Source organism: Streptomyces sp. NPDC043876 (assembly GCF_056435825.1).
Window position 1 is genome coordinate 110241 of record NZ_JBWKDV010000007.1, and the last position, 230686, is coordinate 340926.

The following is a 230686-nucleotide window of genomic DNA, read 5'->3' on the forward strand; positions in this document are numbered from 1 at the left end:
CCGCACTCGGCATCGAAGCCGCCGCCCCCGGCGGTCTGGGCGGTGCACCCGCCTACCCGGTGCGCCCCGGCGCCACCGCCTACGCGGCCGTGAACCTCGACCCCTCGGGCGGCGCCGGCCCCTCCGCCGACGAGATCAGCGTCCTGGCCGACGCCCCGCACATGGCGAACGCGGACGGCGTCAGCCTCCCGCTGGCCAAGCCGGGCACCGTCGCCAAGCCGAAGGTCGGCCTGTACCGCGCCGACGCGCGCGAATCGCTCGGCACCCTCTGAGCGCGCGGTAGCGCTCAGCCCCTGAACCCTCCGGGCCCCCGACACCCCCGACGGTCCCCGGAGCCCGCACACCCCCCGGCCGTCGGCCGGGGGGTGTGCGCTGTCGTCAGCGCCCGTGCCCGGGCCCGCCGTCGGGCCCTGCGCTGCGCGTGAGCGTCTTGAGGGCGCGCTCGCGCAGGGGGGCGAGCCGGGTGCGGGCGGCGGCGCCGTTGTGGACCGCGTTGGTGGTGATGACCACGTACCGCCCGCCGGCCGGGGCGAGGAAGAGGCTGGTGCCGGTGAAACCGTGGTGGCAGGCCACGGCGCCCCCGGCGGCCACGATCCATCCCAGGCCGCGCTCCAGACCGGGATCGATCTGCGCCACGGGCACCAGGCTCTCCCGCAGCCAGCCGCCGAGCGTGCTGTCCGGACCGGCGGACAGCAGGCGCTCGGCGTAGGCCGCGAGGTCCGCCGCCGGGGCGAACACGCCCGCGTGACCGGCGACATCGCCCATCACGGCCGCGTTCTCGTCGTGCACCGCGCCCCAGAGCCGGTCGTGCCCGTCGCGGTGCTCGGTCGGCGCGACCTGCGGGGTCTGCGGGAGCGGGCCGTAGGAGGTCCGGTCCATCCCCAGCCCGGCCCAGAGCGCGGCGGCGAGCCGGTCCAGTGGCTCGCCGTGGACGTGCGCGAGGGCCAGGCCGAGCAGGACGTACCCCCGGTTGATGTAGCGGTGGGTGCCCGGGACGTTCTCCAGGGGCTCGCGGAAGATCAGCTCGTGCAGCGGGCGCGCGGTGAGGTCGTACAGGTCGAACCGGGTGGCCGCGCGCAGGCCGGAGGTGTGCGCGAGCAGTTGGCGCACGGTCGCCCCCGCGCCGGGCAGGTGGCCGAGGTCCGGGTCCATCGGCGGCAGGAACTCCCGTACGGGCGCGTCCGGATCGATCAGTCCGGCCGCCACGGCGAGGCCGACGAGCGGCCAGGTCGCGGTGACCTTCGTGAGGGACGCGAGGTCGTAGACCGTGTGCTCGTCGGGGGTCCGCGGGTGGGTGAAGGGGGAAACCACCCCGGCCGACAGGACCGTACGCTCCCCCGCGGCCGTACCGCAGACCACGACGCCGCCCGGACTCGCGCCGTCGGCGACGGCCTCCTCCAGCGCCTCCCGCAGCCCGTGGACATCGGCGGTCGTGAAGGGTTCGGCCTCGGTCATCTGCGCCTCCGGTGGGGGTGGGTGGTCTCCTGCGCCCGGGCCGGCCCGGCGCCTGTCGGCCGGGCCCCTGCCGACCCGGCAGCACCACCCTGGCCATCACCGCGACCGGAGCGCGGCAGCCGCGCCGAGCGAACGCTCCGCGTCGTCGATCAGCTCGTCGCACCACGGACCGGAGGCTCGGCCGGCCCGGCGCTGTTCGACTCCGCGTCACCCGGAGAAACCGGCCCGTTCATGTGCCGCTCCTAGCGTCGCAGTGCCCGCACCGTTCATTTCCGAGGGGAAACCTCCCGCATCATGCGACGCAGACCTGCCAAGACGTTGACCGTACTGGCCCTGACCGGCGCCCTGGCCGCCACGACCGCGGCCACCGCCAACTCGGCTCCCCAGCACGGCGACCAGGGGAGGGAGATCCGCAACGTGATCTACCTGCTCGGCGACGGAATGGGCCGCACCCACGTCACGGCCGCCCGCGACCGGTTCTACGGGGCGTCCGGCAAGCTGAACATGGAGACGCTGCCCTTCACCGGCGCGGTCGCCACCTACGCCGTCGAGAAGGGCACCTCCAAGCCCGCGCTCGTCACCGACTCCGCCAGCTCGGCCACCGCGTGGTCGACGGGCGTCAAGACGTACAACGCCGCGCTGAGCGTGGACTCGTACGAGAAGCGCGTCACCACGCTGATGGAGCAGGCCAAGAAGGCCGGCTTCGCCACGGGCAACGTCTCCACCGCCGAGGTCACCGACGCCACCCCGGCCGCACAGTTCAGCCACGCGCTGCTGCGCGGCTGCCAGGGCCCGGTCTACTCCGACGCCGCCTGCCTCCCCAAGAAGGAGGACGGTACCTACGAGAGCGCGCCCGCGGACAAGACGCTGGTCACCCCGATCGCCGAGCAGATCGCGCGCAACGGCACCGCCGACGTCATCCTCGGCGGCGGCCTCGCCCGCTTCGAGCCGGACGACCAGAAGGCCCTCCAGGCCCAGGGCTACCAGGTGCTCGGCAGCTTCGGCGACCCCGCGCTGCCCGCCCAGACGGCCGCCAGCCAGAAGGTCGCCACCAAGACGGACCTGAGCCACGCCAACGGCAAGAAGGTCGTCGGCCTCTTCAACCGCGGCAACCTCACCGTCGAGCAGGCCAAGGCCGGGCTGCCCGCGGACGCCGCGCAGAAGCAGGAGCCGACGCTGGCCGAGATGACCCGCAAGTCGATCTCGCTGCTCGGTGAGCGCGGCGGGTACGACAAGAACAGGAAGGGCTTCCTCCTCCAGGTCGAGGGCGCCCAGATCGACAAGCGGTCGCACGCCAACGACGCCGCCCAGACCCTGGGCGAGATCAAGGCCTTCGACGACGCGGTCAAGGTTGCCACCGACTTCGCGAAGAAGGACGGGCACACCCTGGTCGTCGTCACGGCGGACCACGAGTGCGCCGGCTTCAACATCATCGAGAAGGGCACCTACACCAACGCCGAGGCCCTCGCTCCCCCGGCCAACACGGACGCGGGCAACCCCGCCAACAACAGCGTCACCTCGCGCCCCTCCTCGGGCGCCAAGGACCCGGCGCGCTCGACCGGCGCCGTCAACGGTGCGGGCTCGGGTGACGCGAAGAACTTCGCCCCCGCCACCTTCCGCACCCCGAACGACCCGGCCGACGTCAAGGACGGCAGCCCGGACGCCAGCCTCTGGCTGACGTACCTGTCCGGCAACCACACCGGCGCCGACGTGCCGATCTTCGCGTACGGCCCGAACGGCAGCGCCTTCGCGGCGAGCCAGAACAACACCGAGCTGTACGGCAAGCTGTACCGCTCGCTGTTCGGCAAGTCTCCCCAGCAGCACTGACCCATCGATCGGGCAGCCGGGGCCGGGCGGACCGAGTCCGCCCGGCCCCGGCCCCTTTCAGGAGCGTTCCGATGACCCGTCCCACCCGCCGCACCGCCGGGGCGCTGGCCGCCGCGGCCGCCGTCCTCGTCCTCGCCTCCGGCTGCGCGGGCGGCTCCGCCGCCGACGGCGCCGACCGGGCCGGCGGCTCCGGGGAGGCGGCCGGATCCGCCGCTCCCGTCGCCATGCCCGCACCGCGCGGGGCGCCCGCGCCCGCCGCCGTACTGGCGCGGCCGGCCGCGGCGGGCGAGGTCCGCGTCGAGGAGGGCCCCTTCACGGACCGGGTGAAGCTGACCTCGCTGAAACTCACCGGGCAGGGGTCCGTCACCGGGCACCTCGCGATCACCTCCGACGTCAGCGACGTCCTGGCCCTGGAGGTCGGCGCGGCGTACTACGACGCGAGCGGCCACCTGCTCGGCACCGCGGCCTTCCCCTACCAGGAGGAGGGCGAGGACGCGCGGGGCGGTGAGCACCACGACGGACCGCGCGCGGCCGGCGGGGGCATCGACTTCACGGTGCCAGCCGGTCGGTTCGCGCAGGCACCGGCGAGCGCGGTGCTCTCCGTGCCGGTCCTCGTCAACGAATAGCGGGGGAGGTGGCCGGGGCATCCCCCGGCCACCTCCCCCGCGGCTACTTCCCCGCGGCCGCGGGCCCGCAGTGCGTGTCGGCCGGCGGGCGGTGGCCGGTGGTGAGGAAGTCGGTGACGGCGCGGTCCGCGCAGGCGTTGCCGTTGCCCAGGTACACCCCGTGGCCGCCGTGGTCGACGGTGACCAGCCGGGCCCGGGAGCCGAAGGCCTCGCGCATCTTCAGCGCCCCGGCGTAGGGGGTCGCCGGATCGCGCAGGTTCTGGACCATCAGCACGTTCGAGGGACCCCGGCCGGTGATCCGGGTGGGCTCCTCCACCGGCGCGTCCTTCCAGAACGCGCAGGGAGTGATGTTCGCGGGCATGCCCGCGGTGAGCGGGTGCGCGGCCCGGTCGGCGGCCGACGCGCGGGCGTACGCGGCCGTGTCGGCCGGCCACTTCACGTCGTTGCAGATGACCGCGACGGCGACCGCCGCGTCCTCCTCGCGCAGCGGCTGTGCCAGTTCGGGCGGCAGCACCGGGGTCGCGGCCGGGTCCTGGGCCTGCTGGACGAGCCGCGCCAGGCCCGGGAAGGCCGCATCGGCGTACAGGGCGTTCTGCGCGGCCTGGCGCAGCACGTTCCCGGTCAGCGGCGCACCGCCGGTGGTGGAGGGCCTGGGCGCGCGGTCGAGCGTCGCGGCGAGCGCGAGGAACAGCGGCCGGACCTCCTCGGGCCGCTCCGCGAGCCGCAGGCCCTCGGCCGCGCGGGCCGGATCGGCCGCCCAGGCCGCGAAGTCGGGGAACCGGTCGTCGGCGCCCGGCGCCATGTTCGCGAGCCAGCCGCGCGCCACCCGCGCCGGGTCGGGGTCGCCGCTGCTGTCCAGCACCCAGCGGTCGGTGCGCCCGGGGTGGGTCTGCGCGTAGACGGCGCCCACGTACGCCCCGTACGAGGTCCCCCAGGCCGACAGCTTCCGCTCGCCCAGGGCCTCGCGCAGGCGGTCCATGTCCCGGACCTCGTTGGCGGTGGTGAAACTGCGCAGCACCGCGCCCCCGTTGGCCGCGCAGGCCTCGGCGGTCCGGCGGGAGCGGGCCGTGTTCGCCGCGGTGCCGCCGTCGGCGTCCGGCCAGGACCGCAGCGTGACCAGCCGGCGGTCCTCGGGCGCGAGTCCGCAGCTCGCGGTGGTGCTGGCGCCCACACCCCGCGGATCGAAGCCGACCAGGTCGTAGGTGCCCGCCAGTTCCTTGCGCAGCGCCTCGCCCTTCTGGGTCAGCCGCTGTACGCCGGAACCGCCCGGGCCGCCGGGCAGGACCATCAGCGTGCCGCGCCGGGCGCCCGGCCGATCGCTGCGGATCCGGGAGACCGCGAGCGAGAGCCGGCGGCCGCCGGGGTCGTGGTAGTCGAGCGGCACCGGCAGGTCGGCGCACTCCTGGCCGACGGGCCCGCCGGGCTGTTCGCAGGACCGCCAGGCCAGCGCCGGCACCCCCGCGCCGCCCGTCCCGGTCCCCGCTGCGAGGGCCGGCCGGCCGGTGTCCGCCCGGCCGTCGGCCGCGTCGGCCGAGGGGGCGAAGGCCACGGTCAAGGCGGCGGCTACGGTCACGGCCGAGAGGGCGAGGGTGGCGCTCGTGCGGGTGTAGGTCGTCATGCCCTCAGGGTGGTTCCCGCGGGGCCGCCGTCCCATCCGGCAGGCGGGACGGCCGGGGTGGGGCTAACCCCCCGGGGGTCCCCCAGGGGGCGGCCGGGCCCCGCCCCCCGGGGACGGCTCACACCGGGAGCGCCATCACCATGAGCGGCGCGGTGGTCGGACGGGGGGAGCCGCCCGCCGGTTCGACGGTGAGCCCGATCGCGGTGGCGTCGCCCACCGCCCCGTCCAGCAGCAGCGCGTGCCCGCCGCCCAGCAGCCCGGCGGGACGCATCGACCCGTGCTCCGAGAACCACAGCTGGTACGTCGTCCCGCTCGGCGTCGGCGGCAACTGCCCCGCCAGCACCACCGCCCGGTCCCGAGCCGCCGAGGTCACCACGGTGACCCGGTTCCCGCTCGCGGTGCGGCCGGTGGCGGTCCGGGCGTCCGGCGCGGCGAGCACCGCGGCCAGCGCCTCGCTCCGCGCTCCGGCCCGGTCGGCGTCCCGCTGCGCGGACTGGCGCACCCGCTCCGCCAGTTGGGCCCGCCCGTGCTGGTCCAGGGCGACCGCCCCGAAGGCGGCGGCCGCGGCGAGGCTCGCGGCGACCACGAAGACCCCGCCGCGCCGCCGGATCCGGGTCGCGAGCACGGCATACCGGCCCGGCGCCGGCAGCCGCGGCGGGAGTTGGCGGACGGTGTCGATGCGCTCCAGCACCAACGCCTTGAGTTCCGGCGGCGGGCTCGCGGCGGCCGCCGACGCCAGCCGGGCGGCCGTCGCGGCGAACTCCCGCACCTCCTGGGCGCAGGACGGGCAGTGGTCCAGGTGCCGGGCGAAGGCCTCGTGTTCGTCGGGGGCCAGGGCGTCGAGCGCGTACGCACCGGTGAGGGCGTGCGGGTCTTCGGTCTTCACGTGGTCACCCCCATGCAGTCGCGCAGCCGGATCAGTCCGTCGCGCATTCGGGTCTTGATGGTCGGAAGGGGCGTCCGCAGGGTCTGCGCCACCTCGCGGTAGGTCAGGCCCTGGTAGTAGGCGAGGGTGACGGTCTCCCGCTGGAGTTCGGTCAGCCCGCGCAGGCAGCGGCGTACCTGCTCGCTCTCCAGCCGGGTCTCGACCTGCTCGCTGACCTCGTCGAAGGGCGGGGTGTGCGAGCCGAGCGCGTCCTTGTGGTCGCGGTCCGCGGCCGCCTGCGCGGAGCGCACCCGGTCCACGGCGCGGCGGTGCGCGAGGGTGGCCGTCCAGGCCGCGACGGAGCCCTGCGCGCGCTGGTAGCGCGCGGCTCCGCGCCAGATCTCGATCATCACCTCCTGGGTCACCTCCTCCGACTGGGCCCGGTCCCGCAGGACCTTGAGGACGATGCCGAAGACGGGTCCGGCGATCACGTCGTAGAGGGCGGCGAAGGCGTCCTGGTCGCCGAGCGCGACCCGGGCCATCAGCTCGGCCGGGTCGGGCCCGGCGGCCGGGGCGGCGCTCTCGCTCCCGCCGAGGCGGGCCGGGCGGTTCACCGGGCGGCCCTCCGTCGTCGCGGGGCGGCGGGTGGGCGTCCGGTGTGCCCGGCGGACGGTGCGACCTCCGTGGTCGCGGGTCGCTCCGGTCGCGGTGGTCGGGCCGGGCGCACGGTTGGCGCCGGTCGCGCCGGTCGCGCCGGAAACCTTCGGTGGATCGCTTGCATGGGCCGTCCTTCGCGCCGCGCGGCATGGGTGGTGGGGATGGGGTGACGGGTGGCAGGTGGCCGGTGGGGGCGGGGCATCCCAGGTCCTCCCGGTCCTCTCGGGTCACCTGTACTTCGGCGCCGACGCCCCGGCGGATTGCCCCGCGCGCCCGCGAACCGGGCGCGTCAACGGGCGGCCCGCCGGTCGCTCCGCCGGGTGATCCCGGGATCCGCACCCATCCGGGGGGCCCGCGGCGCCGAATGGCAGATGTGACCATCAACCGATCGGCCCTGGAGCGCGGCGCACTCGCCGCGCTGAGCGGCCTGCTGTCCGGCTACACGGCACCGGCGGTCGCGGAACTGCTCGCCTCGGGCCCGGTCACCGCCGTCGGCGGCGCGGCCATCGACCGCACCCCGGCCCCGGTCAATGACTTCGCGATCCGGCACTTCGGGACGGACGACAAGCTCGTCCTCCAGCTCGGCATCGTCACCGCCCTCGGCCTCCTGGCCCTGCTCCTCGGGCTGTTCGCCCTGCACCACCGGCGCGGTGGCGCCGCCGGGGTCCTCGCCTTCGGCGTGCTCGGCACGGTGGCCGCGCTCAGCCGCCCCGACGCCGCCCGTGTGGCCGACGCGCTGCCCTCGCTGGTGGGGGCGGCCGCCGGGGCCGTGGTCCTGTACGTGCTCGCCGGGCGGCTGACGGCGGCCCGGCCCCGCGCCGGGGCCCGGCCGGCGCAGGCCCCGGGCCGCTTCGACCGGCGCGGTTTCCTGCTCGTCGCGGGGGCCACGGCCGTCGTCGCCACCGGTACGGGCGCGCTGGGGCGCGTCCTGAGCGACGGCGCGGCCAGGGCGCGGTGGCCTCCCGGGACGCCGTACGGCTGCCCGCGCCCGCTTCCCCGGCCGCTCCGCTACCGGCCCGGGCCGCCCTGCGGATCCCCGGGATCAGCCCCTTCACCACGCCGAACGCCGACTTCTGGCTCGGCGTCCCGCTGGCCGACCTCCTCCGCGAGGCGGGCGTACGGGCCCCCTCGCGCGGCGGGCGCGCCGACCAGCTGGTGGCCCGCTCGGTCGACGGGATGACCCCGGGCGGCCACACCCTCACCGTCCGCGCCACCGACGGAGCCGGCCCCCTCCAGACCGAGCGGCGCACCCAGACCATTCCCGACGGAGCGGGCGGCTGGCACAGCGTCTTCGTCACCTCCGGCTAACCACCCCAACCACCTCTTTGGAGAACGTCATGACCACTCTTCGTTTCCGCCGTACCACCCTCGCCGTGGCCACCGCGGCCGTGTTGCCCTTCGCCCTCGCCGCCTGCTCCGACTCGGGCAAGGACAGCGCGTCGGGCCCGGCCGCCGCCGACTCGCAGAGCGCCGCTCCCGCCACGTCCGCCGCCGCGGACGGTGCGATGACCGCGGACAAGCCGTTCGGTCCGGCGTGTGCCGGCGTCCCGGCCACCGGCGCGGGCAGCTTCGACGGGATGGCCAAGGACCCGGTCGCCACGGCCGCCTCCCACAACCCGGCCCTGTCCACCCTGGTCACGGCCGTCAAGCAGGCGGGCCTGGTCGACACCCTCAACAACGCCAAGGACCTCACCGTCTTCGCCCCGACGAACGAGGCCTTCGCCAAGATCCCGAAGGCGGACCTGGACAAGGTCCTCGCCGACAAGGAGATGCTGACCAAGATCCTCACGTACCACGTGGTGGGTCAGAAGCTCACGCCGAAGCAGCTGGAGAACGGCTCCTTCGACACCCTGGAGAAGGACAAGGTCACCACCACCGGGTCCGGCACCTCCTACCAGGTCAACGGCACCAGCAACGTGGTCTGCGGCAACGTCCCGACCGCCAACGCGACCGTCTACATCGTCGACACCGTCCTGATGCCCAAGTAGCGGCCGGGGGGAAGGACCCCGCAGGGAACCGAGCGCGCCCGGAGGGCCGGTCACCGACAATGGCGACCGGCTCTTCGGCATGGCGTGCAGCCGCTAGGGTTTGCGGGGGTATCGCACGGGGTCGGGGAGGGCCGGGGCGGATGAGTCGTCGTTCCAGTGGACTGGTCGGGATCTGGGCCGAGGCCCAGCGCCAGCAGCAACGCTCGCAAGCCCTTCAGCAGCGGGAGCGCGAACGCCTCCAGCGGTCCCGGGAACGGGACACGGCCCGGGGCCTGCGCGAGCAGAAGGTCGCCTACCGCCAGTACCGGGACGCCGAGGCGCGCCGGCTCACGGAGCAGCTGGAGCGGCAGGTCGCCGCCCTCCAGGGGCTGCTCGTCCAGGGCTGCGCCGCGCCCGCCTTCCGGATCGCCACGCTGCGGCGCGCCGAGCAGGTCGAGGCTTTCGCCCCCGGACAGCTGGCCCATCCCGTGCCGATGCCGGAGCCGCACCAGTTCCCGCCGCAGACCGGCTGGGGCCTCGGGTCGGGCCGCCGCGCGCAGGCCGAGGCCGAGGCGCACGCCCGGTACACCCAGGCCTGGCACGCGGCCCAGGCCGCCGAAACGCAGCGGCAGCAGCAACTCGCCGCGTACCGCGCCCAGTACGACCGGTGGGCGGGCGGGCAGCTCGGCGAGATCCGCGCGCACAACGCGGGCATCGCGGAGCTGGCGGCCTCGCTGCGCGCGGGGGACCCCGAGGCGGTGGTCGAGTACTTCTCGGCCGCGCTGTACGCGTCCGCGGGCTGGCCGGACGAGCTGCCGCGCGCACTGAGCGCCGCCTACGACCCGGGAGCCCGTCAGCTGGTGCTGGACTGGGAACTGCCGGGCTTCGACGTGGTGCCGACCGCGAAATCGGTGCGGTACATGCCGAGCACGGACCAGGACAAGGAGTCCCCGCTCCCGACCGCGCAGCGCCGGGCGGTGTACCGCGACCTGCTGGCGCAGTGTGCCCTGCTGGTGCTGCGGGACCTGTTCGAGGCGGACGAGTTCGGCGCCCTGGAGTCGGTGGCCCTCAACGGATACGTCGACGACCACGATCCGGCGACGGGCCGGCCCGCGCAGATCGTCCTGGCGACCGTGATGGCGACCCGCCCGTCCTTCGCCGCCCTCCACCTCGCCCAGGTCAGCCCGGTGGACTGTCTGACCGGCGCCCTGCGCGGTCAGCTCTCGGCCCGCCCCGACCAGCTGGCGGCCGTCCGTCCTGCCCGGACGCCGCAGGACGTCGGCTCGGGCGTGGTCACGCACGGGAGCGGGCCCGGCGGCGGTGCGGGGGACGAGGAGCCGGACCTGTTCGCGATGGACCCCATCGAGTTCGAGGGCCTGGTCGCCGAGCTGTTCCGGGCCATGGGCATGCAGGCCGTGATGACCCAGCGCTCCAACGACGGGGGCGTGGACGTCGACGCGACCGATCCCACCCCCATCCGCGGCGGCTCGATCGTGGTGCAGGTCAAGCGCTACCGCAACACCGTGCCCCCGACCGCCGTGCGCGACCTGTACGGCACGGTCCAGGACGCGGGGGCCAACAAGGGCGTACTGGTGACGACATCGGGCTTCGGGCCGGGATCGCACGCCTTCGCCCAGGGCAAACCGCTGGAGCTGGTCTCCGGCCCGGAGCTGGTGGACCTGCTCCACCGGCACGGGCTGCGCGGCCGCCTCGGTGACGGCGGCGGCCGCCCGGTGGCGGCCGTACCGGCCCAGCGCGCCGCCGGGCCGGTGGCGACGGCGGAGCCCGAGTACAACGTCCTCGGCATGTACTGGTCCGGCCCGGTCGCGCTCGACGTGTGCGCCCTGGTCTGCGCGGGGACGCGTGTGCTCAGCGACGAGCACTTCGTCTTCTTCAACAACCACCGCACACCCGACGGTTCGGTGCGCAGCCGGGTGCACACCCCGCCGGACCGGGCCGCGATCGAGGTGGCGTTCGACGACCTCCCCGACCGCGCCGACCGGCTGGTGCTGGTCGCGGCGGTGGACACCGACACCCATCCGCACGCCGACCTGGCCGGCTTCGCGGCGGCCCGGATCCGGCTGCTGACCGCCGACGGAACGGAGCTCGACCAGCTGGAGGTGTCGGACGGCCGCCCCGGGGAGACCGCGCTCGTCCTGGGCTCGTTCCGACGGCGGCCCGGCGGCGACTGGTCCTTCGTGGCGGGCGGCAAGGGCTACCCGGGCGGGCTGGCCGCTCTCGTGCACGACTTCGGCATCGCCACGGAGTGAGGAGGACCGGATCGCCTCAACCGGCGGACGTGGAGCGATGTTTCACGTGAAACAACGTGTTTCACGTGAAACAGGCAATTGTTTCACGTGAAACACCCGGTCGCCGAGCCAAGATCGACGCGCACGTACCCTCCCTGCCATGGACAACAACGCACCCGTGAACAAGCTTGCGGTCATTGTCGGTTCCACCCGTGAGGGCCGTTTCGGCCCGACGGTCGCCGACTGGTTCACCGCCCTCGCCACCGAGCACGCGGGCTTCGACGTGGACGTCATCGACGTGGCCGCGCTGGAACTTCCCGCCCAGCACCCGAACTGGGGCACCCCGCGCACCCCCGCGCTGGAGCAGCTGTCCGAGCGCGTCTCCGCGGCGGACGCCTTCGTGGTCATCACGCCGGAGTACAACCACAGTTACCCGGCGCACCTCAAGCACTTCATCGACCTGCACACCACGCAGTGGCACGCCAAGCCGGTCGCCTTCGTGTCGTACGGCGGCGTCTCGGGCGGTCTGCGCGCCGTCGAGCACCTGCGTCAGGTCTTCGCCGAGCTGCACTGCGTCACGATCCGGGACACGGTCAGCTTCCACGGCGCCTGGGACCACTTCGCCGAGGGCGGCCGGGCCCACGACCCGCAGGGCGCGGCCGGTGCGGCCAAGACCCTGCTGGACCGCCTGACCTGGTGGACCACCACCCTCAACGAGGGCCGCACTACCCGCCCGTACAGCGCCTGACCCGTGCTCCACCCTGCCGACGGGTCCGGGCCGCATCGCGGTCCGGGCCCGTCCGGCGGGAGCGGCTCAGCCGGCCAGGGACTTCAGCGCGATGTTCAGCTCCAGGACGTTCACGCGCGGTTCGCCCATGAAGCCCAGGGTGCGGCCCTCGGTGTGGGCGGCGACGAGCTGTTCCACCCGGCTCAGAGCGAGATGGTTGCGCGCGGCGACGCGGGGGGCCTGGAGGGCCGCGTACGCGGGCGAGATGGCCGGGTCCAGGCCGGAGCCCGACGAGGTGACGGCGTCGGCCGGGACCTGCGAGGGCCGCGGCGCGAAGCCGGGGACCGTATTGTCCGCGACGACCTTGTCCTGCGCCTCGCGGACCGCCTTGACCAGGTCCGGGCTGTCGGCGGCCTTGTTGGAGGCGCCGGAGACCAGCAGCGCGTACTGGGTGTTGATCGTGTTCTGGCCCAGTCCGGCCGCGGGCCGCGGCTGGAACCAGCGGAGGTCGTCGCCGTAGCCCTGCCCGATGAGGGAGGAGCCGACGACCGTGCCGGTCCCGTCCCTGACCTCGGATCCGTTGGCCTGGTGGCTGAAGGCCGCCTGGGCGACCCCGGTCACGGCGAGCGGATAGAGGACGCCGCAGACCACGGTCAGGGCGAGCAGCGCCCGCAGCCCGGCGCCGAGCAGGCGGGCGGCATTGCCTACAGAGTTGTTCATCGAAGTCAGCGTTCCTAGTTCAGGCGAGCCCGGGGATGAGGGAGAGGAGCATGTCGATCAGCTTGATGCCGACGAACGGCGCGACGAGGCCGCCCAGTCCGTAGATACCGAGGTTGCGGCGGAGCATCTTGTCGGCACTGGTGGGCCGGTAGCGGACCCCCTTCAGGGCCAGGGGCACCAGCGCGATGATGACCAGCGCGTTGAAGACGACGGCGGACAGGATGGCCGACTCGGGCGAGGCCAAGCCCATGACGTTGAGCTTGTCCAGGCCGGGGTGGACCACGGCGAACATGGCCGGGATGATCGCGAAGTACTTCGCCACGTCGTTGGCGATGGAGAAGGTCGTCAGGGCGCCCCGGGTGATCAGGAGCTGCTTGCCGATCTCCACGATCTCGATGAGCTTCGTCGGATCGGAGTCCAGGTCCACCATGTTCCCGGCCTCCTTGGCGGCCGACGTACCGGTGTGCATGGCCACGCCGACATCGGCCTGGGCCAGGGCAGGGGCGTCGTTGGTCCCGTCGCCGGTCATCGCGACGAGCTTGCCGCCCGCCTGCTCCCGCTTGATGAGGGCCATCTTGTCCTCGGGGGTGGCCTCGGCGAGGAAGTCGTCGACGCCCGCCTCCTCGGCGATGGCCCGCGCGGTCAGCGGGTTGTCCCCCGTGATCATGACCGTCCTGATGCCCATCCGGCGCAGCTCGTCGAACCGCTCCCGCATCCCCTCCTTGACCACGTCCTTGAGATGTACGACCCCCAGGACGCGGGCGCCGTCGGCGTCCTCCACGGCCACCAGCAGCGGAGTGCCGCCGGCCGCCGAGATCGCGTCCACCGTCGCCCGGGCATCGGGTGCGGCCGCACCGCCCCGCTCCTCCACCCACGTCAGCACCGAGGTGGCGGCGCCCTTGCGGACCTTGCGGCGGGCCCCGCCCTCGTCGAGGTCGACGCCGGACATCCGGGTCTGGGCGGTGAAGGGGATCCACTCGGCATGCGCCAGATCGCCCCGGTGGCGTGCGCGCAGCCCGTACGTTCCCTCCGCGAGGACGACGATCGAGCGGCCCTCGGGGGTCTCGTCGGCCAGCGAGGACAGCTGGGCCGCGTCGGCCAGTTCGGCGGCGTCGGCCCCCTCGACCGCCACGAACGCGCAGGCCTGGCGGTTGCCGAGGGTGATCGTGCCCGTCTTGTCCAGCAGGAGGGTGGAGACGTCCCCCGCGGCCTCGACGGCGCGCCCGCTCATCGCGAGGACGTTGCGCTGCACGAGCCGGTCCATTCCGGCGATGCCGATCGCGGAGAGCAGCGCCCCGATGGTGGTCGGGATCAGGCACACCAGCAGCGCCGTGAGCACGATCATCGACTGCTCGGCGCCCGCGTAGACTGCGAACGGCTGCAGGGTGACGACGGCCAGCAGGAAGACGATCGTCAGCGAGGCCAGCAGGATGTTGAGGGCGATCTCGTTCGGGGTCTTCTGCCGGGAGGCGCCCTCGACGAGGTTGATCATCCGGTCGATGAACGTCTCGCCCGGCTTCGTCGTGATCTTGATGACGACCCGGTCGGAGAGCACCTTCGTGCCGCCGGTGACGGCGCTGCGGTCACCGCCCGACTCCCTGATGACCGGGGCGGATTCGCCGGTGATCGCCGATTCGTCGACCGAGGCGACGCCCTCGACGACGTCGCCGTCACCCGGTATGACGTCTCCGGCCTCGCAGACGACCAGGTCGCCGACGCGCAGTTCGGTGCCGGGTACCGGCTCCTCCACGCCCCCGTTCAGGCGGCGGGCCACCGTGTCGGTCTTGGCCCTGCGCAGTGTTTCCGCCTGGGCCTTGCCGCGGCCTTCGGCGACGGCCTCGGCGAGGTTGGCGAAGACGGTGGTGAGCCAGAGCCAGACCGTGATGGCCCAGCCGAACCAGTCCGTCGGGTTCATCAGCGCGAGCACGGTCGTGACGAGCGAACCGGTCAGGACGACGAACATGACGGGCGAGGCGATCATGACCCGCGGGTCGAGCTTGCGGACGGCGTCCGGGAAGGACGTCAGCAGCTGCTTCGGGTCGAAGAGGCCGGCGCCGGCCCGCCCGGGGTCCGGCGCACGGTCGGCGGGGGCGTCCTGGTGGGGCGCGCGGGTGGGGGTGGCGGTGCTCATGAGGCGAGCCCTTCGGCGAGCGGGCCCAGCGCCAGGGCCGGGAAGTACGTCAGTCCGGTGATGATGAGGATGGCGGCGACCAGCAGGCCGGTGAACAGCGGCTTTTCGGTGCGCAGGGTGCCCGCGGTCGCCGGCACGGGCCGCTGCCCGGCGAGCGAACCGGCCAGCGCCAGGACGAACACCATGGGAAGGAAGCGGCCGAGCAGCATCGCGAGGCCGATGGTGGTGTTGAACCACGGGGTGTCGGCGCTCAGGCCCGCGAAGGCGGAGCCGTTGTTGTTGGCGCCCGAGGTATAGGCGTAGAGGATCTCGGAGAAACCGTGCGCACCGGCGTTGGCCATCGAGGCGCGCGGCCCGCTCAGCGCCATCGCCACCGCGGTGAAGCCGAGCACCAGTACCGGGGTGATCAGGATGTAGCAGGCGGCGAGCTTGATCTCGCGGGTGCCGATCTTCTTGCCGAGGTACTCCGGGGTCCGGCCGACCATCAGGCCCGCGATGAACACCGCGATGACGGCCATGACCAGCATGCCGTACAGGCCGGAACCGACGCCGCCGGGCGCGATCTCGCCCAGCTGCATGCCCAGCATCTGGATGCCGCCGCCGAGGCCCGTGTAGGAGGAGTGGAAGGAGTTGACCGCGCCGGTCGAGGTGAGCGTGGTGGCGACGGAGAAGATCGCCGAGGCGCCCACGCCGAAGCGGGTCTCCTTGCCCTCCATCGCCCCGCCCGCGAGCTGCAGCGCCGGCCCGTGGTGGGCGAATTCGGTCCACATCATCAGCGCGGTGAAGGCGAGCCAGATCGTGGCCATCGTCGCCAGGATCGCGTAGCCCTGGCGGACGGAGCCGACCATGCGCCCGAAGGTGCGGGTCATCGCGGACGGGATCAGCAGGATCAGGAAGATCTCGAAGAGGTTGGAGAAGGGCGTCGGATTCTCGAACGGGTGGGCCGAGTTGGCGTTGAAGTACCCGCCGCCGTTGGTGCCCAGCTCCTTGATGACCTCCTGGGAGGCGACCGCGCCGCCGTTCCACTGCTGCGAGCCGCCCGTGAACTGGCCCACCTCGTGGATCCCGGAGAAGTTCTGGACCACGCCGCAGCCGACGAGGACGAGCGCTCCGAGGACGGCGATCGGCAGCAGGATCCGGACGGTGCCGCGCACCAGGTCGGACCAGAAGTTGCCCAGTTCACCGGTGCGGGACCGCGCGAAGCCGCGGACGAGCGCCACCGCGACGGCCATGCCGACCGCGGCCGAGACGAAGTTCTGCACCGCGAGGCCACCGGTCTGCACGACGTGGCCCATGGCCTGCTCGCCGGAGTACGACTGCCAGTTGGTGTTCGCCACGAAGGAGACGGCGGTGTTGAAGGCCTGGTCCGGCTTGATCGACGAGAAGCCGAGCGAGCCGGGCAGCACCCCTTGGAGGCGCTGCAGGCCGTAGAGGAACAGGACGCTCACGGCGGAGAAGGCGAGCACCGCGCGCAGGTAGGCGGGCCAGCGCATCTGCGCGGACGGATCCGCGCCGATGGCCTTGTACGTCCACCTCTCCGGCGCGTAGTGCCGCTCGGAGGAGTAGACGCGGGCCATGTACTCGCCCAGCGGGCGGTACGCGAGGGCCAGGGCCGCGACGAGCGCGAGCAGCTGGAGCACCCCCGAAAGAACGGGACTCATCGGAGCTAGAACCTCTCCGGGAACACGAGGGCGACGACCAGATAGCCCAGCAGTGCGAGGGCGACCAGCAGGCCCACCACGTTTTCGGCGGTCACAGCCTGGTCACCCCCTTGGCGACGAAGGCCACCAGCGCGAAGACCGCGACCGTGGTGACGACGAAGGCCAGATCGGCCATCGTGAGCTCCTGAGGTTCCGGGGACGACATGCGGACACCCCGAGTGGAACCCCCCGGCGGGCCCCCGAACGCGTCCTTGACGGGGCCCATACGCCCCGGAAGGCGGCCTTTACGCCTCTCTAACGCCCAGCGCCCGGCGCGGGCCCCGCGGCCGCACCGGGCGCCGCGCCCGTGCGCGGTACCCGCACCACCACAAGGCTCGTGTCGTCGTCCGTGTCCCCCGTGACCGCCGTCAGCAGCGCGTCGGCCATGACCTCCACCGGCCCGGCGCCCACCCGCTGGGCGGCCCGGCGCAGGGCGGCCAGGCTCCGGTCCATGCTCACGTGCCGCCGCTCCACGAACCCGTCCGTGTACAGCAGCAGGGTGTCCCCCGGGAGCAGGCCCAGTTCCGCCTCCTCGTAGACCGGCCCCGGCACCGCCCCGAGCAGCAGGTTCTGCGGCGCCTCCAGGATCCGCGCCCGTCCCTCGCGCAGCAGCAGGACGGGCGGATGGCCGGCCACGGCCCAGCGCAGCGAGCCCGCCACCGGGTCGTACACCGCGCACACCGCCGTGGCCGTCGGACCGCCCCGGGTCCCCAGGGTGACCTCGTTGAGCCAGCCCATCAGCCGTCCCGGAGCCGCCCGGGTCACCGCGAGCCCGCGCAGCGCGTTGCGGAGCACGACCATGCTGGTCGCCGCGTCGATGCCGTGGCCCGCGACGTCCCCCACCGCGACCAGCACCCGGCCGTCCGGCAGGACCAGCACGTCGTACCAGTCGCCGCCGACCAGGTAGTCCTGGGAGGCCGGCCGGTAGCGCACCGCGAGGTCCAGGGCGCCCGCCGGTTCGGCCGCCGAGGGCGCCTCGGGCACGATCGCCCGCTGGAGCTGGAGCACGAACCGGGCCCGCGCCGTCGCGTCCTCCTGCGCCGCCGACAGCGCGATCTCGGTGTGGTGCTGGGCGGAGACGTCCTGGTAGACCCCGGCCAGCCCGGTCAGCGCGGCCCCCGACAGCAGCGGCTCGGCCGCGATCCGCACGTGCCGGACCCCGGCGTCCGCCCGCACCACGCGCACCAGCGCCCGGTCGCCGCGGCGGCCCTCCACCAGGGCCGCCAGCAACCCCTCCAGCAGCGGTACGTCCTCGGGGTGCAGGCGCCCGCCCAGCCGGGTCAGTGGCACCGGCGGCGCGTCCGGGTCCAGCCCGAAGAGCGTGTAGGTCTCGCGGCTCCAGCGCACGGCGCCCGTGAGCAGGTCCTCCTCGAAGGAGCCGACCCGCTCCAGCCGTCCCAGCACCCGGGTCAGGGCCTCGCTGCGCAGGGCCGCCGCCTCCCACAGCACGGCCGCCCGCCCCCGGCCCAGCGGCAGTACCCGTACGTCGTCCAGCCCGCCCACCCGGCCCAGCCGCTGCGGCTCGATGCGGTCCAGAGCGGGCGCGATGGCGCTCCAGGCGTACGGGAACACCTCGGCGGCGGAGCGGCCCACCGGGCTGCGCACCGCCCCCAGCGCCGTGCGCGCGGCCGGGTTCGCGTACTCCACCCTGGCGCCCGCCCCCAGCAGCACCGCGGGGCCGCTGGCCGGCTCCAGCAGCGCCGCTTCCGCGGCCGGGCCCGCGGGCGTCTCGGCGTCGCCCAGCAGCGCCCCACAGGGCTCGCACAGCAGCTCGGCGGTGCGCCGGATCCGCTCGTCGGGCTCCTGCGCGGTGTCCCACACGCACAGCGCGACCCCGACGACGTGCCCGTGGCGGCGCAGCGGCAGGACCGCCCGGGTGCCGCTGCCGCCCGGCAGCCAGTCGTCCACGCCCCACCAGGCGGCGCCCTCCCACAGCACCCGGTGCAGCGGGGTGTCCGGCGGCACCCACTGCCAGTGCCGCGCCTCCTGCGGGCCCGCTCCGGCCTGCCCGGCCAGGGCGAGGCAGTCGGTGCCGGTGCGCCGCCAGAGGTAGAGCGTGCGCACCCCGATCCGGCGCAGCCCGCCGTCCAGCAGGGTGACGGCGGCCTCCCCCGCGGTGTCGGTGGCGAGGACGGCCGCCGTGGCCCTGCGGATCCGCCGGGCCTCGGCGGGGACCTCGGCGACGAGGGACTTCGCGGCGGCGTTCAGGATGTCGGCGGCCAGGTCACCGGCGCTGAGACCGGTGCTGACGGCCAGCTCCAGCAGGTGGTCGGCGGCCTCGGCGGGGGTGACCCGGAGCTGGTCGACGAGCACGCCGGTGGCCAGGTCGAGCAGCCGTCTGCGGGCCCGGTCCTCGTGCAGCCCGGCGACCTCGGCGGTCAGTGCCGAGACGGCGGCGGCCAGGGCGTGGTGGACGGCGCCGCGCCCGTCGTGGTCGCCGTCACCGTCGCCGCCGGCGCCGCGCGTCTCCCGGCTGCTGTCCCGGCTCATGTCCCGGCTCCCGGTCCTCAAGGGTCTCCAGTGTGCTCCCTCCGGGCCCCGGGGGCGTGCCGCCCGTCACCCGTACGGGTAAGGCCGTACGGGTAAGCCCATCGCCCACCGGGTATATCGAACAGGTCAGCTCGCACGACGGCCGTGCCGCGATCAGGCAGTGCGACCATCCGTCGGAGGAGCACCACATGCTGCGAACAGATGACCGCGACCAGCTCATGGAGGGCATCCCGGAGGAGCCGCTCAAGGTGAGCACGGCCGACGCGAGGACCCTTTCGGTGACCTTGTTCGACCGGCTGCGGGCCTTGGAAGAGGGCACCGCCGAGTACTCCTACGTCCGCAACACCCTCGTGGAACTGAACCTCAGCCTGGTCAAATACGCCGCCCGCCGGTTCCGCGGACGCAGTGAACCCCTGGAGGACATCATCCAGGTGGGCACCGTCGGACTGATCAAGGCGATCAACCGGTACGACCCCGGGCGCGGGGCTGAATTCACCACCTTCGCGATGCCCACGATCACCGGTGAGATCAAGCGGTTCTTCCGCGACACCAGCTGGGCCGTCAAGGTCCCGCGCCGTCTCCAGGAACTTCGGCTGGACACCGCCAAGGCCCAGGACGCCATGGAACAGGACCTCGGGCGCTGTCCCACCGAGGAGGAGCTGGCCGAGCGCCTGGACGTCACCCCAGAGGAACTGGCGGAGGGCCGCAAGGCCGCCGTCGCCTACTCGGCGCGGTCCCTGGACGCGCCGGTGCAGGGCGAACCCGAAGGGGAGTCCTTCGACAGCCAGCCCGTGCTGCGCGAGGACGAGGACGCGTACGACCGCATCGAATGCCTGGAGTCCCTCAAGCCCCTGCTGTCGGTCCTGCCCGAGCGCGAGCGCGCCCTGCTCGCGCTGCGGTTCGGCGAGGAGCTGACCCAGTCCGAGATCGGCGACCGGCTGGGCCTGTCCCAGATGCACGTGTCCCGGCTGCTCACGCGCACCCTGGCGCGCCTGCGCACGGGCCTGCTGGAGGACGCGCCGGACGCCGCCGCGGGCAGCGGCAAGGGCTAGCAGGGAGCAGAACTCTTCACGCGGAGGGCGGTAGGAGCGGCGAGGCCACCTCGGCCCACACGGTCTTGCCGCCCACCACCTCGTTGCGTTCCCAGCCCCACTCGCGGGAGAGCCGCTGGAGGACGACCAGCCCGTGCCCGCCGGGGACGGACGGGTTGCCCGGGGAACGGCGGCGGGGGTGCTCGGGGCTCCCGTCGCTGACCTCCATCCGCAGACCGTCCGCGCTGTGCCGCAGGACCAGGCCCGCCGGGCCGCCCGCGTGCAGGCAGGCGTTGGTGACCAGCTCGGAGACCATCAGCAGGACGTCCTCGGCCGCTTCCTCGACCTCGGCGCCCGGCTTGGTCCCCGCGCCACCACCCGGCTCCGCGTCCGCGTCCGGGGCGAGCCAGCGCCACTCCGTCAGCGCGTGCCGGGTGAAGTCGCGGCACCGGGTGACCACACCGGCCACCGGTCCGCCCAGCACGAGCCGCCGTGTCTGCTCGGGGATGGGCTCGGGCCCCCCGGCCCGTTCCTCCACCGCGTCCGGCCGCAGCCGCTCGGGATCAGCCACCGGTCCCGCCGCCTCCGTCGTGCGCCAGGGCCGCGGCGAGGTCGTCGTGGACGAGGAACACCCCGTCGGCCCCGGTCGTGCGGAACATCCTGGCCACCGGCTGCCGCAGGCCGGCCAGCTCCAGGCGCGCACCGGTCTCCCGCGCGGCGAGCCGGGCCCGCAGCAGGGCGTTGAGCCCGGTGGAGTCGCAGAAACGCAGCTCTGCGCAGTCAACGAGCAGCCGGGTCCCGTCATCCCGGGTCAATGCCGCCTCCAGGGCCGCCCGCAGGGGGCCCGCCGTGTCGTGGTCGAGTTCACCCGCCAGCGCGAGGACGGTCGCGCCCTCCACGTGGGTCGCCTCGACCGAGAACCGCTCCGCCATCACCCGGCCCACCTCCCGTCGCCCACCGCCTACCCCGCCACCCGGGGCTCAATCACCGCCGCGACCCCGCGCGGCGGGGCGCCGCACGGCGTCCCCTCCGCCCCTCCATCCACATCGTGGACAACTACGCTCGACTCATGAACGCAGCAGCCGCCCACGCCCGTGACGCCGTGAAAGAAGCCGACCGCAAGCACGTCTTCCACTCGTGGTCGGCCCAGGAGCTGATCGACCCGCTCGCCGTGGCGGGGGCCGAGGGCTCGTACTTCTGGGACTACGAGGGCAACCGCTTCCTCGACTTCTCCAGTTCGCTCGTCTACACCAACATCGGCTACCAGCACCCGAAGGTGGTCGCCGCGATCCAGGAGCAGGCCGCCCGGCTGTGCACCCTGGCCCCCGGCTTCGCGGTCGACGTCCGCTCCGAGGCGGCCCGCCTGATCGCCGAGCGCACGCCCGGCGACCTGGACAAGATCTTCTTCACCAACGGCGGCGCCGAAGCCGTCGAGAACGCCGTCCGGATGGCCCGGCTGCACACCGGCCGCGCCAAGGTCCTGAGCACCTACCGCTCGTACCACGGCGCCACCTCCGCCGCGATCAACCTGACCGGTGACGCCCGCCGCTTCGGCAACGACACGGCGACCGCCGGGGTCGTGCACTTCTGGGGTCCCTACCTCTACCGCTCGCCCTTCCACGCGGAGACGGAGGAGCAGGAGTGCGAGCGCGCCCTGCGCCACCTGGAGGACACCATCGTCTTCGAGGGCCCGCAGTCGATCGCCGCGGTCATCCTGGAGAGCGTCGGCGGCGCCCCGGGCGTGCTCGTGCCGCCGCCCGGCTACCTCGCGGGCGTGCGCGCGCTGTGCGACCGCTTCGGGATCGTCTTCATCCTGGACGAGGTCATGGTCGGCTTCGGACGCACCGGCACGTGGTTCGCCGCCGACCACTGGGACGTCACGCCCGACCTGCTGTGCTTCGCCAAGGGCGTCAACAGCGGCTACGTACCGCTCGGCGGCGTCGCCATCTCCGGCGCCATCGCCGAGACCTTCGCCCGCCGCCCCTACCCGGGCGGGCTGACCTACTCCGGGCACGTCCTGGCCTGCGCCGCGGCAGTCGCGACGATCACCGCCATGGCCGAGGAGGGCATCGTCGAGCAGTCGGCCCGCACCGGCGCCGAGCTGCTGGGTCCGGGCCTGCGGAAGCTGGCGGAGCGCCACCCCTCGGTCGGGGAGGTCCGCGGGCTGGGCACCTTCTGGGCGCTGGAGCTCGTACGGGACGCCGGGACGCGCGAACCGCTCGTCCCCTACGCCGCCTCGGGCGCGGCGGCGGCCCCCATGGGCGCCTTCGCCGAGGCCTGCAAGAAGGGCGGCCTGTGGCCGCTCGTCGCGGGCAACCGCCTGCACGTCGCGCCGCCCTGCACCATCGGCGCGCAGGACGTGGCCAAGGGCCTGGCCGTCCTCGACGAGGCCCTCGCGGTGGCGGACGCGCACATGGCGTGAGCCGCCGGGCGGGGCGCGGGGACGTGCTGTGCGGTCGCCCAAGGCAGGGGTGCCGGTTCTCGGACGATCCGTACGGGGGAGAACCGGCCGCGTGCGTGCTGCAATCCCCACAGCGGCACAAGCACCTACGGACCGGGATGCACGTCAGTCCCGGGGCGGCCCCGGAGTCGATCCGGCGGCCGAACGGCGGGGAGCGGCGCGTCCGGGCACCGGGCGGGCGCTGGACGCCGGGCGTACGGGATCCAGAACACCGGACTCCGTGTTCCCGAGTACCCGAAGGAAGTCAGCATGAGCAAGTACGTCCTGGGCCACAACCAGTACGGCAAGGCCGAGAACCGCATCGTCAAGGTCACCCGCAAGGGGAACGACGGTTCGTGGCACGAGATCCGCGACCTGAACGTCTCGGTCGCGCTCCGCGGGGACTTCCGCGACGTCCACCTGAGCGGCGACAACGCCCACTGCCTGCCGACCGACACCACCAAGAACACGGTGTACGCCTTCGGCAAGGAGCACGGGATCGACTCCCCGGAGGCCTTCGGCATCCGGCTCGCCAAGCACTTCGTCTCCTCCCAGGACCCGATCCGCGAGGCGCAGATCCGCATCGAGGAGTACGCCTGGGAGCGGATCCCGGTGCCCACCCGCAGGGAGCAGCACTCCTTCGTCCTCTCGGGCCGGGAAGTGCGCACCGCGCAGGTCACCTACAGCGAGACGACCGGCCTCCAGGTCATCTCGGGCCTGAAGGACCTGACCGTCATGAACTCGACCAACTCCGAGTTCCACGGCTACGTGAAGGACGAGTACACGACCCTGCGGGAGGCGTACGACCGCATCCTGGCCACCAAGGTCACCGCCCGCTGGGCGCACTCGGCGCTCGCCGCGGACGACCCGGAGCACGACTGGGACCGGTCGTACACCAAGGTCCGCACGCACCTGCTGGACGCCTTCGCGCAGACGTACTCCTACTCGCTCCAGCAGACCCTGCACCAGATGTGCGAGCGCGTGCTCGACCACTGCCCGAGGGTCAACGAGGTCCGGCTGAACCTCCCCAACAAGCACCACTTCCTCATGGACCTGGAGCCCTTCGGCCTCAAGAACGACAACGAGGTCTACTTCGCCGCGGACCGGCCCTACGGCCTCATCGAGGGCACCGTGCACCGCGAGGGCGTGCAGCCGGTGATCGCCACGAGCGACTGGGTCGTCGCCTGAGGCTCCACACGCGCGGGCTCACGGCGTTTCCTCGGCTCCGCTCCGGCCGAGCAGCAGGTTCCAGCGGCCGGAACGGCCCGTCAGTTCCGTGACGGTGCGCGGCCGGACGTCGAGCCGCCAGAAGGCCGCGTGCGGCAGCTCCAGCGCGTGCACGACGGCGGCGCGCACGACGGCCTGCTCTACCTCCAGCCGGTGGCGGCCCCCGTCCAGCGCGGCCAGGGCCGCCCCCACCCGCTCCGTCAGCGCGGCCACGGATTCCCCGCCCGGGGGCGCGTAGCGCGGGTCCGTGAGCCAGTCACGGACGCCGGCCGGGTCCTCGGCGGCCACCTCGTCCAGGGTCCGCCCGGCCCACGCCCCCGTGTCCAGGCCGCGCAGCCCCGGGTGCCCGGGGCAGGGCGCGGCGGACCCGAACCGGCCCTGCCGGGCGGCGAGGTCCAGCTCGGGGGTGACGAGGAGCAGGCGCACGGGCGCGGCGGAGGACATGGAGCGAGGGTAGAGCGCACGGCCGGGGGCACGGGACGGCGCCCACGCGCCGTGGTGTTCCGACCACGCGCGCGGTACGGTCGCGGACGACATGACGACGGTATGACGGAAGTACCGGTGAGAGTCCGGCACGGTCGCGCCACTGTGCATCCTCCCGCGAGCGGAGGTGAGTCAGACCCGCCACCGTCGTCAAGAGCACCACTGACCGGGACGCGCGTTCCCCCTGGAGGTTCTGCCATGACCCACTCCGCCGTGCCCACGACGGCTCCCGCCGCCGCCCTGCCCGTCTCGCTCAAGGAACTGGCCCCCTGGGCCGTGTTCGTCGGCGTCCTGATGCTGGTCCTGCTGTACTTCGTCGGCGCCGAGCAGGGTGCCACCGCGGTGTTCCAGGGCGACTCCATCCACGAGTGGATGCACGACGGCCGCCACCTCCTCGGCTTCCCCTGCCACTGACCGGCGCGGCACGGCACGGCGCAGCGAAACTAACGTGAACTCCCTTTCGCCTTCCGCTGTTCCGGCTGGCCTCGCTCGCCCTCCAGGCGACGCTGTGGGCGGTTTTCGGCCTCGGCTTCGGTGTTCTTGCCGAACGCCTGCTTGTTCCGTCCGCCGGACGGAAGGAAGCTGGTCGGCCTACGAGTTGATCGGCCGATCGCCTCGGTCGTCACGGCGGAGGGCCCCGGCATGGATACGGCGACACGGCAGCGGCAGGCCGGGCGACGGCAGGCCCCGCGTCCGCAGGGTTGGCGCCGGCCCGGCTGGACCGGGGCGGCGCCCCTCTGGGTCAACGTGCCACTGCTGGTCGCGGTCCAGTTCTCGGATGTGACCCTGCTGGCGCAGATCGGCGTCATCACGGCACTGGCCGCGATCGGCGGGCTGGCCCGGCACCTCTGGTACGGCGACTACGGCCACCCGGCCGTCCATCTGACCGCCGCGCTCCTCGGCGCGGCGGCCGTGGCGTCGGTGCTCACCTGACCCCCTCACCCGGCCGGGCCCCCGCTCGCCCTTCACCCGTTCGGGGGCATGCCCACCCACGGCTCCCACCTGCCTCCGCACCGCCCGCGAGCTGCGAAGACTTCCTCCTGACGGTCCGACACGCAGGTGACACCTCATCAGGGACCGGTCGCGCACACGGTAGTGACAGGCGGACGGGGGTCCACTGCTCACGGGATCCCGGCCGCCCCCGCCCCGGCCGGACTCAGGAGGAGGGACTGCCATGCACCGTCCGAAGTGGATCGCCGGCGGACTGACGGTGGCGCTGCTGTGCACCGGCCTCGTGCTGCTGCGGAACACCGATGGCGCCGGGGGAGGCACCGGTGGCGCCGGAGCCGCCGGCGCCACCGCCAAGGCCCCGGCGGAGGGATTCCCCTCCCGGGCCCTCGGCCTCTCCGGTCACCGCCGCCTCGTCGAGCAGCTGGAGGACGGACGCGAGGAGCACGCCGGACACGGCGGGGGCCGCGGCCCCCGCAGGGGCGCGGGCCGGTCCGCGCCGTTGTCGGCGGCCCGCCCGCTGCGGCTGCGCATCCCGGACCTCCGCGTCGACCTCCCGCTGAGCGCGGGGGCGGCGGGTGACGCGGTCGGCTGGGACGTGGACAGCCCGACCCCGGGCTCGGCGGGCACGGCCGTGGTCTCCGGCGAGAGCGCGATCCTGCCCCTGGGCACGCTGCGCAAGGGGCGGACGATCGAGATCACGCGCGCGGACGGACGCACGGCCGTGTTCACGGTCGATCACATCGGCACCCCCCGGGCGACCGGGACGGGCAGGCGCGCCGAACTGCGCGTGGTCAACGGCGAGACCAGCGTCCACGCCCACCTGACGGGAGCCCGGCGCAGCCGGTGACCGGAGGCGGCGGCCCGGGGCGCCGGCCCGGGGCCGTCGTGCGGTAGCCCGTGGGGGGTGTGTTCGTCAGCCGATCGGGGGCTTCTCGGGCGCCGCGGGGGCACGGCCCGGCGCGCCGGGGCACATCCCGGGCATGAGCGGGACGCGGTACGCGCGAACGGTGCGGACGGCACTGGCGAGGGCCCTGACGGTGGTCTGCGTCGTGCTGCTCTGCGCGTTCGGCTCCGGCGCCGTGGCCCCCGTGGCGGGCGCGGACCCCGCGCCCCGGCCGGCGGCGGCCGCCGAGCCCGCGGAGACCGACCCGGGGGCGGACCCGGAGGTCCGGGCGGCGCCGCGGCCCTGCGTGCGCGGGATCGCACCGCGCCGGACCCCCGCGCCGGGCGCGCCGGTGGCCGACGTACCCGCGGCGCGCGCGTCCCGGTACGGGGGCGGGGAGTCGGCGCACGGGCCCCGCACGGTGCGGAGTGTGGTCCTGCGCTGCTGAGCGGGCCGAGCAGCAGCGCACTCCCCCACTCCTGTCACCCCCTGTGAGGTTCCGCCATGTCCATCGACCCCTTTGCGGCCCTGAACGCCATGCTGCGCGCGGAAGCGGCCCGTTTCACCGTGCCGCCGCCGTCCCCGAAGCCCGCGCCGGAGCGGGCCGACCCCAGGTCCGGCGCCGAAGCGCTGACGGAGCCGACGCCGGGCGACTGAGCGGCGGCGGTGTTTCACGTGAAACGAAGCCGGTCGTTCGCGAACGCGGTGTTTCACGTGAAACACCGCGATGCGCAAGCCGTCTGACGGCCTGAGCGCGAGCCCTGACCCGCCCCGCGGGACCGGTCAGGGCTCGCGCGTGTGGTACCGGTAGAACGCGGCCACCGCGACGCCCGCACCCGCCGCCAGGGCGATGCCGCTGGACAGCAGCACGCTCTGGCCGCCGAGGCTGTACAGGTAGCCGAGCGCGAGGCCGGTGAAGACGCCGTACGCCGCCGCCCGGACCTCCCGCGGCAGCCGCGGGCCGACGCGCGCCAGCGCGAACAGGCAGGCCGCGAAGAGCACGCCGCACAGGATCCCGTAGAAGACGTTGCCCGCGTCGACCGGGCCCGTCTGCCGCTTCATGAAGGCCGCGTAGACGCCGTAGACCAGCCCGAGCGCCAAGGGCACGGCCAGGGCGGCCCTGCCCGTCTGCTTGAGGTCCGCCGTGTACCGCGCGCGGGCCGTGGGTGCCGCATGTGCCATGACCGGGCTCCCTCTCTGGGATCGGAGCGGACCCCGGTGACGGATGCTTCCGTCGGAGCGCGGCCCGCTTCCTCACCCTCAAGGGCACACCCGCCACCCGGACCGGGCAACTGGATCACGCGACGGGAACCGGTTCGGCCGCCACCGCACGGGTGACGCCGCCGCCACCGGGCCACCCGTGCGCAGCAATCCCGCTCGCGCCCCCGGCCCCACCTGGCATTCCCTGGTGACGTGCGCACCTTCCTCTCGGCCGTGCTCGTCGTGCTCGTGGCACTCCTCGTGCCTCTGGGCGCCGTCGCGTACTGGGCCGACCGCGACCTGGGCGACGCCGACCGCTACACCGCCGCCATGTCCCCGCTCGCGGGGAACCCGGACGTGCAGCACGTCGTCGTCACCCAGGCCGGCCGCGCGCTGGCCGGACAGATCGACGCGGGCCCCTTCCAGGGCGGCGTCGAGAACCTCCTCGGGGAGGCCCTGCGCTCCTTCACCGGCACCCCCGCCTACCGGACCGCCTGGGACGCGGCCAACCGCGCCGCCCACGCCGCGTTCCTCCAGGCGCTGACCACCGGCAAGGGCGACGCCCTGACCATCGACCTCGCGCCCATCGTCGAGCAGGTGAAGGGGGAACTGGTCGGCGACGGCGTCCCCCTCGCCGACCGGATCCCGGTCTCCCACCTCACGGTCAAGGTGATGGAGTACGACAACCTCGGCGCCCTCCGGAGGGGTTTTCGCATGCTCCAGATCGCGGGCGTCTGGCTCCCGCTCCTCACCCTGGTCCTCGCCGTCGCGGCGGTCGCCGTCGCCGCGCGCCGCCGCCGCGCCCTGATCGCCGTCGGCGCGGGTCTCGCCGTCGGGGCCGGACTGCTGTGGCTGGCCGTGCGGATCTGCCGCGGCCTCACCCTGGACGACCTGCCGCCCGATGTGGACCGGCCCGCGGCGGCGGCGGTCTTCGACGCCCTCACCGCCTTCCTGCGCACCGCCACCTGGGCGCTCCTCGCCCTGGGACTCGCGGTGGCCCTCGCCGCCTGGCTGACCGGGCGGCTGCGCCGGACCCCATAAGCTCGGACTCGTACACAACGTCCCAGGAAAGCCCCAGAAGAGCCGATTCGCGAGGGGCGGTACGGAAGCGGCATGAGCAGCGAACAGATACCGTCCGGGCGGACCCGGCCCCATCCGCTCGCCCCGCCCGAATGGCTGCTCAAGGGGCTGCGGCCGAGCACCGCGCCGGTCCCCTGGGCCGCCGCGGCGCGCGCCGGGATCGCGATGGCGGCTCCGCTCGCCGCCGGGTTCGCCCTGGGCGAGCCGGAGTACGGCGCCCTCGTCTCGATGGGCGCCCTGTCCGGGGTGATCGGCGACACCGCCGACGCCTACCGGATGCGGATCCTGAACATCGCCGTGCCGCAGGCCTTCGGCGCGGTCGGCGTGGCCCTGGGCACCCTGGTCTTCGGCCACGGCTGGCTCGCCGTCGGCGCGCTCACCCTGGTCGCGCTGGTCTCCGGGATGATCTCCTCGATCGGTACGATCGCCTCCGTCTCGGGTCTGCTGCTCCTGCTCAACGCCGTGGTCGGGGCCGGGCTGCCGATGCCCGAGCCCTGGTGGACGGCGCCGCTGCTGCTCGGCGCGGGCGGCCTGTTCGTCCTCGTCCTCACGCTGCTCGGGTGGCCGCTGCGCGGGCGGCGCCCGGAGCGGGCCGCCGTCGCGGCCACCTACCGTTCGCTCGCGGAACTGCTGGAGAGCGCGGGCGGGCCGGAGTACGAGGAGCGGCGCCAGAAGGTCACCCAGGCGCTCAACCAGGCCTACGACCTGGTGCTGGCCCGGCGGGCCCGGGTGCACGGACGCAGCGGCTCCCTGGTGCGCATGCTGGCGCAGCTCAACGTGGTCATCCCGCTCGTCGAGGCGGCCCCCGCGGCCCACCTGCGCGGCCGCCCCCTGCCCCCGGAGGTGCCCGCCGCGGTGCGCTCGCTGGCGGCCGCCGTCGAGGAGGGCCGTACCGGAGCCGTCGTGCTCGACCTGCCCGAGCCGCACGGCCAGTCCGAGCGGGCGGTCGACTCCGCGCTGCGGCACGCGGCGAAGATCGTGCACCTGGCCGAGCCGGAGCCGCACAACGTGGACGACCGGCTCGGCCGGCCGGCCGCGCTGGGCGTCCGGGCCCGGCGGGCGGTGCGCGACATGGCGCTCTCCGGCGCCTCCTGGCGGTACGGGCTGCGCCTCGCCCTGTGCATCGGACTGGCCCAGGCCCTGGTGTCGGTGGTGGAGATCGAGCGCTCGTACTGGGTGGCCCTGACCGTCACCTTCGTCCTGAAGCCCGACTTCGGCTCGGTGTTCTCCCGCGCCGTGCTGCGCGCGCTGGGCACCGCGGGCGGGCTGGTCGTCGCCGCCGCCGTCCTCTCCGAGGTGCCGCGCGGCTGGTGGGACGTCCCGGTGATGGTGCTGCTCGCCGCGCTGATCCCGGTCTTCTCCGCCAAGGGGTACGCCTTCCAGACCGCCGCCATCACGCCGGTGATCCTGCTGCTGTCGGACCTGCTCAACCACCAGGGCTTCGACCTGATCCGGCCCCGGCTGCTGGACAGCCTGATCGGCTGCGCCATCGCCCTGGTCGCGGGCTACCTGCTGTGGCCGGAGAGCTGGCACACCCGGATCGGGGACCGGCTCGCCGACACCGTGGACGACGCCGCGCGCTACGTCGAGCGGGCCTTCGGGCCGCACGACGGCACCGAGGCCGGGCTGCGGGCGGCCCGGACCGCCCGGCTCCAGGCCCGGCGCCGGATCTACCGCGACCTGTCCGGCGTGCGCAGCGAGTTCCAGCGGGCGCTGACCGAGCCGCCGCCCGTGGGGGCCCGGGCCGCGGCCTGGTGGCCGCTGGTCGTCGCCGTGGAGCGGATCGTGGACGCCACCACCGCCGCCCGGGTGCGGGTCAACCACGGCGCCGAGCCCCCGGGTCCCGCGGAGGTCGCCGCGGTCACCACCGGCCTGCGCGCCCTGGCCGCTGCCGTCCGCGCCTCCAGCACCCCGCCGCGGGTACGGGCTCCATGGCCGGACGCCGTGCCGGCGGGCTCCGTCCTCTCCCCGGTCCAGCAGGAACTGGCGGCGGCCCGCGCCATCGCCGCCCCGGCGCCGTAGGAAGATCACCGCGGCCTTCGCCAACGCGGCGGACGCGAGCGCGGTGACGGCGTCGCGGCCGCCCATCGGTGAGCCGGCGCCCGGCAGTTGACCGGACGGCGGCCGCGGGCACCGGCCGGTCCGCCGGTCCGCGGATGAACGGAATGTGAACGGCGCTCTCCGGAACGGGAGTTCATCCTGGTGGGCGGCGTGCGGAGGCGTCGGACGACGCGAAGGGTGCCCCTGCCGAGGTTCCAGCCAAGGGGCCGATAACCTTACGTGTCCACTCTGGGCAGGGATCTTCCCCACAGCACGGACAAATGACGCACGCACTCATGTGAAAGGCCTCGCCCATGGGTATTCGGAGCTTGTTCCGCAAGGTGTTCGGCCGTTCCCCGGAGCCGGCCCCGGAGGCCTCGGCGGACACCGCCGCCGCCCCCCAGGCCGCCGTCCCCTCCCAGGGGGCCGAACGGACCCCCCTGGACGCGGCGGCGGAACTGGTGGCGGCGTCCTTCGACAGTCCTACGGTCCCCCCGCAGTCCACCCCGCGCGACGGCGGCGGCGGCACGGTCATGACCGCCCCGACCCCGGCCCCCGCCCCCGCTGCGGACCCCACGGTCCCGGAGGCGCGCCGCCCTACCGCTGCCGCGGGGGCCCAGCCGGTGTCCGACCCCGGGTCGGGAACGGCACCGGCGGCCACCGCCGAGCCCGTGGCCGCCGCGACCGCGGCCGACCCCGCGCCGGAAGCGGAGCCCGTAGCCGCTGCGGCGGACCCGGCCCCCGAGGCGGAGCCCGAGGCGATCTCCGCCCCGGAGCCCGTCGCCCCGGCGGCCGAGCCGGCCCCCGAGGCCGAGCCGGAGCCGGTGGCCGCGCACGCCGTCGAGCCCGAGCCGGAGGCCGTCGTCCCGGCGGCCGAGCCGCAGCCGGAGCCCGTGGTCCGGCCGGAGGAAACCCCCGCGCCCGAGCCGGTCGCCGCTGCGGCGCCCGAGGCCGAGCCGGAGCCGCAGCCGGAACCGGAGCCGGAGGCGCAGCCCGAACCCCTGGCCGCCGAGGCCACCGAGCCGGAGCCCGAGCCGGAGGTCGCCACCGCGGCGGACGAGCCCCAAGCGGAGCCCGTGGCCGAAGTGACCCCGGAGCCCGTGGCCGAGGTGACCCCGGACCCCGAACCGGAGCCCGTGGCCGAGGTAATCCCGGAGCCCGAGCCCGCAGCGGCAGCAACGGCGCCCGAAGCCGAGGCCCCGCAGCCCGAGCCCCTCCCCACCGCACCCGACACCGCACCCGCCGTAGGCACCGCCACCGCCTCCGCCGTAGGCACCGCCACCGCCTCCGCCGTGCTCGGGGCCGCCGAGGTGCGGCGGCGGGCGCCCGCGCTCGGGGGTCCGTACAAGGCCGCCGCCCAGGTGCTCCGCGCCAAGGGGCAGACCGACGCCCGCGCCACCGTCTACCTCGTCCTCGACCGTTCCGGTTCGATGCGCCCGTTCTACAAGGACGGCAGCGCCCAGTACCTGGCCGACCACGTCCTGGCCCTGGCCGCGCACCTCGACGCGGACGCCACCGTGCACACCGTGTTCTTCTCCACCGACATCGACGGCACCGCCGACCTCACCCTCGACGAGCACACCGGCTGGATCGACGCCCGGAACGCCGAACTCGGGCGCATGGGGCGGACCAGCTACCACCGGGCCGTCGAGCAGGTCGTCGAGCACTACCAGAAGAACGGCGGCGAGGGCCGCGCCCTGGTCGTCTTCCAGACGGACGGCGCCCCCGACAACCGCGTCCCGGCCCGCCAAGCGCTCGTCGAGGCCGCCGCGCACGACATCCACTGGCAGTTCGTGGCCTTCGGCGAGCACGACTCCAAGGCCTTCGACTTCCTGCGCAAGCTGGACGCGGGCAACGCCGGTTTCTTCCACGCCGGACCCGCTCCGCAGGAGCTGACCTCGGCCGCGCTCCTCAAGGGCATCCTGAACCACCTCTGAGCGCGCACGGCCACGCCGGACCACGCACCACCGCACACGGGGACGCCCCCGCCGGATCGGATCCGGCGGGGGCGTCCCCGTACGTGCGGCAGAAGCGGCGACTACTCCGCGGCGGACGGCGCGACCACCGTCTCGGCCGACGGCGCGGCCTTCGTCTCCACCGGCTTGCGCAGCGCGATGTTCAGCTCGCGCAGGCGGGCCTCCTCCAGCACCGTCGGCGCGCCCATCATCAGGTCCTGGGCGTTGCCGTTGAGCGGGAAGGCGATGGTCTCGCGGATGTTCGGCTCGTCAGCCAGCAGCATCACGATGCGGTCGACGCCCGGGGCGATGCCACCGTGCGGCGGGGCGCCCAGGCGGAACGCCCGCAGCATGCCGGCGAACTCGCGCTCGACGGTCTCGGCCTCGTAGCCCGCGATCTCGAAGGCCTTGAGCATCAGCTCGGGCTCGTGGTTGCGGATGGCGCCGGAGGACAGCTCGATGCCGTTGCAGACGATGTCGTACTGCCAGGCCAGGATGTCGAGCGGGTCCTTCTCCTCCAGGTCCTTCATGCCGCCCTGCGGCATGGAGAACGGGTTGTGGGAGAAGTCGATCTTCCCGGTCTCCTCGTCCTTCTCGTACATCGGGAAGTCGACGATCCAGCAGAAGCGGAAGACGTCCTCTTCGAACTGGCCCGCGCGCTTGGCGGCCTCGACGCGGACGCCCGACATGATCTTGGAGACCTCGTCGAACTCGCCGGCGCCGAAGAACACCGCGTGGCCGGCCGCGAGGCCGAGCCGCTCGGTGAGGACCTTGACGTTCTCCTCGGTGAGGAACTTGGCGATCGGGCCGGTCAGGGCGCCGTCCTCGCCGACGCGGACCCAGGCCAGGCCCTTGGCGCCGAGCGAAATCGCGTACTCGCCCAGGCCGTCGAAGAACTTGCGCGGCTGCGCGGCGGTGTCCGGGACGGCCAGCGCGCGCACGTGCTTGCCCGCGAACGCCTTGAACTCGGAGGCCTCGAAGACGTCGGTGATGTCGACGAGTTCGAGCTTCGCGCGCAGGTCGGGCTTGTCGTTGCCGTACTTGACCATCGACTCGCGGAACGGGATCCGCGGGAACGGCGAGGTGACCGGGCGGCCCTTGCCGAACTCGGTGAAGATCTCCGTCATGAGCTTCTCGATGGGCTGGAAGACGTCTTCCTGCTCCACGAACGACATCTCGACGTCGAGCTGGTAGAACTCGCCCGGCGAACGGTCGGCGCGGGCGTCCTCGTCGCGGAAGCAGGGCGCGATCTGGAAGTACCGGTCGAAGCCGGAGATCATCAGCAGCTGCTTGAACTGCTGCGGCGCCTGCGGCAGGGCGTAGAACTTGCCCGGGTTCAGGCGGGAGGGCACCACGAAGTCGCGGGCGCCCTCGGGGGAGGTCGCCGTGAGGATCGGGGTCGCCATCTCGTTGAAGCCGAGGTTCACCATCTTGGAGCGGATGGAGGCGATGACGGCCGAGCGCAGCATGATGTTGCGGTGCATGCGCTCGCGGCGCAGGTCGAGGAAGCGGTACTCCAGGCGCCGCTCCTCGTTCACGCCGTCGTCGGTGTTGATCGTGAAGGGCAGCGGGCCCGCGGCGCCGAGCAGTTCGACGTCGGTGACCTCGATCTCGATGTCACCGGTGCCCAGCTCGGGGTTGCGGTTGTCCTCGCCGCGCGAGACGACCTTGCCGTCGACGCGGACGACCGACTCCTTGGAGATGCTGGAGAGCACTTCGTTCGCGGGGGTGCCGGGCCGCACGACGAGCTGGACCAGACCGTAGTGGTCGCGCAGGTCGATGAAGAGGATGCCGCCCAGGTCACGACGATTGTGCACCCAGCCGCTCAGCCGGACGTCGGCACCGACGTCGGAAATGCGCAGCTCGCCGCAGCTGTGGGACCTGTACCGATGCATCGTTCATCCAGTTCTTCGCGATGGCAGGGTGGTAATCAACCCTGCCCAGGTTACCGCCAGGCCGGGCACCCCCGCGGGCCCGCGTCGACGGCCCCCCGCGGGGCCGCCTGGACGGGCATCCCGGCGGCACGACCTGTAAAGATGACTAGATGCGCACCGAGGACGTCCTGGCGGCGATCGCGACCGGCCTGTGGCGCTGGGACAACGCCTCCGGAACGGTCACCCTCGACGGTGAGGCCGCCCGGCTGCTCGGCCTGCCCGCCGAGTCCGTCACCCTGCCCGAAGTGGCCGTCCGGTCCCGGTTCCACCCGGTCGACTGGAACGAGATCAACGGCATCGTGAACCTCGCCGTCGCCGAGGGCACCCTCGCCGAGGCCCGGCTGCGCATCATGGACGTCGACGGGCGGGTCCTGCGGACCGTGCGCAGCCGCTCCAAACCGGTGGCGAACATCACCGCGGAGGGGCGGACCGACTACGAGCTGATCGGCACCATCCAGGAGATCGCCGAGCCGCAGCCGGGCACCACGGCCGTCCACACGCCCATCACGGGCGACTGGCGGCGCTCCCGCGAGGCGTTCCTGCTGGACGCGGGCCGGGCGCTGGCCGAGGCGCGGTCGACGGCCGAGGTGCTGCGGGTGGCGGCCTCGCTGTCGATGCCCGGCTTCAGCCCGGACGGGCTGGCGGTCTTCGGGATGGCCGGGGACCGGCTCTCCATCATCGGGCACCACGGGCACGACGCCGGGGACGAGAGCCCCTTCGCGGACATGCCGATGGACACCGACTATCCGGCCGCGGAGGTCGTCCGTACCGGCCGGGCGATCTACCTCCCCACCCCGGAGGACTACAAACGGCGCTTTCCGGCCACCTGGCCGCTCGCCCAGCGCTTCGCCCGCACCTCCTGGGCCTTTCTCCCGCTGATCGTCGCCGGGCGCACCATGGGCGCCTGGATGGCGGCCTTCAAGCACCAGGTGTCCTTCTCCCCCGACGAGCGCTCGGTGCTCACCACGGTGGCGCGGATGCTCGCGCAGGCGCTCCAGCGCGCGGGCGTGGCCGAATCCGAGCGGGAACTCACGACGGGTCTCCAGCGGTCGATGATGCCGCAGCTCGGCCCCGAGATCCCGGGCATGACCATCGCCGCGCGCTACGTCCCGACCGGCGGCGGCCTCCAGGTCGGCGGCGACTGGTACGACATGATCCCGTTGCCGTCGGGCCGCTTCGCCCTGGTCATCGGCGACGTACAGGGCCACGACGTGCGGGCCGCGGGCCTGATGGGGCAGCTGCGGATCGCCGTACGGGCCTACGCGTCCGAGGGTCACCGTCCGGACGCCGTGCTCTCCCGGGCCTCCCGATTCCTCGCGGGGCTGTGCTCGTCCGAGGGGCGGGCGGGCACCTACGGGGACGGCCGGGCGGACGCGGATGCGGAGGCGGACCACCTGAGCGCGCGCTTCGCGACCTGCCTGTACGTCGAGTGCGACCCGCGGTCGGGCCTGCTGGAGGTGGCCCGGGCGGGCCACCCCGACCCGGCGGTCCGGATGACGGACGGCACGGTGCTGATGCGGCCGACGGCGGGCGGGCTGCCGCTGGGGATCGTCGCGGACACCGACTATCCGACGACCCGGTTCACGCTGGAACCCGGCGAGACGATGATGCTGTGCACGGACGGCCTGATCGAGACCGGCGGGCACGACCTGGACACCGGATGGGCCCGGCTGCGCGCGATCCTCGAATCGGACGCGCACTCCGCGGCGCAGGGGGGCGAGAACCTGGAGAAGCTCGCCGACCTGCTGGTCTCCGCCGTCCACGGGCCGTCCTCGCACCACACCACGGGCCCGCTCGCCGACCGGCGCGAGGACGACATAGCGGTGGTGCTGCTGTGCCGCGAGGGGCCGGGCCACGACTGCGGCGCCACGCTCACCCGCCCCGCCCGCCCGGTCCGGCGCACGCTGCTGACCGTGGCGCAGGCCGAGCCGGAACGCATCGCGGGCGCCCGGCAGCAGATCCGCGAGCTGCTGCACGACTGGGCGGACCGGGACCAGCTGGACTCGGCGGTCCTGATGGTCTCGGAGATGGTCACCAACGTCCTGATGCACACGGACGGCGACGCCCTCCTCGTGGCGGAGGCCGTCGGCGAGCGGGGCGAACGGCGCCTGCGCGTCGAGGTGGCCGACTCCAGCGACGAGCTCCCGCACAAGCGCCACCCCGGCGAAATGGCCTCCAGCGGCCGGGGCGTCCTCCTGATGGAGATGCTGGCGGACAGCTGGGGCGTGGACCCGCGGGGCGAGGGCAAGTCGATCTGGTTCGAACTGAACGAGCAGTCGAAGCCGGACGGCCTCGACCGCGCCGAAGAACGGACCGGCCCCGCCGTGGGCTCCGGAGGCGAGTGAGCCGCGGGGCCCGGGGCGGTGCCCCGGACCCCGGACCCCGCCGACGAGGTCAGGCGCGCGCGGTGGTGGGGATCCGCCCCAGCCGCCCGGCCTGGAAGTCGTCGAACGCCTGCTGGAGCTCGTGCTTGCTGTTCATGACGAACGGCCCGTAGTGCGCCATCGGCTCCCGGATCGGCAGCCCGCCGAGGAGCACGATCTCCAGGTCGGGGGCGTTGGAGTCCTGGGCCTCGTCCGCCCGCACCGTGAGCGAGCCGCCCTCGCCGAAGACCACCGTCTGCCCCGTGTGCACGGGCCGCCGGTCGACGCCGGCGCTGCCGCGCCCCGCCATGACGTACGCGAGGGCGTTGAAGTCCGAACGCCACGGGAGGGTGATCTGCGCGCCGGGGGTGATCGTCGCGTGGATCATCGTGATGGGCGTGTGGGTGATGCCGGGGCCCTGGTGACCGTCCAGCTCACCGGCGATGACACGCAGCAGCGCGCCGCCGTCGGGGGTGGAGAGCAGCTGGACCTGGCCGCCGCCGATGTCCTGGTAGCGCGGGGGCATCATCTTGTCGGAGGCCGGGAGGTTGACCCACAGCTGGAGGCCGTGGAACAGCCCGCCGGAGACGACGAGGGACTCCGGCGGAGCCTCGATGTGCAGGAGGCCCGAGCCGGCGGTCATCCACTGGGTGTCGCCGCCGTTGATGACTCCGCCGCCGCCGTTGCTGTCCTGGTGGACGAAGGTTCCGTCGATCAGGTAGGTGACGGTCTCGAAGCCGCGGTGCGGGTGCCAGGGAGTGCCCTTGGGCTCGCCCGGCGCGTACTCCACCTCGCCCATCTGGTCCATCATGATGAACGGGTCGAGGTGCTGGTAGTTGATCCCCGCGAACGCGCGCCGCACCGGGAATCCCTCGCCCTCGAAACCACCGGGAGCGGTCGTGACGGCCAGCACCTTGCGGGCGGTCGTCTCCTGGTCGGGCTCGGCGACGCGGGGGAGCGTCAACGGGTTCTCCACAGTCACTGCAGGCATGGTCGGGACCTCCTTCTGGCGTCGAGTTTAGTTGAAACTCGAACTTTCCGCCATGCCTGACAGAACAGAAGGGGCCCCGGGGTCATTCCCCCGGGGCCGGGGCCGAGGTCAGGGGGACGCCGCCGGGACCCCCGTACCCGGCGCCGCCGCGAGCCGCGTGCGGTCTACGTACGCGTCATTCCTGCCACCTCGGTCGGGGCGGGGGGTCCCCCGTGGATCCCCCCGCTGCACCGATGCTGCACCGCGCCGCGTCCGGCGGCGATGGTTTCGGTCCCCGCCGAAACGTCGGGCCGGCCGGCCGTCAGCCGCCACTGTGCAGCAGGTCCACGCCCAGACCGGTCGCCGCGTGCAGGACCGCCTTGCCGTCGCGGCGGGTGGTGATCAGGCCCGCCGCGCGCAGGGTGCGGGTGTGCTCCGAGACGGAGGGCAGGCTGATGTCCAGGTCCCGCGCCAGTTCGCTGGTGGTCCGCTGCTGGACCAGCAGCGTCAGTACGGCCGCCCGCGTACGCCCGAGCAGGGCGTCCAGCGACCCTTCCGCCCGCCCCTCGGGCACCAGCGGCAGCGGCGTCATCGCCGGGTAGATCAGCAGGTGGGAGCCGTCGGGGTGGCCCGCGAGCAAGGGCCGGCCCGTCCAGAACGGCGAAGGCATCAGGGTCAGCCCGCGGCCCGCCAGCCGGATCTCGAAGTCCGGGGGCCGCGCGACCTCGAAGACCGTGCCCGACCAGCTCGCGGCCGGGTGCGTACTGGCCATCGCGGCCTTGATCCCGTGCGCGGCCAGCAGCCGGGTGCGCCAGGCGACGTCCGCCCGGAAGCACTGCCCGATCGCGGCCCACTGCGGGACGACCACCGCCCGGTGGGCCGCCCGCAGCGCGCCCTCCAGCAGCTCCCAGGACTCGCGGTCCCCGTCCCGCAGCCCGCGCAGCCAGGGCGCGGTGGCCGGACCGCTGCGGCTGCGCGCCAGGATCCGGGTCAGCTCCTCGTCACCGACGAGCGGCGCGGCCAGCCGTACGGCGTCCAGCGCCTCCTCGAAGTCCCGCAGCGGGGGTTCCACGAAGGCCGGGTTGTCGCCGTCCGGGCGGAGCAGTTCGAGCAGCGGCAGCGCGGCCCGGGGCAGCTCACGGGCCAGCCGGTGGCGCCAGCGCCCGAAGACCTCCGGCGCGTCCGTCCGCTGCGCGGCCACCAGGGACAGCGCCAGCTCGACGAGCGGCAGCGGCTCGGCGGCGAACCGGACGCCCAGCAGATCCTCGGCGGTCAAATGGACCCTGAGCACGCGCCCCCCAAGCAGCCGGACCCACCACTACCCGTACATGCGCCGCATCGCGTAGTCCACCATCTGCTCCACGGCCTTCGCGTCGAAGACCATCCGGTGGTCGCCCTCCATGTCGAGGACGAAGCCGTAACCCGTGGGCAGCAGGTCGATCACCTCGGCGCCGGTGATGATGAAGTACTTGGACTCCTTGCCCGCGTACCGGCGCAGTTCCTTGAGCGTGGTGAACATCGGGATCACCGGCTGCTGCGTGTTGTGCAGCGCCAGGAAGCCCGGGGTGTCCCCGCGCGGGCAGTAGACCTTCGAGGTCGCGAAGATCTGCTGGAAGTCCTCGGCAGCGAGCTGACCGGTCGTGAAGGCGCGCACCGCGTCCGCGAGCGTCGGCGGCGAGGGCTCGGGGTACAGCGGCGGCTGCTGCCCGTAGCCCTGCTGGGGCGGGGGCTGCTGCGGCGCGTACTGCTGCCCCGCGCTCACGTTCTGGTCGTAGCCGTACATGGGGGCCACCCTACCGAGCGCCGATGACCGTACCGGCGGGTACTGGCCACGGGCCCGACCGTACCCGGGCCTACGTCGCGAGCCGGGACGCGAAGGAGCGCGGCCGCTTGCCGTTGCGGTAGTCCTCGGCCGCCGCCTCGATCAGCCGTAGGGACAGCCCGGGCGGCAACGCGGCGGCCCGCAGGCGGTCATAGGCCCGTTGGTACCGCTGGACCGTTGTCGGCTCTTCGACCACGTGGCCCGTGTACATGGACTCCGTGTACAAGGCCGCGGGCGCTCCTGTGAACTCCATGAGCCTCGTCGTGCCGCTCGTGAACGGCGCTGGGCCGGGCACGGCCGGAAGGATCTGCGGTACGAACCCGCGGCGGCGGGCGACCTCCGCGACGTGCGCCAGCTGCTCGGCCATGTCGTCGTAGCCGAGGAGCGGTTGCCGGATGACCGACTCGTGCAGGACGATCCACGACACGGGCCCGGCGGCCTCCTCGATGAGCCACGCCCGGGCCCGGCGCGCTTCGATCCGTTCCTTCACCACCTCGGGTGGCACCCTTGGATCCGCCGCCAGGACCACGGCCTCGATGTACGGCTCCAGTTGCAGGGGGCCGGGGATGAGCACGGGTGCCCACTCGACGATGTCCGACGCACGGGGCTCCATCTCCAGGACGGCGTCGAAGTAGTGCCCGCCCGCCGGTCGGCGGGCGTTCCGCACGTCTTCGCAGCCACGCGCGAAGAACCCGTCCGTCCCGAGCACCCGGTCCACGTGCTGCGCCAGGTCCATGGGGATGCGTCGCCTGCCCCGCTCGATCTCGCTGAGGTAGCTCACCGAGTAGAAGACGTCCCGCACCGTCTGCTCAAGAGTGAGCCCGGCCCGCTCCCGCTGCCAGCGCAGTTCCTTGCCGTAGAACTCGGGCACCCCGGCCGACCCGTCGATCTCCTTGCCTGCGGGCACCGCCCACCCCTTCCACACCTCGCGTTGTCGAATGCCGGCCCCTTCCAACCGTACGTGGACGCACACCACCCTGTGAGGGATTCGTCACAGCCCGTACGCACAGGAACGGAAGTCCCCATGAGCGACCACCACAGCGACGACACGGCCCGCGCCAGCATGATCCGGCTTCGCGAGGCGCTCGCGGCGCACGGGATCACGCTGCCCTCCCTCGGGCTCGACCTGCCGACCTTCGCCAGCGTCTACCTGACCCCGCCCCTGATCAGCCTCGGCAACTGCAACGTCACCACCGCGGACCGGCTGGCCGACGTCCTGCGCGCCGCGGCCGCCAGGTGACGGCCCTCACCCTCCGGCTCCTCGCCCTCCCGGCGGCGGTCGGCGCGGCCCGCCGGGCCGTCGCGGCGCACGGGCCCGACGTCACGCTCTGCGTCAGCGAGCTGCTGACCAACGTGATCACGCACGTCGGCGAGGGCACCCCGGTCACCCTCAGCGTCACCGGCACGCCCGACGGGCGGACCCGGGTCGAGCTGACCGACCCCGACCCCCGCGTGTGGCCCGTACTCCGGCACGCGACCGACGCGGACGAAAGCGGGCGCGGCCTGGCCCTGCTGGCCGCCGTCTCGCTGCGGTGGGGCGTCCGGCAGGGCCGGGCCGGCAAGACCGTCTGGTGCGAGGTTTTTCCCCAACTCCCGCCCCGCGAAAGGCCCTAGGGGTGGGGCGTGGCGCGTACTAGCCTGGCCGGGACCGATCCGATGACGTCACATCCACGGGGGAATCCGGTGTCGTTCGACCAGGAATGGGCGCAAGTGCGCGCCTCGGTAGCCGAGCAGCAGCCCGCCATGCGCCTCAACCACGTCCCCGACGACGGCGGCGGCGGGCCCGCGCCGCAAGGGGATCTCGTCGTCACGCAGAAGGACCTGGCGGCCGTAGGCGACGCGGCGTTCACCCTGCACCAGCGTCTCGACACCGACGGGGACCACGCCAAGGCCAGTACGTACGAGGCGGCCGGGTCCCTGAAGAAGGACTTCGCGCTCGGCGGCGCGCTGTCGACCGTCGCGGACGCGTGGAACTCGCAGGTGAACACCCTGCTGGAAGCCTGCGCGCACATCTCCAACCACCTCGACTACACGCAGAAGGCGCACGCCGAGGGCGAGCACTGGATCGCGACGCAGCTCAAGTACGAACAGCTGGACAAGGGCTTCGGGGAAAGGGCGCAGCACTGATGGACCTCGACGCACTCCGCTCCGCGGACTTCACGAAACTCGCCACCGCCGTGACCGACTGGTCGGCGATGGTCACCAAGCTCCAGCGGCTCGCCGAGGACGCCCGCACGGACCTCGGCGGGAAGGCCGCCAAGGCGGACTGGCGCGGCGTGAACGCCACCGTCACCCGGGAGTTCATCGGCAAGACCGCGAAGGAGTTCGCCGACGCGGCGACCGAGGCGGACAGCATCCGCAACATCCTGAGCGACACCCACGGCGAGCTGGTCGGCTACAAGAACGAGCTGAACACCACCATCGAGCAGGCGCTGGACAGGAACCTGACCGTGGTCGGCACCGGCGACGGCGGCTTCACGGTCACCATGAACATCCACCCGGACCGCGCAGCCAAGGGCCACCCCGTGCCCCAGCACACCGAGGCCGACGCGATCGCCCTGCGCGACACCGTCCAGGGGATCCTGCAGCGCGCCACCGAGAGCGACACCACGGCGGCCCAGGCCCTGTCCATGCTGGTGAAGCAGAACCCGTACGGCTTCTCCGACGCGAGCTACTACAACCGCGACGTGGCCGCGGCGGCGATCAAGGACGCGGAGCGGATCGCGAACCTGCTCAAGAAGAAGGGCGACGACCTGACGCCCGAGGAGTTCGACCAGCTGAACAGGGACCTGGCCGCGCACAAGGACGACCGGCTCTTCCAGGAGGAGTTCGCGACCACGCTCGGCCCGCGCGGGCTGCTGGACTTCTGGGCGGACCTCACGGACCCCTCGGACGGCGGCACCCTCCAGCGGGCCCGCCTCGGCGAGCTGGGCGACTTCCAGAAGAACCTCGCCTTCACGCTGGCCGGGGCGACCCAGTCGGACAGCCCCGCCATGCGCGGCTGGGAGGACGAGATGGTCAGGAACGGCGACCAGATGATCCAGACGCGCGGCACGCGGGTCTACGGCTTCCAGCTGATGAGCAACCTGATGCGCACCGGCGACTGGGACGACCGGTTCCTGAACGACTACGGGAACGCGCTCGTGGCCACCGAGAAGAAGATGAAGTTCCCGGAGAAGTACTGGAACGGCGGGGTCCCGCCGATGCCGAAGATGAACTTCATCGGCGAGGACTTCGGCCGCGATCCGATGACCGGCTTCATGACCGGCCTGGCCAACAGCCCCGAAGCGGCCACGCAGTTCTTCAACACGACGCAGCCGACGGACAACGCCCAGTACGTCCTGAAGGACCGGCACGTCTTCGACGACACCCCGCTGAACAGCCACGACGGCAACTCCGCCCGCGAGGCGACCGGCAACGCGCTGGTCGCGGCCGCGACCGGCCAGAACCCGCTGGATCCGAACGCCCGGCAGGTCGACCTCTCCCCCGACCACCGCAAGGTGCTGGACCGCTCGCTGACCTACCTCTCGCAGGCGGGCGACGACTTCCCGTCCGAGATGCGCGACGACATGGCGAAGGTCCTGTCCCGGCACAGCGACGTGGTCCACCACACCGCCAGCACGCTGGCCGACGACTCCGGCGACCCCCGGATGCTCGACCGCAAGGAGCTGCTGGAGGTCAGCAAGCAGATCTCCCGCGACCAGAACGCCTACGGCATGCTCAACGAGGCCATGAACCGCGAGATGGTCGGCGACATCCACACCGGCGTCCCGACGGACCAGAAGGAGACGCTGCTGCGGGCCGGCGCCACCGTCGGTTTCCTGGAGGAGGCCCGGTACCAGGCGATCCAGACCGACAAGGACGACCCCAGCTGGGACGCCAAGTGGATCTACCACGGCTTCGGCTCGGCCGTGAACTTCATCCCGGTCGTCGGCGACGTCGCGCAGCGCGGTGTGGACGCCCTCGCCTACCAGTGGCAGCTCGACGAGCAGGCCCGGATCAACGCCGACATCACGCGCCAGAACGGCGAGACCTTCACCGTCCGCGAGCGCCAGCTCCAGGCGCTGGCCGACGAGTGGGCCGCGGCCAACCCGCACCCCGGCCAGAACCGCTACACCCTGACCCACGAGATCAACGGCGCCGCCTTCGACGGCAACCAGCGGGCCGCCGGACTGGCGGGCAACGGATGAGGCGCGGCTCTTCCACGGCACCGCCCGCCACCGCCCTGCCCGCCACCGCCCTGCTCCTCGCCCTGCTCCTCGGCCTGGCAGGGTGCGGCGGGCAGGGCAGGGACTACGCCGTCCCGGACGCCGCCTGCGGGGTCGGCGTGGGCTCCGCGGTCCTCGCCCCCCTGCTGCCGCCCGGCAAGGCCCTGCGGGCCGAGCCGGTGGACCTCGGGCAGGGCAGCGCGCACTGCACGCTCTCGGTGGACGCGAAGCCCGCGCTCTCCCTGAAGACGGACGTCACCACCGAGGTGGCGGACCTGCCGAAGGTCATCCAGGACAAGGTCGACCGGGCCGGGCACCCCGCGAGGATCACCGCCGCGCCCGCGGGCGAGGCCTGGGTGGCGGACTCCCTGGCCCTGGCGACGGCCCGGTGCACCTACCGGGGCGCCCCGCACGTCTTCATCGCCGAGGCGTCCGTGCCGGCCAAGACCGACGACGTCCCGAAGCGGCGCGAGGCGCTGGCCGCCTTCATCAAGGCGTACCTCCCCGCCGCGCAGAAGGCGGTGGGCTGCACCTCATGAGGCGTCGATCATGGAGTGCGCTGACCAGCGCCGCCCTGCTCATCCCCCTGGCGGGGTGCGGCACCCAGGACCGGGACTACGCCGTGCCGGGCGACGTCTGCGGCGTGCCCCTGGAGCCCGCCCTGCTGGAACCGCTGCTACCGCCCGGGAAGAAGCTGGAGCAGACGCCGTACGCGTCCCGGCCCGCCGCCCCGCGCTGAGACATCACCGTGGACAAGCAGGGCGGCCTGACCATCAGGGGCGATGTGACCGAGCCGGGACTGGACCTGATCAAGGAGCAGGGCGACCAGCTCAACCGCGCGGGCAACCCGCGGAAGATCGACGTCGGCGACCAGGGGTGGGTGTCGGACGCGATGGTCATCGCCGCCGCCCGGTGCACGTACCAGGGCAAGCCGAGCGCCTTCGTCGTCGAGGCCTTCCCGCCGGCCAAGACCGACGATGTCCCGAAGCGGCGCGAGGCCCTGGCCGCCTTCATCAAGGCGTACCTCCCCGCCGCGCAGAAGGCGGTGGGCTGCACGGCCGGACCCTCTTGAGCGGCTCTCCAGCGTTTCTGGCTTGATGCTGGTCACAGTCGTCGAGCAAGGGTTGATTCTTATTACCCGCGGGTAGCATCATGACATTACCGATTGGTAAGTACGAGGAACCTGTCTCCCCGATCCTTAAAACGGAGCCGTAGCCATGGGGCACTACAAGTCGAATCTGCGCGACATCGAGTTCAACCTGTTCGAGGTGCTCGGCCGCGACAAGCTGTACGGCACCGGCCCGTTCGGGGAGATGGACACCGAGACCGCCAAGAGCGTCCTGTCGGAGCTGACCCGCCTCGCCGAGAACGAGCTGGCCGAGTCCTTCACGGACGCCGACCGCAACCCCCCGGTCTTCGACCCGGCCACCAACACCGCGCCCGTCCCGGCGTCCTTCAAGAAGAGCTACGAAGCCTTCATGGACTCCGAGTACTGGCGCCTGGGCCTGCCCGAGGAGATCGGCGGCACCACCTGCCCCCGCTCCCTGATCTGGGGCTACGCGGAGCTGCTGCTCGGCTCGAACCCGGCCATCTGGATGTACTCCTCGGGCCCGGCCTTCGCCGGCATCCTCCACGAGGAGGGCAACGAGGCGCAGAAGAAGGTCGCGCAGCTCGCCGTCGAGAAGCGCTGGGGCTCCACCATGGTCCTCACCGAGCCCGACGCGGGCTCGGACGTCGGCGCCGGCCGCACCAAGGCGATCGAGCAGGCCGACGGCTCCTGGCACATCGAGGGCGTCAAGCGCTTCATCACCTCGGGCGAGCACGACATGGAGGAGAACATCCTCCACTACGTCCTCGCGCGCCCCGAGGGCCACGGCCCGGGCACCAAGGGCCTGTCCCTCTTCCTGGTCCCGAAGTTCCACTTCGACTGGGAGACCGGCGAGCTGGGCGAGCGCAACGGCGTCTACGCCACGAACGTCGAGCACAAGATGGGCCTCAAGGCCTCGAACACCTGCGAGATGACCTTCGGCGACCAGCACCCCGCCAAGGGCTGGCTGATCGGCGACAAGCACGACGGCATCCGCCAGATGTTCATGATCATCGAGTTCGCCCGGATGATGGTCGGCACGAAGGCCATCGCCACCCTCTCCACCGGCTACCTGAACGCCCTGGAGTACGCCAAGGAGCGCGTGCAGGGTCCGGACCTGGCGAACTTCATGGACAAGACCGCGCCGAAGGTCACCATCACCCACCACCCGGACGTGCGCCGCTCGCTCATGACGCAGAAGGCCTACGCCGAGGGCATGCGCGCCCTGGTCCTGTACACCGCGTCCATCCAGGACGAGATCCAGGTCAAGCAGGCCGCGGGCGAGGACGCCTCGTCCCTCGTCGGCCTGAACGACCTGCTCCTGCCGGTCGTGAAGGGCTACGGCTCCGAGAAGTCCTACGAGCAGCTCGCGCAGTCCCTGCAGACCTTCGGCGGCTCCGGCTACCTGCAGGAATACCCGATCGAGCAGTACATCCGGGACGCCAAGATCGACACCCTCTACGAGGGCACCACGGCGATCCAGGGCCAGGACTTCTTCTTCCGCAAGATCGTCCGCGACCAGGGCGCCTCGCTGAACGTCCTCACCGAGACGATCAAGAAGTTCCTCGCCGAGGCCGTCGGCGGCGAGGAGCTGGCCGGCGCCCGCGACGCGCTGGCCAAGGCCGCCGTGGACCTGGAGGCCATCGTCGGCCAGATGGTCACCGACCTCACCGCCACCGGCGAGGACGTCCGCAACATCTACAAGGTCGGCCAGAACACCACCCGCCTGCTGATGGCCTCCGGTGACGTGATCGTCGGATACCTGCTGCTCAAGGGCGCGGCCGTGGCCGCCGAGAAGCTCCCGAACGCCTCCGCCAAGGACGTCGCGTTCTACCAGGGCAAGATCGCCGCGGCGAAGTTCTTCGCCGGCCAGGTCCTGCCGGGCGTCGCGGTCCAGCGCCAGCTCGCCGAGGCCGTCGACAACACCCTGATGGACCTCGACGAGGCCGCCTTCTAGGACCCTCCCCGTCGATACCGAAGACGTACGCGGTGTACGCGCGCCGGCCGGACCCCCAGCTCACAGGGGGTCCGGCCGACCGCGTGCACGAGATGTCGGCGGTTCGTGGGACGCTCGTAGGCATGAGCGCACAGGAGCAGCACAGCAGGGGGTACTCCGTCCCGACCGGGCGGCCGTACGCCCTCAAGGAGCTGCACGGCAAGCTCGGCACCCTCGGCGACCGCATGCAGGACCTCTACGAGGGCTCGCACCCCGCCGAGTACGACGGCATCGCCGACGCCCTCCACACCGCCTTCCAGACGGCCGCGGCGCTGGCTCCCTCCAAGAGCTACACCGGCTGCCCCCAGCACCCCAACGGCGCCCTGGACCCCGAGGCCCCCGACGGCTGGGGCCGCTGCCTGCTCTGCAACGACCGGCGCCGGATGGGCCTGCGCGGCCGCGGCGCGGTCCCCGCCCCCGCTCCCGCCGGCGAGCAGCGCCGGCTCGGCTACCCGGTGCCGGAGCCCCCGTACACCCTCGAAAAGCTCCGGCACTACCTGCGCACGCTCGACGACTCGCGCTTCCACCTGACCATCGGCTCACCGGACGAGGAGTTCGTCCGCGTCGCCGACGACCTGCACCGCGCCTTCATCGTGGCCCGCGAGCTGTCCCGCCCGCGCAACGCCTCGGGATGCTCCGAACATCCCGGCGCACCGATGGATCCCGACGCGCCGCCCGGTGAGGCCTGTATCTTCTGCGCCGGACGCAAGAGGCGCGAGCAGCGCTCCGCGCAGACCCCCGAGATGCTCCCGCGCATCCGCCGGGGCGAGCGCAGGCAGCTGCAGCGGCGCTTCGAGCGTCCGCCGGGCTGAGCCGACCGGGATCGCAGTTCACACACCACCGCGCCCTCGTTCCCCGGCTGTCCGTCGGCGATCCGCCACAGCCCGGCCATGACGAACACGACCGTCGTTAAGGTGAACCACATGAGCTCTCCCGCCCGCTTCGACCGCGGCCACACCGACGATCTGATGACCTACCTGGCGGCGAGCCCCTCGCCGTACCACGCCGTCGCCAACGCGGGCGAGCGGCTGGAAAAGGCCGGCTTCAGGCAGTTGTCGGAAACGGACGCCTGGGACTCGAGCGCGGGGGGCAAGTTCGTCCTGCGCGGCGGCGCGCTCATCGCCTGGTACGTCCCCGAGGGCGCGGCCGCGCACACGCCGTACCGCATCATCGGCGCGCACACCGACTCCCCCAACCTCCGCGTCAAGCCGCTGCCTGACACCGGCTCACAGGGCTGGCGGCAGATCGCCGTCGAGGTCTACGGCGGCACCCTGCTCAACACCTGGCTGGACCGGGACCTGGGCCTCGCGGGACGGCTCACCCTGCGCGACGGCACCGAGCGGCTGGTCAACATCGACCGGGCGCTGCTGCGCGTGCCGCAACTCGCCGTGCACCTGGACCGGTCCGTCAACACCGACGGCCTCAAGCTGGACAAGCAGCGGCACATGCAGCCGATCTGGGGCCTGGGCGAGGCCCGCGAAGGCGATCTGATCGCGTTCCTGGAGGAGGAAGAGGGCCTGGCCCAGGGCTCGGTGGCGGGCTGGGACCTGATGGTCCACTCGATCGAGCCGCCCGCCTATCTGGGCCGCGACCGCGAACTGCTCGCCGGCCCGCGGATGGACAACCTGCTGTCCGTCCACGCGGGCATCGCCGCCCTGGCCGCGGTCTCCACCGCCGAACACCTGGACCACATTCCGGTGCTGGCCGCCTTCGACCACGAGGAGAACGGCTCGCAGTCCGACACGGGCGCCGACGGGCCGCTGCTGGGCAACGTGCTGGAACGTTCTGTCTTCGCGCGCGGCGGCAGCTACGAGGACCGCGCCCGCGCCTTCGCGGGCACCATCTGCCTCTCCTCGGACACCGGCCACGCGGTCCACCCCAACTACGGCGAGCGGCACGACCCGACGCACCACCCGCGCGCCAACGGCGGCCCGATCCTCAAGGTCAACGTCAACCAGCGGTACGCGACGGACGGCAGCGGGCGCGCGGTCTTCGCCGCGGCGTGCGAGCGCGCGGGCGTGCCGTGGCAGAGCTTCGTCTCCAACAACTCGATGCCCTGCGGCACGACGATCGGCCCGATCACGGCCGCCCGGCACGGCATCCAGACCGTCGACATCGGCGTCGCGATCCTCTCCATGCACAGCGCGCGCGAACTGTGCGGGGCGGACGACCCGTACCTGCTGGCCAACGCCCTGGTGTCGTTCCTGGAGGGCTGAGGGGCGGGCGGCCGCGCCGGCGTTTGAGGCGCCCCCGGAGGGCGGACCGAGCGGCGGGCGTCCACCGGGCGGAGCCACATCCGCCCGCGCCCGGTGGCCGACCGGCGGTCAGTCGTCCATACCCGCCAACACCAAGGGCAACCGCACCGCGCCCCCGGCGACCACCGTGAGCGGCACGCCCCAGTCCTGCTGGTGCATGTGGCAGGCCGGGTACTCGTTCTCCGGATCGTCGTCGCAGGAGGCCGCCATCGCGGACACGTGCAGCACGCCCTCGGTGACGCCCTCCGCGAGCACCAGGTCCCGGAACAGGTCCGTCCCCTGGCCCGCCCCCTCGGCCAGCAGCTCCGGCGGCGTCGAGGAGACCTGGAGCCGGGTGGAGGGCCCGTAGCGGTCGTCCAGCTTCTGCCCGGCCGGGGCGCGGAAGACCACGTCCAGCCGCAGCGTGCCCGGGGCCACCTCGGTGGCCGCGCGCTTCGTGCGGTGGGCGACGGACTCGACGCGGACGGCCTCCTCCGGCAGCCGCAGCCGGGTCAGCCGGTGCCGCGCGGACTCCACGACCAGGATGTCGTCGCCCACGAGCACGGCGTCGCTGGGCTCGCGCAGGTCGGTGGCCAGCGTGCTGACCTCGCCCGTGGCGGGATCGTAACGGCGCAGGGCGTGGTTGTACGTGTCGCAGACCGCGACCGAGCCGTCCGGCAGCGCGGTCACCCCGAGCGGGTGCTGGAGCAGGGCCTGGCCCGCCTCGCCGTCCCGGTGGCCGAAGTCGAACAGGCCGCTGCCGACGGCGGTCGCGATGACGTACCCGCCGTCCCCGTCCGGCTCCGCGTACCGCAGCGAGCTGGTCTCCGAGTCGGCGATCCACAGCCGGTCCCCGGCCGCCGCGAGCCCGGAGGGCTGCGCGAACCAGGCCTCGGCGGCGGGCCCGTCGACCAGCCCCTCGTTCGTGGTGCCGGCCGCCACCGCGACGGTGTCGGTCTCCGGGTCCCAGGTCCACAGCTGGTGCACGCCCGCCATCGCGATCCACACCCGGCCCCGCCACCAGGCCACGTCCCACGGCGAGGACAGGTCCACCTCGCGCGCGGGCCCGGCCGTCGGCGAGCCCTGCCACCACTGGCGGCCCGTCCCCGCGACGGTCTCCACGGCCCCGGTGGCCGGGTCGAAGACCCGCAGCGCGTGGTTGACCGTGTCCGCGACCACGACCCGCCCGTCGGGCAGCAGGGCGAGGCCCTGCGGCTCGCTGAAGGCGTCGGGCCCGAAGCCGCGCACGCCCCCGCCGATCCGCCGCACGACGCTCTCGCCGTCGGCGGCGAGCTCCACCAGCTGGTGCCGGGTCGAGTCGGAGACCAGCACGTTCCCGGAGGGCAGGACGAGCGCCTTGCCGGGGAAGCGCAGGTCGGTCGCGACGGGCTCGGGCGCCACGTACGGGCCGTCCCCGCGCCGCAGCGTCCCCTTGGCCGCGTGCTCCGCCTCCAGCTCCTCGACGAGCCGCTCGATGGCGTGCGCGTGCCCCTCCCCGGCATGCTGCGCCACGATGTACCCCTCGGGGTCGATCACGACGAGCGTGGGCCAGGCGCGGACGGCGTACTGCTTCCAGGTGGCCAGCTCGGGATCGTCGAGGACGGGGTGGTGGACCTCGTAGCGCTCGACGGCGTCGACGACGGCCTGGTGCTCGGCCTCGTGCACGAACTTCGGCGAGTGCACACCGATGATCACGACGGTGTCCCGGTGCTTCTCCTCCAGCTCCCGCAGCTCGTCGAGGACGTGCAGGCAGTTGATGCAGCAAAAGGTCCAAAAATCAACAACAACGCACTTACCTCGCAGGTCGGCGAGGGTCAGATCCTTCCCACCTGTGTTCAGCCAGCCGCCCTTGCCGATCAGCTCGGGGGCACGGAGACGGGCGCGTCGGCGGGGCGCGGGCGCAGGGGTGGGCGCCGGGGCAGCATCGTTCATCCTTCAAGCTTGCCATCTGCCTGTGAACGCAGGATCACGCCCGCACGAAGCACCTGCTCAGGCCATACGTTCCACCACGGCGACTGCCGAGAACCCCCTGTGCGTGTGGGAACGGCGATCCCCCTCGTAGAGCACGCGGCGGCGCTCCCTGCGCACGGCTACGGTCTCGGCCACGCCGTGGTGTTCAGGCAAGAGTGTCGGTTCCCGCCGGCTGTGCCCAATGGATCTGGACGCGTTGCTCGGCGATGATGCGCCGCCCGCGCACACCCTTGCTCACCTCAACGCGGTCCATGGCGAGCGACAGCCGTTCGCGCCGGTCCTCGTTCGTCGCGTCCGTCCATGCCTGGCGCAGGGTGACGTCATCGAGCATGGGAGACACGTCCACGAGCGGCATGGGGAGCCTGTGGAGGTCGCCGCGGAGGCCGTCGATACGTCCCCTCAAGCGCTCTGAAAGCCGGTTGTAGCGTTCCACGGCTGCCGCGCCACTGAACTCACCGCGCACGTAGCGCGCATCCTCCAGATCGGCCAGGCGGCCTTCCTCGTCCTGGATCTCCGCGCTGAGCGCATCACGTTTCGCGAAGGTCTCCGGGTCCACACGGCGAACCCAGCGATCTGCGATCGCGACAAGCAGCGGATCGTCCGGTTCGAGCGCCGGGAGCTTCGTGAGGAACTGTTCGGTCACGTACTGGTCCACCGCCTCAGCCAGCGCTGACGCTCCGATGCACTGGTTGCCCGCGCGACGCGCCATGCACTGATAACTGCCGCCCACACGGTGCATCCGGCGACCGCAGCCAGGAACCGCACAGTAGACGAGTCCTGTGAGCAGCGCCGTCCCCTCGGGCTTCGGGCGCCGCTTTCCCGCGTGCACGAACGTTCTGGATTCCAATGTTCGGATGATCCGTTCGCGCTCTGTGACCGTGATGATCCCCACGCCGATCTCCACCGTGTCGCGTGTCTCGGGATCGCGGTACGGAAAGACCCTGCCCGTGTACTTCCGCTCGCCGTCGTCCGTCTCAACGGTCTCGGTCTCCGGCATCAGACCGGCGAAGGCCGGTGAACGCAGGAGTTGCATGATGCTGGCTGCATTCCACTGCCCGCCCCTGGGCGACAGGATCTCGTATTCGTTGAGGAGCCGGGCAATCTTGACCAACGATGTCCCGGCGAGCGCTTCATCCGCGATCAGGCGGGCGTAGACGGCATGCTCCGGGTCGTGGACAAGCTTTCTGGTCTTCGGGTCGATGAGCAGCCCATAGGGAGACTGTCCGCCGATCCACTGGCCCTTGCTACGGAGGTAGCGCTTGGCGTGGCCGACGGGCGCACCGAGGTTCTTCGATTCGGACCGGGCGAGGTCAGCGAGCATCGCGACAACCATGCGCGCCGAGTCGTTCGAGGTGTCCAGACCGTCCAGGACTGAGACGAGACGGCCGCCGGCGTTCTCGATGTCGTCCAGCACCTTGCCCACCTGGCCGATGCCCTTGCGGGAAAGACGGTCCAGTTTCCAGACGATCAGTGTGCCGACGACGCCCGCCGTGACTGCCACCAGCGCGGCATCGAAGCCCTTGCGCTCAACGGTCTTGTAGCCGGAGCGCCCTCTGTCTACGTGGACCTTGCGGACGGTCAGACCATTGCGTTCGGCCCAGGTACGGCAGTCGGCTTCCTGCCGTTCGATTGCGGTCTTGCCATCCCGGTCGAGGGACAGACGGAGGTACAGGTCACAGAACGCGTCTCGATGCACACACTCAGTGTGACTACGAGTTCGGTGTTCTGTTGTCTATTTTCAGAGATCGAGGAGTGCCATCAGCCCAGGAAGGACCGCAGGGAGGTCGTCAGGGCGTTCACGAAGGCGTCACGGACGGGCTCCGGGAGCAGGTCCAGGGACAGGTAGGGGTTCAGGTCCTCCAGCTCGACGAGGAGCAGGCCGCCGGAGGGCGCGCGGCAGGCGTCGACCCGCTGGATGCCGTGGGACAGGGTGTTCCAGGCGATGAAGGCGCGGGCGAAGTCCAGGTCGGCGGGGGTGGGGGCGTAGGGCTCCAGTTCCCAGCGGCGGGCCGGGTCCGGGGCGTACAGGGCGTACTGGAAGGCGTCGTCGACGAAGTAGAAGGACACCTCGTAGGCGAAGTCGATCCGCGGCTGGACCAGCAGCGCGCCCGCGGCGGCCGCTTCCCGCTCCCGCGCCGCCGCGAGGTGCGCGGCGGGGTCGGCGGTGAAGGCCAGGCCGATCGAGTCGGCGCCCTGGCGGGGTTTGACGGCGTACTCGGCCACCTGCGGCAGGAGGTGCAGGTCGGCGGGGTCGTCGACGGTGGGGATCACCGGGTACCCGGCGCGGGTGAGGTCCAGGAGGTACTGCTTGCCCGCCATGTCGGCGCGGCCGGTGAGCGGGTTGTAGACCCGGGCGCCGGTGGCGAGGGCGTGGGCGCGGAAGGCGTCGTAGGCCTCCTGGTGGTGCAGGACGGGCCCGCTGTTGCGGACGACCACCGCGTCGAAGGCCGGCAGCAGGGCGCGGGCGTCGAGCGGGTGGCACAGGGCGAGGGCGAAGTCCCGGCGCAGCCGCGAGGTGAGGAATATGTCCTCGTCGCCGTAGCGGCGGCCGCGCGCCGGGTACGCCAGGTCGGTCACGTAGAGCAGGTGCGGGGCGGGGAGCGGAGGCATGGCCGCAACCTATCGCGGGCAGCGATACGGCATGAAATACCTGGTTCGGGACAAAGTGCTGGCCATCGGGGACGACTACTGGGTCGAGGACGAGGCGGGCCGGCCCGCCTTCCTGGTCGACGGGAAGGCCCTGCGCGTCCGCGACACCCTGGAGCTGAAGGACCCGGACGGCCGGATCCTGATCACGCTGCGGGAGAAGATGTTCAGCTTCCGCGACGCGATGACCCTGGAGCGGGACGGGCGCCAGCTCGCCGTCATCCGCAAGAAGCGGTTCTCGCTGCTGCGCAACCACTACCGCGTGACGCTGTCCGAGGGGACCGAACTGGACGTCAGCGGGCGGATCCTGGACCGCGAGTTCAAGGTCGAGTACGAGGGCGAGCTGCTGTCGCTGATCTCCCGCCAGTGGTACCGGGTCCGCGAGACGTACGCCATGGACGTGGTCCGGGAGGAGACGGACGCGGCGCTGCTGCTGGCGGTGGCCGTGTGCGTGATCCGGATGGCCGAGAAGGAACGGGAGGAGCGGGACGAGGACCGGGACGAGGAGCGGGCGGAGGACGGGTGAGCTCCGACGGCGGCGCCCGGCGCTCACCCGCCGGCCCGGCCCCGCCGTCCGCCGCCCGCTGGTCCGCCGCCCGCCGCCCGCCGCCCGCCGCCCGCCGCCCGCGCGATGGTCCGTGCCTAGGAGACGGTCCAGGAGCCGGGTACGGCCGGGGGACGGATGCCCAGCATCCGGTCCTTGAGCGCCGGGAACTGCTCCCGGGTGGCGGGGACCTTCGCCGGGTCGAGGTCCACGGTCAGCACCTCCTCGCCCGGGCCCGCCTCGGCGATCACCTCGCCCCACGGGTCCACCACCAGGCTGTGCCCCGCCTGCTCGACCCCGGCGTGCGTACCGGCGGTGCAGCAGGCCAGGACGTACACCTGGTCCTCGACGGCGCGCGCCCGGTTCAGCAGGGTCCAGTGCGCGCGGCGGCGGGCGGGCCAACCCGCGGCCACCACCAGGGTCTGCGCTCCCGCGTCGACCAGGCCGCGGAAGAGTTCGGGGAAGCGCAGGTCGTAGCAGGTGGCGATGCCGAGGACGGTCTGCGGCAGGGTGACGGTGGTCAGGGAGTCGCCCGCCGACATCAGCACGGCCTCGCCCTGGTCGAAGCCGAAGCGGTGGATCTTGCGGTACGTGGCCGCCAGCTCGCCCCCGGGGGTCAGCACGAGGGCGGTGTTGTAGAGGGATCCGTCGCCCGAGCGCTCCACGACCGAGCCCGCGTGCAGCCAGACACCGGCGTCGCGCGCCGCCTTCGACATGACCTCGAAGGTGGGCCCGTCCAGCGGTTCGGCCTCCGTCTCGAACTGCTCGTACGAGAAGGCGCCGACACCCCACAGTTCGGGCAGCACGACCAGGTCGGAGCCGCTCTGTTCGCGGACGAGGTCCGCGACGCGGGCACGTCGGGAAACCGCCGAATCGCCCTCGTTCACCGCGATTTGGATCAGGGAGGCGCGCACACTACCACCGTTCTGGCGTTCAAGCCGTCAACTCGGGGCCTACGATCGTCACACGAAAGCACTGCCGGGGTGCTCACCGGCAGCGTAACTTTGACAGTGCCGCCGCCAGCCGGTCCCACCAGTCCACAACGCGCCACTGAACAGCACGCGAGGGGTCCCGTTGACCGTCCATCCCAGCCTTGAGCCCTATGTCGATGCGTGGACCCACTCCATCGAAGCGATATCCGAGCTGGTGCTCCCCCTGCCGGAGGCCGAGTGGAACCGGGCGACCCCGTGCCCCGGCTGGTCGGTCCGTGACGTCGTGTCACACATCATCGGCATCGAATGCGAGCAGCTCGGCGACCCGCGCCCCATCCACACCCTTCCGCGGGACCTGCGCCACGTGGTGGACGAGTTCACCCGGTACATGGAGGTGCAGGTGGACATCCGGCGCCACCACACCGCCCCCGAGATGACCTCGGAACTGGAGTACACCGTCATCCGGCGGATGCGGCAGCTGCGCAACGAGAAGCGGGATCCGGCCACCACGATGGTGCGCGGGCCGCTGGGCGAGCAGACGACGCTGGAGCATGCCCTGCGGCTGCGGGCCTTCGACGTGTGGATCCACGAGCAGGACCTGCGGACCGCCCTCGGGGTCCCGGGGAACTGGGACTCCCCCGGCGCGGCGGTGGCCCGGGACCTGCTGCTGGCGGGGCTCCCGAAGGTCGTCGCGAAGAAGGCGGGCGCCCCGGCGGGGTCGGCGGTGGTGCTGGACGTGCACGGCGCGCTGGAGTTCATGCGCACGGTCCGCGTCGACGCCGCGGGCCGCGGCACGATGCACAGCGCCCCGTCCCTGGGCCCGGCGGTGACCCTCACCATGGACTGGGAAACCTACGTCCCCCTGGCCGCCGGCCGCGGCCGCCGCCGCCCCCTCGCGGACCGCGTGAAGGTGGAGGGCGACCAGAACCTGGCGGAAGCGATCCTGTCCCACTTCGCGGTCACGCCGTAGCGAAGCCGCACCAAATTCACCCGGGCGGGCGCCCACCGCCCGCACCACACCCAGCCCCGGCGACGTTTGAGGCGCCGCCGGAGGCAGCCGGCGGCGCACCAGCCTGCACCACACCCAGCCCGCCACACGGTCAGGCGCCCGCCACCGGCACCAAACCCAGCCCCGCCGGCGTTTGAGGCGCCGCCGGAGGCATACGAGCCGCCCGGCGATCGAGGGCCACCCAAACACTCGCCGGGCGGCACGGCACGGACGGCCCGGTCAGGCCTCGGCCGTGGCCGAAGACCCGGAAACCGGAGCGGGCCCGGGCCCGGTAGCAGGTCCGGGCCCGGTGGCAGGTCCGGGCCCGGTGGCGGGCCCGGGCCCCGGAACCACCCCCGCCCCGGAACCAACGGCCCCGCAGCCACTGCGCCCCCGCTCAACCCCCAGCGCCCGCCCCCTCAACCGCAGGATCTGCGACACCCCGAGCACCTCCAGCACGAACACCGACGAGAACGCGATCCGGTAATCGTCCCCGGTGGCATCCAGCAGCACCCCCACCACCAGCAGCGTCGTCATCGAAGCGATGAACCCGCCCATGTTCGTGATCCCGGACGCCGTCCCCTGCCGCGCGGCCGGATTCGCCGGCCGGGCGAAGTCGAAGCCGATCATCGACGCGGGCCCGCACGTCCCCAGCACCACGCACAGCGCGACCAGCAGCCACATCGGCGCCCGCCCCGGATACACCAGCACCGCCGCCCACAGCAGCGCCGTCACCCCCACCGTGCCGAGCGCCAGCGGAATCCGCGCGGACTGCCGCCGCCCCACCAGCTGCCCGTAGACCAGCCCGAACCCCATGTTCGCGACCACGATCAGCGTCAGCAGCCCACCGGCGCCCCCGCGCGAGCGCCCCTGCGCCTCGACCAGGAACGGCATCCCCCACAGCAGCAGGAACACCATCGCCGGGAACTGCGTCGTGAAGTGCACCCACAGCCCGAGCCGGGTCCCGGGCTCGCGCCAGGATTCGGCGATCTGACGGCGTACGTAGCCCCCCTCGCCCCGCACTACCGGCGCCGGCGCGTGCCCCTCGGGGTGGTCGCGCAGGAACAGCACCAGCGGCACCAGGACCACCAGCCCCGCCACCGCGCTGCCCGCGAAGGCCGGCACCCAGCCCACCCCGTGCAGGACCGGCGCCAGCACCAGCGTGGAGACGAGGTTGCCCGCCATGCCGACCAGCCCGGCCAGCTGCGCCATCACCGGCGCCTGCCGGGCCGGGAACCACCGGGTGCCCAGCCGCAGGACCGAGATGAAGGTCATCGCGTCGCCGCAGCCCAGCAGGGCGCGCGCGGCGAGCGCGGTCCCGTAGGACGGGGAGAGCGCGAAGCCGACCTGTCCGGCGGTGAAGAGCACCGCGCCGAGCGTGAGCACCTTCTTGGTGCCGAGCCGGTCCACCATCAGGCCGACGGGTATCTGCATGCCCGCGTACACGAGCAGCTGGAGCAGCGAGAAGGTGGACAGCGCCGAGGCGCTGACGTGGAAGCGGGCCGCGGCGTCCAGGCCCGCGACGCCCAGGCTGGTGCGGAAGATGACGGCGACGAAGTAGACGGCGACGCCGATGGACCAGACGAAAACGGCCCGGCGGCCACCCGGCGGATCCTTCGGCGGGTGCGCCGGCTCGACGGCGGCGGGGACCGCGGGGAGGGCGGCCGCGGCGACGGCGTCGGGCGCGGGGGCGGGCACGGCCGAGGCCCCGGCGGGGCCGCTCATCGCGCGTCGCCCCGGACCAGGGCGGCGACCCGCCCGACGTGCCCGCGTACCGCCGCGGCCGCGCCGTCGGCGTCCCCGGCGCGCAGCGCGTCGAGGATCTCCGTGTGCTCGGCGAGGGTCTTCTCGATCCGTTCGGGGTGCGCGTGCAGCAGCCGGGCGCCCATCCGCAGCTGCCGGTCGCGCAGCTGGTCGTAGAGCCGGGAGAGGATCCGGTTGCCGGCGCTGCGCACGATCTCGGCATGGAAGCAGCGGTCGGCGGCGATCAGCGCGGAGAGGTCGCCGTCCGCGGCGTGCCGGCGCTGTTCCTCGATGAGGTCAGCGAGCCGCGCCAGCAGGGCGGGTGCGGCCGGGACGGCCCGTCGGACGGTGAACTCCTCGACCAGCAGCCGGGTTTCGACGACGTCCGCGATCTCCTGCGCGGAGACGGCCAGGACCAGTGCGCCCTTCTTCGGATAGAGCGTGATCAGCCCTTCCGTCTCCAGGCGCAGCAGCGCTTCGCGCACGGGGGTGCGCGACACCCCGACCGCGTCGGCGAGTTCGCCCTCGGTGAGCAGGGTCCCGCCTTCGTAGTGGCGGTCCAGCACGCCGTTCTTGACGTGCTGGTAGACCCGTTCGGCGGCCGTGGGCGCGAGGGTTACGGAGCTGGCTGATGGCATGTGCACAGCATAGATACAAGACAGGTGCAAGCGGCCGGTCGTCCGCGATGTGGACGACCGGCCGCACCCTCCGCTGCACCGAAGGATGTACGCCGGTCTCGTCCGGCCGCACGACGTGCCCCGCCCGGCCCGCCGGAACGCTGGAACCATGACCCACGACGCGCCGGTCGACACCCGGCTCCCCCCGACCCGGCTCCCGCTGCTCGACGTCCTGCGCGGGGCCGCGATCCTCGGCACGCTGATGACCAACGTGTGGATCTTCACCGCCCCCGGCTCGGAGGCGAGCGTCCTCCAGGGCGCCATGGTGGCCCCCGACCCGTTCTCCGAGCCGGGCGGCCCCTCGGTCGCCGGGATCGCCGAAGCTCTCTTCCGCTTCCTCGCGGACGGCAAGTTCCTGTCCCTGCTGACCGTCCTGTTCGGGGTCGGCCTGGCCATCCAGTACGAGTCCGCCGCCCGCCGCGGCGCGCCCTGGCCCGGCCGCTACGGGCGGCGGGCCGCCTTCCTCTTCCTGGAGGGCACCGTCCACTTCGTCCTGGTCTTCGCGTGGGACGTGCTGATGGGGTACGCCGTCACCGCGCTCCTCACCGCCTGGCTGCTGGCCCGCTCCGAGCGGGTGCGGCGCCGGGTGATGTGGGCCGCGGGCGCGGTGCACGTGGCGCTGATCTCGCTGGTCACCCTGGCCGCGCTGGGCCGCCCGGACGACGCCCCGGTGGAACCGGATCCCGCGCTCGTGGACCTGTACGCCCGAGGCGGCTGGGGCGACCAGATCGGCTACCGGCTCGGCCACGCCGCCGGGCTGCGCGTCGAGCCCGTCTTCACCTTCGGGCTGCTGGTCTTCCTCTTCCTCCTCGGGGTCCGGCTGTACCGCGCGGGGGCGTTCGCCCCGACCTCCGGCGGCCACCGGCTGCGGGTGCGGATGGCCCGCTGGGGCCTGGGCCTCGGGCTGCCGCTGGGCGCCGCGGCCGCGCTCGGGGGACCCGACTTCTTCGTCCTGGGCCGCTACGGCATCGCCCCGCTGATCGCGATCGGCTACCTGGGCCTCCTGGGCTGCGCCCTGGACCGGGCACGGCTGCCGCGGCCTCTGGTCGGCGGGCTCGCCTCGGTCGGCCGGACCGCCCTGTCCTGCTACGTCGGCCAGAACCTGCTCTGCGTCCTGCTCTGCTACGGGACCGGGCTGGGCCTCGCGCAGCGGCTGGGGGCCGGGCCCTGGTGGGTGATGGGCCTGTGGGCGGGCGTGAGCCTGCTCCTGGTCGCCGGGTCGGGGTGGTGGCTGCGCCGCTTCCCGCGCGGCCCGCTGGAGGCCGTACAGCACCGGGTGGTGGGCGGCCCGGCCGCGCTCACGGCGCCGCGGTGACCACGGCGTCCTCGACCGCCGCCACGACCCGTCGGCGGTCCGGTCCCCGGTGCTCCGCGGGACGGCGGAGGACACCGGGGACCCGGCCGGCGGGCTACTCGGTGGGCAGGGCGGGCAGGCCGGCCCCGGTCAGGAGCGCCGTGAGCAGGGCGAGCAGGGAGGACACGACGTCGGTGGACTTGCTCGTGGCGTCGGTCGAGCAGCCGCAGGGCCCCGAGGCCTTGAGCACTCCGTCGACGGCCTTCTTGAGGTTCTCCACGGCGGGCCCGACCGCGTCCACCGGACCGTCCTTCCCCGCCCCTGCTCTCGCGGCCCCCGGCAGGGCGGCGGGCAGCTTGGGCGCGGCGGCCGGAAGCTTCGGGGCATCCGCCGGAAGCTTCGGGGCGTCAGCGGGAAGCTTCGGGGCATCGGCGGGCAGCTTGGGCGCATCCGCGGGAAGCTTGTCCGCGGGAAGCTTCGGGGCGTCCGCCGGGAGCTTGGGCGCGTCAGCCGGAAGCTTCGGGGCGTCCGCCGGGGGCTTCGGGAGCTCGGCGGGAGGCTTCGGGGCGTCCGCCGGGGGCTTGGGGAGCTCGGCGGGAGGCTTCGGGGCGTCCGCCGGGGGCTTGGGCGCGTCAGCCGGGAGCTTCGGCAGCTTGGCGACGGCGTCGTCGACCGCCTTCTTCAGCTTGGCCGCGTCCGCCTCAGGGAGCTTGCCGTCGGGGGCCTTGAGCACGGCGCCGACCAGGTCGGTGACCGGAGTGATGACCCCGCCGACGGCGCCGAGGGACTGGACCTGCGCGAGCAGGGCGTCCGTCCCCGGAATGGCACCGGCAGCGGGGACCGCGGGCCGGGGCGCGGCCGGGGAGGCCGCTCCCGCGAGGCCGGGGGACACGGCCAGCAGGGAGGCACAGAGGACTGCGGGCACGGTGTATCGGGTGAAGCGGTGCAACGTTCTCTCCTGTCGGGGCGCGGTGACGGCATGGGACGTGCCGCCGCCACCCACTCACCGACACCCCGTCAGCTCCCGCAACCCGGAGCCCCGCGGCCCCCGCCGGGACACGCCGCGCAACTGGCGTACCCGCCTCCGTGACCAGCGGTGACGCCATCACCCTCGCGCTGTGCTGCACCCTCGTGAAGCCGCGCGGACCACCGCCTCAGGGAAGCCGCGGCCGGACCTCCGACCACGCGTCCACGGACGCGCCCAGCGGGTCCTGCGGCTCCAGGTGGGGCCGGGCCAGCGCCAGCCAGGGCAGCAGGTTCTTGATCCGGCGCAGATGCAGGATGCGGGCCTTGGGCAGGTCCCGCCAGGACCGGGCCTCGCGGGCCGCCTCCTCGGGGGTCAGGTCGATGAGCGCCAGCAGGTCCCGGCAGAGCGCCGCGGGGTCGCCACCGGGTCCGGGGCCGAACTGCTGGAGGAGGTAGCCGCGTACGGCCGCCTCCTCCGCGGCGGCCGCCAGCACGTCCTCCCCCGTCCAGGCCGCCTTGCGCCGGCTCGCGGTCACGGCCACCCGCCCCCAGCGCAGCCGCACCTCGTCCGGCAGCCAGTCGGCCTGTACGCGGCCCACGGCCAGGGTGCGCAGCTCCAGCGGGCGGGGCTCGTCCTCCAGCGGCGGATCGGTGGCCAGCCAGGCCTCCAGTTCACCGAGCGCGTGCCCGTCGGGCGGCACCGAGGTCAGCACCTGCCCCCGTGTGAGCAGGGCGACCACGGCCCCCGTCAGGTGCACCTTCGCCACGTTCCCCGCGGCGAAGAAGCCCACGGTGCGGCCGTAGCGCTCGATCCGCCGCAGCCCGAGCCGCAACTCCCCGGCCGCGTAGACCTGTCCGGCGCGCGCGACGCCCCCTATGCAGCGCACCACGCACACGCCGCCGGACACGTCCGCCTCTTCGACGGAGTACACCTGCAACTCGGCGATCGACACCCCGGCCCCCTTCCCCCGGCGGCACGCTACCGCGTCACCGCCCGGGTCCGGCCCGGACGCGGGCGGCCTCCAGCGCCGCCGGCGGAGTGTCAGCGCCAGGTACGGGCGTCCCGGACCACGCCCGCCGCCAGGTCCGGACGGCCCTGGAAGTCGCCCGAGCGGGTGGCGATGACCAGGAGCGGCCGGCCTTCGGAGTCCGGGAAGCCGCTGTAGAACCCGAGCACCGCGTTCGGATCGGACAACAGGTCCGCGGGCGGGCTCAGCCGGAGGCGCTCCGAGCCGTCCGCCCGGTAGACGACGGCGTTGTCCTTCGGGGTGAAGGGCCGGGTGTCCAGCGCCTCGACCACCAGGACGAGCGTCTCGCCGTCCTGCGTCCAGGCCATGACGGACTGCGGCGGCTTGGCGTGCTCCTTGGCCACGGTGGCGGCGCCGTCGTTCCAGCGCACCGTGGTCTCACCGGCGGTCCACTCGACCGCCACGTCCGGTTCCTGCGTCATTACTTGGGGATCTCCACGGGAGGGCCGACTGGGATCAGCCGGGCTCGGTCTTCGTAGTTCAGGATCTCCAGCTGGCTGACCCCGCCGGGCAGATGGCCCAGCTTGGGGTCCGTCTGGGGCCCGATGATGCTCTCCTGGATCCGGATGGGGTCGCCGGTGTCCGGGAAGCGGTACCGCTGGAGCATGGAGACGTCGTCCTTCCAGTCGGTACGAATGGCCAGCTGGTCACGTACGTACTGCTGGTTGGGCACCCCCTCGAACGTACCGAAGCCGCCGGGGCTGGTGGCCGGCTGCCCCTTGGACAGCACCATGTTGAACTCCTCGCCCGGCTGCGCCAGCCGCGAGGTGATCGGCGTCCCGTACATGTTCGGCGGTTCCCGCTCGGCCTTGGGCAGCGCCAACTGCTCCTTGCCTGCCGCCGGGCAGCCGCTCAGGCCCAGCGGGTCGGCCCACACCAGCGGGTTGGTGACGTACGCGACCGGGTTGGACGAGGGCGTCAGGCCCAGGGGGTCCGAGGTCAGGTAGCGGGCCGTCTCCGGGTCGTAGGTCCGGAAGTGGTTGTGGTGGAGACCGGTCTCGGGGTCGTAGTACTGGCCGGGGAAGCGCAGCGGTGTGTAGGCCGTGGCGTCCCGGTTCCAGCTCGTCGCTCCCCACACGGTGGAACGGGTGTGCCAGGCCAGCGCGCCCTGCTCGTCGATCATCTCCGTCGGCGTGCCGACCAGGTCGGTGACGATGGCGAAGAACCGGCTGTCGATCTCCGCTTGCGACGGCTCCCGGGGTGCCCGCGGCCCCCCCGGGACGGCGGCGGCCCGGATGGACTCCACTTGGGTGAGCGGGTGCAGGCCGGCATGGGTCCAGCTGAGCGTGACCTCGTGCGGGCTGTCCCGTACGTGGGTCGTCTGCTCGGCCAGAGTGGTGCCGTCCCAGGTGAAGAGGGTCTCCTCGACTACCTCCCACTCGGTCTCCTGCGGCGTTGTTTCACGTGAAACGTCGGTTTCACGTGAAACACCCGTTGTTTCACGTGAAACACCGGCGCCCGGAGCCGGGGCAAGACGCCGTTTCGCGACGCGGCGTCCCAGTCCGTCGTACCGGTAGCGCCAGCGGGTGCCGTCCGGGGTGGTCACCTCGGTCAGCCGGTCGTCCGCGTCCCAGACGTAGTGCCAGGTGTCGGGCTTGCGGGAGAGCCGGGTCTTTTGCCGCAGGACCACCCGGCCCTGGGCATCGTGCTCGTAGCGGACCCGGCCCGCCCGGGTGATCCGGGTGCCGCTGTACTCGCGCGCTCCGACGGCGTCCGCACCGGGGTGGGCCTGCGGCCAGTCGGCGGACGTCTGGTTGCCCGCCTCGTCGTAGGCGTACCGCTCCGACCAGGAGGCCGCGTCCACCCCGGTCACCCGGGCCGCGGCGTCCAGGGTGAAGCGGCGCGGGCCGCTCGTCTCGTCGTCGATCTCCAGCAGGTTGCCGTCGGCCCGGTAGGTGTAGCCGCGGCGTTGGAGGGTCCGCTGGTCCGAGCCCGTGATGTGGCGGGTGGTGAGCCGCCCCACGGGGTCGAAGGTGTGGTGCAGGGCCGTGCTCTCCCCGATGTGCCGGGTCAGTTCCCGTCCTGCGGCGTCCCGCTCGAACGTCAGGGTCCGGCCGGAGGCGTTCAGCGCGGTGCAGTGACCGGCCTCGTCGTAGGTCCACTGCGCCCGCGCCCCGCTGGGCAGGGTCCGGGTCACCGGACGGCTCAGCTCGTCGTAGGCGTAGCGGACCGAACGGCCGTCCACGCGTTCCTCGGCCAGGCGCCCGTGCCGGTCGCGGAGGCGGACCAGGATGGTGCCGTCGGCCGAGGTCACCGCCGCGGGCAGGTCGAAGACGTCGTACTCGAAGGTCGCCGTACCCGCCGGGGAGGTCTTCCGGACGATCCGGCCGAGCACGTCCCGCTCGTAGGCGATCTCCTCGCCCGCGGCGTTCACCCGCGAGGCGAGCCGCCCGGTCGCGTCGTAGGTGTACCGCAGGGTCCGGCCGTCGAAGTCCGCCTCCGAGGTCAGCCGGCCCGCCGCGTCGTAGGTGTACTCCCAGTTCAGACCCTGGGGGTTGCGGACGCCGGTCAGCCGCAGCGCCGCGTCGTAGGTGTACGCGTACCGCACCCCGTCCGGCCCGGTCCGGGCGGCGAGGAGGTCGAAGTGGGTGTACTCGAAGCGGGTCACCCCGCCCGAGGGGTCGGTGAAGGCGGTGCAGTTGCCCTCGCCGTCGTAGACCCAGCGCCGCTCGCTGCCGTCCGGATCCACCCGGCGGGCGGGCCGGCCCTCCGTGGTCCACTCCATGACGGTGACCCCGCCGAGCGGGTCGGTGACCCTGACCGGGCGGCCGAAGGCGTCCCGCTCGAAGCGGGTGACGGCGCCCAGCGGATCGGTGGTGGTGAGGGGGAGGCCCGCCGCGTCACAGGTGGTGCGGGTGACGGCGCCGAGCGGGTTCGTGACCGCCGTGAGGTGGCCCCGCTCGTCGTAGGCGAAGGTGGTCACCGCGCCCGCCGAGGTCGTGAGCGAGGTGCGGTTGCCGCGCTCGTCGTAGGTCTGGCGGACGACCGTGCCGTCGGCGTTCGCCACCCGTACCGGCAGGCCCAGCCGGTCGTACTCGGTCCCGGCCGCCCGGCCGTCGGGGCGGACGGAGCGGATGATCCGGCCCGCCTCGTCGTACTCCTGGTGGGAGGTCGCGCCCAGGGCGTCGGTGCGGGAGGTCGGGCGTCCGTGCCGGTCGTAGGTGTAGCGCGTGACGGCGCCGAGCGGGTCGATGTCGGCGACCACCCGGCAGTGCTCGTCGATCAGGTAGCGGCGGGTGTCCCCAGCCGCGGTGGTGACGCTGGTGACCCGGTGGCCGGTGGCCGGGTCGAACCCGTCGTAGTCGAGGGTGAGGGCGAGGTGCCCGCCGCTGCCGCCCTCGGCGACGCAGCGGTCCCGGTCGTCGTAGGCGTAGTCGTAGCGGCTGTCGTTGGTGTCGGTCCAGGAGGTGATCCGGCCGCGTTCGTCGTAGGTGAAGCGCAGGGGCAGGCCGGAGGAGTTGGTGACCTCGGTCAGATGTCCGTCGGTGTAGCCGTACGCCAGGATCCGCGGGCCGCCGGTCAGGTGCAGGGCGGTTATCCGGCCCCCGGCCGTCTCGAAGCGCAGGTGGTAGCCGCCGCTGTGGGCGATGCCGACCGGGGTGCCCTCGGCGTCGTACTCGAAGGAGATCGTGTTCCCGTTGCGGTCCGAGAGCTCCGCGATCGGCGCCACACCGTCGCCGTCCGGTGACAGCCCGGGCTCGGTGAAGCGGCGGACGTGACCGGTCGCCGGGTCCGTGAGCGTGTAGTCGCCGGCGGGGGTCCGTTCCAGCGGCCGGGCCGGGCCCCTGGCGGGCAGCACCGGGACGCCGGGCGCCGGGTGCGGGTAGCCGATGAGGAGGCCGTCCTCCGCGACCAGGACCACGCCCTCGGCGTCGATCTCCAGGTGCTGGTCGACCGTACTGCTCCAGGAGGGCCCGAACCAGCGCCCCGCCGTGTAGCCGGACTCCGCCCGGCGCGTGAAGACCAGGGGCAGCGCCCCCGGCAGCACCACATCGGTCTGCGGGAGGTACATCCGGCCGGTGGCGAGGTCCACGGGGTCCGTGCCGCCCGTGGTCCGCTCCCCGTCCGGCGTCTTGTGCAGCTCCGGGCCGTCACCGGTGAGTGCCTTGCGGCCGGGCCCCGTCGGGATGTCGTCCGCGAGCTTGGCGACGGTGCCGGCCTTCTTCGCCAGTCCCAGACCCTTCGTCCCGATGAGTTCGGGGAGCATCTTGCCGATGCCCTCGGACGGGTCCTTCATGAACTGGTCGAGCATCTGCTTGCCCGCGCCCATGGGGTCGTTGACCGCGGTCACGAGCCCGGCGACGGTGGAGTTCAGGCTGGTCGCGTACTCGGCCGGGTGCGTCAGGTTGTACGGGTCCATCGGATTGACCGAGCGGACGAAGTTGAGCAGGCCCGCCGTGCCCTTGATGACACCGCCGGTCAGGTGCGTCTTGGCGATGTCCAGGTACTGCATGCCGTCACCGAACTGCTCGCCGTACGAGGGCTTCGGCGGGGCCGCGTCCCGGGCCGCGCGGACCGCCGTCCTGGCCGTCTCCGCCACCTCGTTGCGCTGCTTGCGCGCCCCGTCGAGCTTGTCCTGCGCGGCACTCGCCAGCGCCACGCCCGGATCGGTGAAGGCACCCGGCTTGGGCGGCAGCGTGTCCTTCTTCGCGTCGATGGCGTCGTTGTAGGTGTCGACCTGCTTGTTGTAGGCGTTGCGGGCGTCCGTCGAGGCCTTCTTGGCCGCGTTGTAGTCGGCCAGCGCCTCCTTGGCCTGCCCCTGCGCCCACTCCACCGTCTCGGCGAATCCCCCCATGGCCACGGCGGCCTTGCCGAAGGCCTCGGCCGCCTTGAACCAGCGGGGCGGCTCCTTGGCGACGGATTCCCGGAAGGCGTCCGCCGTCTTGCCCTTCAGGCCGTCCGAGTCCAGGCCCTTGAGGCCGTTGCCGACCTTGTCGAAGGCGGCCTTGAAGTCCTGGAGGTGGGCGGCCTGGGCGCGGATCTTGGAGACGCTGCCGTAGACGAGCTTGGTGGGGTCCTCGGTCTGGCCGAGTTCCAGCTCGGCCACGTCGGCGCCCAGTTGGTTGGCGGCCGAGCGGCTCTTGTCGCGGATCCAGTCGCCCGCGTCCTCCAGCCCCACCTTGTCGGCCAGTCCGGCGACCTTGTCGCCGGTCCACTCGATGGCGTCGCCGACGTCCTCGGTACGGTCCTCGACCCAGTCCTCGACGGAGTCCGGAATGAAGTCGCCGAGCCCCATTACTTACCGTCCCCGTCACCCGTGGCCTGATCGACCAGGTCCTTCAGCGAGCCGATCTTCCCGGTGCTCGTCAGCTTCTCCCCGGTCTGCGACCAGGTGTTCTTGATGTCCTCACCGCTCTTCTGGAAGGACTCCGCACTGAAATCGGGCTTGTACACATCCGCCCGGAAGATGTCCCCCCACTCCTTCTCCTCGATCTCGTCCTCACTCGCGTGCGGATTCCCGTAGGCCGAGTTCGCCGCGACCTTCAGCGCTCCCTGGACGTAGTGGTCCTCCTCCCACAACGTCCCCGCCGAAATCCCCAGCGCCTGCGCCAGCGTGCTCGCATCCTGAATCAGCGAGCGCACCCCCCACTCCCACTTCTCACAGAATTCCTCGAAATCCGTCGCCAGACCCGCATGACCGGCCTCCATGCCCGTCATCGACAACGAACTGAACCCCGCCCCCATCGACGCTCCACCGGCATCCGCACCGGACTCCCGCAGCTCACCCACCGCCGCACGCAGACCGTCCTGGATCTTCTTGACCGCTTCCGGCGCGACCGCCAGGTCCTTCTCACCGCTCACGCCGTCACCGCCACCGCGTCCGGGACGATCCCCACCACCGGCGGGAACAACATCGCCCCCTCACCGTCCGCCACGTTCACGGCGACACCCGCCGGACCCGGCACGTCGGGGATCACCGCATCCACCAGCCGGGCCCCCAGAATCGCGAGGTACTCCCACTCGCGATCCCCGGCCCCGCGCGCCGACGCGAAGCGGGCCAGCGCCTCCTCGTCCGTGAAGGCGTAGATCCACCGCACCCCACCCCGCTCACCCGACATCACCGCGCCGTCGGCGAGCGGCACGAGCAGCGCGGCCCGCCGGAATTCGCCCAGCAAACGCTGCGGATGTCCCGATCCGCCGCGCATGGCGGATATTTCCTCGGTCAGTCCCATGATCCGTGCCCCCGTTCGCGGAGGCGCTGGGTCGCCCCCGATTCGCACACGTTACTCAGCACCGATGGCCGGCCACCCATGGGGGTGGCCGGCCATCGGCAGGGTTCAGCAGCCCGTCAGGCCCAGGTGACCAGGCGCTTCGGGTGCTCCAGGACCGCCGCGATGTCCGCGAGGAACCGGGAGCCCAGCTCACCGTCGATGAGACGGTGGTCGAAGGACAGCGCCAGGGTGGTGACCTGACGCGCCTTCACCTTGCCCTTGTGCACCCACGGCTGGAGCTTGATCGCCCCGACCGCGAGGATCGCGGACTCGCCGGGGTTCAGGATGGGCGTACCGGTGTCGACGCCGAAGACGCCCACGTTGGTGATGGTGATGGTGCCGCCCTGCATGTCCGACGGGGACGTCTTGCCCTCGCGGGCGGTGGCCACCAGGTCGGACAGGCCCTGCGACAGCTCCGCCAGCGTCTTGGCGTGCGCGTCCTTCACGTTCGGCACGATCAGACCGCGCGGGGTGGCCGCCGCGATGCCCAGGTTCACGTAGTGCTTGAGCACGATCTCCTGGGCCGCCTCGTCCCAGGACGCGTTGACGTCCGGGTTCCGGCGGATGGCGATGAGCACGGCCTTGGCGATGAGCAGCAGCGGGTTGATCCGCAGCCCCGCCATGTCCGGGTCGTCCTTCAGCTCCTGGACGAGCTTCATCGTGCGCGTCACGTCGAGCGTGATGAACTCGGTGACGTGCGGCGCGGTGAAGGCCGAGGCGACCATGGCCTGGGCCGTGACCTTGCGGACGCCCTTGACCGGGATACGGGTCTCCCGCGCACCCGGCGCCGCCGGAGCCGTCGCGGCCGGGGCCCCGGTCTGCACGGCGGGAGCGGCGGCGGGGGAGGACTCGGGTGCGACCGGCTGCGGAGCCGACGCGGCGGTGGCCGCCGCGTGCACGTCCTCGCGGGTCACGACGCCGCCCTCGCCGGTGGGCACGATGGCCGCCAGGTCGATGCCGAGGTCCTTGGCCAGCTTGCGTACGGGCGGCTTGGCCAGCGGGCGCTCGGCGCCCGCCTGCCCGTGACCGCCGTACCCGTGGCCGCCGTTCCCGTTCAGCGCCGCGGCCGCGGCCGGCGGAGCCGCCGGGGCCGGCACGACCGGGGCGGCCGGAGCCGCCGGGGCGGACACGGCCGCCGCCGGCGCCGCCTTGCGCGGGCGGCGCTTGGTGGACGCGGTGGAAACGCCGTAGCCGACGAGGACGGCCTGGCGCGCGGCGGGCGCGGCCTCCGCCTCGGGAGCAGCCGCGGCCGGGGCGGGGGCAACGGCTTCGGCCGGAGCCGCCGCTGCGTCACCGCCGCCGGTCCGCACCGAGATGATCACCTCGCCGACGTCGACCGTCGTCCCCTCGGCGAAGCGCAGTTCGTGGACCACGCCGTCGAAGGGGATCGGCAGCTCGACGGCCGCCTTCGCCGTCTCGACCTCGCAGACCACCTGGCCGTCCGTGACCGTGTCCCCGGGCTGGACGAACCACTTGAGGATCTCGGCCTCGGTGAGCCCCTCGCCCACGTCGGGCATCTTGAATTCGCTGATCGTCACGAAAATCTCCTCAGTACGCCAGCGAGCGGTCGACGGCGTCGAGCACCCGGTCCAGGCCGGGCAGGTACTCGTCCTCCAGGCGGGCCGGCGGGTACGGCGCGTGGAATCCGCCCACGCGCAGCACCGGCGCCTCCAGGTGGTAGAAGCACCGCTCCGTGATCCGCGCGGCGATCTCCGAGCCGACGCCCAGGAACACGGGCGCCTCGTGCACGACGACCAGGCGGCGGGTCTTCTCCGCCGAGGCCTGGATGCCGTCGAAGTCCACCGGGGACATCGACCGCAGGTCCAGGACCTCGACCGACTTGCCCTCCTCGGCGGCGGCCGCGGCCGCTTCCAGGCACACCTTGACCATCGGGCCGTACGCGGCCAGGGTCACGTCCGACCCCTCCCGCGCGACCCGCGCCTTGTGCAGCTCGCCGGGGATCGCCTCGACGTCGACCTCGCCCTTGTCCCAGTAGCGGCGCTTCGGCTCGAAGAAGATCACCGGGTCGTCGCTCTGGATCGCCTGCTGGAGCATCCAGTAGGCGTCCGCCGCGTTCGAGGGCGAGACCACCTTGAGGCCCGCCACGTGCGCGAACAGCGCCTCGGGGGACTCGGAGTGGTGCTCGACCGCGCCGATGCCGCCCGCGTACGGGATCCGGATGACGATCGGCATCTTGATCGTGCCCAGCGAACGCGCGTGCATCTTCGCGAGCTGCGTGACGATCTGGTCGTAGGCGGGGAAGACGAAACCGTCGAACTGGATCTCCACCACGGGCCGGTAGCCGCGCAGCGCGAGCCCGATCGCGGTGCCGACGATGCCCGACTCGGCGAGCGGGGTGTCGATGACCCGCTCCTCGCCGAAGTCCTTCTGCAGGCCGTCGGTGATCCGGAAGACGCCGCCGAGCTTGCCGACGTCCTCGCCCATGATGAGGACCTTGGGGTCGGTCTCCAGAGCCTTGCGCAGCGAGTCGTTGAGCGCCTTGGCGATGGTCAGTTTCTGTACCGGCATGGTCACTCCCCACCCTCGAAGGACGCGAGGTAGGCGGCGAACTGGGCGCGCTCCTCGTCGACGAGCGCGTGCCCGTCGGCATAGACGTTCTCGAAGATCGCCATGGTGTCCGGGTCGGGCATGGCCCGCACGACCTCGCGGACGTGCTTGCCGAGGGCCTCGCTCTCGGTCTCCAGCTCCTCGAAGAACGCCTCGTCGGCGAACCCGCTCGCGAGCAGGTGGGTCTTCAGGCGCAGGATCGGGTCCTTGACCTCCCAGGCCGCGCGCTCCTCGTCCCGCCGGTACTTCGTCGGGTCGTCCGAGGTGGTGTGGGCGCCCATGCGGTACGTGAACGCCTCGACCAGCGTCGGGCCCTCGCCCCGGCGGGCGCGGTCCAGGGCCCAGCGGGTCACGGCCAGGCAGGCCAGGACGTCGTTGCCGTCGACCCGTACGCCCGGGAAGCCGAAGCCCTGGGCGCGCTGGTAGAGCGGTACGCGCATCTGGCGCTCGGTGGGCTCGGAGATGGCCCACTGGTTGTTCTGGCAGAAGAACACCACGGGGGCGTTGTAGACGGCCGAGAAGGTGAACGCCTCGGCCACGTCGCCCTGGCTGGAGGCGCCGTCGCCGAAGTACGCGATGACCGCGGAGTCGGCGCCGTCCTTGGCCACACCCATGGCGTAACCGGTCGCGTGCAGCGTCTGCGAGCCGATCACGATCGTGTACAGGTGGAAGTTGTTGAGGTTCGGGTCCCAGCCGCCGTGGTTCACACCGCGGAACATGCCCAGCAGGTTCGTCGGGTCGACTCCCCGGCACCACGCCACACCGTGCTCGCGGTAGGTGGGAAAGACGTAGTCCTCGTCGTTCAGCGCGCGGGCGCTGCCGATCTGGGCGGCTTCCTGGCCCAGCAGGGAGGCCCACAGGCCCAGCTCGCCCTGGCGCTGGAGCGCGGTGGCCTCGCCGTCGAAACGACGCGTGAGGACCATGTCGCGGTAGAGACCGCGCAGGTCGTCTCCCGTGATGTCCTCGACGAAGGCCAGGAATTCCGCGTTCTCGGGATGGTCCGCGGCCGAGACCCGGGTCCCCTCGGGCGTCAGCAGCTGTACCAGCTGCGGCTCGGCACTCTGGGCGGCGGCTGCGGCAGCGGCGTTCTTGCCGGCGCTCGCGGCGCCGGCCGCTCGCTTGGTGCCGCTGCTGCGTCGCGGCTTGCGCGCGGCAGTGCTCTCCACGGTCACGTGTGCTCCTCCGTCGGTCCGGCACCCGGGTTCTCCGGGGACCAGTGCGGCTCGCCGAAATCCGTGCGCGCGCACGGGGTGGGTGCGTCGCGGTGGGGATTCCGGCGTGACAGGTGCCCCGGCGAGTGCCCTGCGCAATGCACGTTACCCAGTGGGCCGCATATCTGCGAAACCCCGTTTGACCTGCGATTTTGCTTGGATTTCCAAGTAAATCCGAGGATCCGGGAACAACCACTGGTCACAGCCTTGCAGGGGGCCGGAACAACGGCACGTTATCCCGGCGTCTTGCGGCAGGGAAGGGGTGAGTGTGTGAAACTGAATCCGTGCGCGAAGACGGAAAAATCAAGGTATTCCTCCTGGACGACCACGAAGTGGTACGGCGAGGGGTCTATGAGCTCTTGTCGGTCGAAGAGGACATCGAGATCGTCGGCGAAGCCGGTACGGCGGCGGACGCGCTGGTGCGGATCCCGGCCACCCGGCCCGACGTCGCCGTGCTCGACGTGCGCCTGCCCGACGGCAGCGGAGTCGAGGTCTGCCGCGAGGTGCGCTCCCAGGACGAGGACATCAAGTGCCTGATGCTGACCTCGTTCGCCGATGACGAGGCGCTGTTCGACGCGATCATGGCCGGGGCCTCCGGGTACGTCCTGAAGGCCATCCGCGGCAACGAGCTGCTGCACGCCGTCCGCGACGTGGCGGCGGGCAAGTCGCTGCTGGACCCCGTCGCCACGGCGCGGGTGCTGGAGCGGCTGCGCGACGGCAAGAACGGGAAGGGCGACGACCGCCTCTCGAACCTCACCGACCAGGAACGCAAGATCCTGGATCTGATCGGCGAGGGCCTGACGAACCGCGTGATCGGCGAGCGGCTGCACCTGGCCGAGAAGACGATCAAGAACTACGTCTCCAGCCTGCTGTCCAAGCTGGGCATGGAGCGCCGGTCCCAGGCCGCCGCCTACGTGGCGCGCCTGCAGGCCGAGAAGCGTCAGGGCGTGCGGTAACGGCCCTGCCCCGGATTCCACGGGGCGGCCCGTCCGACTCGGGACCAAGGTCCTCGATGGTGGGGGCGGGCTCCTCTTTTCCGGCGCCGCGCCGGTACCGGACAGTGGACGGCATGTCCCCTGAGGAACGCCACGCCATCGAACTCCTGCGCCGGGTGCCGTACGGCCGTGTCGCCACGAGCATGCGCGCGCTGCCCTTCCTCGCCCTCGCCCGCCACATCGTGGTCGACGGGCGGGTGGTGCTGAGGATGCACGCGGGCTTCGGCTACCACCACGCCTGCAACGGCAGCGTGGTGGCCTACGGGGCGGACAACTTCAACAGCGGGGACCCGCGGCTGTGGTCGGTGGAGTTCACCGGAACGGCCCGGGTCGTCGAGCCGGCCACCGCCGAGCTGGAACTCTTCGGTCCGGCTCCGCATTTCATGGACGGCGCGGTCTTCGACCCCGTCTACATGCGCATCGAGCCGCAGTTCGTGACGGTCCACGCCCTGGTCGGAAATCCGGACCGGGACTACGAGCACGCCCTCTGACCAGCTCTTTCGCAGCGCATCACGCAACGTTTACGGGCCCGGCGGAAGAAATTGCGCCGGGCCCGTAAAGGTGTTCTCTACTCCTCGAAGCCGTTGTTGCGCCCGTCCCCCGTCGTCGGAGTGCTCGACGGCGGCTTCGACGCATGCGTCTTCGTCGGCGTCGGGCTCGGCGTGTCCGACGGCTCGCTCGACGACTCCGTGGCGGTCGGCGTCGGCGACGCGCTGTAGCTCGACGATGTCCGCGGACGGCTCGGTGTCGACGAGTAGCTCTCGCGCGGGCCGTAGGTTTCCGGCGAGTCCGACGGGGTGGTCTCGGGGCTGCTCGGCGTGGACTGCGCGCTGCTCTGCGGGCTCTGCGAGCTGCTCTGCTCGGGCTTGCCGGCGCCGCCGCCCTTGTCACCCGTCTTGTCCAGGGCGAAGACCACGCCGGCCGCGATGGCGATCACCGCGAGGACCGCGAACAGGACCATCTTCCAGCGGCCGCCGCCGTTGCCGCCCTGCCCCTGCCCGTGACCCTGGCCTCCGTCGTGGTAGCCACCGCCGCCGGGGAAGGCCGAGCCGTCGTCCGGGTTCAGCGGCGGCACCATCGGCTGCTGGAACTGCGAGGTCGTGGAGTGCGAGGGGTACCCGCCGTTGTTGCCCATCGGCATGGCCGCGGTCGCGGCGCCGCCCCGGCCGTTCGGCAGCGCCATGGTGACCGGCCCGGTGTTCCAGGTGCCCGTGTTGGCGCCCTGCTCCTGGAGCATCTGGAGGGCGTAGCCGACCAGGCCGCGCATCTCCTCGGCGCTCTGGAACCGGTCGTCCGGGTCCTTGGCGAGGGACCGCATGACCAGTCCGTCGAGTTCCTGCGGGATCGTGTGGCCCTCGGGCAGCTGGGAGGGCGGTACGGGCGCGTCCTGCACGTGCTGGTAGACCACCGACAGCGGGGTCTCGCCGGTGAAGGGGGGCCGCAGTGCGAGCAGTTCGTACAGCAGGCAGCCGGTGGCGTACAGGTCCGAGCGGTGGTCGACGGCCTTGCCGAGGGCCTGCTCCGGGGAGAGGTACTGCGGGGTGCCCATGACCATGCCGGTCTGGGTCATCGTCGACTGCACGCCGTGCAGGGCGCGCGCGATGCCGAAGTCCATCACCTTCACCGCGCCGGTGTTGGTGATGATGACGTTGGCGGGCTTGATGTCGCGGTGCACGATGCCGTGCTGGTGCGAGTAGGCCAGGGCCTCCAGCACGCCGGACACGATGATGAGCGCCTGCTCGGGGCCCGGGGCGTCGGCGCTGATCAGCAGGTCGCGGATGGTGCGGCCCTCGACCAGCTCCATCACGATGTACGGGACGACGTTCGGGCCGACGCGGTCCTCGCCCGAGTCGTACACGGCGACCACGGCGTGGTGGTTGAGGCCCGCGACCGACTGTGCCTCGCGGGTGAAGCGGGCCTTGGAGACCGGGTCCTCGGCGAGGTCCGCGCGCAGCAGCTTCACGGCGACGGTCCGCCCGAGGCGCACGTCCTCGGCGGCGAACACCTCCGCCATGCCGCCGCGGCCCAGACGGTGGGTCAGCCGGTAGCGGCCGTCACCCACGATCCCGCCGGCGCCCCAGTGCTCAGGACCATCAGCCATCCCGGCGCCGTTTCCCTCGGGTTCGGGTGCCATCAGTCCTCGCCGTCGTCTCTCTCGGCCGCACGAGCGGCGGGCCTTGTTCGGAGTGCTCCGATGAACGCTACAGCCTCCGCGCGACTCGCCGACCGGGTCGAGCGCCCTGTCCCCGTGTGGTCACGGAACGGGCACCTGGCTTGACGTGGGCTTGCCCTCCGGCAGACTAGGCGCGATATGCGCTGTGCCAGACGCGCACGCACGCCGCCCGAGGGGAAGCAACAGTCATGAGCCAGGACGGTACTGAGGGCCGGTACGCAGGCGGGTCCTTGGCCGGTGGCCGTTACCAGCTGCGGGACTTGCTCGGCGAGGGCGGCATGGCGTCCGTCTACCTCGCCTACGACTCGGCGCTCGACCGGCAGGTCGCGATCAAGACGCTCCACAGCGAGCTGGGCCGCGAGCAGTCCTTCCGCGAGCGCTTCCGGCGCGAGGCGCAGGCTGTAGCCAAACTGTCGCACACCAACATCGTCTCGGTGTTCGATACCGGCGAGGGTGACCTGGACGGCATGCTCATGCCGTACATCGTCATGGAGTACGTCGAGGGGCAGCCGCTCGGCGCGGCCCTCCAGTCGGACGTCACGCAGTACGGCGCGATGCCCGCCGACAAGGCGCTGAAGGTGACCGGCGACGTGCTGGCCGCCCTGGAGACCAGCCACGAGATGGGCCTGGTCCACCGGGACATCAAGCCGGGCAACGTGATGATGACCAAGCGCGGCGTGGTCAAGGTGATGGACTTCGGCATCGCGCGCGCCATGCAGTCCGGGGTCACCTCGATGACCCAGACCGGCATGGTCGTGGGCACCCCCCAGTACCTCTCCCCCGAGCAGGCGCTCGGCCGGGCCGTCGACGCCCGCTCCGACCTCTACTCGGTCGGCATCATGCTCTTCCAGCTGCTGACGGGCCGGCTGCCGTTCGAGGCGGACTCGCCGCTGGCGATCGCGTACGCGCACGTGCAGGAGGAGCCGGTCATGCCGTCCTCCATCAACCGCGCCGTGACGCCCGCCATGGACTCGCTCGTCGCCCGCGCACTGAAGAAGAACCCGAACGAGCGCTTCCCCACGGCCGCCGCCATGCGCGACGAGGTGCTGCGGGTGCTGTCCGCGGGGCAGACCGGGGCCCCCTCGATCGTCCCGGGTGCGCCCGTGAGCAGCGGCGCCGGCGTGTCCTCGGCGGTCTTCCCGCCGGTGGACTCCGGCTTCCAGTCGCCGCCGCACCAGCCCGTGCAGCAGCCCTACCAGCCCTCGCCGTACGCGCCCGCGCCGCAGCACCAGCAGACACCGCCGCCGCACGGGTACGCCTACCCGCCGCCGCAGCAGCAGCACACGCCGCCGCCGATGCCGCAGCAGCACGGTCAGTACGCGCCGCACGCGCCGCAGACCCCGCCCCCCTTCACCATCTCCCCGGTGACCGGTAGCGGGTCCGCGAGCGGTGGCGGCGCCGGTGCGGGCAACGGCCGGAACACCCCGGTGATCGTGGGCGCGATCGTGGTGGCCCTGCTCGCCATCGGCGGTCTGATCACGGCCATCTCCCTGAACTCGGACGACAAGGGCGGGGACTCCCCGTCCTCGGCCTCCTCCGCCAGTGGCTCGCCGTCCGCCAAGGCCGGTCACAAGGGCCCGGACACCACCCGCACCATCGACGTGGCGAAGTGCAAGGAAGCGTCCAAGTCGTTCAAGGACGCGGCCAAGGTCAACGCCCCGGACTTCCGGTACAAGAACCTCCGCTCGGTGAAGGAGTGCATCCAGGCCGCGGGGTGGAAGTTCACCATTCAGACCCGCGACGAGGCGGTGTACGGCCAGGACACGGTGCTGGAGCAGCTGCCGGCGGCGAACACCGACGTGCCGAAGGAAGGCGCCGAGTTCACGCTGGTCGTCTCCACCGGAGACCCCCAGTAACGGCGCCTGCGCAGGACGCTCCCGCATCCCGGGCCACCCTGATGGGGTGCCCGGGATGCCGCTTTTGCCCCACCGTGTAAATCTGAGCGGGACATCTCGGTCGCTCGGGACGGGAGGGGCCCCCGTGACGCAGTACCTCCGCCGCCTCGCCGGGACCGCGCCCGCCTTCGCCGCGCTGGCCTTCTCCGTCCTGGTGCCCGCGTCCCTGGCCCTGGCCGCGGCGCCGGCCGGCGCCTCCCCCCTCGCCGCCGTTCCCGCCCGGCACGACGCCCCCGTTCCCGCGCACTACCTGCTGCCCGGGTTCGAGGGGCCCGGGGACGACGAACTCGCGGGCAGCGCCGCGGGCGCCGGACGCGAGCACCCCGGCCGGCCCGCCACCGAGCCCGCCGACCCGGAGGCCGTCCTGGCCTCGCGTCCACTTCCGCTGCGACCGCGCACCGCCGAGCAGGTGGCGCCGCCGCCGCGCACCGAACCGAGTCCGCCGCCCCCGCCGCGGGCCCGGGCCATGGGCACCGGAGTCAACGAGCGGGCCGCCGATCTGGCGGCGCACATACTGCCGCTCGGCACGGGGTTCGCCCTGATGGGAGTGGGTCTGGGGTACATGGGCGTGCGGCTCCGCCGGGGCTGATCCGGCCCCGTTCAGAGCGCCCTCCCCCTCAGGACGTACGACTCAAGGCGGTTGTCCGGCTGAACATACTCGGTATACATACTGAGTATGTCTATCCGCCATGGCCTCCTCGCCCTCCTGGAACGGGGACCTCGGTACGGCTCACAGCTGCGCACCGAGTTCGAATCCCGTACCGGCTCCACCTGGCCGCTGAACGTCGGGCAGGTCTACACGACCCTCGCCCGGCTGGAGCGCGACGGTCTCGTCGCGCCCGGCGGCGAGGACGCCGCGGGCCACACCCTCTACGCCATCACCGCTACCGGACGCGAGGAACTGCGCGACTGGTACGAGCGGCCCGTCGACCGCGCCAACCCGCCCCGCGACGAGCTGTCGATCAAGCTCGCCATGGCCGTGGGCACGCCCGGCGTGGACATCCGCGCCGTCATCCAGGCCCAGCGCCACGCCACGATCCGGGCCATGCAGGACTACACCCGGCTCAAGGCCCGGGCGCTCGCCGCCATCGAGAGCGGAATGTCCGAGGAACGCGACGACGTGGCCTGGCTGCTCGTCGTGGAGCAGCTGATCTTCCAGACCGAGGCCGAGGCCCGCTGGCTCGACCACTCCGAATCGCGGCTGGTGCGGCTCTCCGTCCTGGCCGAGCGGGGAGCCGTGCCGCCCGCACCACCGACGGCCTCCCCGGCGCCCGGACCGCCTCCGGCCGCCACCGCCTCCCTCACCTCCACCGCACAGCCGTCCCAAGGGGGACTTCCGCATGCATGACCAGCACCCGTACCCCAGCCGTCCCGCCCGGCAGCAACAGCCCGTCCTCCAGCTCGACCAGCTCGTCCGCACGCACGGAAGCGGCGCCACCGAGGTGCACGCCCTGCGCGGCATCAACCTCTCCGTGTACCCGGGCGAACTCGTCGCCGTCATGGGCCCCTCAGGCTCCGGCAAATCCACCCTGCTGACCCTCGCGGGCGGTCTCGACACCCCCACCAGCGGCCGGGTCGTCGTCGAGGGAACCGACATCACCACGGCGAGCCGCAAGCAGCTGGCCGCCCTGCGCCGGCGCAGCATCGGCTACGTCTTCCAGGACTACAACCTCATACCGGCCCTCACCGCCGCCGAGAACGTGTCCCTGCCCCGCGAGCTGGACGGCACCTCCGCCCGCAAGGCCCGGATCTCCGCCCTGGCCGCCCTGGAGGAGATGGGCCTCGGCCATCTCGCCGACCGGTTCCCCGACGAGATGTCCGGGGGCCAGCAGCAGCGCGTGGCCATCGCCCGGGCCCTGGTCGGCGACCGGCGCCTGGTCCTGGCCGACGAACCGACGGGCGCCCTGGACTCCGAGACCGGCGAGTCCGTCCTCGGACTGCTGCGCTCCCGCTGCGAAGCGGGAGCCGCGGGGATCCTGGTCACCCACGAACCGCGCTTCGCGGCCTGGGCGGACCGGGTGGTCTTCCTGCGCGACGGCCGCGTGGTCGACGAGACCATGCGTTCCCAGGCCGACTCCCTCCTGTCCGGACTGGGGCCCGCCCTGTGAGGACCTGGTACCACTCCTGGATCGCCGCCCTGCGGATCGCGCGCCGCGACGCCTGGCGCGCCAAGGGCCGCAGCGTCCTGGTCCTCTCCATGCTGGCCCTGCCCATCATCGGGGTGAGCGCCGCCGACCTGACCCTGCGCAGCGCCGCGCTCTCCCCCGGCCAGGCGCTGGACCGCAAGCTCGGCACCGCCGACGCCGAGCTGCGCTCCACGGGCATGGGCACCCCCATCTACCAGCAGCCCGACGGCGAGAACTACGCGCCGGTGGGCGGCTACAAGGACTACACCCCGCCCAAGGACGCCGAGGACCAGGACAACGCCAAGGCCGCGATCCCGGCGGGCGCCGAAAGCGTCAAGAACAGCCTCGGCCACGGCAAGATGCGCACCACGCACGGCCTGCTGAGCACCCAGCTGCGCGAAATAGACCCGGCAAGCCCGCTGGTCAAGGGCATGTTCACGCTGGACGGCGGCCGGCTGCCGCAGCAGCCCGGGGAGATCCTCGCCACCCACGCGTTCCTGTCCGAAGCCGGGTACTCCATCGGCTCCGAGGTCACCCCGCGCGGCATGCAGACCTCGTACCGGATCGTCGGCGCGTACGAACTGCCCAACTCCCTCAAGACCACGGAGATCCTCGCCCCGCCCGGGACGCTGATCGACCCGCTCGCCCGCGCCCTCACCGAGGCCGGACTGTTCCCGCTCCGGGCCACCGACACCTACTTCGTGAAGGTCGGCGGCGATGGTTTCACGTGGAACATGGTCAAGGAGGCCAACACCAAGGGCGCGACGGTCCTCTCCCGCGCGGTGACGCTGAAGCCTCCGGCCGACTCCGAGGTGCCGCTGTTCCAGCAGGAGAGCCGGAACGCCTTCCCCGACCTGAACGACCGGTCGACCGAGCTGGCCATCGCCGCGACCGTGGTCGGCCTCGCCATGCTGGAGATCTGCCTGCTGGCCGGTCCCGCCTTCGCGGTCGGCGCCCGCCGCTCGCGCCGCCAGCTCGGCCTGGTCGGCGCCAACGGCGGCGACCGGCGGCACATCCGGTCGATCGTGCTCTCGGGCGGCCTGGTGCTGGGCGCCACCGCCGCCGTCATCGGCACCGGCATCGGCGTGGCGCTCACCGTCGCCCTGCGGCCGCTGCTGGAGGAACAGCTCGGCGTCCGCTTCGCCGGCTTCGACCTCAGGCCGCTGGAACTCGCCGGGATCGCCCTCCTGGCCGTGCTGACCGGCGTCCTGGCCGCGATCGTGCCGGCCGTCACCGCCTCGCGGCAGACCGTCCTCGCCTCGCTCACCGGCCGCCGCGGGGTCCGCAGGTCCAACCGGATCCTGCCGTTCCTCGGCCTGCTCGCCCTCCTCGGGGGCGCGGCCATCATCCTCTTCGGCACGGTGTCCGGCAGGGGCTTCGCGGTCGTCGCGGGCGGCAGCGCCATCGCCGAGCTGGGCCTCGTCGCCATGACCCCCATGCTGGTCGGCCTGTTCGGCCGGGCCGGGCGCTGGCTGCCGCTCTCGCCGCGGCTCGCGCTGCGCGACGCGGTGCGCAACCGCGGGCGCACGGCCCCCGCGGTGGCCGCCGTCCTGGCCGCCGTGGCCGGCACGGTCGCCGTGGCGACGTACCAGCACAGCAAGGACGTGCAGGCGGCTCACGAGTACGTCGCCAAGCTCCCCGCCGGATCCGGCACCGTCATCGTCAACGAGGAGGGCGCCTATCGCGACGTGCCCGCCGTCCGCGAGGCCCTGTCCCGGCAGTTCCCGCTCTCCGTCCGGGCCGACGTGGACCGGCTCGTCGTCGGCAAGGCCGGCTGCGAGCGCTCCGGCAGCGGCAGCGCTGCGGGCTGCGGCCGCGCCGAAGTCGTCGTGCCCAAGGAACAGCGCTGCCCGCTGGACGACGCGGAGCACGGCCCCGCGTCCTTCAGCCCGGAAAAGAAGAAGGAGCTCCGCGGCGACTGGCGTTGCGCACAGAGCGAGCACTTCGCCCGGTACACGACCGTCGTCGCCGACCAGAAGCTGCTGACCGCGCTCGCCGTCACCGACCCGGGCACGGTGTCGGCCCTCGCCTCGGGCCGCGCCGTCTCCTTCGACAAGCGCAACGTCAAGGACGGCAAGGTCACCATCCGGCTGGTCACCGACACGGTGAAGGCCGACGCCGCGGTGTCCCAGCACAAGGAGATACCGGGCGAGGACCGTGTCTTCCCCGTCCACCAGGCCCCGGACTCCGCCGAGGCGTACGGGATCCAGCTGATCCTGCCGCCCGCCGCGGTACAGGCGGCCAAGATCGCCACCGCTCCGTTCGGCTCGTACTTCGCCCTCGACGGCACGGCGACCTCCGTCCAGCGCCAGAAGCTCGACGGAGACCTCGACCGGATGGGCGCGGACGCCGAGGTGTCCGTCGAGGCGGGCTTCCACCCCACCTCCGACCTGACCCTGCTGGCCCTGACCCTGTTCGCCGGTCTCGTCACCATCGGTGCGGCCGGCATCGCCACCGGACTCGCCCAGGCGGACTCGGAGGCCGACCTGAAGACCCTCACCGCGGTCGGCGCTCCCCCGCGGGTGCGGCGCACGCTGAGCGGTTTCCAGTGCGGGGTGGTCGCCCTGATGGGTGTGGTGCTCGGATCCGCCTCGGGCATCCTGCCCGCCGCCGGGCTCCGGCTCGTCCAGAGGCGCGAGGTGACGCGCCTCTACGAGTACGGCGTGGCCCACGGCAACTGGAGCGCAGCCGAGGGCGGGCCGCCCTGGGTGCCCATCGTGGTGCCGTGGCAGACGCTCGTCGAGCTGCTGGTCGTGGTACCGCTCGGGGCGGCCCTGCTCGCCGCGCTGGTCACCCGCTCCAGCGGCGCGCTGGCCCGCCGGGCCACGGGCTGATCCCGGTGCCCCCGGACAGGGTGGATCACGCCTGTCCGGGGGCACACCGTGTGAGTACGAAGGTGTGGGAGACAATGGTCGGCATGGAGATGCCGAGTGGTGAACGGTCGCAGGACAGCCCCCCTCACGTCCTGATCCTGGGACAGGACGGGACGGCGGTCGGCGGCGCCGACGACGAGTCTCGCGAGGTCCCGGTGACGGAGATGGTCGAACAACCCGCCAAGGTCATGCGGATCGGCAGCATGATCAAGCAGCTCCTGGAAGAGGTCCGCGCCGCCCCTCTCGACGAGGCCAGCCGCGTCCGCCTCAAGGACATCCACGCGGCGTCGGTCAAGGAGCTGGAAGACGGCCTGGCCCCCGAGCTGGTCGAGGAACTGGAGCGGCTCTCGCTGCCGTTCACCGAGGAGGCCATTCCCTCTGAGGCGGAACTGCGCATCGCGCAAGCCCAGTTGGTGGGCTGGCTGGAGGGCCTCTTCCACGGCATCCAGACCGCCCTGTTCGCCCAGCAGATGGCCGCCCGGGCCCAGTTGGAGCAGATGCGCCGCGCGCTGCCGCCCGGCTCCGGACACGAGGACGACGAGGACGGCGGCCACGGGGCCATCCGCTCCGGGCCGTACCTGTAGGCCCGTAGGGCCGCGGAACGCACGCCCCTTCGCCGTCCGCGCATCGTGACGCCCCGCCACCCCCGCAAGGGGCGGCGGGGCGCCCGCATACTCGGGACATGACGTACCACGCGATCGTGTTGGCCGGTGGCGCCGCGCGACGGCTCGGCGGCGCCGACAAGCCCGCCCTGAGCGTCGGGGGCCGGTCCCTGCTCGACCGGGTGCTCGACGCCTGCGCCGACGCGACCGCCACCGTGGTGGTCGGCGGCCGCCGCCCCACGTCCCGTCCCGTGCGCTGGGCCCGCGAGGAGCCCCCCGGGGGCGGCCCGCTGGCCGCGCTGGCCGCCGGCCTGCGGTCCACCGACAGCGAGCTGGTCCTCGTGCTCTCCGCGGACCTGCCGTTCCTGGACCGCGAGACCATACGGGCACTGCGCGCCGCCGCCACCGGGACCGGACCGGCGGGCACCCCCGTGGACGGAGCCCTGCTGCGCGACGCCGACGGGCGGGACCAGCCGCTCGTCGCCGCCTACCGGAGCGAATCGCTGCGCCGCGAGACCGCCCTGCTGGCCGCCGAGCACGGCAGCCTCACCGGGCTGCCGCTGCGGGCGCTGACCGCCGAACTGGACCTGGCCCGGGTGAGCGCGGCCGGACCCCTCGCCTCCTTCGACTGCGACACCTGGGACGATCTCGCGGCCGCGCGTGCCCGGATCAGGGAGCATGGGTCCGTGCTGGACGAATGGATCACCGCCGTCAAGAACGAGCTGGGCATCGACGTCACCGTCGACACCAAGACCCTGCTCGACCTCGCCCGTGACGCCGCCCACGGCGTCGCCCGTCCCGCCGCTCCGCTGACCACCTTCCTGGTCGGCTACGCGGCGGCGCATGCCGAAGCCACCGGGGCCGACCCGGCCGAAGCGGTCGCCGAAGCCTCCCGCAAGGCCGCCGCCCTGGCGCTGCGGTGGGCGGCCGAAGCGGACCCCGCCGACGGGACGGGCACAGGATGACCCCCGCCGACGCCACCGATGCCGAGCGCGCCCTGGACGAAGCCCTGGCCGCGCTGACGGGCCCCGCGTCCCCCACCGCCCGGCACGACCCGGCCCCCCGGCACGACCCCGCCCCGGCCCCGTCCGCCGGATCCGGCGCGGGACCCTCCGCCGACCCGGCGCACGCCGACACGGGGCACCACACCGACGCCGCGGGCCCCGCCGACGCGGGCCCCGCCGACGCGGGCCCTGCGGACCCGGGCCCTGCGGAACCGGGGCCGGCCGTGGTGCCGGCGCCGACCGCGCCGTCCGCCGAGCCGGTGGCACCGCAGGCCCCCGGCACCGGTCCCGCGGAAGCGGCCGGTGCCCCCGCGCACGGGGGCCTGGAGCGGGACCTCGACCAGGCGCTCGCCCTGGTCAGCCGCGCCCCGTCGGCCCCGCACGCGGGCGGGCACCGGGCCACCGCCTGGGCCCGCGCCGTGGACGGCGCGGCGCGCGCGGGGGCCCAGACCCCCGTCCGCACCCACCACGTCCCGCTCGCCGAAGCCCTCGGCGAGGTACTCGTGACCCCGCTGGACGCGCTGACCGACCTGCCGTCCTTCGACACCTCGGCCATGGACGGCTGGGCCGTTTCCGGACCGGGGCCCTGGACGGTCCGCAGCGGCAGCGGGATCCTGGCGGGCTCCGACCGCCCGCAGCCGCTCGACTGCGGCGAGGCCGTACGGATCGCCACCGGCGCCCGGGTCCCGGCCGACGCCACCGCCGTGATCCGCAGCGAGCACGCCCACACCGACACGACGACGGGCCGCCTGCACGCCGACCGCGCGGTGGTGACCGGCCAGGACATCCGCCCGCGCGCCCAGGAGTGCCGTTCCGGAGACCTGCTGCTGCCCGCCGGCGCCCTGGTCACCCCGGCCGTCCTGGGCCTGGCCGCCGCCGCCGGGTACGACCGGCTGCACACCCGGCCCCGGCCCCGCGTGGAGATCCTGGTGCTGGGCGACGAGCTGCTCACCGAGGGCCGCCCGCACGACGGACTGATCCGGGACGCCCTGAGCCCCATGCTCGGCCCCTGGCTCACCCGGCTCGGCGCCGAGGTCATCGCCACCCGGCGCCTCGGTGACGACCCCGAGGGCGCCGAAGCCCTCCACCGGGCCGTCACCGGCTCCGCCGCCGACGTGGTCGTCACCACCGGCGGCACCGCCTCCGGCCCCGTCGACCACGTCCACCCCGTGCTGACCCGGGCGGGCGCCGAGCTGCTGGTGGACGGGGTCGCCGTACGCCCCGGACACCCCATGCTCCTGGCCCGCCTGGCCGACCGCGCCCCCGACCAGAAGGCCGCCCGCCACCTGGTGGGGCTGCCCGGCAACCCCCTGGCCGCCGTCTCCGGCCTGCTCACCCTCGCCGAACCGCTGCTGCGCGCCCTGGCCGGGCGCCCGCCCCGCCACCGCTACACCGCGCCCGCGCGGGACGACGTACCCGGCCACCCCTACGACACCCGGCTCGTCCCGGTCCTGCTCACCGCCGACCACGCGGTGCCGCTGCACTACAACGGTCCGGCGATGCTGCGCGGCATCGCCGCCTCGGACGCGCTGATCGTCGTACCGCCGGGCGGGGTGCGGGCCGGACAGGACGTGGAAGTCCTCGACCTGCCCTGGGCCGCGGGGGGATGTTTCACGTGAAACTTCACGGCCACGACGCGATGGCCCGCCAAGCGGACGAGAAACTCGTCTCCCGGCGGATCAAACTGCCCACGCGCGAGGTCACCAAGCCCCTGCGGCAGGTCACACGGCGGCTGCTGATGGCCCTGTTCGTGCTGGCCCTCACGGTGCTCATCGTCTACATCGACCGCGAGGGCTACCACGACAACGCCGACGACCGGGTCGACTTCCTCGACTGCGTCTACTACGCCACGGTGACCCTCTCGACCACCGGCTACGGCGACATCGTCCCCTACGGCGACGGCGCGCGGCTGGCCAACGTCCTGCTGATCACGCCGCTGCGCGTGGTGTTCCTGATCATCCTGGTCGGCACGACCCTCGAAGTCCTCACGGAGCGGACCCGGGAGGAGTGGCGGCTGAACCGCTGGAGGAAGAACTTGCGCGAGCACACGGTCGTCGTCGGCTTCGGCACCAAGGGCCGCTCGGCCCTGCAGACGCTGCTGGCCACCGGTCTCTCCAAGGACCAGGTGGTGATCGTCGACCCCAGCGCGAAGGTCATCGACATCGCCAACGCGGAGGGGCTCACGGGCGTGGTCGGCGACGCGACCCGTTCGGACGTGCTGCTGCGCGCCGAGCTCCAGAAGGCCCGTCAGGTGGTCATCGCCACCCAGCGCGACGACACGGCGGTCCTGGTGACCCTGACGGCCCGCCAGCTCAACCGCGGCGCGAAGATCGTGGCGGCGGTGCGCGAGGAGGAGAACGCCCCGCTGCTGCGGCAGTCCGGCGCCGACGCCGTCATCACCAGCGCGAGCGCGGCCGGACGGCTGCTGGGCCTGTCGGTGCTCAGCCCCAGCGCGGGCACCGTGATGGAGGACCTGATCCAGCAGGGCAGCGGCCTCGACCTGATCGAACGGCCCATCACCAGGGCCGAGGTGGGGAAGGGCGTCCGGGAGACCGGGGACCTCGTCGTCAGCGTGCTGCGGGGGCACCGGCTGCTCGCGTACGACGACCCGCACGCGAGCCCACTCCAGCCGACGGACCGGGTGATCGCCATCGTCCGCGCGACGCCGCCCACGTCGCCCCCGGCGACACTGGGGCCCGCCGAGTAGGCTCCGGACCATGCATGCGATCACCATCCCGCAGCCCGGCGGCCCCGAGGCCCTGGTCTGGGCCGAGGTACCCGACCCGGTGGCGGCAGAGGGCGAGGTCCTCGTCGAGGTCGCGGCCGGCGCCGTGAACCGGGCGGACGTGCTCCAGCGGCAGGGTTTCTACGATCCGCCGCCCGGCGCCTCCCGCTACCCCGGCCTCGAATGCTCCGGCCGGATCATCGCGGTCGGGCCCCGGGTGTCCGGCTGGTCGGTGGGCGACGAGGTGTGCGCCCTGCTCGCGGGCGGCGGCTACGCCGAGCGCGTCGCCGTGCCGGCGGGCCAGTTGCTGCCCGTCCCGGCAGGCGTGGACCTGGTGACTGCCGCCGCGCTGCCCGAGGTCGTGTGCACAGTGTGGTCCAACGTGTTCATGGGTCCCGGCAGGCACCTGACCGCGGGCGACACCCTCCTCGTGCACGGCGGTTCCAGCGGCATCGGCACCATGGCGATCCAGCTCGCGAAGGCGCTCGGCGCCCGCGTCGCGGTCACGGCGGGCGGCCCGGAGAAGCTGGCCCGCTGCGCCGAGCTGGGCGCGGACATCCTGATCGACTACCGCGAGCAGGACTTCGCGGCCGAGATCCGCGAGGCGACCGGCGGCGCCGGGGCCGACGTGATCCTGGACATCATCGGGGCGAAGTACCTGGCCAAGAACGTGGACGCGCTCGCGCGGGGCGGCCGTCTCGCCGTCATCGGCCTCCAGGGCGGGGCGAAGGCCGAACTGAACCTCGGCGCACTGCTCTCGAAGCGGGCGAGCATCAGCGCGACCTCGCTGCGGGCCCGCCCGCTGGACGAGAAGGCGGCCACCGTCGCGTCCGTCCGCGAACACGTGTGGCCCCTGGTCGCGGACGGCCGGGTGCGCCCGGTGGTGCACGCCACCCATCCGATGCGCGAGGCCGCCGAGGCCCACCGGGTCATGGAGTCCAGCGCCCACGTGGGCAAACTCCTGCTGACCCGCTGAGCCCCGGCGGCCCGTATGCCCTAGAGCCCCCGCAACAGGACCGAGGGGGACTCGACGCAGTCGGCGACGTAGCGCAGGAAGCCGCCCGCCGTACCGCCGTCGCACACCCGGTGGTCGAAGGTGAGGGAGAGCTGGACCACCTTGCGGACGGCCAGCTCGCCCTCGTGCACCCACGGCTTCGCGATGATCCGGCCCACGCCGAGCATGGCCGCCTCCGGGTGGTTGATGATCGGCGTGGAGCCGTCCACCCCGAAGACGCCGTAGTTGTTCAGCGTGAAGGTGCCGCCGGTCAGGTCGGAGGGGGCCAGCTTCCCCGCCCGGGCCAGCTCGGTGAGCCGCCCGAACTCCGCCGACAGCGCCTCGGCGTTCATCGCCTGCGCGTCCTTGACCACCGGGACCATCAGGCCGCGCTCCGTCTGGGCGGCGAAGCCCAGGTGGACCTGCGGCAGCCGGACGATCTCGTTCGCCTCCAGGTCCACCCGGGAGTTCAGCTCCGGGTGGCGGGCGAGCGCGGCCGTGCAGATCCGGGCCAGCAGGGCCAGTACCGAGATCTTCGGCCCGCCCACCGCGTTCATCGCGGCCCGGGCCGCCATCAGTTCGGTGGCGTCCGCGTCCACCCAGCAGGTGGCGTCCGGGATCTCACGCCGGCTGCGCGAGAGCTTCTCGGCCACCAGGCCGCGCAGCCCCTTGAGCGGGATCCGCTCGCCCGCGACCGGGAGCCCGGAGGCAGGAGCCACGGGGGCCGCGACCAGCTCCGGCGCCCGCAGCGCCGCTTCCACGTCGGCCCGCAGGATCAGCCCCTCGGGACCCGACCCGTGCAGGGCGCGCAGGTCGACCCCGTTGTCCCGGGCCAGCTTGCGCACCAGGGGCGAGATCACCGCGACCGGGCCGGGGGCCGCGGGAGCGGTCGGCACGGGAGCCGGCGCCGCAGCCGCCACCGGGGCCGCCGGGGCCACCACCGAGGCCGCCGGGGCCACCACCGAGGCACTCACGGGCGTCACCACCGGGCGCACCCGGCGGCGCCGGGCCGGGCGCGAGTGGTCCGTCCCGTACCCGACCAGCACGTTCCCGGACCCCGACGGCTCGGCGGCGGCCTCCGGGGCGGCGGCCTCCGCCCCGGAGGGGGCCGAAGCACCGCCCGAGCCGACCGCCACCGTGATCAACGGCGCTCCGACGGGCAGTTCGGTGCCCTCCTCGCCGAACCGGGCCGTCACCACGCCCCCGTAGGGACAGGGCACCTCGACCATCGCCTTGGCCGTCTCGACCTCGACGACCGGCTGGTCGACGGCGACCACGTCGCCCACGGCCACCAGCCAGCGCACGATCTCGGCCTCGGTCAGCCCCTCACCGAGGTCGGGCAGCTTGAACTCCAGTACCTGGGGCATCAGTTCTCCCACTGAAGGCGGGCCACGGTGTCCAGGATGCGGTCCACTCCCGGCAGGTGGTGCTTCTCCAGCATCGGCGGCGGGTAGGGGATGTCGAATCCCGTCACCCGCAGCACCGGCGCCTCCAGGTGGTGGAAGCAGCGCTCCATGATCCGGGCGGCGATCTCCGCGCCGGGTCCGCCGAAGCCGTTCGCCTCGTGGACCACCACCGCGCGGCCGGTCCGGCGCACCGCCGCGACCACCGTCTCCTCGTCGAAGGGCACCAGCGAGCGCAGGTCCAGCACCTCCAGGTCCCAGCCCTCCTCGCGGGCGGCCTCGGCCGCCTCCAGGCACACCGGCAGCGAGGGCCCGTAGGTGATCAGGGTGGCGCTCGTGCCCGCCCGGCGGACCACGGCCTTTCCGATGCCGGGGACCGCCGCGGGCGCCTCCGGCGACCAGTCGGCCTTCGACCAGTACAGCCGCTTGGGCTCCAGGAAGACCACCGGGTCGTCGCTGGCGATCGCCGCCCGCATCAGCCCGTAGGCGTCCTCCACGGTCGCCGGGGTCACCACGTGCAGCCCCGGCGTGGCCAGGTAGTACGCCTCGGAGGAGTCGCTGTGGTGCTCGACGCCGCCGATCCCGCCGCCGTACGGCACCCGGATGGTGATCGGCATCGGCATCGCGCCGCGCGTGCGGTTGCGCATCTTCGATACGTGCGAGATCAGCTGCTCGAACGCCGGGTACGCGAAGGCGTCGAACTGCATCTCGACCACCGGCCGCAGCCCGTACATCGCCATGCCCACCGCGGCGCCCAGGATCCCGGCCTCCGCGAGCGGGGTGTCCGTACAGCGGTCCTCGCCGAACTCCTTCGCGAGGCCGTCCGTGATCCGGAAGACGCCGCCCAGCGCGCCGACGTCCTCGCCCATGACGTGCACCGTCGGGTCCTCGGCCATCGCGTCGCGCAGCGCCCGGCCCAGGGCCTGCGCCATGGTCGCGGGCTTCGCCGCCCTGCTCACCGGCTTCGCCGCCACCGTGGTCATCCTTCCGCCCCCGCTTCCAGTTCGGCGCGCAGCATCTGCGCCTGCTCCCGCAGCCGGTCGGTCTGCTCCGCGTAGACGTGCGCGAAGAGGTCCATGGGGTCCAGGACCGGATCGGCGTTCATCCCCTCGCGCAGCGCCGCCGCCATCTCCTCGGCCGCCTCCTTGGCCTGCCGGATGCCCTCGGCGTCCAGCAGACCGCGCTCCGTCAGCTCGCGCTCCAGCAGCTCGACCGGGTCGTACGCCTTCCAGGCCGCCACCTCGGCGTCCTCCCGGTAGCGGGTCGCGTCGTCGGCGTTGGTGTGCGCGTCGATCCGGTAGGTGACCGCCTCGACCAGGGTCGGGCCGCCACCCGCGCGGGCCCTGCGGACCGCCTCGGACAGCACCTCGTGCACGGCCGCGATGTCGTTGCCGTCGACCAGCCGGCCCGGCATTCCGTACCCCACGGCCTTGTGGGCCAGCGTCGGGGCGGCGGTCTGCTTGGCCAGCGGGACGGAGATCGCGAAGCCGTTGTTCTGGACGAGGAAGACCACCGGGGCCTGCCAGACGGCCGCGAAGTTCAGCGCCTCGTGGAAGTCGCCCTCGCTGGTGCCGCCGTCACCGACCATCGCCAGCGCCACCACGTCGTCGCCGCGCAGCCGCGCCGCGTGCGCCAGGCCCACCGCGTGCGGCAGCTGGGTGGCGAGCGGGGTGCACAGCGGCGCTATGCGGTGCTCGCGCGGGTCGTACCCGGTGTGCCAGTCGCCGCGCAGCAGCGTCAGCGCCTGGACGGGGTCGAGCCCGCGGGCGACGGCCGCCAGGGTGTCGCGGTAGCTGGGGAAGAGCCAGTCCCGCTCCTCCAGGACCAGCGCGGCCGCGATCTCGCAGGCCTCCTGGCCCACGGTCGACGGGTACACCGCGAGCCGGCCCTGCCGGGTCAGCGCGGTGGCCTGCGCGTTGTAGCGGCGGCCGCGCACCAGTTCGGCGTAGCACCGGCGCATCAGCTCCGGGTCCAGCTCCTGCGCCGCCGGGGTGCCCAGCACCCGGTACGGCTCGGGGTCCGGGAGCAGCGGGGCGGCATCCGTACGGGGCCTCCAGGCGGGCGGGGTGGGACGGTGGGACGCACCGGCACCGGGCAGCTCTTGGACCGTCATGGCGGCGTACACCTCCTCGTGGGAAGCGGGGCAGGGAGAGCCCCGGGTGTGAGGCGCCTCACCTACCGATTGTTCGGTTTGCCGCGCAATTTGGCTACAGGCAGCGCCAGGCTGTGGACAAAGTGGCGCCGGGGGCCTGGGATGGGTGCAGGACGTCCAGGAGAGGGAGGCATCGGGCAATGCCGGATGAACAAATGGCCGGAGCGGGCTGCGCACCGGCCGCCCCCGGGGGTGCGGCCGCGCCGGCGGCGCAGGCCACGGGGCCCTCACCGGCGCCGTCCGGCGACCGGGCGGCGGCGCCGCCGCGCCCGCTGGACCCGATCGACCGTTCGATCCTGCGACTGCTCCAATCGGACGGCCGCGCCTCGATACGGTCGGTGGCCGAGCAGGTCCACGTCTCGCGCGCGAACGCCTACGCGCGGATCAACCGGCTGATCGACGACGGGGTCATCCGCGGCTTCACGGCGCGCGTGAACCACGAGCGGGCCGGTCAGGGCGCCTCCGCCTACATCACGCTCAAGATCGTCCAGAACTCCTGGCGGACGGTCCGCGAGCAGCTGCGCGAGCTGCCGGGCGCCGTGCACATCGCCCTGGTCAGCGGCGACTTCGACGTGCTCCTGCTGGTGCACACGCCCGACAACCGCACCCTGCGCGAACTGGTCCTGACCCGGCTCCAGGCCATCCCCGAGGTGCTGTCGACGCGCACCCTGCTGGTGTTCGAGGAAACGGACCTGCTGGCCCCGGACGCGGGCCCGGACCAGGACGCTCCGGTGCTCGCACCGGAGGAGTGACGGGGGCGGCGTCCCAGGCGCGCGCCTAGGACAGGGTGCGCAGTCCGCCGAAGGCCATCCGGACGACCGCGTCCGCCAGCTGGTCACCGTCCCCGCCGGAGTGCGGGCGGTACCACTCGACCAGAGAGTTCACCATGCCGAAGAGCAGCCGCGTGGCGAGCCGCGTGTCCACGTCGGCGCGCAGGTCCCCGTCGGCGGCGGCGGCCTTCAGCAGGTCGGCGACCCGGTGGTCGAACTCGCGGCGCCGCTCCAGCGCCCAGCGCTCGGTGCGGGTGTTGCCGCGCACCCGCAGCAGCAGGGTGACGTACGGCAGTTCCGCGACCAGGACCTCCACCGTGCGCCGGGTGACGTACTCGACCCGCTCCACGGCCCGCCCGCGCACCGCTCCCTGCTCCTCCAGCACGGCGAACAGGCCGTCCAGGGCCCGGCTGACGGCCCGGCGCAGCAGCTCCTCCTTGCCCGCCACGTGGTGGTAGATGGAGGACTTCGAGATGCCTGCGGCCTTGGACAGGTGCTCCATGGAAGTGCCGTCGTAGCCGCGCTCGTTGAAGACCTGCACGGCAACCGTCAGCAGGGTCTCCGGTGTGTACGTGTCCCGCCTGGCGGTGGTCACGCGCCGCCCTCCGCGCCGGCGGTGTCCTGCGCGTCGGCGCCTTCCGGACGGGTGTCTTCCACGTCGGCACCTTCCTGGTCCTCGGCGGCGTAGCCCAGGCGGTAGAGGGCGAGCGAGGGCGCGTAGCGGCCGCCGGGGCAGCGCTCGTCGAGGTGGTGCAGGAGGTCGTACGCCCAGTCCTGGCCGAGTTTCGCGTGCCACTGCGAGGGCCCGAGCGGGTAGTTGACGCCGAGCCGCATCGCGGTGTCGATGTCCTCGGCGGTGGCCACGCCGCGCGCGACGGCGTCGGCGGTGAGGTCGATGAGCATCGCGACGGTGCGGGCGACGATCATTCCCGGCACGTCGCCGATGACGGAGACCTTCTTGCCCAGCTTCTGGAAGAGGCCGATGGCCTCGGCGAGGGTCTGCTCGGAGGTGTCCTCGCTGGCGGAGAGCGCGATCCGGGTCGCTCCCCGGTAGTCGAGGGCGAGGTCGAAGTAGACGACGTCGGCGAACTCGACCGAGGTCTTGCCGTCGGCTGGCACGAGCTGTCCCTCACCGGGGAGCTGGAGGTACGGGCCCCCGGTCTCGGTGACGGTGACCGTGATCCCGGCCTCTTCCATGAGGTCGAGCAGCTCGGCCGCGGGACCGAGGTCCCCGACGACGCGCACCGTGTCGGGCGCCTTCTCGGGACCGGCGGTGTGCGGCCGCGGCGCGTCCTGCGGGCCCTCACCGGCCTCGCCGTACGGGAACCAGCCGTGCCCGGACTTGCGGCCGAGGCGGCCCGACTGGACGAGCCGGCGCTGGGCGAGGGAGGGCGTGAACTTCGGACTGCGGAAGAAGGACTCCCACACGGAGCGGGTGACGGCCTCGTTGACGTCCTGGCCGATCAGGTCGGTCAGTTCGAAGGGGCCCATCCGGAAGCCGCCGCTCTCGCGCAGCACGGCGTCGATCGTGGCCGGGTCGGCGCCGCGCTCCTCGTACACCGCGAAGGCCTCGGCGTAGAAGGGGCGGGCGATCCGGTTGACGATGAAGCCGGGGGTGTCCGCGCAGCGGACGGGGGTCTTGCCCCAGCCGAGGACGGTGTCGTAGGCGTGCCCGGCGGCCTCCGGGTCGGTCGCGAAGCCGCTGACGACCTCGACCAGCGGGAGCAGCGGCGCGGGGTTGAAGAAGTGCAGGCCGAGGAAGCGGCCGGGGCGGGCGAGCCCCGCCGCGAGCTCGGTGACGGAGAGGGAGGAGGTGTTGGTGGCCAGCAGCGCGTCCGGCCCGACCACCTCTTCGAGTGAACCGAACAGCGCTCGCTTGACGCTGACGTCCTCGACGACGGCCTCGATCACCAGGGCCGCCCCGGCGAGGTCGGCGAGGCCGTGGGCCGACCCGATCCGGCCGATCGCGGCGTCGGCCCCGGCTCGATCCAGCCGCCCCTTGGCGGCCATGCGCTCGATCCGGTCCTGGACCGCCGCGCGGCCCGCGCGGGCGGCCGCCTCGTCGATGTCGTAGATCAGCACCGGGTGACCTGCGAGAAGGGCGACCTGGGCGATGCCCTGGCCCATGGTGCCGGCACCGACGACCGCCACTGTGCGGGAGCGCTCGATTGCTGTCATGACCCGATCCTCCCGCACCGACTTATCCACAGGCCCGCCGGGCCCTCTTGTCCCGACCGATCGTTCGGTTACTCTAACTCCAGTCTGCTCTTCCCCGCCCTTCCCCGCCCGATCCACGTGCCGATCCGCCCACGCGATCCGCTCACCGATCCCGCCCGGCTCAACGAGGAGTTGGTCCCAGATGGCCGCCGCGCTCACCGTCCCCCAGCTGTCCGAGAAGCACCGGACCACCCTCGACCAGGCGCTGGCGGCCATCCGTAGCCGTGCCTACTGGTCCCCGCACCCCGAACACCCCAAGGCCTACGGCGAGAACGCCGCCGCCGAGGGCCTCGCGGCCTTCGAGGCCGTCCGCGGCACCCGCTTCGAGCTGGACCAGCCCGGCACCGACGGCTGGGCGGGCGCGGAGGTGTCGCCCTTCGGACCGGAGCTCGGCGTCGCGTACCCGCACGCCGACCCGGACGTGCTGCTGCCCGCCATGAAGGCGGGCATGGGCGCCTGGCGGGACGCGGGACCGGAGGCGCGCGCCCTCGTCTGCATCGAGATCCTCGCCCGGATCAGCGCCCGGACGCACGAGTTCGCGCACGCGGTCATGCACACCAGCGGCCAGGCCTTCATGATGGCGTTCCAGGCGGGCGGCCCGCACGCGCAGGACCGCGGCCTGGAAGCCGTGGCCTACGCGTACGAGGAGCAGACGCGCGTCCCGGGCAGCGCCGACTGGTCCAAGCCGCAGGGCAAGAAGGACCCCCTGGAGCTGGGCAAGACCTTCACCGCCGTACCGCGCGGCATCGGCCTGGTCATCGGCTGCAACACCTTCCCCACCTGGAACGGCTACCCGGGCCTCTTCGCCTCCCTGGCCACCGGCAACCCCGTGCTGGTCAAGCCGCACCCGCGGGCCGTGCTGCCGCTGGCGCTCACCGTGCGGGTGGCGCGCGAGGTCCTCGCCGAGGCGGGCTTCGACCCCAACCTGGTGGCGCTGGCCGTCGAGAACCCGGGTGAGGGCATCGCCAAGACGCTCGCGCTCCGGCCCGAGATCAAGCTGATCGACTACACCGGCTCCACGGAGTTCGGCGACTGGCTGGAGACCCACGCCCGCCAGGCCCAGGTGTACACGGAGAAGGCCGGCGTCAACACCGTCGTCCTCGACTCCACCGACGACTACAAGGGGATGCTGGGCAACCTCGCCTTCTCGCTCTCCCTCTACAGCGGCCAGATGTGCACCACCCCGCAGAACCTGCTGATCCCGCGCGACGGCATCGCGACGGACGCGGGCCACAAGTCCTACGACGAGGTCGTGGCCGACCTGGCCCGCCAGGTCGAGGGGCTGCTGGGCGACGACGCCCGGGCCAACGCGCTGCTCGGCGCGCTGGTCAACCCGGACGTGAAGGCGCGGCTGGAGGCGGCGGCCGGCCTCGGCGAGGTCGCGCTGGCATCGCGCGAGGTGCCCAACGCGGAGTTCCCGGACGCGGTGGTCCGTACACCGGTGATGGTCAAGCTGGACGCCGCCAAGGACGACCCGGAGGCCGCGTACCTCTCCGAGTGCTTCGGCCCGGTCTCCTTCGCGGTGGCCGTCGACTCGACGGCCGACGCGCTGGAGCTGCTGCGGCGCACGGTGCGGGAGAAGGGCGCCATGACGGTCGGCGCCTACACCTCCTCGGCCGACACCGAGCGCGCCATCGAGGAGGTCTGCCTGGAGGAGTCCGCGCAGCTCTCCTTGAACCTGACCGGCGGGGTCTTCGTCAACCAGACCGCCGCCTTCTCCGATTTCCACGGCTCGGGTGGCAACCCGGCCGCTAACGCCGCTCTGTGCGACGGGGCGTTCGTGGCCAACCGCTTCCGGGTGGTGGAGGTGCGCCGCCAGGCCTAGGGCGTGTTTTAAAAGTAGCGCCGGGCGCCCGGAGGGCGCGGGCCTGCGGCGTCTGGTGCCGTGCATCGCAAGGCGGAGGGGCGCCCGTGTACTGGAGTACTCGGGCGCCCCGACAACGCAGCGAGGTGCGGTGCCAGGCGTCGCAGGCCAGGCGGGACTTTTAAAACACGCCCAGGCGGCCGCCACTGGTCAGGCCTTCGGGCCGCCCCAGTGAAAGAGGGCCATGGCCACGCTGGTGGCGAGGTTGTAGCTGGAGACCTGCGGACGCATCGGCAGGGACACCAGGTGATCCGCCCGGGCGCGCAGCTCGGGCGAGATCCCGTGGCGTTCCGAGCCGAAGGCGAGCAGGGCGTCGTCCGGGAGGGTGAGGGCGCGGATGTCCTCGCCCTCCGGGTCGAGCGCGTAGAGCGGCCCGGGCGGCAGCTCCTCCAGCTCCAGCCGGGCCACCGCGGTGGCGTAGTGCAACCCGGCGCCCGCCCGGACCACGTGCGGGTGCCAGGGATCCAGATCGCCCCGCGTCACCACCCCGGTGGCGCCGAAGCCCGCCGCGAGGCGGACCACGGCGCCGACGTTGCCGAGGTTGCGGGGGTTGTCCAGCACCACCACGGGCGCGCTGCGGGGCGTGCGGCCCAGCGCTGCGAGCAGGGTCTCCCGGTCCGGGCGCACGGCCAGCGCCGCGACCCCGGTCGGGTGCACGCGCGCCACCAGCTCGCGCAGCGGTGCCTCGCGCACGAGGCCGTCCAGCGCGTCCCGGACGTCCGGAGCCAGCTCGTCGGCCAGCTCCAGCAGCGCCCCGCGGTCCTGGGCGACGGCCACGGCGACGTCCGCGCCGAAGCGCAGCGCGTGCTTGAGGGCGTGGAAGCCGTCGAGGAGCACCAGCTCCTCCCGCCCGGCCGCCTCCCGCCACCGCCGTACCGCCCGGACCGCCGTGTCCGTCCCGCCGGTCGTGTCCGCCCGGGCCGTGCCCGCCGTTTCCGCGCTGCTCATGCGGACGACCTTACGGCGCGGGCGTGGGCGCGTACGCCGCCGGTTCCTCGGCCGGTACGGACGCCCCCGGGTGCGCGGCCGACGCCGCGGGTGCGCCCCGGCGGCCGCCCAGGCTCCGGGCCCGCGCCCCCACCCACACCAGGAAGACCGTCGGCAGGAACACCGCGTCCGCGGCGATCATCGCCAGCGAGAAGAACGGCAGCCCCAGCAGCACCGCGATCCCGGCGTGCTCCATCATCATCACGCAGAGCAGCAGGTTCTTGATCCGCCGGTTGAACAGCGTGAACGGGAAGGCGACCTGGACGACGACCGTCCCGTAGGTCAGCAGCATCACCAGCGTCCCGCTGGCCGCGAGCAGCCCCGACAGGCCGGGCCAGGGCGTGAAGTAGTCGAGCCTCAGCGGGTAGAACAGAGCGGTGCCGTCCTGCCAGCGCGACCCCTGGATCTTGTACCAGCCCGCGGTGGCGTAGATCAGGCAGACCTCCACCATGATCACCAGCAGCCCCGCGTTGTGCAGCAGGTTGGCGATCACGTCCAGGGTGGCGCGGCCCTCGCCCTCCGGCTCGTACCGCTCGACCATCCACCACAGCCCCTGGACCACCCACAGCGCCGCGAAGGCCGTCAGCCAGCCGGCGCTCACCGCCTCCGCGAAGGCGGCGTACGGCAGCACCGCCCCCAGCAGCCCCCACAGCACCGGCCCGGCGGCCCCGGTGGCCGCGGACCCGGTCCGGGCGGCACGCCGCGCGTCCAGCGACCACACCCGCGCGCACCGGGTCAGCACCAGGTAGAGCGCCATCAGGTGGATGACGTTGTCCCCGCCGTCCCCCATGAACACGCTGCGGTTCTGCAGGGAGAGCACCCCCACCATGAACAGCACGGACATCGCCCGGGTGCGCCAGCCGACCAGCAGCAGCGCGGCCGAGCCGAGCGCGAGCGCGTAGACGGTCTCGAACCAGAGGGCCGAGTCCGACCACAGCAGCACCGTGAAGGCGTGGTTCGAGTCGATCAGCCGCTCGGCCAGCTGCCGGCTCCACGGCCCGTCGGGACCGTACAGCTCCCGCCGGTTCGGGAACTCGCGCAGCAGGAAGAGCAGCCAGGTCGCGGAGAAACCGATCCGGACCACGGCGCTCTGGTACGGGCCCAGCGCCTCGCCGGTGGCCTTCGCCAGCCCCCGGCCCACGGCAGCCCGTACCGCGCCGGTCCGTACGGCGGCGGTCCGTACCGCGGCGGGGCTCACACGCTCGGCACGGTCCACCACGGCAGCTCCCGGTAGTAGGTCTGGGTGTCGGTCTTCTCCGCGCTCCATGGCGGCGCCGCCACCGAGGTGGTCGCCGAGCGCAGCTGGATCCGCAGGATCCGGTCACCGTTGCCGCCCAGCCGGGCGACCGCGATGCGCTGGAGGTAGGCCTCGGAGAGCGCGCCCCGGTCGCCGTTCGCCTTGTTGTCCTCGTCGTGCGAGCCGGTGAAGAAGTCCCAGGCCCGGCGCAGCTCGTTCTGCTGCGTGTGGCTGGGGAGCGGGTTGTGCCGGATCGCCGCCGCGTCCTCGGCGGACAGGTCGCGCCAGCCGGTGGTGGTCAGCTGCCCGGCCGCGGTGCGGACCTGGGCGCGCGCCTCGACGGCGATGTTCTGCTGGAGCGGGTTCGGCGCGAAGAGCTTCCAGTTCTGTTCGAACTCGGGATAGATCCAGTCGTCCACCGTGCGCGCGTGCCGTTTGCTGACCGTGTTCGACGGCGCCACGTGCAGGAACACCATCGCCAGGTGCCAGCAGGCGGTGACCGCGACGGCGCCCAGCGCGAGGGCCGCGACGATCCGGTACGGGGTGGACAGACCGGCGATTCCGGGCGCCCGCGGGCGGCGCGCGGGGGGCTGCTGCGCGGCTTCACGGTCCTTCGAAACCATCCCGCCCCGATCATCGGCCATCCACAGAGGTTGACACCCTACGGGCCGCCGTCTCACCATTGAAGAGTACGAACCGAACGATCGGTCGGTCGGGCGGCAGGACGACATCGGCAGGGGGCCGTGATGGTGGCAGTGACCCCGGAGACGGGGCAGGGCATGGCCCTCGCGGCAGGCCTGACGGAGCAGCTCGTGGCGGCCTTCGAGGCGGCCGTCGCGGCGGAGGAGCGGGTCGAGCCCCGGGACTGGATGCCCGAGGAGTACCGCGCCTCGCTGGTCCGCCAGATGGCCCAGCACGCCCACTCGGAAATCATCGGGATGCAGCCCGAGGCCAACTGGATCACCCGCGCGCCCTCGCTGCGCCGCAAGGCGATCCTGATGGCCAAGGTGCAGGACGAGGCCGGGCACGGCCTCTACCTGTACAGCGCCGCGGAGACCCTCGGCACCAGCCGGGACGAGCTGCTCGACAAGCTCCACGCCGGCAAGCAGAAGTACTCCTCGATCTTCAACTACCCGACCCTGACCTGGGCCGACGTCGGCGCGATCGGCTGGCTGGTGGACGGGGCGGCGATCACCAACCAGGTCCCCATCTGCCGCTGCTCCTACGGTCCGTACGCCCGCGCCATGGTCCGGATCTGCAAGGAGGAGTCCTTCCACCAGCGCCAGGGGTACGAGCTGCTGCTCGCCCTCTCGCAGGGCACCGAGGCGCAGCACGCCATGGCGCAGGACGCGGTCGACCGCTGGTGGTGGCCCTCCCTGATGATGTTCGGCCCGCCCGACGAAGAGTCGGCGCACTCCGCCCAGTCGATGGCCTGGCGGATCAAGCGGCACACCAATGACGAGCTGCGGCAGCGGTTCGTGGACATCGCCGTCCCGCAGGCCGAGTCGCTGGGCCTGACCCTGCCCGACCCGGACCTGAAGTGGAACGAGGAGCGCGGGCACCACGACTTCGGCGCGATCGACTGGTCGGAGTTCTGGGCCGTGCTCAAGGGCAACGGGCCCTGCAACGAACAGCGCATCGGCCAGCGCCGGCAGGCGCACGAGGACGGCGCCTGGGTCCGCGACGCGGCCGCGGCGTACGCCTCGAAGCACACCGCACCGAACGAGGAGGCACGGGTATGACGCAGAACTGGCCGCTGTGGGAGGTGTTCGTGCGTTCGCGCCGCGGACTCTCGCACACGCACGCGGGGAGCCTGCACGCCCCCGACGCGGAGATGGCGCTGCGCAATGCCCGCGACCTCTACACCCGGCGCGGCGAGGGCATCTCGATCTGGGTGGTCCCCTCGTCGGCGGTGACCGCTTCCTCGCCGGACGAGCGGGACCCGTTCTTCGCCTCGGCCGGGGACAAGCCGTACCGCCACCCGACCTTCTACGACATCCCGGAGGGGGTGCGTCACCTGTGACCACCACGTCGCGGACCGACGCGCCCGGAACCCGGGAGCTGCACGCCGCCGCGCTCGCCCTGGGCGACGACGCGCTGATCCTCTCCCACCGCCTCGGCGAGTGGGCGGGCCACGCGCCCGTCCTGGAGGAGGAGGTCGCCCTCGCGAACATCGCCCTGGACCTGCTCGGCCAGGCCCGCGTGCTGCTGTCCATGGTGGGTGACGAGGACGAGCTGGCGTTCCTGCGCGAGGAGCGCGCCTTCCGCAACCTCCAGCTGACCGAGCAGCCCAACGGCGACTTCGCCCACACGATCGCCCGCCAGCTCTTCTTCTCCCTGCACCAGCAGCTGCTCTTCACCGAACTGGCGGCCGGGGAAGGGCCCTTCGCGCCGCTGGCCGCCAAGGCCGTGAAGGAGACCGCCTACCACCTCGACCACGCCGAGCAGTGGACGCTGCGGCTTGGTGACGGCACGGAGGAGAGCACGCGCAGGATGCGGACCGCCCTGGGCTCCCTGTGGAAGTTCACGGGTGAGATGTTCCAGCCGGTGCCCGGCCTGGAGGTCGACTGGGCCGTGCTGGAGGAGCGCTGGCTGAGCGCGCTGGGCGCGGTGCTGGAGCGGGCGGGACTCGCGCTGCCCGACGGCCCGCGCACGGGGGCCTGGGCCGCCGGAGCCGGGCGCCAGGGGCTGCACACCGAGTCCTTCGGGCGGATGCTCGCGGAGATGCAGCACCTGCACCGCAGCCACCCGGGGGCGTCGTGGTGACCGCGACCCGGCTGGAGGAGGAGCTGGCGACGCTCGCCGGCTCCGTGCCCGACCCGGAGCTGCCGGTGCTCACCCTGGCCGAGCTGGGCGTGATGCGCGGCGTGCGCATCGGCGAGGACGGCAGTGCCGAGGTCACCCTCACCCCGACCTACACCGGCTGCCCGGCCATCGAGGCCATGGCCGCCGACATCGAGCGGGTGCTGCACGACCACGGCATCGCCGAGGTGAGCGTGCGGACCGTGCTCTCCCCCGCCTGGTCCACCGACGACATCAGCGCGGAAGGCCGCCGCAAGCTCGCCGAGTTCGGGATCGCCCCACCCCGGCCGCACGCGGCGGGCGGCCCGGTGCCGCTCAGCCTGTCGGTGCGCTGCCCGCAGTGCGGGTCCACCGACACCGAACTGCTCAGCCGCTTCTCCTCCACCGCGTGCAAGGCCCTGCGCCGCTGCGTCTCCTGCCGCGAGCCGTTCGACCACTTCAAGGAGCTGTAGATGACCGCGGCCCGGCACGGCGCGTTCCACCCGCTGACGGTGACGGAGGTCGAGAGGCTGACCGACGACTCGGTCGCGCTCACCCTGCGGGTGCCGCCGGAGCTGCGCGAGGAGTACCGGCACGCCCCGGGCCAGCACCTGACCCTGCGCCGCGGCGCGGCCGGGGGCCCGGAGGTCCGGCGTACGTATTCGATCTGCTCCGCGGCCCCGGCCGCCGACGGTCCGGGCCCGGGGTGGCTGCGGGTCGGCGTGCGGCTGGTGGAGGGCGGTGAGTTCTCCACCTACGCGCACAAGGAGATCGCCGCCGGGGACGTCCTGGACGTGATGGTCCCGGCCGGCCGGTTCGTGCTGGACCCCGCGGCCGCCCCCGCTTGCGCGCACTACGCGGCCGTCGTCGGCGGCAGCGGGATCACCCCGGTGCTCTCCATCGCCTCGACCCTGCTCGCCGCCCGGCCCGATGCCCGGTTCTGCCTGGTGCGCAGCGACCGGACGGCGGCGTCGACGATGTTCCTGGACGAGGTCGCGGATCTCAAGGACCGCTACCCCGAGCGGTTCCAGCTGGTCACCGTCCTGTCCCGGGAGGAGCAGGAGGCCGGGCTGCCCTCCGGCCGGCTCGACGAGGGGCGGCTGACGGGTCTGCTGCCCGCCCTGCTGCCCGTCGGCGAGGTCGCGGGCTGGTTCCTGTGCGGTCCCTACGGCCTGGTCCAGGGCGCCGGGCGGGCCCTGCGCGCGCTCGGCGTCGTACGGACCCGGATCCACGAGGAGATCTTCCACGTCGAGGACGCCGCCACCACGGCGGCGCCCGCCTCCGTGGGCGCGGGCGCCCCGGCCGGGCCGGGCGCGCTCAGCCGGGTCACGGCCCGGCTCGACGGCCGCTCCGGCACCTGGCCCGTCCAGGAGGGCGAGTCTCTGCTGGACGCGGTGCTGCGCAACCGCGCGGACGCCCCGTACGCCTGCAAGGGCGGGGTGTGCGGCACGTGCCGGGCGTTCCTCGTGACCGGCGAGGTCCGCATGGACCGGAACTTCGCGCTGGAGGACGAGGAGACGGAGGCCGGATTCGTGCTGGCCTGCCAGTCGCATCCGATGACGGAGGAAGTGGAGATCGACTTCGACCGCTGACCCGCGACTCCTGTGCTTTTTCAGGAACGTGTTCTATCTTGACGGCCCGTCAGGCAGAACCATCCGGTGCGCGCGGGAGGACAGGCAGTGGACTTCACCTTCACCGAGGAGCAGCAGGCCGCGGTCGAGGCGGCGAAGGCCGTCTTCGCGGACGTCGCACCCGACGGGGTGCCCAGCCCCGCCCTCACCCCGGGCGCGGTGGCGGACGAGTTCGACCGGCCGCTGTGGGCCAGGCTCGCCGCGTCCGACCTGGTCGGCCTGGTCCTGGACCCGGAGCACGGCGGAGCGGGCCTCGACGCCATCGCCCTGTGCCTGGTGCTGCGGGAGGCCGCGCGGGTCCTGGCCAGGGTGCCGCTGCTGGAGCACTGCGCCACCGCCATGGCCGTCCAGGCCGACGGCGGCCCCGAGCTGCGGGCCGCCCTGCTCCCCGGGGCCGCCCGGGGCGAGCACGTGCTGACCGTCGCCGCCCACGGCCGCTCCGGCCACGACCCGGCCGAACTGGCGGTCACCGCCCGCCCGGACGCGGACGGCGACGGCTGGACCCTGGACGGCGTCCAGACGGCGGTGCCCTGGGCGCACAGCGCCGACTGGATCGCCGTCCCCGCCCACACCGGCGAGGCGGACGCCGTCCTCGCGCTGGTCCCGCGCACCGCCGAGGGGCTCGCCCTCGCCGACCAGTTCTCCACCAGCGGGGAAAAGATGGCGCAGCTGTCCCTGGACGGCGTACGGGTCCCCGCGAGCCACCTCATCGAGGCACCCGGCGCCTGGGAAGGGCTGCGCCTGCTGCTGGCCACCGGCACCTGCGCCCTCGCCCTCGGGCTCGGCGAGAGCGTCCTCGCCATGACCAGCCGGTACACGAGCAAGCGGGAGCAGTTCGGCTTCCCCGTCGCCACCTTCCAGGCGGTCGCGGTCCAGGCCGCCGACCGCTACATCGACCTGCGCGCCATGGAGGTCACCCTCTGGCAGGCCGCCTGGCGGGTGGACGCCGCGACCGGCGGGGCCGGCGGCCCGCTGCCGAGCGCCGGGGACGTCGCCGTCGCGAAGATCTGGGCCTCGGAAGGGGTCCGCCGGGTCGTCCAGACCGCCCAGCACCTGCACGGCGGCTTCGGCGCCGACACCGACTACTCCCTGCACCGCTACCACGCCTGGGCCAAGCAGCTGGAACTCCAGCTCGGCCCGGCCGCGGCCCACGAGGAGGCCCTGGGCGACCTGCTGGCCGCCCACCCCCTCGCCTGACCGCGCGCCGGCGCGCCCCGGCCTACAGGACGAAGGCCGGGGTCCCGTTGTCCGTCACCATCGGGCGCCCGGCGGCGTCCCAGGCCTGCATCCCGCCGTCGATGTTGACGGCGTCGATGTCCTGGCGCACCAGGTACTGGGTGACCTGCGCGGAGCGCCCGCCGACCCGGCACATCACGTGGACGCGCGGGCTGCCGCCCTGCGCGTCCATCGCCTCGGTCAGCTCACCGAAGCGCGCCACGAAGTCGCTCATCGGGATGTGCAGCGCACCTTCGACATGGCCGGCCGCCCATTCGTCGTCCTCGCGGACGTCGAGGACAAAGCCTTCGGAGGGCACCGCGGTGGCGTCCACCGAGGGAAGCGGTCCGAAGTTCATAGCTGTCGCCTTCTCTCGTAACAGGGGTGTTCAGAACCTATCCGAACCCACCGGTCACTCGGCGAGCGCCGCCAGCTCCGCCTCGCGCTCGGAGACCTGTCCGAGCAGCTGCTCGGCGATCTCCTCCAGCAGCCGGTCCGGGTCCTCCGGGGCCATCCGCAGCATCGAGCCGATCGCGCTCTCCTCCAGCTCGCGGGCCACCACGGCCAGCAGCTCCTTGCGGCGGGCGAGCCACTCCAGCCGGGCGTACAGCTCCTCGGTCTCCGAGGGCCGCTCCTGCTCGGGCGCGGGCCCGGCCGCCCACTCCTCGGCCAGCTCCCGCAGCAGCGTCTCGTCGCCGCGCCCGTAGGCGGCGTTCACCCGGGCGATGAACTCGTCCCGCCGGGCCCGCTCCGTGTCGTCCTGCGCGAGGTCGGGGTGCGCCTGGCGGACCAGCTCGCGGTAGAGACGGCGGACCTCCTCGGCCGGGCGGACCCGCTCCGGAGGCCGCACCGGCTGCTCGGTGAGCATCGCGCCGGCGTCGTCGGAGATGCCGTCCGCGTCCAGCCAGTCGTGGAACAGCTCGTCCACCCCGGGCATCGGCATGACCAGCGCCCGCGCGTCGTGCGCCCTGCGCAGGTCCTCCGGGTCACCGGTGCGGGCCGCCCGGGCCTCGGCGATCAGCGCGTCGAGTTCGTCCAGCCGCGAGTACATCGGGCCGAGCTTCTGGTGGTGCAGCCGGGAGAAGTTCTCGACCTCCACCCGGAAGGTCTCCACCGCGATCTCGAACTCGATCAGCGCCTGCTCGGCGGCCCGCACGGCCCGCTCCAGGCGCGCCTCGGGCCGCTCGTCGGTTGGTGCCACAGTCGCGCCGGAGCGCGCCTCGGACCGCTCGTCGTCGGAGGCCGAGGGGTCCCCGGCAGTCTGCTCGTTCACCCGGCCACCCTACGGCCCGCCCGGAAGCCGTGTTTCACGTGAAACATCGCTCAGACGCCCATCTCGGCCGGAATCCGCCCGGACCGCACCGCGACCAGCAGGTCCGCGTGGTCGGCCTCACTGCGGTCGGCGTAGGCCACGGCGAAGGCGGCGATCGCCTCGTCCAGTTCCTCGTTCTTCCCGCAGTACCCGGCCAGCACCCGCGGATCGGCGCTGTGCGCGTGCGCCCGGGCCAGCAGCGCCCCGGTCATCCGGCCGTAGTCGTCGATCTGGTCCACGGCGAGCGCCGCCGGGTCCACGCTGCCCTTGCGGTTGCGGAACTGCCGCACCTGGAAGGGCCGGCCCTCGACCGTGGTCCAGCCGAGCAGCATGTCCGAGACGACCTGCATGCGCTTCTGCCCGGCCACCACCCGGCGGCCCTCGTGGTCCTCCGGCGCGCTGTCGAAGCCCAGCGCGGACAGGTGCGGCAGCAGCACCGAGGGCCGCGCCTCCTTCACCTGGAGCACCAGCGGCTCACCGCGGTGGTCCAGCAGCAGCACCACGTAGGAGCGGGTGCCGACGCTGCCCGTGCCGACCACCCGGAAGGCCACGTCGTGGATGGCGTACCGGGCCAGCAGCGGCAGCCGGTCCCCCTGGAGCGTGTGCAGGTAAGGACCGAGCGAGGCCGCGACCGCCGACGCCTCCGCGTCCCCGACCCGGCGCAGCACCGGCAGCGCGTCCACGAAGCGGCGGCTCCCGTCGGGAGCGGCCTCGGTGGACTTGGCGGCGAACCGCGCGCTGGTGTTGTTGCGGGCCTTCTCCGACACCCGCTCCAGCGTGCCCAGCAGATCCCGGGCGTCGGTGTGCGAGACCAGTTCCTCGTCGGCGATCGCGTTCCAGGCGTCCAGCGCCGGAAGCTTGGCGAGCAGCCGCATCGTGCGCCGGTAGGCGCCGACGGTGTCCAGCGCGGCCGCCCGGCAGGTGTCCTCGTCGGCGCCCGCCACCCGCCCGGCCAGCACCAGCGAGGTCGCCAGCCGCTTGAGGTCCCATTCCCAGGGCCCGAAGACCGTCTCGTCGAAGTCGTTGAGGTCGATGACGAGCCGGCCGCGGGCATCGCCGTACAGCCCGAAGTTGGCGGCGTGGGCGTCCCCGCAGATCTGCGCGCCCACCCCGGTCACCGGCGTGGCCGCCAGGTCGTGCGCCATCAGGCCCGCCGCCCCGCGCAGGAACGCGAAGGGATTGGCGGCCATCCGCCCCACCCGGATCGGCGTCAGCTCCGCCACCCGGCCGACGTTGGACTCCTCCACCGCGCGTACCGCGTCCGGTCGCCCGGCCACGACCTCGAAGTGGGCGTGCGAGGCCCGCGGCACGGAGCCGCGCAGCGCCTTGCCCTCGGCCCGGCGCGACTGCGCGCCGGAAGCGTTCACACGCGCCGCGTACCCCGCGACCTCCGGTATGCGCTCGACGGGCACCGCCGCGGCCGCGGCCCCGGTGCGCGCCGTGCCTCCCGCCTTGGCGCGCGCGGTGCCTCCCGCCCTGGCGCCGGCTGTGCCACGAGCCCTGCCGGCGGCCTTCGCCGTGCCCCGGTCCGGTACTGCCGCCATGTGTGCCGCCCCCGCTGGATCACGCGCCCGGCTGGACCACCGCACGTCTGGATCACGCTCGTTCGCATCAGGGATCGCCTGGACCACTGATCTGGATCACTGCCCGTCCGCGGATGACCGTACCGATCGGGACAGATCCGGGGAAGGGGGGTCGAGATGTACGTCAGAGTCCGGCGTCCCGCGCGAGCAGCGCCGCCTGTACCCGGTTCTCGCACTCCAGCTTCGCCAGGATCCGGCTGACGTACGTCTTCACCGTCGCCTCGCTCATGTGCAGCCGCCGCCCCGCGTCCGCGTTCGACAGCCCCTCGCCCAGCAGGGCCAGGACCCCGCGCTCCCGTTCGCTCAGCGCCGCGACCCGGCGGCGCGCGTCCTCGCCGCGCCCCGCCCGCTGCCCCGAGGCCAGCTGGTCCACCACGTGCCGGGTCGCCGCCGGGGACAGGTAGGCGTCACCGGCCGCCGCCGCCCGTACCGCCCCGATCAGCTCGGCCGGAGCGGAGTCCTTCAGCAGGAAGCCGGCGCTGCCGTGGGACAGCGCCCGCAGGACGTTCTCCCGCTCCCCGAAGGTCGTCAGGATCAGCGCGTGCGCCGAGGGGGCCGCCCGCACCAGCTCCCCGAGCGCGCTCAGCCCGTCCATGACCGGCATCTGGATGTCCAGCAGCACCACATCGGGCGCGTGGGAGCGCGCCAGCTCCACGGCCTCCCGCCCGTTCGCCGCCTCGGCGACCACCTCGATGTCCGGCGCCGAGGTGAGGATCATCCTGATCCCGGCCCGGATGAGCGGCTCGTCGTCGGCGATCACCACCCTGATCACCGTCGCCCGCGTCCCCCCGGCCGACCCGGCCGCACCCGTCGTCCCCACCACGCCCGTCACCCGCCCTCCGCTCCCGCCGCCGTTACCAGCGCTGCTCGACCGCCGCCACTGCCTGACCGCCGCTACTGCCCGACCTCGTACGCCTGCTTCTCCACGAGCCTGCCGTCCTTGAAGCAGAACCGGAAAACGCTGTCGGTGGTCAGGTCCGAGTTCCCGGCGGCCAAGAGTGCCATGCAGTGCGACCCCTCGGGCGCCGCCGGGCCCTTGTTCTCCAGTCCCTCTGTCAGCACGCTCCCCCCGCTCGGCAGCCGTCCCCGGACCGCGTCCTCCGGCTCCCCCACCCGCGCCGCGTCGAAGTCGGCCCGGCTGATCGTCACGTCGCTCGCGGAGCCCACCAGCATCGCCACGGCGGCGCCGAGCACGATGACCAGCACCACCAGCGCCGCGACCGCGATCCCGCAGCCCAGTGCGACGCCCCCGGTGCGGCTGCGACCCGGCGTCAGCTCCCGGTCGACCGCGGCCCAGTCCACCGGCACCGGAGCGCCCTTCGCCAGCGGCGCCCGCAGCTGCTGCCCGAAGTCGTCGGCCACCTCCTCCGCGCCCGTCTCCCGCGCACCCGCCGGTTCCGTGCCGTACGGCAGCACCCCGGCCACCCGGAAACCGCCGTCCGCCGTGGCCGCGGTGTGCACCATCCCGCCCACGAGCCGGGCCCGCTCCCGCAGCCCCGTCAGCCCCTGGCCGCCCGAGACCACCTCACCGGCGCCGGGGCCGGTCGCCGGGCCGTTGGCGATCTCCACCACCAGGGAGTCGTCCTCGTACCGCAGTTCCACCGTGATCGCCGCACCCGGCGCGTGCTTGTAGGCGTTGGTGAGCGACTCCTGCGTGATCCGGTACGCCGCGTGGTCGCAGGCCGCGACCAGCGGCCGCGGCCGCCCCGAGGTGGTCAACTGGACGTCGGTCCCCGCACCGCGCGCCGCCTCCACGATCCCGGCGATCCCGGCCACCCCGCGCGCCGCGGGCCCCGCCGACTCCTCCACGGCCGCCGGCGCCTCGACCCCGTCGCGCAGGATGCCGACGACCTCGCGCAGCTCGTGCATGGCCGCGACCGAGGCCTGCCGCAGCACCCCGACCGCCTCGCGCTGCCGCTCGGTCAGCACCGGGTCGACCTCCAGCGCTCCCGTGTGCACCGAGATCAGGGCCAGTTGGTGCCCCAGGCTGTCGTGCATGTCCTGGGCGATCCGCTGCCGCTCGCGCAGCCGCGCCTGTCCGGCGACCATCGCCCGCTCGCGCATGAGCTGGGCGTTGCGCTCCTGGAGGGCGCGCAGCAGCGTCCGGCGCTGGGACCAGTAGCGGCTGGCGAGCGCGGGCATGACGGTCATCGCGAGGAACATCAGGGTGCCGAAGACGATCACCAGCACGATCCGGCCCTGGGACCAGTCCTTGAGCACGCTGAACCCGACGGAGGCGACGAGGGCCACCGTGAAGGCGCCGAAGGCCCGCACGACCCCGGACACCCGGCGCCCCGCCGACCAGCCCAGCAGGATCGTCACGAGGAAGGCCCCGGGCAGGTACGCGCCGAGCGCCGAGCCCACCACCAGCGTCAGCACCGGCAGTCGGCGCCGCAGCAGGGTGAGGACCAGCACGGCCACGGCGCCGCTCACCATCCGCGAGGAGGAGCCGTTGTCCAGTTCCTCCACGCCCAGGCCGAGCAACACCAGCACGGCCACGAGCACCAGATCGACCGCCAGCGTCCGCACGGTCCACGGTTCGGGACCCCTCAGCCAGTCCAGGCCCGCTCGCATCCTCGCCGTCACATCCACGCACCGACCCTAGACAGCGACCGCGCCGCCGGGCCGCTCTCTTTCGTCGCGCCCCGCACCGACGAAAGTCGCCCGGCGGCCGCGCACGAAAAAGCCCCGCAGATCAAATGATCTGCGGGGCTTCTCACAGTGGGCGAGGGGGGATTTGAACCCCCACGTCCCGAAGGACACTGGCACCTGAAGCCAGCGCGTCTGCCGTTCCGCCACTCGCCCGAGCAGCTCCCCAGCGGTTCTTCCCTTGCGGGCCGTTCCCCTGGCGACATCGGAACATTAGCACGTCGGACGGGGTGGATTCACATCGCTTTCCCCGACCGCCGGGCACGCTCCCGCCAGGCACTCCCGGACAGCGCTCCGGGTGCGGGACACTGTTCTCCGGGCGCCCCTACGATCCCTTGTGAGGACCAACACTCCTCGCTGCGGACCCGGAGGGGAACCAGCCGAATCCGCCACGCGTGGATACGATCAGTAAGCAGTACAGGGCGACAACGACGGAGGAGGTGCCCCATGGGAGTCCTGAAGCGGTTCGAGCAGCGACTCGAAGGTCTGGTGAACGGCACCTTCGCCAAGGTCTTCAAGTCCGAGGTCCAGCCGGTCGAGATCGCGGGCGCGCTCCAGCGCGAGTGCGACAACAACGCGACCATCTGGAACCGCGAGCGGACCGTCGTCCCCAACGACTTCATCGTGGAACTGAGCGCGGGCGACTACGACCGGCTGAGTCCCTACTCCGGACAGCTCGGCGACGAGTTGGCCGGCCTGGTCCGGGACTACGCCAAGCAGCAGCGCTACAGCTTCATGGGACCGATCAAGGTCCACCTGGAGAAGGCGGACGACCTCGACACCGGTCTGTACCGGGTCCGCAGTCGCACCCTCGCCTCCAGCACCTCCCAGCCGCAGGCCGACGCGGGTCAGGCGCAGGGCTCCGGCCCCGCGCACGGCCCGGGTCCGGGCCAGGGGCAGGGCCGCCCCGGCGGTTACGGGTATCCGCCCGTGGCCGCCCCGCCCATGCCCCACAACCCCCCGGGCGAGCCCCCGCGGCGCCCGGGCCCCGGTCCGCTGCCGGGTTCCGGCGGCGCCACCCGCTGCTGGATCGAGATCAACGGCACCCGCCACCAGATCTCGCGCGCCACGCTCGTACTCGGCCGAAGCACCGAAGCCGACGTGCGGATCGACGACCCCGGCGTCTCGCGCCGGCACTGTGAGATCCGGACCGGAACGCCTCCCTCGATCCAGGATCTCGGGTCCACCAACGGCATCGTGGTGGACGGGCAGCACACCACCCGCGCTACGCTCCGCGACGGCTCGCGGATCGTCGTGGGCAACACGACCATCATTTACAGGCAAGCCGAAGGGTGAAGCGGGGGCAATGTCAGAGCTGACCCTCACGGTCATGCGGTTGGGTTTCCTGGCCGTTCTGTGGCTGTTCGTCATCGTGGCCGTCCAGGTCATCCGCAGCGATCTCTTCGGAACGCGGGTGACGCAGCGCGGCTCCCGCCGCGGCGGCGACAACCGCGCGCCGCAGCAGCAGTCGGGCGGCGGCCGTCAGGCCGCGCCACCGCAGCAGCGCCAGCGCCGCGGTGCCCCGACCAAGCTCGTCGTCTCCGAAGGAACCCTCACCGGTACGACGGTCGCCCTCCAGGGCCAGACCATCACGCTGGGCCGGGCGCACGACTCCACCATCGTGCTGGACGACGACTACGCCTCCAGCCGCCATGCCAGGATCTACCCCGACCGTGACGGCCAGTGGATCGTCGAGGATCTCGGGTCCACCAACGGCACGTATCTCGACCGGACCCGGCTGACCACCCCGACGCCCATTCCTCCGGGCGCCCCGATCCGCATCGGCAAGACCGTCATCGAGCTGCGGAAGTAGTACGAGAATGAGCGAGCGGAGCGAGCGAGCCGCGGCGGTCCGTCCCCCTGGGGCGACGGACCCGCGCGCGCTCCCGACCGGAGGGTGGGCAGTGTGGCTCGAGACCGGTTGTACCCGGAGGCATCGTCGACTGGGCAGGTGCGCATGAGTCTGTCCCTGCGGTTCGCCGCCGGATCGCACAAGGGCATGATCCGCGAGGGCAACGAGGACTCCGGCTATGCCGGTCCCCGCCTGCTCGCGATCGCCGACGGCATGGGCGGCCAGGCGGCCGGCGAGGTCGCGAGTTCCGAGGTGATCTCCACCCTGGTCCAGCTCGACGACGACGTCCCGGGCTCCGACATCCTGACCTCGCTGGCCACGGCCGTGCAGCGGGCCAACGACCAGTTGCGCGTCATGGTCGAGGAGGACCCCCAGCTGGAGGGCATGGGCACCACGCTCACCGCCCTGCTGTGGACCGGTCAGCGGCTCGGGCTCGTCCACGTCGGCGACTCCCGCGCCTACTTGCTGCGCGACGGCCTGCTGACCCAGATCACCCAGGACCACACCTGGGTGCAACGGCTGGTCGACGAGGGCCGGATCACCGAAGAGGAAGCCACGACCCACCCCCAGCGCTCGCTCCTGATGAGAGCTCTGGGCAGCGGCGAGCACGTGGAACCCGACCTCTCGATCCGCGAGGTCAGGACCGGCGACCGCTACCTCATCTGCTCCGACGGCCTGTCCGGCGTGGTCTCCCACCAGACCCTGGAAGAGACCCTCGCCGACTACCACGGGCCGCACGAGACCGTGCAGGCGCTGATCCAGCTCGCCCTGCGCGGCGGCGGACCGGACAACATCACCTGCATCGTCGCGGACGTCCTCGACACCGACAGCGGCGACACCCTCGCCGCCCAGCTCAACGACACCCCGGTGGTCGTGGGCGCGGTCGCCGAGAACCAGCACCAGCTCTTCGACGGCGGCAACGCCATGCAGACCCCCGCGGGCCGCGCCTCCGGGCTCGGCCGCCGGGCCACCCCGCCGCCCGGCGCCTTCGGGCCCCCCGGCAGCGGTGAGGCCCCCGGCTACGGCGCCGCGCCCGACGCGGGCTACGGCGGCAACGGAGCGGGCGGCGGCGCGTACGGGAGCTTCGGCGAAGCCGACGGCTACGACGGCGACTCCTCCGCCTACGACGACACCTACGACCACCCGCGCAGGCGCCGCAGCAAAGGGCGCAAGTGGACGACCCGGACGCTGATGCTGCTGATCGCCGTGGGGCTGATCGGCGGCGGGCTCTACGCCGCCCACCGCTGGACGCAGACGCAGTACTACGTCGGCGTCAAGGACGAGCACGTGGCGCTCTACCGGGGCATCAGCCAGAACCTCGCCTGGATCAAGCTCTCCTCGGTCGAGACGGACCAGCCGGACATCGAGCTGAAGTACCTGCCGCCCTTCCAGCGCAAGCTCGTCGAGGGCACCATCAGCGAAGGCAGCCTCGACAGCGCCCGCAAGAAGATCGACGAACTCGCCGTGCAGGCCTCGGCCTGCAAGAAGGACGAAGCGCGCCGCACCGCCGAGGGGCAGCCCAACCAGACCCCGGCGCCCGGCACCGGCCTGACTCCCGAGGAGCAGAAGCTGGTCGGACAGTGCGGGAAGCAGTAGACAGACGCGGGCGCAGGGGGCCTGCCACACCATGAGCGTTGTCACCAACACGACCACCATCGGCGCCATCGAGCTGCCGAGCCGGCGCAACACCGAGCTGTTCCTGCTCGGGTTCGCCGTGGTCATCCCGATCTTCGCCTACGCCAACGTGGGCCTCGCGGTGCACGGCAAACTGCCTCCCGGCATGTTCGCGTACGGGCTCGGGCTCGGCCTCCTGGCCGGCCTGGCCCACCTCGTCGTGCGCCGGTACGCCAAGTACGCCGACCCGCTGCTGCTTCCGCTGGGGACCCTGCTCAACGGGCTGGGCCTGGTGTTCATCTGGCGCCTGGACCAGTCCGAGCGGCTCCAGAGCCTGGCCAAGCGGCAGTTCGGCGGGTTCTCCCCCTCCGCGCCGAACCAGATGTTCTACACGGCCGTCGGCCTCGCCCTGTTCGCGGGCGTGCTGCTGCTGCTCAAGGACCACCGCACGCTCCAGCGGTTCACGTACATCTCCATGGCGGTCTCGCTCGTCCTGCTGATCCTGCCCGTGATCCCGGGCCTCGGCGCGGACGTCTACGGCGCCAAGATCTGGATCAGCCTGGCCGGGTTCTCCATCCAGCCGGGTGAGTTCGCGAAGATCATCATCGCGGTGTTCTTCGCCGGGTACCTGATGGTCAAGCGCGACGCCCTGGCCCTGGCCAGCCGCCGCTTCATGGGGCTCTACCTGCCGCGCGGCCGCGACCTCGGCCCCATCCTGATGATCTGGGGCGTGAGCCTGCTCGTCCTCGTCTTCGAGAACGACCTCGGCACCTCGCTCCTCTTCTTCGGCATGTTCGTGATCATGCTGTACGTCGCCACCGAGCGCACCAGCTGGATCGTCATCGGCCTGCTCATGAGCGTCGCGGGCGCCGTCGTGGTCGGCACCACCGCCAGCCACGTCAAGGTCCGCGTCACCGCCTGGCTCGACCCCTTCGCCTGCTACGCCACCTCCGGCGCCTGCGAGCAGGTCGGCCAGTCGCTGATGAGCTTCGGCTCCGGCGGGGTCCTCGGCACCGGCCTCGGCCAGGGCCACTCCGACCTGATCCTCTTCGCCGCGAACTCCGACTTCATCTTCTCCACCGTCGGCGAGGAACTCGGGCTCGCGGGCGTCATGGCCTTCCTGCTGCTCTACGGCCTGATCATCGAGCGCGGCGTCCGCACGGCGCTCGCCGCGCGCGACCCCTTCGGCAAGCTCTTCGCGATCGGCCTCTCGGGCGCCTTCGCCATCCAGGTCTTCGTCGTCGCGGGTGGCGTCATGGGCCTCATCCCGCTCACCGGCATGACCATGCCCTTCCTCGCCTCCGGCGGTTCCTCCGTCCTCGCGAACTGGGCCCTCATCGGGATCCTCATCCGGATCAGCGACACCGCACGCCGTCCCGCCCCGGCACCGGCTCCGTCCCCCGACTCCGAGATGACCCAGGTGGTCCGACCCTCATGAACAAGCCCCTGCGCCGCATCTCGATCTTCTGCGGGCTGCTCGTCCTCGCCCTGCTGCTGCGGACCAACTGGCTCCAGTACGTCAAGGCCGAGGACCTCAGCACCCGCAAGGAGAACCGCCGGGTCCAGATCGCCCAGTACGCCTCGGAGCGCGGCAACATCATCGTCGGCGGCCAGCCCATCACCGGCTCGGTCGTCACGAACGGCAGCGACTACAAGTTCAAGCGCACCTACCTGGACGGCCCCATGTGGGCGCCGGTCACCGGGTACGCCTCGCAGGCCTTCGGCTCCACGCAGCTCGAATCGCTGGAAGACGGCATCCTCACCGGCAACGACGACCGGCTGTTCTTCGACCGCACCATCGGCATGTTCACCGGCGAGAAGAAGCAGGGCGGCAACGTCGTCACCACGCTGAACGCCGCCGCCCAGAAGGCCGCCTTCACCTCGCTCGGCAACAAGAAGGGCGCGGTCGCCGCCATCGACCCGCGCACCGGCGCGATCCTGGCGCTGGCCAGCACCCCCTCGTACGACCCCTCCACCTTCGCCGGCAACTCCAAGGCCGACGAGAAGGCCTGGGTCGCCCTCAAGGACAGCGAGGACAAGAACCTGGTCAACCGCGCCCTGCGCGAGACCTACCCGCCCGGCTCCACCTTCAAGGTCGTCACCGCCGCCGCCGCGCTGGAGCACGGTGTGGTCAGCAACATCGACGCCCCCACGGACACCCCCGAGCCGTACATCCTGCCGGGCACCAAGACCCAGCTGCCCAACCACGCGAGCGGCTGCGAGAAGGCCACCCTGAAGTTCGCGCTGGAAGTCTCCTGCAACTCCGTCTTCGCCAACGTCGGCGACAAGGTGGGGCGCGACAAAATGCTGGAGACCGCCCAGAAGTTCGGCTTCAACAACGACAAGATCGACGTCCCGGTCCGCGCGTTCGCGAGCGTCTACGACAAGACCATGGGCCGCGACGGCAACGCGCAGAGCGCCATCGGCCAGTTCAACACCGCCGCCACGCCGCTCCAGATGGCCATGGTCGCCGCCGCCGTCGCCAACGACGGCAAGCTGATGAAGCCCTACATGGTCGACAAGGTGACCGCCCCCAACCTGGACGTCCTGGAGAAGCACGAGCCGGAGGAGATGAGCCGCCCGCTCTCCCCCGCGAACGCGCAGAAGGTCCAGCAGATGATGGTCGACGTCGTCGAGAACGGCACCGGTACCGGCGCCAAGATCAACGGCGTCACCGTCGGCGGCAAGACCGGCACCGCGCAGCACGGCGAGAAGAACGCCAAGCGCCCCTACGCCTGGTTCATCTCCTACGCCAAGACCGACAAGGGCTCGCCCGTCGCCGTCGCCGTGGTGATCGAGGACTCCCAGGCCGACCGCGAGGACATCACCGGTGGCGGCCTCGCCGCGCCCGTCGCCCTCGCCGTCATGAACGCCGTGATCAAGAGCCAGGGCTGAGCCGCGGATGGCCCCGATACGACCGGCCCGCACCCCGGGCCCGCGCGGCTCCCGCGGGGGCCCGCGAGTGATCCGGATCACGGTCCCCGCGCACGTGGGAGCACACGGTACCGGTCCGGTATCGGCCTGTGGTCACGGGCCGATCAGCGACACGCGGCCGGTAGCCTTTGCGCGAACAGCGCACCGCCGGCCCTGCCACGGGCACGGTCGGGACTGACGGAGAGGGCTGGAACGTTATGGAAGAGCCGCGTCGCCTCGGCGGTCGGTACGAGCTGAGCCACGTGCTCGGCCGCGGTGGCATGGCCGAGGTCTACCTCGCCCACGACACCCGGCTCGGCCGTACCGTCGCCGTCAAGACACTGCGCGCCGACCTCGCCCGCGACCCGTCCTTCCAGGCTCGGTTCCGGCGCGAGGCCCAGTCGGCCGCCTCGCTCAACCATCCCGCCATCGTCGCCGTGTACGACACCGGCGAGGACTACGTCGACAACATCTCCATCCCGTACATCGTGATGGAGTACGTCGACGGCTCCACCCTGCGCGAACTCCTGCACTCCGGGCGCAAGCTGCTGCCCGAGCGCACCCTGGAAATGACCATCGGCATCCTCCAGGCCCTGGAGTACTCGCACCGCGCCCAGATCGTCCACCGCGACATCAAGCCCGCGAACGTCATGCTGACGCGCACCGGGCAGGTCAAGGTGATGGACTTCGGCATCGCCCGCGCCATGGGCGACTCCGGCATGACCATGACGCAGACCGCCGCCGTCATCGGCACCGCCCAGTACCTCTCCCCGGAGCAGGCCAAGGGCGAGCAGGTCGACGCGCGCTCCGACCTCTACTCCGCGGGCTGCCTGCTGTACGAACTGCTCACGGTGCGGCCCCCGTTCATCGGCGACTCCCCGGTCGCCGTCGCGTACCAGCACGTGCGCGAGGAACCGCAGCCCCCGAGCAACTTCGACCCCGAGATCACGCCCGAGATGGACGCCATCGTCCTCAAGGCGCTGGTCAAGGACCCCGACTACCGCTACCAGTCCGCCGACGAGATGCGCGCCGACATCGAGGCCTGCCTCGACGGCCAGCCCGTCGCCGCGGCCGCCAACATGAGCGCGGGCTACGGCGCCTACGGCTACCCGGACCAGCACCACCACGGCTACGACCAGCCGACCACCGCCCTGCGCGCCGCCGACGCCGGCCAGACCTCGATGATGCCGCCGATGCCGCCCGGCGACGGCGGTTACGGGTACGGCGACCAGGGCCACGGCGGCTACGACCAGAATCCGCGCCGCCGCCAGAGCCAGAAGAAGAGCCGGGCCTCGACCATCCTGCTCGTGGCGGCCGGGGTCCTCGTCCTGGTCGGCGCGATCCTGATCGGGCGCTCCCTGTTCGACGGCAAGGCCGACAACCGGCCGACCGTGCCCAAGCTGGTCGGCGACAGCTTCGACCGCGCGAGCAGCCGCGCGGCGAACGTCGGGCTGAAGATTGAGAAGACGGCCGAGGAGGCGTGCGAGGACCAGCCCAAGGGCAACGTCTGCACGCAGGACCCGGCGGCCGACCTCAAGGTCGACAAGAACTCGGTCATCAAGGTGAAGGTGTCCACGGGCCCGCCGAAGGTCGACGTCCTCGACGTCGTACGGATGACGTTCGACCAGGCCGAGGCGAAGCTCAAGGCCAAGGGCTTCCAGGTCGAGCGCAAGAACCAGGAGGACGACAGCACCCCGGGCATTGTCCTGGCCCAGAACCTGAAGGCCGGCAGCTCCGTCGAAAGGGGCACGGTCATCACCCTGACCGTGGCCAAGGAGCCGTCGAAGTCGGTCGTGCCCGATCTGACCGGCAAGACCAGGGAGCAGGCGGTCAAGCTCCTGAACGACGCCAAGCTCAAGCTCGGCAGCACCACCGAGGCCGACTCGACCGCTCCGCCGAAGACGATCATCGGGCAGGCGCTGGACGCCGGTTCGTCCGTCGAGCCGGGGACCGCGGTCAACGTCACCATCGCCAAGGCCGCCCAGTCGACCACCGTGCCCTTCCTGGCCGGCCGGACGCTGGCCCAGGCGCGGCAGGAGCTGACGGCCCGCGGGCTGACCCTCGGCTCGGTTCTCTCCGGTCCCTCGGACGACACCGCGACGATCCTGAGCACCGACCCGGGCTTCGGTCAGCCGGTGGCCGCCGGTTCCGCGGTGAACGTCAACACGATGCCGGGACAGCAGGGCGGCAACAACCAGGGCACCGGGCTCCTCGGCGGGATCGGCAACCACCGCTGATCCGCGGCGACTCCGGGCGCGCACACGCCCCGTACACGGCATGACACGGGAAGCTCTGGCCCTAGGGCCAGAGCTTCCCGTGCGTGCGGGAGAGGGCCGCCCAGGGGCCGTCCCGGGCCACCCGCCACGGGGGCCGCGGTCGGTGGGGTCAGCGGAGCTCGGGCGGCGGGGTGCGCTTCGCGTCCACCGCGTCCGTACGGACCAGCTCGCCCCACACCACGTACCGGAACTTCGATGTGTAGACCGGCGTGCAGGTCGTGAGCGTGATGTAGCGGCCGGGCGCGGTCTTCCCCGACTCCTTGGGGACCGGGTTGATCACGTCGGTGTTGTACTTCGACGTCTGGCGCAGCTCGGCGAAGACCCTGTAGACGTACCAGCTGTCGCGGGTCTCGAAGACGACGGCGTCGCCCGTCTTCACCTTGTCGATGTTGTGGAACTTGGCCCCGTGCCCGTCGCGGTGCGCGGCCAGCGCGAAGTTGCCCCGCGCGTCCCACGGCAGCGCGGACTTCACCGGATCCGTGTAGTACCCGGCCACGCCGTCGTTGATGACCTCGGCCGACGTGCCGCGCTTGACCAGCACCTCGCCGTTCCTCATCGCCGGCACGTGCAGGAAGCCGATGCCGTCGCGGGTGTCGAGGGCGCCGGCCTGCGGGGTCGCCGAGGGCGGGCCCGCCTGCCACTGGCGGCGGACCGTGTCACCGCGCCGCGCGGCGTCCCGGTCGGCCAGGACGTTCGTCCACCACAGCGAGTACGCCACGAACAGGGCGAGCACCAGGCCCAGGGTGATCAGCAGTTCGCCCAGCAGGCTGAGGAAGCCGGCGAGCCGGCTCGGGCGGCCGGCTCCGGCGCGGGGATCGGCGCGGTGGGCACGTGACACTGCGGGTTCGTCCTCTGCGGTGGTGCGGGCGGTTCGGGAGCCGGGAGCCGGCGGACGGCGGGATCTGCGGACGGCGGCCGCTACCGCTGCGCGAGCGCGGCGGGAGCGCCCTTGGCGCGGGGGCGTTCGTCCACCATCTTCCCCCAGACGATCAACCGGTACGTGCTGGTGAATTCGGGGGTGCAGGTCGTCAGCGTGATGTACCGCCCGGGAGCCGTGAAGCCCGATCCCTCGGGCACCGGCTTGATCACGGAGACGTTCGTCGGCGGTGTCTGCGCCAGCGCCGAGGTCACCTCGTACGTGTAGTACGCGTCCCGGGTCTCCACCACGACCTTGTCCCCGGCTTCGAGGCGGTTGATGTAACGGAAGGGCTCGCCATGGGTGTTGCGGTGGCCCGCCAGTGCGAAGTTGCCCTGCTTGTCGGACGGCATCCCCGACTGCGGCGACCCCTCGCCGCCGTAGTGCCCGACCATGCCCCGGTCCAGCACCTTCGGCTTGCTGATCCCCTCGGCCACCGGGACCTTCAGGTCCAGCTTGGGGACGTACAGGATCGCGAAGCCCTGACCGGGGGAGAAGGCCGGGGCCGGCGGCGCCGCCCCGTCGGTGTCCCAGTCACTGCGCAGGGAGCCCGCGGCGCCGTTCGCCTGCCGTTCGGCCAGGACGTTGGTGTACCAGAGCTGGTAGGTGACGAAGAGCAGCATCACCAGGCCGAGCGTGATGAACAGTTCCCCGGCGAGCCTGCTCGCGACCACCGCCGGTCCGCCGCCGGGCCGCCGCCGGGCCCGTCGGCGCGTACCGCTGCGGCCCGTCGCGACGCCGTCCGGGGCGCCACCGCCCGGGCCGCCCGCCGTCTTGCGGCGTCTGCCGCCGCGCCGGGAGGCGCGTTTGGCGGCTTCCTGAGCGGCCCTGCGCCGCGCGGCCCTGCCCCCGGGGGGCGCGGACGGCGCGAGGGAGGTCACGCGACGGCCTTGCCCACCACCGGGGCCAGCCCCACCGAGCGGGCCACGGCGCCCGCGTCACCGCAGCGCACCAGCCAGTTGGCGAGCATCTTGTGGCCCCACTCGGTCAGCACCGACTCGGGGTGGAACTGCACGCCCTCGACGTCGTGCTCGCGGTGGCGCAGCCCCATGATGATCCCGTCCTCGGTCCGCGCCGTGACCTCCAGCTCGGCCGGGAGCGTCAGCGGCTCGGCGGCGAGGGAGTGGTAGCGGGTCGCGGTGAAGGGCGACGGCAGTCCCGCGAAAACGCCCTGGCCCTCGTGGACGACCGGGGAGGTCTTGCCGTGCAGCAGCTCGGGGGCGCGGCCGACGACCCCGCCGTACGCCACCGCCATCGACTGCATGCCGAGGCACACGCCGAAGACCGGTACGCCGGTGCCCGCGCAGTGGCGGACCATCTCGACGCAGACCCCGGCCTCCTCGGGCGTGCCGGGTCCCGGGGAGAGCAGGACGCCGTCGAAACCGTCCTGGGCGTGGCCGAGGGCGACCTCGTCGTTGCGCACGACCTCGCACTCGGCGCCGAGCTGGTAGAGGTACTGGACCAGGTTGAAGACAAAGCTGTCGTAGTTGTCCACGACCAGAATGCGCGCGTTCACCCGGTGGCTCCCGATCCCTCGTCGACGGTCACATCGTTGAACGGAAGGAGCGGCTCGGCCCACGGGAAGACGTACTGGAAGAGCACGAACACCACCGCCAGGATCAGCACGAGGGAGATCAGCGCGCGTACCCACGCGTTGCCCGGCAGATTGCGCCAGATCCAGCCGTACATGCCGTCCGCGTCCCTTTCCCTCCGCGTACCGCGGGGGCGGTACCGCACCAGCCTAAAGCCACGGGGCGTCCCCGGTGGGTCAGCCGGGCAATCCCTGCGGCGGGCCCTGCGCGGCCGTCCTGGCGCCGGTGAGTTCCGCCCAGACGATCAGCCGGTGGCTGTGGCCCCATTCCGGATCACAGGTGGTCAGGGTGAGGTACCGGCCCGGCAAGGTGAAGGGGGACTTGCGGGGTACGGGATCGACCACCGCGACGTCGGTGGGCAGGGTCCGCAGCGGCTCGTTCCGGATGGTGTAGGTGTACCAGGCGGACGCGTCCTTGACGATCACCAGGTCGCCGGGGCGCAGGGCGGGGAAATCCTTGAAGGGGTCGCCGTACGTGCGCCGGTGCCCGGCGACCGAGAAGTTGCCCCCGGCGCCCGGGAGCGCGGTGTCCGCGTAGTGGCCGAGGCCCTTCTTCAGGACGTCGGTCCCGGTGCCCTCCAGCACCGGTTTGCGCCAGTCCGCTCCGAAGCGCGGGACGTACATCTCGGCGAAGGCCCGGCCCGCCTCGGGGGCCGGAGCGGGGGCCGGGGTCGGCGGGGCGGCAGGGGGCGTGGCGGTGGCGCCGGGCCCGGCCGCCGCCGCGGGGGCCGCCGCCGACCAGCGGTCGTGCAGCCGGGCGCTCTCGCCGTCCATGGCCCGGTCGGCCTTGACCCCGGTCCACAGCAGGACGTAGCCGACGAAGAGCACGATCACCGTGCCGGCGGTCAGGCACACCTCGCTGAACGTCCGCACCAGCAGCCGCAGTACGGCCTGGGCGGACGGCCGTCGTCCCGGCTCAGGACGCGGACGCGGACTCCACGGGCTTCGCATAGTGGAGGTCCACTGTGCCGGAGTAGCCCGGAAGTGTCAGCGCCTTCTGCTCCTCGACTTTCCAGCCCAGCCCGTAGGCGTTGACGTACAGCTGGTAGTTCTGGATGGCCGGAGAGGCGGCGAGCGCCTTGCGCAACGCGCCCGGGTCGCCGATCGCCGTGACCTTGTAGGGCGGCGAGTACACCCGGCCCTGCAGGATCAGGGTGTTGCCCACGCAGCGCACCGCACTGGTGGAGATCAGGCGCTGGTCCATGACCTCGATGCCGCGGGCGCCGCCCTGCCACAGGGCGTTGACCACGGCCTGGAGGTCCTGCTGGTGGATCACCAGGTCGTTGGGCTGCGGCTCGGGGACGTTGGGGATGCGGGCGGTGGCGTTCGGCGGGGCGTCGTTGAGGGTCACCGACACGGCCCTGCCGGAGAGCTCCTCGGTGCCGGCGGCGGCGCGCAGGGCCGCCAGTTTGGCGTCCTCCGCCTTGGTGCTGCCGTCGTCGCGGTCGGCCAGCGCATCGACCTCGCGGCGCACCTCGGCCGTGGAGGCGTCGAGTTCGGCGTTGTTCTGGCTGCGTTCGTGGATGAGGTCCGAGAGCTTCAGGAGCGAGCCGTCCGTGCGGATGTTCGTACCCTTGGACGTGTTGAAACTGGTGACGAAGATCAGCCCGGCCAGGGCGAACACGGCGGCCGTCAGCAGCCGCACCGGTGCGACCCGGCGACGGGGACCCGCGGAGGAGTCGTCGGAATTGCTCAACGTACCCTTCTCCTTCAACGCCACAGACCCACTACGCTAACGGACGCCCGGGGGAGGCAAGGTCCCCAGCGCATCGACAGGAGAGACCCTCGTGCCGAAGTCACGTATCCGCAAGAAGGACGATTACACCCCGCCGCCGGCGAAGCAGGCGCAGACGATCAGGCTGACCAACCGCAGCTGGGTAGCCCCGGTGATGCTGGCGTTCTTCCTGATCGGTCTCGCCTGGATCGTCGTCTTTTATGTGACCGACACCCAGCTGCCGATCGAATCCCTCGGCAATTGGAACATCGTGGTCGGTTTCGGCTTCATCGCGGCAGGCTTCGGCGTCTCGACGCAGTGGAAGTGACCGCACGGTGACGCGACCGCTTCCAGGCGGTAGCACAGCAGTAACCAGGGCCTGAAGCAAGCTCTCCCCATGAGTTATCCACAGCGTCATCCACACCTGAGGAAAAAGGCAGAAGATCTGTGGATAACTCTGTGGAGAGTTGACGCCGGTGTGACTTTTCCGAGGTGGCGGACGGGTGGTCGAGGGCCCGTAAAAGGGCCTCAGACCAGCTCTGATGTCCGCAGGAGCACGACGGCGACCGCCAGCAGGAACACGGCCGCGCAGGTCCCCCACTGGACCAGCGCCCGCCGCTTCCCGGCCGAGGCCGCGGGCGCCAGCATGCCCAGACCGACCAGCGCGCCGGTCACCAGCCCGCCGATGTGGGCCTGCCAGGAGATCTCCCCGGTCCCTCCGATCGGGACGAAGGTCAGCAGCAGCATCAGCAGGACCATCACGGCGATCGGGCGCATGCTGTACCGCATCCGCCGCATCAGCACGACGGTGGCGCCCAGCAGCCCGAAGATCGCCCCGGACGCGCCCAGGGTCGGCATGTTCGGCGGGGTCAGCAGGTAGACCAGCGCGCTGCCGCCCAGCCCGGACAGCAGGTACACGGCGAGGTAGCGGGCCCGGCCGAGGGCCGCCTCCAGCGGGGCCCCGAGGAACCACAGGGCCGTCATGTTGCCGATGATGTGCCACCACTGCTCGTGCAGGAAGACCGAGGTCAGCAGCCGGTAGTACTGGCCGGTGGACACGCCTTCCAGCGGGCCGCCCAGATAGTCGACGTACCGGCCGATCAGCTCCAGCGGGGCCAGCACCGCGGGGGCGACGAGGGCCGCGAGGAACACCGCGACGTTGATCCCCACCAGGATCCGGGTCACCAGCGCGGTGTCCGCGGCCACGGCGCCGCCCGCGAGGGTGCGCGGGGTGTTCGGCGACGCGGAGTGGCCCGTACCGGAGCCGCCGCGGACGCATTCGGGGCACTGGAACCCCACCGAGGCGCTGATCATGCAGTCGGTGCAGATCGGGCGCTCGCAGCGGGCGCACCTGATCCCGGTCTCCTGGCCGGGGTGCCGGTAGCAGCCCGGGGCCCGTCCGGTGCCGGTGCGGTCGCTGTCCATCGGTTCCCTCCGTCGAACGCGGTCCCGTGCGTCGGGTGCGGGTCAGCGCTCCTCGATCACCACGGCCTTGATGATCACGTCCTCCACGGGACGGTCGGTGCGCGGGTTGGTCGCCCCGGAGGCGATGGCGCTGACGACGGCCTGGCTGGCCTTGTCGGTGATCTCGCCGAAGATCGTGTGCTTGCGGGTCAGCCAGGCGGTGGGTGCGACGGTGATGAAGAACTGGGAGCCGTTCGTGCCCGGCCCGGAGTTGGCCATGGCCAGCAGGAACGGCTTGGTGAAGGCCAGGTCGGGGTGGAACTCGTCGGCGAACTGGTACCCGGGACCCCCGGTGCCGTTCCCCAGCGGGTCACCGCCCTGGATCATGAAACCGCTGATCACCCGGTGGAAGACGGTGCCGTCGTAGAACGGTTCGGTGGTCTTCTGGCCGTCGGAGGGGCGGGTCCACTCGCGCTCGCCCTTGGCCAGTTCCACGAAGTTCCGGACGGTTTTCGGGGCATGGTTCGCCAGCAGCTCGATCTCGATGTCGCCCTGGTTCGTCTTGAGGGTGGCGAAAAGCTTCGCGGCCACGAATCTGCCTTCCATCGTCATCACTACTGGTCGGCCGAATCTTCCCACGGAGTGCCGCACGAGGAGGAAATAGGCCACTCGGATGCCCTGTCACCATGCCGCGGTGCGGCATCACAGGCATGATCCGGGAAAGGGTGGAAAGGTGAACCGTGTCCGCCGAACCGTGTCCGCCACCAAGGAGGAGGATCCCGTGACCCGCAAGGACAGCGTGCACGCCGCGGCCGAGAGCGCGAGGGACAGCATGCGGCACGCAGCCGAGGTGGTGGCGCCGTACGCGGGAACCGCCAAGGACGCCGCCGCCCACTACGCCCACGAGGCGAACGTACGCCTGTCACCGAAGGTTGCGTACGCCGCCGGTGAAGCGGCCCGCCAGGCCCGGACGGCCTACGACAGCCATCTGCATCCCCGCGTGCTGTCGGCGCGCGCCCACGTTCCGCCGAACGTCGACCGGGCGGCGACCCGCGCCGTGGTCCAGACCCGCAAGGCCGCGCGGCAGGCGGCCGATTACACGGCGCCGAAGCTGGAGAGCGCGCTCGCGGCGGCGCAGCCGGTGGCCGAGGAGGCCGCTTCGCGGTCGACCGCCGCACTGGCCGCGCTGCGCGGGCAGGTGTCGGCCCAGGACGTGCAGAAGCTGGTCCGGCGCAACGAGCGCCGGGCGCGGCGCGGCCGCCTGTTCAAGGGCGTCGCGCTGGTCGGCCTGCTCGCCGGCGGGGCCTACGCCGCGTGGAAGTGGTGGGACCAGCAGTCGAACCCGGACTGGCTGGTGGAGCCGCCCGCCGCGACCGAGGTGTCGGCGCGCGACGGCGAGGCGGCGGCGACCTTCGAGGAGGAGCTGGCGGCGAAGGAGCAGTCGGCGGCCGACGAGGAGCAGCAGCAGCCGTAAGGGCGCGTGCGAGAACGGCGACGGGGCCCGGATCCGTAAGTGGATCCGGGCCCCGTCGTCATGTCACGCCGTCCGCGCTCAGTTGGGCAGGGTGAGCAGCATGCCCGGGCGGATCAGGTCGGGGTTGGAGCCGACGACGCCCTTGTTCATGGCGTACAGCTCGCGCCAGCGGGCCTCGTTGCCCAGCTCGCGGCGGGCGATGGCGGAGAGGGAGTCCCCGGTCCGGACCGTGTAGGTGCGCTTCTTGGCCACGGGCCCGGGCTTGGCCGCCGCCCCGGCGGGCCGGTGGGGCGCGTCCGGCGCGGGCTTGGGTGCGGCCGCAGCGGGCTTCGGTGCGGCCGGCGCCGGGCTCGGTGCGGCCGTGCCCGGCTGCGGTGCGGGCGGCGCGGGCTTGGGCGGGGTGGCCGTCGGGGCGGCGGCGCGGGCCCGGTCCGCCATCCGGTCCGCGGCCTCCCTGGTCGCCGCGGCCGACGCGTCGCCGTACGTGGCGGTGCCCGCCGGGGCGCTCGGCGCGGCTGCCCGGGCGGCGGCCTGCTGTTCGACCTGCTCCTTCACCTTCTCCGCGGCGTCGTGCGCCCTCTGTTTGTCGGACTTGAGGAAGTCGAAGATTCCCATGGTGTGAACGCCTCCGGCGTGGTGGGCCCCCCTGGCTCGATGCCCTCCCCACTCTCGGCCACGGCAGGCCGCCCGGCCGCGTGACTGGCCCGTCCGGGGGACACCGGCAGCGGCTACGCCCCGTCCGCTCCCGGCGTCCGCCGCGCTGCCCCGACTTGCCGCGACCTGCCCCGACCTGCCCCGACCTGCCGCGGCCCGACCGCCCCACCCGGGCCGGATGTTTCACGTGAAACACTCACCCGCTGACTCCACGAGGCCGGGGCCGGTTCGGGACGGCACGTTCCACCAGGCAATACTCGCCGGTATGACATTCGACGCGTTCAAGATGCCCGAGACCCGGGCGTGCACCACCGCCCTGGAAGTGGCCACCGCCTACTGCTCCCCGGCGCTGCTGAACCACTCCGTGCGGGCCTATGTCTGGGCGGCCGCCCACGCCACCGCGGAGGGGATCGATTTTGATCCCGAGCTGATGTACGTCGGCGCGATGTTCCACGACATCGCCCTGGTGCCGGAGTTCGACAGCCACACCGTGGGCTTCGACGACGCGAGCGGCCACGTGGCATGGGTGTTCGCCGCCGGCGCCGCCTGGCCGGTGCCGCGCCGCAAGCGGCTGATGGAGGTCGTCGTCGCCCACATGCTGGACGAGGTCGACGTGCACACGGACCCGGAGGGCTACCTGCTGGAGCGTTCGACCAGCATGGACATCTCGGGCCGGTACATGGACGATTTCTCGCCGGAGTTCAAGGCCGAGGTGCTGGAGCGCTATCCCCGCCTCGGTATCGCGGAGGAGTTCCTCGCCTGCTTCCGTGACCAGGCGGAACGCAAGCCCGACAGCTCCCCCGCGGCGTCGCTGCGGAACAACATCGCCGAACGGATCCTCTCGAACCAGCTCGACAGGTAACCGGAGCGGCCTGCGCAGCCACCGGGAGCCGCGGTCCCGGGGGTCCAGGCGGGCCGGGCGCGCCCGGACTCGTCACAGGAAGCGGCGGATGGGAACGATCGAGTGCTCCCGCAGGCGCCGCAACGGGGATCGCGCGGACCACGTGCCGGCGTCGATGCCCTCGCTGAGCGCCCGGTCCTGGTCGAAGTGCCCGTCCAGGGCGGCGGTCAGCTCCTCGTCCAGGACGGCGAGCACGACCTCCTCGTCGTGGTCGAGGGAACGGCGGTTGAAGTTGGCGGAGCCCACGAGGGAGAGCGTGCCGTCCATGGTGAGCACCTTGGCGTGCATCATCGACGGCCCGTACTCCCAGATCCTCACCCCCGCGTCGAGCAGCCCCGCGTAGAGCCGCTGCCCGGCCAGCCGGCACACCGGCTTGTCCGTGTGCGCCCCGGGCACGATCAGCTCCACGTCCACTCCCCGGCGCGCGGCGGCCGCGAGCAGCCCGGCGAACCGGGCATCCGGGGCGAAGTAGGCGGTGGTCAGCCGGATCCTGACCTCCGCCGATTCGAGCACGACCCGCAGCAGGGTCCGCACGTCCTGCCATCCGACGCTCGCCGAGCCCCGCACCACCTGGACGACTGCCTGCCCCCCGGGCGGGTGCTCGGCGAACCGGTCCCGGTCGTCGAAGAGGGTGCCATGGCACTCCGCCCAGTTCTGGACGAAGGCGGCCGCCAGCCCGTCCACCGCGGGACCGCGCACCCGGAAGTGGGTTTCGCGCCACTCCCCCGCGTGGCGCACGTCTCCCGACCACTCCTCGCCGATGCCCACCCCACCGGTGAAGGCGGTCGTCTCGTCGACGACGAGCACCTTGCGGTGGCAACGGTGGTTCTGCTTGAGCGGCGACAGCCACAAGGGCTTGCGGAACCAGGCCACGTGGACTCCGGCCCGGCGCAGCTCGGACAGCAGTTCCTCCTCGATGAGCCGGCTGCCGAAGCCGTCGAGCAGCAGGCGCACCCGTACGCCGGCCCGTGCCCGGTCCGCGAGCGCGGTCGCGAACTCGCGGGCGATCGCACCCCGCCAGTACACGAAGGTCATCATGTCGACGGTCGCGCGTGCCGAGCCGATGCTCGCCAGCATCGCCGAGAAGATCTCGTCGCCGTTGCGCAGCGGCAGCACGCCGTTGCCTTCGGTGGCCGGGGTGCCCAGGAGGCGCTCCAGGCGGCGCCGCATCCGCGAGGCGCGGTCTCCCGTGGGCTGCGGGTCCGGAGGGGCGCCGACTGCGGCAGCGAGCACGGGCAGGACCTGGACCGTCGACATGGGGATTCTCCTGGGCGATGCGGCGCCGCGGCCCCCGGTCGGGGGCCGCGGCGGTTCACGGCTTGCGTCCGGGGTCAGACCCCCGCGAGTGCCGGGACCGACCCGATGAACGCGGGGTCCAGCCGATGGACACTGGGCGCGACGGCGCGCCCGGTGTGGAGTGCGGCGGCAGCGGCGTGGCCGGGGAGGCCGCCGATGTTGACGATCCGCCACCCCGGTGGGGCGCCGTCCGTGCCGGGATCCTCCCCCAGGTAGTCCAGGTCCAGGTCCCGGCCGAGACCGGTGCCGATGCCCTTCAGGTACGCCTCCTTGCGCACCCACAGGCGGGCGAAGACCGAGCTGCTGTCCCCGGGCGCGGCCGCCAGCACCTCGCGCGCCTCCGCGTGGTGCAGGGTGGCGGCGAGTTCGGTGACGACCTCCGGCTGCGGCAGTACTTCCACATCGACGCCGATCGGTACCGACGCCACACCCACCAGCACCAGATCGCCGCCGTGCGACAGCGAGAAGTGCAGCGGGGTACGGGCCCCCGCCACGGCCGGACGGCCGTGCGGGGCGCCGCAGCAGGGGCAGGGCTCCGAGTGGAAGCGCACCTCCCGCGCCGGCACGCCCAGGTAGGCGCCGAGCAGCCGGCGCAGCGTGAGGTGCGCGACCGTGTAGCGGCGGCGGTCCAGGTCCCTGGCGAAGGAGGAGGCCCGGCGCCGTTCGTGCTCGTCGAGGACGGACAGGTCCAGGGCGGCCGGCACGTCCTCCGGGACACGCAGCAGCCACAGGTCCGCCGAACCGTCCGCGGGCACGGGCAGCGCGATGGGCCACTTCGTGGGGAGGACGTGCGCGGTGGCCGTCATGTGATCGCGTACCTCCCGGGACCGGTCACCGGATGTCCCGGTTCACGTGCAGGTCGGACATGGCGACGAGGATGCGCCGGTCGCCGCGGAACGGTTCCCGGGCGTGCGTGGCGAGGAAGTTGTCGACCACGAGCACGTCGCCGCGCTGCCAGGGCAGGGAGACGGCGGCCTCCCGGTAGAGCTCGCCGATGAGCTCGACCGCTTCGTCCTCGATCGGCGAGCCGTCGCCGTAGAAGGCGTTGCGCGGCACGCCGTCCGCCCCGTACTCCTCCAGCAGGTAGGCGCCCACGTCGCTGGGCAGGGTGGAGATGTGCCAGAGGTGGGCGTGGTTGAACCACACCGTCTCACCCGTGCGCGGGTGCCGGGAGACGGCCTGGCGCACGGCCCGGGTCCGCAGCGCGTCGCGGCCGATCCACTCGAATTCGGTGCGCGAGGCCCGGCAGTAAGCCTCCACCTCCGCGCGGTCCTCGGTCTGGAAGACGACCTGCCAGGGGATGTCGAGGTCAGGGCTGTAGTTGCGCACGTAACCGACCCCGTGGCGCTGGAAGCGCTCGCGCAGCTCGGCCGGAATCCTGGGGAGGACCGCACGCTCGCTGGCGACGGGCGTGGCGCCACCCGTCGGCGAGGGCCGGTCGCCGTAGAAGTACAGCCTGCCGGGCCAGTTGTGGGAGTACGACATCTCGTGGTGGAAGGCGATCCACCGGTCCTCGCTGAGCTCGGTGGAGGTGAAGACCTTGTCGGCGATCTCGGTGCGGGGCGCCGCCCGCTCCAGGTAGTCGAGCAGTTCGGGCGAGAACGCCCGGGCGGCCGCGCCGAAGTCCTCGGGGCTTTCGAGCGCGAAGCCCCGGAAGAGCAGGGCGCCGTGGCGGTCGAGTTCGTCGGTGAGCCGCGCGTGGTTCGCGGAGATCCACGGGTCGAGGCGCAACCCGGGGTCGGCCGCCTCGATCTTCAGGAGGAACGGCTCCGGGTCCACGGGGGCGGTCAGGACCCGGCCCGCGGTGAAGTCCTCGGTCATGCCGCGGCGCCTTCCCCGGCGGCCGGACGCACCGGGTCCGACATCGCGGCGAGGACGCGACGGGCGCCCTCGAAGGGCTCCCGGGCGTGAGCCGTGATCATGTTCTCCACGAGCAGGACGTCGCCGGGCTCCCAGTCGAAGCCCGTGGTCTCGGCGGCGAAGGCCGCGCGCAGTTCGGCCAGCGTCCCGTCCTCGATGGGGGTGCCGTCGCCGTAGTACGTGTTGTACGGCAAGTCCTCCTCCTCCAGCGCCTCGCGCAGCCCGGTGCTGACCTCCTCGGGCAGCGAGGTGATGTGGAAGAACACCGCGTGGTTGAACCAGGTCCGCTCGCCCGTCACCGGGTGGGTGTGCACGGCGGGGCGGGTCTGACGGGTCCTGAGCTGGCCCCCCTCCACCCACTCGACGGCGATGCCCGCGGCCTCGCAGTACGCGGTGACCTGCTCGGGGTCGTCCGTCTGGAACGCCTCCTGCCAGGACAGGCTGATCCCCGGGATGTAGTTGCGCACGTAACTCACGCCGAGGCGTTCGAACTTCTCGACCGTCTCGGGGCGCAGTGCCGCGAGCACCCGGCGCGAATCGGCGAGCGGGGTGCGGCCGCCGCGCTCGGCGGGCCGCTCGCAGCAGAAGACGATCCGCATCGGCCAGTTGTCCGTGTACGACTGCTCGTTGTGCAGCAGGATGTGCTGGTCGGCGGGGTACTCGGTGGACGTGTAGATGCCGTCCGACACTTCGGTACGGGGTGAGGACCGCTCTCCGTACTCCAGGACCCGGTCGGACACGGCATCCATCACGGAGCGGAACTCCGCGGAGCCGGCGACCGCGAAGCCGCGGAAGAGGACCGCTCCGGCCCGTACGGCCAGGTCGTTCACGAGCGGCCGGTTGGTGCGGATCCACTCCGCGAGGTCCGCTCCGGGAGCCGCCGCACGCACGAGGGCCGGCAGCGCGCGGCCGTCCTCCCACGCCTGGGCCGCCGCCGGAACCGGCGCGCCGGTCGGCGCGTCAATCACGTGTGTCATCTGCGTCATCAAGGGTCTCCAGATCAGTGGGAAGGGCCAGCCGCGGCAACAGCCCGGCAATCAGCTGGGCCGCCCGGTCCTTCAGGTAGAAGTGGCCACCGGGCTGCGTGAGCAGGGTGAATCCGCTGTCGGTCAGCTCGCCCCAGGCACGGGCCTGGTCCGGGGTGTGCCCCGTCTCCCGGTCGCCGCGCACCGCCGTGACCGGGCAGGACAGGACGGGCGTCTCGCGGGGGAGGTACGTCTCGATGAGCCGGTAGTCACTGCGCAGCGGGCCGAGGACGAGGTCGACCAGCTCGGGATGGGCCAGCACCTCGTCGTCGATGCCGCCGAGGTCCCTGATCCGGGACAGGAACGCGGCGTCGTCCAGGGTATGGACGGTGCCGGGCTGCCGGGTGCCGGGGGCGGCGTGCCCCGAGACGACGAGGTGGTGCGGCGGGAGGCCCCTCTCCTGTAGTCGCCGCGCCACTTCGTAGGCGAGCGTCGCGCCCATGCTGTGCCCGAAGAGCGCCAGCGGCAGGTCGCGCAGGGGCAGCAGCACCTCGGTGATCTGCTCGGCGAGTTCGTGCAGGTCTGTGGCGTACGGGTCGCTCATCCGGACCTCACGGCCCGGGTACTGGACCACCCGGTGGTCGTAGGCGTCCGGGAGCAGGTCCGCCCAGGGGCGGAAGAAGCTCGCCCAGCCGCCGGCGTGCGGGAAGCAGACGAGCCGGAGCGACGTGGCGCCGGCGGGCCGGAAACCGCGCAACCACAGGTCCTGCGGCGAGGTGACGCGAGCGGCGGGGCGGTCCGTCGTCGGGTACGTCATGGGGTGGGGCTCCGTCAGGTCGTGAGGGCGCGGTCAGCCGCGGTACGCGGCGCGATCGATGCGCGGGATGGCCGCCACGGCGGCCGGTGCGGCCTCCTGCAGCTGTTCCTGCAGCCGTTCGTCCACCAGGACCGCGAGCGCGGCGACCGTCGGCGCCTGCAGGAACTGGCCGATGCGCAGACCCGCTCCGAGGTTCGAGCGGATCCGGGCGATCGCCCGGATCGCGAGCAGGGAGTGGCCGCCCAGGTCGAAGAAGGAGTCGTACACGCCGATCCGGGGGACGGCCAGGAGCTCGGCGCAGATCGCGGCGATCGCCTCTTCGGTCGGGGTGCGCGGCGCCGTGTACACGGGACCGGTGGGGCGGGTGCCCTCCGGCTGGGGCAGTGCGGACCGGTCCAGCTTGCCGTGGTCCCCCAGCGGCCAGCCGTCGAGGACCATGAGGTGCGCGGGCACCATGGCCTCGGGCAGCCGCTCGCGCAGGTACTCCTGGAGTTCGGGGACACGGGCCCCGCCGGTGACGTAGCCGACGAGCTGCGGCTGACCGTCCGCGTCGGGCCGGGCCGTCACCAGTGCGCCGGTGAGGTCCGGGTGCGCGCGCAGGACGGCTTCTATCTCGCCGGTCTCGACGCGGTTGCCGCGGATCTTCACCTGGCCGTCGGCACGGCCGCGGAACTCGACCGTTCCGTCCGGGCGCCAGCAGACCAGGTCTCCCGTCGCGTACAGCCGCTGCCCGGTGGCGAAGGGGTGGGGGACGAAGCTCGCGGCGGTCTGGCCGGGGCGGTCCAGGTAGCCGCGCGCGGTCTGGACGCCGCCGATGTACAGCTGGCCCGGCACGCCGACCGGCTGGGGGCGGCCCGCGGCGTCGAGCACGTACAGCTCGACACCGGGAACGGGGCGGCCGATCGGCACGCGGCCCGAGGCCGCGGACGTGACCCGGCCGGCGGTGACGTCGATGACCGCCTCGGTGGGCCCGTACTGATTGTGCAGTTCGGCCCCGGGGTAGCGCTCCAGTGTCCGCTCGGCGAGGGCGGCCGGCAGTTCCTCGCCACCGCTGAGGAGGACGCGCAGTGCCCGGTGTCCGCCGTCGGGGGTGTCCAGGAAGGCGGCGAGCATGGACGGCACGAAGTGGCAGAGGGTGATGCGCTGCCGGTCGAGGACGTCGTGGAGGTACTCGACGTCGCGGTGGCCACCCGGGCGGGCGCTGACCACGGTGGCGCCGGTGACCAGCGGCCACAGCAGCTCCCACAGGGACACGTCGAAGCCGAGCGGGGTCTTTTGCATCACCCGGTCGCCGGGGGCGAGCCGGTAGTCGCGCTGCATGCCGTGCAGGCGGTTGAGGAGGCCACGGTGGGTGTTCAGGACGCCCTTGGGGCGCCCTGTCGAACCGGAGGTGAAGAGCAGGTAGGCGGCGGAGTCCCCGGTGACGGGGGCGGGCTCGGGACGGTGCACGGGCCGGCGGGAGACCTCGCTGCCGGTGATGTCGAGGCGGCGCCGGCCCGGGAAGTGGCCGACGAGGTCGGCGCTGGTGATGACGAGGGCGGGCGCACCGTCCTCGACGAGCTGGTCGAGCCGTGCCTTCGGATAGTCGGGGTCGAGCGGCAGGTACACCGCCCCGGCCTTGAGGACTCCGAGGACGGCGGGCAGGAGTTCGGCGCTCCGGTGCAGGCAGACGGCGACCCGGTCCTCGGAGCCGATACCGCGCTCCTTGAGGAGGTGCGCCACCTGGTTCGCGCGGACGTCCAGCTCGGCGTAGGTGAGGCTCTCACCGGTCTCGTCCGTCACCACCGCGACGGCGTCCGGGGTGGCGTCGGCCTGCGCCTCGAACCACTGCGGGAGCGCGGAGCCGGTCAGCGCCCCAGTGCCGGCGTTGCTGAACTCCTGTGTCACCTGGGTGAGTTCATCGGCTCCGAGGACGGGGAGACCGGTGACCGGGAGGTCTGGGTCGGCTGCGACGGCCGTCAGGACGGTCTCAAAGGCGGTGGCGAGGCGCTGTGCGGTGGCCCGGTCGTAGAGCTCGGTGGAGAACTCCAGCCAGCCGGCGAGGCCGCCGTCGCCGTCCGGTGCGAGCTGGACGGAGAGGTCGCAGCGCACGGTGCCGACCAGGGCCGGCAGCACGCGGCAGTCGAGACCGGGCGCGGAGAAGGCCACCGGCGGTGTGTTGTGCAGGGCCAGCCAGTGGCGGGCCAGGGCGGTCTGTCCCGATACGTCACGCTCGGCCTTGAGCTCGTGCACGATCCGCTCGAACGGAACGTCCTGGTGCTCCTGCGCCTGGTTGCAGACGTCACGGGTGCGCAGGAGCAGGGTGCGGAAGGTGTCGCCCGGCTCTTGGCGCACACGCAGCGGCAGCGTGTTGACGAAGAAGCCGACGACGTCCTCGAGTTCGGTGCGGCGGCGACCCGCCATGGGGGTGCCGACGATCACGTCGTCATCGCCCGACCAGCGTCCGAGCACCGTCGACCAGGCGGCGACCATGGCCATGAAGAGGGTCGCCTGGGACTCGCCGGTCCACGCGCGCAGCCGGGCGATGAGCTCGGGCGTCAGGGTGATCGGGACGGTGTCGCCCGCGTAGGTGCGCGCCGTGGGGCGGGGCCGGTCGGTCGGCACGTCGTTGGAGGGCAGGCCGGCCAGTTCGCCGCGCCAGAAGTCCAGCTGTTCGGCCAGGGCGCCCTGCTCGAGGCGACCGCGCTGCCAGACCGCGAAGTCGGCGTACTGGAGCGACGGTTCGGGGAGCTTCGGCTCATCGCCGGCCGCCAGGGCGGCGTAGGCGGCCCCCATCTCACCCATGAGCAGGCCGAGCGACCAGCCGTCCACCACGATGTGGTGCACGCACAGGACGAGCACCCACTCGGGCTCCTCGGCGTCGGTCACTTTCAGCAGGTCCGCGCGCAGCAGCGGCGGCCTGGCGAGGTCGAAGCCCTCGGAGGCGGCCCGTGTCACCTCGGCCGTCACCCCCTCACCGGTGACCTCCCGCACCGGAAGCCCGATGGGGAAGCGGCCGGCGGGGTGGATGACCTGCTCGACGCGGTCGCCGCTCTCCTCCAGCCCGGTGCGCAGCACCTCGTGCCGGTCGACCAGGAACTGCAGGGAGCGGCGCAGTGCGTCGGTGTCCAGGTCCCCGCGCAGGCGCAGCGCACCGGAGCCGACGTACATGGCGGAGCCGGGCCGCATCCGCTCGACGATGTAGAGGCGCTCCTGACCGAAGGACAGTTCGGCGCGGGAGAGGTCTCCGGAAGGACCGCCGTCACGGCGCGGGATGCGGTCCGCGGCCCGGCCGGCGCCCGCCTCATCGAGCAGCTTGTCGAGGAGCCGCAGTTGGTCGGTCGAGAACGGGGTGCTCAAGGGAATCCTCCGGAAAGGGACGGGTACGACGGGAGTGGCGGGTACGGCGGGCGGTCAGCCGGACATCGCCGCCATCTCCTCGCGCAGGCTCAGCGGCCGCATGTCCGTCCACACCTCGTCGATGTGCGCCAGGCATTCCTCACGGCTGCCCGTCGTGCCCTCGCTGCGCCAGCCGGCGGGCGGCTCGACGTCCGCGCGCCAGATCGAGTACTGCAGTTCGTCGTTGAGTACGACGCTGAATTCGGGCTGCTCGCTGCGTTCGTCGGACATGGGTGGTTCCTCTCGCTCGGCTGGGGCCGGTTTGCCTGGGCGGGCCTGTGCTCCGCCGCACACCGGGGCCGTCGAGGGCGGTGAACGGTCGAGTGGTGCGGCGCGTTCCTACGGCGCCCCCACCCCGTTCACCGGGCGACTTGCGGCTGCAGGCTCCGGTGCCCGTAAGTCAACTCGGCCGCCGGCGCCTTGTAATGTCGGGGCTTCTCCTGATGGGCCACCGGGTGGGCGGTGGCGGATTCCGGGGCCTGCCCCACGTGCTCGGACCGGCCGACGGCCGCGGCGACCTCGGCCCGCGAGGACACGTCCAGCTTCCGGAAGATCCGGCCGAGGTGGGTTTCGACCGTCTTGTGGCTCAGGTCCAGGGCGCGGGCGATCTGCTGGTTGGTGCGTCCGCCGCTGACGAGGACGGCGATCTCCAGTTCCCGCTTGCTGAGGGTGGCGAGGCCGGGTGCGGACCGGGTCCGCTGCCCCGGCACGACGGCGCCGGAGACGGCGACCGCGGCAGCGGTCACCTCGTCCTTGAGCGCGAGCGCGAGGCCGAGCAGGTAGGGGGAGTCGACCGCGGCCGCGTTGGTCTCGGCACAGGCCGCGTGCCGTACCGCTCCGGCGAGGTCGCCGGCCGCCATCTGGAGGCGGGCCATGGCAATGGCCAGCTGCGGGATGACGCCCGTCAAGCGCCGGGCCTCGGCGATCCGCAGCCCCCGGCCGAGGTGGCCTGCGGCGAGGTCGGCCCGGCCGAGCGCGGACTCGGTCGCGGCGAGCCAGTACAGGCCGTCGAGGTGGCGCACGGCCGTCGCGTCGGGGAGTTCGTCGAGGAGCGGGGCCGCCCGGTCGGCGAGCTCCCGGGCCCGGTCGGTGGCTCCGGTGCGGACGGCGGTGGCGGCGAGCAGCGCGAACAGTCGGCCGCGCTCGGCGGCCGGCAGGGCCCCGGGCGGGGATCCGACCGCGGCGAGGTCGGCGTCGTTCGGCCCCTCTCCGGTCTCCAGGACGTGGATGAGCCGCTCGACCAGGATCTGGGCACCGGGCACGGCCCCGTCGGCCCTCGGGTCCCGCGCGGCAGCCTCCACTTCGGCCCGGGCGGCTCCGGTGTCGCCGAGCAGCCGCCAGATGCGGGCGCGGCAGAAGCGGGCGGCGGCGGAGACGTCGGGGGCAGCGGAGGCCGTGAGGGCGGGGGACGCGGCGGACGCCGTGAAGGTGCCGAGCGCCGCGAGGCCCTCTTGCAGGCGGCCGGTCAGGGCCAGCGTGCAGCCGAGCAGCAGCCGTACGCGGGGGCTCTGCTCGCGAACCGGGTCGAGGTCCATCGCGGTCCGGGTCCAGGCGGCGGCCTGCGCCGGGTCCTGCCACACCTGCTCGGTGGCGGCGCGCAGCAGGACGTCCGCGCCGGCCGCGTCGCCCTTGACGGCGCTGTGCTCCAGGTGCCGGGCGAGCGGTACGGAGGCGCCGTCGCGCGGGGTGAGCAGGGCGGTCGCGCGTTCGTGGGCGCCCTGGAGCCAGCCGGATCCGGCGGACTGGTAGGCGGCGGCGCGCAGCAGCGGGTTGCGGAAGCGCAAGCCCCGCGAGAGGGCGTTGCCCTGTAGCAGGTCCTCGCTCAGCAGTTCGTCCAGTGCTCCGCGCAGGGCGGCGCCGCTCAACTGGGTGACGTGGCCGACGGCGGCCACGTCGAAGCTCTCGCCCAGCACGGCGGCGGAGCGGGCCGCCAGCCAGCCGGCGGGGGTGAGGCCGCGGAACTCGCGCAGACAGTCGGTGAGCAGTCCGACGGGGAGCGGGAAGGCGGCGGCTCCTTCGTCGTCGGGTACGGCACGCAGGGCGGCGAACGCGCGCAGCAGCCCCGGGTTCCCCTCGGCCTCGGCGAGCAGGGTCTCGCAGTGAACCCGGCTGAGGTCGTCGGGCAGCAGGGAGAGCGCCTGCTCATCGCTCAGGGGCTCGATCGGCGCCCGGCGGAGGCGGCCCTGTGCGGCGGCTTCCGCGAGGAGACTGCGCAGCATGCCGTCGCCCTGGTGGGGGCGGTGGGCGAGCGCGAGCACGAGGGGCCCGGCCGGCGGGTGGCTGAGGAGGTGGGCCAGGAGGTCGAGGGAGGCGCCGTCGGCCCGGTGGGCGTCGTCGAAGGTGATCAGCAGGGGACGTTCGGCCCCCAGTGCCTCGAGCAGGGCGTGCACCGCGCGCAGGGTGTGGTACCGGTCCGCGGGGCTGTCCGGGGTCAGGGGTTCGGCGGCTGCGGCGAGCGAGGGGAAGACCGCGGCGAGGCGGCCGACACCGGCGGGCACGGCCAGGGCGTCGGTGTCGAAGCGTGCGAGGAGATCGTCGAGCGCGTCGACGAAGAGGCCGTACGGGACCGCGGCGAGGGTGGTCGTCGCCTGGCCGGCGGCGACGCGCCAGCCGCGGGAGGCCGCGTCACGGGTGAGCCGGTTCAGGAGGGAGGTCTTCCCGCTCCACCGCTCGCCGGGTATCTCCAGGACGGTGAGGCGCGGGGCGGATCCTTCGGGCACTTCGAAAAGGAATTCCAAACCCCTCTCCGGGGATTCTTCGAGGTGGCCGCTTTCCCTGCCGGTTCGACTGGTTTCAGGAGCCTGAATATGAGCGGACAAGGGAAGGACCTTTCGATCTGTCACGTGGTTCCAGGAGCCGGTCCAGAATCCTCTGGCGTACGTTCTCCGAATTCCTGCGTATTACTGCCAGCCGAGGGTGAACTCGGCGATGGGGGCGCTCGCGGTCTCTGCGGCCACCACCTGGGCGACGGGCTGCTCCTGCGCCGCGGCGGAAACCGCGGGGGCCACGACGGCGGCCAGGGTGAGGGCGGCTGCGGCGATGCGGGCGGCGAGGGTCTTCGACATGACGCGACTCCTTGGGAAGGGGGTGGTGGCCTGTCCCGGCCAGGGACTGCGGAGCGGGCCGTTCGGCTCGTTCCGGACCGTGTTGCCGGCCGGTGGTCACCATCCTGTCGGCCCCGGATGGCCCTTGTCAGCGGTCTGAGGTTGCACGAAGCGGCCTTTGCCTAATGCGTCCACCCCGGCTGGTCGGTGGTCGGCGGGGAGACGAGCCCTTCGTAGTACGGGCTGATCAGAGGCGCCTCGCAGCGCAGCACGCGGATGCGGACCAGCGCCGGATCGAGCTCGACGGCGCGCTCGCACAGCGCACGGGCGACGGTTTCGGCGCTTGCGAGCGAGGAGGCGGCGACGAAGAGGCCGAGAACCGGCCAGGGTTGCGCGTCGGCATGCAGCGTGACGTGCCGTACGCCTTCCTCTGGTCTCGCGAGCGCGACGACGCGTGCGCCGGCATCCCCGGGTACGACTCCTCCCGGGAGCGACTCGAGGTGGGCGTGAATCAGGTACATGCGTCGACTCTGCAATGGGCGTGAGCCGGATATCCAGAGAAATGGGCAGGACGGTTTCTGCTATGGCAGAAACCGTCCTGGACCACTCCCTCCGAAAACCGGTATTCGGACATCCGGGGCCGGATTTCGACGCACGGACCCGGCGTTGCGTCTTACCGGAAACGCGGATAATCCCGTTTTGACCCCTATGCCGCGATCGCCCTTGAATGTGCGCCGCACAGAAGGCGGGGTGTTATCGTGAGGCGAATTTCAAACGGGGAACCATGGGGCGAAATGCTGAATACGTTGGGACTGGATGACATTGCGGAGCGGGTGTATCGGACCCTCTTGCTCCGACCACAGGGGGAGATCGCGGAAATCGCGTCGAGCCTGGACCTGCCGGTAGACCAATTCCGCGCAAAGCTGGACGAGTTGAGTGCGCTGGGATTGTTGCGCGCACCGGGGGACAATACGGCGGCCCTGCACATCGTCAGCCCGGAGGTGGGCTTCGAGGCGCTGCTGGCCCGGCAACAGGCCGAACTGGCCGCGCAGCAGCAGCGGATCGCCGAGTCCAAGGCGTTCGCCGAGCGGATGATCCGGGAGTACGCCAGCCGCCCGGTCGTCTCGCGGCCGGGGGAACAGGTCCTGAACGGCATCGAGGACATCCGCGCCGAGATCGCCACCCTGACCAGGGGCATCAAGGACGAGGTGATGTCCTTCGCGCCGGACGGCGTGCAGGACGCGGGAACGCTGGAGGCCTCGAAGCCGCTGGACGCGGAGGTACTGGGCCGGGGGGTGCGGATGCGCACGCTGTACCTGGACAGCATCCGCAACAACCCGCCCAGCGTGTCCTACGCCGACTGGCTGGCCGATGCGGGCGGGCAGATCAGGACCGTGCCCTCGCTGCCGATCCGGATGCTCATCATCGACCGGTCCTGCGCCATCGTTCCGGTGGACGGCGAGGAGTCCGGAGCCAGCGCCGTCGTCCTGCGCGGCCACGGCACCCTGGCGGCGCTGTGCGCGCTGTTCGACCGGGTGTGGGAGTCCGGCGAGCCGCTGGGCAAGGCCAAGATGCGCGACACCAGGGGACTCAAGGCGCAGGAGCGGGAAGCCCTGCGCCTGCTGAGCCAAGGCCACACCGACGAGGCCATCGCCAAACGGCTCGGCGTCTCGCCGCGCACCGCGCGCCGCATCGCCGCCGACGTCATGGAGCTCCTCGGCGCCAAGAGCCGCTTCCAGGCCGGACTCCTGGCCGCCCACCGCGGCTGGCTCCCCGCCGATTCGGTCTGACGACGGCGACGGCCGGGCACCCGGGCGGCGAGCCGCCCCGTGGTGCCCGGCCGGTGGACCGGGGTCACGCGAAGACGCGGTCCAGGACATGGCCGCGCAGCTCGCGCGACTTGCGCAGATCGCGGGTGGAGACCGTCTTCTTCAGCCAGCGGTCCGTGCCGTCGTAACGGGACCGGAACGCGCGCCGGCCGTGCACCGCGAGGTAGTTGTCCACGAAGAGCAGTGACCCCGCACCGACCACGACGTCCTGCTGGACCGCGTCCAGACCGGCGACGAGCGCGTCGAGCGCGGCCCGCCCGTCGTCGTCCCCCGGCGTGTGCCGCATGAAGAACGGGTCGATGCGCAGGTACGGGTCCTGCGGCGAGCCGAACAGCACGGCCACCGCGTCGGGCTCGTCCCGCATCTGCTGCAGCTTCGCCAGCGAAGGGGCGTCCGGGTCGATCGCCCGCAGCTGCCGCAGGTGCTCGTCGTCGGGGAGGATGAAGTAGCGCTCCTGCAGGAGCAGGGCACGGTGCTCGTCGCTCAGCTTCACGTCCCGGATGGACGCGAGGGTCGTCGGGACCTCGTCGACGTTGCGCACGCCGAACAAGCCCAGGTAGTCGCACCGGTAGGGGTGGAAACCGTCCTCCGTGTGCCACTCGAGCAGCACGTCGCTGCCGTGGCCGCTCTGCTCCCCCTCCTCGCCGGGGATCGGCAGCACGTTCTGGACCAGTCGGCCCCGCTGCAGCGTCGACCATCCGAAGACATCGCCGAGGCAGGCCGTCAGCAGGGCGAGGTAGACCTCCTCGCGCCGCGTCGACGTGCTCTCCGCGGCCTTGGTCCAGTGCAGCGGCGTGGGGCCGACGCGCTGGTCGTCCACCGGGAGACCGCGCACCATGCACGCGGCGGCGGGCTCTCGGGCGCGGAAACCGTGGAGGAAGCCCCGCAATTCCGCGGGGACGTCCGGCACGAACCGCCACAGCTCGTCGCTGAAGGACGGCTCCGCCGGGTCGAGACCGGTCTCCAAGAGGCGGACGATGACTGCTTCCAGCCGGCCTGCCTCGGCGGCGGACAGGTCGTAGGTGAGGACGGACGACATGGTTCTCTCTCTCGATCTCGAAGGTGCGAAGGGCGGGTGCCTGCGGGGCGGCCCCGTGCGGATCAGCTCTCGGCCAGCAGCGCGGCGACTTCCGCGTCGGTCAGGGAGGCCAGCTCGGCCAGCGCCCGCTCGAGCTCCTCGGCGTCGGCCGGTCCAACCGGGCTGGTGCGTGCCGACTCGGCGATGCGCTCCACGGTCAGCTCACCGCTGATCAGTTCGGCCAGCGGCAGTTCGATGCCGAAGGCGGACCGGATCCGGACCACGATCCGGGTGGCCTGCAGCGAGTGGCCGCCGAGCGTGAACAGGTTGTCGTTCACCGACACCTCGCCCACACCGAGCACCTCGGACCAGATCCGGGCCACTTCCCGCTCGACCGCGTCCCGCGGTGCGACGGCGGCGCTCTCGCGGCGCAGCTCGGGCGCAGGCAGCCGGCCCCGGTCCAGCTTCCCGTTGGCACCCGTGGGCAGCTCGGCCAGCCAGGCGAAGGCCGACGGGATCATCGCGGCGGGCAGCCGCTGCGCCAGGAAGCCGCGCAGCTCGGCCACCGGGACCTCGTCACCCGCCGCGACCAGGTAGCCGACCAGGGCGGGTTCGTCCGCCAGGGTGCGCACCACCACCGCGGCTTCGGCGAGGCCCGGATGGGCCCCGAGCACCGCCTCGACCTCCGCCGGCTCGATCCGGTGGCCCCGGATCTTCACCTGCCCGTCGAGCCGCCCCAGGAAGTCGATGGTGCCGTCCGCGGACCAGCGCGCCCGGTCGCCGGACCGGTAGAGCCGACCGCCCGCGGTGAACGGGTCGGGCACGAACCGGTCGGCGGTCAGGCCCGGCCGGTTCAGATAGCCCCGGGCGACCTGGACGCCGCCGATGTGCAGTTCACCGGGTACGCCGACGGGCAGCGGCCGGCCGCGTTCGTCGAGCACGTACAGCCGGACCCCGGGCGCCGGGCCGCCGATCGGCAGCCGCACACGATCCGTGGAGCCGGGCTCCACCGCGTACGCGGTGACCTCGATCGCTGTCTCGGTCGGCCCGTACATGTTGTGCAGCCGCACGCCCGGCAGCAGCGCGTGGAAGCGCGCGGCGACGGCGGGCGGCAGCTCCTCCCCGCTGCACACGACCCGGCGCAGCACGCCCGCGCAGTCCCGCGCGGTCGGCTCCTCCAGGAACGTGCGCAGCATCGAGGGCACGAAGTGGCAGTTGGCGATGGACTCCCGCTGGATGAGGCCGGCGAGATAGGCGGGGTCCTGGTGGCCGCCCGGGCGGGCGAGCACCATCGTGCCGCCGGCGCTGAGCGGCCAGAACAGCTCCCAGCCGGAGACGTCGAAGCCCACGGGGGTCTTCTGCAGGACGGTCTCGCCGGGCTCCAGCCGGTGGGCCCGCTGCATCCAGTCCATGCGGTTGACGACGCCGGCGTGCTCCATCACCACGCCCTTGGGCCGCCCCGTGGAGCCGGAGGTGTGCAGGACGTACGCCATGTGCCGCGGGGACGACACGGGCTCGGGGCGGGTCGCCGGCCGGTCGTCGGCCACACCGTCGTCGAGCCGGACGACGGTCGGTCCGCCCTCGGCCGCCACCGCGCCGGCGAGCAGCCCGGAGGCTAGTTCGCCGGTGGTGAGCAGCACGGCGGGCCGTACGTCGTCCAGCTGGGCGGCGAGCCGGCCGGCCGGGTAACCGGGGTCCAGCGGCAGGTAGCCGCCGCCGGACTTCAGGACGCCGAGCAGGGCGGCCACCAGCTCGGGACCGCGGGGCAGACAGACCGCCACGGCCTGGTCGGGCCGGATGCCGAGGTCGCGGAGCAGCCATGCGATCCGGTTGGCGCGGGCCTCCAGGTCGCCGTACGTCACCCGGGCGTCCCGCGAGACGACGGCGACGGCCCCGGGGTCGCGGTCCGCCTGCGCCTCGAATGCCTGGTGCAGCAACGCGGGGGGCGCCTCGGCCGAGGCGGCGCCGCTCAGCTCGTCCACGATCCGGCGGTGCTCGGCATCCGTCAGCACCGGCAGGTCCGCGGCGGCCGCGGCGGACCGGCGGGGAGCGGCTTCCAGGACGGTGGTGAAGCCGTCCAGCAGCCGGTGGACGGTGTCCTCGGTGAAGAGGTCCGCCGCATAGACGACGTGGCCGGCGAGTCGGCCGTCGGGCTGCTCGGTCAGGTGCAGGGAGATCTCGAACTGTGCGCCGGGAGCCGGAAGTTCGAACGGCTCGGCGTGCACGTCGCCGGCCTGCCAGGCGGCCTGCGGGGTGTTCTGCAGCGCCAGCGCGGCGCGCACCAGTGGCGGCCTGCCGCCAGAGCGCTCGGCACCGGACAGCCGGACCATCTCGTCGTAGGGGAAGTCCTGGTACGGATAGGCCGCCAGGCTCCCTTCCCGTATCCGGCCCACCAGCTCGCCGAAGGTGGGGTTGCCCGACAGGTCGACGCGCACCGGCAGGGTGTTGACGAAGAGGCCGAGCGCGTCGGCGGTGCCGGGCCGGGTGCGGCAGGCAGCCGGGGTGCCGATCACCACGTCGTGCTGGCCGGTCCACCGCGACAGGACGGTCGCGAAGGCCGAGAGCAGCACCATGTACGGGGTGGCCCGCCGGGCGGCGCCGTACGTCTTCAGGCGCGCGGCCGCCGTGGCGCCGATCTCGAACGGCAGCGAGGCGCCGCGCCACGACTGGGCGCCGGGCTGGGGGACGTCGAGCGGGAGTTCCAGCGGTGCCGCTCCACCGAGGACACCGGACCAGAAGGCCTCGGCGGCGGCGTACTCCGGCTGCCCGTACGCGTAAGGACGTACGGGGGGCAGGGGCGCGGGCGCCTCCCGGCCGGCCAGCGCGTTCTTGTAGGCGGTGCCGAGCTCGCGCAGCAGCACGGCGAGCGACCAGCCGTCGACCGCGATGTGGTGGACGACCAGGCCGAGGCACCACTCGTCGGCCGCGAGCCGGACGAGCACGGCGCGCAGCAGGGAACCGGATGCCAGGTCGAAGGAGGCTTTGCCGAGTCCGTCGAGCACCGTGCGGCAGGCCTCCTCGCGGGCGGCCGGGCCTGGCTCCGCGGATACGTCCACGACCGCGATGTCCAACGGCTCCGCGGGGCGGGCCGAGACCATCAGGGTGCCGTCCGGCGCGGTGCGGAAGGCGGCCCGCAGCACGGGGTGGCGGGCGATGAGACCGTTCAGACACCCGGTGAGCAGTCCGGCGTCGACCGGTCCGCGGAGCCGGACGCCACCGGCGATGTGGTAGGCGCTGCCCGCGCCCATTTCCGCGAGGAGCCACATCCATTCCTGGGCCCGGCCGGCCGGTACGGGAGCGCCGCCGTCGGTCAGTACGTCACCTCCGGCGTCGGCGGAGCGGGCGGGCACGGCGGAGCCGGCGGGAGCCGTCCAGCCGGCGAGGCGCTCCGTCAGTTCCTCGGTGGTGATGCCGTCGAGCAGCCGTTCCACGGGAACCTCGGCGCCGGTCGACTGGTGCAGGGCCGCGGCGAGCCGGACCGCGCGCAGCGAGTCGAGACCGAGGGTGATCAGCGGTGCCGTGCGGTCGAGCGCGTCGGCCGGGACGCCGAGCACGAGCGCGGCGGCCCCGGCGACGGCCGACGGGGCGCCCGTCGTGCTGCCGGCGGCGGCCCGCGCGGGCGCGGTGACGGCGACCCGCTTGAGCCCGTCCGAGGCCCACAGGTCACGGCAGGCGGAGCGGCGGATCTTGCCGCTCGTGGTGCGCGGGACGGTGCCCATGCGCACCAGCGCGATCTCGCGCGGCGCCAGGCCGTGTTCGGCGGCCACCGCCCGGGCGACGGCGGCCAGCACGTCCGGGGCGTCGTCGGGGGTGAAGCCGCGGGCCACCTCGTGGACGAGGACGATCCGCTCCTCGCCGCCCTCGTCGACGGAGAAGGCGGCGGAGCGGGTCGGCTGGAGCAGGGGGTGTGCGCGTTCCGCGGTCTGTTCGATGTCCTGGGGATAGTGGTTGCGGCCGCGCACCACCATCAGGTCCTTGATCCGGCCGGTGATGAACAGCTCGCCATCGGAGGTGAAGGCGAGGTCGCCGGTCCGCAGGAAGGTGCGCCCGGGGTGGGCTTCGAGCATCGCCCCGAAGGTGCGGGCCGTCTCCTGCGGGCGCTCCCAGTACCCGGCGGCGACGGACGGGCCGCTGATCCACACCTCGCCCACCTCGCCCTCCGCGCACGGGCGCCCGTCGGCGACGACGAGGACCAGATCCTCGCCCTGTGGGGTACCGCAGCCGGTCAGCGACAGGCTCGGGCCCGTCCCGGGGGCCGCGGGTTCGGCTCGGCCGCGTTCGAGGGCGGAGCGGCTCAGCTCCAGGACCCGCGGGGCCTCGCCGCGGGTCGGGCCGCCGGTGGCGAACAGGGTCGTCTCGGCCAGTCCGTAGCAGGGGTGGAAGGTGCGCGCGGAGAATCCGGAGTCCTCGAAGGCGGCGGCGAACAGGTCCATGGTGGAGGGGCGCACCGGCTCGGCGCCCATCATCGCGTGGCGCCAGCTGGACAGGTCCAGGCCGGCCCGGTCCTCCTCGCCGATGCGCCGTACGCATTCGAGGTAGGCGAAATCGGGGGCGGCCGAGACGGTGGCCCGGGTGCGGCTGATCGCGTCCAGCCAGAGCAGCGGCTTGCGCAGGAAGGTCATCGGGGCCATCAGGACGCTGGGGAACCCGGCGTACAGGGGCTGCAGGATGCCGCCGATCAGCCCCATGTCGTGGTAGGGCGGCAGCCAGCTGACACCGCGGCTGTCCGGGCCCGAGTCCACGGCCTGCCCGATGAAGGCCGAGTTGTGCACCAGGTTGTCGTGCCGGACCATCACGCCCTTGGGGCGGCCCGTCGAGCCGGAGGTGTACTGGAGGAAGGCGAGCGAGTCGGGCCGGGGCCCCTGCCCGTTCCACGCAGCGGCGAGGGCCTCGGGCAGTTCGTCGGTGACCAGCCAGCCGGAGAAGGCGGTCGCGGCCAGCTCCGGGTACTGCGCGTCGAGCGCGGTGGCGGTGGCCCGGTCGCTGAGCGCGAGTACCGCGCCCGCGTCCTGGGCGGCGGCCAGCACCATCGGCACGCCGTGGCGTCCGGTCGGCACGTGCACGGGCACGGCGACCACCCCGGCGTACAGGCAGCCGAGGAATCCCACCACGTATTCGACGCCCGGCGGGTAGACGAGCAGCACGCGCTCACCGGCGAGGCCGCGCTCGGACAGCGCCGCGGCGACCGTCCTGGCCCGGCGGTCGAGGTCCGCATAGCCAAGGACGAGCTCGCCGGCGTCGGTGAGGAACTCGAAGGCCGTGCGGTCCGGGGTGCCGTCCGCGCGGTCGCGGAGGATGTCGACGAAGGTCCCGCCGCGGGGACGGAGCGCTGTGCGCACGGTTGGGCTCCTGGGGTAGCTGCGGCCGTACGCCGTGACAGCGGGCCGCTCGGGTCGGTCGGGTCGTATCAGTGCGGGATCACAGCAGCGCCGGGACGGCGCAGGCGGCCACGAAGGTGCGGAACAGGTGGTCCTCGTGGGCGACCTCGGGGTGCCACTGCACGCCGAGGACGAACCTCTTGGCCGGGTCCTCCACCGCCTCGGGAAGGCCGTCGTCGCAGTGTCCGGTGACCCGCAGGGCACCGGCGTCGGCGACGCCCTGGTGGTGGTGGGAGTTGACGACGGCCCCGGCTCCGTAGACGGAGGCGGCTAGGGAACCCCCGGCGAAGTTCACCGGGTGCTCACCGAACACGCCGGGCTCCGGCAGGTGGCCGGTGTGGCCGAGCACGTCGGGGAGGTGCTGGTGGAGCGTGCCGCCGTAGACGAGCGTGAGCAGCTGCAGGCCGCGGCAGATGCCGAGTACGGGCAGGTCGCGCTCCAGCGCACCGCGCAGGAGGAGCATCTCGCCGGCGTCCCGGGCGTGTGCGGGTGCGTCGGTGCGGGGGTGGCGCGGCCGGCCGTAGAGGGCGGGGTCGATGTCGGCGCCACCGGGGAGCAGCAGTCCGTCGAGCCGGTCCAGCACGTCGGCGTCGAGGTCGTCGGGGGGCAGGACGACGGCGCGGCCGCCGTTTGCGGCAATGCCCCTGACGTAGGTCTGCTGGATCATGGTGGCCTGGGTGTCCCAGATGTCCCACCGGGCCCGGTCCTGGTACGCGGCGATGCCGATGACGGGACGGGTCATCGCGAGCCGCCCCACGCACCGGCCGCGGCCGCGGGCACCTGAGCCTGCGCCTGAGCCGGCATCGCGTCCGGTGAGACCGTGCGCAGGGACGACGCGCACAGGGCGAGTGCGTCCTGCAGCAGCGGGGAGTCACCCGCGAGCGGGGCGCCGTACGGGGTACGGGCGCGCAGCGCGGCGACGCGGCGGGCGAGCGACTCCGCCGGTGCGCCGGCGTGCACGGCGGCCGCGAAGATGTCGGCGAGCTCGGTGAAGTCCTCGCCGGAAAGGCCGAGGTAGGTGGCCTCGTTGAGGCCGATGCGGACGCCCTGGCCGGTGAAGCCCGGCAGGCCGGCCATGAAGTTGACCCGCAGGCCCGCGGCGAAGAGCCGGTCGCTGGCCACCTTCGCGGGGACGCCGTCCGCCTCGGGGTCGAGCCAGAGCTGATGCCCGGCGGAGTAGCCCCGGTCGGCCGCCACCACGGTCAGTCCGCGCGCGGTGAGCAGCTCGCCGAAGCGGCGCGTGTTCGCGACGGTGGCCCGGGCGTAGTCGGCGCCGCCGAAGTCGCGGAACTCCAGGAGGGAGATGCCGAGGCTGATGGTGGCCGCGAAGTGGTGGTTGCTGATCATGTAGTCCTGGGTCTCGCGGATGCGCCGCTCGACCTCCTTGTTCCGCGTCAGCAGGACCGCCTTCTGCGGGCCGGGGAACGTCTTGTGGGTGGAGCCGCCGTAGCTGTCCGCACCCTCGTCGAGCGGGTTGCGGAACACCCCGGCGAGCACCAGGCCCAGCCAGTGGCTGGCGTCCACGTGCACGAGCGTCTCGGGGCTGACCGCGCGGACCGTCTCGACCAGGCTTCTCACGTCCAGCGGGAAGAGGCAGTGCGACTGGTCGACGTAGAGCAGGGTCGGCCTGACCCGGGCGAGCAGCTGGGCCGCGTGGTCCAGATCGAGGGCGTGCGGGTCGTCCCCCGTGAGGAACTCGACGCGCAGACCGAGCCGTTCTGCGACCTGGGGCGTCGCGTAGTGGCCGCCGAGCTCGGGGCCGATGGTGACGACGGTGGAGCCGGGCTCGCCGCCGAGGGTGGCCAGTGCCAGGGTCATGGCGTTGAGCCCGCTCAACGGGCGGACGGTGACGTAGTCGGCCCGGCCGAGCTCCGCCAGGAGCGGCACGGTGAGGCCCATCTCCAGGTCGCGCAGGTGCTGGGCGCCGCGGAAGTGCCAGCCGTCTGGGTTGTCGCTCTCGTTGAAGAAGTAGCGGTGGTACGCGTCGAGCATCATCGGAAGCTTCGCGATCCCCGACATGGCCGTCTCGGAAGGGACCATGCTCAGGGTGCGGTTCGCGTGGTCCTCGTTCTGCACCAGCACACGCATGACGTCGCTGAGGGTCGTACTCGAGTGCGGCACGGATGTGTCCTTTCCTTCGGGGGTCACGAGTGGGCCGTCCTCTCGTGCAGGCGGGCGCCGGCGACCATCACCTGGCCGAGTGCGATACCGCCGTCGTTTGTCGGAACCTGCTGGTGGACGTAGGCGTCGAATCCGGCTTTGCGCAGCTCCACCAGGCAGTTGACCAGCAGGAATTCATTGAGGAACACGCCTCCGGAGAGGACCGCCTGACCGGTGCCGAGCGTCCGGCGGATCTCCTGGCACCGCTCGGTGACCATGACGACCACCGCGGAGTGGAAGCGGCGGCTGACCGTCTCCACGGCCGTTCCGCGCGCCAGGTCCGCCGCGATCTCGCGGATCACCGGACGCGGGTCGATCTCCACCGTCCCGTCCCGCTCGGTGCGGCCGAAGGCGTAGGGCTCGGCCAGGGTGAGGTCGCGGCCGAGCAGGCCCTCCAGCTCGATCGGTCCCTGGGCCTCGTACTCGGCGTGCGTGCAGATGCCGAGCAGGGCGGCGACGCCGTCGAAGAGGCGTCCCATGCTGGAGGCGAGCGGGGCGTTGACGGAGCGCCGCACCATCGTGGTGTAGACGTGCCGTGCCTGTTCGTCCAGGACGTTCAGGGCGGGGAAGGCCGCGTGGGCCGCGTCCGGGTCGCCGAAGGCGTCGAGGGCGAGGGCGAAGCCCGTACGGACCGGCTCGTGCACGGCCTTGTCGCCGCCGAGCAGCGGGACCGGCCGCAGGTGGGCGGCGCGGTCCACCGACGGGAAGCCGCCGTGCAGGAACTCGCCGCCCCAGATCGTGCCGTCCTCGCCGTAGCCGGCCCCGTCGAAGACGACACCGACGGTCGTTCCGTCGAGCTGGTTCTCCGCCATGCAGGAGGCCATGTGCGCGTGGTGGTGCTGCACCGGGAACACCTCGCCCGACGCCTCGTCGTCGGCGAAGACGCGGGAGCGGAAGGAGGGGTGCTTGTCGACCGCGACGACGGTGGGTTCGAGCTCGTACAGGTCGGCCAGGTGGGCCGCGGTCTGCCGGTGCGAGGCGAAGGTCTCGTCGTTCTTCAGGTCGCCGATGTGCTGGCTGACGTAGACCTCGTGCCCCGAACTCAGCGCCACGGTGGTCTTCAGCTCCGCGCCGTAGGCGAGGATCTGGGGCAGTTCCGCGGAGACCGGGACCGGGTACGGAGCGTATCCGCGAGCCCGCCGGACGAAACTGACCAGCGGCTCGGCCAGCTCCGGGTGGACCGAGCGGCGTACGACCGAGTCGTCGACCCGGATGTGGATGTCCCGGTCGTGGTGCAGGACGAGGTCGGCCACCTCGAAGAGGTCGCGCAGTGCCTCTTCATTGCGATAGGCGATGGGGCGGCCGGACACGTTGCCGCTCGTCATCACCAGGACGTCGAGCCCGGCCCGCTCCAGGAGCAGGTGGTGCAGCGGCGCGGAGGGCAGCATCACGCCGAGATTGGGATTGCGCGGCGCGATCGCGTCCGGCAGGACGGATCCGGCGGTCTTGCGCAGCAGCACGATGGGCCGGGCCGGGGAGTTCAGCAACTCCGCGTCACCGTCGTCGAGTTCCACGAAGCGCGCCGCCGACGCAATGTCCTCCACCATCAGGGCGAAGGGCTTGGAGTCGCGCCGCTTGCGCGTGCGCAGAAGAGTGACGGCCTGCGCGTTGCGGGCGTCCGCCACCAGGTGGAAACCGCCCACGCCCTTGACGGCCACGATCCGTCCCGCGGCCAGCGCCGCCGTCGTCGCGGTGAGCGCCTCGTCGTCCTGGGCCACTTCGCCGTCCGGCGCCGCCAGCGTCAGCCGGGGACCGCACTCGGAGCAGGCGTTCGGCTGGGCATGGTAGCGGCGGTCGGCCGGGTCCTCGTACTCCGTACGGCACGGTCCGCACATCCGGAAGACCGCCATCGTGGTCTGTTCCCGGTCGTACGGAAGGTGCCGGACCAGCGAGTAACGGGGCCCGCAGTGCGTGCAGTTGGTGAACGGGTAGCGGTACCGTCGGTCCGCCGGGTCCCGCACCTCGGCCAGGCATGCGCCGCACACGTGCGAGTCGGGCGCGACGATGGTCCCGGCCCGGCCGTCACGTACGCTCTCGCGGATCTCGAATCCGCTGTACGCGCCGGCCGGTGCCATGTCGTCACGGGACTCGACTCGCACGTCGTTGACCCTCGCCAGGGGCGGGGCCTGGGTGCTCAGCGCCTCACGGAAGGCGTCGAGCACGTCGGACGGTCCGCACACCAGCGTCTGCACACCGTGGTTGTCGTTGAGCACCCAGCCGGTCAGTCCGAGTCGGTGGGCGAGCGCGTGGACGAAGGGCCGGTAGCCCACGCCCTGCACCACGCCGTTGACCCGGATGACCCACTGGCTCGTACGGGTTGCCCCGTCGGCCTGCGTGCCGCCGGACGCGCCGGCCTGGACGGCCTGGACGGCCTCGGTGAAGGTGATCTGCTGCACAGGACCGCTCCGCTCAGCAGAGACGCGGAAGTTCCGCGCCCTGCAGTTCCTCGATCGTGTCGACCTTGCCGTCGGCGCCCGTCATCTCGACGCTCTGGTCGGCCCGGTCCGTGATCTCGCCGATGACGACGGCGTGCTTGCCGTACGGGTGGGCGTGCAGCGCGGCCAGGACCTCGTCCACCGCCTCGGGTGCGACGAAGAGGGCCAGACAGCCCTCGTTGGCGGCGTTGATCGGGTTGATGCCGAGCATGTCCGAGGCCATGCGGGTGGCGAACTCGATCGGCAGCGCCTCTTCCCGGATCGAGACGACCCGGCCGACCGCGGAGGAGTACTCGTGCAGGACGGCGTTGAGACCGCCGCGCGTGACGTCGCGCATCGAGTGCACCACCCCGCGCTCGATGAGCCCGTCGAGCTCCCCGATCATCCCGTTCAGCGGGGCGCAGTCGCTGAGGACGTTGGTCTCGAACCCCAGGCCCTCGCGGACGGACAGCAGGTGGACGGTGTGGTTGCCGATCGGCCCGCTGAGGATGATGCGGTCGCCGGGGCGGACCGAGGTCATGCGCAGCGGAGGGCGGTGGAAAATGCCGACGCCGGTGGTGTTGAGGAAGATCTTGTCCGCCTCGCCCTCGCCGACGACCTTGGTGTCACCGGCGACGATCTTGACGCCGGCCTCGATGGCGGTGTCCCGGACGGACTCCAGGACGCGGTGCAGGGTGGAGATCGGCAGGCCGGTCTCCAGGATCATCGCCAGCGTCAGGAACTCCGGCTTCGCGCCGACGACGGCGAGGTCGTTGACCGTGCCGCAGACGGCGATCTTGCCGATGTCGCCGTTTCCGAACAGCGGCGGGTCGACCACGAAGGAGTCGGTGGTCAGGGCGATGTGGCCGGCCGGAACCGGCAGCATCGCACTGTCTTCCATTTCGCCCGTGTAGACATCCCCGAGCACCTCCACCACGAAGTCGACCAGTTCCCGACTGAGTCGGGCACCGGTGCCGTGGTCAAGGACGATCTTCTGATCCAGCAAGGACTTCGTGCTCATTACAGTGAGCCGTCTCTTTCGGCTGTGGGTGGCCGGCACCACGGCGTACGGAACTGCCGCGTGCCGGTTTTCAGGAATTCCGGTTCAATTCCGGCTCACGGGGTCTGGACGACCTTGCGGGGCAGCTCGCCCTCGGTGTCGATCAGGCGCAGGATCTCGGCGGAGTCGACGACCGTGGCGCAGTAGCCGGCCAGCCAGTCCAGGGCGCGGACCTTGTCGGCCTCCTGGGCGGAGACGACGCAGTCGCTGGGGACGTAGACGTTGTAGCCGCGGAAGAAGGCGTCGGCGGCGGTGGTCTGCACGCAGATCTGGCCCTGCATGCCCGTGACCAGGACCGTGTCGACACCCAGCGCCTGCAGGCGCTCGTGCAGGTCGGTCTCGTAGAAGCCGCTGTCCTTGTTCTTCTCGACGAGGATGTCGGTGTCCTCGATGAACACCGGCAGGATCTCCGCGCCGTGGCTGCCCTTCTGCGAGGGGACGATGCCGTTGTGCAGCTCGACGTTCGGGTCGTCCGGCAGGTTGATCAGCTGGAGGTGCAGGACGTGGTGGCCGCGCTTGCGCATGTCGTGGAGGAAGCCGGAGAACGCCGGGGTGGCCGCGGTGACGGCGTCGATGCGCTCCTGGTTCTTGTGGACCATGTCGAACTGGAGGTCGTTGGTGAGGACCGCGATCTTGCTCATGTACATCTCCTGGAAAGTCGGGCAATGATTCCTCGCGGAGTTTCTCCACGAGGCGAATTCCATGGTCCGAAGAATGTCCCGGAAGCCATGGGGGAAGTAGTCGGGGAAACCCCCGACAGTGGGATCAGGTGAAAACCCGGTTCTGCGGCGACTCCGCCATTTCGGCAAGGAGGTCGTGGTATTCCCGCATCAGTTCCTCGATGCGGCCGGCCGTGAACTGCTCGGTGCGGTAGAGCACGATGCAGTGCGCGTGGCGGGCGTCGTACCGCAACCGGATGTTGAGGGGGCGCAGCACGTGCTGGCGCTCGGGCACGACCGGCTCCATGCGCAGGTTGCCGAGGGTGTCCGGGGTGTCGAACTCCTCCTCCGCGGTGAACTGCACGTGGAACAGCCGGCCGAGCAGCCCGGGGTCCGGCAGGTGCGGTTCGAGGAGGTGGGGTGGCAGGTCGTGGCGGGCGAAATCGGCCGCCGTGCCGGCCTTGACCTGGTCGAGCAGCGCGTGGAGGGTCGGATTGGCGCCGAGGCCGGTGCGGACGATCACGTCGTTGGAGAAGTCCGCGACGAGATCGCGCACGTCGCTGGTGTCCCGGAACGAGATGGGTGCCCGTACGCAGATGTCGCGCTGGCCGGAGCGGCGGGCGAGCAGCACCGTGAAGGCGGTGAGCCCCACCGTGTACAGCGTGGTGGCGTGCTCCTTGGCCAGCCGGCGCACCGCCGCGTACAGCTCGTCGGGCATGGGTACGTCGATCCCCGTGCCCCGCGTGGACGGGTTCGGCGGGAGCTCCAGGTCTGCCGGCAGCACCGCGGGCTCGGCGCCGGCGAGCCGCGCCACCCAGTAGTCCGTCAGCTCGGTGCCGCGCGGCCCCGCGAGCAGCTCGCGGTGCCAGGCGGCGAAGTCGGCGAACTGCACCCGCAGCGGGTCCAGTGGGGCGGGTACGCCCGCTCGTGCGGCGGTGTAGAAGGCTCCGAGGTCGCGCACGACGACCTCGACCGTGCGGGCGTCACCGATGATGTGATGCACCATCAGGAAGGCGATGTGGTCCTCCTCGCCGAGCCGGACCAGCGTCAGCCGGGCCAGCGGCCCGCGCTCCAGGTCGAAGGGCCGGTCGCCCTCCTGCCACACGAACGCGCCGAAGTCCTCGGCGGCGGCCGACTCGACCAGCTCCACGGGCAGCCGCAGGGCCGGCGCGATCACCTGGGTCAGGACGCCCCCCTCCACCCGCAGGCGGGTGCGCAGGGTTTCGTGGCGGGCCACGACGGCGTTCCAGGCCTCCTCCAGAGCCCCGGCGTCCAGTGCTCCGTACAGGCGCACGGCCGCCAGGATCGCGGGCGCCGGGCCGCTGCTCCCCGCCAGCGCCTCCCACATGCCCTCCTGTGTCACCGCTGCCCGCAAGCTCAGCTCCCCGGCCGGGCGCGGAAGCACCGGTATGCCCTGGGCCCCGGCACCCCGGCGGCGCATCAGCGCCGCTTCGAGGCGGGCCCGGACCGCGGGGTCCGTCCTGTCCACTCGTGTTCCCGTCATGCACCGATGGGATCAACCCGCGTGCACCGCAGGGCAGTCAGGAGGATCCCCTACCTGCTTCGGCCGCCCCTGCGGCACCCGCCCGCCACGGCGGCGCCGGTCGGCCCGGCTCACTGCCCGGCGGAGAGCCGCGCCAGCCCGGCAGGGGTGCGCAGCCGGTACACCTCGCGCACGCCGACGGCGAGGCCACGGTCCTTCAGGAGGCGCACGATCCGCAGGGCGAGCAGCGAGTTGCCGCCGAGGTGGAAGAAGTCCGCGTCGGGGCCCACTTCGGCGTGGAACAGTTCCCGCCACACCTCCAGTACGGATTCCAGCACCGGATCGGCGCCGCTCCGGGTCGCCTGCGCGGCCGGGAGTGCCTGCGTGCCACGGCCCGCCGCGGGCTTCGGGGCGGCCGGAGCCGTCACGGGTGCGGGGGCCTGCGGGGCGGGGAGCCGCGCCGTGTCCACCTTCCCGTTGACGGTCAGCGGCAGGCTCTCCACACGGGTCAGGGTCGTCGGCATCATGTACTCGGGCAGCACGCGCGCCGCGTGGCGCCGCACCTCCGCGGGGTCCGCGCCGTCGAGCACCGCGTACGCGTCGAGGCACACGTCCCCGGAGGCGTCGCGCCCCAGAACCACCGCGGCCGCGACGACGGCCTCGTGGGTGAGCAGGACGTTCCTGATCTCGCCCAGCTCGATGCGGTATCCGCGTACCTTCACCTGGTCGTCGAGGCGCCCCAGGTGCTCCAGGCGGCCGTCCGGCAGCAGGACGCCCAGGTCGGCGCTGAGGTAGAGCCGGCCCGCGCCGTCCGGGTCCGCGACGAAACGGCGGGACGTCAGGTCGGGCCGGTTCAGGTACTCCAGGGCCACGCCGTCGCCGGCCACCGCGATCTCGCCGGGCGAACCGGGCGGCAGCAGCCTGCCGCGGCCGTCCAGGATCCGCACGGACCAGCCGGGTATGGCCCTGCCCACCGAGCGGGAGGCGGCGAGCGCCTCGGTACGGGTGACGGTCTGCGCGGTGACGTGCACGGTCGTCTCGGTGATGCCGAACATGTTGACGACCCGGCACCGGGACTCCGGGTGCGCGTCGAACCAGGGCGTCAGCGAACGCGCGTCCAGCGGCTCCCCTCCGAAGACCACGAGGCGTACGTCCAGCGGGCTGTTCCGGGCTCCGCGCTCGAGTTCGAGGAGGCGGGCGAAGGCCGACGGCGTCTGGTTGAGGACGGTCACGCGCTCCTTGAGGAGCAGCTCGCGGAAGTCCTCCGGGGAGCGGCAGGTCCAGTACGGGACGACGACGAGCCTCCCCCCGGTGAGCAGGCAGCCCCAGATCTCCCACACCGAGAAGTCGAAGGCCGCCGAATGGAACCACGACCAGACGTCGCCGGGTCCGAAGCCGAAGTCGCTCTCGGTCGCGCTCAGCAGGTCCGACACGTTGCGGTGGGGGACGACCACGCCCTTGGGCTGTCCCGTGGAGCCCGAGGTGTAGATCACGTACGCGGGGTCGTCAGGTCCGGTGCCGCAGGCCGGCGGCTCCTGCGGCGCACCCTCGGCCAGCTCGTCCAGACGGTCCAGCGGTACGGCGGTGCACGCCGTGAACGGCGTCGCGTCCGCGTTTCCGGCGGTGACCAGGACGAGGGACAGCCCCGCGTCCCGCGCGATGTAGGTGAGCCGGTCGGCCGGGCTCGTGGGGTCGAGCGGTACGTACACGGCCCCCGCGGCCAGCACGGCGAGCAGGACGACGACCAGGTCGGAGCCCCGGTCGAGACAGACGCCGACCCGGTCCCCGGGTGCGACCCCGAGCTCCCGCAGGGCGTTGGCGAGCCGGCCCGCCCGCCGGGCGAGCCGGCCGTAGGTGACCGAGGTGTCGCCGTCGACCAGGGCGATCGCGTGCGGATCGGCGAAGGCGCGGCCGAGGACCTGCTCGTGGAGGGTCCCCGCGCGGCGGTGCCCGGCGCGCGGAGTGCTTCCCAGTTCCAGGATGCGGCGCCGTTCGGGGGCGGCGGTCACTTCCACACCCGCGAGCCGGCGGTCCTGGTCGCCGGAGGTCAGCTCCACCAGGGCGGTGGCCAGCTGGCGCACCAGGATCTCCGCCCGCCAGGCGGGGACGTCCTGCGGCCGGTACCAGGCGGTGGCCGTCCCCTCGGCGGCGTGCACGCTCACCGTCATGGCGTGCCGCGCGTCCAGCGGAGGCAGCCGGTGGGTCTGTCCTGCGGCTCGCGGAGCCCCGTCCACGCGCAGCGCGAAGCGGATCCCGCCGGTGTCGGGGGCGATGGCGCCGGGGTGGCGGGCGGCGCGGGCGCGGTACTCCGTGACCGTGCGGTCCTCGTCGTCCTCGTCCGGCAGGGCGGCCGTGTACCCCCCGGCCGCCCCCTCGACGTGCACGTCGAGCGCCGGGCGCTGTGCGGCGCAGGAGCGGGTGAGCACCAGGGCGAGCGCGGCGGCGAGGTCGGCGGTGAGGTCGGCGGCGGCCACGGCGTCCGGCAGCGCGACCGGGAGCGCGGCGAGCGAGCCGTCGGGCGGCAGCAGGGCGGCCGCGGTGCCCGGAGCGGGCGCGGCGCCGGCGTCCCCGAGCAGCGCGGCCGCGACCACGCCGAGACCGGGGCCGCCGGCCAGGACCACTTCGCGCACCCCGTCCTCGTACGCGAGGACGACGGCCCGCACCGCCGCGCCCGCGAGCGGAGCATGGAGCTCGGCGGCCCGGCGGCGCTCGGCGACCGGACCGTCCGACGGCCCGGTGACGGACTCCGTCCACAGCCGCACCGGCCCGCCCGCGACGGCCGCGGCCGCACCTTCGTCGAGGGCGGCGCCACCGGCCACCCGGTAAACGGCTCCATGATGGGACAGGCCGCGCCCTACGGCGCCTCCAGCACGCTCCGATGACACGTCACACTCCTGAAGAACCTGGAACTGGAAGGGGAAGGGGAAGAAGAACAAAGAGGGCGCGCGAGAAGGGGAGCGCCGCCCCGAAGGGTTCGGAACGGCCCGCCCCTGAACCCGGACGACGGACGGCGGACGGCACCTCAGCGGACGCTGTAGCCGCCGTCGACGGTGACAACGCTCCCGGTGGCCGACCGCGACTCGTCGGTGGCCAGCCACACCACGGCTCCGGCCACGTCCTCGGCCTCGACCAGGGCGTTGGTCGGCTGCTGGGTGATGAAGGCCTCCTCGTGCTCGGCCGCGTCGAGACCGATGCTGCGGCCGATCTCCGCGAGCATCCGGCCCTCACCGTGCACGGTGTCGCGCACGGAGCCCGGGCAGACCGCGTTGACCCGCACCCGGTAGGGCGCGTAGTCGAGGGCCGCCGCCCGGGTCAAGCCGATGAGGCCGTGCTTGGAGGCCACGTACCCGGCGAAGTTGCGGTAGCCGACCAGGCCCGCGGTGGAGGCGATGTTGACGATGGAGCCGGTGCGGCGCGCGGTCATGGCCGGACCGACCGCCTTGATCATGCGCCAGGGTGCGTTGAGGTTCGAGTCGATCATCACGGACCAGTCGGCCTCGTCGACCTCGTGCACGATCCGGCCCGAAGGCCCGGCGACGCCGGCGTTGTTGACGAGCACGTCCACCTGTCCGAAGCGGGCCACGGCCTCGGCGACGACCCGCTCGGCCTCGTCCGCCCGGCGCACGTCGGCCCGTACGGTCAGGGTTGCGGCCCCCCGCTCGCGGCACATCCGCGCCGTGTGCTCCAGCTGCGCGGCCGATGCCATCGGATAAGGAACCCGCGCCACCTCGGCGGCGATGTCGACGAGCACCAGGGACGCCTGCTCGCCGGCGAGCGCGAGTGCGCAGGCCCGCCCGATGCCCCGGCCCGCGCCCGTGACGATCGCGGTCTTTGCGGCCAGTCGGCCCGTCACCGGGCAGCTCCGGCCGCTCCGGCCGCCGTGGCGACCGTGGCAGCCGTGGACCCGGCCACCAGGTCGAGCAACGCGGCCCAGCCGTCGACCAGGTACATGTGGCCGCCGTCGAGCTCGGCGTAGTCGAACCCGGCGGTCGTGACCTCCCGCCACTCGTCGAGTTCGGCGGCCGACACCAGGTCGTCCCCCCGGCCGCGCACGGCCAGTACGGGGACGTCGAGCGGGGCGGTGGCGGTGTGCCGGTAGTTCTCGTGCATCGCCACATCGGTGCGGAGCACGGGCAGCAGCAGCTCCCGCAGCTCCGGCTCGTCCAAGGCCGGGTGGCGGTAGCCCGCGATCTCGGCGACGCCGGCCACGAACGCGTCGTCCGGCAGCCCGGTGACCCGGCCGGCCCGCGGGGTGCCGGGCCGGTTGGACCCGCTCACCACCAGGGTCAGCGCGATGGCGGGCGCCAGCTCGGACAGCCGCCGGACGGTCTCGTACGCCAGGAGCGCGCCGTAGCTGTGGCCGAAGACGGCCACCTGCTCGGCGCCGCCGATCTCGGCGAGCAGTTCCGGGACGATCCGGGCCATGAGGGAGTCGAGGTCGGTGCACTCCTCGTCCATGAGGCGGCGCTCACGGCCCGGCAGCTGTACGGGGACGACGCGCAGGTCGTTCCGGTGTCCGAGCCAGGGGTGGAAGAAGCTGGCGCCCGCCCCGGCGGGGGGGAAGCACAGTACGGGGGTGGACATTTCTCTCCAGGGTTCGTTCGGGGGCGGTTCACACGGCGGGAACGGCGGCGCCGGCCTCTTCGGCCTCTTCGGCCGCCAGCGCGTCGAGGAGGCGCCATGCCACTTCCTCGACGGTGAAGTTGGCGTACAGGTCACGGACCGCGAGGCCGATGCCGAATTCCTCGCGCAGCCGGGCGGTCAGCCGCACGGCGGCCAGCGACTGGCCGCCGAGGTCGAAGAAGTTGTCGTGCACCCCGACGCGTTCGCGTCCGAGCAGCTCGCCCCAGATCAGGGCCACTTCCTCTTCGAGCGGGGTGCGCGGCGCGAGATACGCGGCCGGGCCGGCGGCGGCCGCAGTCGCGGTCGGGACGCCGTCCACTGGGGTGGCCTGCACGGGTTGCGGCAGGCCCGGTGCCGCGGACAGCGGCAGCGCGGACGCCGCGGCCAGCCACTCCCAGGCCGCCAGCAGTGCGGCGCCGAGCCCGGCGACCGTGTCCGCGTCGAACAGGCCGCTGTCGTACTCCAGCACGCCGTGCAGCACGCCGTCGCCCGGCCGCAGGTCGAGAACGAGCGGGGCCTTGGCCGTGCCGATGCCGACCGGGAGCTGTTCCCACTCCAGGCCCGCCGGGCTCCAGCTCTCCTCCCGCGCGGACTGCAGCACCATCATCACCGAGTCCCCTGAGCCCCGTTCGCGCGCGGCGCCGGATGCGCGAGATACGTCGTCCGCGCCGAAGAGGTGCGCGGCCTGCTCGAAGGGCAGCTCCTCGTGGTCGTACGCACCGAGGCAGGTGTCGCGCACGCGGGAGAGCACCGTCCGTGCGTCCGGGTCCCCGGACAGGTCGGTACGCAGCAGCAGTGGATTGACGAAGTACCCGATGAGCTCTTCGAGTTCGGGGCGCGAGCGGCCGGAGACCGGGGAGAGCACGGTGACGTCGTCCTGTCCGCACCACCGGCCGAGGAGCACCTCGAAGCCGGCCAGCAGGATCATGAACAGGGTGGCGTCAGCCTCCCTGGCCGCCTCCTGGAGGCGGCCGAGCAGGGGAGCCGGGACCGTCAGCTCGTGCAGGGCGGCCGCCGACGGACCACTGGGCGCGCCCGACGGGCGGGGAAGGCCGAGGGGGGCCGCGCCCGCGAGCCGCCCGGACCAGTACTCCGTCAGCCGGCCGAGGTGGTCCCCGCTGAGCAGACCGCGCTGCCACACCGCGAAATCGGCGTACTGGACGGGCAGTTCGGGCAGTTCCAGAGGGCGGCCCGCGACTTCGGCCGCGTAATGCAGCAGCAGTTCGCGCAGGAGGATCCCGGAGGATTCGCCGTCGGTGATGATGTGGTGCATCACCAGGACCGCGATGTGGTGGTCCGCCGCGAGACGCAGCAGCCGCAGGCGCACCAGCGGTCCCGCAGCCAGATCGAACGGAGTTTCGATCTCCTGCTGGACGAGCGCCTCCACCTCCCCCGCGGCGGCCTCGGCCACGGTGACGGCCAGCGGTGCGACGGGGCCGATCACCTGGACCGGTGTCCCCCCGTCGAGCCGGAAGACCGTGCGCAGCGTCTCGTGCCGCGCGGCCACCGCGTTCAGCGCGGCTTCCAGGGCCGGGACGTCGAGCGGGCCGCGCAGCCGGACGGCCGCCACGACGTGGTAGGCCGAGCGGCCGGGGTCGATCTGGTGCTGCAGCCAGAGGCTCTGCTGGGCGAACGACGTGGTGATCGCCAGTGACTGCTCAGCCATCGGGAGTGGACCTCCTGGGTCGGACGTGGACCGGTCCGCTGCATCCTGCGCCCGCCCGCACCCGCGGCGGCAGTCGGGAAGACCCCTGACTGACCGGTGGCCGTGCTCGGTGACAGAGTTTCTGCACCCCACACTCCACGGAGGCACCATGCACTACCGTCCGACGACCGACAGCGACCTGGACGCGGTCCTGGCCTGGGAGGTGACGGAGCCCATCGCCTGGATCGACGCCGAGCGCCACCGCGAGGAGACGACGGCCCGGCAGTGCCGGCCGGAGTGGACGTGGGTCGCGGAGGAGGACGGCCGGATCCTCGCGCGCGCCCTGTGGTGGGGCCGCTCCGACAGCGAGCGCCCCATCACCCTGGACTGCCTGTCGGTGCACGGGTCCGTCGCCGATCCGGCCGCGCTCGCCGGCGAGCTGCTCACCGCCGCCCACAAGGCGTTCGCGGAGCAGGGGGCCGCCACCCCGCCCTCTTACAACATCATGCTTCCGCAGGACATCGGCGACGAGACGTCCCGCGCGGAGGCCGTCGCCTGGCGCGAGGAGGCCGCCCGCACCGCCGGGCTCAGCGAGCGGATTCAGCGCCTCCGCTTCGAATGGGCACCGGAGTCCGGGACCCCCGGCCCCTCGGACCGGCTCGTGTTCACCGCCGAGCCCGACGACGAGGCGTTCGTCGAGGTGTTCCGCCAGGTCGCGCGCGGCAGCCTGGACGGCGAGACCCTCTCCAACGTCGCCTCCATGGGCGAGGAGGGCGCCGCACGCGACGACCTCGAGTTCTACCTGGGCTGCCCGGGCAAGCGGGAGTGGTGGCGCCTCGCGCACACCCTGGACGGCACGCTCGCCGGCTTCGCCATCCCGTCCCGCACCCCGTACGGGCCGAACGTCGGCTACCTCGGCGTCGTCCCCGAACTGCGGGGCCGGCGGTACATCGACGACGTCCTCGGTGAGATCACCCGCTTCCACGCCGGTGAGGGCGCCCAGCGCATCACCGCCACGACGGACTCCACCAACGTACCCATGGCGAACGCCTTCCGCCGGGGCGGTTACCGCGTCAGCGAGATCCGGCTGATCCTGTCGGCTCCGGCCCTCTGACCTGCCCTGACGGGGCATGTCAGGGGTTCTCCCGACTGCTGCGGACCGGTGGGCACGGCCAGGATCGGAAGGGTTGAGGCACGGACGGTCCGTGCTCCCGATCCAGCGAGAGGCAGCCCACCGTGTCCGACCAGCCCACCCCGACCGCACTCACCGCAGCCGAGACCCGGGCGGCGCAGGACCTGTCCGGTACGGGCCACCACCTGCTGGCCGCAGCCCCGCTCTCCGAGCTCCTCGGCGCCACCGACGGGGACTGGGCACGCTTCGCCCGCCACTGGGACGACCTCGCGGTCGACGGGTACATGCGGGACAACGGCACGTACCGTTACCGGCGTTACGGACACTTCCACCTCGACGCCGCCACCGAGACGCTGACGGCCCTGCCGCACGGCCCCTACGAGCAGGACCTCACGACCAACCCGCTCAACGGCGGCCAGCAGCGCCACTTCGAACCGCTCACCGGGGAGTTCCTCGCCGATCCGCTGACCCGGGCCACGGTGCTCACCCTCGGCCGCGTCTTCAGCGCCGCCGAGGGCGTTACCTCGTGGGACGTCAAGCTGCACCCGTTCCGCATCGTCACCAGCCCCGGTCAGACCGGCAAGCCCGCCCCGCAGGGCCGGCACCGCGACGGCTCCACCTTCGTCACCTCGCTGCTCGTCGACCGCCGCAATGTCAGCGGCGGCGAGTCCTCCCTCTACAGCGACGACGGCACGCAGCTGCTCGCCGTGACCCTGGCCGAGCCGGGCGACCAGCTCCTCGTGGACGACCGCCGGGTGCTGCACGACGTCACCGCGCTACAGCCGGTGGATCCGGCGCTGCCGGCCCACCGCGACGTTCTGATCATCGACTTCGACCTGCTCTGACCGTCGTCCCCGACCCGTTCCGAGCCCCGCGCCCGGCCCCCGCCCCGGCCGCCCCGCCTCCCTCGACGCCCCAGGAGTAACCGACCGATGTCCGAGTTGAACCGCGCGCTCAGCGAGCTGTCACCCGAGCGGCGCGCCCTGCTGAACCGGCGGCTCGCCCAGGGACGGGCCCGGCAGGACGCCGTGCCCCGGCTGCCGCGCACGCCCGGCGTCAGCCGGCACCGCGCCTCCCAGGGGCAGGAACGGCTGTACTTCCAGCACGAGCTGGCCCCCGACGCCGTCACCTACCTGCTTCCCATCGTGCTGCGGCTGCGTGGCGACCTCGACGAAGAGGCCCTGCGCACGGCCCTGGAGACCGTCGTGCAGCGGCACGAGGCCCTGCGCACCGGCTTCGAGCTGACCCCCGACCAGGGCCTGACCCAGGTCGTCCGTGCCCCGGGAGAGGTCGCCGTCGACCTGGTGTCCCAGGATGCCGCCGCGGCCGACGTCGACGGCCTGGTGGCGTCGCTGACCACGCGCCCGTTCGACCTCGCAGCCGCTTCCCTGCTGCGCGCGGGACTCTGGCGGGTCGGCGTGGACGCCCAGGGGGTCCGCTCCTGGGTGTTCGCCCTGTGCGTCCACCACATCGTGGTCGACGGCTGGTCCCTCGGCGTACTGGTCGACGACCTCATGGAGGCGTACTCCGCCGCCGTCGGATCCCGGTCCGCCGATCTCCCGGAACTCCCCGTGCAATACGCCGACTTCGCCGCGTGGCAGCGCGAGCGGACCGAGGGCGAGGCCGCCGGTGAGCACCTCGCCTACTGGCAGCAGGTGCTCGAAGGGGCCCCGGAACTGCACCTGCCCTCCGACCGGTCCCGGCCCGCGGACCCCACGTACCGGGGCGGCGCCGTCCCGCTGTCCCTCTCCCCCGGTCTCACCGCCCGGCTCACGGAGCTGGGCCGGGCCGAGGGGACCACCCTGTTCAGCGTCCTGCTCGCCGCCTACGCGGTCGTCCTGCACCGCTGGTCCGGCCAGCGGGACCTGGTCGTCGGCGTCCCCGTCGCGGGCCGCTCCCGCCCCGAACTCGAACGCCTCGTGGGCTTCTTCGTCAACACCCTGCCGCTGCGCCTCGACGTGGACGGCGGCGCCTCCTTCCGCGACCTGCTGCGCCAGGCCGGCGAGCGCACCCTGGCCGGCATGAACCACCAGGACATCCCGTACGAGCGCATCGTGCAGGCCGCCGACGGCGAGCAGGCCACGGGTCGCCGCGGTGCGCTGCTGCACACCCTCCTCGCCCTGCGGAACGTGCCCTTCGGTGATCTGCGCCTTCCCGGAGTCCAGGTGGAGATCGCCGACACCACCAGCGCCGGTGCCGACCTCGACCTCACCGTCGAATTCTCCCCGACCCCCGACGGCGGCCTGTCCGGCTGGCTGGGCTACGCCCTCGACCTCTACGACCACGACACGGCCGCCCGGATCGGCGAAGCCGTCGAAGCCGTCCTCGCGGCGGTCGCCGCCGACGGCGGTACGGGCATCGACGAGCTTCCGGTGATGTCCGACGCCCAGCGTGACCGGTTGCGGGCCATGAGCGGACCCGCCGACGCCGCCTGCCCGCCCCGGCTGCTCACGGACTGGTTCGCCGAGCAGGTCGCCGCCACCCCCGACGCGGTGGCCGTCCTCGCCGACTCCGGAGACGACGCCGTCGCCTCCCCCTCCCTGACCTTCCGTGAACTGGACCTCGGGTCGAGCCGGCTGGCGCACTGGCTGCGCGACACGGGAGTGCGGACGGAGGACCGGGTGGGCCTGTGCCTGCCGCGCGGTCTCGACTTCATGGTGGCCCTGTTCGGCGTGTTCAAGGCCGGCGCGGTGTACGTCCCGCTGGAGCCGGACCACCCCGCCGACCGCCACGAGCAGCTGATCCGCGACGCCCGCACGGTCCGCGTGCTGACCCTCTCGGCGCTGGTCGGCCGAGTGCCGTCCGTCACGCTGCCCGGCCGGGACACCGCCGTGGAGACCGTCGCCGTGGACACCCTCGGCGCCGTCCTGGCCGACTGCCCCGCGGACCGGCCGGGCATCACGCTCACCCCGGACAACGCCGCCTACGTCCTCTACACCTCGGGCTCCACCGGTCGGCCCAAGGGCGTCGTCGTCACGCACCGCGCCATCTCCAACCGGGTGCGCGAGATGATCGACTCGCTGGGGTTCGGTCCGGCCGACACCGTCCTGCACAAGACGCCGATCACCGCCGACCCCTCCCTGTGGGAGATCCTGGTGCCACCGTTGAGCGGCGCCCGCCAGGTCATGGCCCTGCCCCGGCTGGGCACCGACGCCCACTACGTCCACGAGGTGCTGGTCCGCCACCGGGTCACCGCCACCGACTTCGTCCCCTCGACGCTTCGCCAGGTCGTCGCCCAGCCCGGTTTCGCCGAGGCCGCGCGCACCCTGCGCATCGCCCAGAGCGGCGGCGAGGAACTGACGGCGGAGCTCGCCGGCCGGTTCCTCGAACTCGCCCCGCACACCGACCTCTACAACTGCTACGGCCCCACCGAGTCCACCATCGACGTGGCCATGCACCGGGTACCGGTTCCGGTCCCCCACCCCGTGCCGATCGGCTCGCCCATCGCCGGAGTGAAGCTGTACGTCCTCGACGAGCTCGGCCGCCTCCAGCCGATCGGCGTTCCCGGCGAACTCCTCATCGGAGGCGTCCAGCTGGCCCGCGGCTACCTCGGCCGGCCGGGACAGACCGCCGAACGCTACGTCCCGCACCCTTTCGCACACGGCGAGCGCCTCTACCGCACCGGCGACCGGGCCCGCTGGAAGGCCGACGGCACCCTGGAGTTCCTCGGCCGCCTCGACCACCAGGTCAAGATCCGCGGCTACCGCGTCGAGCCCGCCGAGGTGGAGACCGCGCTGCGCACCCACCCGGCGGTCGCCGAGGCCACCGTCCTGGCGCTCCCCGACCGGCAGGGCGACCTCGCTCTGGCCGCGTACGTCACGGCCGCCCAGAACGCGACCGTACCGGGTGCGGACACGCTGCGCCGCCACCTGGGCCGGATCGTCCCGACCCCGATGATCCCCTCCTCGTTCACCGTGCTCGACACCTTCCCGCTCACCCCGAACGGCAAGGTCGACCGCGCGGCGCTCCCGCTGCCGAATCCGGCCGGGCCGGCCACCGGCGCCGAGCGCGTGGCACCGTCGGACGACGTCCAGCGGGTGCTCGCGGGCATCTGGGAGCAGGCGCTCGGCGTCCCCGGGATCGGCGTCCACGACGACTTCTTCAGCCTGGGCGGCCACTCGCTGCTCGCGACGCTGGTCGTCTCCAACATCCGCCGGCTGTTCCGCATCGAACTGCCCCTGCACTTCTTCATCGAAGCGCCGACCGTGGCGGCCCTCGCGGGTCTGGTCCGTGCGCAGGGCGCGGCGTCCGGCCTCGACGTCGAGCGGGTCGCCGGTCTCGTCCTGCAGGTCCGGCAGATGTCCGCCGCGGAGGTCGACGCGGGCCTGCGCTCCTGACCCCTGCCGTCCGGCAGGCCCGTACGAGAACCACCACGCAACAGAAGGGAAGGCCCGTGGCAACCGGAACCGTGACGCCAGAGGCCACGGCCAAAAAGGGATTCGCCGACGGCTTCCGCCGCCTGTGGAGCGCGACCACGCTCTCCGGACTCGGCGACGGCATCAGGATCACCGCGTTCGCGGTCTTCGCCGCCACGCTCACCGACGACCCGTTCCAGGTGGCGCTCGTGACGGTGGCCTCGCGGCTTCCGTGGCTGATCGTGGGTCCGTTCGCCGGGACGCTGGCCGACATGGTCGACCGGTGGCGGGCCCTGTGGATCTGCGACGTGGCACGGGCCGCCGTCATCGGCCTGTTCGCGCTGCTGGTGTTCACCGGCAACGTCTCCGTCGCGGTCCTGGCCGTCACGGCCTTCGTCCTCAGCTCGATCGAGACGCTCGCGGAGAACCTGTCGCAGGCGGTGGTGCCCGATGTGACGGGCACCGCCTCGCTGGACTCCGCCAACAGCCGGCTGATGGGCGGACAGTTCGTCACCACGGAGTTCCTCGGGGCGCCCCTGGGAGCGTTCCTGTTCTCCACCTCGCACGTGCTGCCGTTCACCCTGGACATGGTCTCCTTCGGCCTCTCGGCGCTGCTGATCCTCTCGATCCGCCGGCCCGCGGCAGGGACAACCCGCGCCGTTCCCGCCGCCCCGGCCGAACGGATGACGCCGCGCCTGCTGCGCGAGCAGACCGCCATGGGCATCCGCTGGCTGCGCGGCAACCACGCGCTGCGCACCGTCTGCGTGCTGATCGGCACCCTGAACTTCTCGATCCTGGCCGTGCTGTCCATCGCCGTCCTGTACGCCCTGGACACCCTGGGGATCGGCGCGAACTCGTACGGCCTGCTCATGGTCCTGGTCGCCGTCGGCGGTCTGGTCGGCCTGCTCGTCGCACCGCTCGTGGTGAAGCGGATCGGCCGCGGCCGCACCCTCCACCTGGCGTTCGCGCTGTGCCCGCCGGCATTCCTGGTCCCCGGCCTGACGAACAACCCGTTCCTCGCGGCCGGGGCGCTGAGCCTGGTCGGCGCCGCCATCTCCCTGGCGAACGTCGTCACCATCTCGCTGCGCCAGGTCCTCGTCCCCACGGAGCTCTTCGGCCGGGTCAACGGCGCCTACCGGCTCGTCGTCAACGGGGTGTCCCCGGTCGGCGGCCTGGTCGGCGGCACGGTGGCCGCCCACTTCGGCCTGCGGGCACCGTTCCTGATGTCCGCGGCCCTGATGGCCGCCTCCACCGCGGCGGCACTGATCATGCTGCCGCCGAGGAGCCTGGACACCGAGGAGCCGCAGGCAGAAACGAAGCCCGGGCCCGCACCTTCGACCGATCCCGAACCTTCGACCGATCCTGAACCTGCGCCTGCGCCCGCACCTGCGGCCCGGCCCGAACCCGAGACCTCCCGCCCCATCGCCCGGCGCCGTCTTGCCCGATCGCTGGTGGCCGCCACGGCCACCATCGCCGCCGCGGCCAGTGCCTGGACCACCCTGTCCGGGCCCGCTCCGCTCCCCGCCGACGCCCCCGCCACCGCCTTCTCCGCCGACCGCGCCCACGCGAAGCTCGCCGGTCTTTCCGACGCCCCGCACCCCGTCGGCACCCCCGAACACGACCGGGTCCGCGACCGGATCACCGCCGAACTCCGTTCCCTCGGGCTCACCCCCCGCGTGGACGGCGCCGTGAGCACCGACACCGGCTCCGGAGCCGCCCTCTCCGCCCGCGTGAGCAACATCAGCGCCACCCTGTCCGGCCGGGAGTCCACCGGCCACGTGATCCTCGTGGCGCACTACGACTCGGTCGAGACCGGTCCCGGCGCCTCCGACGACGGCCTCGGAGTGTCCTCGCTGCTGGAGTCCGCCCGCGCGCTGACCTCGGGGCCGGCCGCCCGCAACGACATCACCTTCCTCTTCACCGACGGCGAGGAGCCGGGCCTGATGGGCGCCCGGGCCTTCACCGCCGCCGGCATCACCGACCCCGCGCGCACCGTGGTGCTCAACCTGGAGGCGCGCGGCACGTCCGGACGCGCGGTGATGTTCGAGACGGGCGCGCACAACAGCGCCCTGATCCCCTCGCTGGCCGCCCGGCCCCCCGTCGCCACCTCGTTCTCGTACGAGATCTACCGCCTCCTGGCGCAGGACACCGATCTCTCCGAACTGCGCCGCACCGGCCTCACCGGTCTCAACTTCGCCGTGGTCGGCAGCTCCGCGAACTACCACACCCCGCAGGACAACCTGGCGAACGTCGACCGCTCCAGCCTGCAGGACATGGGCTCCGCGGCGCTGTCCGCCACCCGCCATCTCGCCGCGAGCGACCTCGCGCAGGTCGCCGGGCAGTCCGACGCCACGTACGTCACGCTCTTCGGCGTCCTGCTCCACTACCCGGTCTCCCTGGTCCTGCCGCTCGCCGGCCTCGCCGCACTCGGCTTCGCCGCGGCCCTGTGGTTCGCCCGCGGGCGCCGCGCCGTACGGCTGCGGGCCGTCGGGGTGACGGCCGGCACGCTGCCGCTGCCGCTGATCGGCGCGGCCGCCGCCGGCTGGCTCGGCTGGGAGCTCCTCACCCTGCTCCGCCCGGACTACCGGGGGTTCATGCTGGGCGACCCGTACCGCCCCGAGCTGCCCGCACTCGGCCTGACCGCCGTCGCCGTGGTCCTGACCTGGGCCTGGACGGCGTTCCTGCGACGGAGCGGCGCCAGCGGCGCACCGCGTACCGTCCTCGAACTCGCCGCCGGTGTCACGGGGGTCCTGACGCTGCTCGCCGTGGTCACCGCGCTGGTCTTCCCCGGCGCCTCCTACCTCTTCGCCTGGCCGGCCCTGACCGGTGCGGCGGGCTTGGCGGCCGCGGCCCGGCTGCCCCGCCGCTCCCCGTGGCACGGCGCCTGCGCGGCGCTCGCCGCGGTCCCCGCCGCGGCCCTCCTCACCCCCATCGTGCTCATGCTCTTCACCACCGTCGGTCTCGTGTACGCCTCGGTCCCGCTGGCCGTCGTCGTCCTGGTGGCGGCGCCGCTGGCCGTACCGGCGACGCCGGTCCTGCCGCGCCTGCGCATCCTGGCCGTGTGCTGCGCGCTGTCCCTCCTGGGCACCGGCCTCCTGGTCACCGGAGCGGTCACGGACCGGACCGACGCGGGCCGTCCGTCCCAGGTGAGCCTGATGTACGCGCTGGACGCCGACACGGGCACCGCCCGCTGGATCAGCGACGGCAGGAACCCCGACGCCTGGGTCGCCGGCCACGCCACCGCGGAGGCCTCGGACCTCACCCGTTCCTTCCCCCCGCTGACCGCGGCCGACAGCCGCCGGGCGGGCCCGGCCCCGGCGGTGCCCGTACCGCTGCCGACCCTGACGGTCCGCGAGGACCGGCAGGCGGACGGCGTCCGCACGCTCACCCTGCACCTGGGCTCGGAGGGCGGCACCCCCACCCAGCTGATGCTGTACGCGGACACCGGCCGGACCACCGTTCTCGGAGCCCTGCACGGCACGGCGTACCTGCCCGGCGGCCGCAACCGCGCCCCCGGAGCGGGCGCGTGGGGCTGGGGCTTCATCATGGCCGCGCCCGGCACCGAAGGCACCGACATCACCCTGCGGGTGAGCGGCGGCGGACCCCTCCCCCTGCGGGCCGTGGCCCAGACCCCGACCCTGCCCGCCGGGGCCCTGCGCTCCCCCCGCCCGGCGGCGGTGACCTGGTCCGGCGAGGCGTCCGGCCACACCCTCGCCACCCGCGCGTACACCCTCTGAGCCCCCGCAGACCGAGGATCCGACGATGAAGACGACCCCGCACACCAATCCGCCCGCGGCCCCGCGCACGGCCCCGCACACCACCGGGGACGACGAGCGCCGTCTGCACGAACTGGGCTACACCCAGGAGCTCCGGCGCAGGATGACGGCGTTCTCCAACTTCGGCGTCTCCTTCACCATCATCTCGGTTCTGTCCGGCTGCCTGACCCTGTACGGCTTCGGCATGCGGACCGGCGGCCCCGCCGTCATCGTGTGGGGCTGGCCGGTGGTCGGTCTGATGACGCTCTTCGTCGGCCTGGCCATGGCCGAGGTCTGCTCCGGCTATCCGACGGCGGGCGGCCTGTACTACTGGTCGGCCAAGCTCGCCCGGCGCAACAAGGCCGCGTGGGCCTGGTTCACCGGCTGGTTCAACTTCCTCGGCCAGGTCGCCGTCACCGCCGGAGTGGACTTCGGCGCTGCCACCTTCCTGAACGCGCTGCTCGAACTCCAGGGCTGGTGGACCGTCTCCATCGGGCACACCGTGGTCCTCTTCGGCGTGATCCTGCTGGCTCACGGCCTGCTCAACCAGTTCGGGGTCCGGCTGCTCCCGCTGCTCAGCGGCATCAGCGTCTGGTGGCACATCGGAGGTGTCCTGCTGATCGTCGGCGTCCTCGCCGGCGCGCCGGAGCACCACCAGTCGGCCGGATTCGTCTTCGGCCACTTCGCCAACGGCACCGGCTTCGGGGCGCAGGCCTACGTCGCCGCACTCGGTCTGCTGCTCGCCCAGTACACGTTCACCGGTTACGACGCCTCCGCGCACATGACCGAGGAGACCCACGACGCGGCCCGCTCGGGTCCCAGGAGCATCGCGATGTCCATCGCCGTGTCGCTGCTCGTCGGCTGGGTGCTGCTCATCGGCCTGACCTACGCCGTTCAGGACTACGCCTCCGAGGCGGGGGCCGCGGTGCCGCCCGCGCAGATCTTCCTGGACGCCGTCGGGCTGACCACCGCCAAGCTGCTGCTGCTCGTCGTCGTGGGCGCCCAGTTCTTCTGCGGGATGTCGTCCGTGACCGCCAACTCCCGGATGATCTATGCCTTCTCCCGGGACGGCGCACTGCCCCTCTCCTTCTTGTGGCACAAGATCAACCGGCGCACCCAAACCCCCACGAACGCCGTCTGGCTCGCGGTCGGCGGTGCGTTCCTGCTCGGCCTCCCCGCCCTGTGGAACCTCACCGCCTACGGCGCAGTCACCTCGATCGCCGTGATCGGTCTCTACATCGCGTACGCCATCCCCACCTTCCTGCGGCTCCGCAGGGGCGCGGACTTCGAGCGCGGGCCCTGGCACCTGGGCCGCTGGAGCCGCCCGGTCGGCTTCGTCGCGGTGGCCTGGGTCGGCTGCGTGACCGTCCTCTTCGTCCTGCCCCAGTCCTCGCCGATCAGCTGGGAGACCTTCAACTACGCCCCGGTGGCCGTCCTGGCCGTACTGGGCTTCGCGGGAGCGTGGTGGCTGATCTCGGCCCGCCACTGGTTCACCGGCCCGCGGGTCCAGGGCACCCCGGAGGAACTCGCCGCCCTCGAAGCCGAACTCGCCCTCGCCGGCTGACCGCCGCCCCCATCGATCCGTGGAGAACGACATGACGAAGCGCAAGGGCATGCTCACCCTCGACCGGCTCCGCGAGCGGGTGGCGGCCGGGGAGACCGACACGGTCGTCCTCGCCTTCACCGACATGCAGGGCCGCCTCCAGGGCAAGCGGCTGTCCGCGGAGTACTTCCTCGACGAGGTCGCCGAGGCCCACACCGAGGGCTGCAACTACCTGCTGGCCGTGGATGTGGAGATGGACCCCGCCGACGGCTACGCCATGTCGTCGTGGGACCGCGGGTACGGGGACTTCGTCCTCGTACCCGACCTGTCGACCCTGCGGATGCTGCCCTGGCACGAGGGCTCCGTACTCGTCCTCGCCGACCTGCGCTGGGAGGGCGGCCGGCCCGTCTCCGCCTCGCCCCGCCAGATCCTCCGGGTCCAGACCGACCGCCTCGCCGCCCGCGGCCTGCGGGCGATGGTCGGCACCGAGCTCGAATTCATCCTCTACAAGGACACCTACGAGGAGGCGTGGCGCAAGGACTACCGGGACCTGGAGCCGGCCGGCCACTACAACGTGGACTACTCGGTCCTCGGCACCTCCCCGGCCGAGCCGCTGCTGCGCCGCATCCGTACGTCGATGACGGGCGCCGGAATGTACGTGGAGTCCGCGAAGGGCGAGTGCAATCTGGGCCAGCACGAGATCGTCTTCCGGTACGACGAGGCCCTGTCCACCTGCGACAACCACACCGTCTACAAGACGGGTGCGAAGGAGATCGCCGGACAGGAGGGCAAGAGCCTCACCTTCATGGCCAAGCCGAATGCGCGCGAGGGCAACTCCTGCCACGTCCACATTTCCCTGCGCGCCGACGACGGCACTCCCGTGATGGCCGGCGACGGCCCCGGGGGCCTGTCGCGGCTCGGCCAGCACTTCCTGGCCGGCCAGCTGGCGGCGCTGCGCGAGCTGACGCTCTTCCACGCGCCGAACATCAACTCCTACAAGCGCTTCGTTCCCGGCAGCTTCGCCCCCACCACCGTCAAGTGGGGTGTGGACAACCGGACCTGCGCCCTGCGCCTGGTGGGCCACGGCCCGTCCCTGCGGGTGGAGAACCGGCTCCCGGGCGGCGACGTGAACCCGTACCTCGCCGTGGCCGCCCTCATCGCCGCGGGCCTGGACGGCATCGACCGGGAGCTCCCGCTGGAGCCCGCCTTCGACGGAAACGCCTACGCCGCCACGGACGCGCCGGCCGCCCCGCGCGACCTGCGGGAGGCACTGGCGCTGTGGGAGAACAGCGCGCTGGCCACCCGGGTCTTCGGCCCGGAGGTGGTGGCCCACTACGCCCACCACGCCCGCAACGAACTGGCTGCCTACGACAGCGCGGTCACCGACTGGGAACTGCGCCGCGGCTTCGAACGCCTCTGATCCACCCCTCCACCCGCTCCCCTCCCTCCCACGTACGAACGGACACACCCCATGACCATGAACACAGCACACCGCCTGCGGCTCCAGGACCGGGTCGCGGTGGTGACGGGAGCGGGCAGCGGCATCGGCCTCGCCACCGTCCGCCGCCTCGCCGACGAGGGCGCGAAGATCGTCGTCGCCGACGTGGACCCGGTCACCGGCCAGGCCGCTGCCGACGAAACGGGCGGCCTGTTCGTACGGACGGACGTCACCGACGAGGCCGCGGTCCGTCACCTGTACGAGGAGGCCCACCGGACGTACGGCCGCATCGACGTCGCCTTCAACAACGCGGGCATCTCGCCCCCGGAGGACGACTCGATCCTCACGACCGGCCTGGACGCCTGGCGCCGCGTCCAGGAGGTCAACCTCACGTCGATCTTCCTGTGCTGCAAGTACGTGATCCCTTACATGCAGCGACAGGGCAAGGGTTCCATCATCAATACGGCGTCGTTCGTCGCGCTGATGGGGGCGGCGACCTCGCAGATCTCCTACACCGCGTCCAAGGGCGGCGTCCTCGCCATGACCCGCGAGCTGGGCGTCCAGTTCGCCCGTGAGGGCATCCGCGTCAACGCTCTGTGCCCGGGCCCGGTCAACACTCCCCTCCTTCGGGAGCTGTTCGCCAAGGACCCGGAACGCGCCGCCCGCCGCCTGGTCCACATCCCCACGGGCCGCTTCGCCGAGCCCGAGGAGATCGCCGCCGCGGCGGCCTTCCTCGCCAGCGACGACTCGTCCTTCATCACCGCATCGGACTTCCTCGTGGACGGCGGCATCGCGGGGGCCTACGTCACCCCGGAATAGGGCGGCTGCGCCCGCCGGTCCTCCCGACTCGGAAACGGACAAAAAAAGACCCCCTTGACTGCGTATCCGCAGGTCAAGGGGGTCCTCACGAAGTGGAGCCTAGGAGATTCGAACTCCTGACATCTGCCTTGCAAAGGCAGCGCTCTACCAACTGAGCTAAGGCCCCGGGAACGGACGTGGCTGTCCCCTCGAAAGGAGCAGCCGTTCCGCAGACCAGAGTACCGGGTGTACCCCCGTATCCCGCAAAATGATAGGGACTCCCGCCCCGCGACCACTCTCCGTAAGATGCACGCGAGGTTCGCACCAGCGAAGGGGAGTAGTAAGAGTGGACGCAGTACAGCAAGAGGCAACCGCCAGAGCCCGGGAACTTCAGCGCAGTTGGTACGGGGAGCCCCTCGGAGCGCTCTTCCGTCGGCTCATAGATGACCTCGGCTTGAACCAGGCCCGCCTCGCTGCCGTCCTCGGTCTGTCGGCGCCCATGCTGTCCCAGCTGATGAGCGGTCAGCGCGCCAAGATCGGGAACCCGGCCGTGGTGCAGCGCGTCCAGGCCCTCCAGGATCTCGCGGGCCAGGTGGCCGACGGCAGCGTCAGCGCGGCGGAGGCCACCGACCGGATGGACGAGATCAAGAAGACCCAGGGAGGCTCGGTCCTCAGCAACAGCGGTCAGACCGCGACCGGTTCGGGAGCCCCGACGGTCAAGCGGGTCGTCCGCGAGATCCAGTCGCTGCTGCGGTCGGTCTCCGCGGCCGGCGACATCATCGACGCGGCGGACACCCTCGCTCCCAGCCACCCGGAACTGGCAGAGTTCCTCCGGGTGTACGGAGCCGGACGCACGGCCGACGCCGTCGCCCACTACGAGGCGCACCAGAACTGAGACGCGCCCACGAGGAACCGACGGGCTGACGGATGACGGGGGGACGGGCGCAGCGATGGGTGAGATCTTCGCCGGTCGGTACGAGCTGATCGACCCGATCGGCCGGGGAGCGGTCGGCGCCGTGTGGCGCGCCTGGGACCACAGGCGCCGCCGTTACGTCGCCGCCAAGGTCCTCCAGCAGAGCGACGCCCACACCCTGCTCCGCTTCGTGCGCGAGCAGGCCCTTCGCATCGACCATCCGCACGTACTGGCCCCGACGAGCTGGGCGGCCGACGACGACAAGGTCCTGTTCACCATGGACCTGGTCAGCGGCGGTTCCCTCGGCCACGTCATGGGCGACTACGGGCCCCTGCCGCCCCGCTTCACGTGCACCCTGCTCGACCAGCTCCTGTCGGGTCTGGCGGCGGTGCACGCCGAAGGTGTCGTCCACCGCGACATCAAACCGGCCAACATCCTGATGGAGGCCACCGGAACCGGACGGCCGCACCTGCGGCTGTCCGACTTCGGGATCTCCCTGCGCAAGGGCGAGCCCCGCCTGACGGCGACGGACCACGTGGTCGGCACTCCCGGCTACTTCGCGCCCGAGCAGCTCCTCGGCGCCGAACCCGATTTCTCCGCCGACCTGTTCGCCGTCGGACTGGTCGCCCTCTACCTGCTCCTGGGGCGCAAGCCCGACGCGCAGGCCCTGGTCGAACATTTCCTCGCCCACGGCACCCCGCACGCCCCGGAAGGGGTCCCCGCGGCCCTGTGGGACGTCATCGCCACTCTCCTGCAGCCGGACCCCGGAAACCGTTTCCGCACGGCCACAGGCGCTCGCAAGGCCCTTGCCGGGGCAGTGGAGTTGCTGCCCGCCCCCGCGCCCGACGAGGATCCGGTCGAGGTGTTCGACCAACTCGGCCCGCTCCCCGCCGGTTACGGCCCCCTCGGTCCGCACGACACGGCCCCGCCCCCGCCCGCCCCTTCGGCGACCGGCAGCTTCCACCTGCCCCCACCCGCGCACCCGCACTCGGACCCACCGGCCACCCCGCCCACGAACCCGACGGCCGCCCCGCACGCGCACCTCTCCGCGGCGCCCGCCCCCCGCGTCGGCCCGCTCCCCGCGCCCGGTCCGAAGGCCACCGCCACCCTGCTGCTGGCCGCCCTGGCGTGCTTCGCCGTGGGTCTCTGGGCCCTGACCCGGATCTAGGGCGAGCAATACACCTAGGGCGTACGGGCGCCCCGCCGCGCCAGCAGCATCCATCCGCCCAGCACCGCCAGGAGCAGCGCCCCCGCTCCGAATCCGCCGGCGGCCACCGCCCGCATCGCCGAGCGGTTCCCGGCCGCGGCCCGCGCCTCCGGTGCCGTCAGCCCCTCGCGCGCCGCGCTCCGGTCATCGGCCCGGACCCCGAAGCCGCCCGCCGCCGGGTCCTGCGCGTACGGCGGCGCGGCCGCGGGGCCGCCCTGGACGGTCAGCCGCAGGGTCAGCGGCACGGGGGAGGCGTCCTCGGTGAACTCGCCGACCTTCCCGCTCATCGTCACGGCCAGGTAGTACCAGCCGGCCACCCGGACCGACCGCACCGACCGGTCGTCGGACAGCCGGTTCGCGTAGGCCACCGGCGGCGTCAACGCCAGTGCCGTGGCCGCCTGTCTGCCGTCGTACGGGGTGTCCTTGGCGCCGATCAGGCTCCGGTAGGGGCTGTAGAGGGAGACGCTCAGCCCGGCGTAGGCCGCCCCGTACTCCTTCGTTATCCGCGCACCCGCCAGCTCCGCGCCGACCGCGAGCTGCCGGCCCCAGTCCAGGGGCACCCGGTACCAACGGGTCTGTCCCGGCCGCAGGTCGTCGCGCCAGACCCCCGCGCCGAGCGCCCGGGCGTCGTTGAAGCCGGTGCCGCCCGCCCGGGGCACCGGTTCGGTGCCGGGCACCGCGGGCGGGACCGACGGCCAGACCGAGGGCGCGGCCGTCGGCGCCGCGCCGGGAGCCAGGCCCGGTTCGCGCATGACCCGGAGTTCCACGGGCCACGGCGTCCGGTCGGCGTCCTTGGCGGCGGTCCGGGTCAGTTTCACGAAGTACACCCCGGCCGCCTGGCAGTCGGCGTCCTCGGCCTGCGTCCGGGAGCCCACCGCGGCGAGGGGCACGGGGTCGTCGCCGAAGGCGGCCCGGCCGGGGTTGCCGGGGCAGGCCTTCCCGGCGTTCGTCATGAGCGTGACCTCCACGCTGTCCGCGTACCCGACCTTCGCGCCGGCCGGGGGCCGCACGACGGCCGAGACGTACACGCTGGAGCCCGCGTCCAGCACCACCCGGTAGTAGCGCTCGCCGGGGGCCGCGGTGTCCTCGTACGTCGCCCCGGCGACCAGCGCCGGAGCGTCCGCCGTGGTCGCCGCGCCGGTGACCGTCTTCGCTCCGTCGGCGGGCCGGTACGCGGCCACCGCTCCCGGGCCGGCCGCCGCGCCGGCGGCGCCCACCGTTCCCACCAGGGCGGTTCCCGCCAGCAGCACAGCCGAGAACACCCGCACCATCACGCCCACCCACCCCGAGTTTGCCAGCGCAATCAAAGATTTTGCATACCGCAACAGCCGGAGCCGGGCCAGCGCCGGACCGGCTCCGGAACAGCACGAAGCCCCGACCGCAGCGGCAGTCGGGGCTTCATGAGATCAATCTTCGGTCTCTCACACACCGGAACCAGAAGGCACGGAGTCAGTTGCCTCCGTCCACAGGTCCTGTTCGGCGCGGTCCGCCTGGATCTGGCGGTACACGAGGAGCCCGCCGATGGCGGCCAGTGCGACCAGGAGAAGCTTCTTCACCGCGCGACCTCGTCCTTCGTTGACGTTGGGGACTACTGGCGCCCGACTATACACACCGACCGATACCGATCGGTTACCTGGGAAGGCCCCCCGGCAGCCCAACGGCCGGACCCCGTCCGGGAGAAGACCCGGAACGAGAACGGTCCGGCGGAGAATCTCCGCCGGACCGAATCCGTACTGTGGGGCTAACAGGATTTGAACCTGTGGCCTCATCCTTATCAGGGATGCGCTCTAACCAACTGAGCTATAGCCCCTCCGCGCTGTGCGCTGACTTGATGAAGATTAGCGCACAGACCGGGTCAGTCCAAAATCCGCTGCGGGACGGCGTCCGCGCAGGTCATTCGCGGCTCATTCGTCCTCGGCGAGGGTCAGCTCGATGCCGCCCACGAAGCCCGCGGACAGGTTGTAGATGAAGGCCCCCAGCGTCGCCAGCGCCGTCGCGAGCACCACGTCGATGACCGCGATCACCGACGTGAAGATCAGGACCCGCGGCAGCGACAGGAACGACTGGAGGTCGAACCCGTTGCTCTCGTTGGACCCGGTGGCCTCGCTGATCGTGCCGCCGACCGTCGAGAAGACGCCCATGGCGTCCATGACCATCCACAGCACCACCGACGCCACGATGGTGCAGATGCCCAGCGCGATCGACAGCAGGAAGCTGACCTTCATCACCGACCACGGGTCGGCCTTGGCCACCCGCAGACGTGCCTTGCGCGTCCTGGGCGCAGTGCGCACGCCCGTCTGCGGCGGCCGCTGCGCCGCGCCGCGGGGAGCCCCCGGGCCCGAAGGCGCCGGGGGGACCTGCGACGGCTGGTGCTGCTGTGCGGGGCGGTTCTGCCCGCCCGCTGCGCCGGCCTGGGACTTCGGTCCTCGGGTGTCCGTCACGGTTCCCCCCTGGGAGTCCGCGGCGGGGCCACGGGCACCGTTCGCTCCGCTCTCGGCCGGTCCGGCGCCCGTGGCTCCACTCACGCTTACTCCTCGTGCTCCCCAGCCGAAGGCTGCGTGCCCTCGGCGGCCTCGGCGGCCTGTCCCTCGGCTTCCTCGGTCTCGTCGACCTCGTCAGCCTCCTGGCCCGCCTCGGCGTTACGAGCGATACCGACCACGGCATCGCGCTTGCCCAGGTTGATCAGCTGGACGCCCATCGTGTCACGGCCGGTCTCCCTGACTTCGTTGACGCGCGTACGGATCACACCACCGCTGAGGGTGATGGCGAGGATCTCGTCCGTGACGTCGACCACGAGCGCTCCGACGAGCGAACCGCGGTCTTCGACGATCTTGGCAGCCTTGATGCCCAGACCGCCACGTCCCTGGACACGGTATTCGTCCACGGGCGTCCGCTTGGCGTAGCCGCCGTCGGTCGCGGTGAAGACGAACGTACCGGGCCGGACCACGCTCATGGAGAGCAGTTCGTCGCCTTCACGGAAACTCATGCCCTTCACGCCCGAGGTCGCGCGGCCCATCGGACGCAGCGCGTCGTCGGTCGCGGTGAAGCGGATCGACTGCGCCTTCTTGCTGATCAGCAGCAGATCGTCCTCGGCGGAGACCAGCTCGGCGCCGATCAGCTCGTCGTCGTTGCCGTCGCCCGTCTCCCGGAGGTTGATGGCGATGACACCACCCGAACGGGGGGAGTCGTAGTCCTTGAGCGCCGTCTTCTTCACCAGGCCGCCCTTGGTGGCCAGGATCAGGTACGGGGCGGCCTCGTAGTCGCGGATCGCGAGGATCTGCGCGATCTGCTCGTCCGGCTGGAAGGCCAGCAGGTTCGCCACGTGCTGGCCGCGGGCGTCGCGGCCGGCGTCCGGGAGCTCGTAGGCCTTCGCGCGGTAGACCCGGCCCTTGTTCGTGAAGAACAGCAGCCAGTGGTGCGTGGTGGAGACGAAGAAGTGGTCGACCAGGTCGTCCTGCTTCAGCTTCGTGCCGCGCACGCCCTTGCCGCCGCGCTTCTGCGAGCGGTAGTCCTCGGTCTTGGTGCGCTTGACGTAGCCGCCGTGCGTGATCGTGACGACGATGTCCTCTTCGGCGATCAGGTCCTCCATGGACATGTCGCCGTCGAAGGGCACCAGCTTGGAACGCCGGTCGTCGCCGAACTTCTCGACGATCGCCGCCAGTTCCTCGCTGACGATCGAGCGCTGGCGCTGCTCCGAGGCCAGGATCGCGTTGTACTCGTTGATCTTGGCCTGGAGCTCGTCGTGCTCGGCGACGATCTTCTGCCGCTCCAGGGCCGCCAGGCGGCGGAGCTGCATCTCCAGGATCGCGTTCGCCTGGATCTCGTCGATCGACAGCAGGCCCATCAGGCCCTCGCGCGCGATCTCGACGGTGTTGCTGCGCCGGATCAGCGCGATGACCTCGTCGATCGCGTCCAGCGCCTTGAGCAGGCCGCGCAGGATGTGGGCGCGCTCCTCCGCCTTGCGCAGGCGGAAGCGCGTGCGCCGGACGATGACCTCGACCTGGTGCGTGACCCAGTGCCGGATGAACGCGTCGATCGACAGCGTGCGCGGCACCCCGTCGACCAGCGCCAGCATGTTCGCGCCGAAGTTCGTCTGGAGGTCGGTGTGCTTGTAGAGGTTGTTCAGCACGACCTTGGCCACGGCGTCGCGCTTGAGCACGATCACCAGGCGCTGGCCGGTGCGGGACGAGGTCTCGTCGCGGACGTCGGCGATGCCGCCGACCTTGCCGTCCTTGACCAGGTCGGCGATCTTCTGCGCGAGGTTGTCCGGGTTGGTCTGGTACGGGAGCTCCGTGACCACCAGGCACTGGCGGTTCTGGATCTCCTCGACCTCGACCACGGCGCGCATCGTGATGGAGCCGCGACCGGTGCGGTACGCCTCCTCGATGCCCTTGCGGCCCACGACCAGCGCGCCGGAGGGGAAGTCCGGGCCCTTGATCCGCTCCAGGAGCGCGTCCTGGAGCTCCTCGTGGGTGGCCTCCGGGTGCTCCAGCGCCCACTGCGCACCGGCCGCGACCTCGCGGAGGTTGTGCGGCGGGATGTTGGTCGCCATGCCGACCGCGATGCCCGCGGAGCCGTTGACCAGGAGGTTCGGGAAGCGCGCCGGGAGGACCGTCGGCTCCTGGTTGCGGCCGTCGTAGTTGTCCTGGAAGTCGACGGTCTCCTCGTCGATGTCCCGGAGCATCTCCATGGCCAGCGGCATCAGCTTGCACTCGGTGTACCGCATCGCGGCGGCCGGGTCGTTGCCCGGGGAGCCGAAGTTGCCGTTGCTGTCCACGAGCGGCATGCGCATCGACCACGGCTGGGCCAGGCGGACCAGGGCGTCGTAGATCGAGCTGTCACCGTGCGGGTGGTAGGTGCCCATGACGTCACCGACGACGCGGGCGCACTTGTAGAAGCCCTTCTCGGGCCGGTAGCCGCCGTCGTACATCGCGTACAGCACGCGCCGGTGGACCGGCTTGAGGCCGTCCCGGACGTCGGGCAGGGCGCGCGAGACGATGACGGACATCGCGTAGTCGAGATAGGAGCGCTGCATCTCGGTCTCGAGCCCGACGGGCTCGATGCGCATGACGGGCTGCTCCTCCGCGGGGTTCGCCGCGGTGGGGGTGGTTTCGTCGGCCATTGCTGGTCAAAGATCCTTTCAGGCGGTCAGCTGAGCCGACTCAGATGTCGAGGAACCGGACGTCCTTGGCGTTGCGCTGGATGAAGGAGCGCCGGGCTTCGACGTCCTCGCCCATCAGCACCGAGAACAGGTCGTCGGCCTGCGCCGCGTCGTCCAGGGTGACCTGGCCGAGGACGCGGTGGTCCACGTCCATCGTGGTGATGCGCAGCTCCTCGGCGTTCATCTCGCCGAGACCCTTGAAGCGCTGGATCGAGTCTTCCTTGATCCGCTTGCCCTGGCTCTTGCCGAGTTCGACCAGGGCGTCGCGCTCGCGGTCCGAGTAGGCGTACTCGAAGTCGTCGCGGCCCCACTTGATCTTGTACAGCGGCGGCCGGGAGAGGTACACGTGCCCCGCCTCGACCAGCGGCCGCATGAAGCGGAACAGGAAGGTCAGCAGCAGGGTGTTGATGTGCTGGCCGTCGACGTCTGCGTCCGCCATCAGGATGATCTTGTGATAGCGGAGCTTCTCGATGTCGAAGTCCTCGTGCACACCCGTACCGAAGGCGCTGATCAGCGCCTGGACCTCGGTGTTCTGGAGGATCTTGTCGATCCGCGCCTTCTCGACGTTCAGGATCTTGCCGCGGATCGGCAGGATGGCCTGGTACATCGGGTTGCGGCCCGACTTCGCGCTGCCACCGGCCGAGTCGCCCTCGACGATGAAGATCTCGCACTTCGCCGGGTCGTTGGACTGGCAGTCCGACAGCTTGCCCGGCAGCGAGGCCGACTCCAGCAGGCCCTTGCGGCGGGTCAGGTCGCGCGCCTTGCGCGCCGCGACGCGCGCCGTGGCGGCCTGGATCGCCTTGCGGATGATGTCCGCGGCCTCGTTCGGGTTCCGGTCGAACCAGTCGTTCAGGTGCTCGTGGACGACCTTCTGCACGAAGGTCTTGGCCTCCGTGTTGCCCAGCTTCGTCTTCGTCTGGCCCTCGAACTGCGGCTCGCCCAGCTTCACCGAGATGATCGCCGTCAGACCCTCGCGGATGTCCTCGCCCGCGAGGTTGTCGTCCTTCTCGCGCAGGAACTTCTTCTCGCGCGCGTAGCGGTTGACAAGACCCGTCATCGCCGCGCGGAAGCCCTCCTCGTGCGTGCCGCCCTCGTGCGTGTGGATCGTGTTCGCGAAGGAGTAGACCCCCTCCGTGTACTGCGAGTTCCACTGCATCGCGATCTCGACCGAGAGCATGCGCTCCTTGTCCTCGGCCTCGACGTCGATGACGGTCGGGTGGATCAGCTCGCCCTTGCGCGAGTTGAGGTACTTCACGAAGTCGACGATGCCGCCCTCGTAGTGGTACTTCACCGTGCGCGCCTGGGGCTCGGCCGCGTCCGCGTCCGGGTCGTCCGCGCCCGCCGTCGCCTTCGCCGACTCGCGCTCGTCCGTCAGCGAGAGCGTCAGGCCCTTGTTGAGGAAGGCCATCTCCTGGAAGCGGCGCGAGAGCGTCTCGAAGGAGTACTCGGTGGTCTCGAAGATGTCGCCGTCGGCCCAGAAGGTCACCGAGGTGCCCGTCTCGGACGTTTCCTCGTTCTTGGCGAGGGCGGCGGTCGGGACACCGAGCTTGTAGTCCTGGGTCCAGCGGTAGCCGTCGGTCTTGACCTCGACGGCGACCCTGGTCGACAGGGCGTTCACGACGGACACACCGACACCGTGCAGACCGCCGGAGACGGCGTAGCCGCCGCCTCCGAACTTGCCGCCCGCGTGCAGGACCGTCAGCACGACCTCGACGGCCGGCTTCCCCTCGGACGGCACGATGCCGACCGGGATACCGCGACCGTTGTCGACCACGCGCACGCCGCCGTCGGCGAGGATCGTCACGTCGATGGTGTCGGCGTGCCCGGCCAGGGCCTCGTCGACCGAGTTGTCGACGACCTCGTAGACGAGGTGGTGGAGCCCGCGCTCACCGGTGGAGCCGATGTACATGCCGGGCCGCTTGCGGACCGCGTCCAGACCCTCCAGGACCTGGATGGCACTGGCGTCGTACGAGGACGTGACCTCGCCGTTCTGGCCGACTGTGGACTGGTTGTCGTTGGGGTTGCCGGAATCGGCCACGAAGCGCCCTTTCTGGCACAGCACAGGCCGTACTCCGGGCCAGCAGTCATGCGAGCGGGAGCGGCTGCGTCAATCTGCGTTGTCAGCTTTTGTCGACTGGATCCCGCGAGGCGGCGGGATTCCCGTCAGTCTACCGGTACCACGGACATGAATGGGGGTTTGCCAGTACCTGAGTACGCATGTGCCGCCCTCAACCCTCACTCTCCGACTCCCCATATCCGGGCAGGGGCTCAAAGAGGCTCACACGGGCATCCAGCCCTTCGGGCTGTCAACCTCCCGCCACCGTGAGCGAGACCACTGGAAGGACCGCGCGGGGCGGCTTGCCACCACGCCCGTGACCGCTCCCGCTCAGCCGTACGTGTCCCCCGGGCCGGTACTGCCCGGGGCCCGCAGCGGCCCGTACCGGCGGCCCCGGCCGCCCGGCCCCTGCACCTTGATCAGCCGGACCGTGCCCTGCCCGAGGTCCTCGTTGAGCCGGGCCACCAGCTGCGGGGCGAGCAGCTTCAGCTGGGCCGCCCACGCCGAGGAATCGCACCGCACGACCAGCTCACGGTCCTCGTAGCGCTCCGGTTCACAGTGCGCGGCCACTTCCGGGCCCACGATCTGAGCCCAGCGCTCCATCACGCCCGCGACCGCCATCGGCATCTCCCAGCCGCGCTCGGTGCGCAGCCGGTCCAGCGCCGCCATCAGCGGCATCGGGTCCCGGCCGTCCGCCCGGGCGCCCGAGCGCAGGCCCGGCTGGCCGTGGCGGGACTTCTTGGCGCCCGCCACGAGGCCGCGCGCCCGCGCCTGTTCCCGGGCCGCCGCCAGGGCCTGGCGGGCCAGGTCCACGCCCGACGGCTCCGGGGCCCTCGGGACCCCCGCACCGCCGGGGCCGTTCACGTCGTCGTTCACCACCGCGTCACCTCACCGCCGGACACCCCGAACCGAGCCCCCGCCAGCACCCCCGGGACGTCGTCGTCCACGGCGGCCGTCACCAGTACCTGCTCCCCGCCGGCCACCAGCTCCGCCAGCCGTTCCCGGCGCCGCGCGTCCAGCTCGGCGAAGACGTCGTCCAGGACGAGCACCGGCTCGCTGCCCTCGGAGCGCAGCAGCTCGTAGGAGGCCAGCCGCAGTGCCAGGGCGTAAGACCAGGACTCGCCGTGGCTCGCGTAGCCCTTCGCGGGCAGTTCCCCGAGGCGCAGCAGCGCGTCGTCGCGGTGCGGGCCCACCAGGGTCACGCCGCGCTCGATCTCCTGCTTGCGCGCCCCGGCCAGGGCGCCCATGAGGACCTCGTACAGCGCTTCCCGGGTCCGCGCCGCGCCCGAGTCCACCGCCTCGCCCGCCTCCCCGGCCAGCGAGGTCGGCCGGTAGACCAGCCCGAGCGGGCCGCCGCCGGGCGCGAGCTGCTCGTACGCCTTGTCGGCCAGCGGCAGCAGGACGGAGATCAGGTCCAGGCGCTGGGCCAGCAGCTCGGCGCCGGTGCGGGCCAGGTGCTGGTCCCACACGTCCAGGGTGGAGAGGTCCATGGAGCGGCCGCCGTGGCGCCGGGCCATCGCGGCCGACTTGAGCAGGGTGTTGCGCTGCTTGAGCACGCGCTCGTAGTCGGAGCGGACCGCCGCCATCCGCGGCGAGCGCGCGGTGACCAGCTCGTCCAGGAAGCGGCGGCGCTCGCCGGGGTCGCCCTTGACCAGGGCCAGGTCCTCGGGCGCGAACAGCACCGTCCGTACGATCCCCAGCACGTCCCGCGGTCTGACCTGCGAGGACCGGTTGATGCGGGCCCGGTTGGCGCGGCCCGGGTTCAGCTCCAGCTCGACGAGCTGGCTGCGCTCGCCCTGGGTCACGGCCGCTCGGATCACCGCGCGCTCGGCGCCCATCCGCACGAGCGGGGCGTCGGAGGAGACGCGGTGGCTGCCGAGGGTGGCGAGGTAGCCGACGGCCTCGACCAGATTGGTCTTGCCCTGGCCGTTGGGGCCCACGAAGGCCGTGACGCCCGGGTCGAGCGGAACCTCGACCCGGGCGTACGAGCGGAAGTCGGCCAACGACAGATGCGATACGTGCATGACGGCGCCGACCTCCCCCGGCCCTACTGCGTGGTACTGCTGGTGGTGCTGATGCTGCTGTGGTGCTGCCGGGTGGTGTGCGGCGGCTCCTCGCTACTTCTTCTCGACCGCGTGGCCGCCGAACTGGTTGCGCAGCGCGGCGATCATCTTCATCTGCGGGGAGTCCTCCTGGCGCGAGGCGAAGCGCGCGAACAGCGACGCGGTGATCGCCGGCAGCGGCACCGCGTTGTCGATCGCGGCCTCGACCGTCCAGCGGCCCTCGCCGGAGTCCTGGGCGTAGCCCTTGAGGCCTTCGAGGTGCTCGTCGTCGTCCAGTGCGTTCACCGCCAGGTCCAGCAGCCAGGAGCGGATGACCGTGCCCTCCTGCCAGGAGCGGAAGACCTCGCGGACGTCGGTGACCGAGTCCACCTTCTCCAGCAGCTCCCAGCCCTCGGCGTAGGCCTGCATCATGGCGTACTCGATGCCGTTGTGAACCATCTTCGCGAAGTGGCCCGCACCGATCTTGCCGGCGTGCACGGCGCCGTACTCGCCCTCGGGCTTGAGGGCGTCGAAGACGGGCTGGACGGTCGCGACGTGCTCGGGGGCGCCGCCGTACATCAGCGCGTAGCCGTTCTCCAGGCCCCAGACGCCTCCGGAGACGCCGCAGTCGACGAAGCCGATGCCCTTGGCGGCCAGCTCCGCGCCGTGCTTCTCGTCGTCCGTCCAGCGGGAGTTGCCGCCGTCGACCACGATGTCGCCGGGTGAGAGCAGTTCGCCCAGCTCGTCGACGGTGGACTGGGTGGCCTCGCCGGCCGGGACCATCACCCACACCACGCGGGGGGCCTGCAGTCTGTCCACAAGTTCGGACAGGCTGTGGACATCGGCGAGGTCGGGGTTGCGGTCGAATCCGATGACGGTGTGGCCTGCGCGGCGGATGCGCTCGCGCATGTTGCCACCCATTTTGCCGAGACCGACGAGACCGAGCTCCATCAGGTGGTTCCTTAAGCGTCTAGGCGATTTTTCCCGGGTTTTCCCGCGTCCGAGCCTACGCCGGGCCGCGCGGCCCGGCCCATCCGGCGCCGCGGGGGAAGGCGGCAGGCCCGGACCCGCGGGCGGCGGGACCGGGCCTGGGCGGCCTGCTGGCGGCGGACGGTCCGGGTCAGCCGGAGAGGCGCACCGGCATGATCAGGTACTTGTACGCCTCGTCGGCCTCGGCGTCGACGGCCGGGCGGCCGCTCAGCAGCGCGGGCTTCGTCGAGGTGGTGAAGCTCAGCTGGGCGGCCGGCGAGTCGATCGCGCTCAGGCCGTCGAGCAGGAAGGTCGGGTTGAAGGCGATCGAGATGTCGTCGCCCTCCAGCTTGGCGTCGACGCGCTCCACAGCCTGTGCATCGTCGCTGGAACCGGCTTCCAGGATCAGCACGCCCTGCTCGAAGCTCAGCCGGACCGGGGTGTTGCGCTCGGCGACCAGGGCCACGCGCTTGACGGCCTCGACGAAGGGGGCGGTCTCGATCACGGCGATGGAGTTGAACTCGGTCGGGAAGAGCGTGCGGTACTTCGGCAGGTCGCCTTCGAGCAGCCGGGTGGTGGTGCGGCGGCCCGCGCCCTCGAAGCCGATCAGGCCCTCGCCCTTGCCGGAGCCGGAGAGCGCCAGGGTGACCGTGTCGCCGCTGGTCAGGGACTTGGCGGTGTCCAGGAGAGTCTTGGCGGGCACCAGGGCCACGGCCGAGGCCTCCGGGTCCTCCGGCTTCCACAGGAACTCGCGGACCGCGAAGCGGTAGCGGTCGGTGGAGGCCAGGGTGACGCGCTCGCCCTCGATCTCGATCCGCACACCGGTGAGCACCGGCAGGGTGTCGTCGCGGCCGGCGGCGATGGCCACCTGGGCCGCGGCGGAGGCGAAGACGTCACCGGGGACGGTGCCGGTCGCGGTCGGCATCTGCGGCAGCGCCGGGTATTCCTCCACAGGCAGGGTGTGGAGCGTGAACCGCGAAGAGCCGCAGACCACGGTCGCCCGTACACCGTCTGTGGAAATCTCCACCGGCCGGTTGGGGAGGGCGCGGCAGATGTCGGCGAGCAGCCGGCCGGAGACGAGGACGGTGCCGTCCTCCTCGACGTCCGCCTCGACCGAGACGCGGGCCGAGACCTCGTAGTCGAAGCCGGAGAGGCTCAGGGTGCCCTCCTCGGCCTTCAGCAGCAGGCCCGCGAGAACGGGCACCGGCGGCCGGGCCGGGAGGCTACGGGCGGCCCAGGCCACCGCCTCCGCGAGTACGTCGCGCTCCACCCGGATCTTCACCGGAAACCGCCTCCTGCTGATTGCTGGCCTTCGTCGTCGGCTGGAGGCTCTCTGCCCCGATGCCGGAGACCAGTCTGACGCACTGCGCCGACAGGCGTTGCTGTCGGCGGTCAAGTCGGGTGGGAGGTGTCGGGATGCCGGAAGCGGCGAGTTGTGCACAGGCCCTGCTTGAAAACCAGACCAGGCCTAACTGTCCATAGGGGTAGTAGTAGGCCCTGTGGATACAGTGGATAACTGCCTTTTCGCAGGTCAGCGCGCGTTTTTTATCCACCGGGCCTGTGGGCGGAGCCGGTGGATAACCCACGGTGTCTGTGGAGAACAAAAACTTCTGCACAGGCCGTCCCCAGGTGACCCCGGTTACTCCACAGGTGCGTCCCCAGGTTTCCCCCGGTACTCCACAACCCAAACGTCTACATCGGTGTGACCGCTTTCACTCGGGGTGGTGACAGGGGCCCCTCGGTTGCCGAACAGTGGACAAGGGTGTGGAGAAGCGCCCCGATCCTGTGCACGGTGGATCCAAACCTGTGGGTTGCCGGTGGACAGAGCCGTGGACGAACCTGTGGACAAAAAGTTGTCCACAGCCTGTGGACAAAGGTTGCGCACAAATCCACAGGGTCATGACCTGGGCTGATGATCGCTCAGGACGGGCCCCTGTGGACAGATTGTGGGTGACGGTCCCGGTCCCCAGCCTGTGGACGACAGAAAGTCGCCCAATCTGTGGATGAGTTGGCCTCGCGGGGGCGTATTCGAACAAGTTGGGGGCGCACGCACGACGAAGGGCGCCCCCGGTGTGCTCCGGAAGCGCCCTTTGGCGGTGCTCGCTGGCGGGCCCAAGGCCCGGAATCAGGCGTTCTTGATGCGGTTGGTCAGCTCCGTGACCTGGTTGTAGATGGACCGCCGTTCGGCCATCAGCGCGCGGATCTTGCGGTCCGCGTGCATGACGGTGGTGTGGTCCCGGCCGCCGAACTGCGCCCCGATCTTGGGCAGGGAGAGGTCCGTCAGCTCCCTGCAGAGGTACATGGCGATCTGGCGGGCCGTCACCAGCACCCGGCTGCGCGAGGAGCCGCACAGGTCGTCCACGGTCAGCCCGAAGTAGTCGGCCGTGGCGGCCATGATGTCCGCGGCCGTGATCTCCGGGGCCGCGTCCTCGCCGCCGGGGATCAGGTTCTTGAGGACGTCCTCGGTCAGCCCGAGGTCCACCGGCTGCCGGTTCAGGCTGGCGAAGGCCGTCACCCGGATCAGCGCCCCCTCCAGCTCGCGGATGTTGCGCGAGATCCGGGAGGCGATGAACTCCAGGACCTCCGGCGGGGCGTTGAGCTGCTCCTGGACGGCCTTCTTGCGGAGGATCGCGATCCGCGTCTCCAGCTCGGGCGGCTGGACGTCGGTGATCAGGCCCCACTCGAAGCGGTTGCGGAGCCGGTCCTCCAGGGTGACGAGCTGCTTGGGCGGCCGGTCGGAGGAGAGCACGATCTGCTTGTTCGCGTTGTGCAGCGTATTGAAGGTGTGGAAGAACTCCTCCTGCGTCGACTCCTTGCTCGCGAGGAACTGGATGTCGTCGACGAGCAGGATGTCCATCTCGCGGTAGCGCTTGCGGAACGCGTCGCCCTTGCCGTCACGGATGGAGTTGATGAACTCGTTGGTGAACTCCTCGGAGCTCACGTACCGCACCCGGGTGCCCGGGTAGAGGCTGCGCGCGTAGTGCCCGATGGCGTGCAGCAGGTGCGTCTTGCCGAGTCCCGACTCCCCGTAGATGAAGAGGGGGTTGTAGGCCTTGGCCGGTGCCTCCGCGACGGCGACCGCGGCGGCGTGCGCGAAGCGGTTGGAGGCGCCGATGACGAAGGTGTCGAAGAGGTACTTGGGGTTGAGGCGGGCCGTCGGCTCCAGCGGGCCCGAGGAGGAACCGCCCGAGCCGCCGGAGGAGCCCGACTGCCTGCCGGTGCCGCTCTGTCCGCCCGGGCCGCCGGGGCCGGTGCGTCCGGGGGCGGGGCGCGGCGCGGGCTGCTCGTACTGCTGCTGCTCGTAGGAGGACTTGTCGTAGGACTGCTGCTCGTAGCCCTGCTGACGGTTCTGCTCGTACTGCTGCGGATCGTACGGCGGCTCGTAGCCCTGGGACTCGGACTGCTGGAGGTAGCCGGGCTGCGGGGAGGCGTACGGGTCGCGCTCCGGGTAGCCGCCGGGGCGCGGCTGCTGCCAGCCGTACTCGTCCTGCTGGCCGCCGCGGGGCCAGGCGCCGGGCTCGGGGCGCTGCTGCTGGTAGTCCGGGTAGGCGGGGCGGGCGGTGGGGCCCTGGTCTTCGGCGGGGCCGGTGTGACCCGAGTGACCGGTGTGGCCTCCGGCGCGCTGGCCGGAGTAGGAACCGGACTCATAGGAGTCGCGCTGCGGCCCCTGGGACTGCGGAGCGGGCTCGCCGGCGGAGTCGTCCACGGTGATGGCGATCCGGATGGGGCGGCCGCACTCGCGGCTCAGCGCGTCACTGATCAGCGGGGCGAGCCGGCCCTCCAGGACGCGCTTGCCCCATTCGTTGGGGACGGCCAGCAGCGCGGTGTCGGCGACGAGGGCCAGCGGCTGGCAGCGTTCGACCCACTGCTTGTCCTTGGGCTCGATGCCCTGCTGACCTTCCCCGAGCAGCTTCTCGAGCACGCGCGGCCACACTGCGGCAAGATCGGCAGGTACGTCAGCCACAGAGCACGCTCTCTCACGGGGGTCCCACGAATGTGTGGTTCTTTGGGACGGTCGGGACAAAAAATCAGGGGTCGGGCAACGGTAGTCAGGCCGACGGGTACGGTTCAAGTCGTTGTCCACAGCCTGTGCACAGTGGACCACGTCGCCGCCTCGGTTTGACCGGATGGCGTAGCCGCGCGTACCGTAACGAGGTCGAGTTGTCGATGGCTGCTGCCGCCTGCCTACCGATGGGCGAAGATCACCCTTTGTGATCATGTAGCGGTGCCACTCGGGCGATCACGCGAGTTTCCTCGTGGGCGCACGGTGACAGCCAGGCGATGTCCCGCCACAACGATTCATTCTCTGGAGCCCCCGAGTGAGCAAGCGCACCTTCCAGCCGAACAACCGCCGTCGTGCCAAGACCCACGGCTTCCGTCTCCGGATGCGTACCCGTGCCGGTCGCGCGATCCTGGCCAACCGTCGTGGCAAGGGCCGTACCGCCCTCTCCGCGTAACCAACGCACACAGGTCGTGACGTCGTGCTGTCTCCCGAAAATCGGCTGAGGCGGCGCGAGGACTTCGCGAGCGCGGTACGCCGAGGTCGTCGGGCTGGTCGCCCGCTCCTCGTCGTACACCTACGTACCAGCGGTGCCACGGACCCGCACGAGCCGGGGGAGATCGATCCCTCGACGCGTGCGGGTTTCGTCGTCAGCAAGGCGGTAGGTGTCGCCGTCGTCCGCAGCCGGGTCAAGCGCAGGCTGCGCCATCTTGTCCGCGAGCGGCTCTCCGAGCTGCCCGCCGGTAGCCTGGTGGTGGTGCGTGCGTTGCCCGGAGCGGGCGAGGCCGACTATGACGGTCTTGCCCGGGACCTGGACGCCGCACTGGCGCGGCTCCTGGGAGGCGTGGCTCGATGAAGTACCCGCTGCTCGCCCTGATCAAGCTGTACCAGTGGACGATCAGTCCGCTGCTCGGCCCGGTGTGCCGTTATTACCCGTCGTGCTCGCGCTACGGCTATGCGGCCATCGACCGGCATGGTGCGGTGAAGGGGACAGTACTGACCGCCTGGCGGATCCTGCGGTGCAACCCGTGGAGTCCTGGCGGTGTGGATCATGTCCCACCCCGTAAACGCCCGCGTTGGCACGAGCAGCTGCGCAGTGCGTTGCGTCGATCTCGCAATGCTCAAGGAGCCTGATTAGTGGACACGATTGCCAGTCTGTTCAGCTTTATCACCTATCCCGTCTCGTGGATCATCGTTCAGTTCCACAAGGTCTACGGCGCGGTCTTCGGTGCGGACAGTGGGTGGGCCTGGGGCCTGTCCATCGTGTCCCTGGTGATCCTGATCCGTATCTGCCTGATCCCGCTCTTCGTGAAGCAGATCAAGTCGACGCGGGGCATGCAGGCGCTCCAGCCGAAGATGAAGGCGATCCAGGAGCGCTACAAGAACGACAAGCAGCGTCAGTCCGAAGAGATGATGAAGCTGTACAAGGAGACGGGTACCAACCCGCTGTCCTCGTGCCTTCCCATCCTCGCGCAGTCGCCGTTCTTCTTCGCGCTCTACCACGTGCTGTCGAGCATCGCCAACGGCACGACCATCGGCGTCATCGACAAGCCGCTGCTGGAGAGCGCCCGTAACGCTCACATCTTCGGTGCCCCGCTGGCGTCCAAGTTCATGGACAGCGCGGACAAGGTCGCGAGCCTGAACGCCTCGATCGTCGACGTGCGGATCGTCACCGCCGTCATGATCGTCATGATGTCCTTCTCGCAGTTCTACACCCAGCGTCAGCTGATGCAGAAGAACGTCGACCTCTCGGTCAAGACGCCGTTCATGCAGCAGCAGAAGATGCTGATGTACATCTTCCCGCTGATCTTCGCGGTGATGGGCATCAACTTCCCCGTCGGTGTCCTCGTCTACTGGCTGACCACGAACGTGTGGACCATGGGCCAGCAGATGTACGTGATCAGCCAGAACCCGACTCCGGGCAGCAAGGCGCAGGACCAGTACCTGACCCGTCTGGTCAAGCACGTCGGTTCGCACGGCCAGATCAAGGGCCGTGGCAAGAAGAAGATCGTCGCGGCGATCGTGGCCAAGGGCCCGGACCGCAACGACAACGAGCGCAAGTTCATCACCACCCTGGCGAAGCAGGGCCTGGCCGCTCAGGCGGACGGTTCGGTGATCAAGAGTTCCGAGACCACGGCGGACGCGGACGCGGCGAGCGGTGGTGCCGCGAAGCGGCAGCAGCCCAAGCGGCAGTCGAAGTCGCAGCGGCAGTCGCCGCCCCCCGGCAAGCCCTCCACCAAGAAGTAAGAAGGAGTCCATCCCGTGACGGAAGGCACCATCTCCGCCGCCGCTGCCGAGGGTGGCGACACCCTGACCCGCCTGGAGCAGGAGGGCGAGATCGCGGCTGACTACCTTGAGGGTCTGCTGGACATCGCCGATCTGGACGGCGACATCGACATGGACGTCGAGGCCGACCGGGCCGCGGTGTCGATCGTCAGTGATTCGGCGAGCCGCGACCTGAGCAAGCTCGTGGGGCGCGACGGCGAGGTGCTGGAGGCTCTGCAGGAGCTGACGCGCCTGGCCGTGCACCGGGAGACCGGTGACCGGAGCCGGCTGATGCTGGACATCGCGGGGTTCCGTGCCAAGAAGCGCGAGGAGCTGGCGGTCATCGGTGCGCAGGCTGCGGCGGACGCCAAGTCCTCGGGCGAGCCGGTCAAGCTCGCCCCGATGACTCCGTTCGAGCGCAAGGTCGTCCACGACGCCGTGGCGGCGGCCGGCCTGAGCAGCGAGTCCGAGGGCGAGGAGCCGCAGCGCTTCGTCGTTGTGCTCCCCGCCTGATCGCGAGCGCGAGTGTTCGGCCCCGTCTGTAGCGCAGGCGGGGCCGAAGTTTGTCAGCCTGACTGTTGAACTACACGATGTTGAGTGCGGTACGGAAGGACGGTCCCCGTGACGGAGACAGCGGAGCTTCCCCCGGCGCCCGAAGAAGCGCGCGCGGTATTCGGTGAGTACTTCCCGGAAGCTGTCCGCTACGCCGAGCTGCTGGCGGACGCGGGAGTGGAGCGGGGCCTGATCGGGCCCCGTGAGGTCCCACGGCTGTGGGAGCGGCACCTGCTGAACTGCGCGGTGCTGTCCGAGGTGGTGCCGGAGAACGTCACCGTGTGCGACGTGGGCTCCGGGGCGGGGCTGCCCGGCATCCCGCTGGCTCTGGTGCGACGGGATCTGAAGATCACGTTGCTGGAGCCGCTGCTGCGGCGCACGAACTTCCTCCAGGAGGCCGTGGAGCTGCTGGGCCTCGACCACGTCACCGTGGTGCGCGGCCGCGCGGAGGAAGTCCTCGGCAAGGTGCAGCCGGTGCACGTGGTGACGGCGCGTGCCGTGGCTCCTCTGGACCGGCTGGCCGGCTGGGGTGTGCCGCTGCTGCGTCCGTACGGAGAGATGCTGGCGCTCAAGGGGGACACGGCCGAGGAGGAGCTGGTGGCGGCGAAGTCCGCGCTGGCGAAGCTCGGTGTGGTGAAGACCTCGGTGCTGCACGTCGGTGAGGGGATCGTGGATCCGCTCTCGACCGTGGTCCGGGTGGAAGTGGGAGAAAGCCCCGGCGGAGTGAGGTTTGCGGCCAAGCGGGCTAAGGCTGCACGGGTGTCACGGACGCGCCGCCGCCGCTGACCGGTGGACGCGGCGCATCGTGTTTCACGTGAAACGTCGCTCTCTGCTGCACGGAATCATCAGCCGCGGCCGCGCGGCCACCTCCCCGCGTGACCGCAAGGACAACCCGAGGGTGATCGAGTTGTCCACAACGGTGGAATCATCCACAGGAGTACGGGCCCCGCTGGTTCGCGACCCCGAAGGCATGGCAGGCTCTGTTCATCGCGAGCCTGATGTCGAGGAGAGTGAACCCGTGCGGTCTGACGCCAACCTCGCGGGGCCGTTGGCCGACCCGGTCCCCGGTCCCCGCTCAGAGTCGGTGGGCGACGATGTTTCACGTGAAACATCGTCTCCGCCCCTTGTGGACAATGACACCCCGATCGGCCGTGCCGCCCAGATGGCGGTAGAAGCGTTGGGCCGGGCCGGTGAAGGTCTGCCGCGCCCCGACCAGACGCGGATCATGGTGGTGGCCAACCAGAAGGGTGGCGTCGGCAAGACCACGACGACCGTCAACCTGGCTGCGTCGCTGGCACTGCACGGCGCCCGGGTCCTGGTGATCGACCTCGACCCGCAGGGCAACGCCTCCACGGCGCTGGGCATCGATCACCACGCCGATGTGCCGTCCATCTACGACGTCCTGGTGGAGAGCAGGCCCCTGCTGGAGGTCGTCCAGCCGGTGGCCGACGTGGAAGGTCTCTTCTGCGCTCCCGCCACGATCGACCTGGCGGGCGCCGAGATCGAGCTGGTGTCGCTGGTGGCCCGCGAGAGCCGACTCCAGCGGGCGATCCAGGCGTACGAGCAGCCGCTCGACTACATCCTCATCGACTGCCCTCCCTCGCTGGGACTTCTGACGGTGAACGCCCTGGTCGCGGGCGCGGAGGTGCTGATCCCGATCCAGTGCGAGTACTACGCGCTGGAGGGGCTGGGACAGCTGCTGCGCAACGTCGACCTGGTGCGCGCCCACCTCAACCCGAATCTTCACGTCTCCACGATCCTGCTGACCATGTACGACGGCAGGACCCGGCTGGCCTCCCAGGTCGCCGAGGAGGTGCGCAGCCACTTCGGCAACGAGGTGCTGCGGACGAGCATCCCGCGGTCGGTGCGCATCTCGGAGGCCCCGAGCTACGGGCAGACGGTGCTCACCTACGACCCGGGTTCCAGTGGTTCCCTCTCCTACCTGGAGGCCGCGCGCGAGATCGCGCTGCGCGGGGTCGGAATCCGGTACGACGCCCGGCACGCCCATCTGGGCGCCGGTGTGAACAGCACGCAGAGCATGTCGGAGGGGATCCAGTGAGTGAGCGACGTAGGGGTCTGGGGCGGGGACTCGGTGCGCTGATTCCCGCGGCTCCGCAAGAGAGAAGCCCCTCGGTGGTGGGCGCGGGATCGACGTCGCCGTCGGCGGTTCCGGTCCTGCCCTCGGAGCGCGGGATCGCGGCGGCGAAGCTGGCTTCGCTGGCGCAGGCCGATGTTTCACGTGAAACCGATGTTTCACGTGAAACGGAGCGGGCGGCGGTCGAGCCGGAGGCGGCCGGGCTGCTCGCGGCGACCACGGTGGCAGGCGCGATGTTCGCCGAGCTGGCCATGGACGCGATCACGCCGAACCCGCGGCAGCCGCGTGAGGTGTTCGACGAGGACGCGCTCGCGGAGCTGGTCACCTCCATCCAGGAGGTGGGCCTGCTCCAGCCGGTGGTGGTCCGGCAGTCCGGTCCCGGCCGCTACGAACTCATCATGGGCGAGCGGCGCTGGCGTGCCTGCCGCAAGGCCGGCCTGGAGCGGATTCCCGCGATCATCCGGGCGACCGATGACGAAAAGCTCCTGCTGGACGCGCTCCTGGAGAACCTGCACCGGGCGCAGCTGAACCCGCTGGAAGAGGCGGCCGCGTACGACCAGCTGCTCCAGGACTTCCACTGCACCCACGATCAACTGGCGGACCGGATCGGGCGGTCGCGGCCGCAGGTCTCCAACACGCTGCGGCTGCTGAAGCTCTCGCCGAGGGTGCAGCGCCGGGTGGCGGCGGGCGTCCTTTCGGCGGGGCACGCGCGGGCCCTGCTGTCGGTGGAGGACTCCGACGAGCAGGACCGACTGGCCCACCGGATCGTGGCGGAAGGCCTGTCGGTGCGGGCGATCGAGGAGATCGTCACGCTGATGGGGTCGCAGCCGACGAGTTCGGTGAAGCCGAAGGGCCCCCGGGCGGGGGCCCGGGTGGCTCCGGCGCTGAACGATCTGGCGTCGCGGCTCTCGGACCGGTTCGATACGCGGGTCAAGGTGGATCTGGGTCAGAAGAAGGGCAAGATCACCGTCGAGTTCGCGTCGATGGAGGATCTGGAGCGCATCCTGGGCACGCTGGCCCCGGGTGAGGGACGGGTGCTGGAGCAGGGAATCGCCGGGGAGTGATCCCGGCCGCCTCGGGGCGGGTCGTGCCGGTGGGAACCGGTGCGGCCCGCCCTTTGCCGTGTTCCGCTCCTTTTGCCCGGCCCTTTGTCGTGCTCCGGTGTCGGAGCGGGGAGCCGGTGGATACGATGCGTCCATGGGTCGCAGGGTCGTACCGCTCACGCTGGACAACCTCCGGGACCTGCCCAGACGTTGCCGTTCCTGTGTGTTCTGGGAGCTGGATCCCGTCAGTGGCAATGCCGCGGTGAAGTCCGGGACCGCGGAGCAGGAGAAGGAAGCGTGGATCTCCGCGGTTCTGCTGGAGTGGGGTTCCTGCGGCCGGCTGGTCTTCGTGGACGACGTCCCGGTGGGCTTCGTGCTGTACGCCCCGCCCGCCTATGTGCCGCGGGCGACCGCCTTCCCCACGAGTCCCGTGTCGCCGGATGCCGTCCAGCTGATCACGGCATGGATCATGCCGGGCTATCAGGGCCAAGGCCTGGGGCGGGTGATGGTGCAGACGGTCGCCAAGGACCTGCTGCGGCGCGGGTTCCGCGCGATCGAGGCCTTCGGGGACGCGCGGTGGGAGGGACCGGCTTGTCTCCTGCCCGCGGATCACCTGTTGGCGGTGGGCTTCAAGACGGTCCGGCCGCATCCGGTGCACCCGCGGCTGCGGCTGGAGCTGCGTTCCACGCTGTCGTGGAAGGAAGACGTGGAGCTGGCCCTGGACCGGCTGCTGGGCGGCGCGCGCAAGGAGCCGGCCCTGCGCCCGCTCTAGATCCGTCCCGGAGATGCGCGAACGGGGCCGCCCCGGCAGGGGCGGCCCCGTTCGCGAACCGGGTTCGACCGACGGCTCAGGCGACCGGCTTGATGGTCACGAAGCCGTCGAGGTCGCGCAGGATGGCGGCCTTCGGCTTGGCACCGACGATGGTCTTGACGACCTCGCCGCCCTTGTAGACGTTCAGCGTCGGGATGGACATGACGCCGTACTTGGCGGCGGTGTCCGGGTTCTGGTCGATGTTGAGCTTGACGATCTCGATCTCATCGCCGTACTCGGCCGCGATGGCCTCCAGGGACGGGGCGATCTGGCGGCACGGGCCGCACCATTCGGCCCAGAAGTCCACGAGGACGGGCTTGTCGCTGGCCAGGACGTCCGCGTCGAAGCTCGCGTCGGTCACAGTCTTCAGGGTGCCGGCCACAACGGCCTCCTTCTTCTTTACGGGGTGTGGGGTGTGGGGGTGGTGCCGGGGGGTGGGCTCAGACGGCCGCGGCGGCGTGCTCGGCGTCCGTGAGGGCGGCCAGGAAGCGCTCGGCGTCCAGGGCGGCGGAGCAGCCCGTGCCTGCGGCGGTGATGGCCTGGCGGTAGGTGTGGTCCACCACGTCGCCCGCGCCGAACACGCCGGTCAGGTTGGTGCGGGTGGAGGGGGCGTCGACCTTGAGGTAGCCCTCTGCGTCCAGCTCCAGCTGGCCCTTGAAGAGTTCGGTCCGCGGGTCGTGGCCGACGGCGATGAAGAGACCCGTCACGGGAAGCTCGGAGGTCTCACCGGTCTTGGTGTTGCGCAGAGTCAGACCGGTCAGCTTCGGGTCACCGTGGATCGCGGCGACCTCGCTGTCCCAGGCGAACTTGATCTTCGGGTCGGCGAAGGCGCGGTCCTGCATCGTCTTGGAGGCGCGCAGGCTGTCACGCCGGTGGATGATCGTGACGGACTTGGCGAACCGGGAGAGGAAGGTCGCCTCCTCCATCGCGGTGTCGCCGCCACCGACGACGGCGATGTCCTGGTCCTTGAAGAAGAACCCGTCGCAGGTGGCGCACCAGGAGACACCCCGGCCGGAGAGCGCGTCCTCGTTGGGCAGGCCGAGCTTGCGGTGCTGGGAGCCCGTGGTGACGATGACGGCCTTGGCACGGTGCACGGTACCGGCGGTGTCGGTGACGGTCTTGATGTCACCGGTCAGGTCGACGGAGACGATGTCGTCCGGAACCAGCTCGGCGCCGAAGCGCTCGGCCTGGTCGCGCATGTTGTCCATGAGGTCGGGGCCCATGATGCCGTCACGGAAGCCGGGGAAGTTCTCGACCTCGGTGGTGTTCATGAGCGCACCGCCCGCGGTGACGGCGCCCTCGAAGACGAGGGGCTTGAGCGAGGCACGTGCGGTGTACAGGGCGGCCGTGTAACCGGCCGGCCCGGAGCCGATGATGATCACGTTTCGGACGTCGCTCACGGGTACTTTCCTCGTCTCTGCGGACTGCTTCTTGCCTACCGGGGGGCCGGTGCGGACCTTCACCCCACCCAACGGATCCTACGGCGCGAGCATTCCCGAGTTGTCCCCGTGGCGTCCGCGGGCTTCAGTGGCGCGGGTAGGTGCTGGTCAGCAGCACCGCGCCCGGGCCCGCCCCGGCGGCGTCCGCGCAGGCGGAGTCGACGAGGTAGGCGTCCACCAGGGCGGCATCTCCCGGGTGCGGCAGGACCACCAGGTGGACACGGGTGCCCTGGTAGCTGCCCTGCCCGCTCGCGAGCGGAGTATCCGCCCGCCCGGTGCCCTCTTGGACGCACTGCGGGACGGGACCCGCCGCCCGGCGGTCCTGGGGGGCGATCGCCCCGTCGGACGAGGTGTTCCCGTCGGGCGAGGTCTTCTGGAGCCCTGGGCTGCGTCCCTCCGGGGTCGACTGCCCGGCGACGCTCCCCTCGGCGAGCAGGTGCTGGACGGCGGAGCGCAGGTTCTGGGCGGAGTACTCACCCGCGGCCTTGGGCTCGGCCAGCGCGCTGGCGGCGTCCTTGCGGGCTGAGGTGCTCTGCGAGGACGAGTGGGGCAGTGCGGTGAAGAGGAAGACCCCTAGGGCGCAGGCCGCGGCTCCGGCCAGTCCGGTCAGCACGGCGATGCGCCTGCGGGCACGACGCCGCCCGGGGCCGGTCGGGCCCGTGGGGTGTCCCCCCGGCGCGCGGGCGGCGGGCGATGTTTCACGTGAAACATCCGGCGCAGCGGGGCGCACCCGGACGGGACGGGGTTCCGAAGCAGGGCTCCGGGCGTCGAGCAGGGCTTCCGCCGCCAGTGCCGCGTCGATGCGGCCCGCGATGTCCACGGGCATCCGCGGCGGCCCGGGAAGCGTGCCGAGGAGCGAACGGATCTCGTCCAGGGAGGCGCGGACATCGGCGCACAGGGCGCACGCGGCCAGGTGGCGCCGCACCTCGGACGTCCGGGAAGGAGAGAGGAGACCCTCGGTCAGGTCGGAGATCTCCGAGACCTCCGGGTGCCGGATCGTGCCGGTCACACCGGTCGCGCCGGTCGTGGGGGTCATGTTCGTCCACCTCCGCCCTTCACCGAGCCTGGATCTGGATGTCTGGGCTCTGCCGCTGGTGGGACGGATGTCCCCTGCGTCCGGTTCCTTCCCCGCTCGGCGTCGGTGTTATCCACGGGATCGGCGCGCAGATGAGTGAGGAGCGGGGCGAGTTTCGCCCGGCCACGGGCACAGCGGCTCTTCACGGTCCCGGTGGGGACGTCCAGGATCCGGGCTGCTTCGGCCACGGGATAGCCCTGCATGTCGACCAGGACGAGGGCGGCCCGCTGTTCGGGCGGCAGAGTGGCCAGAGCCGCCAGGAGCTGCCGGTGGAGGTCGTGGCGCTCGGCGGGGGCGTCGGCGGACTCGTGCGGCTCCAGGAGCCGCTCCAGGCGCTCCGTGTCGTCGAGGGGCGCGGTCTTGCGCGAGGCGGCCTTGCGGGCCCGGTCCAGGCAGGCGTTCACGGTGATCCGGTGCAGCCAGGTGGTGACGGCCGACTCGCCCCGGAAGGTGTGGGCGGCCCGGTAGGCGGAGACCAGGGCGTCCTGGACGGCGTCGGCGGCCTCCTCGCGGTCGCCGAGGGTCCGCAGCGCAACGGCCCACAGCCGGTCGCGGTGGCGCCGCACGAGTTCACCGAACGCGTCGGGGTCTCCGGCGGCGTGCAGCGCCAGGAGTTCCTGGTCGCTGCGGCCGCCGGGTGCGGCGTCGTCCAACGGTGAGCCCCTCCCCTGCCGCGGCCTCAGCCGGAGAACTTCACGTCCGTGACGGCCTGCTTGTAGCCCGCGCCGCTGTACTGGTCGGGGCCGGACATGGGCATGGCGGTGATCCAGAGGACCACGTAGCGCGTCTTGACGGGCTTCTCCGCGGTCAGGGTCAGGCTGCTGTCCTTGGTGGTGCCCGCGGCGATCTTCTTCATGGAGCCGACCGACTTGGACGAGGACATGGAGGTGGCGCCGTACAGCGTGGCCGTGGTGTGGTCGCCCGCGTACCGGAGCCCTATCGAGGCGGCGGTGACCTCCTGTTCGGAGCCGAGGTCGTAGACGACGCCGACGCCCGCTTTGTAGCCGCCGGCCTTCATGTCCGGGCCGTCGAGGAAGCTCTTGGTGCGCCAGTAGGTGGAGACGTCCCCGTCGTAGGTGCTCGCCACGCCCGCTGTGTCCTGGGGCTTGCCGTCGGGGTAGTACTCCGACGCGTCCTTGATGGCGAGGGCCACGGGCGCCTTCTTCGGCGGAGCGTCGTCGGCCTTGGGCTGCGGAGCCTGCTGGTTCCCGTCGCTCTGATTGCCGCGCAGAAGGGTGTCGGCCAGCTGCCAGCTGCCCAGGCCGAGAGCGGCGATGAGCAGCGCCGCGACGCCCCACTTGAGGACCCGGCCGGTCCGGCTCTGGAGCGGGGGCGGCGGCGGGACGGGCGCCAGGGGCGTGACGGTGGTGATGCCGTTGTGCACCGCCGGGCGGCCGTAGCTGCCTTGCTGGTACGTCGTGTGCTGGTACTCGGGCGGCGCGGTGAAGGCCGGCTCGGGCGGCCGGATGCGGGGCATCGCGGCGACGGCTTTGGACAGCTCTTCCGGGGTGGTGCAGGCGGGCTCCTGGCGGGAGGCCGTGGCACCGTCGTTGGCGAGCGCGCGCATGGCGAGTTCGCCCAGGCCCCGGTGGACGCCCGCGCGGACCTGGTCGGGGGCGATCAAGCCGACGCCCTTGGGCAGGCCGGTGAGGCCGTAGGCGTCGTTCTCGTAGGGCCAGCGCTGGGTGAGGGCGGCGTACAGCAGTGCGCCGATCGCCTCGGTGTCCGCGCGCTGCGGGGTGTCACTGCTGATGCCGCGCAGGGCGGCGTTCACGGCGAGGCCGCGGATGCGGTACTGGCCGCTGGAGGTGCGCAGTATGGCGCTCGGCGTGAGCCGCAGGTGGGCCAGGCCCTCCCGGTGGGCCGCCGTCATCGCCTGGGAGACCTGGCTGACGAGCTGGTACGCCTCGTGCGGCTCCAGCGGGCCCGCGGCCAGCAGGGCCGTCAGTTCGGTGGCGTCGGGCAGCCATTCGTGGACGACGTAGACGAGGTCGTTCTCTTCCACGGCGTCGAGGACCTGGACGAACCGGGGGTCGCCGAGCAGGGCGGAGGAGCGGGCCGCTGCCAGCACGGAACGGGCTCGCGGGTGGTCGGCCGGCAGCAGGTGGACGCCCACCGCCCGGCGCAGCTTCTCGTCCATCGCGCGCCAGCTGCTGAATCCGTCCAGACGGGTGACGCACTCTTCGAGCCGGTAGCGCCGGGCCAGCTTGTGACCGCTGTGCAGCTCCGGTGCGGAAGGCGCGGCGCTCTGGGGCTTCTTGGCGTTCCCGCGTTTTCCGTCCGGTTCGGGCATGGGTCCGTCCGAGGCTCGTGCGTCCTGGATCTCAGTCCCGTCGGCCGTGGCCTCGACCGCCTCGGCGGTCAGCGGCTCGTCGCCGCTGTTGTCGGCCACGTCGACGGCAGCCGTGCTACGTTCCGCCACCGTCGTTCCTGCCTCCCCATCCGTTACGCGCTGTCGGCCAGTCTGCGAAGCCGTGCCAATTGTGCCCACAGTCCGACGCTATGCACGACACGCTAGGGGGGCCGATGGTTGTGCGCATCAGCGCCCCAGACGTCCGCGCACCATGCCGACCATGGCGTTGAGTTCCTCGATCCTCATGCGCTTGGCCGCGATGAGGAACACCGCCGCCAGAGTGATGCCGCCGGCCACCAGGGAGGCCAGGGAACCGGTCACTCCGCTCCCGAGCAGCCGGGTGATGCCGAAGGCGACGCCACCTCCCACGACGGCCGCGGGCACGCAGGCTCCGGCGAGGCGGGCGTAGGTCCGCATCACGTGCGCCCCGTCCAGGTCGCCGCCCAGCCGGGTGCGCAGCCGCCGCCAGGCCACACCGACGCCCACCGCGTAGCCGAGACCGTAGGCGGCGGCCATGCCGACCACGGCCCACCGCGGGGGCAGCACCAGGAACGCGGCGATCGAGACCGCCGCGTTGACGCCCGCGACGATGCAGGTGTTGTAGAAGGGGGTGCGGGTGTCCTCGTAGGCGTAGAACCCGCGCAGGACGACGTACTGCACGGAGTACGGGATCAGCCCGAGGCCGAAGGCCATCAGCACGTAGCCGATGTTCTGGGCGCCGGCGCCGGAGCCCGCGTAGAGCAGGGTGGCCATCGGCACGCCGAGCGCGAGGAAGGCGAAGGCGCAGGGCACGATCGCGACCGCCGAGGTGCGCAGCCCGTAGGAGATGTCGTCACGGACCGCGGCGACGTCCCCGTCGTGGGCCGAACGGGAGATCCGCGGCAGGACCGCCGTCATGACGGACACCGTGATGATGGCCTGCGGCATCTGCCACAGCAGCAGCGCGTAGTTGTAGGCGGTGATGCCGGTACCGGGGTGGCCCTGCTTCTCGGCGACCGATCCGGCCCAGGTGGCCAGCTGGGTGACGACGACCAGACCGACCTGGTTCGCCAGGACGAAGAAGAACGTCCACTTGGCGAGCCCGGCGGCCTTGCCGAGGCCGTGGCCCTTCCAGTCGAAGCGCAGCTTCGGGGTGAAGCCCGCGTCCCGCAGGTACGGCAGCATCGCCAGGGCCTGGACGGTGAGGCCCAGCAGGGTGCCCAGACCGAGCAGCCGGACGCCGTCGGCCGTGACGGTGGCCGCGTTGACGCCGGAGGTGGTGAAGCCGCCGAAGGCCCAGATGAAGGCGCCGAAGGTGGAGATGACGACGATGTTGTTGAGGACCGGGGTCCACATCATGGCGCCGAACCGGCCGCGGGCGTTGAGGATCTGCCCGAGCACGACGTGCACGCCCATGAAGAACATGGTCGGCAGGCAGTAGCGGGCGAAGGCGACCGCGACGTCCATCTGCTCGGGGTTCGAGGCGATCTTCGGCGACATCATCGTGATGAACAGCGGCGCCGCGAGCACGCACACCGTGGTGATGCCCGCCAACAGGACCACGACCAGGGTCAGCAGCCGGTTGGCGTAGGCCTCGCCGCCGTCGTCGTCGTTCTTCATGGCGCGCACGAGCTGCGGGATGAAGACCGCGTTGAGGGCGCCGCCGCCGACGAGGACGTAGATCATCGTCGGCAGGGTGTTGGCGATCTGGTAGGTGTCGTTGAAGGTGCCGACGCCGATCGCCCCGGCGATGACCAGCGTGCGCAGGAAGCCGGTGAGGCGGGAGACGATCGTGCCCGCCGCCATCAGGGCACTGGACTTCAGCAGGCTGGAAGCGCGCCCGGCGGGCTTGCTGGGCGCGGGCGCGGCGACGGGGGCTTCCTCGGCCGCGGTGTGGGGAGCGGCCTGCTGGTCCCGGTAGAGGTGCGCGAAGGCGTCCGGCTCCGCCTCCTGGTCGGTGGCCCGGGTGACGAGCGAGTCGACGCCGACGAACTGCGTGGTGGTCGCGCTGTCGCCGTACGGCAGGTGGCGGGAGGGGCCGTCCGGTTCAGGCGGCGGTGTCTGGGCCCAGACGCGCGGGTCCGGGGAGTAGGCGGGGGCCTCCGGGGCCGCGTAGAGCGGGCCGGGCTCCTGGTAGGTGCCGGGGGGCGGCGGCGGGTGTGCGGCCCGGTCGTAGAGGACCTCGGCCACCGGGTCCTGCGCGGACAGGTCCTGTGACCGGTACGGGTCGTAGTCGTAGGCATCCTGGACATACGGGTCGTGTTCCGGCGCGGCGGCAGGCGGAGGCACCTGCCCCGGTACCGGCGTGCCCGGGGCAGTGCCCTGGGCGGGCGCTGGACCGCCGGCGCCCTGCCCGCGGTCACCGTCGTACGGCGCGTTCATCGAAACCCCACCTCATCGTCCCCAGGCCGACCGGCCACGGCGTCGCTCAACGGTCCACTGTCTCACCTGGGCCGGACCCGCTCGTGCTTTGCGGTCCGGTGTCCGGGGTCTCGTCACTCTGCTGCGTGCTGTCTTCGCCGGCGGCACGCGCCGCGACGCGCTTGCGGCTGGCGTACATCTTGATGCCGGCCACGACGAGGAGCAGCACGCCGCCCGCGATGACGAGCATGACGGTCGGAGTGATCTCCGTTGCCTCCACGGTGAACCGGCGTTCCTTGCCGTAGGGAACGCCGTCCCGGGTGTAGAGCTGTGCGGTGACCTCGACGGGACCACTGGCGCTGGCGTTGGCGTCGAACTTCAGGGTCTGGCTGTGCTCGGCCTGGACGGTGACGTCCTTCTCGTCCTCGCCGTCGTCGCCGAACATCAGGCGGGTCGGGTTGGCGGACTTGAGCCGCAGCACCAGCCCGCGCACGTCCTGGACGAGGCTGTTCTGGATCGTGACCGGGATCGTCGCGCTGTGGCCGGACAGGGTCGCGTCCGACTTGGGGATCAGCTGCACCTGCTCGGTGAGACCGATCAGGTACTGCTGAACCCCGTCGCGGTAGAGCGCGGCCTGCTCGGGCCGATCGCGCCAGGAGGCGGACATCTCCCGGTTGGTGGTATTCCCGAAGGGGATCTCGACCCGGTCGGGGGCCGAAAGGATCACCTTGAAGTGATCCAGGGTGCTCTGGGTGGTGCGGATCTTCTCGAACGCCGAGACCGGCAGCTCTTGCTTGCGCAGGCCCTCGGGGTACTGGCCGGCTCCCGGAACCTGCGTGGCGGCGCTCGGATCCGGCTTGGCGGCCGCCGCGGCTTCGAGGTCGAGGGGCTGGCTCCAGCGGCCCGCCTGGAGGCCGCGCAGGGCAGTGGCCATCGTCTGGACCTGGCTGGCGGAGGGCATCCGCTGGGGGGCGACGACGAAGCTGCGCTGCTCGTCGGGACCCTGCTGGTTGAGCACGAGGGTCTGGGCGAGGAACTGCTGCACCGCGAGGACGGAGTTCCCGGCGCTGAGCATGTCGCCCTCGAAGGCGGTGGAGAGCCGGGCGTCGGCGACCACGGCGGTGGCCCCCGCCCCGATCGGGCGGGCAGCGGAGGGGATGTAGCCGAGGCCCGCGTTCTCCTGGAGGAAGTCACTGCGGGTGAGGACGTTGTGGGCGCCGGCCGACGTGGCGACATTGACGATGGCCGGGTCGATGGCACCGTCCACGGGCCAGGAGAAGTCGGTGGACGGAGTGACGTGCAGGACGGTCTCCACCGCCTGCTTCGCCTTGTCGGTGGCGGGGCGCAGCTGCCCCAGGGTGCCCGAGACGTCCTTGCCGCGGTGTGCGAGGGAGGCGAGGTCAGGATCGGCGAAGGGCAGCGCGACGACCTTCTTGCCCTGGACGGCCGCCTCCAAGGCGCTCAGCCAGCGCTCGGCGACCGCCTTGTTCCTGCCCGGCACCGGCTTCCCGCCGGGGACCCGGACGCGGTAGCCCTTGGTCATGGCGTCGACCGTGTACAGCAGGTCGGGGTCGATGACCCAGGTGATGGGCAGGTCCCTGCCGAGCGAGACCATCTGCTCCAGTCGTCCGCCGGGCCGCAGCTCGTCGGCCAGGGCGTCGTCCTCGAAGACGGGGGTCTGCAACTCGTCGGAGCCGGTCTCGGCCGTGAGGTGGACGCGCGAGATCAGCGGCCACACGTAGCTGAGCTGCGCGCGCTTGGCGGCGGCCTCGGGCTGCCACGGCAGCACCGTCCGCTGCATGCCGAGGACCTGCTCGGTCGTCCGGCTCTCGCTCTCGCCCGACACCGAGACGCCGAGCTGGTAGACGCCGTCCTTGTCGAGCCCCAGCTTGTCGACCGGAATCCTCAGGGTGAACGGCTGGCTGTTCTTCGCGGGCAGGGCGGAGAGCTTCGCGGAGTAGGCGGCGTCGATCTCCGCGGGATCGCTGCCGGGCCGGTACCCGCTCTGTTCGGAGGCGTCGCCGATCGCCTCCCGGTCACCGAGGACCGGGCCGACGCGCAGGCCGACGTGCGCCTCGGTGATCGTCTCGCGGCTGTTGTTGGTGACGGTGCCGGAGATGGTGAGGGTGTCGCCCTTGACCGGTGCGCTCGGGGTCAGCGTGTCCAGCTGGACGTCGACCGCCGTGGCGGCGGGGGCGTTCCCGGTGGCGTGCGCCGGTGGGGCGGGGGCGTACACGAGGGCGGCGAGAACCGGTGTCCCGGTGAGCATGACGATCGCGCGCCGCAGCCAGCGGCGCCGGACAGGGGCGGGTGCCGTCCCCTGGATGTCTGCCGCCTCGGCCACGCGCCCGCCCGTCCTCGAAGTGTCAGTGGTCGTCGTTTGTGCGTCCACGCATGGTAACGAGGCCCGCTGTGCGCGAGTGCCGCGCCTTGCTCCACATGATCGGGTCCGCCGGCCGGCCGCGCTGTGCCGGGGTGCCCGTAAAGAAGGAAGCTCCCGCCGGGCGGGGCACGTACCCTTTTCAGTTGTGCCGAACGCCAACGAAGACAACCCCAGTGCCCTGAGTCAGGTGCAGCACCGCGCGGTCAGTGAACTGCTGCGGGTCGCCCCTGTCGCCGATGATCTCGGCCGCCGTTTCCAGGAGGCGGGCTTCAGCCTGGCGCTGGTCGGCGGGTCCGTTCGTGACGCGCTGCTCGGGCGCCTCGGCAACGACCTCGACTTCACCACCGATGCCCGCCCCGAGGACGTACTGAAGATCGTCCGGCCGTGGGCCGACTCCGTCTGGGACGTCGGCATCGCCTTCGGCACGGTCGGAGCGCACAAGGGCGGCTTCCAGATCGAGGTGACCACCTACCGGTCCGAGGCCTACGACCGCACCTCGCGCAAGCCCGAGGTGTCCTACGGCGACTCCATCGAGCAGGACCTGGTCCGCCGGGACTTCACGGTCAACGCGATGGCCCTGGCCCTCCCGCAGCAGCGGTTCATCGATCCGCACGGCGGCCTGGAGGATCTGGAGGCCCGCGTGCTGCGGACCCCCGGCACGCCCGAGGACTCCTTCTCCGACGACCCGCTGCGCATGATGCGGGCCGCCCGTTTCGCCGCGCAGCTGGACTTCGAGGTCGCCCCCGAGGTCGTCGCCGCGATGAAGGCGATGTCCGACCGGATCGAGATCGTCTCGGCCGAGCGGGTGCAGGCGGAGCTGAACAAGCTGCTGCTGTCGGACCGGCCCCGCCAGGGGCTGGCTCTGCTGGTGGAAACGGGCCTGGCCGACCAGGTGCTGCCCGAGCTGCCCGCGCTGCGCTTGGAGAGCGATGAGCACCACCGGCACAAGGACGTCTACGACCACTCCCTGATCGTGTTGGAGCAGGCGATCGACCTGGAGGAGGACGGCCCCGACCTGGTGCTGAGGCTGGCCGCGCTGCTCCACGACATCGGCAAGCCCCGGACCCGCCGCTTCGAGAGCGACGGCCGGGTCTCCTTCCACCACCACGAGATGGTGGGTGCCAAGATGACCAAGAAGCGCATGACGGCGCTCAAGTACTCCAACGACATGGTGAAGGACGTCTCCCGGCTGGTGGAGCTGCACCTGCGCTTCCACGGCTACGGGGCGGGCGAGTGGACGGACTCGGCGGTCCGCCGGTACGTGCGGGACGCGGGGCCGCTGCTGTCGCGGCTGCACAAGCTGACCCGCTCCGACTGCACCACGCGCAACAAGCGCAAGGCCAACGCCCTCTCCCACGCCTACGACGGCCTGGAGGCGCGGATCGCACAGCTCCAGGAGCAGGAGGAGCTGGACTCGATCCGTCCCGACCTCGACGGCAACGAGATCATGCGGGTGCTCGACGTCGGACCCGGCCCGGTGATCGGGAAGGCTTACGCCTTCCTGCTGGAGCTGCGGCTGGAGAACGGCCCGATGGAGCGGGAAGCGGCCGTCGCGGCGCTCAAGGAGTGGTGGGCCGCCGAGAACTGAGCACCGCAGCCCGATGTTTCACGTGAAACGTCGCGGGCGGAGCGCGGGCATTCCAGCGGTCGTTCAGGGGCGATGTTTCACGTGAAACATCGCCTCTGAAGGGTCCGGCTCCCGCCGGATCAGCAGGGCGGCGGTCACCGCGTAGAGCGCGGCGACGCCCAAAATCAGGGGGACGGACTTCCCGTCGAGCGGCAGGATGAGCGAGGCCGCGGCGGCCGCACCGACGAAGGCGACGTTGAAGAGCACGTCGTAGACGGAGAAGATCCGGCCCCTGAACGCGTCGTCGGCCCGGGACTGCACCACCGTGTCGGTGGCGATCTTCGCCCCCTGGGTGGCCGTGCCCAGCACGAAGGCCGCCGCCAGCATCGGTCCGGGCGCGAAGAACAGGCCGAGGCCCGGTACCAGCACGGCCGCTATCGCCGCGCAGAGCATGATCCAGCCCCTGGTCCCGAGCCGCCCCACCCCCCAGGGTGTGATGACGGCAGCGGTGAAGAACCCGGCGCCGGATACCCCGACGGCCACCCCCAGCAGGGCGAGGCCGTCCGACTCGCTGTCCGACCACGCGTAACGGCAGAGGGTCAGCAGGGTCACCGTCAGCGCGCCGTAGCAGAAACGCATCAGGGTCATGGCGGTGAGCGCCCGGGCGGCGTCCCGGCGCTCGTACAGGTGGCGCAACCCCTGGACCATGCCGCGCGCCGTCAGGAGCACGCCCTGAGTCACCGTCGGCTGCCGGTGCACCGGGGTCAGGTCGGGGCCGAGGAGACGGATGTCCAGCCGTAGCGAGACGAGCGCCGCGCACAGGTAGAGCGCGGCGCCGAGGAGCACGACGACCGCGTTGGACTCGGCGGCGAGCAGGCGTACCAGGAAGGCCAGGCCCCCGCCGAGGGTGGCCGCGAGGGTACCGGCGGTCGGTGAGAGGGCGTTGGCGGTCACCAGCTGGTCGGCGCCGACGACCCGCGGCAGCGAGGCCGAGAGCCCGGCCAGGACGAAGCGGTTGACGGCCGTCACCGAGAGCGCGGAGGCGTAGAACAGCCAGTCGGGCACCTGCGCGACGATCAGCATCCCGGTGATGCAGGCGAGGAAGGCCCGCAGCAGGTTGCCGTAGAGGAAGACCTGACGGCGGGGCCAGCGGTCCAGCAGCACTCCGGCGAAGGGTCCGATGGCCGAGTAGGGCAGCAGCAGGACGGCCATGGCGGAGGCGATGGCCGCGGGCGAGGCCTGCTTCTCGGGGGAGAACACCACGTAGGTGGCGAGCGCGACCTGGTAGACGCCGTCGGCAGCCTGGGACAACAGCCGCACGGCGAGCAGATTCCGGAAATCCCTCAGGCGCAGCAGTACGCGCAGATCACCTACGACAGGCATGTGGGCAAGGGTCACATACGCGGAGGGTCCCCGGGCACATTGCCTGGGGACCCTCCGCGGAAGAACAGTCGACGTCCAAGTGCCGGTGGCTCCTGGCGCATCGCGCTGTGTCCTGCCTAGCGCTCGACCTCGCCCTTGATGAACTTCTCGACGTTCGCGTAGGCCTCGTCGTCGAAGTACTGCACCGGCGGGGACTTCATGAAGTAGCTCGAAGCCGACAGGATCGGGCCACCGATGCCGCGGTCCTTGGCGATCTTCGCGGCGCGCACGGCGTCGATGATGACACCGGCGGAGTTCGGGGAGTCCCACACCTCGAGCTTGTACTCGAGGTTCAGCGGAACGTCACCGAAGGCGCGACCCTCGAGGCGGACGTAGGCCCACTTGCGGTCGTCGAGCCACGCGACGTAGTCCGACGGACCGATGTGGACGTTCTTCTCGCCCAGCTCGCGGTCGGGGATCTGCGAGGTGACGGCCTGCGTCTTCGAGATCTTCTTGGACTCGAGGCGGTCCCGCTCGAGCATGTTCTTGAAGTCCATGTTGCCGCCCACGTTGAGCTGCATCGTGCGCTCGAGGCGGACACCGCGGTCTTCGAACAGCTTCGCCATCACGCGGTGCGTGATGGTGGCACCGACCTGCGACTTGATGTCGTCACCGACGATCGGGACGCCCGCCTCGGTGAACTTGTCCGCCCACTCCTTGGTGCCGGCGATGAAGACCGGAAGGGCGTTGACGAACGCGACCTTGGCGTCGATGGCGCACTGCGCGTAGAACTTCGCGGCGGCCTCGGAACCGACGGGCAGGTAGCAGACCAGAACGTCGACCTGCTTGTCCTTGAGGACCTGGACGATGTCGACCGGCGCCTCGGCGGACTCCTCGATCGTCATCCGGTAGTACTTGCCCAGGCCGTCCAGGGTGTGGCCGCGCTGAACGGTCACGCCCTTGCTGGGGACGTCGCAGATCTTGATCGTGTTGTTCTCGCTGGCGCCGATGGCGTCCGAAAGGTCGAGGCCGACCTTCTTCGCGTCAACGTCGAAGGCGGCAACGAACTCGACGTCGCGGACGTGGTAGTCGCCGAACTGGACGTGCATCAGGCCGGGGACCTTGGCCGCCGGGTCGGCGTCCTTGTAGTACTCGACGCCCTGCACCAGCGAGGCGGCGCAGTTGCCTACGCCGACGATGGCTACGCGAACCGAACCCATTCCGGTTGCTCCCTGTTTGTTCTCGGACGAGGCCTGCGAATGCAGGGCCTCACTTTTCACTTTCACCGGACGGGTCGGATCGTCTGCGATCCCGGCCCGCCCGCTCGCTCTCGATCAGCTCGTTCAGCCAGCGCACTTCGCGCTCCACTGATTCCATACCGTGCCGCTGCAGCTCAAGCGTGTAGTCGTCGAGGCGCTCCCGCGTACGGGCGAGGGAGGTGCGCATCTTCTCCAGGCGCTCCTCCAGCCGGCTGCGGCGGCCCTCCAGCACCCGCATGCGCACGTCCCGTTCGGTCTGACCGAAGAACGCGAAGCGGGCGGCGAAGGACTCGTCCTCCCAGGTATCGGGGCCGGTGTGGGAGAGCAGCTCCTCGAAGTGCTCCTTCCCCTCCGCCGTCAACCGGTAGACGATCTTGGCGCGGCGCCCTGCGAGTGAAGCGGCGAGCGCGTCTTCCAGGGCATTGCCCGGTTCTTCGATCAACCACCCGTTGGCGACGAGCGTCTTGAGGCAGGGATAGAGCGTCCCGTAGCTGAACGCCCGGAACACCCCCAGCGAGGTATTGAGCCGTTTGCGCAGCTCATAGCCGTGCATGGGGGACTCGCGGAGCAGGCCGAGGACAGCGAACTCGAGAATGCCCGATCGCCGGCTCATCCGCCTGCTTCCTCCTCGCCCCTGAGTCTTTATGCCGAGCTGATGTATCGACTCGATACATCCAGACGATAGAACGGGCGGCCCGTTACGACAAGGGGAGGCGTGGTGACCGGCGTCACATCATCAATTCGTGGGAGGCAAGTTGCCTGATTTGGGGTGAACTTCGGCAGTGGTGAGGTTTTGAGCGTGCGTAGTCTGTGCGCCGGGGGAATCCGGAACACGCCTGCCGCTTCCAGGCCACTCGCCTGCCCGAGGAGTAGTCGTTCGATGAGCGAGCACCGCCGCAAACCGCCGCAGCAACAAGGTGGTGGGCGCGCTGCGGCCCGAAGGGCCGCCCAGCAGCGGCCCGGCCGGGGCGCCATGCCCGGGCGCGACGCCCCCACCGCATCGCCCGCGGGCCCGTACGCGGGACAGCCGGTCCACGACAGCCGTGCCGGAGCCCGCCAGGGCGCCCGGGGAGCCGGCGTCGGCCGCGGCGGCAAGGGGCCGGGCCGCAAGGACAAGCGGCTGATCAACTATCCGCGGTCCGACCGGGAGGGCTGGCAGCGCTTCCTGCCCTCCTGGAAGCTGGTCGGTGGCACGGCCCTCGGCTTCTTCGCCATCGTCACGGCCGGGTCGGGCATCGGCATCGCGATGGTGGGCACCCCTGACGCGAACAAGGCCGCCAAGGCCCAGAACAACGTCTTCTACTGGGCCGACGGCAGCCAGATGGTCGCGACCGGTGGTTCGACCAACCGGCAGATCGTGCCCATCGACACGATCCCGCGGTCGATGCGGAACGCCGTGATCGCGGCGGAGAACGAGTCCTTCGAGACGGACAAGGGCGTCGACCCGATGGGCATCGCCCGGGCCGTGGTCAACATGGCGAAGGGCGGCTCCACCCAGGGTGGCTCGACCATCACCCAGCAGTACGTGAAGAACACCTTCCTGGACTCCGACCAGACGCTGAAGCGGAAGGTCACGGAGCTGTTCATCTCGATCAAGCTGGGTGTGACCACGGAGAAGGACACGATCCTCGCGGGCTACCTGAACACGGCGTACTACGGCCGGGACGCCTATGGCATCCAGGCCGCGTCGCGCGCGTACTTCGACAAGGACTGCGACAAGCTGACCCCCTCCGAAAGCGCGTTCCTCGCCTCGGTCCTCAAGGGCCCCAACCTCTACAACCCGGACGGCGGCATCGGCTCCGCGGCCACGCCCGAGGCCAACACCAAGCGCGCGATGGCCCGCTGGGCGTGGGTGCTCGACCGTGAGGTCGCCGTGGGCCGGATGGACCAGGCCGAACGGGACAAGTACCGCGAGTTCCCCAAGCTGGTCGACTCCGCACAGGCCCGTTCGCTCGGCGGCCAGACCGGCTACCTGGTCGAGACGGCCAAGCAGTACGTGATGAAGGCCCAGGGCATCACCGCCGAACAGATGGCCCTCGGCGGCTACCAGATCACCACTACCTTCCAGAAGCCCAAGGTGGACGCGCTGGTCAAGGCGGTCGAGGACACCCGCAACGGCTTCCTGGACGAGAAGGCGCGGCCCGACTACGACACCTTCGTGCAGTTCGGCGCGGCCTCGGTGGACGTGAAGACCGGTGCCGTCGTCGCCCTCTACGGAGGGCCCGGCTGGGACAAGAAGCACTTCACCAACAACGCCAACACCATCGGCGTCCCGGTCGGCTCCACCTGGAAGCCGTTCGTCCTGGCCGCGGCGCTCGAGTACGGCACCCAGAACTCGCACGGCGAGGGCCTCTCCGTCGACAGCAAGTACAACGGCAACGACCTGGCGGTCATCAACAACCGTGAGGGCAAGCCGCTGCGCTCCGCCGACGGCAAGCCCTTCAAGCAGAAGAACGAGAGCCCCACCCAGTACGGCTACGTGACCCTCAACGAGGCGATGGAGAAGTCCATCAACACGCCGTTCGCCCAGCTCGTCTTCGACGTCGGCCACGACAAGGTGCGCGCAGTGGCCCAGGCCTCCGGCATCCTCAAGGAGTCGATGGACCCGACCGACAACGCGTCGTTCGCCCTCGGTACCTCCACCCCCTCTGCCATCCGCATGGCCGACGCCTACGGCACCTTCGCCGACTCCGGTACCCACCACGAGCCCTTCTCGGTCACCAAGGTGCTCAAGAACGGTACGGAGCTGCCCGGCTTCCAGGCCCCCAAGGCCCAGCGGGCCATGGACAACTCCATCGCGGACAACATCACCAAGGTCCTGCGCAACGTCGTGGAGAACGGCACCGGCACCAAGGCCAAGAAGCTGGGCCGCCCCGCCGCGGGCAAGACCGGCACCACCGACCAGAACAAGTCGGCCTGGTTCGTCGGCTACACCCCGCAGCTGTCGACCGCCGTCACCCTGTTCCGCACCGACCCGAACTCGGCCGACAAGAAGCTGATGTCCATGAACAAGGTGGGCGGTGTCGACTCCATCCACGGTGGTGACATCCCCGCCGTGATCTGGACCGAGTACATGAAGGACGCGCTCAAGGGCGCACCCGAGAAGGACTTCCCCGAGGCCGAGGACATCGGTGTGGTGGCGGACGCCGCGGGCGCTCCGACCCCCACGCCCACCCCGCCCGTCTCGCCCTCCCCGACGGTGTCCCCGTCCCCGACCGTGTCGCCGTCCCCGACGCTCTCGCCCTCCCCGACGGCGGGCGGCAAGCCGAGCTGCAACCCGTGGAAGCTCTACTGCGACCCGGACCCCAGCGGTTCGCCCACCGGGAAGCCCACTCCCACCAAGATCAGGCCCACGCGGCCGGGCAACAGCATCTGGGGACCCTCGGGCGCCGAAACCGACCCCGACACCGGCTGATCCGTCCCGTCCCACCCGTCCGGGGGCCGTCGCATACCGATGCGGCGGCCCCCGGCGCGTGCACAGCCCCGTACGGCAGGATGAGCGCATGACGAAGGTGCACGAGGACCGCCCCGTACTGCCCACCCAGCAGGACGAGGTCGCAGCGGCCGGCAGCGAGCTGCTCGGCGGCCCGATGGGCAGGTACGCACGGCTCGGCGGCCACTGGCTGGGGCCGGTGCGCGTCATCGCCCTGATCGCGATCGGCATGTTCGCGCTCGGCATGGTCCAGAAGCTGCCCTGTTACGACTGGGCGTGGTTCCGCGGCGCGGGCTCGCAGTACACCCACGCGTGCTACTCGGACATCCCGCACCTGTACGTCGTACGCGGCTTCGCCGACGGCCTGACGCCCTACTTCGACCGGCTCACGGGCGATATGCAGTACCTCGAGTACCCCGTGCTCACCGGCCTCTTCATGCAGGTCGCCTCCTGGCTCACGCCCACGGGCGGCTCCATGCAGCACCGCGAGCAGATGTACTGGATGGTCAACGCCGGCATGCTGATGGCCTGCGCTGCCGTCATCGCGGTCTGTGTCGCCCGTACGCACCGCCGCCGCCCCTGGGACGCCCTGCTCTTCGCCCTCGCGCCCGCCTTCGCGCTGACGGCGACCATCAACTGGGACCTGCTCGCCATCGCGCTGACCGCCGCCGGGATGCTCATGTGGTCCCGCGGCCGGGCCCTGGCCTTCGGCGTCCTGATCGGCCTGGCCACCGCCGCCAAGCTCTACCCCGTGCTGCTGCTCGGTCCGTTGTTCGTCCTGTGCTGGCGCGCCGGCAAGTGGCGGGCCTTCGGCCTGGCACTGCTCGGCGCCGTCGCGTCCTGGCTCGTGGTGAACCTGCCCGTGATGCTCTACGCCTGGGACGGCTGGTCGAAGTTCTACACCTTCAGCCAGGAGAGGCCGATCGACTTCGGGTCGGTGTGGCTGCTGATCTCCCAGCGCTCCGGATACCCCCTGGAGAACGCCAACACCTACGCGACCGGCCTGACCCTGCTGCTCTGCGGGGCCATCGGCCTCCTCGGCCTCACCGCCCCCCGGCGGCCCCGCTTCGCCCAGCTGGTCTTCCTGGTCGTCGCCGCCTTCATCCTCGTCAACAAGGTCTACTCGCCGCAGTACGTGCTGTGGCTCATCCCGCTGGCCGCCCTCGCCCGCCCGCGCTGGCGGGACATCCTCATCTGGCAGGCGTGCGAGGTCGCGTACTTCCTGGGGATCTGGTTCTACCTCGCCTACACGACCAGCGGCGAGAAGCACCAGGGGCTGCCCATCGAGGGCTACCAGCTGGCCATCGCCGCCCATCTGCTCGGCACGCTCTACCTCTGCGCCGTGATCGTCCGGGACGTCCTGCTGCCCGAACGGGACGTCGTGCGCCGGGACGGCTCGGACGACCCCTCGGGCGGCGTCCTGGACGGGGCCGAGGACCGCTTCACGCTCACCCACGCCACGAGGGCGCCGCTCGCAGCGACGCCCTCGGAGGGACAGCGGGTGGTCGAGTGGGGGAGCCCCCGGGACTAGGGCGTGTTTTAAAAGTAGCGCCGGGGCGCCCGGAGGGCGCGCCTGCGGCGTCTGGTGCCGTGCATCGCAAGGCGGAGGGGCGCCCGTGTACTGGAGTACTCGGGCGCCCCGACAACGCGGCGAGGTGCGGTGCCAGACGCCGCAGGCCAGGCGGGACTTTTAAACACGCCCTAGGGGGCCCCGCCGCTCCTCAGGCGTCGAGCGCCCGGTCGAACTGGGTCGTGGTGTGCCGCAGGTGGGCGACCAGCTCGTCGCCCACGCGCGGCTCGGTCGCGTCCGACGGCACGAAGAGGATCGACACCTGCATGTGCGGGGGCTCCGCGAACCAGCGCTGCTTGCCCGCCCACACGAACGGGGACAGGTTCCTGTTCACGGTGGCCAGCCCCGCCCGTGCGACCCCCTTGGCGCGGGGCATCACCCCGTGCAGGGCCTTGGGAGCCTCCAGGCCCACCCCGTGCGAGGTGCCGCCCGCCACGACGACGAGCCAGCCGTCCGAGGCGGCCTTCTGCTGGCGGTAGCCGAAGCGGTCGCCCTTGGCGACGCGCGTGACGTCGAGGACGGCGCCCCGGTACTGGGTCGCCTCGTGGTCGCCCAGCCACAGCCGGGTACCGATCCGGGCCCGGAACCGGGTCTGCGGGAACTGCTGGCGCAGCCGCGTCAGCTCCTCGGCCCGCAGGTGGCTGACGAACATCGTGTGCAGCGGCAGCCTGGCCGAGCGCAGCCGGTCCATCCACGAGATGACCTCCTCGACGGCGTCCGAGCCGTCGGGGCGGTCCAGCGGGAGGTGGAGCGCGAAGCCCTCCAGCCGTACGTCCTCGATCGCCGCGTGCAGCTGGCCCAGGTCGTGTTCGGAGATCCCGTGGCGGCGCATCGAGCTCATGCACTCGATGACGACGCGCGCGCCGACCAGCCCGCGCACCCCGTCCACCGAGGACACCGAGCGGATGACCCGGTCGGGCAGCGGCACGGGCTCCTCGCCGCGCCGGAACGGGGTCAGGACCAGCAGGTCGCCGCCGAACAGGTCCTTGATTGCGGCGGCCTCGTACGTCGTCCCCACGGCCAGGATGTCGGCGCCCATGCGGGTCGCCTCCTCGCACAGCCGCTCGTGGCCGAAGCCGTAGCCATTGCCCTTGCAGACCGGGATCAGTCCGGGGAACTGATCCTGGATCTGCTTCTGGTGCGCACGCCAGCGCGCGGTGTCGACGTAGAGCGTGAGCGCCATGCCCGTCCGGAACCTCTCTAGAAAAGAACTGCGCGGTGCAGCGGGGAGTGGGGTGGGGATCAGCGGCGGGACATGTAGATGTCCAGCGCCTTGTGCAGCATCTTGTTGAGCGGGAAGTCCCATTCGCCGACGTACTCGACGGCCTCGCCGCCCGTGCCGACCTTGAACTGGATCAGGCCGAACAGGTGGTCGTTCTCGTCCAGGGTGTCGCTGATGCCGCGCAGGTCGTAGACGCTCGCGCCGAGTGCGTACGCGTCGCGCAGCATGCGCCACTGCATCGCGTTCGACGGGCGGACCTCGCGCTTGTGGTTGGCGGATGCGCCGTAGGAATACCAGACGTGCTGGCCGACGGTGAGCATCGTGGCGGCGGCCAGCGGCTCCCCCTCGTGCGTGGCGATGTACAGCCGCATCCGGTTCGGGTCCTCGGAGTTGAGGGCCGTCCACTGACGCTGGAAGTAGCTGAGGGGACGCGGGCGGAACTTGTCGCGCTCGGCGGTGATCTCGTAGAGGTGCTGCCAGGTGGGCAGGTCCTCGTAGCCGCCCTGGACGACCTCGACGCCGGCCTTCTCGGCCTTCTTGATGTTGCGGCGCCACAGCTGGTTGAAGCCCTTGAGGACGTCGTCCAGGGAGCGTTCGGCGAGCGGCACCTGGAAGACGTAGCGCGGCTGGACGTCACCGAAACCGGCGCCGCCGTCCTCGGCCTGCTGCCAGCCCATGCGGCGCAGCTTGTCGGACACCTCGAAGGCGCGCGGCTCGATGACCGAAGCCTCCACGTCGCGCAGGCGCTTGACGTCGGGGTCCTGGATGCCGGCCTTGATGGCCGTCGAGTTCCAGCGGCGGATGACGACGGGCGGGCCCATCTTCACGGTGAAGGCGCCCTGCTGCTTGAGGTGCGCCAGCATCGGCTGGAGCCATTCCTCGAGATTCGGGGCGTACCAGTTGATGACGGGGCCCTCGGGAAGGTACGCGAGGTAGCGCTTGACCTTGGGCAGCTGCCGGTACAACACCAGTGCGGCACCGACGAGTTCACCGGCGTTGTCGAACCAGCCGAGGTTCTCCGAACGCCACTCGTTCTTCACGTCGGCCCACGCCGGAACCTGGCAGTGGCTCGCCGAGGGCAGGCTCTGGAGGTATGCCAGATGCTGCTCTCGGCTGATGGTCCTCAGGGACAGGCTCATGCGGGGCGTCTCCTAGGCGGCTTCGCTGGCTATGGCGCGAAGCCTACTGCGACAAGGGCGCCACCCATCTGGGGGACGGACCCGGTCCGGGCCGGCGGTCGGCCGACGCCCCGTCGCGGAGGTGCCCGGCTACCCGAAGAGACCGCCGTGTGCCATGGCGAGATAGAACCCGACCGCAGCGGCTCCCAGGCCGACGATCAGTGCGAAGCGCTCGCGTGTCGTGGCCGAGATGAACTGCCCGTAGGCGCCGGTGAGGATGCCGATCAGTCCGGTCCACGAGCTGAGCAGGTGCAGGTTGTGGAAGAACGCCGTGACGAACGCCACGACGCCGAGGATCAGAGTGACCGCCACAAGGGTGTCCTGCAGCGGGTGGGGCTTCCCGTCGGTGGAGAACAGCGAGATGGACGACTGGGGCCGCATTGCCTGTGCCATCGGAAAGGCACCTCCTGGCTGACGCAGAGCGGTGCTGCGGCGTTGCCGTCCGGCGGAGCCGGGGGCATAGCACCGAGCACACCCGATGGGTACAGAGTGTGGCCTCCTGGTGCCGGATTTCAACCGGAAGGAGGTGAGCAGGTACTCTGTACGGTCTGCACCTGTGTCCGTTCACTCGGACGCGGTGCCGATACGCATCACGACCCTCCTGCCACGGAACGACCGTGGCCGCTGAGTCCAAAGGAGGTGGGTTCCACATGCGTCACTACGAAGTGATGGTCATCCTCGACCCCGATCTCGAGGAGCGCGCTGTCTCCCCGCTGATCGAGAACTTCCTTTCTGTCGTCCGTGAGGGCAACGGAAAGGTCGAGAAGGTCGACACCTGGGGCCGTCGTCGTCTCGCTTACGAGATCAAGAAGAAGCCCGAGGGCATCTACTCGGTCATCGACCTTCAGGCCGAGCCTGCGGTCGTCAAGGAGCTCGACCGACAGATGAACCTGAACGAGTCGGTCCTCCGGACCAAGGTCCTCCGTCCCGAGACCCACTGAACCTCCCAGTTCAGCGGTAATCGGGATTTCGAGTAGCACAAGCAGCCAGCAAAACCCGCCGAGAGGTTCATCCATGGCAGGCGAGACCGTCATCACGGTCGTCGGCAATCTCGTCGACGACCCCGAGCTGCGCTTCACCCCCTCGGGTGCGGCGGTCGCGAAGTTCCGTGTCGCGTCCACCCCCCGCACCTTCGACCGCCAGACCAATGAGTGGAAGGACGGCGAAAGCCTGTTCCTGACCTGCTCGGTGTGGCGGCAGGCGGCCGAGAACGTCGCGGAGTCCCTTCAGCGGGGCATGCGTGTCGTCGTTCAGGGCCGGCTGCGCCAGCGGTCCTACGAGGACCGTGAGGGTGTCAAGCGCACGGTCTACGAGCTGGACGTCGAGGAAGTCGGCCCCAGCCTGAAGAACGCCACGGCCAAGGTCACCAAGACCACCGGTCGCGGCGGCCAGGGCGGCTACGGCGGCGGTGCCGGCGGTCAGCAGGGCGGCGGCGGTGGCAACTGGGGCGGAGCCCCCAGTGCGGCCCCTCAGGGCGGCGGAGCACCTTCCGACGACCCGTGGGCTTCCAGCGCACCGGCCGGCGGCCAGCCGCAGCAGGGCGGCGGCGGGGGCGGCTGGGGCGGAAGCTCCGGCGGCTCCAGCGGCGGTGGCTACTCGGACGAGCCGCCCTTCTAAGGGCAGCTCTACCCCACTTCTTGATCACACAGGAGAGACACAATGGCGAAGCCGCCTGTGCGCAAGCCTAAGAAGAAGGTCTGCGCGTTCTGCAAGGACAAGACCGTGTACGTGGACTACAAGGACACGAACATGCTGCGGAAGTTCATTTCCGACCGCGGCAAGATCCGTGCCCGCCGCGTCACCGGCAACTGCACGCAGCACCAGCGTGACGTCGCCACGGCAGTCAAGAACAGCCGTGAGATGGCGCTGCTGCCCTACACGTCCACCGCGCGATAAGGAAAGGGTGACCGAATAATGAAGATCATCCTGACCCACGAGGTCTCTGGCCTCGGAACGGCCGGCGACGTCGTAGACGTCAAGGACGGCTACGCTCGCAACTACCTGGTCCCGCGCGGTTTCGCGATCCGCTGGACCAAGGGTGGCGAGAAGGACGTGGCGCAGATCCGCCGCGCCCGCAAGATCCACGAGATCGCGACCATCGAGCAGGCCAACGAGTTCAAGGCCAAGCTCGAGGGCGTGAAGGTGCGTCTGGCCACCCGTTCGGGTGACACCGGCCGCCTCTTCGGCTCCGTGACCCCGGCCGACATCGCCACGGCGATCGAGGCTTCCGGTGGCCCCAAGGTCGACAAGCGCCGCGTTGAGCTGGCGTCCCCGATCAAGACCCTCGGTTCGTACCAGGTCTCCGTGCGTCTGCACGCCGAGGTCGTCGCGAACCTTGGTGTCGAGGTCGTCGCCGCCTAAGTGCCGCGCACGAAGGGCCGCACCCCTCGGGGTGCGGCCCTTCGTCGTTTCCAGGCGGCACGGGCGCCCTGCGGCGGCGTACGTTTCACGTGAAACACGCTGTTTCACGTGAAACGGAGTGTTTCACGTGAAACATCGGCGGTGCGGGGAGGCCCGAGTCGGCCGGGAAGGCCCGGCATGGGGAGCCGTCAGCGCGCGGCGCCCGTGACCAGCCAGCGGCCGGAGCGGGCCCGCAGCTGGAGGGTGACCATCCGGACCAGCATCATCAGCGTCATCGCCCACCAGAGGGTGGTGAGGCCCCCGCCGACGCGCGGGACGAGCAGGGCGGCCGGGGTGAAGACGGCCAGCGTGACGACCATGGCTCCGGCCAGGTAGCGGCCGTCGCCGGCGCCCATCAGGACTCCGTCGAGGACGAAGACGATGCCCGAGACCGGCTGTGAGAGGGCGACGACCAGCAGGGCGGGCAGCAGGGCGTCCTTGACCGTGGCGTCACCGGTGAAGAGCGGTACGAAGAGCGGTCGCGCCGCGATGACCAGGATGCCGAGGACCACTCCCGAGGCGATGCCCCACTGCACCATGCGGCGGCACACGGCCTTGGCCCCCTCGGTGTCCCCCGCGCCCAGGTAACGGCCGATGATGGCCTGCCCGGCGATGGCGATCGCGTCCAGCGCGAAGGCGAGCAGGCTCCACAGGGACAGCAGGATCTGGTGGGCCGCGATCTCGGCGTCGCCCAGTCGGGCCGCCACGGCGGTCGCGATCATCAGGACGGCCCGGAGCGACAGGGTCCGCACCAGGAGGGGCACACCGGCTTGTGCGCAGGCCCGGATGCCGGCGGCATCCGGCCGCAGGGAGGCGTGGTGGCGCCGGGCCCCCCGGACCACGACGATCAGGTACGCGGCGGCCATGGCGCACTGGGCGATGACCGTGCCCCAGGCGGATCCCGCGATGCCGAGCCCGGCTCCGTAGACCAGGGCGACGTTCAGGCCTCCGTTGAGGGCGAAGCCACCGACGGCCACGTACAACGGGGTGCGCGTGTCCTGGAGTCCGCGGATCACGCCGGTGGCGGCCAGGACCATGAGCATGGCCGGGATGCCGAGGGCCGAGATGCGCAGATAGGTGACGGCGTAGGGGGCCACGGTGTCCGAGGCGCCGAAGAGGGAGATCAGCCAGGGAGCGGTGGGCAGGACGACCGCAACCACCACGGCGCCGAGCAGCAGGGCGAGCCAGATGCCGTCCATGCCCTGCCGGATGGCGGCCTGGAGGTCGCCCGCGCCGACCCGGCGCGCGACCGCCGCGGTGGTGGCGTAGGCCAGGAAGACGAAGACGCTCACGGCGGTCGTCAGGAGTGCGGCGGCGACCCCGAGACCGGCGAGCTGAGGGGTGCCGAGGTGCCCCACGATGGCACTGTCGGCCATGACGAAGAGGGGTTCGGCGACGAGGGCGCCGAAGGCGGGGAGCGCGAGTGCGAAGATCTCGCGGTCGTGCCGTCTCGGGGCAGCCTTCGGAGTCTCGGGGGCCTGTGTCATGGGCTCAATCTAATCTTCCACAGGTAATGGATGCAAGCCCCTACTGAGCCTTACTGACGCGCTGACTTGGGTGTTCTTCCCACCCCTTTGGAGGCGATCTCGGAACGGAGGCGAAGAATTTTCTTCCCCACAGGCCGTGAAAGATGAAAGGGCAGGTCAGATGGGGTCACGGGGTGGGTCGGGTGATTTTGTCCACAGCTCCGTCCCCCGGTCCGTACACAGCTTCCGGGGAGTTACCCACAGCATTGGGCCCGTCATCCACATCTCATCCACACAGCCTGTGGATAACAAGATTGGCTGACGTCGCCGGCGGCTCTACCGTGGTGCGTTGCCCGACGCGCCGAGAGCCGGTCCGGGCGCCCCAAATGTCAGAGCCGTGTCGTAGAAAGAGTCGGCACGGCAAGGTCCGCTTTGCGGACGGGAGGAGGCGGCCCGGTGAGCAGTCCCGAGCCCATGGACGACCCTTGGGCCGACAGCGGTCCAGGTGACCGTCTGCCCGCCCGTCCGCGCCGTGGTGGCGAAGGCCGCGGCCGCGGGGACGATCAGCCCGAGCGGGGCCGCGAGGGCGGTTCCTGGGACGGCGGCGGCAGTGGCTTCGAGCGGGTCCCGCCCCAGGACCTCGACGCCGAGCAGTCGGTCCTCGGCGGCATGCTGCTCTCGAAGGACGCGATCGCCGATGTGGTCGAGGTGCTCAAGGGGCACGACTTCTACCGCCCCTCCCACGAGACGATCTACCAGGCGATCCTCGACCTGTACGCGAAGGGAGAGCCCGCCGACCCCATCACGGTCGGCGCGGAGCTGACCCGGCGCGGCGAGATCAGCAAGGTCGGCGGTGCCTCGTACCTCCACACGCTGGTCCAGTCCGTGCCGACGGCGGCCAACGCGGAGTACTACGCGGAGATCGTCCATGAGCGGGCCGTCCTGCGACGGCTCGTCGCGGCGGGCACGAAGATCACGCAGATGGGATACGCGGCCGACGGGGACGTCGACGAGATCGTCAACAGTGCTCAGGCCGAGATCTACGCCGTCACCGAGCAGCGGACCTCCGAGGACTACCTGCCGCTCGGCGACATCATGGAGGGCGCCCTCGACGAGATCGAGGCCATCGGCTCGCGCAGCGGGCAGATGTCCGGTGTGCCCACCGGCTTCACCGACCTGGACTCGCTGACGAACGGGCTGCACCCCGGCCAGATGATCGTCATCGCGGCCCGCCCGGCCATGGGCAAGTCGACCCTGGCCCTGGACTTCGCCCGTGCCTGCTCCATCAAGAGCAACCTGCCCAGCGTGATCTTCTCCCTCGAAATGGGACGCAACGAGATCGCCATGCGCCTCCTCTCGGCGGAAGCCCGGGTCGCGCTCCACCACATGCGCTCGGGCACCATGACCGACGACGACTGGACCCGGCTGGCCCGCCGGATGCCGGACGTCTCCGCCGCCCCGCTGTACATCGACGACTCCCCCAACCTGTCGATGATGGAGATCCGTGCGAAGTGCCGCCGGCTCAAGCAGCGAAACGATCTGTCACTCGTCGTCATCGACTACCTGCAGCTCATGCAGTCCGGCGGCTCCCGGCGTCCCGAGAGCCGCCAGCAGGAGGTCTCGGACATGTCCCGAAACCTCAAGCTGCTGGCCAAGGAGCTGGAGGTGCCGGTGATCGCGCTGTCCCAGCTGAACCGTGGTCCCGAACAGCGCACCGACAAGAAGCCGATGGTCTCCGACCTGCGAGAGTCCGGCTCCATCGAGCAGGACGCCGACATGGTGATCCTGCTGCACCGCGAGGACGCCTACGAGAAGGAGTCCCCCCGGGCCGGAGAGGCGGACCTGATCGTGGCCAAGCACCGCAACGGTCCGACGGCGACGATCACGGTCGCTTTCCAGGGCCACTATTCGCGGTTCGTGGACATGGCCAACACCTAGAGTCGGATCATGACTTCCGCAGGTACAGCAGACACAGCAGGTCCGTTCGGCGCGGCAGGTACGTCCGACGAGCGGGACCTGCTCCCTTCGACCCGGCGGGCACTGCTGCACCGCATCGCCGTCGCCCAGAGCGAGGGACGGGTGCCGTCGCTCGTGGCCGCGGTGGTCCGCGGCGACGAGATCGTGTGGGAGGGCTCCCGCAGTTGTGTGGACGGGCACGGGCCCGACGGTGACGTGCAGTACCGGGTGGGTTCGATCAGCAAGACCTTCACCGCCGTGCTCGTGCTGCGGCTGCGCGACGAAGGCCTGCTGAACCTCGAGGACCCGTTGGAGAAGCACCTCCCGGGCACGGGGGCGGGCGAGGTGACCATCGCTCAGCTGCTCGCCCACACGGGTGGGCTGGCGGCGGAAACTCCGGCTCCGTGGTGGGAGCGCACCCCGGGCGCGCTGCGGCCCGAGCTGGCGGACGTCCTGGGGGAGGAGCCGTTCCGGCACGTGCCCGGCCGGCGCCACCATTACTCCAACCCGGGGTACACCCTGCTCGGTTCGCTGGTGGAGGCGGTGCGCGGGAAGCCGTGGGCCGAGGTGCTCCACGACGAGGTGCTGCGGCCGCTGGGGCTGGAGCGGACCAGTGTGCATCCGCAGGCCCCGCACGCGGGCGGCTGGGCCGTGCACCCCTGGGCGGACGTGATGCTGCCGGAGCCCCTGGAAGACCTGGGGCTCATGGCGCCCGCCGGGCAGCTCTGGTCCACGGCCCGGGATCTGGCTCGGTTCGCCGTCTTCCTCATGCGGGGCGACGAGCGGGTGCTGGTCGCGGAGACGGTGCGCGAGATGCGGACGGCGGCCTCGCCGCCCGAGCCGGGCGTCGCGGAGGGCGGGTACGGCCTGGGCATGCAACTGATGGCTTCCGGCGGGCGCTCCCTGGCGGGGCACAGCGGCTCGCTCCCGGGCTTCGTCGCCTGCCTGTGGACGAGCGAGACGGACGACCTCGCCGTGGTCGCCCTGGCGAACGGCACCTCCGGCTTGCCGGTCTCCCTGCTCGCCGCCGAACTGCTGGGCATCGTGGCAGACGCGGAGCCGCGGATCCCGGAGCCCTGGAAGCCCTTCCGGGAGGCCGATGAGGTGGCTCTGGAGCTGACCGGCCCCTGGTACTGGGGCACGGCCCCGCACGTGCTCCGGCTGAACGCGGACGGAAGTCTGGCGCTCGGTCCCGTGGCGGCGACCGGACGGGCGGCCCGCTTCCGGGCCGCCGGTGACGGGAACTGGATCGGAGTGAGCGGCTACCACGCCGGCGAGACCCTGCGCGCGGTGCGCCGGGCGGACGGAACGGTGAGCCACCTGGACATCGGGTCGTTCGTCTTCACGCGGGTGCCCTACGATCCGGCCGCGCCGGTCCCCGGGGGCGTCGACCCCCAGGGGTGGCGGGGCGTCGGCTGATCAGCCGACGAGTTCGCGTTCCAGTGGGGTGCGAAAGCGCGGGGTGACGCGTGCGTCGCCCACCCACCGGGCCAGCCTCTGCGCCTCGGCGGTGACCGCCCGCTCGGCCGCACGGCCCCGGTCCTCCAGCAGCTTCCAGACCACCTCTCCGTCCGCCCGTTGGGCCCAACCCCCCACGATCTCGCCGTTCCACCACACCGTGGGACCGATGTTCCCGGCGTAGTCGAAGAGGGCGGTGCGGTGGGCCGGATCGAGCTGGAAGCGGCGGTCGGCCCACCCCATGCCACTGGGGTCGAGCGCGGGCAGCAGGGCTGCCCAGGGCTCGGGCGCCGCCTCGGGCCCGGAGTCTGCGGCGGCGACGAGAGCGGTCCCGCCGTCGTCGAGACGTACCTCTTCGGTCCCGGCGGCGGCGAGGGCCTTGCGCACGTCCGAGAGGTTCCACCCGGTCCACCACTTGAGGTCGGCCTCGGTGGCCGGTCCGTAGGCGTACAGCCAGCGCCGGGCCAGTTCCGCGCGTGCCTCGGCCGCGGGGACGGGCGCCCAGGGCTCGGTGTGGACCCAGCGGTACTGGCTGGACGTCCAGGAACCACGGGGCCGGTCCCGGCGGATGCGCCCGTCGGCGGCCAGCAGCCGGATCACCCGGGTGGTCACGCCGGTCTCCGCCTCGTACTTCTTTCCGCGTCCGACGGTGATCTTCTGGCGCAGGGCGGGCACCGCGGCGGAGAGTTGGCTTCCTGTCGAGGGGCCGTGGGCGTCCAGGGCGGCGAGGGCCGCGGCCTCCACACCGGCGAGCCACTCGGCGTCCAGTCCCTGGCCGTCCTCCGCGAGGTGCTTGAGCAGGCTGCGCCGCTCCTTGAGGGCGATCGCCCGCGCCGTGGAGGAGTCGACGTAGGGGGCGCACTCCCGCGAGACGGCGAAGAGCGTGTTGCGCATGCTGAGCAGGCGGACGAGGCTCACGTCCTCGTAGAGGGCCTGCTCGATGGTGTCGGGCCCGCAGTTGACCAGGCGCGCGCGGGCGGAGAGGAAGACGGTCGCCGCGTCGGTGGCGTGCAGGGCGACCACGGCGTCCGCCGCTTCCGCCACCGTGGTGGCGCGGGTGGAGGGCGCGAGACGGTGCCGACGGCCGAGCCGGTGACGGCGGTCGGCGGTGGTGACGAGGGGGAGGCTGCGGCTCATCCTCGGGATGGTAGGCCGGGCCACCGACAGGGGCCCGGCCATCGGCCGTGTGCCGACCTCGGTCAGAGCTGGTACTTGAAGCCCACGTGCGAGGCGACGAAGCCGAGCCGCTCGTAGAACCGGTGCGCATCGGTACGGGTGACGTCGGAGGTGAGCTGCACGAGCTGGCAGTTCTCCGCCCGGGACTTCTCGATCGCCCATTCGATGAAGCGGGTGCCCAGTCCGCTGCCGCGTTCATCGGCGTGCACACGGACGCCTTCGATGATGGAACGGGTCGAACCCTTGCGGGACAGGCCCGGGATGACGGTCAGCTGGAGGGTGCCGACCACCCGCTCTGCGCGAACGGCGACCACCAGGTGCTGGTTCGGGTCGTCGGTGAGCCGTTTGAGGGCCGCGATGTACGGGCTGAGGTCGTCCGGGGATTCCCGGGTGGCTCCGAGCGGGTCGTCGGCGAGCATCGCGACGATGTCGGGGAGGTCGGCCTCGGTGGCGGGCCGGATGTCCAGTGCGGTCGGGTCGGTCATGGAGCAGTCCTCTCTCAGCCCGCGGCCACGGTGAGCGGGGCCCAGCGACGGGTCCAGTCTCCGGGCAGATCCGGGAGTCCCCGGGTCATGACGGTGTTGTAGGTGATGGAGTCGAGTCCGCGGTCCTTGAGCCAGTCGCGCAGTTCCTCGTGGCGTACGTCGATGTCCGTGCGCAGGGGGCGATCGGTGGTCGCCGCGAGGGCCGTGACGAGCGCCTGGGCACCGGAGGTGTCGCGCGCGATCAGAGGGCCGATGACGTGCGTCTCCATGTTCGGCCAGATGGCGGCGTACCCGACGAGTTCGCCGGTGTGGTCCTCGGCGACGGCGAGCCGGTCCGCGAAGGCGGGCAGCCGGACGATGATGTGGGTCCGGTCGGCGCCGAAGATCTCCGCGTCCAGCCGCAGGATGCGCGGGAGGTCTTCCGCGGTGGCCGGACGGACCTGGTGGGCATCCGCGCCGGACGCTGCCGGGCCGGGCCGGAAGCTGCCCGCCAGCATCTCGCCCCGGCCGGTGGCGTCGAAGCCGAGCTCCTCGTAGAGGGGACGGCCGTACGGAGTGGCGTTCAGGGTGAGCGGGATGCCCTTGAGGACGTCGTCGCAGACGTACGTCATCAGGCGGCGGCCCAGGCCCTGACGGGAGTACCGCTCGGCGATGAGGACCATGCCGATGGCGGCCAGCTCCGCCGTGTCGTGTGTCTGTCCGTACCGGGTGACGACGCACGCGGCCGCGAGTCCCTGGCCGTCGGGGGCGTCGACCCCGTACCCGTCTCCCGCTGCGAGGAGCAGACCCCACTTGTGGTCCTCGCGGGGCCAGCCGCGGTCTTGGGAGAGGTCGGCGCAGTACCGGAGATCGTCCAGGGTCAGTGCGCGGATCGGTAGATCGATGAGCTGTGGTGGTGTCACCGACCCAGCGTGGATCACCGGACGGGGAGCGTCCAGAGGTTTTGGAGGCGGATGTTTCACGTGAAACCGGCCGTTGTTTCACGTGAAACGCGCTGTTTCACGTGAAACCAGCAGCTGTTTCACGTGAAACCGACAGGCTAGCCTCGGCTCTCATGACACGTCTCCACCTCTTCGACCTCGACGGCACGCTGATGTTCGGCTCGGCGGCGCCCGTCGAGATCTCCCGTCAGCTCGGGCTCGGTGCCGAGATCGCCGAGCTGGAGCGCGCGTTCAGCGCGCGGGAGATCGGACCGCCGGAATTCGCGGTGGGCGTGCACGCCCTCTGGGCGGGACTGACCCCTGCTCACGTGCGGGCCGCGTTCGACGGAGCGCCCTGGATCGAGGGCATCCGCGAGGTCTGGCAGGAGATCCGGGAGCGCGGGGAGTACTGCGCGGTCGTGTCCTTGTCACCGTCGTTCTTCGTGGAACTCCTGCTGGAGTGGGGCGCGCACGCCGCGCACGGTTCCGTCTTCCCCGAGGTCCCGTTCACCCGGGCCGTGGACGTGACGGGGATCCTGACCCCGGAGGGCAAGCTGGAGGTGGCGGACCGCCTCTGCGCGCAGTTCGGGGTGAGCCGGAGCGACTGTGTCGTCTACGGGGACTCCATGACCGACGCGGTGCTGTTCGGGGTGTTGCCGGTTTCGGTGGCGGTCAATGCGCGGCCCCACGTGGCCGCCCTCGCGACCCATGTCTACGAGGGCCGGGACCTTCGTGCGGCGTACCGGCTCGTCGGCGCGGCGCCGCTCGTCCCCGAAGTGGTGGCATCCTTGCCCGAAGTCGGGGCATCTTAAGGCGGGCGCCGGTTCGAACTGCGGAATTTCCGCATTTCTCCGCAAGCCGTTCTTTCGGCTGGCATGCTGCGAAGCCCGGAACCACGGATTCAAGGCCGTGGCGCGTGCACACCGTCCGAGATGTTCGAAGCGAGGCACCGCATGGACGCTCCGCCCACCAGATCGGCCAGATGGGGGACCGACGCAATACCCTCCGGGGGCGGCGTGACCGAGCCCTCCTCCGATGCCGTGCTCATCCGTCAGACCCTCACCGAGATCGGTCCCATAGCCGACAAGGTGACGTCGTACTTCTACGCCCTGGTCTTCACGGGTCATCCGGAGTTGCGGTCGATGTTCCCCGTGGCCATGGACCTGCAGCGGGACAGGCTGTTGAAGGCCCTGCTCACGGCGGCCGAGCACATCGACGATCCGCAGGTGCTCACCCCTTTTCTGAGCCGGCTGGGCGCCGGTCACCGCAAGTACGGCACCATGGCCGGGCACTATCCGATCATCGGCGAGGCGCTGATCGGCGCGCTGGCCCGGTACGCCGAGCGGAGCTGGGGCCCGGAGGCGGAAGCCGCCTGGGTGCGGGCGTACACCGCGATCTCCCAGATCATGATCGATGCCGCGGCGGACGACGAACGGAAGGCCCCCGCGTTCTGGCAGGCCGAAGTGGTCTCGCACGACCTGCGCACCCCGGACATCGCCGTACTGACGGTCCGTCCGGATCAGCCCTACACCTTCCTGGCGGGCCAGTACACGAGTCTGGAGACTCCCTGGTGGCCCCGGGTGTGGCGGCACTACTCCTTCGCGTCGGCGCCGCGCGCCGACGGGCTGCTGTCCTTCCACGTCAAGGCCGTCCCCGCGGGGTGGGTGTCCAACGCGCTGGTGCGCCACGCCCGTCCCGGCGATGTCCTGCGACTGGGGCCGCCGGCGGGCTCGATGGTGGTCGACCACTCCACCGACAACGGCATGCTGTGCCTGGGCGGTGGTACGGGAATCGCCCCGATCAAGGCGCTGATCGAGGACGTGGCGGGGCACGGCGAGCGGCGCCCGATGGAAGTGTTCTTCGGGGCGCGCAGCGACGACGACCTCTACGACAAGGACACGCTGCTGGGTCTGCAGCGCTCGCACCCGTGGCTGTCGGTGCGGCCCGTGGTGTGCGACGGGCTGGCCGGGCAGCTGCCGCAGGCAGCCGGTGAGCACGGGCCCTGGAACTCGTACGACGCCTTCATCTCGGGTCCGCCGGGGATGATCCGCAGTGGTGTGGACGCCCTGAAGCGGATCGGGATCCCGGGGGACCGGATCCGGTACGACTCGGTCGAGGAGCCGGTGGGGGTCTCCGGCTGAGCCGTGGGCCCCCACCGGAGCGGCTCAGCCCAGGTCGGCGGCGTGCATGGCGCGGACGCCCTCGATGTTGCCGTCGAGGTAGTGCCGCAGGGACAGCGGGACGAGGTGGACGGCGGCGATGCCGACACGGCTGAACGGCACCCTGACGATCTCGTACTCGCCTTCGGGCTGATCGATCTCGGGTCCGTGACGCTGGCTGGGGTCCATCGATTCGAGGTGGCAGACGAAGAAGTGCTGCACCTTGACGCCGGTCACTCCTGCTTCGGCGATGTGTTCGACGGTGTCGACGAAACAGGGCACCACATCGGTGATCTTGGCTCCGAGTTCCTCGTGGACTTCGCGGTGCAGGGCGTCGACGACGGTGGCGTCCGTGGACTCCACTCCGCCGCCGGGGGTGAGCCAGTACGGATCGACGCCGGGCTTGGTGCGTTTGATCAGGATCAGATCGTCACCGTCGAGCAGGATCGCGCGGGCGGTGCGTTTGACCACAGGACGTTCGGTCATGGGTGAAGCGTGGCCCAGGACTCCGCTTTTGAAACGCCGCGGCGCCGAGCAGGTGGTCCGGGCCGCCGGGGGCGGCCCGGACCACCTGCACCCGGGTGGTTCAGGCGTCGCGGTTCCCCGGGGTCCCGGTCCCGCCCGACCTGCCGGAAGCCGCGGTGTCCAGGGCCCGCAGCACGTCGGCGACGAGGTCATCGGTGTCCTCGGCCCCTGCGGAGAAGCGGATGAAGCCGTCGGGAACGGCGTCGCCGCCCCAGCGGCCGCGCCGCTCGGCCGTGGAGCGGACACCGCCGAAACTCGTGGCGTCCTCCACCAGGTGCAGGGCGCTCATGAAGCGTTCGGCGCGGCTCCGGTCGGCCAGGGTGAAGGAGACCACCGAGCCGTAACCCGACATCTGCCGGCCGGCCGTCGCGTGGGAGGCGTCGGCGGGCAGTCCCGGGTAGCGCAGGCCCGTGACATCGCCGCGGCCGGCCAGCGCCTCGGCGACGGCCAGTGCGTTGTCCCACTGGCGCAGGGTGCGCAGCTGGAGGGTGGCCAGGGAGCGGTGGGCCAGCCAGGCCTCCATGGGCCCCGGAATCGCGCCGACGACCTTGCGCCACTGGCGGACCCGGGCGGCGAGTTCGGGGTCGCGGCAGCTGACGTATCCGAGGAGGACGTCACCGTGGCCGGTCAGCCCCTTGGTGCCGCTGGCGACGGAGAAGTCCGCGCCGAGGGCCAGCGGCCGCTGGCCGAGCGGGGTGGCCAGGGTGTTGTCCACGGCGACCAGCGTGCCGCCGGCGTGGGCCGCCTCCGCCAGCCGCCGTACGTCACAGACGTCGAGCCCCGGGTTGGACGGGCTCTCGATCCAGAGCAGCCGGGCCCCGTCGAGCACCGCGAGCTGGGCCTCCCCGGCGGTCGGGGCGGTGCGCACGTGGACTCCGTACGCCTCCAGCTGGGCGCGGACGAGCGGCAGGGCCTGGTACCCGTCGTCCGGCAGGACGACGGTGTCCCCGGCGCGGGTCTGGGAGAGCAGGACGGCGGAGACC

At 72.1% G+C, this 230686-nt stretch carries 197 protein-coding genes, 3 tRNA genes and 4 pseudogenes (2 of these 204 only partly in view); 94 read left to right on the forward strand and 110 right to left on the reverse strand.

Features of this window, described 5'->3' with window-relative positions; genetic code table 11:
* Positions 1-272 carry the final stretch of a DUF4232 domain-containing protein gene (locus AC0693_RS22315; RefSeq protein ID WP_478802661.1) on the forward strand. Its footprint begins 445 nt before the window's first position, so only the last 272 of its 717 coding nucleotides appear in the window; its start codon lies off the left edge, out of view; it ends in the stop codon at positions 270-272.
* Between the two features lie 106 nt (positions 273-378).
* Here the strand turns inward: AC0693_RS22315 and AC0693_RS22320 are convergent, their stop codons facing one another.
* Positions 379-1455 carry a serine hydrolase domain-containing protein gene (locus AC0693_RS22320; RefSeq protein WP_478802662.1) on the reverse strand — a complete coding sequence of 359 codons (1077 nt, stop codon included), beginning with the start codon at positions 1453-1455 and terminating at the stop codon, positions 379-381.
* Positions 1456-1749: 294 nt separating this feature from the next.
* Here AC0693_RS22320 and AC0693_RS22325 point away from each other — a divergent pair, with 294 nt between their 5' ends.
* Together AC0693_RS22325 and AC0693_RS22330 are read left to right on the forward strand one after the other, a co-directional pair.
* Positions 1750-3282: an alkaline phosphatase gene (locus AC0693_RS22325; protein WP_468467183.1), complete on the forward strand. Its 1533-nt coding sequence runs from the start codon at positions 1750-1752 to the stop codon at positions 3280-3282.
* Positions 3283-3353: 71 nt separating this feature from the next.
* The gene (locus AC0693_RS22330) at positions 3354-3908 is read left to right on the forward strand and encodes a hypothetical protein (RefSeq protein WP_478802663.1); all 555 of its coding nucleotides are present in this window, start codon (positions 3354-3356) and stop codon (positions 3906-3908) included.
* Between the two features lie 43 nt (positions 3909-3951).
* Here AC0693_RS22330 and AC0693_RS22335 read toward each other — a convergent pair whose 3' ends face one another.
* The 3 genes from AC0693_RS22335 to sigK form a co-directional block, all read right to left on the reverse strand.
* Positions 3952-5526: an alpha/beta hydrolase gene (locus tag AC0693_RS22335; protein WP_478802664.1), complete on the reverse strand. Its 1575-nt coding sequence runs from the start codon at positions 5524-5526 to the stop codon at positions 3952-3954.
* A gap of 118 nt (positions 5527-5644) precedes the next feature.
* Complete coding sequence (locus AC0693_RS22340) at positions 5645-6412, reverse strand: anti-sigma factor (protein WP_469316061.1); 768 nt, start codon at positions 6410-6412, stop codon at positions 5645-5647.
* Positions 6409-7005, reverse strand: coding sequence for an ECF RNA polymerase sigma factor SigK (gene sigK / locus AC0693_RS22345; RefSeq protein ID WP_478802665.1), 597 nt, complete (start codon positions 7003-7005; stop codon positions 6409-6411). Before sigK ends, AC0693_RS22340 begins: the two co-directional genes overlap by 4 nt.
* A gap of 407 nt (positions 7006-7412) precedes the next feature.
* Between sigK and AC0693_RS22350 the strand changes: the two are divergent.
* From AC0693_RS22350 to AC0693_RS22370, 5 genes and pseudogenes are all read left to right on the forward strand, one after another.
* Positions 7413-8236: pseudogene (locus AC0693_RS22350) on the forward strand (molybdopterin-binding oxidoreductase); the annotation flags it as partial.
* Positions 8225-8356 carry a hypothetical protein gene (locus tag AC0693_RS22355; protein ID WP_478802842.1) on the forward strand — a complete coding sequence of 44 codons (132 nt, stop codon included), beginning with the start codon at positions 8225-8227 and terminating at the stop codon, positions 8354-8356. The pseudogene AC0693_RS22350 and the gene AC0693_RS22355, both read left to right, overlap by 12 nt.
* Before the next feature lie 29 nt (positions 8357-8385).
* Positions 8386-9036, forward strand: a complete 651-nt coding sequence (locus tag AC0693_RS22360; protein ID WP_478802666.1) for a fasciclin domain-containing protein — start codon at positions 8386-8388, stop codon at positions 9034-9036.
* A gap of 140 nt (positions 9037-9176) precedes the next feature.
* Positions 9177-11285 carry a restriction endonuclease gene (locus AC0693_RS22365; RefSeq protein ID WP_478802667.1) on the forward strand — a complete coding sequence of 703 codons (2109 nt, stop codon included), beginning with the start codon at positions 9177-9179 and terminating at the stop codon, positions 11283-11285.
* A gap of 139 nt (positions 11286-11424) precedes the next feature.
* On the forward strand, positions 11425-12012 hold the full coding sequence (locus AC0693_RS22370) for an NADPH-dependent FMN reductase (RefSeq protein WP_356402856.1): 588 nt from the start codon (positions 11425-11427) through the stop codon (positions 12010-12012).
* 66 nt (positions 12013-12078) lie between these two features.
* On the opposite strand, the gene kdpC is transcribed toward AC0693_RS22370, so the two are convergent.
* The 5 genes from kdpC to AC0693_RS22395 form a co-directional block, all read right to left on the reverse strand.
* Complete coding sequence (gene kdpC, locus AC0693_RS22375; RefSeq protein WP_478802668.1) at positions 12079-12711, reverse strand: potassium-transporting ATPase subunit KdpC; 633 nt, start codon at positions 12709-12711, stop codon at positions 12079-12081.
* Between the two features lie 19 nt (positions 12712-12730).
* On the reverse strand, positions 12731-14842 hold the full coding sequence (gene kdpB / locus AC0693_RS22380; protein WP_478802669.1) for a potassium-transporting ATPase subunit KdpB: 2112 nt from the start codon (positions 14840-14842) through the stop codon (positions 12731-12733).
* The gene (gene kdpA / locus AC0693_RS22385) at positions 14839-16503 is read right to left on the reverse strand and encodes a potassium-transporting ATPase subunit KdpA (RefSeq protein WP_478802670.1); all 1665 of its coding nucleotides are present in this window, start codon (positions 16501-16503) and stop codon (positions 14839-14841) included. The genes kdpB and kdpA overlap by 4 nt, the downstream gene beginning before the upstream one ends.
* Positions 16504-16508: 5 nt before the next feature.
* Complete coding sequence (gene kdpF / locus AC0693_RS22390) at positions 16509-16598, reverse strand: K(+)-transporting ATPase subunit F (RefSeq protein ID WP_356402868.1); 90 nt, start codon at positions 16596-16598, stop codon at positions 16509-16511.
* A gap of 199 nt (positions 16599-16797) precedes the next feature.
* The gene (locus AC0693_RS22395; protein ID WP_478802671.1) at positions 16798-19032 is read right to left on the reverse strand and encodes a SpoIIE family protein phosphatase; all 2235 of its coding nucleotides are present in this window, start codon (positions 19030-19032) and stop codon (positions 16798-16800) included.
* Between the two features lie 188 nt (positions 19033-19220).
* On the opposite strand from AC0693_RS22395, the gene AC0693_RS22400 reads away from it, so the two are divergent.
* Entirely contained in the window at positions 19221-20084 is an 864-nt protein-coding gene (locus tag AC0693_RS22400) for a SigB/SigF/SigG family RNA polymerase sigma factor (protein ID WP_469316052.1), read from the forward strand.
* Between the two features lie 16 nt (positions 20085-20100).
* Here the strand turns inward: AC0693_RS22400 and AC0693_RS22405 are convergent, their stop codons facing one another.
* Together AC0693_RS22405 and AC0693_RS22410 are read right to left on the reverse strand one after the other, a co-directional pair.
* A complete protein-coding gene (locus AC0693_RS22405) occupies positions 20101-20634 on the reverse strand; it encodes an ATP-binding protein (protein ID WP_469316051.1) in 534 nt (177 codons plus the stop codon).
* Positions 20627-20995: an STAS domain-containing protein gene (locus AC0693_RS22410; protein ID WP_356402877.1), complete on the reverse strand. Its 369-nt coding sequence runs from the start codon at positions 20993-20995 to the stop codon at positions 20627-20629. Before AC0693_RS22410 ends, AC0693_RS22405 begins: the two co-directional genes overlap by 8 nt.
* Before the next feature lie 137 nt (positions 20996-21132).
* On the opposite strand from AC0693_RS22410, the gene AC0693_RS22415 reads away from it, so the two are divergent.
* Positions 21133-22485: an aminotransferase class III-fold pyridoxal phosphate-dependent enzyme gene (locus AC0693_RS22415; protein WP_478802672.1), complete on the forward strand. Its 1353-nt coding sequence runs from the start codon at positions 21133-21135 to the stop codon at positions 22483-22485.
* Positions 22486-22773: 288 nt separating this feature from the next.
* The gene (gene pucL, locus AC0693_RS22420; RefSeq protein ID WP_478802673.1) at positions 22774-23691 is read left to right on the forward strand and encodes a factor-independent urate hydroxylase; all 918 of its coding nucleotides are present in this window, start codon (positions 22774-22776) and stop codon (positions 23689-23691) included.
* Between the two features lie 18 nt (positions 23692-23709).
* On the opposite strand, the gene AC0693_RS22425 is transcribed toward pucL, so the two are convergent.
* A complete protein-coding gene (locus tag AC0693_RS22425) occupies positions 23710-24174 on the reverse strand; it encodes a histidine phosphatase family protein (RefSeq protein WP_356402886.1) in 465 nt (154 codons plus the stop codon).
* Positions 24175-24411: 237 nt separating this feature from the next.
* On the opposite strand from AC0693_RS22425, the gene AC0693_RS22430 reads away from it, so the two are divergent.
* From AC0693_RS22430 to AC0693_RS22450, 5 genes are all read left to right on the forward strand, one after another.
* The gene (locus AC0693_RS22430) at positions 24412-24627 is read left to right on the forward strand and encodes a CbtB domain-containing protein (RefSeq protein WP_478802674.1); all 216 of its coding nucleotides are present in this window, start codon (positions 24412-24414) and stop codon (positions 24625-24627) included.
* Positions 24628-24855: 228 nt separating this feature from the next.
* Positions 24856-25146, forward strand: coding sequence for a hypothetical protein (locus AC0693_RS22435; RefSeq protein ID WP_469316047.1), 291 nt, complete (start codon positions 24856-24858; stop codon positions 25144-25146).
* Between the two features lie 241 nt (positions 25147-25387).
* Positions 25388-26011 (forward strand): class F sortase, encoded by a 624-nt coding sequence (locus tag AC0693_RS22440; protein ID WP_469331167.1) that lies wholly within the window; start codon positions 25388-25390, stop codon positions 26009-26011.
* A gap of 133 nt (positions 26012-26144) precedes the next feature.
* Positions 26145-26495 carry a hypothetical protein gene (locus tag AC0693_RS22445; RefSeq protein ID WP_478802675.1) on the forward strand — a complete coding sequence of 117 codons (351 nt, stop codon included), beginning with the start codon at positions 26145-26147 and terminating at the stop codon, positions 26493-26495.
* Between the two features lie 56 nt (positions 26496-26551).
* Positions 26552-26704 carry a hypothetical protein gene (locus AC0693_RS22450; RefSeq protein WP_478802676.1) on the forward strand — a complete coding sequence of 51 codons (153 nt, stop codon included), beginning with the start codon at positions 26552-26554 and terminating at the stop codon, positions 26702-26704.
* Positions 26705-26830: 126 nt separating this feature from the next.
* Here AC0693_RS22450 and AC0693_RS22455 read toward each other — a convergent pair whose 3' ends face one another.
* On the reverse strand, positions 26831-27229 hold the full coding sequence (locus AC0693_RS22455) for a hypothetical protein (RefSeq protein ID WP_478802677.1): 399 nt from the start codon (positions 27227-27229) through the stop codon (positions 26831-26833).
* 231 nt (positions 27230-27460) lie between these two features.
* Here AC0693_RS22455 and AC0693_RS22460 point away from each other — a divergent pair, with 231 nt between their 5' ends.
* The 3 genes from AC0693_RS22460 to AC0693_RS22470 all read left to right on the forward strand — a co-directional run bounded on the left by AC0693_RS22460 (position 27461) and on the right by AC0693_RS22470 (position 32304).
* Positions 27461-28288, forward strand: coding sequence for a hypothetical protein (locus tag AC0693_RS22460; protein ID WP_478802678.1), 828 nt, complete (start codon positions 27461-27463; stop codon positions 28286-28288).
* Between the two features lie 72 nt (positions 28289-28360).
* Positions 28361-30349: an FUSC family protein gene (locus AC0693_RS22465; protein ID WP_469316042.1), complete on the forward strand. Its 1989-nt coding sequence runs from the start codon at positions 28361-28363 to the stop codon at positions 30347-30349.
* Positions 30350-30681: 332 nt separating this feature from the next.
* Entirely contained in the window at positions 30682-32304 is a 1623-nt protein-coding gene (locus AC0693_RS22470; RefSeq protein ID WP_478802679.1) for a VWA domain-containing protein, read from the forward strand.
* A 101-nt stretch (positions 32305-32405) separates the two neighbouring features.
* Here the strand turns inward: AC0693_RS22470 and aspS are convergent, their stop codons facing one another.
* Positions 32406-34217: an aspartate--tRNA ligase gene (gene aspS, locus AC0693_RS22475; RefSeq protein ID WP_356402913.1), complete on the reverse strand. Its 1812-nt coding sequence runs from the start codon at positions 34215-34217 to the stop codon at positions 32406-32408.
* A gap of 149 nt (positions 34218-34366) precedes the next feature.
* Between aspS and AC0693_RS22480 the strand changes: the two genes are divergently transcribed.
* The gene (locus AC0693_RS22480) at positions 34367-36601 is read left to right on the forward strand and encodes a SpoIIE family protein phosphatase (RefSeq protein WP_478738110.1); all 2235 of its coding nucleotides are present in this window, start codon (positions 34367-34369) and stop codon (positions 36599-36601) included.
* Between the two features lie 49 nt (positions 36602-36650).
* On the opposite strand, the gene AC0693_RS22485 is transcribed toward AC0693_RS22480, so the two are convergent.
* The 4 genes from AC0693_RS22485 to AC0693_RS22500 form a co-directional block, all read right to left on the reverse strand.
* Positions 36651-37610 (reverse strand): pirin family protein, encoded by a 960-nt coding sequence (locus tag AC0693_RS22485; protein WP_469316038.1) that lies wholly within the window; start codon positions 37608-37610, stop codon positions 36651-36653.
* A gap of 301 nt (positions 37611-37911) precedes the next feature.
* Positions 37912-38880, reverse strand: coding sequence for an ArsR/SmtB family transcription factor (locus tag AC0693_RS22490; RefSeq protein ID WP_469316037.1), 969 nt, complete (start codon positions 38878-38880; stop codon positions 37912-37914).
* 27 nt (positions 38881-38907) lie between these two features.
* Positions 38908-39372 carry an SseB family protein gene (locus AC0693_RS22495; RefSeq protein ID WP_469316036.1) on the reverse strand — a complete coding sequence of 155 codons (465 nt, stop codon included), beginning with the start codon at positions 39370-39372 and terminating at the stop codon, positions 38908-38910.
* A gap of 70 nt (positions 39373-39442) precedes the next feature.
* Positions 39443-40318, reverse strand: coding sequence for a helix-turn-helix domain-containing protein (locus AC0693_RS22500; protein ID WP_478802680.1), 876 nt, complete (start codon positions 40316-40318; stop codon positions 39443-39445).
* 117 nt (positions 40319-40435) lie between these two features.
* Here AC0693_RS22500 and AC0693_RS22505 point away from each other — a divergent pair, with 117 nt between their 5' ends.
* From AC0693_RS22505 to AC0693_RS22550, 10 genes are all read left to right on the forward strand, one after another.
* Positions 40436-40651 carry a hypothetical protein gene (locus AC0693_RS22505; RefSeq protein WP_356402931.1) on the forward strand — a complete coding sequence of 72 codons (216 nt, stop codon included), beginning with the start codon at positions 40436-40438 and terminating at the stop codon, positions 40649-40651.
* Positions 40648-41025 carry an ATP-binding protein gene (locus AC0693_RS22510; RefSeq protein ID WP_478802681.1) on the forward strand — a complete coding sequence of 126 codons (378 nt, stop codon included), beginning with the start codon at positions 40648-40650 and terminating at the stop codon, positions 41023-41025. Before AC0693_RS22505 ends, AC0693_RS22510 begins: the two co-directional genes overlap by 4 nt.
* 96 nt (positions 41026-41121) lie before the next feature.
* Positions 41122-41538 (forward strand): hypothetical protein, encoded by a 417-nt coding sequence (locus AC0693_RS22515; RefSeq protein ID WP_478802682.1) that lies wholly within the window; start codon positions 41122-41124, stop codon positions 41536-41538.
* Positions 41538-43601: a hypothetical protein gene (locus AC0693_RS22520; RefSeq protein WP_478802683.1), complete on the forward strand. Its 2064-nt coding sequence runs from the start codon at positions 41538-41540 to the stop codon at positions 43599-43601. Before AC0693_RS22515 ends, AC0693_RS22520 begins: the two co-directional genes overlap by 1 nt.
* Positions 43598-44158, forward strand: coding sequence for a hypothetical protein (locus AC0693_RS22525; RefSeq protein WP_469316031.1), 561 nt, complete (start codon positions 43598-43600; stop codon positions 44156-44158). Before AC0693_RS22520 ends, AC0693_RS22525 begins: the two co-directional genes overlap by 4 nt.
* Positions 44155-44358, forward strand: coding sequence for a hypothetical protein (locus AC0693_RS22530; protein ID WP_469316030.1), 204 nt, complete (start codon positions 44155-44157; stop codon positions 44356-44358). The genes AC0693_RS22525 and AC0693_RS22530 overlap by 4 nt, the downstream gene beginning before the upstream one ends.
* Before the next feature lie 9 nt (positions 44359-44367).
* Positions 44368-44691 (forward strand): hypothetical protein, encoded by a 324-nt coding sequence (locus AC0693_RS22535; protein ID WP_469316029.1) that lies wholly within the window; start codon positions 44368-44370, stop codon positions 44689-44691.
* 145 nt (positions 44692-44836) lie between these two features.
* Positions 44837-46663, forward strand: coding sequence for an acyl-CoA dehydrogenase (locus AC0693_RS22540; protein WP_356402945.1), 1827 nt, complete (start codon positions 44837-44839; stop codon positions 46661-46663).
* Positions 46664-46785: 122 nt separating this feature from the next.
* A complete protein-coding gene (locus AC0693_RS22545; RefSeq protein ID WP_469316027.1) occupies positions 46786-47514 on the forward strand; it encodes a hypothetical protein in 729 nt (242 codons plus the stop codon).
* 111 nt (positions 47515-47625) lie between these two features.
* Entirely contained in the window at positions 47626-48918 is a 1293-nt protein-coding gene (locus AC0693_RS22550) for a M18 family aminopeptidase (protein ID WP_356402950.1), read from the forward strand.
* 108 nt (positions 48919-49026) lie between these two features.
* Here AC0693_RS22550 and AC0693_RS22555 read toward each other — a convergent pair whose 3' ends face one another.
* The 3 genes from AC0693_RS22555 to AC0693_RS22565 form a co-directional block, all read right to left on the reverse strand.
* Positions 49027-50868 carry an NHL domain-containing thioredoxin family protein gene (locus AC0693_RS22555; protein WP_469331143.1) on the reverse strand — a complete coding sequence of 614 codons (1842 nt, stop codon included), beginning with the start codon at positions 50866-50868 and terminating at the stop codon, positions 49027-49029.
* 184 nt (positions 50869-51052) lie between these two features.
* Positions 51053-52603, reverse strand: coding sequence for a recombinase family protein (locus tag AC0693_RS22560; RefSeq protein WP_478802684.1), 1551 nt, complete (start codon positions 52601-52603; stop codon positions 51053-51055).
* A 62-nt stretch (positions 52604-52665) separates the two neighbouring features.
* Complete coding sequence (locus AC0693_RS22565; protein ID WP_478802685.1) at positions 52666-53517, reverse strand: ATP-grasp domain-containing protein; 852 nt, start codon at positions 53515-53517, stop codon at positions 52666-52668.
* Positions 53518-53548: 31 nt separating this feature from the next.
* On the opposite strand from AC0693_RS22565, the gene AC0693_RS22570 reads away from it, so the two are divergent.
* On the forward strand, positions 53549-54079 hold the full coding sequence (locus AC0693_RS22570; protein WP_469331378.1) for an LURP-one-related/scramblase family protein: 531 nt from the start codon (positions 53549-53551) through the stop codon (positions 54077-54079).
* A gap of 116 nt (positions 54080-54195) precedes the next feature.
* Here the strand turns inward: AC0693_RS22570 and AC0693_RS22575 are convergent, their stop codons facing one another.
* Complete coding sequence (locus AC0693_RS22575; RefSeq protein ID WP_478802686.1) at positions 54196-55011, reverse strand: carbon-nitrogen family hydrolase; 816 nt, start codon at positions 55009-55011, stop codon at positions 54196-54198.
* 160 nt (positions 55012-55171) lie between these two features.
* On the opposite strand from AC0693_RS22575, the gene AC0693_RS22580 reads away from it, so the two are divergent.
* Positions 55172-55999 carry a maleylpyruvate isomerase family mycothiol-dependent enzyme gene (locus AC0693_RS22580; protein ID WP_469316021.1) on the forward strand — a complete coding sequence of 276 codons (828 nt, stop codon included), beginning with the start codon at positions 55172-55174 and terminating at the stop codon, positions 55997-55999.
* A 258-nt stretch (positions 56000-56257) separates the two neighbouring features.
* On the opposite strand, the gene AC0693_RS22585 is transcribed toward AC0693_RS22580, so the two are convergent.
* Both AC0693_RS22585 and AC0693_RS22590 read right to left on the reverse strand, forming a co-directional pair.
* A complete protein-coding gene (locus tag AC0693_RS22585; protein ID WP_478802687.1) occupies positions 56258-57742 on the reverse strand; it encodes an MFS transporter in 1485 nt (494 codons plus the stop codon).
* Entirely contained in the window at positions 57739-58398 is a 660-nt protein-coding gene (locus tag AC0693_RS22590; protein WP_478802688.1) for a GntR family transcriptional regulator, read from the reverse strand. The genes AC0693_RS22585 and AC0693_RS22590 overlap by 4 nt, the downstream gene beginning before the upstream one ends.
* Positions 58399-58546: 148 nt before the next feature.
* Between AC0693_RS22590 and AC0693_RS22595 the strand changes: the two genes are divergently transcribed.
* Positions 58547-59752 carry a DUF418 domain-containing protein gene (locus tag AC0693_RS22595; protein ID WP_478802689.1) on the forward strand — a complete coding sequence of 402 codons (1206 nt, stop codon included), beginning with the start codon at positions 58547-58549 and terminating at the stop codon, positions 59750-59752.
* Positions 59753-59846: 94 nt separating this feature from the next.
* Here the strand turns inward: AC0693_RS22595 and AC0693_RS22600 are convergent, their stop codons facing one another.
* From AC0693_RS22600 to pdhA (AC0693_RS22640), 9 genes are all read right to left on the reverse strand, one after another.
* Positions 59847-60656 (reverse strand): hypothetical protein, encoded by an 810-nt coding sequence (locus AC0693_RS22600; protein ID WP_478802690.1) that lies wholly within the window; start codon positions 60654-60656, stop codon positions 59847-59849.
* A gap of 229 nt (positions 60657-60885) precedes the next feature.
* The gene (locus tag AC0693_RS22605) at positions 60886-61650 is read right to left on the reverse strand and encodes a hypothetical protein (protein ID WP_356402976.1); all 765 of its coding nucleotides are present in this window, start codon (positions 61648-61650) and stop codon (positions 60886-60888) included.
* A gap of 89 nt (positions 61651-61739) precedes the next feature.
* Positions 61740-62147: a hypothetical protein gene (locus AC0693_RS22610; protein ID WP_478802691.1), complete on the reverse strand. Its 408-nt coding sequence runs from the start codon at positions 62145-62147 to the stop codon at positions 61740-61742.
* Positions 62147-66961, reverse strand: coding sequence for a putative T7SS-secreted protein (locus tag AC0693_RS22615; RefSeq protein WP_478802692.1), 4815 nt, complete (start codon positions 66959-66961; stop codon positions 62147-62149). The genes AC0693_RS22610 and AC0693_RS22615 overlap by 1 nt, the downstream gene beginning before the upstream one ends.
* Entirely contained in the window at positions 66961-67527 is a 567-nt protein-coding gene (locus tag AC0693_RS22620) for a hypothetical protein (protein ID WP_469316014.1), read from the reverse strand. The genes AC0693_RS22615 and AC0693_RS22620 overlap by 1 nt, the downstream gene beginning before the upstream one ends.
* A complete protein-coding gene (locus AC0693_RS22625) occupies positions 67524-67898 on the reverse strand; it encodes an SseB family protein (protein ID WP_356402987.1) in 375 nt (124 codons plus the stop codon). Before AC0693_RS22625 ends, AC0693_RS22620 begins: the two co-directional genes overlap by 4 nt.
* Before the next feature lie 116 nt (positions 67899-68014).
* Positions 68015-69454: a dihydrolipoamide acetyltransferase family protein gene (locus tag AC0693_RS22630; protein ID WP_478802832.1), complete on the reverse strand. Its 1440-nt coding sequence runs from the start codon at positions 69452-69454 to the stop codon at positions 68015-68017.
* Between the two features lie 31 nt (positions 69455-69485).
* Entirely contained in the window at positions 69486-70466 is a 981-nt protein-coding gene (locus AC0693_RS22635; protein ID WP_468467100.1) for an alpha-ketoacid dehydrogenase subunit beta, read from the reverse strand.
* 2 nt (positions 70467-70468) lie between these two features.
* The gene (gene pdhA / locus AC0693_RS22640; RefSeq protein ID WP_356402993.1) at positions 70469-71677 is read right to left on the reverse strand and encodes a pyruvate dehydrogenase (acetyl-transferring) E1 component subunit alpha; all 1209 of its coding nucleotides are present in this window, start codon (positions 71675-71677) and stop codon (positions 70469-70471) included.
* A gap of 323 nt (positions 71678-72000) precedes the next feature.
* Between pdhA (AC0693_RS22640) and AC0693_RS22645 the strand changes: the two genes are divergently transcribed.
* Both AC0693_RS22645 and AC0693_RS22650 read left to right on the forward strand, forming a co-directional pair.
* A complete protein-coding gene (locus AC0693_RS22645) occupies positions 72001-72672 on the forward strand; it encodes a response regulator transcription factor (RefSeq protein ID WP_356402996.1) in 672 nt (223 codons plus the stop codon).
* 113 nt (positions 72673-72785) lie between these two features.
* Entirely contained in the window at positions 72786-73202 is a 417-nt protein-coding gene (locus AC0693_RS22650) for a pyridoxamine 5'-phosphate oxidase family protein (protein ID WP_478802693.1), read from the forward strand.
* 77 nt (positions 73203-73279) lie between these two features.
* On the opposite strand, the gene AC0693_RS22655 is transcribed toward AC0693_RS22650, so the two are convergent.
* Positions 73280-74845, reverse strand: a complete 1566-nt coding sequence (locus tag AC0693_RS22655; protein WP_478738144.1) for a protein kinase domain-containing protein — start codon at positions 74843-74845, stop codon at positions 73280-73282.
* A gap of 227 nt (positions 74846-75072) precedes the next feature.
* Here AC0693_RS22655 and AC0693_RS22660 point away from each other — a divergent pair, with 227 nt between their 5' ends.
* From AC0693_RS22660 to AC0693_RS22705, 10 genes are all read left to right on the forward strand, one after another.
* Positions 75073-76740 (forward strand): protein kinase domain-containing protein, encoded by a 1668-nt coding sequence (locus tag AC0693_RS22660; RefSeq protein WP_478802694.1) that lies wholly within the window; start codon positions 75073-75075, stop codon positions 76738-76740.
* Between the two features lie 124 nt (positions 76741-76864).
* Complete coding sequence (locus AC0693_RS22665; RefSeq protein WP_478802695.1) at positions 76865-77368, forward strand: hypothetical protein; 504 nt, start codon at positions 76865-76867, stop codon at positions 77366-77368.
* 87 nt (positions 77369-77455) lie between these two features.
* Positions 77456-78127: a PadR family transcriptional regulator gene (locus AC0693_RS22670; protein WP_469316008.1), complete on the forward strand. Its 672-nt coding sequence runs from the start codon at positions 77456-77458 to the stop codon at positions 78125-78127.
* Positions 78120-78887 carry an ABC transporter ATP-binding protein gene (locus AC0693_RS22675; RefSeq protein WP_356403013.1) on the forward strand — a complete coding sequence of 256 codons (768 nt, stop codon included), beginning with the start codon at positions 78120-78122 and terminating at the stop codon, positions 78885-78887. The genes AC0693_RS22670 and AC0693_RS22675 overlap by 8 nt, the downstream gene beginning before the upstream one ends.
* Positions 78884-81739, forward strand: coding sequence for an ABC transporter permease (locus AC0693_RS22680; protein WP_478802696.1), 2856 nt, complete (start codon positions 78884-78886; stop codon positions 81737-81739). The genes AC0693_RS22675 and AC0693_RS22680 overlap by 4 nt, the downstream gene beginning before the upstream one ends.
* Positions 81740-81822: 83 nt before the next feature.
* The gene (locus tag AC0693_RS22685) at positions 81823-82362 is read left to right on the forward strand and encodes a bacterial proteasome activator family protein (protein WP_356403019.1); all 540 of its coding nucleotides are present in this window, start codon (positions 81823-81825) and stop codon (positions 82360-82362) included.
* Between the two features lie 98 nt (positions 82363-82460).
* Positions 82461-83345, forward strand: a complete 885-nt coding sequence (locus AC0693_RS22690) for an NTP transferase domain-containing protein (protein ID WP_478802697.1) — start codon at positions 82461-82463, stop codon at positions 83343-83345.
* Positions 83342-85003, forward strand: a complete 1662-nt coding sequence (locus tag AC0693_RS22695) for a molybdopterin molybdotransferase MoeA (protein ID WP_478802698.1) — start codon at positions 83342-83344, stop codon at positions 85001-85003. The genes AC0693_RS22690 and AC0693_RS22695 overlap by 4 nt, the downstream gene beginning before the upstream one ends.
* Positions 84991-86091, forward strand: coding sequence for a potassium channel family protein (locus AC0693_RS22700; RefSeq protein ID WP_478802699.1), 1101 nt, complete (start codon positions 84991-84993; stop codon positions 86089-86091). Before AC0693_RS22695 ends, AC0693_RS22700 begins: the two co-directional genes overlap by 13 nt.
* A gap of 10 nt (positions 86092-86101) precedes the next feature.
* Positions 86102-87085 (forward strand): NAD(P)H-quinone oxidoreductase, encoded by a 984-nt coding sequence (locus AC0693_RS22705; RefSeq protein WP_478802700.1) that lies wholly within the window; start codon positions 86102-86104, stop codon positions 87083-87085.
* A 20-nt stretch (positions 87086-87105) separates the two neighbouring features.
* Here AC0693_RS22705 and AC0693_RS22710 read toward each other — a convergent pair whose 3' ends face one another.
* From AC0693_RS22710 to pdhA (AC0693_RS22720), 3 genes are read right to left on the reverse strand one after another with little or no spacing between them, the layout of a single operon-like run.
* Entirely contained in the window at positions 87106-88470 is a 1365-nt protein-coding gene (locus tag AC0693_RS22710) for a dihydrolipoamide acetyltransferase family protein (RefSeq protein ID WP_478802701.1), read from the reverse strand.
* On the reverse strand, positions 88470-89489 hold the full coding sequence (locus AC0693_RS22715; protein WP_468467084.1) for an alpha-ketoacid dehydrogenase subunit beta: 1020 nt from the start codon (positions 89487-89489) through the stop codon (positions 88470-88472). The genes AC0693_RS22710 and AC0693_RS22715 overlap by 1 nt, the downstream gene beginning before the upstream one ends.
* Positions 89486-90619 (reverse strand): pyruvate dehydrogenase (acetyl-transferring) E1 component subunit alpha, encoded by a 1134-nt coding sequence (gene pdhA / locus AC0693_RS22720; RefSeq protein ID WP_469316001.1) that lies wholly within the window; start codon positions 90617-90619, stop codon positions 89486-89488. Before pdhA (AC0693_RS22720) ends, AC0693_RS22715 begins: the two co-directional genes overlap by 4 nt.
* Before the next feature lie 179 nt (positions 90620-90798).
* Between pdhA (AC0693_RS22720) and AC0693_RS22725 the strand changes: the two genes are divergently transcribed.
* Positions 90799-91410, forward strand: a complete 612-nt coding sequence (locus AC0693_RS22725) for an Lrp/AsnC family transcriptional regulator (protein ID WP_469331101.1) — start codon at positions 90799-90801, stop codon at positions 91408-91410.
* A gap of 25 nt (positions 91411-91435) precedes the next feature.
* On the opposite strand, the gene AC0693_RS22730 is transcribed toward AC0693_RS22725, so the two are convergent.
* Entirely contained in the window at positions 91436-92023 is a 588-nt protein-coding gene (locus AC0693_RS22730; protein WP_356403045.1) for a TetR/AcrR family transcriptional regulator, read from the reverse strand.
* Positions 92020-93606, reverse strand: a complete 1587-nt coding sequence (locus AC0693_RS22735; RefSeq protein WP_478802702.1) for a 3-hydroxyacyl-CoA dehydrogenase — start codon at positions 93604-93606, stop codon at positions 92020-92022. The genes AC0693_RS22730 and AC0693_RS22735 overlap by 4 nt, the downstream gene beginning before the upstream one ends.
* Positions 93607-93787: 181 nt before the next feature.
* Here AC0693_RS22735 and paaN point away from each other — a divergent pair, with 181 nt between their 5' ends.
* On the forward strand, positions 93788-95470 hold the full coding sequence (gene paaN, locus AC0693_RS22740; protein WP_478802703.1) for a phenylacetic acid degradation protein PaaN: 1683 nt from the start codon (positions 93788-93790) through the stop codon (positions 95468-95470).
* A 189-nt stretch (positions 95471-95659) separates the two neighbouring features.
* Here paaN and AC0693_RS22745 read toward each other — a convergent pair whose 3' ends face one another.
* Genes AC0693_RS22745 through AC0693_RS22755 form a run of 3 tightly spaced genes read right to left on the reverse strand, consistent with a single transcriptional unit; the run spans position 95660 to position 98377 of the window.
* Complete coding sequence (locus AC0693_RS22745; RefSeq protein ID WP_478802704.1) at positions 95660-96457, reverse strand: TrmH family RNA methyltransferase; 798 nt, start codon at positions 96455-96457, stop codon at positions 95660-95662.
* Between the two features lie 10 nt (positions 96458-96467).
* Positions 96468-97763 carry an HTTM domain-containing protein gene (locus AC0693_RS22750; RefSeq protein WP_478802705.1) on the reverse strand — a complete coding sequence of 432 codons (1296 nt, stop codon included), beginning with the start codon at positions 97761-97763 and terminating at the stop codon, positions 96468-96470.
* Positions 97691-98377, reverse strand: coding sequence for a DUF5819 family protein (locus AC0693_RS22755; RefSeq protein WP_478738174.1), 687 nt, complete (start codon positions 98375-98377; stop codon positions 97691-97693). Before AC0693_RS22755 ends, AC0693_RS22750 begins: the two co-directional genes overlap by 73 nt.
* Positions 98378-98512: 135 nt before the next feature.
* Between AC0693_RS22755 and paaA the strand changes: the two genes are divergently transcribed.
* The 6 genes from paaA (at position 98513) to AC0693_RS22785 (ending at position 103342) form a co-directional block, all read left to right on the forward strand.
* Positions 98513-99475 (forward strand): 1,2-phenylacetyl-CoA epoxidase subunit PaaA, encoded by a 963-nt coding sequence (gene paaA, locus AC0693_RS22760; RefSeq protein ID WP_478802833.1) that lies wholly within the window; start codon positions 98513-98515, stop codon positions 99473-99475.
* Positions 99472-99756 carry a 1,2-phenylacetyl-CoA epoxidase subunit PaaB gene (gene paaB / locus AC0693_RS22765; protein WP_356403057.1) on the forward strand — a complete coding sequence of 95 codons (285 nt, stop codon included), beginning with the start codon at positions 99472-99474 and terminating at the stop codon, positions 99754-99756. Before paaA ends, paaB begins: the two co-directional genes overlap by 4 nt.
* Entirely contained in the window at positions 99753-100499 is a 747-nt protein-coding gene (gene paaC, locus AC0693_RS22770; RefSeq protein WP_478802706.1) for a 1,2-phenylacetyl-CoA epoxidase subunit PaaC, read from the forward strand. Before paaB ends, paaC begins: the two co-directional genes overlap by 4 nt.
* A complete protein-coding gene (gene paaD, locus AC0693_RS22775) occupies positions 100493-100987 on the forward strand; it encodes a 1,2-phenylacetyl-CoA epoxidase subunit PaaD (RefSeq protein ID WP_478802707.1) in 495 nt (164 codons plus the stop codon). Before paaC ends, paaD begins: the two co-directional genes overlap by 7 nt.
* Positions 100988-102106 (forward strand): 2Fe-2S iron-sulfur cluster-binding protein, encoded by a 1119-nt coding sequence (locus AC0693_RS22780; protein ID WP_478802708.1) that lies wholly within the window; start codon positions 100988-100990, stop codon positions 102104-102106.
* Between the two features lie 87 nt (positions 102107-102193).
* Positions 102194-103342, forward strand: coding sequence for an acyl-CoA dehydrogenase family protein (locus tag AC0693_RS22785; protein WP_478802709.1), 1149 nt, complete (start codon positions 102194-102196; stop codon positions 103340-103342).
* A 22-nt stretch (positions 103343-103364) separates the two neighbouring features.
* On the opposite strand, the gene AC0693_RS22790 is transcribed toward AC0693_RS22785, so the two are convergent.
* The 6 genes from AC0693_RS22790 to AC0693_RS22815 form a co-directional block, all read right to left on the reverse strand.
* Complete coding sequence (locus AC0693_RS22790) at positions 103365-103718, reverse strand: rhodanese-like domain-containing protein (RefSeq protein ID WP_356403072.1); 354 nt, start codon at positions 103716-103718, stop codon at positions 103365-103367.
* A 54-nt stretch (positions 103719-103772) separates the two neighbouring features.
* The gene (locus AC0693_RS22795; RefSeq protein ID WP_478802710.1) at positions 103773-104633 is read right to left on the reverse strand and encodes a J domain-containing protein; all 861 of its coding nucleotides are present in this window, start codon (positions 104631-104633) and stop codon (positions 103773-103775) included.
* 50 nt (positions 104634-104683) lie between these two features.
* Positions 104684-106216 carry a DUF2252 domain-containing protein gene (locus AC0693_RS22800; protein ID WP_478802711.1) on the reverse strand — a complete coding sequence of 511 codons (1533 nt, stop codon included), beginning with the start codon at positions 106214-106216 and terminating at the stop codon, positions 104684-104686.
* Positions 106217-106379: 163 nt separating this feature from the next.
* Positions 106380-107027, reverse strand: a complete 648-nt coding sequence (locus AC0693_RS22805; protein WP_356403673.1) for a response regulator transcription factor — start codon at positions 107025-107027, stop codon at positions 106380-106382.
* A gap of 122 nt (positions 107028-107149) precedes the next feature.
* Positions 107150-108829, reverse strand: a complete 1680-nt coding sequence (locus tag AC0693_RS22810; RefSeq protein ID WP_478802834.1) for a sensor histidine kinase — start codon at positions 108827-108829, stop codon at positions 107150-107152.
* 148 nt (positions 108830-108977) lie between these two features.
* A tRNA-Leu gene (locus AC0693_RS22815) sits at positions 108978-109060 on the reverse strand.
* Between the two features lie 291 nt (positions 109061-109351).
* On the opposite strand from AC0693_RS22815, the gene AC0693_RS22820 reads away from it, so the two are divergent.
* The 6 genes from AC0693_RS22820 (at position 109352) to pknB (ending at position 117520) form a co-directional block, all read left to right on the forward strand.
* Positions 109352-110200 (forward strand): FhaA domain-containing protein, encoded by an 849-nt coding sequence (locus tag AC0693_RS22820; RefSeq protein WP_468467061.1) that lies wholly within the window; start codon positions 109352-109354, stop codon positions 110198-110200.
* Positions 110201-110210: 10 nt separating this feature from the next.
* On the forward strand, positions 110211-110717 hold the full coding sequence (locus AC0693_RS22825; protein WP_356403083.1) for an FHA domain-containing protein FhaB/FipA: 507 nt from the start codon (positions 110211-110213) through the stop codon (positions 110715-110717).
* 144 nt (positions 110718-110861) lie between these two features.
* Positions 110862-112352 carry a Stp1/IreP family PP2C-type Ser/Thr phosphatase gene (locus AC0693_RS22830; RefSeq protein ID WP_469315987.1) on the forward strand — a complete coding sequence of 497 codons (1491 nt, stop codon included), beginning with the start codon at positions 110862-110864 and terminating at the stop codon, positions 112350-112352.
* Between the two features lie 31 nt (positions 112353-112383).
* Positions 112384-113808 carry an FtsW/RodA/SpoVE family cell cycle protein gene (locus AC0693_RS22835; protein ID WP_356403089.1) on the forward strand — a complete coding sequence of 475 codons (1425 nt, stop codon included), beginning with the start codon at positions 112384-112386 and terminating at the stop codon, positions 113806-113808.
* On the forward strand, positions 113805-115265 hold the full coding sequence (locus AC0693_RS22840; protein WP_469331077.1) for a peptidoglycan D,D-transpeptidase FtsI family protein: 1461 nt from the start codon (positions 113805-113807) through the stop codon (positions 115263-115265). The genes AC0693_RS22835 and AC0693_RS22840 overlap by 4 nt, the downstream gene beginning before the upstream one ends.
* A 236-nt stretch (positions 115266-115501) precedes the next feature.
* Positions 115502-117520 (forward strand): Stk1 family PASTA domain-containing Ser/Thr kinase, encoded by a 2019-nt coding sequence (pknB, locus tag AC0693_RS22845; RefSeq protein WP_478802712.1) that lies wholly within the window; start codon positions 115502-115504, stop codon positions 117518-117520.
* Between the two features lie 148 nt (positions 117521-117668).
* Here the strand turns inward: pknB and AC0693_RS22850 are convergent, their stop codons facing one another.
* From AC0693_RS22850 to AC0693_RS22875, 6 genes and pseudogenes are all read right to left on the reverse strand, one after another.
* Positions 117669-118397, reverse strand: a complete 729-nt coding sequence (locus AC0693_RS22850; protein WP_478802713.1) for a class E sortase — start codon at positions 118395-118397, stop codon at positions 117669-117671.
* 80 nt (positions 118398-118477) lie between these two features.
* A pseudogene (locus AC0693_RS22855) lies at positions 118478-119365 on the reverse strand (class E sortase); the annotation flags it as partial.
* Positions 119353-119991 carry an aminodeoxychorismate/anthranilate synthase component II gene (locus AC0693_RS22860; RefSeq protein WP_356403101.1) on the reverse strand — a complete coding sequence of 213 codons (639 nt, stop codon included), beginning with the start codon at positions 119989-119991 and terminating at the stop codon, positions 119353-119355. The pseudogene AC0693_RS22855 and the gene AC0693_RS22860, both read right to left, overlap by 13 nt.
* Complete coding sequence (locus AC0693_RS22865; protein ID WP_356403104.1) at positions 119988-120164, reverse strand: hypothetical protein; 177 nt, start codon at positions 120162-120164, stop codon at positions 119988-119990. The genes AC0693_RS22860 and AC0693_RS22865 overlap by 4 nt, the downstream gene beginning before the upstream one ends.
* 79 nt (positions 120165-120243) lie before the next feature.
* Positions 120244-120945, reverse strand: a complete 702-nt coding sequence (locus AC0693_RS22870) for a class E sortase (RefSeq protein WP_478802835.1) — start codon at positions 120943-120945, stop codon at positions 120244-120246.
* A 37-nt stretch (positions 120946-120982) separates the two neighbouring features.
* Positions 120983-121762 carry a DUF881 domain-containing protein gene (locus AC0693_RS22875; protein ID WP_356403106.1) on the reverse strand — a complete coding sequence of 260 codons (780 nt, stop codon included), beginning with the start codon at positions 121760-121762 and terminating at the stop codon, positions 120983-120985.
* A 91-nt stretch (positions 121763-121853) separates the two neighbouring features.
* Between AC0693_RS22875 and crgA the strand changes: the two genes are divergently transcribed.
* The gene (crgA, locus tag AC0693_RS22880; protein ID WP_214931340.1) at positions 121854-122108 is read left to right on the forward strand and encodes a cell division protein CrgA; all 255 of its coding nucleotides are present in this window, start codon (positions 121854-121856) and stop codon (positions 122106-122108) included.
* Between the two features lie 200 nt (positions 122109-122308).
* Here the strand turns inward: crgA and AC0693_RS22885 are convergent, their stop codons facing one another.
* Together AC0693_RS22885 and AC0693_RS22890 are read right to left on the reverse strand one after the other, a co-directional pair.
* Positions 122309-123205 carry a rhomboid family intramembrane serine protease gene (locus AC0693_RS22885; protein ID WP_478802714.1) on the reverse strand — a complete coding sequence of 299 codons (897 nt, stop codon included), beginning with the start codon at positions 123203-123205 and terminating at the stop codon, positions 122309-122311.
* A gap of 42 nt (positions 123206-123247) precedes the next feature.
* Positions 123248-123775, reverse strand: coding sequence for a peptidylprolyl isomerase (locus AC0693_RS22890; RefSeq protein ID WP_356403111.1), 528 nt, complete (start codon positions 123773-123775; stop codon positions 123248-123250).
* A gap of 190 nt (positions 123776-123965) precedes the next feature.
* Here AC0693_RS22890 and AC0693_RS22895 point away from each other — a divergent pair, with 190 nt between their 5' ends.
* Positions 123966-124658, forward strand: a complete 693-nt coding sequence (locus AC0693_RS22895) for a DUF5324 family protein (protein WP_468467050.1) — start codon at positions 123966-123968, stop codon at positions 124656-124658.
* Positions 124659-124736: 78 nt separating this feature from the next.
* On the opposite strand, the gene AC0693_RS22900 is transcribed toward AC0693_RS22895, so the two are convergent.
* Positions 124737-125273, reverse strand: a complete 537-nt coding sequence (locus AC0693_RS22900; RefSeq protein ID WP_478802715.1) for a LysM peptidoglycan-binding domain-containing protein — start codon at positions 125271-125273, stop codon at positions 124737-124739.
* 304 nt (positions 125274-125577) lie between these two features.
* Between AC0693_RS22900 and AC0693_RS22905 the strand changes: the two genes are divergently transcribed.
* The gene (locus AC0693_RS22905; RefSeq protein WP_478802716.1) at positions 125578-126174 is read left to right on the forward strand and encodes an HD domain-containing protein; all 597 of its coding nucleotides are present in this window, start codon (positions 125578-125580) and stop codon (positions 126172-126174) included.
* Between the two features lie 72 nt (positions 126175-126246).
* Here the strand turns inward: AC0693_RS22905 and AC0693_RS22910 are convergent, their stop codons facing one another.
* The 10 genes from AC0693_RS22910 to AC0693_RS22955 form a co-directional block, all read right to left on the reverse strand.
* Complete coding sequence (locus AC0693_RS22910) at positions 126247-127470, reverse strand: phospholipase D-like domain-containing protein (protein ID WP_478802717.1); 1224 nt, start codon at positions 127468-127470, stop codon at positions 126247-126249.
* Between the two features lie 74 nt (positions 127471-127544).
* Entirely contained in the window at positions 127545-128315 is a 771-nt protein-coding gene (locus tag AC0693_RS22915) for a 4'-phosphopantetheinyl transferase family protein (protein ID WP_478802718.1), read from the reverse strand.
* Positions 128316-128340: 25 nt separating this feature from the next.
* Positions 128341-129330 carry a TauD/TfdA family dioxygenase gene (locus AC0693_RS22920; RefSeq protein WP_478802719.1) on the reverse strand — a complete coding sequence of 330 codons (990 nt, stop codon included), beginning with the start codon at positions 129328-129330 and terminating at the stop codon, positions 128341-128343.
* The gene (locus AC0693_RS22925) at positions 129327-130355 is read right to left on the reverse strand and encodes a TauD/TfdA family dioxygenase (RefSeq protein WP_478802720.1); all 1029 of its coding nucleotides are present in this window, start codon (positions 130353-130355) and stop codon (positions 129327-129329) included. Before AC0693_RS22925 ends, AC0693_RS22920 begins: the two co-directional genes overlap by 4 nt.
* Positions 130330-131151 carry a thioesterase II family protein gene (locus tag AC0693_RS22930; protein WP_478802721.1) on the reverse strand — a complete coding sequence of 274 codons (822 nt, stop codon included), beginning with the start codon at positions 131149-131151 and terminating at the stop codon, positions 130330-130332. Before AC0693_RS22930 ends, AC0693_RS22925 begins: the two co-directional genes overlap by 26 nt.
* 33 nt (positions 131152-131184) lie before the next feature.
* Positions 131185-134490 (reverse strand): non-ribosomal peptide synthetase, encoded by a 3306-nt coding sequence (locus AC0693_RS22935; protein WP_478802722.1) that lies wholly within the window; start codon positions 134488-134490, stop codon positions 131185-131187.
* Between the two features lie 54 nt (positions 134491-134544).
* Positions 134545-134760 carry an MbtH family protein gene (locus tag AC0693_RS22940; RefSeq protein WP_478802723.1) on the reverse strand — a complete coding sequence of 72 codons (216 nt, stop codon included), beginning with the start codon at positions 134758-134760 and terminating at the stop codon, positions 134545-134547.
* 128 nt (positions 134761-134888) lie between these two features.
* Positions 134889-137249: an ATP-binding protein gene (locus AC0693_RS22945; protein ID WP_478802724.1), complete on the reverse strand. Its 2361-nt coding sequence runs from the start codon at positions 137247-137249 to the stop codon at positions 134889-134891.
* Positions 137250-137429: 180 nt separating this feature from the next.
* Positions 137430-137594 (reverse strand): hypothetical protein, encoded by a 165-nt coding sequence (locus AC0693_RS22950; RefSeq protein WP_478802725.1) that lies wholly within the window; start codon positions 137592-137594, stop codon positions 137430-137432.
* 161 nt (positions 137595-137755) lie between these two features.
* Positions 137756-138094 carry a hypothetical protein gene (locus AC0693_RS22955; protein WP_478802726.1) on the reverse strand — a complete coding sequence of 113 codons (339 nt, stop codon included), beginning with the start codon at positions 138092-138094 and terminating at the stop codon, positions 137756-137758.
* A 411-nt stretch (positions 138095-138505) separates the two neighbouring features.
* Here AC0693_RS22955 and AC0693_RS22960 point away from each other — a divergent pair, with 411 nt between their 5' ends.
* Positions 138506-139363, forward strand: a complete 858-nt coding sequence (locus AC0693_RS22960; protein ID WP_478802727.1) for a helix-turn-helix transcriptional regulator — start codon at positions 138506-138508, stop codon at positions 139361-139363.
* A 64-nt stretch (positions 139364-139427) separates the two neighbouring features.
* Here AC0693_RS22960 and gntD read toward each other — a convergent pair whose 3' ends face one another.
* The 12 genes from gntD to AC0693_RS23020 form a co-directional block, all read right to left on the reverse strand.
* On the reverse strand, positions 139428-140441 hold the full coding sequence (gene gntD, locus AC0693_RS22965; protein WP_478802728.1) for a guanitoxin biosynthesis L-enduracididine beta-hydroxylase GntD: 1014 nt from the start codon (positions 140439-140441) through the stop codon (positions 139428-139430).
* 62 nt (positions 140442-140503) lie between these two features.
* Positions 140504-145759, reverse strand: a complete 5256-nt coding sequence (locus AC0693_RS22970; RefSeq protein ID WP_478802729.1) for an amino acid adenylation domain-containing protein — start codon at positions 145757-145759, stop codon at positions 140504-140506.
* A gap of 79 nt (positions 145760-145838) precedes the next feature.
* On the reverse strand, positions 145839-146540 hold the full coding sequence (locus AC0693_RS22975; protein ID WP_478802730.1) for a gamma-glutamyl-gamma-aminobutyrate hydrolase family protein: 702 nt from the start codon (positions 146538-146540) through the stop codon (positions 145839-145841).
* Complete coding sequence (locus AC0693_RS22980) at positions 146537-147919, reverse strand: PLP-dependent aminotransferase family protein (protein WP_478802731.1); 1383 nt, start codon at positions 147917-147919, stop codon at positions 146537-146539. The genes AC0693_RS22975 and AC0693_RS22980 overlap by 4 nt, the downstream gene beginning before the upstream one ends.
* Positions 147920-147942: 23 nt before the next feature.
* On the reverse strand, positions 147943-150354 hold the full coding sequence (gene hypF / locus AC0693_RS22985) for a carbamoyltransferase HypF (protein WP_478802732.1): 2412 nt from the start codon (positions 150352-150354) through the stop codon (positions 147943-147945).
* A 13-nt stretch (positions 150355-150367) separates the two neighbouring features.
* The gene (gene hypE / locus AC0693_RS22990) at positions 150368-151393 is read right to left on the reverse strand and encodes a hydrogenase expression/formation protein HypE (protein ID WP_478802733.1); all 1026 of its coding nucleotides are present in this window, start codon (positions 151391-151393) and stop codon (positions 150368-150370) included.
* A gap of 95 nt (positions 151394-151488) precedes the next feature.
* Positions 151489-152073 (reverse strand): cysteine hydrolase family protein, encoded by a 585-nt coding sequence (locus tag AC0693_RS22995; protein WP_478802734.1) that lies wholly within the window; start codon positions 152071-152073, stop codon positions 151489-151491.
* Positions 152074-152197: 124 nt separating this feature from the next.
* Positions 152198-153595 carry a condensation domain-containing protein gene (locus tag AC0693_RS23000; protein WP_478802735.1) on the reverse strand — a complete coding sequence of 466 codons (1398 nt, stop codon included), beginning with the start codon at positions 153593-153595 and terminating at the stop codon, positions 152198-152200.
* Between the two features lie 110 nt (positions 153596-153705).
* Complete coding sequence (locus tag AC0693_RS23005) at positions 153706-156393, reverse strand: non-ribosomal peptide synthetase (protein WP_478802736.1); 2688 nt, start codon at positions 156391-156393, stop codon at positions 153706-153708.
* 203 nt (positions 156394-156596) lie between these two features.
* Positions 156597-157427 carry an SDR family oxidoreductase gene (locus tag AC0693_RS23010; protein WP_478802737.1) on the reverse strand — a complete coding sequence of 277 codons (831 nt, stop codon included), beginning with the start codon at positions 157425-157427 and terminating at the stop codon, positions 156597-156599.
* Complete coding sequence (locus AC0693_RS23015; protein ID WP_478802738.1) at positions 157424-158158, reverse strand: thioesterase II family protein; 735 nt, start codon at positions 158156-158158, stop codon at positions 157424-157426. Before AC0693_RS23015 ends, AC0693_RS23010 begins: the two co-directional genes overlap by 4 nt.
* Before the next feature lie 28 nt (positions 158159-158186).
* Entirely contained in the window at positions 158187-159863 is a 1677-nt protein-coding gene (locus tag AC0693_RS23020; protein WP_478802739.1) for a condensation domain-containing protein, read from the reverse strand.
* Positions 159864-160011: 148 nt separating this feature from the next.
* Here AC0693_RS23020 and AC0693_RS23025 point away from each other — a divergent pair, with 148 nt between their 5' ends.
* The 9 genes and pseudogenes from AC0693_RS23025 to AC0693_RS23065 all read left to right on the forward strand — a co-directional run bounded on the left by AC0693_RS23025 (position 160012) and on the right by AC0693_RS23065 (position 172884).
* The gene (locus AC0693_RS23025; protein ID WP_478802740.1) at positions 160012-160956 is read left to right on the forward strand and encodes a GNAT family N-acetyltransferase; all 945 of its coding nucleotides are present in this window, start codon (positions 160012-160014) and stop codon (positions 160954-160956) included.
* A 122-nt stretch (positions 160957-161078) separates the two neighbouring features.
* Positions 161079-161819, forward strand: a complete 741-nt coding sequence (locus tag AC0693_RS23030; RefSeq protein WP_478802741.1) for a 2OG-Fe dioxygenase family protein — start codon at positions 161079-161081, stop codon at positions 161817-161819.
* Between the two features lie 87 nt (positions 161820-161906).
* Positions 161907-163364 (forward strand): annotated as a pseudogene (locus tag AC0693_RS23035) (condensation domain-containing protein); the annotation flags it as partial.
* Between the two features lie 18 nt (positions 163365-163382).
* Positions 163383-164684, forward strand: a pseudogene (locus AC0693_RS23040) (amino acid adenylation domain-containing protein); the annotation flags it as partial.
* A 12-nt stretch (positions 164685-164696) separates the two neighbouring features.
* Positions 164697-165311 (forward strand): phosphopantetheine-binding protein, encoded by a 615-nt coding sequence (locus tag AC0693_RS23045; protein ID WP_478802836.1) that lies wholly within the window; start codon positions 164697-164699, stop codon positions 165309-165311.
* Positions 165312-165367: 56 nt separating this feature from the next.
* Positions 165368-169066 (forward strand): MFS transporter, encoded by a 3699-nt coding sequence (locus AC0693_RS23050; RefSeq protein WP_478802742.1) that lies wholly within the window; start codon positions 165368-165370, stop codon positions 169064-169066.
* Positions 169067-169208: 142 nt separating this feature from the next.
* Positions 169209-170648, forward strand: coding sequence for an amino acid permease (locus AC0693_RS23055; RefSeq protein ID WP_478802837.1), 1440 nt, complete (start codon positions 169209-169211; stop codon positions 170646-170648).
* 31 nt (positions 170649-170679) lie between these two features.
* Positions 170680-172047: a glutamine synthetase family protein gene (locus AC0693_RS23060; RefSeq protein WP_478802743.1), complete on the forward strand. Its 1368-nt coding sequence runs from the start codon at positions 170680-170682 to the stop codon at positions 172045-172047.
* A gap of 51 nt (positions 172048-172098) precedes the next feature.
* Entirely contained in the window at positions 172099-172884 is a 786-nt protein-coding gene (locus tag AC0693_RS23065) for a 3-oxoacyl-ACP reductase (protein WP_478802744.1), read from the forward strand.
* Between the two features lie 93 nt (positions 172885-172977).
* On the opposite strand, the gene AC0693_RS23070 is transcribed toward AC0693_RS23065, so the two are convergent.
* Positions 172978-173050: transfer RNA gene (locus tag AC0693_RS23070), tRNA-Ala, on the reverse strand.
* 159 nt (positions 173051-173209) lie between these two features.
* Between AC0693_RS23070 and AC0693_RS23075 the strand changes: the two genes are divergently transcribed.
* Together AC0693_RS23075 and AC0693_RS23080 are read left to right on the forward strand one after the other, a co-directional pair.
* A complete protein-coding gene (locus AC0693_RS23075) occupies positions 173210-173758 on the forward strand; it encodes a helix-turn-helix domain-containing protein (RefSeq protein ID WP_356403119.1) in 549 nt (182 codons plus the stop codon).
* Between the two features lie 55 nt (positions 173759-173813).
* Positions 173814-174944 (forward strand): serine/threonine-protein kinase, encoded by a 1131-nt coding sequence (locus AC0693_RS23080; protein WP_478802745.1) that lies wholly within the window; start codon positions 173814-173816, stop codon positions 174942-174944.
* 14 nt (positions 174945-174958) lie between these two features.
* On the opposite strand, the gene AC0693_RS23085 is transcribed toward AC0693_RS23080, so the two are convergent.
* From AC0693_RS23085 to dnaA, 11 genes are all read right to left on the reverse strand, one after another.
* A complete protein-coding gene (locus AC0693_RS23085; protein ID WP_478802746.1) occupies positions 174959-176290 on the reverse strand; it encodes a hypothetical protein in 1332 nt (443 codons plus the stop codon).
* A 114-nt stretch (positions 176291-176404) separates the two neighbouring features.
* Positions 176405-176539, reverse strand: a complete 135-nt coding sequence (locus AC0693_RS23090) for a DLW-39 family protein (RefSeq protein WP_208809277.1) — start codon at positions 176537-176539, stop codon at positions 176405-176407.
* 180 nt (positions 176540-176719) lie between these two features.
* Positions 176720-176793, reverse strand: a tRNA-Ile gene (locus AC0693_RS23095).
* Between the two features lie 94 nt (positions 176794-176887).
* Complete coding sequence (locus AC0693_RS23100; RefSeq protein ID WP_356403126.1) at positions 176888-177508, reverse strand: DUF3566 domain-containing protein; 621 nt, start codon at positions 177506-177508, stop codon at positions 176888-176890.
* Between the two features lie 2 nt (positions 177509-177510).
* Positions 177511-180105, reverse strand: coding sequence for a DNA gyrase subunit A (gene gyrA, locus AC0693_RS23105; RefSeq protein ID WP_468467041.1), 2595 nt, complete (start codon positions 180103-180105; stop codon positions 177511-177513).
* 40 nt (positions 180106-180145) lie between these two features.
* The gene (gyrB, locus tag AC0693_RS23110; protein ID WP_356403131.1) at positions 180146-182206 is read right to left on the reverse strand and encodes a DNA topoisomerase (ATP-hydrolyzing) subunit B; all 2061 of its coding nucleotides are present in this window, start codon (positions 182204-182206) and stop codon (positions 180146-180148) included.
* Between the two features lie 324 nt (positions 182207-182530).
* On the reverse strand, positions 182531-183076 hold the full coding sequence (locus AC0693_RS23115) for a DciA family protein (RefSeq protein ID WP_469331070.1): 546 nt from the start codon (positions 183074-183076) through the stop codon (positions 182531-182533).
* Positions 183073-184224, reverse strand: coding sequence for a DNA replication/repair protein RecF (gene recF / locus AC0693_RS23120; RefSeq protein ID WP_469331068.1), 1152 nt, complete (start codon positions 184222-184224; stop codon positions 183073-183075). Before recF ends, AC0693_RS23115 begins: the two co-directional genes overlap by 4 nt.
* 93 nt (positions 184225-184317) lie before the next feature.
* Positions 184318-185193 (reverse strand): phosphogluconate dehydrogenase (NAD(+)-dependent, decarboxylating), encoded by an 876-nt coding sequence (gene gnd / locus AC0693_RS23125; protein ID WP_356403140.1) that lies wholly within the window; start codon positions 185191-185193, stop codon positions 184318-184320.
* Between the two features lie 169 nt (positions 185194-185362).
* Positions 185363-186493, reverse strand: coding sequence for a DNA polymerase III subunit beta (gene dnaN, locus AC0693_RS23130; RefSeq protein WP_356403142.1), 1131 nt, complete (start codon positions 186491-186493; stop codon positions 185363-185365).
* 843 nt (positions 186494-187336) lie between these two features.
* Complete coding sequence (gene dnaA / locus AC0693_RS23135; protein WP_469331063.1) at positions 187337-189430, reverse strand: chromosomal replication initiator protein DnaA; 2094 nt, start codon at positions 189428-189430, stop codon at positions 187337-187339.
* Between the two features lie 100 nt (positions 189431-189530).
* Between dnaA and rpmH the strand changes: the two genes are divergently transcribed.
* The 9 genes from rpmH (at position 189531) to AC0693_RS23180 (ending at position 195938) form a co-directional block, all read left to right on the forward strand.
* Positions 189531-189668: a 50S ribosomal protein L34 gene (gene rpmH, locus AC0693_RS23140; RefSeq protein WP_356403148.1), complete on the forward strand. Its 138-nt coding sequence runs from the start codon at positions 189531-189533 to the stop codon at positions 189666-189668.
* Positions 189669-189692: 24 nt separating this feature from the next.
* A complete protein-coding gene (rnpA, locus tag AC0693_RS23145) occupies positions 189693-190067 on the forward strand; it encodes a ribonuclease P protein component (RefSeq protein WP_478802747.1) in 375 nt (124 codons plus the stop codon).
* Complete coding sequence (gene yidD / locus AC0693_RS23150; protein ID WP_443065316.1) at positions 190064-190345, forward strand: membrane protein insertion efficiency factor YidD; 282 nt, start codon at positions 190064-190066, stop codon at positions 190343-190345. The genes rnpA and yidD overlap by 4 nt, the downstream gene beginning before the upstream one ends.
* 3 nt (positions 190346-190348) lie before the next feature.
* The gene (yidC, locus tag AC0693_RS23155) at positions 190349-191458 is read left to right on the forward strand and encodes a membrane protein insertase YidC (RefSeq protein WP_468467033.1); all 1110 of its coding nucleotides are present in this window, start codon (positions 190349-190351) and stop codon (positions 191456-191458) included.
* Positions 191459-191473: 15 nt separating this feature from the next.
* Positions 191474-191989, forward strand: coding sequence for a Jag family protein (locus AC0693_RS23160; RefSeq protein WP_468467031.1), 516 nt, complete (start codon positions 191474-191476; stop codon positions 191987-191989).
* 108 nt (positions 191990-192097) lie between these two features.
* Positions 192098-192814 (forward strand): 16S rRNA (guanine(527)-N(7))-methyltransferase RsmG, encoded by a 717-nt coding sequence (gene rsmG, locus AC0693_RS23165; protein WP_356403159.1) that lies wholly within the window; start codon positions 192098-192100, stop codon positions 192812-192814.
* Between the two features lie 184 nt (positions 192815-192998).
* Positions 192999-194087 carry a ParA family protein gene (locus AC0693_RS23170; protein WP_478802748.1) on the forward strand — a complete coding sequence of 363 codons (1089 nt, stop codon included), beginning with the start codon at positions 192999-193001 and terminating at the stop codon, positions 194085-194087.
* Positions 194084-195187: a ParB/RepB/Spo0J family partition protein gene (locus AC0693_RS23175; protein WP_478802749.1), complete on the forward strand. Its 1104-nt coding sequence runs from the start codon at positions 194084-194086 to the stop codon at positions 195185-195187. The genes AC0693_RS23170 and AC0693_RS23175 overlap by 4 nt, the downstream gene beginning before the upstream one ends.
* Before the next feature lie 133 nt (positions 195188-195320).
* Positions 195321-195938: a GNAT family N-acetyltransferase gene (locus AC0693_RS23180; RefSeq protein WP_356403168.1), complete on the forward strand. Its 618-nt coding sequence runs from the start codon at positions 195321-195323 to the stop codon at positions 195936-195938.
* Between the two features lie 76 nt (positions 195939-196014).
* Here AC0693_RS23180 and trxA read toward each other — a convergent pair whose 3' ends face one another.
* The 7 genes from trxA to AC0693_RS23215 form a co-directional block, all read right to left on the reverse strand.
* Positions 196015-196359 carry a thioredoxin gene (gene trxA, locus AC0693_RS23185; protein WP_356403171.1) on the reverse strand — a complete coding sequence of 115 codons (345 nt, stop codon included), beginning with the start codon at positions 196357-196359 and terminating at the stop codon, positions 196015-196017.
* Positions 196360-196417: 58 nt separating this feature from the next.
* Positions 196418-197377, reverse strand: coding sequence for a thioredoxin-disulfide reductase (trxB, locus tag AC0693_RS23190; protein ID WP_356403174.1), 960 nt, complete (start codon positions 197375-197377; stop codon positions 196418-196420).
* Positions 197378-197501: 124 nt separating this feature from the next.
* Complete coding sequence (locus tag AC0693_RS23195) at positions 197502-198452, reverse strand: anti-sigma factor (RefSeq protein ID WP_478802750.1); 951 nt, start codon at positions 198450-198452, stop codon at positions 197502-197504.
* Positions 198449-199144: an RNA polymerase sigma factor SigM gene (sigM, locus tag AC0693_RS23200; protein ID WP_469315977.1), complete on the reverse strand. Its 696-nt coding sequence runs from the start codon at positions 199142-199144 to the stop codon at positions 198449-198451. The genes AC0693_RS23195 and sigM overlap by 4 nt, the downstream gene beginning before the upstream one ends.
* A gap of 26 nt (positions 199145-199170) precedes the next feature.
* Entirely contained in the window at positions 199171-200913 is a 1743-nt protein-coding gene (locus tag AC0693_RS23205; RefSeq protein WP_478802751.1) for a protein kinase family protein, read from the reverse strand.
* A 117-nt stretch (positions 200914-201030) separates the two neighbouring features.
* A complete protein-coding gene (gene murJ, locus AC0693_RS23210) occupies positions 201031-203205 on the reverse strand; it encodes a murein biosynthesis integral membrane protein MurJ (RefSeq protein ID WP_469331054.1) in 2175 nt (724 codons plus the stop codon).
* Positions 203206-203251: 46 nt separating this feature from the next.
* Positions 203252-205528, reverse strand: a complete 2277-nt coding sequence (locus AC0693_RS23215) for a DUF6049 family protein (RefSeq protein ID WP_478802752.1) — start codon at positions 205526-205528, stop codon at positions 203252-203254.
* A 184-nt stretch (positions 205529-205712) separates the two neighbouring features.
* Between AC0693_RS23215 and AC0693_RS23220 the strand changes: the two genes are divergently transcribed.
* Positions 205713-207155 carry a CCA tRNA nucleotidyltransferase gene (locus AC0693_RS23220; RefSeq protein ID WP_356403190.1) on the forward strand — a complete coding sequence of 481 codons (1443 nt, stop codon included), beginning with the start codon at positions 205713-205715 and terminating at the stop codon, positions 207153-207155.
* Positions 207156-207218: 63 nt separating this feature from the next.
* Here AC0693_RS23220 and AC0693_RS23225 read toward each other — a convergent pair whose 3' ends face one another.
* From AC0693_RS23225 to AC0693_RS23235, 3 genes are all read right to left on the reverse strand, one after another.
* Positions 207219-208517 (reverse strand): MFS transporter, encoded by a 1299-nt coding sequence (locus tag AC0693_RS23225; RefSeq protein ID WP_478802753.1) that lies wholly within the window; start codon positions 208515-208517, stop codon positions 207219-207221.
* Between the two features lie 116 nt (positions 208518-208633).
* Positions 208634-209716 carry an inositol-3-phosphate synthase gene (locus AC0693_RS23230; RefSeq protein ID WP_356403196.1) on the reverse strand — a complete coding sequence of 361 codons (1083 nt, stop codon included), beginning with the start codon at positions 209714-209716 and terminating at the stop codon, positions 208634-208636.
* Positions 209717-209765: 49 nt separating this feature from the next.
* Positions 209766-210368 (reverse strand): PadR family transcriptional regulator, encoded by a 603-nt coding sequence (locus AC0693_RS23235; protein ID WP_469315971.1) that lies wholly within the window; start codon positions 210366-210368, stop codon positions 209766-209768.
* Between the two features lie 267 nt (positions 210369-210635).
* Here AC0693_RS23235 and AC0693_RS23240 point away from each other — a divergent pair, with 267 nt between their 5' ends.
* Entirely contained in the window at positions 210636-213170 is a 2535-nt protein-coding gene (locus AC0693_RS23240) for a transglycosylase domain-containing protein (RefSeq protein WP_478802754.1), read from the forward strand.
* An 88-nt stretch (positions 213171-213258) separates the two neighbouring features.
* Positions 213259-214719: a glycosyltransferase family 87 protein gene (locus tag AC0693_RS23245; RefSeq protein WP_356403205.1), complete on the forward strand. Its 1461-nt coding sequence runs from the start codon at positions 213259-213261 to the stop codon at positions 214717-214719.
* Positions 214720-214909: 190 nt separating this feature from the next.
* On the opposite strand, the gene AC0693_RS23250 is transcribed toward AC0693_RS23245, so the two are convergent.
* From AC0693_RS23250 to AC0693_RS23260, 3 genes are all read right to left on the reverse strand, one after another.
* On the reverse strand, positions 214910-215941 hold the full coding sequence (locus tag AC0693_RS23250) for an alanine racemase (protein ID WP_356403208.1): 1032 nt from the start codon (positions 215939-215941) through the stop codon (positions 214910-214912).
* A 59-nt stretch (positions 215942-216000) separates the two neighbouring features.
* Positions 216001-217119, reverse strand: a complete 1119-nt coding sequence (locus AC0693_RS23255) for a lipid II:glycine glycyltransferase FemX (protein WP_356403211.1) — start codon at positions 217117-217119, stop codon at positions 216001-216003.
* 129 nt (positions 217120-217248) lie between these two features.
* Positions 217249-217551 (reverse strand): hypothetical protein, encoded by a 303-nt coding sequence (locus tag AC0693_RS23260; RefSeq protein WP_356403214.1) that lies wholly within the window; start codon positions 217549-217551, stop codon positions 217249-217251.
* A 257-nt stretch (positions 217552-217808) separates the two neighbouring features.
* Here AC0693_RS23260 and rpsF point away from each other — a divergent pair, with 257 nt between their 5' ends.
* From rpsF to rplI, 4 genes are all read left to right on the forward strand, one after another.
* On the forward strand, positions 217809-218099 hold the full coding sequence (gene rpsF / locus AC0693_RS23265) for a 30S ribosomal protein S6 (RefSeq protein WP_004950685.1): 291 nt from the start codon (positions 217809-217811) through the stop codon (positions 218097-218099).
* 73 nt (positions 218100-218172) lie between these two features.
* Positions 218173-218775 (forward strand): single-stranded DNA-binding protein, encoded by a 603-nt coding sequence (locus tag AC0693_RS23270; RefSeq protein WP_356403217.1) that lies wholly within the window; start codon positions 218173-218175, stop codon positions 218773-218775.
* A 42-nt stretch (positions 218776-218817) separates the two neighbouring features.
* Entirely contained in the window at positions 218818-219054 is a 237-nt protein-coding gene (gene rpsR / locus AC0693_RS23275) for a 30S ribosomal protein S18 (RefSeq protein WP_003956534.1), read from the forward strand.
* 18 nt (positions 219055-219072) lie between these two features.
* Positions 219073-219519 carry a 50S ribosomal protein L9 gene (gene rplI / locus AC0693_RS23280; protein ID WP_355408771.1) on the forward strand — a complete coding sequence of 149 codons (447 nt, stop codon included), beginning with the start codon at positions 219073-219075 and terminating at the stop codon, positions 219517-219519.
* A gap of 188 nt (positions 219520-219707) precedes the next feature.
* Here rplI and AC0693_RS23285 read toward each other — a convergent pair whose 3' ends face one another.
* The gene (locus AC0693_RS23285) at positions 219708-221045 is read right to left on the reverse strand and encodes an MATE family efflux transporter (RefSeq protein WP_478802755.1); all 1338 of its coding nucleotides are present in this window, start codon (positions 221043-221045) and stop codon (positions 219708-219710) included.
* Positions 221046-221498: 453 nt separating this feature from the next.
* Between AC0693_RS23285 and dnaB the strand changes: the two genes are divergently transcribed.
* Together dnaB and AC0693_RS23295 are read left to right on the forward strand one after the other, a co-directional pair.
* On the forward strand, positions 221499-222962 hold the full coding sequence (dnaB, locus tag AC0693_RS23290; RefSeq protein WP_469316101.1) for a replicative DNA helicase: 1464 nt from the start codon (positions 221499-221501) through the stop codon (positions 222960-222962).
* Between the two features lie 9 nt (positions 222963-222971).
* A complete protein-coding gene (locus AC0693_RS23295) occupies positions 222972-224399 on the forward strand; it encodes a serine hydrolase domain-containing protein (RefSeq protein ID WP_478802756.1) in 1428 nt (475 codons plus the stop codon).
* On the opposite strand, the gene AC0693_RS23300 is transcribed toward AC0693_RS23295, so the two are convergent.
* The 3 genes from AC0693_RS23300 to AC0693_RS23310 all read right to left on the reverse strand — a co-directional run bounded on the left by AC0693_RS23300 (position 224400) and on the right by AC0693_RS23310 (position 227001).
* Positions 224400-225575 (reverse strand): winged helix DNA-binding domain-containing protein, encoded by a 1176-nt coding sequence (locus AC0693_RS23300; protein WP_469315964.1) that lies wholly within the window; start codon positions 225573-225575, stop codon positions 224400-224402. It lies immediately after the preceding gene.
* A 62-nt stretch (positions 225576-225637) separates the two neighbouring features.
* Positions 225638-226099 carry a GNAT family N-acetyltransferase gene (locus tag AC0693_RS23305; RefSeq protein ID WP_469315963.1) on the reverse strand — a complete coding sequence of 154 codons (462 nt, stop codon included), beginning with the start codon at positions 226097-226099 and terminating at the stop codon, positions 225638-225640.
* 14 nt (positions 226100-226113) lie between these two features.
* On the reverse strand, positions 226114-227001 hold the full coding sequence (locus tag AC0693_RS23310; RefSeq protein WP_469315962.1) for a GNAT family N-acetyltransferase: 888 nt from the start codon (positions 226999-227001) through the stop codon (positions 226114-226116).
* Between the two features lie 152 nt (positions 227002-227153).
* Here AC0693_RS23310 and AC0693_RS23315 point away from each other — a divergent pair, with 152 nt between their 5' ends.
* Both AC0693_RS23315 and AC0693_RS23320 read left to right on the forward strand, forming a co-directional pair.
* The gene (locus tag AC0693_RS23315; RefSeq protein ID WP_478802757.1) at positions 227154-227831 is read left to right on the forward strand and encodes an HAD family hydrolase; all 678 of its coding nucleotides are present in this window, start codon (positions 227154-227156) and stop codon (positions 227829-227831) included.
* Between the two features lie 18 nt (positions 227832-227849).
* Positions 227850-229160: a globin domain-containing protein gene (locus AC0693_RS23320; RefSeq protein WP_468467212.1), complete on the forward strand. Its 1311-nt coding sequence runs from the start codon at positions 227850-227852 to the stop codon at positions 229158-229160.
* A gap of 24 nt (positions 229161-229184) precedes the next feature.
* On the opposite strand, the gene AC0693_RS23325 is transcribed toward AC0693_RS23320, so the two are convergent.
* Together AC0693_RS23325 and AC0693_RS23330 are read right to left on the reverse strand one after the other, a co-directional pair.
* Complete coding sequence (locus tag AC0693_RS23325) at positions 229185-229664, reverse strand: NUDIX hydrolase (protein ID WP_356403238.1); 480 nt, start codon at positions 229662-229664, stop codon at positions 229185-229187.
* 100 nt (positions 229665-229764) lie between these two features.
* A protein-coding gene (locus AC0693_RS23330; protein ID WP_478802758.1) for a cystathionine gamma-lyase crosses the window boundary here: on the reverse strand, positions 229765-230686 show its 3' portion. The gene runs 260 nt beyond the window's last position; the window shows 922 of its 1182 coding nt (coding positions 261-1182); its start codon lies beyond the right edge, outside the window; it ends in the stop codon at positions 229765-229767.

Coding starts and splice junctions, on each gene's coding strand:
- AC0693_RS22320 (WP_478802662.1), bottom strand. CDS start 1,455: ATGACCGAGGCCGAACCCTTCACGACCGCCGATGTCCACGGGCTGCGG.
- AC0693_RS22325 (WP_468467183.1), top strand. CDS start 1,750: ATGCGACGCAGACCTGCCAAGACGTTGACCGTACTGGCCCTGACCGGC.
- AC0693_RS22330 (WP_478802663.1), top strand. CDS start 3,354: ATGACCCGTCCCACCCGCCGCACCGCCGGGGCGCTGGCCGCCGCGGCC.
- AC0693_RS22335 (WP_478802664.1), bottom strand. CDS start 5,526: ATGACGACCTACACCCGCACGAGCGCCACCCTCGCCCTCTCGGCCGTG.
- AC0693_RS22355 (WP_478802842.1), top strand. CDS start 8,225: ATGACCCCGGGCGGCCACACCCTCACCGTCCGCGCCACCGACGGAGCC.
- AC0693_RS22360 (WP_478802666.1), top strand. CDS start 8,386: ATGACCACTCTTCGTTTCCGCCGTACCACCCTCGCCGTGGCCACCGCG.
- AC0693_RS22365 (WP_478802667.1), top strand. CDS start 9,177: ATGAGTCGTCGTTCCAGTGGACTGGTCGGGATCTGGGCCGAGGCCCAG.
- AC0693_RS22370 (WP_356402856.1), top strand. CDS start 11,425: ATGGACAACAACGCACCCGTGAACAAGCTTGCGGTCATTGTCGGTTCC.
- kdpC (WP_478802668.1), bottom strand. CDS start 12,711: ATGAACAACTCTGTAGGCAATGCCGCCCGCCTGCTCGGCGCCGGGCTG.
- kdpB (WP_478802669.1), bottom strand. CDS start 14,842: ATGAGCACCGCCACCCCCACCCGCGCGCCCCACCAGGACGCCCCCGCC.
- kdpA (WP_478802670.1), bottom strand. CDS start 16,503: ATGAGTCCCGTTCTTTCGGGGGTGCTCCAGCTGCTCGCGCTCGTCGCG.
- AC0693_RS22395 (WP_478802671.1), bottom strand. CDS start 19,032: ATGAGCCGGGACAGCAGCCGGGAGACGCGCGGCGCCGGCGGCGACGGT.
- AC0693_RS22400 (WP_469316052.1), top strand. CDS start 19,221: ATGCTGCGAACAGATGACCGCGACCAGCTCATGGAGGGCATCCCGGAG.
- AC0693_RS22410 (WP_356402877.1), bottom strand. CDS start 20,995: ATGGCGGAGCGGTTCTCGGTCGAGGCGACCCACGTGGAGGGCGCGACC.
- AC0693_RS22415 (WP_478802672.1), top strand. CDS start 21,133: ATGAACGCAGCAGCCGCCCACGCCCGTGACGCCGTGAAAGAAGCCGAC.
- pucL (WP_478802673.1), top strand. CDS start 22,774: ATGAGCAAGTACGTCCTGGGCCACAACCAGTACGGCAAGGCCGAGAAC.
- AC0693_RS22425 (WP_356402886.1), bottom strand. CDS start 24,174: ATGTCCTCCGCCGCGCCCGTGCGCCTGCTCCTCGTCACCCCCGAGCTG.
- AC0693_RS22430 (WP_478802674.1), top strand. CDS start 24,412: ATGACCCACTCCGCCGTGCCCACGACGGCTCCCGCCGCCGCCCTGCCC.
- AC0693_RS22435 (WP_469316047.1), top strand. CDS start 24,856: ATGGATACGGCGACACGGCAGCGGCAGGCCGGGCGACGGCAGGCCCCG.
- AC0693_RS22440 (WP_469331167.1), top strand. CDS start 25,388: ATGCACCGTCCGAAGTGGATCGCCGGCGGACTGACGGTGGCGCTGCTG.
- AC0693_RS22445 (WP_478802675.1), top strand. CDS start 26,145: ATGAGCGGGACGCGGTACGCGCGAACGGTGCGGACGGCACTGGCGAGG.
- AC0693_RS22450 (WP_478802676.1), top strand. CDS start 26,552: ATGTCCATCGACCCCTTTGCGGCCCTGAACGCCATGCTGCGCGCGGAA.
- AC0693_RS22455 (WP_478802677.1), bottom strand. CDS start 27,229: ATGGCACATGCGGCACCCACGGCCCGCGCGCGGTACACGGCGGACCTC.
- AC0693_RS22465 (WP_469316042.1), top strand. CDS start 28,361: ATGAGCAGCGAACAGATACCGTCCGGGCGGACCCGGCCCCATCCGCTC.
- AC0693_RS22470 (WP_478802679.1), top strand. CDS start 30,682: ATGGGTATTCGGAGCTTGTTCCGCAAGGTGTTCGGCCGTTCCCCGGAG.
- aspS (WP_356402913.1), bottom strand. CDS start 34,217: ATGCATCGGTACAGGTCCCACAGCTGCGGCGAGCTGCGCATTTCCGAC.
- AC0693_RS22480 (WP_478738110.1), top strand. CDS start 34,367: ATGCGCACCGAGGACGTCCTGGCGGCGATCGCGACCGGCCTGTGGCGC.
- AC0693_RS22485 (WP_469316038.1), bottom strand. CDS start 37,610: ATGCCTGCAGTGACTGTGGAGAACCCGTTGACGCTCCCCCGCGTCGCC.
- AC0693_RS22495 (WP_469316036.1), bottom strand. CDS start 39,372: ATGTACGGCTACGACCAGAACGTGAGCGCGGGGCAGCAGTACGCGCCG.
- AC0693_RS22505 (WP_356402931.1), top strand. CDS start 40,436: ATGAGCGACCACCACAGCGACGACACGGCCCGCGCCAGCATGATCCGG.
- AC0693_RS22520 (WP_478802683.1), top strand. CDS start 41,538: ATGGACCTCGACGCACTCCGCTCCGCGGACTTCACGAAACTCGCCACC.
- AC0693_RS22525 (WP_469316031.1), top strand. CDS start 43,598: ATGAGGCGCGGCTCTTCCACGGCACCGCCCGCCACCGCCCTGCCCGCC.
- AC0693_RS22530 (WP_469316030.1), top strand. CDS start 44,155: ATGAGGCGTCGATCATGGAGTGCGCTGACCAGCGCCGCCCTGCTCATC.
- AC0693_RS22540 (WP_356402945.1), top strand. CDS start 44,837: ATGGGGCACTACAAGTCGAATCTGCGCGACATCGAGTTCAACCTGTTC.
- AC0693_RS22545 (WP_469316027.1), top strand. CDS start 46,786: ATGAGCGCACAGGAGCAGCACAGCAGGGGGTACTCCGTCCCGACCGGG.
- AC0693_RS22550 (WP_356402950.1), top strand. CDS start 47,626: ATGAGCTCTCCCGCCCGCTTCGACCGCGGCCACACCGACGATCTGATG.
- AC0693_RS22555 (WP_469331143.1), bottom strand. CDS start 50,868: ATGAACGATGCTGCCCCGGCGCCCACCCCTGCGCCCGCGCCCCGCCGA.
- AC0693_RS22565 (WP_478802685.1), bottom strand. CDS start 53,517: ATGCCTCCGCTCCCCGCCCCGCACCTGCTCTACGTGACCGACCTGGCG.
- AC0693_RS22570 (WP_469331378.1), top strand. CDS start 53,549: ATGAAATACCTGGTTCGGGACAAAGTGCTGGCCATCGGGGACGACTAC.
- AC0693_RS22585 (WP_478802687.1), bottom strand. CDS start 57,742: ATGAGCGGCCCCGCCGGGGCCTCGGCCGTGCCCGCCCCCGCGCCCGAC.
- AC0693_RS22590 (WP_478802688.1), bottom strand. CDS start 58,398: ATGCCATCAGCCAGCTCCGTAACCCTCGCGCCCACGGCCGCCGAACGG.
- AC0693_RS22595 (WP_478802689.1), top strand. CDS start 58,547: ATGACCCACGACGCGCCGGTCGACACCCGGCTCCCCCCGACCCGGCTC.
- AC0693_RS22610 (WP_478802691.1), bottom strand. CDS start 62,147: ATGACGCAGGAACCGGACGTGGCGGTCGAGTGGACCGCCGGTGAGACC.
- AC0693_RS22615 (WP_478802692.1), bottom strand. CDS start 66,961: ATGGGGCTCGGCGACTTCATTCCGGACTCCGTCGAGGACTGGGTCGAG.
- AC0693_RS22625 (WP_356402987.1), bottom strand. CDS start 67,898: ATGGGACTGACCGAGGAAATATCCGCCATGCGCGGCGGATCGGGACAT.
- AC0693_RS22630 (WP_478802832.1), bottom strand. CDS start 69,454: ATGCCCGACGTGGGCGAGGGGCTCACCGAGGCCGAGATCCTCAAGTGG.
- AC0693_RS22635 (WP_468467100.1), bottom strand. CDS start 70,466: ATGCCGGTACAGAAACTGACCATCGCCAAGGCGCTCAACGACTCGCTG.
- AC0693_RS22650 (WP_478802693.1), top strand. CDS start 72,786: ATGTCCCCTGAGGAACGCCACGCCATCGAACTCCTGCGCCGGGTGCCG.
- AC0693_RS22655 (WP_478738144.1), bottom strand. CDS start 74,845: ATGGCACCCGAACCCGAGGGAAACGGCGCCGGGATGGCTGATGGTCCT.
- AC0693_RS22660 (WP_478802694.1), top strand. CDS start 75,073: ATGAGCCAGGACGGTACTGAGGGCCGGTACGCAGGCGGGTCCTTGGCC.
- AC0693_RS22670 (WP_469316008.1), top strand. CDS start 77,456: ATGTCTATCCGCCATGGCCTCCTCGCCCTCCTGGAACGGGGACCTCGG.
- AC0693_RS22675 (WP_356403013.1), top strand. CDS start 78,120: ATGCATGACCAGCACCCGTACCCCAGCCGTCCCGCCCGGCAGCAACAG.
- AC0693_RS22685 (WP_356403019.1), top strand. CDS start 81,823: ATGGAGATGCCGAGTGGTGAACGGTCGCAGGACAGCCCCCCTCACGTC.
- AC0693_RS22690 (WP_478802697.1), top strand. CDS start 82,461: ATGACGTACCACGCGATCGTGTTGGCCGGTGGCGCCGCGCGACGGCTC.
- AC0693_RS22695 (WP_478802698.1), top strand. CDS start 83,342: ATGACCCCCGCCGACGCCACCGATGCCGAGCGCGCCCTGGACGAAGCC.
- AC0693_RS22700 (WP_478802699.1), top strand. CDS start 84,991: ATGTTTCACGTGAAACTTCACGGCCACGACGCGATGGCCCGCCAAGCG.
- AC0693_RS22705 (WP_478802700.1), top strand. CDS start 86,102: ATGCATGCGATCACCATCCCGCAGCCCGGCGGCCCCGAGGCCCTGGTC.
- AC0693_RS22710 (WP_478802701.1), bottom strand. CDS start 88,470: ATGCCCCAGGTACTGGAGTTCAAGCTGCCCGACCTCGGTGAGGGGCTG.
- AC0693_RS22715 (WP_468467084.1), bottom strand. CDS start 89,489: ATGACCACGGTGGCGGCGAAGCCGGTGAGCAGGGCGGCGAAGCCCGCG.
- pdhA (WP_469316001.1), bottom strand. CDS start 90,619: ATGACGGTCCAAGAGCTGCCCGGTGCCGGTGCGTCCCACCGTCCCACC.
- AC0693_RS22725 (WP_469331101.1), top strand. CDS start 90,799: ATGCCGGATGAACAAATGGCCGGAGCGGGCTGCGCACCGGCCGCCCCC.
- AC0693_RS22735 (WP_478802702.1), bottom strand. CDS start 93,606: ATGACAGCAATCGAGCGCTCCCGCACAGTGGCGGTCGTCGGTGCCGGC.
- paaN (WP_478802703.1), top strand. CDS start 93,788: ATGGCCGCCGCGCTCACCGTCCCCCAGCTGTCCGAGAAGCACCGGACC.
- AC0693_RS22745 (WP_478802704.1), bottom strand. CDS start 96,457: ATGAGCAGCGCGGAAACGGCGGGCACGGCCCGGGCGGACACGACCGGC.
- AC0693_RS22750 (WP_478802705.1), bottom strand. CDS start 97,763: ATGGAGCGCGGAGAAGACCGACACCCAGACCTACTACCGGGAGCTGCC.
- AC0693_RS22755 (WP_478738174.1), bottom strand. CDS start 98,377: ATGGCCGATGATCGGGGCGGGATGGTTTCGAAGGACCGTGAAGCCGCG.
- paaA (WP_478802833.1), top strand. CDS start 98,513: ATGGCCCTCGCGGCAGGCCTGACGGAGCAGCTCGTGGCGGCCTTCGAG.
- paaB (WP_356403057.1), top strand. CDS start 99,472: ATGACGCAGAACTGGCCGCTGTGGGAGGTGTTCGTGCGTTCGCGCCGC.
- AC0693_RS22780 (WP_478802708.1), top strand. CDS start 100,988: ATGACCGCGGCCCGGCACGGCGCGTTCCACCCGCTGACGGTGACGGAG.
- AC0693_RS22790 (WP_356403072.1), bottom strand. CDS start 103,718: ATGAACTTCGGACCGCTTCCCTCGGTGGACGCCACCGCGGTGCCCTCC.
- AC0693_RS22800 (WP_478802711.1), bottom strand. CDS start 106,216: ATGGCGGCAGTACCGGACCGGGGCACGGCGAAGGCCGCCGGCAGGGCT.
- AC0693_RS22810 (WP_478802834.1), bottom strand. CDS start 108,829: ATGCGAGCGGGCCTGGACTGGCTGAGGGGTCCCGAACCGTGGACCGTG.
- AC0693_RS22820 (WP_468467061.1), top strand. CDS start 109,352: ATGGGAGTCCTGAAGCGGTTCGAGCAGCGACTCGAAGGTCTGGTGAAC.
- AC0693_RS22825 (WP_356403083.1), top strand. CDS start 110,211: ATGTCAGAGCTGACCCTCACGGTCATGCGGTTGGGTTTCCTGGCCGTT.
- AC0693_RS22830 (WP_469315987.1), top strand. CDS start 110,862: ATGAGTCTGTCCCTGCGGTTCGCCGCCGGATCGCACAAGGGCATGATC.
- AC0693_RS22835 (WP_356403089.1), top strand. CDS start 112,384: ATGAGCGTTGTCACCAACACGACCACCATCGGCGCCATCGAGCTGCCG.
- AC0693_RS22840 (WP_469331077.1), top strand. CDS start 113,805: ATGAACAAGCCCCTGCGCCGCATCTCGATCTTCTGCGGGCTGCTCGTC.
- pknB (WP_478802712.1), top strand. CDS start 115,502: ATGGAAGAGCCGCGTCGCCTCGGCGGTCGGTACGAGCTGAGCCACGTG.
- AC0693_RS22865 (WP_356403104.1), bottom strand. CDS start 120,164: ATGTACGGCTGGATCTGGCGCAATCTGCCGGGCAACGCGTGGGTACGC.
- AC0693_RS22885 (WP_478802714.1), bottom strand. CDS start 123,205: ATGGACAGCGACCGCACCGGCACCGGACGGGCCCCGGGCTGCTACCGG.
- AC0693_RS22900 (WP_478802715.1), bottom strand. CDS start 125,273: ATGGGAATCTTCGACTTCCTCAAGTCCGACAAACAGAGGGCGCACGAC.
- AC0693_RS22905 (WP_478802716.1), top strand. CDS start 125,578: ATGACATTCGACGCGTTCAAGATGCCCGAGACCCGGGCGTGCACCACC.
- AC0693_RS22910 (WP_478802717.1), bottom strand. CDS start 127,470: ATGTCGACGGTCCAGGTCCTGCCCGTGCTCGCTGCCGCAGTCGGCGCC.
- AC0693_RS22915 (WP_478802718.1), bottom strand. CDS start 128,315: ATGACGGCCACCGCGCACGTCCTCCCCACGAAGTGGCCCATCGCGCTG.
- AC0693_RS22920 (WP_478802719.1), bottom strand. CDS start 129,330: ATGACCGAGGACTTCACCGCGGGCCGGGTCCTGACCGCCCCCGTGGAC.
- AC0693_RS22925 (WP_478802720.1), bottom strand. CDS start 130,355: ATGACGCAGATGACACACGTGATTGACGCGCCGACCGGCGCGCCGGTT.
- AC0693_RS22930 (WP_478802721.1), bottom strand. CDS start 131,151: ATGACGTACCCGACGACGGACCGCCCCGCCGCTCGCGTCACCTCGCCG.
- AC0693_RS22940 (WP_478802723.1), bottom strand. CDS start 134,760: ATGTCCGACGAACGCAGCGAGCAGCCCGAATTCAGCGTCGTACTCAAC.
- AC0693_RS22950 (WP_478802725.1), bottom strand. CDS start 137,594: ATGTCGAAGACCCTCGCCGCCCGCATCGCCGCAGCCGCCCTCACCCTG.
- AC0693_RS22955 (WP_478802726.1), bottom strand. CDS start 138,094: ATGTACCTGATTCACGCCCACCTCGAGTCGCTCCCGGGAGGAGTCGTA.
- gntD (WP_478802728.1), bottom strand. CDS start 140,441: ATGTCGTCCGTCCTCACCTACGACCTGTCCGCCGCCGAGGCAGGCCGG.
- AC0693_RS22975 (WP_478802730.1), bottom strand. CDS start 146,540: ATGACCCGTCCCGTCATCGGCATCGCCGCGTACCAGGACCGGGCCCGG.
- hypE (WP_478802733.1), bottom strand. CDS start 151,393: ATGAGCACGAAGTCCTTGCTGGATCAGAAGATCGTCCTTGACCACGGC.
- AC0693_RS22995 (WP_478802734.1), bottom strand. CDS start 152,073: ATGAGCAAGATCGCGGTCCTCACCAACGACCTCCAGTTCGACATGGTC.
- AC0693_RS23000 (WP_478802735.1), bottom strand. CDS start 153,595: ATGACGGGAACACGAGTGGACAGGACGGACCCCGCGGTCCGGGCCCGC.
- AC0693_RS23015 (WP_478802738.1), bottom strand. CDS start 158,158: ATGTCCACCCCCGTACTGTGCTTCCCCCCCGCCGGGGCGGGCGCCAGC.
- AC0693_RS23020 (WP_478802739.1), bottom strand. CDS start 159,863: ATGGCTGAGCAGTCACTGGCGATCACCACGTCGTTCGCCCAGCAGAGC.
- AC0693_RS23025 (WP_478802740.1), top strand. CDS start 160,012: ATGCACTACCGTCCGACGACCGACAGCGACCTGGACGCGGTCCTGGCC.
- AC0693_RS23055 (WP_478802837.1), top strand. CDS start 169,209: ATGACGGCGTTCTCCAACTTCGGCGTCTCCTTCACCATCATCTCGGTT.
- AC0693_RS23060 (WP_478802743.1), top strand. CDS start 170,680: ATGACGAAGCGCAAGGGCATGCTCACCCTCGACCGGCTCCGCGAGCGG.
- AC0693_RS23065 (WP_478802744.1), top strand. CDS start 172,099: ATGACCATGAACACAGCACACCGCCTGCGGCTCCAGGACCGGGTCGCG.
- AC0693_RS23080 (WP_478802745.1), top strand. CDS start 173,814: ATGGGTGAGATCTTCGCCGGTCGGTACGAGCTGATCGACCCGATCGGC.
- gyrA (WP_468467041.1), bottom strand. CDS start 180,105: ATGGCCGACGAAACCACCCCCACCGCGGCGAACCCCGCGGAGGAGCAG.
- recF (WP_469331068.1), bottom strand. CDS start 184,224: ATGCACGTATCGCATCTGTCGTTGGCCGACTTCCGCTCGTACGCCCGG.
- gnd (WP_356403140.1), bottom strand. CDS start 185,193: ATGGAGCTCGGTCTCGTCGGTCTCGGCAAAATGGGTGGCAACATGCGC.
- dnaA (WP_469331063.1), bottom strand. CDS start 189,430: ATGATCACAAAGGGTGATCTTCGCCCATCGGTAGGCAGGCGGCAGCAG.
- yidD (WP_443065316.1), top strand. CDS start 190,064: ATGAAGTACCCGCTGCTCGCCCTGATCAAGCTGTACCAGTGGACGATC.
- AC0693_RS23170 (WP_478802748.1), top strand. CDS start 192,999: ATGGCAGGCTCTGTTCATCGCGAGCCTGATGTCGAGGAGAGTGAACCC.
- AC0693_RS23180 (WP_356403168.1), top strand. CDS start 195,321: ATGGGTCGCAGGGTCGTACCGCTCACGCTGGACAACCTCCGGGACCTG.
- AC0693_RS23195 (WP_478802750.1), bottom strand. CDS start 198,452: ATGACCCCCACGACCGGCGCGACCGGTGTGACCGGCACGATCCGGCAC.
- murJ (WP_469331054.1), bottom strand. CDS start 203,205: ATGAACGCGCCGTACGACGGTGACCGCGGGCAGGGCGCCGGCGGTCCA.
- AC0693_RS23225 (WP_478802753.1), bottom strand. CDS start 208,517: ATGCCTGTCGTAGGTGATCTGCGCGTACTGCTGCGCCTGAGGGATTTC.
- AC0693_RS23230 (WP_356403196.1), bottom strand. CDS start 209,716: ATGGGTTCGGTTCGCGTAGCCATCGTCGGCGTAGGCAACTGCGCCGCC.
- AC0693_RS23235 (WP_469315971.1), bottom strand. CDS start 210,368: ATGAGCCGGCGATCGGGCATTCTCGAGTTCGCTGTCCTCGGCCTGCTC.
- AC0693_RS23240 (WP_478802754.1), top strand. CDS start 210,636: ATGAGCGAGCACCGCCGCAAACCGCCGCAGCAACAAGGTGGTGGGCGC.
- AC0693_RS23245 (WP_356403205.1), top strand. CDS start 213,259: ATGACGAAGGTGCACGAGGACCGCCCCGTACTGCCCACCCAGCAGGAC.
- AC0693_RS23250 (WP_356403208.1), bottom strand. CDS start 215,941: ATGGCGCTCACGCTCTACGTCGACACCGCGCGCTGGCGTGCGCACCAG.
- AC0693_RS23255 (WP_356403211.1), bottom strand. CDS start 217,119: ATGAGCCTGTCCCTGAGGACCATCAGCCGAGAGCAGCATCTGGCATAC.
- AC0693_RS23260 (WP_356403214.1), bottom strand. CDS start 217,551: ATGGCACAGGCAATGCGGCCCCAGTCGTCCATCTCGCTGTTCTCCACC.
- rpsF (WP_004950685.1), top strand. CDS start 217,809: ATGCGTCACTACGAAGTGATGGTCATCCTCGACCCCGATCTCGAGGAG.
- AC0693_RS23270 (WP_356403217.1), top strand. CDS start 218,173: ATGGCAGGCGAGACCGTCATCACGGTCGTCGGCAATCTCGTCGACGAC.
- rpsR (WP_003956534.1), top strand. CDS start 218,818: ATGGCGAAGCCGCCTGTGCGCAAGCCTAAGAAGAAGGTCTGCGCGTTC.
- rplI (WP_355408771.1), top strand. CDS start 219,073: ATGAAGATCATCCTGACCCACGAGGTCTCTGGCCTCGGAACGGCCGGC.
- AC0693_RS23285 (WP_478802755.1), bottom strand. CDS start 221,045: ATGACACAGGCCCCCGAGACTCCGAAGGCTGCCCCGAGACGGCACGAC.
- dnaB (WP_469316101.1), top strand. CDS start 221,499: ATGGACGACCCTTGGGCCGACAGCGGTCCAGGTGACCGTCTGCCCGCC.
- AC0693_RS23295 (WP_478802756.1), top strand. CDS start 222,972: ATGACTTCCGCAGGTACAGCAGACACAGCAGGTCCGTTCGGCGCGGCA.
- AC0693_RS23300 (WP_469315964.1), bottom strand. CDS start 225,575: ATGAGCCGCAGCCTCCCCCTCGTCACCACCGCCGACCGCCGTCACCGG.
- AC0693_RS23305 (WP_469315963.1), bottom strand. CDS start 226,099: ATGACCGACCCGACCGCACTGGACATCCGGCCCGCCACCGAGGCCGAC.
- AC0693_RS23315 (WP_478802757.1), top strand. CDS start 227,154: ATGACACGTCTCCACCTCTTCGACCTCGACGGCACGCTGATGTTCGGC.
- AC0693_RS23325 (WP_356403238.1), bottom strand. CDS start 229,664: ATGACCGAACGTCCTGTGGTCAAACGCACCGCCCGCGCGATCCTGCTC.